This window comes from Novimethylophilus kurashikiensis (assembly GCF_003112435.1).
In the GTDB taxonomy this organism is placed as follows: domain Bacteria; phylum Pseudomonadota; class Gammaproteobacteria; order Burkholderiales; family Methylophilaceae; genus Novimethylophilus; species Novimethylophilus kurashikiensis.
Map to the genome: position 1 here is coordinate 57,672 of NZ_BDOQ01000001.1, position 207,799 is coordinate 265,470.

Annotated in this window: 207 protein-coding genes, 1 tRNA gene, 1 pseudogene and 1 riboswitch (1 of these 210 running past the window's edge); of the genes and pseudogenes, 114 read left to right on the forward strand and 95 right to left on the reverse strand. The window is 57.1% G+C overall.

What is annotated here, in order from left to right:
* The 8 genes from NMK_RS00260 to NMK_RS00295 form a co-directional block, all read left to right on the forward strand.
* Positions 1 to 999, forward strand: partial view of an ATP-binding protein gene (locus tag NMK_RS00260; protein ID WP_227871280.1) — the 3' portion only. It extends 357 nt beyond the left edge of the window; the window shows 999 of its 1,356 coding nt (coding positions 358-1,356); its start codon lies beyond the left edge, outside the window; its stop codon occupies positions 997 to 999.
* Positions 1,000 to 1,127: 128 nt separating this feature from the next.
* Entirely contained in the window at positions 1,128 to 2,348 is a 1,221-nt protein-coding gene (locus NMK_RS00265) for an efflux RND transporter periplasmic adaptor subunit (RefSeq protein ID WP_109013756.1), read from the forward strand.
* Positions 2,345 to 3,571: an ABC transporter permease gene (locus NMK_RS00270; RefSeq protein ID WP_109013757.1), complete on the forward strand. Its 1,227-nt coding sequence runs from the start codon at positions 2,345 to 2,347 to the stop codon at positions 3,569 to 3,571. Before NMK_RS00265 ends, NMK_RS00270 begins: the two co-directional genes overlap by 4 nt.
* Entirely contained in the window at positions 3,564 to 4,262 is a 699-nt protein-coding gene (locus NMK_RS00275) for an ABC transporter ATP-binding protein (protein ID WP_109013758.1), read from the forward strand. Before NMK_RS00270 ends, NMK_RS00275 begins: the two co-directional genes overlap by 8 nt.
* Positions 4,263 to 4,360: 98 nt before the next feature.
* Entirely contained in the window at positions 4,361 to 4,789 is a 429-nt protein-coding gene (locus tag NMK_RS00280) for a hypothetical protein (RefSeq protein ID WP_109013759.1), read from the forward strand.
* A 103-nt stretch (positions 4,790 to 4,892) separates the two neighbouring features.
* Positions 4,893 to 7,154 carry a putative bifunctional diguanylate cyclase/phosphodiesterase gene (locus tag NMK_RS00285; RefSeq protein WP_227871282.1) on the forward strand — a complete coding sequence of 754 codons (2,262 nt, stop codon included), beginning with the start codon at positions 4,893 to 4,895 and terminating at the stop codon, positions 7,152 to 7,154.
* A gap of 155 nt (positions 7,155 to 7,309) precedes the next feature.
* Positions 7,310 to 8,473, forward strand: a complete 1,164-nt coding sequence (locus NMK_RS00290) for an FIST N-terminal domain-containing protein (RefSeq protein ID WP_109013760.1) — start codon at positions 7,310 to 7,312, stop codon at positions 8,471 to 8,473.
* On the forward strand, positions 8,463 to 9,974 hold the full coding sequence (locus NMK_RS00295; RefSeq protein WP_109013761.1) for a diguanylate cyclase domain-containing protein: 1,512 nt from the start codon (positions 8,463 to 8,465) through the stop codon (positions 9,972 to 9,974). Before NMK_RS00290 ends, NMK_RS00295 begins: the two co-directional genes overlap by 11 nt.
* Positions 9,975 to 10,096: 122 nt before the next feature.
* Here NMK_RS00295 and NMK_RS00300 read toward each other — a convergent pair whose 3' ends face one another.
* Positions 10,097 to 11,164, reverse strand: a complete 1,068-nt coding sequence (locus tag NMK_RS00300) for a YVTN family beta-propeller repeat protein (protein WP_109013762.1) — start codon at positions 11,162 to 11,164, stop codon at positions 10,097 to 10,099.
* 234 nt (positions 11,165 to 11,398) lie between these two features.
* On the opposite strand from NMK_RS00300, the gene NMK_RS00305 reads away from it, so the two are divergent.
* Positions 11,399 to 11,728: a hypothetical protein gene (locus tag NMK_RS00305; protein ID WP_109013763.1), complete on the forward strand. Its 330-nt coding sequence runs from the start codon at positions 11,399 to 11,401 to the stop codon at positions 11,726 to 11,728.
* A gap of 18 nt (positions 11,729 to 11,746) precedes the next feature.
* Here NMK_RS00305 and NMK_RS00310 read toward each other — a convergent pair whose 3' ends face one another.
* Together NMK_RS00310 and greB are read right to left on the reverse strand one after the other, a co-directional pair.
* Positions 11,747 to 13,021: a diguanylate cyclase domain-containing protein gene (locus tag NMK_RS00310; RefSeq protein WP_109013764.1), complete on the reverse strand. Its 1,275-nt coding sequence runs from the start codon at positions 13,019 to 13,021 to the stop codon at positions 11,747 to 11,749.
* A 167-nt stretch (positions 13,022 to 13,188) separates the two neighbouring features.
* Positions 13,189 to 13,683: a transcription elongation factor GreB gene (gene greB, locus NMK_RS00315; RefSeq protein ID WP_109013765.1), complete on the reverse strand. Its 495-nt coding sequence runs from the start codon at positions 13,681 to 13,683 to the stop codon at positions 13,189 to 13,191.
* Between the two features lie 33 nt (positions 13,684 to 13,716).
* Here greB and NMK_RS00320 point away from each other — a divergent pair, with 33 nt between their 5' ends.
* Genes NMK_RS00320 through NMK_RS00330 form a run of 3 tightly spaced genes read left to right on the forward strand, consistent with a single transcriptional unit; the run spans position 13,717 to position 20,676 of the window.
* Positions 13,717 to 14,643, forward strand: a complete 927-nt coding sequence (locus NMK_RS00320) for a 5'-nucleotidase (protein ID WP_109013766.1) — start codon at positions 13,717 to 13,719, stop codon at positions 14,641 to 14,643.
* Positions 14,640 to 17,342: a PD-(D/E)XK nuclease family protein gene (locus NMK_RS00325; protein ID WP_109013767.1), complete on the forward strand. Its 2,703-nt coding sequence runs from the start codon at positions 14,640 to 14,642 to the stop codon at positions 17,340 to 17,342. Before NMK_RS00320 ends, NMK_RS00325 begins: the two co-directional genes overlap by 4 nt.
* A complete protein-coding gene (locus NMK_RS00330; RefSeq protein WP_109013768.1) occupies positions 17,335 to 20,676 on the forward strand; it encodes a UvrD-helicase domain-containing protein in 3,342 nt (1,113 codons plus the stop codon). The genes NMK_RS00325 and NMK_RS00330 overlap by 8 nt, the downstream gene beginning before the upstream one ends.
* A gap of 92 nt (positions 20,677 to 20,768) precedes the next feature.
* Here the strand turns inward: NMK_RS00330 and NMK_RS00335 are convergent, their stop codons facing one another.
* Positions 20,769 to 21,713 carry an integron integrase gene (locus NMK_RS00335; RefSeq protein ID WP_227871284.1) on the reverse strand — a complete coding sequence of 315 codons (945 nt, stop codon included), beginning with the start codon at positions 21,711 to 21,713 and terminating at the stop codon, positions 20,769 to 20,771.
* A gap of 238 nt (positions 21,714 to 21,951) precedes the next feature.
* Between NMK_RS00335 and NMK_RS00340 the strand changes: the two genes are divergently transcribed.
* The 3 genes from NMK_RS00340 (at position 21,952) to NMK_RS00350 (ending at position 23,370) form a co-directional block, all read left to right on the forward strand.
* On the forward strand, positions 21,952 to 22,314 hold the full coding sequence (locus NMK_RS00340) for a hypothetical protein (RefSeq protein WP_109013770.1): 363 nt from the start codon (positions 21,952 to 21,954) through the stop codon (positions 22,312 to 22,314).
* A 115-nt stretch (positions 22,315 to 22,429) separates the two neighbouring features.
* Positions 22,430 to 22,798, forward strand: a complete 369-nt coding sequence (locus tag NMK_RS00345) for a hypothetical protein (RefSeq protein ID WP_146187107.1) — start codon at positions 22,430 to 22,432, stop codon at positions 22,796 to 22,798.
* A gap of 137 nt (positions 22,799 to 22,935) precedes the next feature.
* A complete protein-coding gene (locus NMK_RS00350) occupies positions 22,936 to 23,370 on the forward strand; it encodes a lysozyme inhibitor LprI family protein (protein ID WP_109013772.1) in 435 nt (144 codons plus the stop codon).
* 274 nt (positions 23,371 to 23,644) lie between these two features.
* Here the strand turns inward: NMK_RS00350 and NMK_RS00355 are convergent, their stop codons facing one another.
* Both NMK_RS00355 and NMK_RS00360 read right to left on the reverse strand, forming a co-directional pair.
* The gene (locus NMK_RS00355; RefSeq protein ID WP_109013773.1) at positions 23,645 to 24,877 is read right to left on the reverse strand and encodes a methyl-accepting chemotaxis protein; all 1,233 of its coding nucleotides are present in this window, start codon (positions 24,875 to 24,877) and stop codon (positions 23,645 to 23,647) included.
* 33 nt (positions 24,878 to 24,910) lie between these two features.
* Positions 24,911 to 25,534 (reverse strand): DedA family protein, encoded by a 624-nt coding sequence (locus tag NMK_RS00360; protein WP_109013774.1) that lies wholly within the window; start codon positions 25,532 to 25,534, stop codon positions 24,911 to 24,913.
* A 68-nt stretch (positions 25,535 to 25,602) separates the two neighbouring features.
* Here NMK_RS00360 and NMK_RS00365 point away from each other — a divergent pair, with 68 nt between their 5' ends.
* The 10 genes from NMK_RS00365 to eutC all read left to right on the forward strand — a co-directional run bounded on the left by NMK_RS00365 (position 25,603) and on the right by eutC (position 34,674).
* Positions 25,603 to 26,106, forward strand: a complete 504-nt coding sequence (locus tag NMK_RS00365; protein WP_109013775.1) for a disulfide bond formation protein B — start codon at positions 25,603 to 25,605, stop codon at positions 26,104 to 26,106.
* Between the two features lies 1 nt (position 26,107).
* Positions 26,108 to 27,001 (forward strand): cysteine synthase CysM, encoded by an 894-nt coding sequence (gene cysM, locus NMK_RS00370; protein WP_109013776.1) that lies wholly within the window; start codon positions 26,108 to 26,110, stop codon positions 26,999 to 27,001.
* A 172-nt stretch (positions 27,002 to 27,173) separates the two neighbouring features.
* Positions 27,174 to 27,518, forward strand: coding sequence for an endonuclease domain-containing protein (locus tag NMK_RS00375; RefSeq protein WP_109013777.1), 345 nt, complete (start codon positions 27,174 to 27,176; stop codon positions 27,516 to 27,518).
* Positions 27,515 to 29,245 (forward strand): AsmA family protein, encoded by a 1,731-nt coding sequence (locus tag NMK_RS00380; RefSeq protein ID WP_109013778.1) that lies wholly within the window; start codon positions 27,515 to 27,517, stop codon positions 29,243 to 29,245. The genes NMK_RS00375 and NMK_RS00380 overlap by 4 nt, the downstream gene beginning before the upstream one ends.
* Positions 29,246 to 29,255: 10 nt before the next feature.
* A complete protein-coding gene (locus NMK_RS00385) occupies positions 29,256 to 29,453 on the forward strand; it encodes a hypothetical protein (RefSeq protein WP_109013779.1) in 198 nt (65 codons plus the stop codon).
* Positions 29,454 to 29,463: 10 nt separating this feature from the next.
* The gene (locus NMK_RS00390; protein WP_109013780.1) at positions 29,464 to 29,880 is read left to right on the forward strand and encodes a YdbL family probable chaperone protein; all 417 of its coding nucleotides are present in this window, start codon (positions 29,464 to 29,466) and stop codon (positions 29,878 to 29,880) included.
* Positions 29,881 to 29,967: 87 nt separating this feature from the next.
* Entirely contained in the window at positions 29,968 to 30,744 is a 777-nt protein-coding gene (locus NMK_RS00395; RefSeq protein ID WP_109013781.1) for a 3'-5' exonuclease, read from the forward strand.
* A gap of 151 nt (positions 30,745 to 30,895) precedes the next feature.
* Positions 30,896 to 32,275, forward strand: a complete 1,380-nt coding sequence (eat, locus tag NMK_RS00400) for an ethanolamine permease (RefSeq protein ID WP_109013782.1) — start codon at positions 30,896 to 30,898, stop codon at positions 32,273 to 32,275.
* Positions 32,276 to 32,409: 134 nt separating this feature from the next.
* Entirely contained in the window at positions 32,410 to 33,804 is a 1,395-nt protein-coding gene (locus tag NMK_RS00405; RefSeq protein ID WP_109013783.1) for an ethanolamine ammonia-lyase subunit EutB, read from the forward strand.
* Between the two features lie 60 nt (positions 33,805 to 33,864).
* On the forward strand, positions 33,865 to 34,674 hold the full coding sequence (eutC, locus tag NMK_RS00410; protein ID WP_109013784.1) for an ethanolamine ammonia-lyase subunit EutC: 810 nt from the start codon (positions 33,865 to 33,867) through the stop codon (positions 34,672 to 34,674).
* Positions 34,675 to 34,725: 51 nt separating this feature from the next.
* Here the strand turns inward: eutC and NMK_RS00415 are convergent, their stop codons facing one another.
* Positions 34,726 to 35,718, reverse strand: coding sequence for a helix-turn-helix domain-containing protein (locus NMK_RS00415; protein ID WP_109013785.1), 993 nt, complete (start codon positions 35,716 to 35,718; stop codon positions 34,726 to 34,728).
* Between the two features lie 214 nt (positions 35,719 to 35,932).
* On the opposite strand from NMK_RS00415, the gene rlmD reads away from it, so the two are divergent.
* The 23 genes from rlmD (at position 35,933) to NMK_RS00535 (ending at position 56,480) form a co-directional block, all read left to right on the forward strand.
* A complete protein-coding gene (rlmD, locus tag NMK_RS00420) occupies positions 35,933 to 37,240 on the forward strand; it encodes a 23S rRNA (uracil(1939)-C(5))-methyltransferase RlmD (RefSeq protein ID WP_109013786.1) in 1,308 nt (435 codons plus the stop codon).
* Between the two features lie 75 nt (positions 37,241 to 37,315).
* Positions 37,316 to 38,785 (forward strand): ABC transporter substrate-binding protein, encoded by a 1,470-nt coding sequence (locus NMK_RS00425; protein ID WP_370848360.1) that lies wholly within the window; start codon positions 37,316 to 37,318, stop codon positions 38,783 to 38,785.
* Between the two features lie 45 nt (positions 38,786 to 38,830).
* Positions 38,831 to 39,694 (forward strand): hypothetical protein, encoded by an 864-nt coding sequence (locus NMK_RS00430; protein ID WP_109013787.1) that lies wholly within the window; start codon positions 38,831 to 38,833, stop codon positions 39,692 to 39,694.
* 23 nt (positions 39,695 to 39,717) lie between these two features.
* Complete coding sequence (locus NMK_RS00435) at positions 39,718 to 40,197, forward strand: L,D-transpeptidase (RefSeq protein WP_109013788.1); 480 nt, start codon at positions 39,718 to 39,720, stop codon at positions 40,195 to 40,197.
* Entirely contained in the window at positions 40,194 to 41,114 is a 921-nt protein-coding gene (gene nikB, locus NMK_RS00440) for a nickel ABC transporter permease (protein ID WP_227871286.1), read from the forward strand. Before NMK_RS00435 ends, nikB begins: the two co-directional genes overlap by 4 nt.
* Positions 41,111 to 41,902, forward strand: a complete 792-nt coding sequence (locus NMK_RS00445) for an ABC transporter permease (RefSeq protein WP_109013789.1) — start codon at positions 41,111 to 41,113, stop codon at positions 41,900 to 41,902. The genes nikB and NMK_RS00445 overlap by 4 nt, the downstream gene beginning before the upstream one ends.
* Positions 41,902 to 42,957, forward strand: a complete 1,056-nt coding sequence (nagZ, locus tag NMK_RS00450) for a beta-N-acetylhexosaminidase (protein ID WP_109013790.1) — start codon at positions 41,902 to 41,904, stop codon at positions 42,955 to 42,957. Before NMK_RS00445 ends, nagZ begins: the two co-directional genes overlap by 1 nt.
* 82 nt (positions 42,958 to 43,039) lie before the next feature.
* On the forward strand, positions 43,040 to 43,762 hold the full coding sequence (locus tag NMK_RS00455; RefSeq protein ID WP_109013791.1) for a hypothetical protein: 723 nt from the start codon (positions 43,040 to 43,042) through the stop codon (positions 43,760 to 43,762).
* 125 nt (positions 43,763 to 43,887) lie between these two features.
* Positions 43,888 to 44,574, forward strand: coding sequence for a Bax inhibitor-1/YccA family protein (locus NMK_RS00460; protein WP_109013792.1), 687 nt, complete (start codon positions 43,888 to 43,890; stop codon positions 44,572 to 44,574).
* Between the two features lie 286 nt (positions 44,575 to 44,860).
* Positions 44,861 to 46,555: a flagellar basal-body MS-ring/collar protein FliF gene (gene fliF, locus NMK_RS00465; protein ID WP_109013793.1), complete on the forward strand. Its 1,695-nt coding sequence runs from the start codon at positions 44,861 to 44,863 to the stop codon at positions 46,553 to 46,555.
* Positions 46,556 to 46,557: 2 nt separating this feature from the next.
* On the forward strand, positions 46,558 to 47,553 hold the full coding sequence (fliG, locus tag NMK_RS00470) for a flagellar motor switch protein FliG (RefSeq protein WP_109013952.1): 996 nt from the start codon (positions 46,558 to 46,560) through the stop codon (positions 47,551 to 47,553).
* Positions 47,554 to 47,578: 25 nt separating this feature from the next.
* Positions 47,579 to 48,265: a flagellar assembly protein FliH gene (locus tag NMK_RS00475; RefSeq protein WP_109013794.1), complete on the forward strand. Its 687-nt coding sequence runs from the start codon at positions 47,579 to 47,581 to the stop codon at positions 48,263 to 48,265.
* A 23-nt stretch (positions 48,266 to 48,288) separates the two neighbouring features.
* A complete protein-coding gene (gene fliI / locus NMK_RS00480) occupies positions 48,289 to 49,695 on the forward strand; it encodes a flagellar protein export ATPase FliI (RefSeq protein WP_109013795.1) in 1,407 nt (468 codons plus the stop codon).
* Positions 49,696 to 49,705: 10 nt separating this feature from the next.
* Complete coding sequence (gene fliJ, locus NMK_RS00485; RefSeq protein ID WP_109013796.1) at positions 49,706 to 50,164, forward strand: flagellar export protein FliJ; 459 nt, start codon at positions 49,706 to 49,708, stop codon at positions 50,162 to 50,164.
* A 55-nt stretch (positions 50,165 to 50,219) separates the two neighbouring features.
* Positions 50,220 to 51,323 carry a flagellar hook-length control protein FliK gene (locus tag NMK_RS00490; RefSeq protein ID WP_109013797.1) on the forward strand — a complete coding sequence of 368 codons (1,104 nt, stop codon included), beginning with the start codon at positions 50,220 to 50,222 and terminating at the stop codon, positions 51,321 to 51,323.
* A gap of 251 nt (positions 51,324 to 51,574) precedes the next feature.
* Positions 51,575 to 52,102, forward strand: coding sequence for a flagellar basal body-associated FliL family protein (locus NMK_RS00500; protein WP_109013799.1), 528 nt, complete (start codon positions 51,575 to 51,577; stop codon positions 52,100 to 52,102).
* A gap of 15 nt (positions 52,103 to 52,117) precedes the next feature.
* Positions 52,118 to 53,104 (forward strand): flagellar motor switch protein FliM, encoded by a 987-nt coding sequence (gene fliM / locus NMK_RS00505; protein WP_109013800.1) that lies wholly within the window; start codon positions 52,118 to 52,120, stop codon positions 53,102 to 53,104.
* Positions 53,105 to 53,107: 3 nt separating this feature from the next.
* A complete protein-coding gene (gene fliN / locus NMK_RS00510; RefSeq protein WP_109013801.1) occupies positions 53,108 to 53,569 on the forward strand; it encodes a flagellar motor switch protein FliN in 462 nt (153 codons plus the stop codon).
* The gene (gene fliO / locus NMK_RS00515) at positions 53,566 to 54,009 is read left to right on the forward strand and encodes a flagellar biosynthetic protein FliO (RefSeq protein ID WP_109013802.1); all 444 of its coding nucleotides are present in this window, start codon (positions 53,566 to 53,568) and stop codon (positions 54,007 to 54,009) included. The genes fliN and fliO overlap by 4 nt, the downstream gene beginning before the upstream one ends.
* The gene (gene fliP / locus NMK_RS00520) at positions 54,006 to 54,749 is read left to right on the forward strand and encodes a flagellar type III secretion system pore protein FliP (protein ID WP_109013803.1); all 744 of its coding nucleotides are present in this window, start codon (positions 54,006 to 54,008) and stop codon (positions 54,747 to 54,749) included. Before fliO ends, fliP begins: the two co-directional genes overlap by 4 nt.
* Complete coding sequence (gene fliQ, locus NMK_RS00525; protein WP_109013953.1) at positions 54,749 to 55,018, forward strand: flagellar biosynthesis protein FliQ; 270 nt, start codon at positions 54,749 to 54,751, stop codon at positions 55,016 to 55,018. The genes fliP and fliQ overlap by 1 nt, the downstream gene beginning before the upstream one ends.
* Before the next feature lie 9 nt (positions 55,019 to 55,027).
* Entirely contained in the window at positions 55,028 to 55,810 is a 783-nt protein-coding gene (fliR, locus tag NMK_RS00530; RefSeq protein ID WP_109013804.1) for a flagellar biosynthetic protein FliR, read from the forward strand.
* 4 nt (positions 55,811 to 55,814) lie between these two features.
* Positions 55,815 to 56,480: a hypothetical protein gene (locus NMK_RS00535; RefSeq protein ID WP_109013805.1), complete on the forward strand. Its 666-nt coding sequence runs from the start codon at positions 55,815 to 55,817 to the stop codon at positions 56,478 to 56,480.
* Between the two features lie 12 nt (positions 56,481 to 56,492).
* Here NMK_RS00535 and pap read toward each other — a convergent pair whose 3' ends face one another.
* From pap to NMK_RS00560, 5 genes are all read right to left on the reverse strand, one after another.
* Entirely contained in the window at positions 56,493 to 57,992 is a 1,500-nt protein-coding gene (pap, locus tag NMK_RS00540) for a polyphosphate:AMP phosphotransferase (RefSeq protein ID WP_109013806.1), read from the reverse strand.
* An 82-nt stretch (positions 57,993 to 58,074) separates the two neighbouring features.
* Positions 58,075 to 58,551, reverse strand: coding sequence for a DUF2721 domain-containing protein (locus tag NMK_RS00545; RefSeq protein WP_109013807.1), 477 nt, complete (start codon positions 58,549 to 58,551; stop codon positions 58,075 to 58,077).
* A gap of 11 nt (positions 58,552 to 58,562) precedes the next feature.
* Complete coding sequence (locus NMK_RS00550) at positions 58,563 to 60,785, reverse strand: xanthine dehydrogenase family protein molybdopterin-binding subunit (protein ID WP_109013808.1); 2,223 nt, start codon at positions 60,783 to 60,785, stop codon at positions 58,563 to 58,565.
* Positions 60,782 to 61,243, reverse strand: a complete 462-nt coding sequence (locus NMK_RS00555) for a (2Fe-2S)-binding protein (protein ID WP_109013809.1) — start codon at positions 61,241 to 61,243, stop codon at positions 60,782 to 60,784. Before NMK_RS00555 ends, NMK_RS00550 begins: the two co-directional genes overlap by 4 nt.
* Positions 61,244 to 61,324: 81 nt before the next feature.
* Positions 61,325 to 62,029: a hypothetical protein gene (locus NMK_RS00560; RefSeq protein ID WP_109013810.1), complete on the reverse strand. Its 705-nt coding sequence runs from the start codon at positions 62,027 to 62,029 to the stop codon at positions 61,325 to 61,327.
* 169 nt (positions 62,030 to 62,198) lie between these two features.
* Here NMK_RS00560 and NMK_RS00565 point away from each other — a divergent pair, with 169 nt between their 5' ends.
* Positions 62,199 to 63,584 carry a TAXI family TRAP transporter solute-binding subunit gene (locus tag NMK_RS00565; protein ID WP_227871287.1) on the forward strand — a complete coding sequence of 462 codons (1,386 nt, stop codon included), beginning with the start codon at positions 62,199 to 62,201 and terminating at the stop codon, positions 63,582 to 63,584.
* Positions 63,585 to 63,646: 62 nt separating this feature from the next.
* Here NMK_RS00565 and NMK_RS00570 read toward each other — a convergent pair whose 3' ends face one another.
* From NMK_RS00570 to NMK_RS00590, 5 genes are all read right to left on the reverse strand, one after another.
* Entirely contained in the window at positions 63,647 to 64,345 is a 699-nt protein-coding gene (locus NMK_RS00570; protein WP_109013811.1) for a hypothetical protein, read from the reverse strand.
* A 284-nt stretch (positions 64,346 to 64,629) separates the two neighbouring features.
* The gene (locus NMK_RS00575; RefSeq protein ID WP_109013812.1) at positions 64,630 to 65,163 is read right to left on the reverse strand and encodes a hypothetical protein; all 534 of its coding nucleotides are present in this window, start codon (positions 65,161 to 65,163) and stop codon (positions 64,630 to 64,632) included.
* 13 nt (positions 65,164 to 65,176) lie between these two features.
* Positions 65,177 to 65,551 (reverse strand): hypothetical protein, encoded by a 375-nt coding sequence (locus NMK_RS00580; RefSeq protein ID WP_109013813.1) that lies wholly within the window; start codon positions 65,549 to 65,551, stop codon positions 65,177 to 65,179.
* 114 nt (positions 65,552 to 65,665) lie between these two features.
* Positions 65,666 to 67,018 (reverse strand): ATP-binding protein, encoded by a 1,353-nt coding sequence (locus NMK_RS00585; protein WP_109013814.1) that lies wholly within the window; start codon positions 67,016 to 67,018, stop codon positions 65,666 to 65,668.
* A complete protein-coding gene (locus NMK_RS00590) occupies positions 67,018 to 67,770 on the reverse strand; it encodes a response regulator (protein WP_109013815.1) in 753 nt (250 codons plus the stop codon). Before NMK_RS00590 ends, NMK_RS00585 begins: the two co-directional genes overlap by 1 nt.
* Before the next feature lie 338 nt (positions 67,771 to 68,108).
* Between NMK_RS00590 and NMK_RS00595 the strand changes: the two genes are divergently transcribed.
* The 5 genes from NMK_RS00595 (at position 68,109) to NMK_RS00615 (ending at position 74,979) form a co-directional block, all read left to right on the forward strand.
* The gene (locus NMK_RS00595) at positions 68,109 to 69,305 is read left to right on the forward strand and encodes an ammonium transporter (RefSeq protein WP_109013816.1); all 1,197 of its coding nucleotides are present in this window, start codon (positions 68,109 to 68,111) and stop codon (positions 69,303 to 69,305) included.
* A gap of 270 nt (positions 69,306 to 69,575) precedes the next feature.
* Entirely contained in the window at positions 69,576 to 70,949 is a 1,374-nt protein-coding gene (locus NMK_RS00600; protein ID WP_109013817.1) for a CHASE3 domain-containing protein, read from the forward strand.
* Positions 70,950 to 70,952: 3 nt separating this feature from the next.
* Complete coding sequence (locus NMK_RS00605; protein ID WP_109013818.1) at positions 70,953 to 71,591, forward strand: response regulator; 639 nt, start codon at positions 70,953 to 70,955, stop codon at positions 71,589 to 71,591.
* Between the two features lie 127 nt (positions 71,592 to 71,718).
* A complete protein-coding gene (locus NMK_RS00610; RefSeq protein ID WP_109013819.1) occupies positions 71,719 to 73,896 on the forward strand; it encodes an EAL domain-containing protein in 2,178 nt (725 codons plus the stop codon).
* Between the two features lie 57 nt (positions 73,897 to 73,953).
* Entirely contained in the window at positions 73,954 to 74,979 is a 1,026-nt protein-coding gene (locus NMK_RS00615; protein ID WP_109013820.1) for a sensor domain-containing diguanylate cyclase, read from the forward strand.
* Between the two features lie 391 nt (positions 74,980 to 75,370).
* Here NMK_RS00615 and NMK_RS00620 read toward each other — a convergent pair whose 3' ends face one another.
* From NMK_RS00620 to NMK_RS00630, 3 genes are all read right to left on the reverse strand, one after another.
* Positions 75,371 to 76,474 carry an OmpA family protein gene (locus tag NMK_RS00620; protein ID WP_109013821.1) on the reverse strand — a complete coding sequence of 368 codons (1,104 nt, stop codon included), beginning with the start codon at positions 76,472 to 76,474 and terminating at the stop codon, positions 75,371 to 75,373.
* Positions 76,475 to 76,623: 149 nt separating this feature from the next.
* Complete coding sequence (locus NMK_RS00625; RefSeq protein WP_109013822.1) at positions 76,624 to 78,363, reverse strand: cation:proton antiporter domain-containing protein; 1,740 nt, start codon at positions 78,361 to 78,363, stop codon at positions 76,624 to 76,626.
* Positions 78,364 to 78,402: 39 nt separating this feature from the next.
* Complete coding sequence (locus tag NMK_RS00630; protein WP_109013823.1) at positions 78,403 to 78,663, reverse strand: hypothetical protein; 261 nt, start codon at positions 78,661 to 78,663, stop codon at positions 78,403 to 78,405.
* Between the two features lie 506 nt (positions 78,664 to 79,169).
* On the opposite strand from NMK_RS00630, the gene NMK_RS00635 reads away from it, so the two are divergent.
* Positions 79,170 to 79,409 (forward strand): HP1242/YdcH family protein, encoded by a 240-nt coding sequence (locus NMK_RS00635; protein WP_109013824.1) that lies wholly within the window; start codon positions 79,170 to 79,172, stop codon positions 79,407 to 79,409.
* A 28-nt stretch (positions 79,410 to 79,437) separates the two neighbouring features.
* Here NMK_RS00635 and NMK_RS00640 read toward each other — a convergent pair whose 3' ends face one another.
* Positions 79,438 to 82,593: an EAL domain-containing protein gene (locus NMK_RS00640; RefSeq protein WP_109013825.1), complete on the reverse strand. Its 3,156-nt coding sequence runs from the start codon at positions 82,591 to 82,593 to the stop codon at positions 79,438 to 79,440.
* Positions 82,594 to 82,926: 333 nt separating this feature from the next.
* Here NMK_RS00640 and NMK_RS00645 point away from each other — a divergent pair, with 333 nt between their 5' ends.
* Both NMK_RS00645 and NMK_RS00650 read left to right on the forward strand, forming a co-directional pair.
* Positions 82,927 to 84,081, forward strand: coding sequence for a zinc-dependent alcohol dehydrogenase (locus NMK_RS00645; RefSeq protein ID WP_109013826.1), 1,155 nt, complete (start codon positions 82,927 to 82,929; stop codon positions 84,079 to 84,081).
* Positions 84,082 to 84,095: 14 nt separating this feature from the next.
* Entirely contained in the window at positions 84,096 to 84,578 is a 483-nt protein-coding gene (locus tag NMK_RS00650) for a hypothetical protein (protein ID WP_109013827.1), read from the forward strand.
* An 18-nt stretch (positions 84,579 to 84,596) separates the two neighbouring features.
* Here NMK_RS00650 and NMK_RS00655 read toward each other — a convergent pair whose 3' ends face one another.
* Together NMK_RS00655 and NMK_RS00660 are read right to left on the reverse strand one after the other, a co-directional pair.
* A complete protein-coding gene (locus NMK_RS00655) occupies positions 84,597 to 85,586 on the reverse strand; it encodes a glycosyltransferase family 4 protein (protein WP_109013828.1) in 990 nt (329 codons plus the stop codon).
* A gap of 24 nt (positions 85,587 to 85,610) precedes the next feature.
* Entirely contained in the window at positions 85,611 to 87,431 is a 1,821-nt protein-coding gene (locus tag NMK_RS00660; protein WP_109013829.1) for an ABCB family ABC transporter ATP-binding protein/permease, read from the reverse strand.
* A gap of 115 nt (positions 87,432 to 87,546) precedes the next feature.
* Here NMK_RS00660 and NMK_RS18975 point away from each other — a divergent pair, with 115 nt between their 5' ends.
* Positions 87,547 to 88,602: a glycosyltransferase family 9 protein gene (locus tag NMK_RS18975; RefSeq protein ID WP_227871288.1), complete on the forward strand. Its 1,056-nt coding sequence runs from the start codon at positions 87,547 to 87,549 to the stop codon at positions 88,600 to 88,602.
* 133 nt (positions 88,603 to 88,735) lie between these two features.
* Here the strand turns inward: NMK_RS18975 and NMK_RS18875 are convergent.
* The 12 genes and pseudogenes from NMK_RS18875 to NMK_RS00725 all read right to left on the reverse strand — a co-directional run.
* Positions 88,736 to 89,692, reverse strand: a pseudogene (locus tag NMK_RS18875) (glycosyltransferase family 9 protein); the annotation flags it as partial.
* The gene (locus tag NMK_RS18655) at positions 89,646 to 90,482 is read right to left on the reverse strand and encodes a glycosyltransferase family 2 protein (RefSeq protein ID WP_109013832.1); all 837 of its coding nucleotides are present in this window, start codon (positions 90,480 to 90,482) and stop codon (positions 89,646 to 89,648) included. The pseudogene NMK_RS18875 and the gene NMK_RS18655, both read right to left, overlap by 47 nt.
* On the reverse strand, positions 90,479 to 91,102 hold the full coding sequence (locus NMK_RS18660) for a DUF4254 domain-containing protein (protein ID WP_109013833.1): 624 nt from the start codon (positions 91,100 to 91,102) through the stop codon (positions 90,479 to 90,481). The genes NMK_RS18655 and NMK_RS18660 overlap by 4 nt, the downstream gene beginning before the upstream one ends.
* A 125-nt stretch (positions 91,103 to 91,227) precedes the next feature.
* A complete protein-coding gene (locus NMK_RS00685) occupies positions 91,228 to 91,440 on the reverse strand; it encodes a DUF2795 domain-containing protein (protein WP_109013834.1) in 213 nt (70 codons plus the stop codon).
* A gap of 59 nt (positions 91,441 to 91,499) precedes the next feature.
* Positions 91,500 to 92,648, reverse strand: a complete 1,149-nt coding sequence (locus tag NMK_RS00690; RefSeq protein WP_109013835.1) for a glycosyltransferase family 9 protein — start codon at positions 92,646 to 92,648, stop codon at positions 91,500 to 91,502.
* On the reverse strand, positions 92,645 to 93,256 hold the full coding sequence (locus NMK_RS00695; RefSeq protein WP_109013955.1) for a D-glycero-alpha-D-manno-heptose-1,7-bisphosphate 7-phosphatase: 612 nt from the start codon (positions 93,254 to 93,256) through the stop codon (positions 92,645 to 92,647). The genes NMK_RS00690 and NMK_RS00695 overlap by 4 nt, the downstream gene beginning before the upstream one ends.
* A 20-nt stretch (positions 93,257 to 93,276) precedes the next feature.
* On the reverse strand, positions 93,277 to 94,029 hold the full coding sequence (locus NMK_RS00700) for an SDR family oxidoreductase (RefSeq protein WP_109013836.1): 753 nt from the start codon (positions 94,027 to 94,029) through the stop codon (positions 93,277 to 93,279).
* A 9-nt stretch (positions 94,030 to 94,038) separates the two neighbouring features.
* Positions 94,039 to 95,331 carry a glycosyltransferase family 4 protein gene (locus NMK_RS00705; RefSeq protein ID WP_109013837.1) on the reverse strand — a complete coding sequence of 431 codons (1,293 nt, stop codon included), beginning with the start codon at positions 95,329 to 95,331 and terminating at the stop codon, positions 94,039 to 94,041.
* 2 nt (positions 95,332 to 95,333) lie between these two features.
* The gene (locus NMK_RS00710; RefSeq protein ID WP_181376124.1) at positions 95,334 to 95,834 is read right to left on the reverse strand and encodes a hypothetical protein; all 501 of its coding nucleotides are present in this window, start codon (positions 95,832 to 95,834) and stop codon (positions 95,334 to 95,336) included.
* Between the two features lie 400 nt (positions 95,835 to 96,234).
* The gene (locus tag NMK_RS00715; RefSeq protein WP_109013838.1) at positions 96,235 to 96,576 is read right to left on the reverse strand and encodes a hypothetical protein; all 342 of its coding nucleotides are present in this window, start codon (positions 96,574 to 96,576) and stop codon (positions 96,235 to 96,237) included.
* A gap of 56 nt (positions 96,577 to 96,632) precedes the next feature.
* Positions 96,633 to 97,202 (reverse strand): YqiA/YcfP family alpha/beta fold hydrolase, encoded by a 570-nt coding sequence (locus NMK_RS00720; protein WP_109013839.1) that lies wholly within the window; start codon positions 97,200 to 97,202, stop codon positions 96,633 to 96,635.
* 68 nt (positions 97,203 to 97,270) lie between these two features.
* Positions 97,271 to 97,423 (reverse strand): entericidin A/B family lipoprotein, encoded by a 153-nt coding sequence (locus NMK_RS00725; RefSeq protein ID WP_109013840.1) that lies wholly within the window; start codon positions 97,421 to 97,423, stop codon positions 97,271 to 97,273.
* A gap of 286 nt (positions 97,424 to 97,709) precedes the next feature.
* Here NMK_RS00725 and NMK_RS00730 point away from each other — a divergent pair, with 286 nt between their 5' ends.
* The gene (locus NMK_RS00730) at positions 97,710 to 97,955 is read left to right on the forward strand and encodes a DUF2789 domain-containing protein (protein WP_109013841.1); all 246 of its coding nucleotides are present in this window, start codon (positions 97,710 to 97,712) and stop codon (positions 97,953 to 97,955) included.
* A 418-nt stretch (positions 97,956 to 98,373) separates the two neighbouring features.
* Positions 98,374 to 98,835, forward strand: a complete 462-nt coding sequence (locus NMK_RS00735; protein ID WP_109013842.1) for an RrF2 family transcriptional regulator — start codon at positions 98,374 to 98,376, stop codon at positions 98,833 to 98,835.
* Here NMK_RS00735 and NMK_RS00740 read toward each other — a convergent pair.
* Genes NMK_RS00740 through amrB form a run of 4 tightly spaced genes read right to left on the reverse strand, consistent with a single transcriptional unit; the run spans position 98,822 to position 104,498 of the window.
* The gene (locus NMK_RS00740) at positions 98,822 to 99,877 is read right to left on the reverse strand and encodes a sensor domain-containing diguanylate cyclase (RefSeq protein ID WP_227871289.1); all 1,056 of its coding nucleotides are present in this window, start codon (positions 99,875 to 99,877) and stop codon (positions 98,822 to 98,824) included. The genes NMK_RS00735 and NMK_RS00740 overlap by 14 nt on opposite strands.
* A gap of 24 nt (positions 99,878 to 99,901) precedes the next feature.
* On the reverse strand, positions 99,902 to 102,013 hold the full coding sequence (locus NMK_RS00745; protein WP_227871290.1) for a putative bifunctional diguanylate cyclase/phosphodiesterase: 2,112 nt from the start codon (positions 102,011 to 102,013) through the stop codon (positions 99,902 to 99,904).
* A gap of 22 nt (positions 102,014 to 102,035) precedes the next feature.
* Positions 102,036 to 103,139: an AmmeMemoRadiSam system radical SAM enzyme gene (gene amrS, locus NMK_RS00750; RefSeq protein ID WP_109013843.1), complete on the reverse strand. Its 1,104-nt coding sequence runs from the start codon at positions 103,137 to 103,139 to the stop codon at positions 102,036 to 102,038.
* 3 nt (positions 103,140 to 103,142) lie between these two features.
* Entirely contained in the window at positions 103,143 to 104,498 is a 1,356-nt protein-coding gene (gene amrB / locus NMK_RS00755) for an AmmeMemoRadiSam system protein B (protein WP_109013844.1), read from the reverse strand.
* An 82-nt stretch (positions 104,499 to 104,580) separates the two neighbouring features.
* On the opposite strand from amrB, the gene ispD reads away from it, so the two are divergent.
* The 5 genes from ispD to NMK_RS00780 all read left to right on the forward strand — a co-directional run bounded on the left by ispD (position 104,581) and on the right by NMK_RS00780 (position 108,248).
* Positions 104,581 to 105,270, forward strand: a complete 690-nt coding sequence (gene ispD, locus NMK_RS00760) for a 2-C-methyl-D-erythritol 4-phosphate cytidylyltransferase (RefSeq protein ID WP_109013845.1) — start codon at positions 104,581 to 104,583, stop codon at positions 105,268 to 105,270.
* On the forward strand, positions 105,267 to 105,746 hold the full coding sequence (ispF, locus tag NMK_RS00765; protein WP_109013846.1) for a 2-C-methyl-D-erythritol 2,4-cyclodiphosphate synthase: 480 nt from the start codon (positions 105,267 to 105,269) through the stop codon (positions 105,744 to 105,746). The genes ispD and ispF overlap by 4 nt, the downstream gene beginning before the upstream one ends.
* Positions 105,747 to 105,950: 204 nt before the next feature.
* The gene (locus NMK_RS00770) at positions 105,951 to 106,988 is read left to right on the forward strand and encodes a GGDEF domain-containing protein (RefSeq protein WP_109013847.1); all 1,038 of its coding nucleotides are present in this window, start codon (positions 105,951 to 105,953) and stop codon (positions 106,986 to 106,988) included.
* An 18-nt stretch (positions 106,989 to 107,006) separates the two neighbouring features.
* Positions 107,007 to 107,423 (forward strand): BLUF domain-containing protein, encoded by a 417-nt coding sequence (locus NMK_RS00775; RefSeq protein ID WP_109013848.1) that lies wholly within the window; start codon positions 107,007 to 107,009, stop codon positions 107,421 to 107,423.
* Positions 107,424 to 107,453: 30 nt separating this feature from the next.
* On the forward strand, positions 107,454 to 108,248 hold the full coding sequence (locus tag NMK_RS00780; protein ID WP_181376125.1) for an EAL domain-containing protein: 795 nt from the start codon (positions 107,454 to 107,456) through the stop codon (positions 108,246 to 108,248).
* Here NMK_RS00780 and NMK_RS00785 read toward each other — a convergent pair.
* The 3 genes from NMK_RS00785 to NMK_RS00795 form a co-directional block, all read right to left on the reverse strand.
* Positions 108,245 to 108,778, reverse strand: coding sequence for a Smr/MutS family protein (locus NMK_RS00785; RefSeq protein ID WP_109013849.1), 534 nt, complete (start codon positions 108,776 to 108,778; stop codon positions 108,245 to 108,247). The genes NMK_RS00780 and NMK_RS00785 overlap by 4 nt on opposite strands.
* Before the next feature lie 86 nt (positions 108,779 to 108,864).
* On the reverse strand, positions 108,865 to 109,815 hold the full coding sequence (gene trxB / locus NMK_RS00790; RefSeq protein WP_109013850.1) for a thioredoxin-disulfide reductase: 951 nt from the start codon (positions 109,813 to 109,815) through the stop codon (positions 108,865 to 108,867).
* Between the two features lie 149 nt (positions 109,816 to 109,964).
* A complete protein-coding gene (locus tag NMK_RS00795; protein ID WP_109013851.1) occupies positions 109,965 to 110,567 on the reverse strand; it encodes a peroxiredoxin in 603 nt (200 codons plus the stop codon).
* Between the two features lie 283 nt (positions 110,568 to 110,850).
* Here NMK_RS00795 and kdoO point away from each other — a divergent pair, with 283 nt between their 5' ends.
* From kdoO to tal, 5 genes are all read left to right on the forward strand, one after another.
* Positions 110,851 to 111,726 carry a Kdo hydroxylase KdoO gene (kdoO, locus tag NMK_RS00800; RefSeq protein ID WP_109013852.1) on the forward strand — a complete coding sequence of 292 codons (876 nt, stop codon included), beginning with the start codon at positions 110,851 to 110,853 and terminating at the stop codon, positions 111,724 to 111,726.
* Positions 111,727 to 111,774: 48 nt separating this feature from the next.
* Positions 111,775 to 114,072, forward strand: a complete 2,298-nt coding sequence (locus NMK_RS00805) for a DNA translocase FtsK (protein ID WP_109013853.1) — start codon at positions 111,775 to 111,777, stop codon at positions 114,070 to 114,072.
* Positions 114,073 to 114,160: 88 nt separating this feature from the next.
* Positions 114,161 to 114,742 (forward strand): outer membrane lipoprotein periplasmic chaperone LolA, encoded by a 582-nt coding sequence (gene lolA / locus NMK_RS00810; RefSeq protein WP_109013960.1) that lies wholly within the window; start codon positions 114,161 to 114,163, stop codon positions 114,740 to 114,742.
* A 299-nt stretch (positions 114,743 to 115,041) separates the two neighbouring features.
* A complete protein-coding gene (locus NMK_RS00815; protein ID WP_109013854.1) occupies positions 115,042 to 116,673 on the forward strand; it encodes an alpha-D-glucose phosphate-specific phosphoglucomutase in 1,632 nt (543 codons plus the stop codon).
* A 93-nt stretch (positions 116,674 to 116,766) separates the two neighbouring features.
* Positions 116,767 to 117,720, forward strand: a complete 954-nt coding sequence (gene tal / locus NMK_RS00820; protein ID WP_109013855.1) for a transaldolase — start codon at positions 116,767 to 116,769, stop codon at positions 117,718 to 117,720.
* A 105-nt stretch (positions 117,721 to 117,825) separates the two neighbouring features.
* Here tal and NMK_RS00825 read toward each other — a convergent pair whose 3' ends face one another.
* Positions 117,826 to 119,232 carry a phosphomannomutase/phosphoglucomutase gene (locus NMK_RS00825; RefSeq protein ID WP_305778751.1) on the reverse strand — a complete coding sequence of 469 codons (1,407 nt, stop codon included), beginning with the start codon at positions 119,230 to 119,232 and terminating at the stop codon, positions 117,826 to 117,828.
* Positions 119,233 to 119,421: 189 nt separating this feature from the next.
* On the opposite strand from NMK_RS00825, the gene hemN reads away from it, so the two are divergent.
* On the forward strand, positions 119,422 to 120,792 hold the full coding sequence (hemN, locus tag NMK_RS00830; protein ID WP_109013856.1) for an oxygen-independent coproporphyrinogen III oxidase: 1,371 nt from the start codon (positions 119,422 to 119,424) through the stop codon (positions 120,790 to 120,792).
* 16 nt (positions 120,793 to 120,808) lie between these two features.
* On the opposite strand, the gene NMK_RS00835 is transcribed toward hemN, so the two are convergent.
* The 7 genes from NMK_RS00835 to NMK_RS00860 all read right to left on the reverse strand — a co-directional run bounded on the left by NMK_RS00835 (position 120,809) and on the right by NMK_RS00860 (position 124,889).
* The gene (locus NMK_RS00835; RefSeq protein ID WP_109013857.1) at positions 120,809 to 121,444 is read right to left on the reverse strand and encodes a hypothetical protein; all 636 of its coding nucleotides are present in this window, start codon (positions 121,442 to 121,444) and stop codon (positions 120,809 to 120,811) included.
* Entirely contained in the window at positions 121,434 to 121,826 is a 393-nt protein-coding gene (locus NMK_RS18210) for a hypothetical protein (protein WP_146187109.1), read from the reverse strand. The genes NMK_RS00835 and NMK_RS18210 overlap by 11 nt, the downstream gene beginning before the upstream one ends.
* Positions 121,827 to 122,229: 403 nt before the next feature.
* Entirely contained in the window at positions 122,230 to 123,024 is a 795-nt protein-coding gene (locus NMK_RS00840) for a peptidylprolyl isomerase (protein ID WP_109013858.1), read from the reverse strand.
* A 35-nt stretch (positions 123,025 to 123,059) separates the two neighbouring features.
* Positions 123,060 to 123,320, reverse strand: coding sequence for a BolA family protein (locus tag NMK_RS00845; RefSeq protein WP_109013859.1), 261 nt, complete (start codon positions 123,318 to 123,320; stop codon positions 123,060 to 123,062).
* Complete coding sequence (locus NMK_RS00850) at positions 123,317 to 123,616, reverse strand: YciI family protein (RefSeq protein ID WP_109013860.1); 300 nt, start codon at positions 123,614 to 123,616, stop codon at positions 123,317 to 123,319. The genes NMK_RS00845 and NMK_RS00850 overlap by 4 nt, the downstream gene beginning before the upstream one ends.
* On the reverse strand, positions 123,616 to 124,155 hold the full coding sequence (locus NMK_RS00855; RefSeq protein WP_109013861.1) for a septation protein A: 540 nt from the start codon (positions 124,153 to 124,155) through the stop codon (positions 123,616 to 123,618). Before NMK_RS00855 ends, NMK_RS00850 begins: the two co-directional genes overlap by 1 nt.
* Positions 124,156 to 124,289: 134 nt before the next feature.
* A complete protein-coding gene (locus tag NMK_RS00860; protein ID WP_109013862.1) occupies positions 124,290 to 124,889 on the reverse strand; it encodes a hypothetical protein in 600 nt (199 codons plus the stop codon).
* Between the two features lie 367 nt (positions 124,890 to 125,256).
* On the opposite strand from NMK_RS00860, the gene ompR reads away from it, so the two are divergent.
* Complete coding sequence (gene ompR / locus NMK_RS00865) at positions 125,257 to 125,958, forward strand: osmolarity response regulator transcription factor OmpR (protein WP_109013863.1); 702 nt, start codon at positions 125,257 to 125,259, stop codon at positions 125,956 to 125,958.
* Positions 125,955 to 127,271, forward strand: coding sequence for an ATP-binding protein (locus NMK_RS00870; RefSeq protein ID WP_109013864.1), 1,317 nt, complete (start codon positions 125,955 to 125,957; stop codon positions 127,269 to 127,271). The genes ompR and NMK_RS00870 overlap by 4 nt, the downstream gene beginning before the upstream one ends.
* Positions 127,272 to 127,334: 63 nt before the next feature.
* On the opposite strand, the gene NMK_RS00875 is transcribed toward NMK_RS00870, so the two are convergent.
* From NMK_RS00875 to NMK_RS00920, 10 genes are all read right to left on the reverse strand, one after another.
* Positions 127,335 to 128,306, reverse strand: coding sequence for a vWA domain-containing protein (locus tag NMK_RS00875; protein WP_109013865.1), 972 nt, complete (start codon positions 128,304 to 128,306; stop codon positions 127,335 to 127,337).
* Between the two features lie 15 nt (positions 128,307 to 128,321).
* Positions 128,322 to 128,858, reverse strand: coding sequence for a hypothetical protein (locus tag NMK_RS00880; protein WP_109013866.1), 537 nt, complete (start codon positions 128,856 to 128,858; stop codon positions 128,322 to 128,324).
* On the reverse strand, positions 128,849 to 129,826 hold the full coding sequence (locus tag NMK_RS00885) for a vWA domain-containing protein (RefSeq protein WP_109013867.1): 978 nt from the start codon (positions 129,824 to 129,826) through the stop codon (positions 128,849 to 128,851). The genes NMK_RS00880 and NMK_RS00885 overlap by 10 nt, the downstream gene beginning before the upstream one ends.
* Positions 129,823 to 130,758, reverse strand: a complete 936-nt coding sequence (locus NMK_RS00890; RefSeq protein WP_109013868.1) for a hypothetical protein — start codon at positions 130,756 to 130,758, stop codon at positions 129,823 to 129,825. Before NMK_RS00890 ends, NMK_RS00885 begins: the two co-directional genes overlap by 4 nt.
* A gap of 3 nt (positions 130,759 to 130,761) precedes the next feature.
* Positions 130,762 to 131,625, reverse strand: coding sequence for a DUF58 domain-containing protein (locus tag NMK_RS00895; RefSeq protein ID WP_109013869.1), 864 nt, complete (start codon positions 131,623 to 131,625; stop codon positions 130,762 to 130,764).
* 2 nt (positions 131,626 to 131,627) lie between these two features.
* Positions 131,628 to 132,644 (reverse strand): AAA family ATPase, encoded by a 1,017-nt coding sequence (locus NMK_RS00900; RefSeq protein WP_109013870.1) that lies wholly within the window; start codon positions 132,642 to 132,644, stop codon positions 131,628 to 131,630.
* Between the two features lie 99 nt (positions 132,645 to 132,743).
* A complete protein-coding gene (gene alkB, locus NMK_RS00905) occupies positions 132,744 to 133,394 on the reverse strand; it encodes a DNA oxidative demethylase AlkB (RefSeq protein WP_109013871.1) in 651 nt (216 codons plus the stop codon).
* Positions 133,395 to 133,410: 16 nt separating this feature from the next.
* Positions 133,411 to 134,280, reverse strand: a complete 870-nt coding sequence (locus tag NMK_RS00910) for a DMT family transporter (protein ID WP_265415750.1) — start codon at positions 134,278 to 134,280, stop codon at positions 133,411 to 133,413.
* Between the two features lie 88 nt (positions 134,281 to 134,368).
* Positions 134,369 to 134,734, reverse strand: a complete 366-nt coding sequence (locus tag NMK_RS00915; protein ID WP_109013873.1) for a tautomerase family protein — start codon at positions 134,732 to 134,734, stop codon at positions 134,369 to 134,371.
* A 19-nt stretch (positions 134,735 to 134,753) separates the two neighbouring features.
* On the reverse strand, positions 134,754 to 135,131 hold the full coding sequence (locus tag NMK_RS00920) for a YybH family protein (protein WP_109013874.1): 378 nt from the start codon (positions 135,129 to 135,131) through the stop codon (positions 134,754 to 134,756).
* 253 nt (positions 135,132 to 135,384) lie between these two features.
* Positions 135,385 to 135,471: riboswitch (cyclic di-GMP riboswitch) on the forward strand.
* A gap of 37 nt (positions 135,472 to 135,508) precedes the next feature.
* Here NMK_RS00920 and NMK_RS00925 point away from each other — a divergent pair.
* Positions 135,509 to 136,750 (forward strand): EAL and HDOD domain-containing protein, encoded by a 1,242-nt coding sequence (locus NMK_RS00925; protein WP_146187110.1) that lies wholly within the window; start codon positions 135,509 to 135,511, stop codon positions 136,748 to 136,750.
* A 55-nt stretch (positions 136,751 to 136,805) separates the two neighbouring features.
* Here the strand turns inward: NMK_RS00925 and NMK_RS00930 are convergent, their stop codons facing one another.
* Complete coding sequence (locus NMK_RS00930; RefSeq protein WP_109013876.1) at positions 136,806 to 137,912, reverse strand: aromatic ring-hydroxylating oxygenase subunit alpha; 1,107 nt, start codon at positions 137,910 to 137,912, stop codon at positions 136,806 to 136,808.
* 194 nt (positions 137,913 to 138,106) lie between these two features.
* On the opposite strand from NMK_RS00930, the gene NMK_RS00935 reads away from it, so the two are divergent.
* The 5 genes from NMK_RS00935 (at position 138,107) to NMK_RS00955 (ending at position 142,212) form a co-directional block, all read left to right on the forward strand.
* Positions 138,107 to 138,499: an MAPEG family protein gene (locus NMK_RS00935; RefSeq protein WP_109013877.1), complete on the forward strand. Its 393-nt coding sequence runs from the start codon at positions 138,107 to 138,109 to the stop codon at positions 138,497 to 138,499.
* A 34-nt stretch (positions 138,500 to 138,533) separates the two neighbouring features.
* Positions 138,534 to 139,943, forward strand: a complete 1,410-nt coding sequence (locus NMK_RS00940; protein ID WP_109013878.1) for a PAS domain-containing sensor histidine kinase — start codon at positions 138,534 to 138,536, stop codon at positions 139,941 to 139,943.
* Positions 139,944 to 139,945: 2 nt separating this feature from the next.
* Entirely contained in the window at positions 139,946 to 140,620 is a 675-nt protein-coding gene (locus NMK_RS00945; protein WP_109013879.1) for a response regulator, read from the forward strand.
* Positions 140,621 to 140,824: 204 nt separating this feature from the next.
* Positions 140,825 to 141,463, forward strand: coding sequence for a methyl-accepting chemotaxis protein (locus tag NMK_RS00950; protein WP_109013880.1), 639 nt, complete (start codon positions 140,825 to 140,827; stop codon positions 141,461 to 141,463).
* Positions 141,463 to 142,212, forward strand: coding sequence for an oxygen-binding di-iron domain-containing protein (locus tag NMK_RS00955; RefSeq protein WP_109013881.1), 750 nt, complete (start codon positions 141,463 to 141,465; stop codon positions 142,210 to 142,212). Before NMK_RS00950 ends, NMK_RS00955 begins: the two co-directional genes overlap by 1 nt.
* Here the strand turns inward: NMK_RS00955 and NMK_RS00960 are convergent, their stop codons facing one another.
* The gene (locus NMK_RS00960) at positions 142,213 to 143,994 is read right to left on the reverse strand and encodes an ABC transporter transmembrane domain-containing protein (RefSeq protein ID WP_109013882.1); all 1,782 of its coding nucleotides are present in this window, start codon (positions 143,992 to 143,994) and stop codon (positions 142,213 to 142,215) included.
* Positions 143,995 to 144,024: 30 nt separating this feature from the next.
* On the opposite strand from NMK_RS00960, the gene NMK_RS00965 reads away from it, so the two are divergent.
* The 6 genes from NMK_RS00965 (at position 144,025) to NMK_RS00990 (ending at position 148,791) form a co-directional block, all read left to right on the forward strand.
* The gene (locus NMK_RS00965; protein ID WP_109013883.1) at positions 144,025 to 144,411 is read left to right on the forward strand and encodes a YchJ family protein; all 387 of its coding nucleotides are present in this window, start codon (positions 144,025 to 144,027) and stop codon (positions 144,409 to 144,411) included.
* Positions 144,411 to 145,127: a pseudouridine synthase gene (locus NMK_RS00970; protein ID WP_109013884.1), complete on the forward strand. Its 717-nt coding sequence runs from the start codon at positions 144,411 to 144,413 to the stop codon at positions 145,125 to 145,127. The genes NMK_RS00965 and NMK_RS00970 overlap by 1 nt, the downstream gene beginning before the upstream one ends.
* Before the next feature lie 85 nt (positions 145,128 to 145,212).
* Positions 145,213 to 145,899: a response regulator transcription factor gene (locus NMK_RS00975; protein WP_109013885.1), complete on the forward strand. Its 687-nt coding sequence runs from the start codon at positions 145,213 to 145,215 to the stop codon at positions 145,897 to 145,899.
* Positions 145,900 to 145,912: 13 nt separating this feature from the next.
* Positions 145,913 to 147,058, forward strand: a complete 1,146-nt coding sequence (locus NMK_RS00980) for an ATP-binding protein (protein WP_109013886.1) — start codon at positions 145,913 to 145,915, stop codon at positions 147,056 to 147,058.
* 85 nt (positions 147,059 to 147,143) lie between these two features.
* A complete protein-coding gene (locus NMK_RS00985; protein WP_181376127.1) occupies positions 147,144 to 147,674 on the forward strand; it encodes a Spy/CpxP family protein refolding chaperone in 531 nt (176 codons plus the stop codon).
* 391 nt (positions 147,675 to 148,065) lie between these two features.
* A complete protein-coding gene (locus NMK_RS00990) occupies positions 148,066 to 148,791 on the forward strand; it encodes an EF-hand domain-containing protein (RefSeq protein WP_109013888.1) in 726 nt (241 codons plus the stop codon).
* A 112-nt stretch (positions 148,792 to 148,903) separates the two neighbouring features.
* Here NMK_RS00990 and NMK_RS00995 read toward each other — a convergent pair whose 3' ends face one another.
* The 4 genes from NMK_RS00995 to NMK_RS01010 all read right to left on the reverse strand — a co-directional run bounded on the left by NMK_RS00995 (position 148,904) and on the right by NMK_RS01010 (position 153,566).
* Entirely contained in the window at positions 148,904 to 149,473 is a 570-nt protein-coding gene (locus NMK_RS00995) for a hypothetical protein (RefSeq protein ID WP_109013889.1), read from the reverse strand.
* A 70-nt stretch (positions 149,474 to 149,543) separates the two neighbouring features.
* Positions 149,544 to 150,653: an EAL and HDOD domain-containing protein gene (locus NMK_RS01000; RefSeq protein ID WP_109013890.1), complete on the reverse strand. Its 1,110-nt coding sequence runs from the start codon at positions 150,651 to 150,653 to the stop codon at positions 149,544 to 149,546.
* 9 nt (positions 150,654 to 150,662) lie between these two features.
* Positions 150,663 to 153,026 (reverse strand): serine/threonine protein kinase, encoded by a 2,364-nt coding sequence (locus NMK_RS01005; protein ID WP_109013891.1) that lies wholly within the window; start codon positions 153,024 to 153,026, stop codon positions 150,663 to 150,665.
* Between the two features lie 3 nt (positions 153,027 to 153,029).
* Entirely contained in the window at positions 153,030 to 153,566 is a 537-nt protein-coding gene (locus NMK_RS01010; protein WP_109013962.1) for a peroxiredoxin, read from the reverse strand.
* A gap of 576 nt (positions 153,567 to 154,142) precedes the next feature.
* Here NMK_RS01010 and NMK_RS01015 point away from each other — a divergent pair.
* From NMK_RS01015 to NMK_RS01025, 3 genes are all read left to right on the forward strand, one after another.
* Entirely contained in the window at positions 154,143 to 154,769 is a 627-nt protein-coding gene (locus tag NMK_RS01015) for a response regulator (RefSeq protein ID WP_109013892.1), read from the forward strand.
* An 87-nt stretch (positions 154,770 to 154,856) separates the two neighbouring features.
* Positions 154,857 to 155,267 carry a DUF2147 domain-containing protein gene (locus tag NMK_RS01020; protein WP_181376128.1) on the forward strand — a complete coding sequence of 137 codons (411 nt, stop codon included), beginning with the start codon at positions 154,857 to 154,859 and terminating at the stop codon, positions 155,265 to 155,267.
* Between the two features lie 114 nt (positions 155,268 to 155,381).
* A tRNA-Arg gene (locus tag NMK_RS01025) sits at positions 155,382 to 155,457 on the forward strand.
* Positions 155,458 to 155,513: 56 nt separating this feature from the next.
* Here NMK_RS01025 and NMK_RS01030 read toward each other — a convergent pair.
* On the reverse strand, positions 155,514 to 156,122 hold the full coding sequence (locus tag NMK_RS01030) for a TetR/AcrR family transcriptional regulator (protein WP_109013894.1): 609 nt from the start codon (positions 156,120 to 156,122) through the stop codon (positions 155,514 to 155,516).
* 282 nt (positions 156,123 to 156,404) lie between these two features.
* Between NMK_RS01030 and NMK_RS01035 the strand changes: the two genes are divergently transcribed.
* The gene (locus NMK_RS01035; protein WP_227871291.1) at positions 156,405 to 157,115 is read left to right on the forward strand and encodes an alpha/beta fold hydrolase; all 711 of its coding nucleotides are present in this window, start codon (positions 156,405 to 156,407) and stop codon (positions 157,113 to 157,115) included.
* Positions 157,116 to 157,182: 67 nt separating this feature from the next.
* Positions 157,183 to 157,368: a DUF2798 domain-containing protein gene (locus tag NMK_RS01040; RefSeq protein ID WP_227871301.1), complete on the forward strand. Its 186-nt coding sequence runs from the start codon at positions 157,183 to 157,185 to the stop codon at positions 157,366 to 157,368.
* Positions 157,369 to 157,463: 95 nt separating this feature from the next.
* Here NMK_RS01040 and NMK_RS01045 read toward each other — a convergent pair whose 3' ends face one another.
* The 3 genes from NMK_RS01045 to NMK_RS01055 all read right to left on the reverse strand — a co-directional run bounded on the left by NMK_RS01045 (position 157,464) and on the right by NMK_RS01055 (position 160,979).
* Entirely contained in the window at positions 157,464 to 158,627 is a 1,164-nt protein-coding gene (locus tag NMK_RS01045; protein ID WP_109013896.1) for a hypothetical protein, read from the reverse strand.
* Between the two features lie 183 nt (positions 158,628 to 158,810).
* Positions 158,811 to 159,572 carry a COG4705 family protein gene (locus NMK_RS01050; RefSeq protein ID WP_109013897.1) on the reverse strand — a complete coding sequence of 254 codons (762 nt, stop codon included), beginning with the start codon at positions 159,570 to 159,572 and terminating at the stop codon, positions 158,811 to 158,813.
* A gap of 69 nt (positions 159,573 to 159,641) precedes the next feature.
* Complete coding sequence (locus NMK_RS01055; RefSeq protein WP_109013898.1) at positions 159,642 to 160,979, reverse strand: CorA family divalent cation transporter; 1,338 nt, start codon at positions 160,977 to 160,979, stop codon at positions 159,642 to 159,644.
* Between the two features lie 167 nt (positions 160,980 to 161,146).
* On the opposite strand from NMK_RS01055, the gene NMK_RS01060 reads away from it, so the two are divergent.
* Together NMK_RS01060 and NMK_RS01065 are read left to right on the forward strand one after the other, a co-directional pair.
* The gene (locus NMK_RS01060; protein ID WP_146187111.1) at positions 161,147 to 161,362 is read left to right on the forward strand and encodes a hypothetical protein; all 216 of its coding nucleotides are present in this window, start codon (positions 161,147 to 161,149) and stop codon (positions 161,360 to 161,362) included.
* A 113-nt stretch (positions 161,363 to 161,475) separates the two neighbouring features.
* Positions 161,476 to 161,703 (forward strand): hypothetical protein, encoded by a 228-nt coding sequence (locus tag NMK_RS01065; RefSeq protein ID WP_109013900.1) that lies wholly within the window; start codon positions 161,476 to 161,478, stop codon positions 161,701 to 161,703.
* A gap of 18 nt (positions 161,704 to 161,721) precedes the next feature.
* Here NMK_RS01065 and NMK_RS18665 read toward each other — a convergent pair whose 3' ends face one another.
* The 3 genes from NMK_RS18665 to NMK_RS01080 all read right to left on the reverse strand — a co-directional run bounded on the left by NMK_RS18665 (position 161,722) and on the right by NMK_RS01080 (position 164,251).
* Entirely contained in the window at positions 161,722 to 162,057 is a 336-nt protein-coding gene (locus tag NMK_RS18665) for a hypothetical protein (RefSeq protein ID WP_227871292.1), read from the reverse strand.
* A 164-nt stretch (positions 162,058 to 162,221) separates the two neighbouring features.
* Positions 162,222 to 162,605, reverse strand: coding sequence for a 4a-hydroxytetrahydrobiopterin dehydratase (locus NMK_RS01075; protein WP_109013901.1), 384 nt, complete (start codon positions 162,603 to 162,605; stop codon positions 162,222 to 162,224).
* 62 nt (positions 162,606 to 162,667) lie between these two features.
* Positions 162,668 to 164,251, reverse strand: coding sequence for a hypothetical protein (locus tag NMK_RS01080; protein ID WP_109013902.1), 1,584 nt, complete (start codon positions 164,249 to 164,251; stop codon positions 162,668 to 162,670).
* 212 nt (positions 164,252 to 164,463) lie between these two features.
* Here NMK_RS01080 and NMK_RS01085 point away from each other — a divergent pair, with 212 nt between their 5' ends.
* The 10 genes from NMK_RS01085 to NMK_RS01130 all read left to right on the forward strand — a co-directional run bounded on the left by NMK_RS01085 (position 164,464) and on the right by NMK_RS01130 (position 172,352).
* Positions 164,464 to 164,652: a hypothetical protein gene (locus NMK_RS01085; RefSeq protein WP_109013903.1), complete on the forward strand. Its 189-nt coding sequence runs from the start codon at positions 164,464 to 164,466 to the stop codon at positions 164,650 to 164,652.
* A gap of 158 nt (positions 164,653 to 164,810) precedes the next feature.
* The gene (locus NMK_RS01090; protein ID WP_109013904.1) at positions 164,811 to 165,293 is read left to right on the forward strand and encodes an SUF system Fe-S cluster assembly regulator; all 483 of its coding nucleotides are present in this window, start codon (positions 164,811 to 164,813) and stop codon (positions 165,291 to 165,293) included.
* A 6-nt stretch (positions 165,294 to 165,299) separates the two neighbouring features.
* Positions 165,300 to 166,748: a Fe-S cluster assembly protein SufB gene (gene sufB / locus NMK_RS01095; protein WP_109013905.1), complete on the forward strand. Its 1,449-nt coding sequence runs from the start codon at positions 165,300 to 165,302 to the stop codon at positions 166,746 to 166,748.
* A gap of 22 nt (positions 166,749 to 166,770) precedes the next feature.
* Positions 166,771 to 167,532 (forward strand): Fe-S cluster assembly ATPase SufC, encoded by a 762-nt coding sequence (gene sufC, locus NMK_RS01100; protein ID WP_109013906.1) that lies wholly within the window; start codon positions 166,771 to 166,773, stop codon positions 167,530 to 167,532.
* A 54-nt stretch (positions 167,533 to 167,586) separates the two neighbouring features.
* Positions 167,587 to 168,921 carry a Fe-S cluster assembly protein SufD gene (gene sufD, locus NMK_RS01105; RefSeq protein WP_227871294.1) on the forward strand — a complete coding sequence of 445 codons (1,335 nt, stop codon included), beginning with the start codon at positions 167,587 to 167,589 and terminating at the stop codon, positions 168,919 to 168,921.
* Positions 168,918 to 170,153, forward strand: coding sequence for a cysteine desulfurase (locus NMK_RS01110; RefSeq protein ID WP_109013907.1), 1,236 nt, complete (start codon positions 168,918 to 168,920; stop codon positions 170,151 to 170,153). Before sufD ends, NMK_RS01110 begins: the two co-directional genes overlap by 4 nt.
* A gap of 3 nt (positions 170,154 to 170,156) precedes the next feature.
* Positions 170,157 to 170,597 carry a Fe-S cluster assembly sulfur transfer protein SufU gene (gene sufU / locus NMK_RS01115; RefSeq protein WP_109013908.1) on the forward strand — a complete coding sequence of 147 codons (441 nt, stop codon included), beginning with the start codon at positions 170,157 to 170,159 and terminating at the stop codon, positions 170,595 to 170,597.
* Positions 170,598 to 170,600: 3 nt separating this feature from the next.
* On the forward strand, positions 170,601 to 171,002 hold the full coding sequence (locus NMK_RS01120) for a DUF59 domain-containing protein (protein WP_109013909.1): 402 nt from the start codon (positions 170,601 to 170,603) through the stop codon (positions 171,000 to 171,002).
* A 66-nt stretch (positions 171,003 to 171,068) separates the two neighbouring features.
* A complete protein-coding gene (locus NMK_RS01125) occupies positions 171,069 to 171,383 on the forward strand; it encodes a non-heme iron oxygenase ferredoxin subunit (protein ID WP_109013910.1) in 315 nt (104 codons plus the stop codon).
* Positions 171,384 to 171,389: 6 nt separating this feature from the next.
* Entirely contained in the window at positions 171,390 to 172,352 is a 963-nt protein-coding gene (locus NMK_RS01130) for a PLP-dependent cysteine synthase family protein (protein ID WP_109013911.1), read from the forward strand.
* A gap of 13 nt (positions 172,353 to 172,365) precedes the next feature.
* Here the strand turns inward: NMK_RS01130 and NMK_RS01135 are convergent, their stop codons facing one another.
* On the reverse strand, positions 172,366 to 172,722 hold the full coding sequence (locus NMK_RS01135) for a nuclear transport factor 2 family protein (protein WP_109013912.1): 357 nt from the start codon (positions 172,720 to 172,722) through the stop codon (positions 172,366 to 172,368).
* Between the two features lie 84 nt (positions 172,723 to 172,806).
* Here NMK_RS01135 and recQ point away from each other — a divergent pair, with 84 nt between their 5' ends.
* The gene (gene recQ / locus NMK_RS01140; protein WP_109013913.1) at positions 172,807 to 174,639 is read left to right on the forward strand and encodes a DNA helicase RecQ; all 1,833 of its coding nucleotides are present in this window, start codon (positions 172,807 to 172,809) and stop codon (positions 174,637 to 174,639) included.
* Between the two features lie 111 nt (positions 174,640 to 174,750).
* On the forward strand, positions 174,751 to 175,542 hold the full coding sequence (locus NMK_RS01145; protein WP_146187112.1) for a hypothetical protein: 792 nt from the start codon (positions 174,751 to 174,753) through the stop codon (positions 175,540 to 175,542).
* A 102-nt stretch (positions 175,543 to 175,644) separates the two neighbouring features.
* Here the strand turns inward: NMK_RS01145 and NMK_RS01150 are convergent, their stop codons facing one another.
* Together NMK_RS01150 and NMK_RS01155 are read right to left on the reverse strand one after the other, a co-directional pair.
* Positions 175,645 to 176,982, reverse strand: a complete 1,338-nt coding sequence (locus NMK_RS01150; protein WP_109013915.1) for a DEAD/DEAH box helicase — start codon at positions 176,980 to 176,982, stop codon at positions 175,645 to 175,647.
* An 87-nt stretch (positions 176,983 to 177,069) separates the two neighbouring features.
* Entirely contained in the window at positions 177,070 to 178,407 is a 1,338-nt protein-coding gene (locus NMK_RS01155; RefSeq protein ID WP_109013916.1) for a DEAD/DEAH box helicase, read from the reverse strand.
* Positions 178,408 to 178,774: 367 nt separating this feature from the next.
* Here NMK_RS01155 and typA point away from each other — a divergent pair, with 367 nt between their 5' ends.
* Positions 178,775 to 180,589: a translational GTPase TypA gene (gene typA / locus NMK_RS01160; RefSeq protein ID WP_109013917.1), complete on the forward strand. Its 1,815-nt coding sequence runs from the start codon at positions 178,775 to 178,777 to the stop codon at positions 180,587 to 180,589.
* A 42-nt stretch (positions 180,590 to 180,631) separates the two neighbouring features.
* Here the strand turns inward: typA and NMK_RS01165 are convergent, their stop codons facing one another.
* The 6 genes from NMK_RS01165 to NMK_RS01190 all read right to left on the reverse strand — a co-directional run bounded on the left by NMK_RS01165 (position 180,632) and on the right by NMK_RS01190 (position 187,515).
* Positions 180,632 to 182,026, reverse strand: coding sequence for an ATP-binding response regulator (locus NMK_RS01165; protein WP_109013918.1), 1,395 nt, complete (start codon positions 182,024 to 182,026; stop codon positions 180,632 to 180,634).
* Positions 182,027 to 182,044: 18 nt separating this feature from the next.
* Positions 182,045 to 182,830: a response regulator transcription factor gene (locus NMK_RS01170; protein ID WP_109013919.1), complete on the reverse strand. Its 786-nt coding sequence runs from the start codon at positions 182,828 to 182,830 to the stop codon at positions 182,045 to 182,047.
* A gap of 322 nt (positions 182,831 to 183,152) precedes the next feature.
* Complete coding sequence (locus NMK_RS01175) at positions 183,153 to 183,968, reverse strand: M48 family metallopeptidase (protein ID WP_109013920.1); 816 nt, start codon at positions 183,966 to 183,968, stop codon at positions 183,153 to 183,155.
* Positions 183,965 to 184,459, reverse strand: coding sequence for an SH3 domain-containing protein (locus NMK_RS01180; RefSeq protein ID WP_109013921.1), 495 nt, complete (start codon positions 184,457 to 184,459; stop codon positions 183,965 to 183,967). Before NMK_RS01180 ends, NMK_RS01175 begins: the two co-directional genes overlap by 4 nt.
* A gap of 14 nt (positions 184,460 to 184,473) precedes the next feature.
* A complete protein-coding gene (locus NMK_RS01185) occupies positions 184,474 to 186,147 on the reverse strand; it encodes a CHASE2 domain-containing protein (protein WP_109013922.1) in 1,674 nt (557 codons plus the stop codon).
* A gap of 12 nt (positions 186,148 to 186,159) precedes the next feature.
* On the reverse strand, positions 186,160 to 187,515 hold the full coding sequence (locus tag NMK_RS01190; protein ID WP_109013923.1) for an HDOD domain-containing protein: 1,356 nt from the start codon (positions 187,513 to 187,515) through the stop codon (positions 186,160 to 186,162).
* A gap of 157 nt (positions 187,516 to 187,672) precedes the next feature.
* Here NMK_RS01190 and NMK_RS01195 point away from each other — a divergent pair, with 157 nt between their 5' ends.
* The 5 genes from NMK_RS01195 to NMK_RS01210 are packed head-to-tail and all read left to right on the forward strand — an operon-like array spanning position 187,673 to position 192,337.
* Positions 187,673 to 188,995 (forward strand): DNA recombination protein RmuC, encoded by a 1,323-nt coding sequence (locus tag NMK_RS01195; protein ID WP_109013924.1) that lies wholly within the window; start codon positions 187,673 to 187,675, stop codon positions 188,993 to 188,995.
* Between the two features lie 31 nt (positions 188,996 to 189,026).
* Entirely contained in the window at positions 189,027 to 189,203 is a 177-nt protein-coding gene (locus NMK_RS18395; protein ID WP_181376129.1) for a hypothetical protein, read from the forward strand.
* A complete protein-coding gene (gene moaD / locus NMK_RS01200; RefSeq protein WP_109013925.1) occupies positions 189,200 to 189,463 on the forward strand; it encodes a molybdopterin converting factor subunit 1 in 264 nt (87 codons plus the stop codon). The genes NMK_RS18395 and moaD overlap by 4 nt, the downstream gene beginning before the upstream one ends.
* Positions 189,460 to 189,912: a molybdopterin synthase catalytic subunit MoaE gene (gene moaE, locus NMK_RS01205; RefSeq protein WP_109013926.1), complete on the forward strand. Its 453-nt coding sequence runs from the start codon at positions 189,460 to 189,462 to the stop codon at positions 189,910 to 189,912. The genes moaD and moaE overlap by 4 nt, the downstream gene beginning before the upstream one ends.
* Positions 189,913 to 189,916: 4 nt before the next feature.
* Positions 189,917 to 192,337, forward strand: a complete 2,421-nt coding sequence (locus NMK_RS01210; RefSeq protein ID WP_109013927.1) for a Lon protease family protein — start codon at positions 189,917 to 189,919, stop codon at positions 192,335 to 192,337.
* A gap of 79 nt (positions 192,338 to 192,416) precedes the next feature.
* Here NMK_RS01210 and NMK_RS01215 read toward each other — a convergent pair whose 3' ends face one another.
* From NMK_RS01215 to NMK_RS01255, 9 genes are all read right to left on the reverse strand, one after another.
* Positions 192,417 to 192,713 carry a ComEA family DNA-binding protein gene (locus NMK_RS01215; RefSeq protein WP_109013928.1) on the reverse strand — a complete coding sequence of 99 codons (297 nt, stop codon included), beginning with the start codon at positions 192,711 to 192,713 and terminating at the stop codon, positions 192,417 to 192,419.
* 189 nt (positions 192,714 to 192,902) lie between these two features.
* On the reverse strand, positions 192,903 to 193,601 hold the full coding sequence (pyrF, locus tag NMK_RS01220) for an orotidine-5'-phosphate decarboxylase (protein WP_109013929.1): 699 nt from the start codon (positions 193,599 to 193,601) through the stop codon (positions 192,903 to 192,905).
* The gene (gene lapB, locus NMK_RS01225; protein ID WP_109013930.1) at positions 193,598 to 194,770 is read right to left on the reverse strand and encodes a lipopolysaccharide assembly protein LapB; all 1,173 of its coding nucleotides are present in this window, start codon (positions 194,768 to 194,770) and stop codon (positions 193,598 to 193,600) included. Before lapB ends, pyrF begins: the two co-directional genes overlap by 4 nt.
* Before the next feature lie 3 nt (positions 194,771 to 194,773).
* Positions 194,774 to 195,082 carry a LapA family protein gene (locus NMK_RS01230; protein ID WP_227871296.1) on the reverse strand — a complete coding sequence of 103 codons (309 nt, stop codon included), beginning with the start codon at positions 195,080 to 195,082 and terminating at the stop codon, positions 194,774 to 194,776.
* A gap of 79 nt (positions 195,083 to 195,161) precedes the next feature.
* Positions 195,162 to 195,446, reverse strand: a complete 285-nt coding sequence (locus tag NMK_RS01235) for an integration host factor subunit beta (RefSeq protein WP_109013932.1) — start codon at positions 195,444 to 195,446, stop codon at positions 195,162 to 195,164.
* A 14-nt stretch (positions 195,447 to 195,460) separates the two neighbouring features.
* Positions 195,461 to 197,149 (reverse strand): 30S ribosomal protein S1, encoded by a 1,689-nt coding sequence (rpsA, locus tag NMK_RS01240; protein WP_109013933.1) that lies wholly within the window; start codon positions 197,147 to 197,149, stop codon positions 195,461 to 195,463.
* A gap of 86 nt (positions 197,150 to 197,235) precedes the next feature.
* Positions 197,236 to 197,901 carry a (d)CMP kinase gene (cmk, locus tag NMK_RS01245; protein ID WP_109013934.1) on the reverse strand — a complete coding sequence of 222 codons (666 nt, stop codon included), beginning with the start codon at positions 197,899 to 197,901 and terminating at the stop codon, positions 197,236 to 197,238.
* A complete protein-coding gene (gene aroA / locus NMK_RS01250; RefSeq protein WP_109013935.1) occupies positions 197,898 to 199,178 on the reverse strand; it encodes a 3-phosphoshikimate 1-carboxyvinyltransferase in 1,281 nt (426 codons plus the stop codon). Before aroA ends, cmk begins: the two co-directional genes overlap by 4 nt.
* A gap of 3 nt (positions 199,179 to 199,181) precedes the next feature.
* Complete coding sequence (locus tag NMK_RS01255) at positions 199,182 to 200,063, reverse strand: prephenate dehydrogenase (protein ID WP_109013936.1); 882 nt, start codon at positions 200,061 to 200,063, stop codon at positions 199,182 to 199,184.
* A 127-nt stretch (positions 200,064 to 200,190) separates the two neighbouring features.
* Here NMK_RS01255 and NMK_RS01260 point away from each other — a divergent pair, with 127 nt between their 5' ends.
* Both NMK_RS01260 and NMK_RS01265 read left to right on the forward strand, forming a co-directional pair.
* Positions 200,191 to 201,561: a diguanylate cyclase domain-containing protein gene (locus tag NMK_RS01260; protein ID WP_109013937.1), complete on the forward strand. Its 1,371-nt coding sequence runs from the start codon at positions 200,191 to 200,193 to the stop codon at positions 201,559 to 201,561.
* Between the two features lie 142 nt (positions 201,562 to 201,703).
* Positions 201,704 to 202,456, forward strand: coding sequence for a tetratricopeptide repeat protein (locus NMK_RS01265; RefSeq protein WP_109013938.1), 753 nt, complete (start codon positions 201,704 to 201,706; stop codon positions 202,454 to 202,456).
* A 3-nt stretch (positions 202,457 to 202,459) separates the two neighbouring features.
* Here NMK_RS01265 and NMK_RS01270 read toward each other — a convergent pair whose 3' ends face one another.
* On the reverse strand, positions 202,460 to 203,002 hold the full coding sequence (locus NMK_RS01270; protein ID WP_109013939.1) for a DUF3617 domain-containing protein: 543 nt from the start codon (positions 203,000 to 203,002) through the stop codon (positions 202,460 to 202,462).
* Positions 203,003 to 203,172: 170 nt separating this feature from the next.
* Here NMK_RS01270 and NMK_RS01275 point away from each other — a divergent pair, with 170 nt between their 5' ends.
* Entirely contained in the window at positions 203,173 to 205,851 is a 2,679-nt protein-coding gene (locus tag NMK_RS01275; RefSeq protein WP_109013940.1) for a bifunctional acetate--CoA ligase family protein/GNAT family N-acetyltransferase, read from the forward strand.
* Between the two features lie 41 nt (positions 205,852 to 205,892).
* Here NMK_RS01275 and nuoI read toward each other — a convergent pair whose 3' ends face one another.
* Positions 205,893 to 206,375 carry an NADH-quinone oxidoreductase subunit NuoI gene (gene nuoI, locus NMK_RS01280; protein ID WP_109013941.1) on the reverse strand — a complete coding sequence of 161 codons (483 nt, stop codon included), beginning with the start codon at positions 206,373 to 206,375 and terminating at the stop codon, positions 205,893 to 205,895.
* A gap of 68 nt (positions 206,376 to 206,443) precedes the next feature.
* Here nuoI and NMK_RS01285 point away from each other — a divergent pair, with 68 nt between their 5' ends.
* Positions 206,444 to 207,112 carry a UdgX family uracil-DNA binding protein gene (locus tag NMK_RS01285; protein WP_265415753.1) on the forward strand — a complete coding sequence of 223 codons (669 nt, stop codon included), beginning with the start codon at positions 206,444 to 206,446 and terminating at the stop codon, positions 207,110 to 207,112.
* A gap of 17 nt (positions 207,113 to 207,129) precedes the next feature.
* Here the strand turns inward: NMK_RS01285 and NMK_RS01290 are convergent, their stop codons facing one another.
* Positions 207,130 to 207,651 (reverse strand): hypothetical protein, encoded by a 522-nt coding sequence (locus NMK_RS01290; RefSeq protein WP_109013942.1) that lies wholly within the window; start codon positions 207,649 to 207,651, stop codon positions 207,130 to 207,132.
* Between the two features lie 40 nt (positions 207,652 to 207,691).
* Positions 207,692 to 207,799 (reverse strand): cytochrome c oxidase subunit 3 (locus NMK_RS01295; RefSeq protein WP_181376130.1); only part of this gene is annotated, 108 nt, incomplete at its 5' end.

Genomic DNA, 207,799 nt, shown 5'->3' on the forward strand with positions numbered 1-207,799 from the left:
CTGGATTGCCCCGTACGGCCCGGGCCGACGCTGTCGGACAGCAAGCGTACCCGGTGCCGTACGGTTTTCCTCACCCTTAATGACGGGGCTGAAGTGCGCATGGATGTCGCCATGCCTGCCGACAGCACCTTGCCCCCGTTCCGCAAGGATTTTCTGCCTTATCTGCTGGTGTTCGTACTCTGTGTGGGTGTGTTGGCGGTGCTGGTAGCGCTGATGTCGACCCGGCCGTTGCGCAAGATGGCCCAGGCGGCGCATGCGTTGGGACTCGATATCGAGCGCGATCCCTTGCCGGAAAATCGCGGTCCGACGGAGGTGCGCGACGCTGCCTCCGCCTTCAACAGCATGCAGTTACGTATTCGTAACTACATCCAGGAACGCACCCACATGCTGGCCGCCATCGCCCACGATTTGCAGACGCCGCTGACGCGGTTGCGCCTGAGGTTGGAAAAGGTGGCAGACGAGGAACTGCGTGACAAGCTCATTGCCGATTTGTCGACCACCCAGGGCATGGTGAAGGAAGGCCTGGAACTGGCGCGCAGCCAGGATGCACAAGAGGCTTTCGAGTTGCTGGACGTGGATTCGCTAATTGCGAGTCTCTGTTGCGATGCGGAAGAGGCCGGCATGGAAGTGACGCACAGCAGTCATGTCGGTGTTTCTATCATGGCGCGGCCGACGGCGCTCCGGCGCTGCCTGCTCAACTTGATCGACAACGCGGTCAAGTACGGGCAGTTCGCCCATGTCGCAGCCAAGCGCGAAGGAGACAAGGTGGTTGTCTCTGTCGTGGATGGCGGGCCGGGTATTCCGGACGAGCAAATGGAAGCTGTGTTCCAGCCGTTCTACCGGCTGGAGACCTCGCGTTCTCGCGAGTTCGGAGGTACCGGCCTGGGGCTGACCATCGCCCGCAACATTGCCGAAAAACATCGCGGCACGCTGAAGCTGCGCAACGTTCGTGCGGGCGGCTTGGGTTTGGAAGTTTCGCTAACGCTGAGCGTGGTTTGAATCAGCGTAGGCGATTTCGTCTGCAATTGTAAAAAGCAGGCGAGGCTGCCTGCGCTACATTGCTGGGTCTACTTCTCTACGGGGTTTTACGCATTACTAGCGATAAGGAGTTATGCCAGAATGCGCTTATGCCCTCGCGCCTGATCTCCTTCAAGACGTTTTTCCTATTGGCCTTGGCTGTCGCGGCAGCCTGGCTCATTCTCAACTGGTGGCGTGGCCCTAAGGTCGACACTTTTACCGTCGAGCGCACTCCGCTCATTCAAACCGTAGTTGCTTCGGGCAAGGTCATGACGCCAAAGCGTGTCGAAATCGGTACCCAAATCACCGGCCGCGTAGCCAGCATCCCCGTGGAAGAAGGCCAGTCGGTCAAGGCCGGGCAAGTGCTGATCGAGTTGGAAACGGCGGAAACCGGTGCGGCGCTGAATCAGGCTGCGGGTGCCGTGCGTCAGGCCGAAGCGCGGTTGAAGCAGCTGCAAAGCCTGGGGCTGCCCACCGCAGAGCAATCCGTGGTTCAGGCCCAGGCCAACCTGGACCACGCTCGCCGCAACTACAATCGCACTAAGCAGCTGCGCGAAAAGGGATTCCTCGGCGAGTCGCAATTAGACGATGCGAGGAAAAACCTCGATGTGGCCGAGAGCCAGCTGCATACCGCCCAATTGCAGGTCGACACCAATCTGCCGCGCGGCAGCGATGTGCAACTGGCCAAGGCGGCTTTGACCCAGGCGCGCGCCAATCTCGCAGCCGCCCAGGCCAAGGAAGGCTACACCACGGTACGAGCGCCTGTGGACGGCGTGCTGATTTCGCGCGATGTGGAGCGCGGCAACGTGGTGCAACCGGGCAAAGCGCTGATGCAGCTGGCGCCTTCAGGGCAGACGCAACTGGTGGTACAGATCGACGAGAAGAATCTTTCCCTGCTCGCGCTCGGACAAAAAGCGTTGGGCTCGGCGGACGCCTATCCCGATCGCAATTTCAATGCCGTGCTGTCCTATATCAACCCTGGCGTCGATGCGCAGCGCGGTTCAGTGGAGGTCAAGCTCGACGTGGAGAACCCGCCGGATTATCTGCGGCAGGACATGACCATCTCGGCCGATATCGAAGTGGCGCGGCGTCCCTCGACACTGGTGCTGCCGCCAGAGACTGTCCACGACATCGGCAAGCCGCAACCCTGGGTGTTCAAGGTGGAGAACGACCGGCTGAAGCGTGTGCCGGTCAAGCTGGGCATCCGCGGCGAAGGCAAGGTCGAGATTCTGCAAGGCTTGCAGGCGGGCGACCGGGTGATTTCCGCCGCGCTGGCGATCTACAAGGACGGACAGCGTATCCGGCCCCTGGTTACAGACCAGCGGCCATGAACCCGCTGTTTCCTTTCGAATTTATCGCCGCCGTACGCTTCCTGCGCGAGGGCCGCATGCAGAGCATCCTCATCGTCGCAGGCGTCGCCATCGGCGTGGCGGTGATCGTCTTCATGTCGGCCTTGCTGACCGGGCTGCAAGGCAACATCATCCGCCGCACCTTAAGCGCCCAGGCCCATATCGTCATTTTGCCGCCGGAAGAAATCGCACGGCCGTTACGTAGCGTGCCGGACGCCCAAGTCGCTGCCATCGTGCAGAAAAAAGCCCAGCGACTGCGCTCCATCGATCAATGGCAAAAGCTGCGCGATTCCCTGCAAACCATGCCCGGAATTTTGGCCGTGTCACCTGAGGCTTCCGGCCCCGCGTTTGCCGTGCGGGGCGATGCCAGCCGATCTATCTCGGTCATCGGTATCGAGCCGGAGCAGTATGTGAAAGTCGTCGCGCTCAACGACAAGATCGTGGATGGCGCCTTGCGCGTTTCGCCCTCTGAAGCGGTGATCGGGACCGACCTTGCGAAAGACTTGGGCGTGGGCGTCGGCGATAAATTCCGCGTGACCACCTCCATCGGCCGCAGCGAAACCTTTATCGTCGGCGGGATCTTCGACCTGGGTAACAAGGGAGTGAACCAGCGCAACGTCTATATTCCACTGCATTCGGCGCAGTCGCTGCTGGACTTGGTCGGCGGCGTATCCAGCCTCGACCTTACAGTGAAGGAAATCTTCAAGGCCGAGGTCCTTGCCCAGCGTATCAACGCCGAAACGGGGCTGGAGGCCGATAGCTGGATCAAGACGAACGCCCAGTTTTTCACCGCGCTTTCGGCGCAAACCTTTACCAATACCATTATCCGCGTGTTTGTCGCACTCTCGGTCGCCTTCGGTATCGCCAGCGTACTGGTGGTATCGGTGGTGCAGAAATCCAAGGAAATCGGCATCTTGCGAGCCATGGGCACCTCGCGCGGGCAGGTCATGCGGCTGTTCCTCATCCAGGGCGGGCTGGTCGGGTTGGCAGGCTCGTGCATCGGCTCCGGTATGGCGAGCCTGTTTCTCATGGGGTGGCGGCAGATCGCCAAGAATCCGGACGGTACGCCCTTGTTCAACATCGAAGTGGATTTGAAATTGCTGATCGGCGCGATGGTGTTGGCGACGCTGACAGGCATTATTTCCGCCGTATTCCCTGCAAGACGAGCATCTAAGTTGGACCCAGTGGTGGCGATTCGTGGCTGAAGTCCTTCGCCTCGACGGCGTTACCAAGTCCTACGGCAGCGGCGAGGTAGAGACCGAAGTGCTGCACGGCATCGATCTGGTGCTGGAACAGGGCGAGTTCGCAGCCCTCATCGGGCCTTCGGGCTCAGGAAAAAGCACGTTGCTCAACCTTATCGGTCTCTTGGATCGGCCCAAGTACGGACGCTTGTCCATCCAGGGCGAGGAGGCCAGCCAACTGGAAGAAGCGGAGCTGACTCGTTTGCGCGGCCGTGCTATCGGCTTCGTGTTCCAGTATCACTACCTTATCGCCGAATTCACCGCGCTCGAAAATGTCATGATGCCCATGCTGGTGGAGCGCGGGCGGCCCGACGCCGAGATGCAAAAGCGTGCGGAATCCTTGCTGGAAAAAGTCGGCTTGTTGCAATGGAAAGATAGCCGGGCGACCAACATTTCCGGCGGGCAGCAGCAGCGTGTCGCCATTGCGCGGGCCTTGGCGATGAACCCGGCGCTGGTGTTGGCTGACGAGCCCACCGGCAACCTCGACACGCATACTGCCGATGGCGTGTTCGAGCTGATGCGTGAAGTCAACCTGAGCAACCGGACGACATTTCTCATCGTGACCCACGATCCGCGGCTTGCCGCCCGGTGCGACCGCATCATCGAGTTGGTGGACGGCCGTATCGTCTCGGATCGCCCAAACACGCGCACATGATTTTGTCGGACAAGGACTACAGTCGACCCAAGTTCTGCCGTTAATGGCTTATGGAAGGCCGCGAAATGGGCATTCCACCGTTAACGTTAGGAACCACCATGCCCCTGAATCTTGCCATCGATAAAGCCAGCACCAAGGATTGCGCCACCGGCACGCTCAAATTGCCTGAGATTCCTGATTTTCCGCTGGTCATCAACCTGGTCAACCTGACCTTGGGCGGCAAGACTTCCAGCCACTGCCTGGTGAGCGTCGAGATCAACGGCGAAACCATCGAGCATACCGTTCATCAGCGACGACACGTCGAGGACTGCCGGCATGTCTTGTCGCGCTTGCCCTTTGCGCCCAGCAGCTTGTTCCTGGAGCGAGTGCTGAGCCCGGTCGTCGAAGAACTGCAGGCACAGCTGGGGATTCCCATTGCCTTGCCGATCGCGGTACGCGATCCGCTGACGCATCTCAAGGCCCTGGCGAATGCAGCATCAGCCGGATTGATTAGCCTCAAGCAACTGGAAAATAACCTGGGGCTCTAGAACCACCAAGCCCTTGATTCAGTTACGGTAAATATGAAAAAAGTATAACTATCTTCGCCCGGATGGTTAAAATGCAATAATCAATCTGCTTGCAGGGGGCTGCATGTTGACTGGGCTGTGGGATTTTCTCGGCGGCGAAGGCTTTATGCCGCATGGGCATTGCTATTTGTGGAAACCGGGGCTGCTTTGGACGTATGTGGTCTCGGACGGGCTGATCGGCCTCGCTTACTTTTCCATCCCTTTGTCGCTGGTGTACTTCGTCCGACACCGACGCGATCTTCAGTTCAACTGGGTCTTCATTATGTTCTCGGCGTTTATCTTCGCCTGCGGAACGACCCATTTCATTTCCCTGTGGACGATCTGGAATCCGGTGTATTGGCTGGATGCCTCCATGAAAGCCGTCACGGCGGCCGCATCGGTTGTGACGAGCATCATGCTGTGGCGGTTGATGCCTGTCGCGTTGAAGATTCCCAGTAACCGGCAATTGCAGGCTACCGTGGCGCAGCTGAGGCACGAGGTGGCCGAGCGCATGCAGGCACAAAGCGAGTTGGCCCATGTCAACGAGACGCTGGAACAACGGGTGCAGCAGCGGACTGCCGAGCTGACGGCAATCAACCAGCAACTTCAGAAGGAAATCAACGCACGCAGAAAGACCGAGTCGGAGCTGTTTTCGGAAAAACAGCGGGCGGTCGTTACCTTGGAATCCATCGGCGATGGTGTCATTACCACCGACACCCGCTCGCATATTACCTACCTCAATCCAATCGCGGAAAAACTGACCGGCTGGTATAACGAGCAGGCCATCGACAAGCCCTTGCTAGAGGTCTTCCGCATCGTCAACGAAACCACGCGCAAGCTGATTCCGAACCCGGTCGATGTGGTGCTGGAGCACGGCGAAGTCTATGGGGTGGGCAACCATACCTTACTGTTAAGCCGCGGCGGGAAAGAGTACGCCATCGAGGATTCTGCCGCGCCTATTCGCGACCATGACGGCAACGTGCTGGGCGTCGTCCTGGTGTTCCACGACGTGAGCGAAAAACGCAAGATGACCCAGCGTATGACGTATCTTGCCGAGCACGATTTCCTGACCGACCTGCCCAACCGTCTACTGCTCAACGACCGCCTTTCGCAATCGCTCACCTTGGCGCGACGCGATGGATACTTCGTGGCCTTGATGTTCATCGACCTCGATCACTTCAAGAACATCAACGATAGCCTGGGTCACGAGGTGGGCGATCAGTTGCTCAAGATGATGTCCAAGCGCTTTCTCGCTTGCCTTCGCGACAGCGATACCTTGAGCCGCCAGGGCGGGGATGAATTCATCGTGTTGCTGCCCGAAATTGCCGACCACTTTGCGCCGGCCGAAGTGGCGGAAAAGCTTTTGAACGCTGCGGCGACGCCTTTCAACATCTCCGGTACCGAACTCCGCGTCTCGGCCAGTATCGGCATTGCGGTGTTCCCGGACGATGGGGATACCGTCGAAGCCTTGACCAAGAGTGCCGATGCCGCCATGTATCATGCCAAATCGTTGGGCCGCAATAACTACCAGTTCTTCACCCAGGCCATGAACGAGCGGGTGAGCGAGTTGGCGTTGCTCGAGCACAATTTGCGCCGTGCGGTGGAGCACAACGAATTCGAGTTGGCTTTCCAGCCCAAGATCGAGATTGCCACGGGACGCATCATGGGGGCGGAAGTCCTGCTACGCTGGCGCCATCCCGAATGGGGGCTGGTGATGCCGGAGCGGTTCATCCCCATCGCCGAAAGCACGGGGCTGATTCGCAGCATAGGCGGGTGGGTCATCCGCGAGACATGCCGACAGAGCCGGGCTTGGCAAGACCAGGGCTTAGCCGCTGTCCCATTGGCAATCAATCTATCTGCCGTGCAGCTACGCCAGAAGAATTTCCTGCAAGAGATTACGCAAATCCTGTTGCTGAGCGGAGTGGATCTACATCAGCTCGAGTTCGAAGTGACGGAAAGCGTGGCGATCGAGAGCGAGGCCGAAGTGATTGAGTGGTTGGGCAACCTCAAGGACATGGGCGTCGGACTATCCATCGACGATTTCGGTACGGGCTATTCCAGCTTGTCCTACCTCAAGCGCCTGCCGGTGGATACCTTGAAGATCGACAAGAGTTTCATCCGGGATATCTATACCGATCCGGACGATGCCACCATCATCACCGCGATCATTCGCATGGCGCATGGCTTGCGCTTGAAAGTGATCGCCGAGGGGGTGGAAACGTCCGAACAACTGGCGTTCTTGCGAGCGGAGGATTGCGATCAATTCCAGGGATACCTGATCAGCCTGCCGTTGCCAGCTTCGGAGTTCGCTCAATTCATTCGGGAGTGGAAGGCGGAGTTGCTTTGAAGCTATACGCATTTTGAGTAAGAATAGACCTGCAATAAATTCATGGTATTTTCAAAATTCCCTTAATAACCAGGTTGTTGCCTAGGATTATATTTCTAATTTGTTGCTACAATGATGTTGTGGAAGTAGACGACAATCAATGCAATTAGAAATAAATGAACGGCTCCTTCACTTCAGGCCGAATTCGCAAGGCCCAATCACAGGATTTAGATCCCAGGCAGGCGGTAAGAGCGTTTCATGCCGCAGTCTCGTCGCCCAAGATGGCGCTCGTGGTGTTTTTCTGTTCCAGCCATTACGACCTCGACGTGATCGCTGCGGAGATCAACGCTTGTTTTCACGGAGTCCCGGTCATCGGCTGTACCACGGCCGGAGAAATCGGACCGTCAGGTTATCGCCAGCACAGTATTTCCGGCTTTAGCCTGCCTGCTGACGATTTCAGCGTGGCCCTCGGCCATGTAGAAAGCCTGGACTCCTTCAATCCTGCTGCTGCAAATGCCATAGTGAGCCGCTTGCTAGGGCGGCTCGGTAAGCCCGGCACTTTTCATGGCAGCCACTATTTCGCGCTTCAGTTGATAGACGGGCTTAGCAACCAGGAAGAGATCGTGACGCAGGCTTTTCAACAGGCCCTAGGCGGTATCGCCTTGTTTGGCGGTTCTGCAGGCGACGATCTGAGAATAGAAAGCACGTGTGTGTTCAGCGATCACGCATTCCGCCGCAATTCCACGGTCTTGGCCATCATAGAAACTGTGGCTCCGTTCACGATTTTCAAAACACAGAATTTCATCGGCGGACACGATCGCTTTGTCGTGACCCAGGCCGATGCCGAAAGCCGCACGATTTACGAGTTGAATGGCGAGCCGGCGGTCCAGGTTTATGCGCGGGCCACCGGGGTGACGGTGGACGCACTGGACGACAATCATTTTTCCGATTTTCCCGTCGTGGTACGTCTCCACGGCATGGATTATGTGCGCTCCATTCAAAAAGCCAACCGCGACGGCAGCCTGACTTTTTATTGTGCTATCGAACGGGGATTGATCCTGAGAATCGGCCAGAGCTTGGATTTCACCGGGAATCTAGCCTCCGTGCTGGACAATGTCCGTAGCAAGGTAGGCGAGCCGGAATTACTGATTGCCTGCGATTGCGTGCTGCGTCAGATCGAAATGAAGGAAAAAGGCTGGCAATCCGAGGTCGAACAATTATTCGAACAAAACAATACCGTGGGATTCAGCACCTACGGCGAGCAATTCATGGGGATACATATGAACCAGACCTTGTCAGGGCTCGCCATCGGCTACGGCAGGGGCGAGCATGATGTATAGCAAGAAAGTCGCGCCCGATTCGATGACATTCGAAGCGCTGGCCGAGGAGAACCGACGGCTGCGCAAGATCATCGATGCATTGATGGATCGCGTCGAATACGGCGAGGCAGGTGAGTCGTCTGCTTACGGTGTTTTTCAATCCACGGTGATGCTGGAGAATCTGGTCCGGCTGCGTACGCATGAATTGGAAGCCGCGCTTGAGCGCAATGAGAAGATAGGCCGTGATTTGCAGCATGCCAACGAGAAGCTGGCTCAGAGTGAGGATGGCTTCCGTAACATTGTCGATAATGCCCCCATCGGTATGTCCGTCATGGATACGAGTTATCACTTTGCCTTGGTCAACCGGGCGTTCTGCAACATCGTGGGCTATACCAGCGATGAGTTGAAAAATCTGACGCCACTCACCTTGACACACCCAGACGACCTAGCATTAAGCCTCGATAACTTTGAGCGGCTAATTACCGAGGATATTAGTTCGTACCAAATCGAGAAACGCTATATCCGCAAGGATGGGGAGGTCGTATGGGTGCAGCTGACTACCTCGCTGTTACGCGACACCCAGGGGCAGCCAATCCATTTCGTCGCCCAAATGCAAGACATTACTGAGCGCCGTCGATCGGAAGAGCAGCTGAGACTGGCTGCGACGATTTACAACAGCAGCAACGAAGCGATGATGATTACCGATGCGCAAAATACCATCGTCGCCACCAATCCGGCGTTTACCGCATTGACGGGCTATGCGGCCGATGACGTGCTAGGCAAGAATCCCAGCGTGCTGAGTTCCGGCAAGCAGGACAAGCAGTTTTACCAGGCGATGTGGGAAACGCTTGCCCAGCACCATTACTGGGAAGGCGACGTCTGGAACCGGAAGAAGAGCGGGGAAGTGTACGCTGAGTGGCTCTCTATCAGCGCCGTGCAGGATGATGACGGCCAGGTGCAGAACTACGTCGCGCTATTCACCGATATCACTGAGCAGAAGCAGGCTGCCGATCTGATTTGGAAGCATGCCAATTACGATGCACTGACCCAGTTACCCAATCGCCGGTTGTTCCGCGATCGGCTTGAGCAGGGAGTGAAGAAGGCGGAACGTAACGGCGACGTGCTTGCCTTGCTGTTTATCGACCTCGATCATTTCAAGGAAGTGAACGATACGCTCGGGCACCAGGCTGGAGACGATTTGCTGGTGCAAGTGGCGAACCGCATCACCAGCGAGGTGCGAGCCTCGGATACGGTGGCCCGCCTCGGCGGCGACGAATTCACCGTCATCCTGACCGACCTGGCCGATGCCAGCCGTATCGACCGTGTCGCCCAGGCTTTGGTCGATAGCCTGGCAAAGCCTTTCCAGCTCGGCAATCAGGAGGTCCACGTTTCAGCCAGCATCGGCATCATCGTTTATCCGGATGATGCGAGGGACGTGCACAGCTTGCTCAAGGGGGCGGACAAGGCCATGTATCGATCCAAGAGCGAAGGCCGTAATCGCTTCACTTATTTCGGCCGATAGTCCTGGCGTGTAGCGCAGGCGGCCCCGCCTGATCGAATACCGCAGGCAAGATTTCTTGCGTCACGATAAAACTAAAACGGCACCTCAGGTGCCGTTTTAGTTACAACCTCAGATACCTGAAACTACGGGCGATCCAAGCTACCCATAGACTTCGGATAAGTCACGATGCCCCAGGGCATGTCCTTGTCTGCGATGCGCTTGGTGACTTCGAGTTTTTGCGTGTCGATCACAACCACTTCATTCGATTTGCCGCAGGCGAGCAGGATGTTCTGATCGTCCGGGGTGAAACTGAAATGCCAGCAGCGGTCGCCCGTGGGAATGTCTTTGACCTTGTCCAGCGTCTTGGCGTCGAACACCTGCAAGGCCTTTTCCTTGGAGGTGGCGACGAAGAGATATTTACCCTCGCGGTCGAAGGAGACGCCGTAGGGCGATTTTCCGGTGGCGATGGACTTGACCGGGTTGAGCTTGCTGTCGAGCACGACCAGCTTGTCGGAAAACTCCAGCGTGGTCACGTAGGACTTGCCGTCCGGCGCCACCTTGATGCCGCGCGGACGTTCGCCGTAGGAAGCGACGGAGACGCTCTTCACCAGCTTGCCGGTCTTCATGTCGTGCACGGTGATGGAGTTATCGGACTCGTTGGTCACGATCATTTGCTTGCCGTCCTTGGAAAACTCGACGCCCTCGGTTTCCGGCTTGCCGACGATATCCTTCACGACCTTGCCCTGCTTGAGATCGACAATGGCGATATGGCCGGGCAGCTTGTCGTCGTCATCGTCTTCCTTGGCGGCGGGAGTGCCGGGCTTGGGCGGAGGACCGGACTTGGAACTGGGTTCGTAGGTTACGAATACCTTGTCGCCGTAGACGCGCACGAATTCCGGGTTCTTGCCAATGGGAATCTGCTTGGCGACCTTGCCGGTAGCGGTATCAATGACGGAGATGTTGCTGTCGTCCTTGTTGGCGGTGACTAGCAGCTTGCCGTCGGCGGTGATACCGATGCCACGCGGGCCCTTGGCCTGGATGTCGAGGCTGGACTTGGTTTCCATGGTGCCTAGGTCGATGACGCTGACGCCGCCTTCCTGGTTGGAAACATAGGCGACACCTTTGTCTTCGGCGATTGCAGAAGTAGCTGCGACGCCGAGCGCGAGCAGGAGCGCGGCGTTGAGGCCACGCTTGTGATACGGCTGGTTCATGCGGTTTTTCTCCTTGATTGGCAGTTGCCGTGGGTCGAACAATTCTTACAGCGGCGGGGAGCCGGCTTCCCGGTTGCTGATGCTGTGAGTGCGACAGCTCGAAAAAATTCCGTAACGGCCGCTTGCGGCTTTGAGGACGAAGGATTCTAAAGCACGTCCAGCCTCAAGGCGAGCGCGATATAGCCGTTAATCGACGCATTGCTCAAGCAATTTCATTTGGATTAGACTGGAGCCATGCAGATTCAAGTCGGAGAAACCTGGGGTAAGCGCCAATCGACGGGGAGTGTGACCGTTTATCTGGTGTTGAAATCGGACCGCCGGGGCAAAGTGACGCTGCAGAACCTCAAGATGCCGACCAGCATCATCGAAACCAAGGGCGACAAGCTTGAAAGCGACGGTTATTTTCGCGTGAGCGATACGCCTTACGTCAATCTCTCTTCCAAACGCAGCGTTCGTACACCTATCGACAAAATCGCACGCTGCCCGCGAACCATTGATATCTTCGAAGGCCGCGCGGATAGCGAGTTTCCCAGTATTCCCCAAATCCAGCCCGAGCTGTTCTAGCAGCCTAGGCCTTCTCGGCTAATGCTCGTTGGTAAAGCCTTCGTTGGCGATGCGGAAGGTGTTCTTGCCGTTCTGCTTGGCCCAGTACATGGCCTCATCGGCTTGTTTTAGCAAGGTCTCGAAATCGCTCGAACTATCGGGGTAGATGGCAATACCGATACTTCCGCCGATATGGCATGGCTGGTCCTTAAGGTCGATAGGCAGGGCCAGCACGTCGATGACTTTTTGGGCCACCCAGGCCGCGTTGGCGTCCTCGCCGACGTTATTGAGGATGAAAGTGAATTCGTCGCCGCCAATACGGGCAACAATGTCAGATTCGCGAATCACGCTCTTGAGGCGCTTGCCGACTTCCTGCAACAGCACGTCGCCCGCATCATGACCCAGCGTATCGTTGACCTGCTTGAAGCCGTCCAGGTCCAGGAACAGCACAGCGACCTTGTAGCGGTTGCGTCGCGCCATGGTGATGGAATGTTCCAACTGCTCTAAAAAAAGCGCTCGATTGGGCAAGCCCGTGAGGTAGTCGTGATGGGCGAGATGGGTGATTTTTTGCTCGACCAGCTTGCGTTCGGTGACATCGCGCACGATGCCGACGAAATAGCGCTGCCCCTTGATCTCCATTTCCGAAGCCGAGACTTCCATCGGGAATTGTTCACCGTTCTTCTTGATGGCGACGACTTCCTGCCCGCGGATGCCGATAGATCCGCGTTGGCCGGATTGAAGGTAGCGGGCGATATCGGCGGCATAGGCCTGCTGGGTCTCATCCGACAACAGCATCTTGACGTGCTGACCAAGCACGTCGTTTTGCGAGTAACCGAAAATTTCTTCCGCGGCCGGGTTGAATGCCTGGATTTCGCCGGTATCTGACACGGTGATGATGCCGTCCATGGCGTGGTGAATGATGGCGTTGAGCTGGTTCTGGCTGGTTTCCAGCTCGCCCTTGATGCGTTTCAGGTTGGTAACGATCTGCCAGAAGAGCTTGGCTTCCGGCCCGCTGGTGACCTGTTTGTTGTTCAGGACGGCCTTGACCTCGGCAATGACGCTATCGTCGTGCGTGAGGTTGTAGATGATGCAATCGGGGTAGGAGGTGCAGGCTTGCAGGGCTTGATGAATATCAGTATAGATCGGAATACTGAATTTCTGTGCGAGGATCATACCCGGTGCATCTGCACTCGAGTCGACGATCCCGACAACCTCTACCAGATCGTCTTCAAGAAACATTTCCAACAAGGCATAACCACCGCGCCCAGCTCCCAGAATCAGGACGGGGTAGCCATGAATCTTCCGTTTCACCATAGAAATCCCAGCGGGTTATTGTGACCAACGCCTGAGGCTCGGCCGGATTTGTTTTTACCCGATTGTACCTACTTTTTTGTTTGACTAGGAATAATTACGGGCGACGTAGGACATGCTTTCGTGGAGTGTAGTCAAAGTCCTACTTTTGCAGGGAAAGGCCTGTTGGGTCAGGCTGTTGGCGCGGTATACCGGATTTCGATCACTTCGTATTCTTCCTCGCCGCCTGGCGTATGGAGCCTCACTGTGTCGCCCTCGGCCTTGCCCAGCATAGCCTTGGCCAGCGGCGAGATCCAGCTGATCCAGCCGCGTGACGGATCGAGCTCGTCCTGGCCCACAATGCGGTAGATGTGCTCGGTGTCTTGGTTGATGGAGTACAGCGTCACCCAGGCCCCGAAGTAGACCTTCTCCAACCCCTGCTGCTTGGCTGAGTCGACCACCTCTGCGAGGTCCATGCGCTTCATCAAAAAACGCAAGCGCGAGTCGATCTGGCGCAGTCGCCGCTTGCCGTAGATGTAGTCCGCGTTTTCGCTGCGGTCGCCGTTGGACGCCGCCCAGGATACGTCCGCGACCACCTTGGGCCGCTCGACCTTGTAGAGCTGGTCGAATTCTTCCTTGAGCCGGGCGTAGCCTTCCGGCGTGATGTAATTTTTTTGGTCTGCCATGAGACAGGATTTTACCTACAATAGCGCCATATCATGCCCACCCCAGATCAAAAACTACCAGATCAAAAACTCGTCGTCGGCATCGCTTCGCGTGCGCTGTTCGACCTGAGCGAAAGCCATGCCGTATTCGAGCAGCAAGGCGAAGAGGCTTACTGCCGCTACCAGATCGAGCACGAGGACGACCCGCTGCAGCCCGGCGTTGCCTTTCATCTCGTGCGCAAGCTGCTGAAGCTGAACACCGATCCGGATGCCCCGCGCGTCGAAGTCATTCTGCTGTCGCGCAATAGCTCCGATACCGGCTTGCGGATTTTCAATTCCATCCGCCATTACCAACTCGACATCACCCGGGCCGTGTTCACGCGCGGCCAGAGCCCGTTCCGTTACGTGGCGGCGTTCGGCATCCACCTGTTTCTTTCGGCCGATCCCGAGGACGTGCGTCAGGCACTGGAGGCGGGTTTTGCCGCCGCGACTATCCTGCCTTCCAACGTTGGTCAGCCAACGAATGCCGGCGACCAGTTGCGAATCGCCTTCGACGGCGACGCGGTGCTGTTTTCCGACGAAGCCGAACGCGTCTACAAGGAAGGCGGCTTGCAGGCGTTTACCGACAACGAAACCCAGTCCGCGCATGAGCCCTTGTCTGGCGGCCCGTTCAAGAATTTCCTTGCCATGCTGCACCACATTCAGTCCGAATACCCGGCGGATACCTCGCCGATCCGCACTGCCTTGGTCACGGCACGCGGCGCACCGGCGCATGAACGCGTGATCCGCACCTTGCGGCATTGGGGCATTCGCATCGACGAATCGCTGTTCCTCGCAGGCATGCCCAAAGGGCCTTTCCTGCAAGCCTTCGGCGCGGATATTTTCTTCGATGACCAGCGCAAGCACTGCGATTCGGCGCGCCTCCACGTGCCCACCGGTCATGTGCCGCACGGCGTGGCGAACGAGGCGGCAGCCAAATGAACGGAGAAACGCTCGTTCTCTGTTCCACGCCGCGTCTTGCGCGTAATCTTCGCCTCGCGCATAGCCGCGACCAAGCGGCACAAGGGTTCAAGCAATGGCGACCGTTGCAGGCGCTCACCCTGAACCAATGGCTGGACGCGCTCTACACTCAGGCTCAACTGATGGGACTGATCCCGGCCGAGCACGCGCCGCGCCTGGTGCTTGGGCCCACGCAGGAACGCATCCTGTGGGAACGCACCATCGAATCGGAATTGGCGGAAAACCCGGCGGAAGCGCTGTTTGACCGCGCCGGGCTGGCCGCTGCCGCAATGGAAGCGCATCGCCTGATGCAGGAATGGAGCGTGGATGCCGGGACAGATCACACGCACGAGCAAACGCAGGAAACCCGGCAGTTTTTGCGTTGGCGCAACGCCTTCCGCGCCGCCTGCCGCAAGCTGGAAGTGCAGGATGTGGCCAGCCAGTTCGATGCCCAGATCGAATGCGTGCGGCATTTTTCCGTACCGCTGCCCGCGTGCATTCATCTCGCCGGTTTCGACCGAAACACCCCGCAGGAAAAACGCCTGTTTGCCGCCTTGCAACAGCGCGGTGTCGAAGTACTCACTTGGCCTTTGGGCCTGCCGCAAGCGGCCGATGCGGTACAAATCGCCTACGACGATGCCGAAGCCGAATGCCGCGCCGCAGTCGCCTGGGCGCATACCCAATTCGCAAACAATCCGGAGGCAAGGCTGGCGATCGTGGTGCCGGAACTGGGTGCGTTGCGCGCCGGGCTCTCCGCTATCCTGGACGACGTGCTGCACCCCGAATCCTTGCAGCCCGCGCATGCCGAAATGCCGCGCCGCTACGACTTTTCGCTCGGTACGCCGCTCGCCACGCATCCCATGATCGCGATTGCGCTGTCTTTGCTGCGCCTCGTCACGCAGCGCTACCGTATCGCCCAGCCCGAGTTTTGCACCTTGCTCGCCAGTGTCTATTGGTCGGCCAGCGAGAGCGAAGCCGATACCCGTGCGCGGCTGGATGCCGAAATGCGTCGCAAGCTCGGTGCTACGCTGCATATCGAGCAATTGCTGCGCCTTGCCCGCCAGGTGCAGGGCGAGGGGACTTCGCTCTCGCGGCTGGTGTTGCATCTCGAGAACGTCGCTGCCGCCGATTGGCGCGGACGCAACGCGCCTTCGGCCTGGAGCGCTCAATTCTCGGCCTTGCTGAAAGCCTCAGGATGGCCCGGCGAACGCAGTATTTCCAGCCACGAATATCAGGCGCGTCAATCCTGGAGCGAAGCGCTCGCGGATTTCGCCAGGCTGGATCTGCTCCTGGGTACCATCCCCGCCACCGAAGCCGTCAGCCGCCTCGCACGACTGTGCCAGGAACGCATCTTCCAGCCCGAAGCCGTGGGCGAACCGCAGTTGCAGGTGATGGGCATGCTGGAAGCGCAAAGCGCCCCGCTCGACGCCGTATGGGTGATGGGCATGAACGATCATGCCTGGCCGCCGCCGGCACGCCCCAATCCCTTGCTGCCTGCCGAGGCTCAGAGAAGGGTGGGGGCGCCCAATTCCTGCAGTCGAGTGCAGGCCGAATTCGCACAAGCGATCCATGCCCGCCTGCTGCACAGTGCCCCGGAAATCGTATTCTCCTGGTCGCACAAGGACGGCGAGCGCGAACTGCGCCCCAGCCCCTTGCTGGCGGGGATGCCTGAATGGAAAGCGCCTGTCGAACCGGCGCACACCATGGCCGAACGACTGGCCCAGCCCGCCTCCATGCAGCACATCGACGACCACATCGCGCCGCCCGTGGCCGAGGGGGAAAAAGTGCGGGGCGGGGCGGGGCTGCTCAAAGCCCAGGCCATTTGCCCCGCATGGGCCTATTACCGTTACCGCCTCGGTGCACGGGCGCTGGAAGAGCCGGTGGATGGCCTCGACAGCATGGACCGCGGCACGCTGCTCCACGCCGTGCTGCAATGTTTCTGGCAGGGTCGCGGATCGGCGGCCTTGCAAGCCATGGACGAAGCGACGTTGCAGGCAGCCTTGCTGGATGCCGTGGAGCGCGGCGTCGCACAATTCTGTCAAAACCAGGACAAAGCCCTGCCCGAGCATTTCCTCGCGCTGGAAAAACAGCGCCTGCAATTCCTGCTTGCGGCCTGGCTCGAATTCGAACGCGGCCGCAGCTCGTTCACCGTGGAAGAATGCGAGCGCAAGGTTGCGCTCAACATCGAAGGCATCGCCGTCGATCTCACCCTGGATCGCGTGGATGCGCTGGACGACGGACGCCTCGTCGTCATCGACTACAAAACCGGCGGCACCGTCAGCCACAAAAGCTGGGCCGAAACCAGGATCAGCGAGCCCCAGCTCCCCATCTACGCCGCGCTTGCCCTGGCGGACGGCGAGATTGCCGCCGTCTGCTTCGCCAAGGTGCGTGCCGACGAACAACGCTTCATCGGCATCGCCCACCTTCCCGAAACCCTGCCCGGCGTCGATTGCCTGGAAGAGGCCCGCAAATTATTCCTTGAGGAAACCTTCCCCGACTGGCCCAGCGTGCTCAACCACTGGAAAACCTGCCTCGCCGCCATTGCCAACGAGATCAAGGCGGGAGAAGCCGCGGTGAAATTCGCGAGCGAAGACGATTTGGCCTATTGCGAGGTCAAGCCCTTGCTCAGATTGCCCGAGCGCAAATTGCAATTCGAACGGGAGGCCGGCAGCCATGGATGATCAACGCCTGCTGCTGGAAGACACCCTCAACCGCCAACGCGCCCTCGACCTGGAATCCTTCATCGTCGAGGCTCCAGCTGGGGCGGGCAAGACCGAGTTGCTGACGCAGCGTTACCTCAAATTGCTCGCGGTGGTGGACGAGCCGGAGGAAATCGTCGCCATTACCTTCACCAACAAGGCGGCCGCTGAGATGCGGAGCCGGGTGTTGCAGAGCTTGCAGGATGCGGCGGACGAGGTGCCGATCGACAAGCCGCACAAGCAGACGACGCGCGAACTAGCGTTGAAAGCGCTGGCGCGGTCGGCGGAATTGGGATGGGAATTGCTGGCGCAGCCGGGGCGTTTGCGCATCAACACCATCGATTCGCTGTCCAGCAATCTGGCTCGCCAGATGCCGTTGATGAGCCGGTTTGGCGCACAGCCCGCGGTGAGTGACGATGCGACCGTACACTATCTCGAAGCGGCGCGGCGCACGCTGGCGATGTTGGAGGACGAGGGCGGCAACGGCGCGGTGACCGAGGCTTTGCGCTACCTTGATAACGACACGGTTCGACTTTCCAATCTGCTGGCCGAGATGCTGGCGCGGCGCGACCAGTGGCTGGAGCATGCCGGGCGGCAATCGGTACTGGCCGAGGTCGAGGCGGCGCTGCGGCATTTGATCCAGCAGGATATCGCTGCGGCCGCCGCTGTATTGCCGCCGCGCCTGCAAAACCATTTGATGCCGGCGGCGCGTTACGCCGCATCCAACCTGGCTTGCGATTGCGAAATCGCCTTGCTGCTGGATTGGGACACCGCGATTCCTGCGACGCCCGAGGCGCTGACGATGTGGCGCAGCGTGTGCGAACTGCTGCTCACGCAAAAGGGCGATTTGCGCAAGAGCGTGACGGTGAAGCAGGGTTTCCCGCCGGGCGAGGAGAGCAAGCCGTACAAGGACATACTGGCCGAGGTGATCGCCTCCATTCCCGATGCGGCGCCCTTGGCCCGGCTGCGTGACCTGCCAGACCCCCGCGGGGATGAGGACGAGCATCGCATCGTCACAGCGCTGGCGCAGCTTTTGCAGCTGGCGGCGACGCATTTGTGGATGGTTTTTCAGGAAGCAGGCGAGGTCGATTTCGTCGAGATTTCGCGCCGGGCGCTGCTGGCGCTGGAGGACGACACCGGCCCGACCGATCTGGCGCTCAAGCTCGATTACAGCATCCGCCATTTGCTGGTGGACGAATTCCAGGATACCAGCCCTGCGCAAGTCGAATTGCTGCGGCGTCTGACCCAAGGCTGGGAGGCGGGCGACGGACGGACTGTTTTCTGCGTAGGCGACCCCATGCAGTCGATTTATCGTTTCAGGAAGGCCGACGTAGGCCTGTTCCTGCAAGTGGCGGAGGCGGGCATCGGGCATCTGCATTTGCAGCCGCTGCATCTCACGCGCAACAACCGCTCTTGCCCGGCGGTGGTGGAGTGGGTCAATACCGCCTTCGAGCGCGTGTTTCCCACGGAAGACAGCGTGGCGCGCGGCGCCATCAGCTACCGCCGTTTCGCCGCGACGAAAGCGCCGGTGCAAGGCGAGGGCGTGGTGGTGCATCCGCTGGTGCTGGACAACGGCAGCCTCAATGGGGAAGCGAGCGCGCTCGAAGCCTGCTATATCGCCGACCTCATTGAAAAAGAGCGGGCGCAATATCCAGGTCGCAGCATCGCCGTGTTGGTGAGGGCGCGTGCACACCTTGATGCGCTGGTTGCCGAGATTCGTCGTAACCGCCCGCACTTGCGTTTTCAGGCGGTGGAAATCGAACAGCTATCCGGCAGGCAAACGGTGCAAGACGTACTGGCTTTGACCCACGCCTTGTTCCATCGCGCCGACCGCGTGAATTGGCTGGCGATTTTGCGCGCGCCGTGGTGCGGCTTACAGCTTGCCGATATGCATGCCTTGGCGGCCGATGACCATTATTCGACCCTCTGGCAGCTGATGCAGGACGAAAATCGACTTGGCCGGATGTCCGACGACGGCCGGCAGCGCTTGCTGCATGTACGGAATGTAATTGCCGAAGCCTTCGCCCATCGCGGCAGGCAATCCGTCAGGCGCTGGATCGAATCGGTGTGGCTGCGGCTGGCCGGGCCATATTGCCTATGGGATGCAGGCGACGTGCGCGACGTGCAAGCGTTTTTCGACCTCATCGACCAGTTGGACAGCGCGGGTCGTTTTGACCTGCCGCGTCTGGAAGCCGCGATGGAAAAGCTCTACGCAGCCCCGGACGTGCAAGCCGACGAATCGCTGCAATTCATGACTATCCACAAATCCAAGGGCCTGGAGTTCGACACCGTCATCCTGCCCGGTCTGCATCGCGTGCCGAAGAAGACCGATGCGCCGCTGGTGCTGTGGGAGAGCGTCCCCATGCCGGACGGCGAATTGCAACTCGTGGCGGCGCCCTGGGTGCCCAAGCATAAACGCGAGGATATCCCCAGCGCCTACGATTACCTACAAGGGCTGGAAAACGAACGCGCCGCCAACGAATCGGCGCGGGTGCTGTATGTCGCCGCCACCCGCACCGAGCGCCGTCTGCATCTGGTCGGCGCCGTCAAGACCGACGCCAAGGGCGAGCGCAAGGCGCCGTCCAATACTTTCCTGCAACTGCTGTGGAGCACCGTGGGCGGCGAGTTTCTCAACGCCTCTCAGCAGGCGACGACTGAGGTCGAAGCAGCCGACGAAGCCGAATTCATCCCCAAACTCATCCGCCTGCCGCAACCGTCTACGCCCGAGCCGCTGGCGGTAGAACATGCCGCTATGCCGAGTAAGGCCTATGCGGCCGACGAAGAAACTGCCGACACATCGGGCAATCTCGACACCCATTGCGGCACATTGGCCCACCTCTACATGGAACTGATCGTGGCAGAAGGCTTGGAAGCCTGGACTGTCCAGCGCGTCCAGGCGTTACAGCCCGCGATGACCCGCTGGCTGGCGCAACAAGGCCACGGAGAAGAAGATTGCCAGCGCGGCGCCAAACGCGTCATGGATGCCATACTCACTACGCTCTCCAGCGAATCCGGACGTTGGGTACTGCAAGCCCGCGAAAACGCCACCTCCGAACTCGCCCTCGCAACCGCCGACCAAGCCAACGTCGCCCTGCACGTCATCGACCGCACCTTCATCGATAACGGCGCACGCTGGATCGTGGATTACAAATCCGCCCGGCTAGGCGACGATGCCGCGCAGGAAAACCTCACGCAGCAGGCGGAGAAATACCGGACACAGCTGGAACGCTACGCCGCATTGTTCGCCAACGAAGGACTCCCCGTGTGCAAGGCGGTATTTTTCATGGCGCATGGGGTCCTCGTTGAATTGAGGTAGAGATCAATTAATTGATGGCGCAACTGAGGGGCGCAATTTAACAGCAGCTTTCGGCCAAAAGCGGACATCGTAATATCCGCTTTTCCGGTCATTCATAGTCGATCAAATGGGCTTGTAACCGACTTAGTCACTTCAATCACATGGGTATAAATCATCGTGGTCTGTAGGTTGCGATGCCCCAACAACAATTGAATGGTTCTAATGTCCGTCCCGGAACTCAGCAAATGCGTTGCAAACGAATGCCGCAAGGTATGAATGGACGCATGCTTATGAATCCCAGCCTGAATTAAAGCTTGTTTGAATGCTCTCTGAATCGTGGTGTCCGCCATGTGCCAGCGCACTAATTGCTGGCCCTGACCCCATCGTCGCAACAACGTGGATGGAAACAAGAATTGCCAGCCAAGCGAGCGTGATGCACTAGGATATTTTCGGAACAATCCCCCAGGCATTTCTGCATAACCTCCGCCTCGGGCAAGATCGGTAGCATGCAACTGGGCAACCTTTAGCAAATGTTGCTGCAAGGGCTCAAGCAATTGAGCAGGCAAAAGAGTAGTTCGGTCCTTGCCACCCTTACCATCACGAACATTCAATGTCTTAGCATTGAAATCAACATCCTTTACCCGCATGCTCAGGCACTCGTTAACCCGTAACCCGGCTCCATAAATCAATTGCGCCATGAGAAGGCACGTACCATTCATCGAATTGAATGTCGCCTTTACCTCATCCACGCTCAATACCACAGGCAAGCGCTGGCGACGTTGTACTCGCTTTAGCCCTTGCATATGACCGAGTGGCTTTTCAAGCACCGCATCATACAAAAACACAATTGCATTCAAGGCAATCGTTTGAGTTGAGGCGGATACCTGGCGTTCGATTGCCAAATGATTTAGGAATGCCTGCACCTCGGGCTCTGCCATGGTGTCAGGATGCCGTTTGTTATGGAAGAAGATGAAACGGCGTATCCAGTGAATGTAAGACTCTTCAGTCCGCATGCTGAAGTGACGTCGGCGACAAACAGCATGAACTCGATCAAGCAAACGAGGCGGATTAGGGGCGGAATGCTGACCCCATGAATGTAGCTCCTTATTGAGGTTGAAAAATGAAGGAGTGTACTAGCAGAATGGATAGGTTGCGTCCGGATTTGCTAATTATTATTATTATACGGACGGAGCTTCACCTAACTACAAGAAGTAAAAAGAAAAGTCACATGCCAATCCTCAATTCTTCAATATTATTATACGGACGCACCGGTCCGTATAATAACTGTTAGCCATCATGAACTTTGCTGCTCTCGGAATTTCCGTCACCTCAAAGCGAGACCTTGGTTCGCTTGTCGAGTATTCGTTTGGGCTGCCCCAAGGGACCGAAGACCGAGTCATCTCAGAGCTACTCACCAACATGTCGGATGCTTCGGAACTGTCCGTCCTAGACCCAACAAGCGGCGACTGTGCCCTGGAGGCAAAGCGCAAGGGTGTTGGCTACGAAATTAAGCGTGGTTGTCATGGTGCCTACGGTGTCTGGCGTGCTGCCACGCTGGCAGAGGCACACGCTTGGTTGCTTCCCGGTGCCCTCGCTTCGGTAAGGCTAGCGCGTCCTGGGTTTGGTGCAACGCTCGTCGTTCCAAAGGTGGGCAACTGATGGCTAACCCTGCGGTCAAGGCGCGGCCTTTGGCCGCTGGGACGCTCCGCCTGCCGGCGGCGCGCCCCTTACCTCCACGTTAGGCCACACTACGATGCTCTATCTCTGTTTACGCATGAGCGTGCTGACACTTTCGGCATTTATCGCTTCGCCTGCGTTCTCAGCACCCCTCTCAGGTGAATACGAAGGCGCGGTGCATGGATATTTGATCGTGAATCAAGTCCAACCCAATCACTACAAGGTATGGCTGGGGGTTAGTGGCGGCAGCTGTGGCGGGCTTGTGCTTATTAACAATCTTGTTGCTGAGGTAAAGCAGCAAACCTTATCCTTCAAAAGGCGCGAGAAGGAACGCTCATGCACAACGACGATAGAGTTCGAAGATACTACTGCAAGCATTTCGGATAGTTGCATAGATCAGGAGTGGGAAGAGAAGACTTCCACGACCTGTGCAATGATGGGTGACTATACAAAAATCAAAAGGTAAAAATCTGAATGATCATGCAAATCCTGCAACTTCAGCGATGCTTAAGTGGAGAAATGCAGCCTAACCTCTCATTCAACCGGGACCGGCTAAAGCCGGCCCGTTAATTCAAACGTTATGTTTTTACATAAGGACAAAAAGTGAAAGTTTTTGCCACGTTGTTTTTCTTGATTTTCACCTTACCTGTGTTTGCCGCAGAAAATTTCTGTGATTCTGGAAAACCTCACCCCATAGACCTATGGGCAGAAAAAGCAAATGAAAAAACGGGTGGTATTTCAGTCAATGTTCGCAAAGTTCAAAGTGAGGAGTATTCACGTTGGGATAAAGAACTAAATCAAACTTACAGTTCATTATTCGCAAAACTTAATGATGCAGATAAAAATCGTCTGAAAGAAGCACAAAGGGCTTGGTTAAAATACAGAGACGCCGAGATTGAATGGTATTGGTCAAAGGCGATGTTTGGCGATGAGGGCACTTCAGCACCTATCATAGTGGCTGGCATCGGCATCGATATGCTCAGAAAAAGGGTGTGCGATTTGATGCAATATAAAAAGAGAGCTGACGATGCTTATTAACAACCTAACTTATCATTCCAGCGGACCGTCAAAAGCTACGCTTTTGCCGTCCGCTGAATTCAAACGTTGATCGTCCGCTTTGGGTCGAAAGCAGAAGGTCAATCTAGACAATTCACCTCAGCCATTATCTAGCCAATGAATTTTAAATAAACCTTTGGTTGAGTTTTCGGGCGTAATTCAAAAGCCAGAATTTCCGGCCTTGGCCAGAGTGGCATAGATAATTCAATTCCTCATCGAGCTAGAAATTCCAGATCGCGCTGTCAGTTGCAGTTGCTCAAACCTTGAACCCGCTCACCGACCGTTCCAACTCATCCGAAAGCGTTTCCAGGTTTTGCGCCGCCTGCGCGGTTTGTTGCACCACCAAAGTATTCTCTTCAGCCATATTGGCGATCAGCGAAATATGCCCGGCGATGTCGGTATTAGCAGCGGTTTGTTCACGAACAGATTGCGCGATGGCATCGACGCCCGTGTTGGAGCGCTCGACGGCTTCGTGGATGGATTCCATGGCCTGCATGGCGGTTTGCGAATTGCCCTGGCTGGCCAGCAACAATTGACGGCCGCGCTCAATGGTTTCGTTGACTTGGACCGACTGGTCGCCCAGGGAACGGGTCACGGCGTCGATCTCGTTGGCTGACTGGGCTGATTTTTCTGCAAGCTTGCGTACTTCGTCGGCGACCACTGCAAACCCACGGCCTTGCTCGCCGGCACGCGCGGCTTCGATGGCGGCGTTCAGCGCGAGCAGGTTGGTCTGGTCGGCGATGTCCTTGACCTGTTGGGTCATGGCGGTGATCACCGTAGTGTTGTCCACGAACTGATTCACTGAGTTGCGGATGGCCTCGATGGACGCCACGGCTGCATCCATCTGAGTCGCCAGTTCCGACAGTCGCTGGTTGCCGTTCTCGGTGTGGTTCAGGCTGTCTTGCGAAAGCGTGCGGACTTCTTCGGCATTTTTGGAGACGTTGCCGATGCTGACAGTAACCTGCTCGAAGGTAGATGCCGTTGCGGCGGCAGATTCGCTCTGGCGTTTGGAGCCTTCGACGATCCTGCTGGAAGCGGTCACCAAGGCGCTGGAGGCATCTGCAACCTTGCCTGCCGAATTTTTCACGTGGTTGATGATGCCGCCCAAATCCTTGCGGATTTTTTCAGCGCTGACCGCAACTTCGCCGAATTCGTCATGGGTGGTAATCGCGACGGGCTGAGTGAAGTCGCCGCGTGCGAGGCGGTCGAGATCGCGGGAGAGTTGCAGGGCTGGGTTGGTAATGTTGCGACGGACCAGCCAGAGAAAAGAGCCGAAGGCCAGCAGGATGGCAGCAGCCATGAGACCGATCGTGAAGTAGATGTGCTGCTGGAACTGTGCCGCCTGTGCAGGCGGCAACAGCAGGCTTTCCTGCCAGGCATCGTTAAGGCCGAGCAGCGAAGCGCCGAGTAACAAGGTCGTGCCGGTACCGGTGATCATCAGCATCTTGTTGCGGATGCTGCCGGTGAGCGAGTGGATAAGTACGTTCATGGCACAACCTCTACGTTACGCGGTGACGCCATTCTAATGATGGTGCTTCATCAGCCGCAAGTGACGACGCACATACCACACCACGAATACGACTGCGGCGACGGTAAGCACGATGTGGAATTCGTGGAAATATACCTTCAAGCTAGTCCAGTTTTCGCCGAATTTCATGCCAACGTAGGCCAGTACCCAGCACCAGATCAGCGAACCGACGAAGGTGTATGCGATGAATCGCAGCATGTTCATGCGGGCAATGCCGGCGGGGAAGGCGATGAAGGTGCGAACGGCCGGCAACAGGCGACCGATGAAGATGATGATTTCGCCGTATTTTTCGAACGCGCGATCGGCCAGTTTCAAGTCGTGATGCGAGATCAGCACCCACTTGCCGTATTTTTCAACCAGCGGGCGGCCGCCGTACATGCCCAGGTAATACGCGGGAATGGAGCCGACGACGCAACCGATAGCGCCAGCAAGGGCCACGCCCCATAAGGTCAACTCACCCTTGAACACGAGGTAGCCGGAGAACGGCATGATGATCTCGGAGGGCAGGGGAATGCAGGCCGATTCGATGGCCATAAGCAGAACGACGCCACCGTAGCCCAGTGTGGAAATGACAGCGATGATCCAACCGGCGAGGGCGGCGATAATTTTTTCGATCATAGTGAGTCAAACGCAGAAATAGACGGCTCCATTATACTGACGGCTTTTTATTCCCGTGTTCGGTACCCATGAATAAATTGGATCGATTGTTTTCTTCCGGCCGCTTGGGCTATCTCCTCGGTTTTGTCGTTTCTTTCGGCCTGGTCGGGCTGGCGCTGTTCATCCAGGTGCGTAACAACCTTGAGCCCTGCCCGTTGTGCATTTCCCAGCGCATCGCTTTCATGGCGCTGGGTCTGACCTTCTTGATTGCCGCAGTGCATAAGCCCACGGGTTTGTGGCGCAAAGGTTACGGCGTGCTGCATTTCGTCGCGGCTGCGGCAGGTGCGGGCATTGCAGGACGCCATATCTGGATACAAACGCATGCCGACGAAGTGATGGCGGAGTGCGGCGCCGGTTTCGATTACATTTTCCAGAGCTTTCCGTTCCGCAAGGCGGTAGAGCTTGTATTCAAGGGTACGGGCGAGTGCACGGCTATCGATTGGACGCTGTTCGGCCTCACGATCCCGGAACTCTCACTGATTGCGTTTGTCTTGCTCGGCATCTATGCCATCTTGCTGGCGCGCGCCAAATAACATGTCCCAATACAAAACCCTGCAGGATTTCGTCGGCAACACACCGCTGGTCAAGCTCCAGCGCCTCCCGGGCGAGACCACCAATACCATCCTGGTCAAGCTCGAAGGCAACAACCCTGCCGGCTCGGTGAAGGACCGGCCCGCCTTGTCCATGATCCAACACGCCGAAGCGCGGGGCGACATTAAGCCGGGGGATACGCTGATCGAGGCCACGAGTGGCAACACCGGCATCGCGCTGGCTATGGCTGCCGCTATCATGGGTTACAAGATGGTGCTGATCATGCCGGATAACCAAAGCCTGGAACGACGACAGACCATGAAGGCATACGGTGCTGAACTTGTGCTCACGCCTAAGGCCGGCAGCATGGAATTGGCTCGCGATACTGCGGAGCAAATGCAGCGCGAAGGCCGCGGCATCATCCTCAACCAGTTCGCCAACCCCGATAATCCGCTCGCGCATTATGAAAGCACCGGGCCCGAAATCTGGCGCGATACCGAAGGGAAGATCACCCATTTCGTCTCCAGCATGGGGACGACGGGGACCATCATGGGTAACTCACGCTACCTCAAGGAAAAGAATCCGGCCATCCAGATTGTCGGTGTGCAGCCCAAGGACGGCGCGCAGATTCCTGGAATCCGCAAGTGGCCGATGGAATACCTGCCGGAGATTTGCGATTTCAACCGCATCGACCGCATGATCGATGTAGGGCAGCAGGACGCCGAGGAAACCACGCGCAGGCTGGCGCGGGAAGAGGGGATTTTTGCCGGGATTTCGTCTGGTGGAGCGCTGTTCGCGGCGTTGCAGCTTTCCAAGGAAGTGGAAAATGCAGTGATTGTGTCGATCGTCTGCGACAGGGGAGATCGGTATTTGTCTACGGGAGTGTTTCCTGAGTGAAATATTGGGGGATTGAGGTTGCCACCCCTCACCCCAACCCTCTCCCGCAAGGGGCGAGGGAGGTTTTTGCGGCTTTTACGACTATGGTCGCTAAATGTGTAATCAATGACTGTGCCGATGCTTTAATCCCCTCTCCCCTCGCGGGAGAGGGCTAGGGTGAGGGGGCTCCAAAATGTCCAACACCTTCCCCCGTCACCTTCGCACTAACTCCACCGAAGCCGAACAGCGTCTCTGGCGCGCTTTAAGAAACCGTCAACTCGCCGGCCAAAAATTCCGCCGCCAACATCCCATTCCACCCTATATCGTAGATTTCGTATGCCTAGAGTGCCGCCTCATTATCGAACTCGACGGCGGCCAACATGCCGAAGCAGTTGTACGTGACGAAGCAAGAGCAGCCTATCTAGAAAGCCTCGGCTACAAAATCCTCCGTGTCTGGAACCACGAAGCATTAAGCAACACTGACGGCATGCTCGCCGTCATCCTCGAATCAATGAATACACAAGAGGCCCAAGCATGAAAGCCGTCATCGCTTTCCTGCTGATAGCCTTTACCACTTCTGCCTCTGCCGTCAGCCGCATCGACATCCAAATCGGCCAACTTACCCAGTCCGGCATCCAGGCTGAAAACATCAATGCCAGCCTCGATATGGAAGGTCGATGGCAAGGCAAGGCCATGCTTAAGCGTGCAGAGCTGAGCGAGGTCGCCAAGAATTACAAACAACTCCCCGTCACTGTTACCCAAGGTACAGCCTCGGGCCAAGCTCACTTTTCAGGCTCGAACACGCAACTCGAACGGTTGAGCGCCGACATACGACTGCAAGACGTTGCCTTCAATGACACGGAAGGCTCACACGCCGGAGAGAAAATAAGCGCCACGGTCAAGGCCGATATCGCCAGGGTCAAGGATCACTGGCAGTGGCAGGACGATATCCGCTGGCTGGGCGGGGAGGTGTTCTGGCAGCCGTTGTATTTTCCATCTGGGGGGCACGTCCTGGCGGCTCGCGGCTGGTGGCAGAACGATGTGCTCGCGGTGGAAGAGGGCAGGGTCGTATTCAATGGTGTGGGCAGCTTGGCTTTCCAAGGGCGCATCGATACCGCAGCGAAATCGCTCACCAAGCTCGATCTCTCCGGCAAGGCACTACAAGCCGCGCAGGGCTACGAACTGCTCGCCAAGCCTTTCCTGGATAAAACCATGCTCGGCAATCTTGAAATGGCCGGCACGCTGGATGTGCAGGCGAGTTATGCCGGTGGACGTGTTCAAGCATTCAATCTTGGCCTGCACGATGCCGACGTTGAGGATAAAAACGGCCGCTTTGCGATTTACAAGGTCAACGCTGCGATTCCCTGGTCGTTAAATGCGGTAACCGATGCCAATGTGGGATTCGATGGCGGGCGTATTCTTCAGTTGACGTTAGGAAAAACGACGTTGCCGGCGCGATTGGAAGGCTGGTCGTTGACTGCGCCAGAGTGGAAAATTCCCGTACTGGACGGTGTGCTCAGCCTGCAGGATATATCGCTCGCGCTGATCGACGGTAAATGGCACGGGCATTTGGCGACCAGCATCGCCCCGATCTCCATGAGCGAGTTTTCCCACGCCATGGGGTGGCCGCACATGGAGGGCAAGCTTGCGGCGAGTATTCCGCTGGTCACTTATAGCGATGGCTTGCTGACTACAGACGGTGCGATGGGATTCGATATTTTCGATGGACATATTACGGTGGATAAACTCGTCATGCGAGAACCGTTGGGGCGAGCACCCAGGCTCAACACCGACATCAGCATGCGGGGGCTGGACATGGACTTGCTAACGCGAACCTTCGCTTTTGGCGCGATGGAAGGCCGGCTTGACGGCGACGTAGCCGGGCTGGAACTATCGTCGTGGAAACCCGTGAAGTTCGATGCCAGTTTCCGCAGCAGTCCCGGTAAGTACCCCAAGAAGATTTCGCAGCGCGCAGTGGAGAATATTTCTGCCTTGGGCGGCGCTGGCGCCGCCGCGGCGATTCAGCGCAGCTTCCTGCGGTTTTTCAAGGAATTCAATTACGACCGTATCGGCCTTTCATGTCGGCTGCGCAACGGCATTTGTGCGATGGATGGCGTGGAGCCGGCCAAGGACGGCTACATCATCGTCAAAGGCAGCGGAATCCCGGCTATAACGGTGATGGGGTACAATCACAGCGTGAGCTGGGAAGAGTTATTGGGGCGCTTACAGCGGGTCACGCAGGGGAACAGGCCTGTCATCAAGTAAGGAAAAATCTATGCGAAATACCGGAATCATTCTTGCGTTGCTGGCTGCCTTGGCGTTATCGGCATGCGTGACGATCAATATTTATTTCCCCGCCGCCGCCGCTGAGAAAGCCGCGGACAAGATCATCGATGAAGTCTGGCAGATCAAGAAGGGCGAACAGAAACCTGCCGATCAAGCCCCTGCCGCACAGCCGTCCGAGAGCAAATAAGGAGACCATGATGAAAAAACTTTTGCTCGTGTTTTTCATGCTGGTTGCGATGTCGATGCAAGTCTTCGCCGCCGGTGCCGATCTTGAAATCAATACGCCTGCGATTGCTTCGCTCAAGGGCAGCATGCAGGCGCGTCATGGACAACTGGCAGGGTTTTATGCCAGCGGGGCGATTGGTTTGACTCGAGACGGCTTGATCGCTGTGCGCGACGCCAATGCAGTGCCATTGTCGCAGCGCCAAAACGTGAACAGCCTGGTGAGCGCCGAGAACGGCGATCGCAATTCGCTCTATAAGGAAATCGCCGCGGCCAACGGCCATCCCGAATGGGAATCCGAAGTACGCAATACCTTTGCGCAGCGCTGGGTGCAGAAAGCACAAGGCGGCTGGTGGTACCAGGACCAAAGCGGCAGCTGGGCAAAAAAATAATGTAGCGCGGGCGGCCTCGCCTGCATTCTTGGCTTAATCTAGTTTCTTCAAAGCAGGCGAGGCCGCCTGCGCTACGGATCGTGCCGCATGACTCCCACCTTAGTTTTCGACATCGAAACCATTCCCGATACCGCCGGCATTGCCAGGCTTAACGACCTGCCGCCCGATACACCTGCGGCGGACATCGCGTCCCTGGCTTTCCACCAACGTCGGCAGCAGAACGGCACCGATTTCCTGCAATTGCATTTGCAGCGTGTCGTATCAATTTCCTGCGCTTTGCGCGAGGGCGAAAACTTCAAAGTGTGGACGCTGGGTTCGCCCGAGGACGGGGAAGCGCAGATCATCAAGCGCTTCTTCGATGGCATTGAAAAATACACCCCGCAAATTGTCTCCTGGAACGGCGGCGGTTTCGATCTGCCGGTGCTGCATTACCGCGCCATGCTTCATGGAATCCAGGCGCCGCGCTATTGGGATCTCGGCGATGACGATCGCGAATTCAAGTGGAACAACTACATCAGCCGCTACCACATGCGGCATCTGGATTTGATGGATGTCATTTCCATGTATCAGCCGCGTGCTTGTGCTCCGCTGGATGAAGTGGCGCAGCTGTGCGGCTTCCCCGGCAAGCTGGGGATGGACGGCTCCAAGGTGTGGGACGCTTTCCAGCGCGGCGAGATCGAAGGCATACGCAACTATTGCGAAACCGATGTGGCGAACACGCACCTCGTCTTCCTGCGTTTCCAACTCATGCGCGGCGTTTTGACCCAGGATGCCTACCAGCGGGAAATCAACCTGGTTCGCGAAACCCTAGCGAGCTACAACGGTTCGCATTGGGCTGAATTCCTGGAAGCCTGGAAGGCTTAACTTTTATCATCTTCTTCCCATTGCCAAAATGGGATAGCACCTGACTTCTTACGGTTTTACATTGCTTGTGAGGTGAGCCGGTTTAGGGCTCGAATCGAACAATTATTAACCGATGCCTCGCCGACAAGCGGGGCTAACAAGGAGCAAGGCGATGAGTAACGAAGCGCATTCCCTCAAGCCCGCCCTCAACGCTTGGCATATGTGGGGCCTGGCAGTGGGGCTGGTGATTTCGGGCGAGTATTTCGGCTGGAGCTACGGCTGGGATAAGGCCGGCACGCTGGGTTTCATGGTGACGTCCATCCTGATCGCAGTGATGTACACCACCTTCATTTTCAGCTTTACCGAGCTGACCACTTCCATTCCCCATGCCGGTGGTCCCTTCGCCTATGCGCGCCGCGCCTTCGGGTCCAAAGCGGCGTTTATCGCGGGCTTCGCCACCCTGGTGGAATTCGTATTCGCGCCACCTGCTATCGCGATGGCCATCGGTGCTTATCTCAACGTGCAGTTTCCGGGTGTTGATCCCAAGATGATGGCGGCGGGCGCTTATGTGGTGTTCATCGCACTCAACATCATTGGCGTGCATATCGCGGCTACGTTCGAGCTTTTCGTCACCCTGCTGGCGATCATCGAATTGCTGGTGTTCATGGGTGTCGTCTCGCCTGGCTTCTCGGTGAGCAACTTCGTCGCACACGGCTGGGCCGGACAAGAGAGCTTTAGCTGGGCGGTGATTCCCGGCATCGTGGCGGCCATTCCATTCGCCATCTGGTTCTTCCTGGCAATCGAGGGCGTGGCGATGGCAGCGGAAGAAGCCGAGAATCCCAAGCGCACCGTGCCGATTGCCTACATTGCAGGCATCCTCACTCTGGTGGCGCTCGCCCTCGGCGTGATGGTATTCGCCGGCGGCGCAGGCGACTGGAAGGCGCTGTCCAACATCAACGACCCGTTGCCGCAAGCCATGAAGATGATCGTCGGCGCCAACAGCGGCTGGCTGCACATGCTGGTGTGGATCGGCCTGTTCGGCCTGGTGGCATCGTTCCACGGCATTATCCTGGGTTACTCGCGCCAGATCTTCGCGCTGGCCCGTGCCGGCTACATGCCCAAGTATTTCGCCGCCGTGCATCCTAAATTCAAGACGCCGCATCGCGCCATCATCGCAGGCGGCGTGGTGGGTGTGGCCGCTATCTTCAGCGACGACCTGATCCAGTTCGGCGGCCAGACGCTGACGGCCAACCTCATCACCATGTCCGTGTTCGGCGCCATCGTGATGTACATGATTTCGATGCTGAGTCTGTTCGCCCTGCGCAAGAACGAACCCAACCTGGCCCGTCCATTCCCGGCGATGTTCTATCCGGCGTTCCCGCTGATCGCTCTGGTGCTGGCCGGCGTGAGCCTGGTCACCATGATCTACTACAACCAGTTGCTGGCAGGCATCTTCACCGGTTTGATGGCGCTGGCCTTCGGTTACTTCCTAATGACCAAGCACCACCGCGATGCTGCCATCGACAAGCATCACGCGGTTGCAACGGCCTAATGGAGTAGTAGATTGTCATAAGCAATGCAGCCCCTCCTCATGGGAGGGGCCTGTAGCGCAGGCGACTTTAAGGAATCGATCAAGGCGAGGCCGCCTGCGCTACAGACTCAACCGCAAGAGAGATAGACATTCTCATGGAATATCGTCATACCGTAGGGGCGCAAACCTACAAGTTTGCCGATTTGAAAGATGTGCTGGCCAAGGCCACACCGGCGCGGTCAGGCGATTATCTGGCAGGCGTGGCGGCGGAAACCTATGCCGAACGCATGGCTGCAAGGATGTGCCTGGCCGATGTGCCGTTGCCGCAATTCCTCATTGAAGCCGTGATTCCCTACGAGCAGGACGAAATCACGCGCCTGATCCTCGACAGCCATGATGTCACGGCCTTCAAGGAAATCGGCCACCTGACCGTCGGCGGTTTTCGCGATTGGCTGCTTTCAGACCAAGCCGATACGGCGACGCTGCGACGCGTTGCGTCCGGTATCACGCCCGAAATGGCGGCAGCGGTGAGCAAGCTCATGCGCAACCAGGATTTGATTCTGGTTGCACGCAAATGCCAGGTAACGACTGCTTTCCGCAATACCATCGGTCTGTCGGGCAGGCTTTCCGTTCGGTTGCAACCCAACCATCCCACCGACGACGCCCGCGGCATTGCGGCTTCCATGCTGGACGGGCTGTTGTACGGCTCGGGCGATGCGGTGATCGGCATCAACCCGGCCACCGACAGCATCCCGGCGCTGATGGATTTGTATGACCTGGTGGACGAGGTCATTACCCAATACGGCATCCCCACCCAATCCTGCGTGCTGACGCACGTCACCAACCAGATTCAGGTGATGGAAAAGGGCGCGCCGGTGGACCTTGTGTTCCAGTCCATCGCCGGAACCGAAAAAGCCAATCAGGGCTTCGGTATCAATCTTGGCATTCTGCAAGAAGCGCAAGAGGCCGCCCTTAGCTTGAAACGCGGGACGGTGGGCAACAACGTGATGTATTTCGAAACCGGGCAGGGTTCGGCGCTTTCGGCCAATGCCAATTTCGGCGTAGATCAGCAAACTATCGAGGCGCGTGCCTATGCCATTGCCCGACGTTTCTCGCCGCTGTTGAGCAACACCGTGGTCGGCTTCATCGGGCCGGAGTATCTCTATGACGGTAAGCAGATCATCCGCGCCGGTCTGGAAGACCATTTCTGCGGCAAGCTGCTGGGCGTGCCGCTGGGCTGCGACGTGTGCTACACCAACCACGCCGAGGCCGATCAGGACGACATGGATACGTTGATGACCCTGCTGGGTGCCGCCGGAATTACCTTCATCATGGGCATCCCCGGCGCCGACGACATCATGCTCAACTACCAGACCACCTCGTTCCACGATGCGCTGTACCTGCGCAAGGTCCTCGGCTTGAGGCCCGCGCCCGAGTTCGAGCAGTGGCTGAAAAAAATGAACATCATGGACGAGAATGGCTTGGTGCAACCGGTGACCAACGCGCACAGCATGTTGCAGAACATGCCGCGAAATTTGCTGGCGGCCTAAAGCGCAGTCGCGCAGACGGATTGCGCGACAACAAGACCGGATTGGATATTGGATTTTTGAATGAGTACCCCTGAGAAACCCACTTTGCTTTCCGATGACCCGCTGTCGGTCGACCCCTGGCAGCAGCTGCGTAATTTCACGCGCGCTCGTATTGCCTTGGGCCGCGTGGGAACCAGCTTGCCCACCAGGGAGGTGCTGGATTTCGGTATGTCGCATGCGATGGCGCGCGATGCGGTACACACGCCGCTGGATGCGCAAGCCTTATGCGACGCCTTGGTGCAGCACGGCTTCGAGACCTTGCTGGTACAAAGCGCCGCGCCTGATCGTTCCACCTACCTGCTGCGGCCCGATCTGGGACGCAAGCTGTCGAACCTCTGTGTTGACCTGCTGGCAAGCCTCCAGTCGGAGGAGTGCGAGATTGCCTTCGTCATCGGTGACGGCTTGTCCTCGATGGCGGTCAGCAACCATGCGTTGGCGGTCATGGAGCAGATGCGGACACTGGTGCCGTCGCAATGGCGAGTCGGGCCAGTGGTGGTCGCGACCCAGGCACGTGTGGCTCTGAGCGATGAAATCGGTGCCTTGCTGAAAGCTCGTGTGGTCGTGATGCTCATCGGCGAGCGCCCAGGGCTCTCATCGCCCGACAGCTTGGGTATCTACATCACTTACGGCCCAGAAGTGGGACGTCAGGATTCTGAACGAAACTGTATTTCCAACGTCCGGCCGGAAGGTCTCGGATACGAAGCCGCAGCGCGAAAGACGCTGTGGCTGGTCAAGGAGGCCATGCGCTTGAAGCTCTCAGGGGTTGGCCTGAAGGATGAAAGCGATGTGGCCGAGATTGCACTTAGCGATTTGCCAAAACTCAGCGATTAATCGGTGATGCTATCTTGATTCAAAGCTGAGCCCAAGGTTCTTGACGCCTGATTAGTGTTTTTTTGCCGCGATCTCTCCCTGACGACGCAGTGTATCTGACGGCAATTCTCCGAAAAGCTTCTTGTATTCCTGCGAGAAATGACCGAAATGCCAAAACCCCCAAGCCGTGGCGGCATCGGTGACCGAAACTCCTTGTTTGAGCATGCGGCGCGTGCCGTTGAGGCGTTGAGATCGCAGGTAGGCGACGGGACTGGTATTGAGGAGATTCTGGAAGCTGTATTGCAAGGTGCGGCGGCTAACGCCGAGGTGCTGGCATAGTTCTGCGACGCTGACGGGGTTTTCGGAACGGCTATGAACCAGTGCCCGCGATTCTGAAACGATGTGCCAGCATTTGCTTGGGGAGAGATGTTCCGATTGCAACTGCTGACTGTCGATCAGGCAGTCGGCCAGCAGTCCTAGTACAGTGCTGCGCATGGAGGCCGTTATCTGGCGGTTTTCCAGTATCTCCGGCGTTTGTCCCACTAAGTGAAACACGCCCGACATGAACTCGCGCACGGCCTGTACTTTGGCCGGGTCCAGGCTCTGCACATGGGCTTGGCCGTCGTGCTGCATGAGCCATTGCTGCTCTTGTGGCGCAAGGCTGTTAAGCAGCGCCGAGCGGCTAACGGAAATGCCGCCCATCACCAGTTCGCCAGGTGAAAAAAATTCGAAGCCGTCGTCCCCAGAAAATACATGCATGGATTCTGCCGTGCTGACGCTACCGCAGAACATGCCTTGATGCTGCGCGGTGAGGGGGATGCCAATAGCGACCGTGTCGTCGTCCAGACGGCCGCTCTGATAAAGCGATTGGCTGGTGTATTCCAGAAAAAGGTGCACGTCCTCGAAGCGCATATCCGAGACATAGCCGCTGAAGGCGCCCGAGGAAATCTGCGCGTAGTCCTGGTTCCATCCGCGCAGAAGCGCGGCTTGCTCCTCAAAATCGTGCGTTTCCTGGCAGAGTGTTCCCATGTTCTTCAGTGCTTGAACGCCGACCGGGCCTAGCATGGCTCGTCCTTCTCTACTTTTTTATGACCCCATTCTAAATGCAAAAAATATGCCTTACGCAACTCAAGGATTGATGCGGTTTTCAAGGCATACGGGGTAGTGTAAACGCATGACGAAGGTGCGTAGGCCTGTTGACGTGCACCAAACGAGTGAACGGAAGGGGTGGGTATTGGGGTAAACACTGGACATGGCAGCTCAGGTAAAATAAGCGGTTATGCAAAATTCATCTATCGCAATCGTCGAGTCGCTCGACCAGGAAGGGCGCGGCGTCGCCCATGTAGAAGGCAAGGTCATTTTCATCGAGGGCGCGCTCATCGGCGAAAAGGTCGTCTATTCCAGCTACCGCAAGAAACCGACCTACGAATTCGCCCGTGTCGAACGGGTATTGAAAGAATCGCCCAATCGGGTTAAGCCGAAATGTCAGCATTTCGGCGTCTGCGGCGGTTGCGCGATGCAGCATCTGGAATTCTCGGCGCAGGTCGCGGCCAAGCAGCGCATCCTGGAAGGCGATCTCTGGCATCTCGCCAAGGTCAAGCCGGAGAGTATGCTGCCGCCCATCTACGGTCCGGCCTGGGGCTATCGCCACAAGGCGCGTTTGCGTGCACGCTACGTGCCGGCCAAGAACAAGGTGCTGGTGGGCTTCAACGAAAAAAGCTCGAGCTATGTCGCGCTGATGCAAACTTGCGAGATTTTGCCGCCGCATATTTCCGCGCTCATCGTGCCGCTGCAAGAACTGCTGATGCAGACCTCGATCCGCGATCGTATTCCGCAGATCGAAGTGGCCGTGGGCGAATTCACCTCCGTCCTCGTGTTCCGTATTCTCGAGGCTTTGGCGCCCGAGGATGAGCTGTTGTTCCGCGCGTTTGCCGACCAGCACAATGTCCAAGTCTGGATGCAGACCAAGGGGCCGGAAACCGCGGTGCCGTTCCATCCGCTAGATGCGCAGGAACTGACCTACGCCTTGCCGGAATTCGATTTGCGCTACCCCTTTACGCCGACTGAGTTCACCCAGGTCAATCCGCATATCAACCAAGTGCTGGTGCGGCGCGCCATTGGCTTGCTCGACCCGCAGCCTGGGGAGCGTATCGCCGACTTTTTCTGCGGGCTGGGCAATTTCACGTTGCCGATCGCGCGCAAGGGCGCCAAGGTGGTGGGGTACGAGGGTTCCAACGCTTTGGTGCGCCGTGCCAAGGCCAACGCCGAACGTAATGGACTGGTATCGCAGACCGAGTTCCACGAGGCCGATTTGTTCAAGGTCGAGCCGGACAACCTGCAAGCGCTGGGGCATTTCGACAAGTGGCTGATCGACCCGCCGCGAGACGGTGCCATGGAACTCATCAAGGCCTTGCCGGAAGAGGGCGGTCCCAAGCGTATCGTCTATGTGTCCTGCAATCCTTCTACATTGGCTCGGGATGCCGGGGTGCTAGTGCAGGTGAAGGGGTATCGCATGCTGGCGGCGGGCGTGGTGAATATGTTCCCGCACACGGCCCACGTGGAGTCGATGGCCGTATTCGAACGTTAGAAAAGCTGCATGGCCTTCCTGATCGTTCCGATCCCCTTGGGTATCCAGTAGACTCGCAGCATGGAAATTCGCTCCATGCCTGAACACCGTTCAACCGCGAGCATCGTTACTTGCGTCAAGGCGTTTTTGCTTCTAGCTATGGTTGGGCTTGCTGCTTGCGGCAAGCCCGCTACCCACGACGAAATCCGCTTCGCCATCGCCCAAGCACCTCTGACGCTTGATCCGCGCTATGCCACCGACGCCGCATCGGAACGGGTTAATCGGCTGATCTATCATCAGTTGGTAGATTTCGATGTCCATTACCGCCCCGTGCCGTCGCTCGCGACTTGGATTTGCAGCGATGCCAGGCATTGCCGATTTTCCCTGAAGACAGATGGCCGCACTTTCCACGACGGCAGCCGTTTGACGGCTGAGGATGTGGTTGCGACCTACCGCTCCTTGCTTGAACTTAAGGATTCACCTCATACCGCAGAATTCGCAAACATTTCCGATGTTTTAGCTGTTGATGCCGACACCGTCGATTTCACGCTCAAACACGCGGACGACCAATTTCCTGCCCGACTTATCATCGGCATCTTGCCTGCTCGGCTGTTGGCGCAAGCGCATGATTTCTCGCATCACCCCATCGGCAGCGGGCCGCTAAAATTTGTCGCATGGAACCGGGCGTTGCAATTGCAGCGCGTAAGCGACGGCCAAAGGTTCGTACTGCAAGAAGTACGCGACCCGACGGTGCGCGTGCTTAAGTTGCTGCGCGGAGAGGCGGACATGCTTCAAGGCGATTTGCCGCCGGAACTGGTCGTCTATCTCAAACGTCAGCCGAGTATTGTTGTGAAAGAAGTCCCGGGCACCAATGACTCCTACCTCGGCTTCAATATGCAAGACCTGGTCTTGCGCGATGTGCGCGTACGGCGGGCCATTACTTTGTCGATTGACCGTGATGCGATTATTCACCAGGCCATGATTGGCGGCACTCGACCCGCTACTGCGATTTTGCCGCCCGAGCACTGGGCGGGAAATCCTAACCTTAAGCCTTATCCGCACGATCCAAAGGAGGCGCGGCGGTTGTTGACCGAGGCCGGCATACGTTTGCCGCTGAAACTGGTCTATAAAACGTCTACGGATGCTCAGCGAGTGCGGCTCGCTACCATCATGCAAGCGCAAATGCAGCAGGCCGGCATCGATCTCGAGATTCGCAGCCTCGATTGGGGTACGTTCTTCGACGACGTCAAGCATGGTAAATTTCAGCTCTACGGCTTGACTTGGGTGGGTATCAAGACGCCGGAGATTTATCGGCTTGCGTTTCATAGTGCGTCGGTGCCGCCCGCAGGTGCTAATCGTGGCCGTGTGGCCGATGAGATTCTAGATCGCGAGATTGAACGAGGCGATTGGAGTGCCGCAACAGCTCGTATTCATGAACTGTTGCCGTATGTGCCGTTATGGTACGAGGGGCAGTTTCTTGCCATGCAGGCAGGTTTTGCCGGCGATCATCTCAGTCCGGACGGCAATTGGGATTGGATGCAAACGTTCCGCCGTAAGTTGAAATAGCATCTGAATATTAATATTAATAACAACAATAGGAAGTTAATAACAATGAAAAAAAGTTCTGCATTGCTTGTGTTGCTATGCGCAACTCATCCCGCGCTAGTGTTGGCTGATAATTATCTTTTTCCGACCGATATTCTCGAAGAGGGAAAAATCGACTTGCAAGCTAGTATTTCCAAATCGACCTACTCGCACTCCTATGGGCTCGAATACAAGGGATTTTCAGGTCGAGGCGAGGAGAAATTCAAAACAGTGGGCGAGGAAGTTTTGTTGCGCTATGGCTTGGGCTATGAGAGCCAAATTGGCGTGGCCTTGCCGTATGAGTCCTTTCTCCGACGAGACCGCAATGCGTCAGCAGGGAGCACGATCCGCTTTACCGAAGCGCACACCGATCTGAATGGCAATGAGAACCTCCAGGTATGGGTGAAACATCGGTTTATCGATGGCGCCAGCTCGCCGCTGAGTTTGTCCGCGGTATTAGGCATCAAGGCGAATACCGCTAACAAGCATCGCACAGGGGCTTGGGCCGATGTCGTAATGGGCTGGAAATGGTCCGATCAATTGCAAGGATATGCGGGATATGAAGCTTCAGTATCTGACCAGGATGAGCTTCCCGATCGCCATACAGTGAGTGCGGGTCTTTATCAGCAGGTGAGCGAACGCTTAACGCTGGTGCCGAAAATTCATTTCACCCACTTCGAGTCGGCATCGAGGTATTCAGAGACTACCCTTCATCCGACGGATGGCTACGGGGTAGGTTTATTTGCGCATTGGCAGGCATTACCCAATACCTACGTGATGCCAGGGGTTGGATATTCGCATCTGGATGGCTATCGTGATGGCCCATATTTGGCATATGGCGATAGCAATAACGGCAAAACTATTTCACTGTCTTTATATCACTTGTTTTAACTTTTGCATGCATACTCGGTCGCATGAAAATTGAAATATTCATTCCAGGCCAACGCCTCAAGGTGTTGGACGAAAACGCTAAGCTTGCGGCCGAGTATCCTGTCTCTACAGCATTGAAGGGCGTTGGGGAGCAGAAGGGGAGCTATCGTACACCGACTGGAATGCATGTGGTCCGCGCCAAGATCGGGGCTGGGCAGCCATTAGGATCGGTGTTTATCGGCCGTCGTCCCACTGGCGAAATCTGGTCGCCGGAATTGGCTGCGCAATATCCCGAACGGGATTGGATCCTGACACGGATTCTCTGGCTGTCCGGGTGCGAACCCGGAAAAAATCGCCTAGGGGATTGCGACACTATGCAGCGGTACATCTACATTCACGGTACGCCTGATAGCGAGCCAATGGGTGTAGCGCGATCTCATGGCTGTATTCGCATGCGTAATGCCGATGTGACGGCCTTGTTCGACTTGGTACCGGTGGGGACGCCGGTGCTCATCCGCGCTTGAATTCCTTCCTGAAACGCTTGCTCGGGGTGATCCCCGTTGTATTCGGCGTGTTGCTGCTCACGTTCTTACTGGTGCATTTGGTACCGGGCGACCCGGTCGAGGTGATGCTGGGCGAGTCTGCTACTACAGCCGACCGTACCCAATTGCGTGCCGAACTGGGGCTGGATCAGCCTTTGCCCATCCAATTCGTTACTTACCTGGGCAAGCTGGCACAAGGCAATTTCGGTTATTCCATCCACACCCATACCCCGATTTCTCGATTGTTGGCGGAACGTCTGCCGGCCACGGTGGAATTGGCGTTGCTGGCCTTGAGTATTGCCCTGTTTATCGGACTGCCGTTGGGTATTGTGGCAGCCATTCGCTACCGACAATGGCCGGACAAGATGGCGACGGTATCGGCCTTGACGCTTTCGGCGATGCCGCACTTCTGGCTGGGGCCGCTGTTGATGCTGGTGTTTGCGCTGTGGCTAGGCTGGCTGCCGGTGAACGGCATGGAGAGTCGTGCTTCTATCGTGTTACCGGCGCTGACGTTGGCCTGCGGGTTGACGGCGATTTTGACGCGCATGACGCGCGCTAGTTTGCTGGAAGTGCTGAGTGAGGACTTTGTGCGCACGGCGCGCGCCAAAGGACTGTCTCAGCGGGTGGTCGTGCTACGCCATGCGCTTAAAGCCGCGCTGTTGCCGGTGGTGACTATCGTTGGGTTGCAATTGGGCTCCCTGCTGGCAGGGGCAGTGATTACCGAAACGGTATTCGGTTGGGACGGCGTGGGACGGCTCTTGGTAGAGTCCATCGAAAAGCGCGATTACCCGGTGACGCAAGCCTGCGTGCTGGTGATTGCATTGATCTATGTACTGGTCAACCTGCTGACTGATCTTACCTATGCACGACTCGATCCGCGGGTCCGATTTACTCGATGAGCCGATCTGCTGCGGTTTTGTCGTTCTGGATTCTTCTCGCCCTGGTTGCTCCTTGGTTAGGGTTATCGGCGGACGCGATTCACCTCGACAAAATCCTCGCCGGTCCCGGTATGGACGCCTGGCTGGGATACGACGATCTAGGTCGCGATTTGCTGGCACGACTGCTGGCTGGGGCCGGCGTATCATTGACTGTGGCGGGCTGTGTGACGGTGGTGACGTTCATCCTTGGCACCTTGGTCGGATTGATCGCCGGCTATCACGGCGGTTGGCTGGATCGCTTGCTCATGCAAATCACGGAAGTGTTCTTGGCGTTTCCCGGCATTTTGTTGGCGATTGCTTTCGCTGCCGTGTTGGGGCCGGGCGTAGGCAATCTTATCCTCGCCCTGTGCCTGACTTCGTGGGTGGGCTATGCCCGACTGGCTCGGGGGCAGGCGCTGGCCCTTGCAAATCGGCAGCACGTGTTGGCAGCCCAGGTCCTGGGAGCTTCGACAATGCGTATTTTGATCAAGCACGTCTTGCCGCTGTTGGCGGCGCCATTGCTGGTGGAGGCTACCTTCAGCATCGCCAGTCTGATCATTGCCGAGGCAAGCCTGTCGTTCCTCGGTTTGGGCATCCAACCGCCCCATGCTTCCTGGGGGGCCATGCTGCGAGACGGCGTGCGCTACTTGCTTGTCGCCTCGCATTACGTGCTCGTGGTCGGCGGCAGCCTGATGTCATTGGTGTTGGCGGTAAACCTGTTGGGCGATAAACTGCGCGACACTCTAGATGTGAAAGATAGGAATTTCTAATGTCGCTCGGCCCCATCATGCTCGATATCGAGGGCACCGAACTCAACGCGGACGACATCCGTCGCCTGCAACACCCCTTGGTCGGCGGCGTCATTCTGTTCAAGCGCAATTACCAGTCTCCCGCGCAACTCAAGGCTTTGACGGCTTCCATTCATGCCGTGCGTCAGCCGCCGCTGCTGATTTCCGTCGACCACGAAGGTGGCCGTGTACAACGGTTTCGTGAAGGCTTTACGCGGATTCCGGCGATGCGCGAACTTGGCAAAATCTGGGATCGCAGCCCCAAGCAAGCCCGCCATCTGGCGACTCAAGCTGGCTGGGTGCTCGCCGCCGAGTTGCGTGCCTACGGCATCGATTTTAGCTACACACCGGTGCTGGATATCGATTACGGCAATAGCGGCGTCATCGGCGACCGCGCATTTCATCGGCGGACAGAAGCTATTGCCGATCTCTCATATGCGGTGATGCTGGGACTGAAGAAAGGCGGTATGGCCGCGGTGGGCAAGCACTTTCCCGGTCATGGCTTTGTTGCAGCGGATTCGCATACCGAAATTCCCGTTGACGAGCGCTTGTTCAGCAAGATCGAAGAGGAAGATCTCGAGCCTTTCCGCCGTATGATCGACCAGGGATTGGTCGCCATCATGCCGGCGCACGTGATTTATCCCAAGGTAGATGCGAAGCCGGCCGGTTTTTCCAAAATTTGGCTACAACAGGTGTTGCGCAAGCACCTGGGTTTCCACGGCATGATTTTTAGCGACGACCTGTCGATGGAAGGCGCCAGTGTGGCGGGAAGCGTTACAGAGCGGGCATTGGCCGCACTTACGGCGGGATGCGACATGGTGCTGGTATGCAATCGGCCGGACCTGGCCGACGAGTTGTTGGCCAATATGCAGTGGAAAATGACTGCGCTGAGCATGGCTCGTGTGGCGCGCATGCACGGCAAGCCGCATCCGCCCAGCCTGGATCAGCTGCACGAGGATGCGGACTTCGTGAAAGCGCTTCACGAGGTGGCTACCATTGGTATCGCTGAAGGTGATTTGCAACTTGCTGAGAGATAAGGAGAATTCGTCCTTTAATGCTTGAGTTTCAGCTCAGTCGGTTTTATACTGGAATTCAAGCTGTGAGGAAGGACGAACTCCAATGGCTGTCTCGGGTGTCACGTTATCTGCCGGTGCAATTGGTGCTTACGCTGCACAAGCGCAAGGTGGAACGGTGCGCCAAAACGGCGGCGATTCGTCTACGCAGACTGGTAGTAGTACAAGCTTTATCGTCCGATTAAGTCCCCAAGCCCAGATCAAGTCTTCGCTGGAAGATTTGCAAGCCAAAGCCCAGGCGCTGCAAAACTTCAGTAAATCCCCCAATTTGCAGGACTTTAAAATTGCTGTGCAAGGTGTGGTAAGTGCCATTAACGCCGTTCGACAATCCGCCGATATCAAGCAAAGCGACTTCGTTGCCCAGCAGAAGGCGCAGAGCGTGACTCAATCGGTGTTCGGCGATAACGGCGAAAATAAGAGCACGCTGCAAAAAGCGGGTCTGCAAGTGCAGGAGAACGGGCAGTTCTCCATCAATCAGAATACATTGGACAGCGCGCTGGCAAATAATCGCGAGGGCACCGTATCCGCCTTTACGCAGCTTGCTTCTCGCGCCGAATCTGCTGCAGGCAAACAACCTGGGATTATCGGCAATAACGACCGCAAAACTGAGAACTTGAGCGCGAGCAACGCGAACAACAGTAGCAATTCGGATGAAGCTCGCTTGGCTGCGCAAAAACGGGCGCAGGCACTTGCCGATCAACTGGCACTAGCCAGCGGATATGCTGCCCGGAATGCAGTCGCGAGTTATTCCAGCATCAATTCTCTCTGAGGACATCGCATCCTCAACCGCTCCAGCACTACTTCAAAGCAAGGGTAGAAGCGACTTCGCTTGAAACTTTCGAGGGCTTTCGCTAGTCTTATCAGCAGTTTTTAACCATGAGGAAACCTCGTCTTATGTCTGAATATCAACTTTCCCAATCTTCAACCACGGTCGCATCGAGCACTCACAAGGTGCTGCGCAACACTTACATGCTGCTGGGCTTGTCGATGTTGCCGACCGTGGCGGGCGCCTTGGTTGGCATGAGCATGAACTTTTCGTTCATGGCTCAGCATCCCATTATGGTGACGTTGGGTATGCTGGCTGTCATGTTCGGGCTGTTCATGGGGATTTCAGCCAACCGCGATTCAGGCGTCGGCGTCGTGTTGCTGCTGGTCCTGACCGGTTTCCTGGGCCTGATGCTCGGCCCCATCCTGCAAGTCGCATTGCACCTGCGTAATGGCGGTCAAATTGTCGGTTTGGCTGCGGGCGGCACCGGTGTCATCTTCATGACTTTGGCCAGCATTGCGACGGTGAGCAAGAAGGATTTCAGCTTCCTCGGCAATTTCCTGATGATTGGCCTGATCCTCTTGCTGGTGGCCTCTCTCGCCAACATGTTCTTCCACGTGCCGGCGTTGGCCTTGACGATCTCTGCCGTGGCCGTGCTGATTTTCTCCGGCTTCATCCTGTTCGACGTGAATCAGGTCGTACAAGGTGGCGAGACCAATTACATCATGGCGACGCTGAATATTTATCTGGATATCTACAACCTGTTCGTCAACCTGTTGCAATTGCTCATGGCTTTGATGGGCGAACGCGATTAACTAACGCGAATGGCTGAAACAAGCGGGCCTCACGAAAGTGGGCCCGCTTTTTCTTTGCCCTTTGATGCAGACCGTTTTGTAGTCTTTTCCTTTACAATATGCCAGCCGTGCGACAGCCGTTGCCAAGAACTATTTCAGCAGGAATCGGGAGATGTTTTTAAATACAAGGGGGGGTGAATGCAAGCGTCCTGCTCGCCACTTGTCGGTAACGGGCCGACACGGTGTGGTTGCGTCTTCTCGCCGTGCCGGGGCGTCTCTTCATAACATGGGTCGCGAGGTCTAAACGATGGCCGAAGCTCCCGAGCAACAAGCTGCGACCGGTTCGACTTCCGCGCTCATCCGCGGTTTCAACGAACTGCCGCCTGCCCGCAAGATCGGGTTGATGGTCGCCGTGGCGCTGGTGATTGCCATCGTCATCGGCTCCTGGATATGGCTGCAAGCGCCCGATTACCGCACGCTGTACAGCAATCTCTCCGAGCGTGACGGCGGCGCCGTGATCGATTCTCTGCAAAAGCTCAACGTCCCCTACAAGATGTCGGATAATGGGACGATTACCGTTCCCTCCAATATGGTGTACGAGACGCGCCTCAAGTTGGCGTCGCAAGGCTTGCCCAAGGGGGGCGCTGCTGGTTTCGACCTGATGGACAACATGAAGCTGGGCGCGACCCAGTTTCAGGAAAACGTCACCTACCAGCGCGCTCTGGAAGGTGAAATTACACGCACTATCGAGGCCATTTCTTCTGTTCAAGGTGCGCGCGTGCATCTCGCAATCCCCAAGGAAACCGTCTTCGTCCGCGAGCAGCAAAAACCTTCTGCATCAATCCTGGTGAATCTTTATCCCGGTCGCTCCCTTGATAAGGCCCAGGTTGAGGGCATCGTCTACCTGGTGGCGAGCAGCGTGCCTGACATGCCGCCAGCTAATGTCACGATCGTTGATCAGAACAGCAACTTGCTGACCGCTAACAAGAAGGAAAACACGCTGGGCCTCGATTCGAGCCAACTCGAATACCTGCATGCCGTGGAGCAAACCTATATCCGCCGCATCACGGATATTCTTGAACCCATTACCGGGCCGAACAACCTTAGGGCACAGGTCACAGCCGATCTGGATTTCGCGCAGACGGAACAGACGGCGGAAACCTATAAGCCTAATCCCACGCCTGAGCAAAGCTCCGTCCGCAGCCGTCAAACTTCGGAAACGCAATCCGACACCGGTGCCAACGCGTCCGGCGTCCCTGGCGCCATGTCCAATCAACCCCCCGGTGCCGCTTCTGCGCCGATCAACGCGCCCAACCGTCCTGCCGGCAGTGCTGCAGGTGCTAACGGCGCGAATGCAGCACCACAGACCACTGGCGGATCAACCCATAAGGAATCCACGACTAATTACGAACTGGACAAGACGATCAGCCACGTGCGTAACCCGGTCGGCAGCATCAAGCGGCTTTCTGTGGCTGTGGTGGTGAACAATCGGTCCGAGAAGGACAAGAAAGGCAAATCGGTTACGCGTCCGCTCACCAAGGATGAAATGACGCAGATTTACAACCTTGCTCGCGAAGCCATGGGGTTCAACCAAACACGCGGCGATACGCTCAACGTCGTCAATGCCTCCTTCAACATCAGCGAAGAAGAGGTGGCATCGCCTCCCTTGTGGAAAGATCCCTCCATGGTTTCCCTGGCTAAGGACCTGGTGAAATACCTGATAGTGGCGGGTCTGTTGATGTACTTGTTGATGGGTATTATTCGTCCCACCTTGCGCGATCTCCAGCAAGCCGGCGAGGCCGAAGAACGGGCTGAGCGCGAAGCCGAATTCGGCGAGAGGGGCGGACTCGAAGATGCTGCTGAAGGTGTTGGTGATGTGGTAAACATCGGCGGCAAGCGTGCTCATACGTACGAAGACGATTTGCATATGGTCAAGGAGTTGTCCAAGGATGATCCGAAGTTGGTGGCGAACGTCTTGAAGGATTGGGTGACTAAAGTATGAGCATGGACGATAACGGCATCCGCAAGAGCGCCATCCTGCTCATGAGCATCGGCGAGGAAGAAGCCGCGAATGTGCTCAAGTTTCTCGGACCCAAGGAGGTGCAGAAAATCGGTACCGCCATGGCCGCCTTGGCTAATGTCACACACGAAGAAATCCGCGATACCTTGCGCGAATTCCGTTCAGAAACCGAGGAACGGACGACCCTGGGGATGGCGTCGGACGAATATATTCGCTCCGTGCTCACCAAGGCGCTAGGCGACGACAAGGCCGCCAACCTGATCGAGCGCATCCTGCAGGGTGGCGATACCAGCGGGATCGAAAGCCTCAAGTGGATGGACTCGGCTTCTGTGGCTGAGCTAATCAAGAATGAGCATCCGCAGATCATCGCGACCATCCTCGTGCATCTCGATTTCGACCAGTCCAGCGAAATTCTCGGTCATTTCGTCGAGCGCCTGCGCAATGATGTGATGGTGCGTATCGCCACGCTGGACGGCATTCAGCCACATGCCTTGCGCGAACTCAACGACGTGCTGACCAAGCTGCTGGCTGGTGGCGATCACATCAAGAAAACTGCCATGGGCGGAGTCAAGACGGCTGCCGAAATCCTCAATTACATGGGGACGCAAGCGGAGAGCAGCATTATCGGCAACATCAAGGAATTCGATGCGGAGCTCGCGCAGAAGATCCAGGACGAGATGTTCGTGTTCGAGGATGTTGGCAAGGTCGACGACCGCGGTATTCAGTTGTTGCTGCGCGAGATTCAGTCCGAATCCCTCATCATTGCGCTCAAGGGAGCTACGCCTGAGCTTCGCGAGAAGATTTTCAAAAATATGTCCCAACGTGCCGCAGAAATGCTGCGCGACGACCTCGAGGCCAAGGGGCCTGTCCGGCTTTCCGAAGTCGAGGCGGAGCAAAAAGAGATTCTCAAGATTGTGCGCCGCTTGGCCGACGAAGGTCAGATCGTGCTTGGCGGCAAGGGCGAAGATGCATTTGTCTAACTTCCGGCAAACGCAGGGAGGGTGAATGGCTGGAAAATTTACCCAAAGCGAGCATTTGACGGATTTTATGCGCTGGAGCCTGGAAAACCTGGAGAAGCAACCTCAAGCAGAAGCTCATCTAGGAAACGCTTCCGAGGGCGGAGAACCCGTTCATCTCCCGACGGCGGAGGAAATCGAGCGCATTCACCAGGAGGCGCACAAGGAAGGCTTTGAAGCCGGCCAGCGTGAAGGCTATGAGGCCGGCATGCAAAGCGGGCAAGTCGAAGTTGCGTTTCAGGCCGAGCGGCTGAAGACGCTGGCCGATAGTTTCGATAACGCGCTCAAGCATTTTGAGGAAGAGCTGGCAAACAGTGTCGGCCATGAAATCCTTGCGCTATCACTGGATGTGGCCAAGCAAATGCTTCGCCACGCGTTGCACGTTAAGCCCGAATTGCTGGTTCCGGTCGTGCGCAGTGCGATGGAAAGCCTGCCGCAAAATGTCCAACATCCCCACGTGCACTTGCATCCCGACGATGCCGTGCTGATCCGGGATGTCATGCAGGCCGAAATGGCCCATGCTGGCTGGCGTATCGTCGAGGATGCCCGCATCATGCGCGGCGGGTGTATGATCGAAACCGCTTCAGCCGAAATCGATGCCACGCTCCCAAGTCGTTGGAAGCGCATTGCCAAGGCGCTCGGCCAAGACAGCGATTGGCTCGATCAAGACGATTGACCTGCTTGGGGTAGGTTAGCTCCATGATTCCCTCCATTCTTCAAAAATGCCACCACCTGCTGGGCGAATGCCGCGAGGTGTTGCCGCGGGTATCGCCGTGGGTCATCACCGGGCGCCTCTCTCGCGTTTCCGGCCTGGTCATGGAGGCTGTGGGTATCAAGGCGCCGGTAGGCAGCGTGTGCTCGGTTTCGCTGCCTGATGGGCAATTGGTGGATGCGGAAGTCGTCGGCTTTGCCGGCGAACGCTTGCTGTTGATGCCGTCTACCGATGTCTATGGCGTTCATCCAGGGGCGCGGGTTTCCTTGCTGGAGCCGCCACCGCCGACGCCTCAGCCTGGGCAGAGCGTGCAGCTTCTTCGCAGGCGCTCGGAGGATCGAGTCAAGCAATTACCCGTGGGGCCCGAGTTGTTAGGGCGTGTCATCGACGGTAGCGGACGTCCCCTTGACCTATTGGGGCCGCTTACCTTGTCTGAGCGCATCCCCCTGCAAAGCCGTCCGATCAATCCCTTGATGCGCACTCCAATCCATCACACGCTGGATGTCGGTGTGCGTGCCATCAACGCCTTGCTTCCCGTCGGACGTGGGCAGCGGATGGGCTTGTTTGCCGGGGCAGGCGTCGGCAAGAGCATGTTGTTGGGCATGATGGCCCGGTACACCACGGCGGATATCAACGTGGTGGGGCTGATCGGTGAGCGCGGCCGCGAAGTGAAGGAATTCATTGAACAAATCCTGGGCGAGGAGGGCATGGCGCGCTCTGTCGTCGTGGCGGCACCGGCCGATACCTCGCCTCTCTCTCGCCTTCATGGTGCGGCTTACGCGACAGCGATTGCCGAATATTTTCGGGATCAAGGCAAGAATGTCTTGCTCATCATGGATTCCCTCACGCGCTATGCCCAGGCCCAGCGTGAGATTTCGCTCGCCGTAGGCGAGCCTCCCGCGACCCGTGGTTATCCGCCGTCGGTATTCGCCAAGTTGCCGCAACTGGTTGAGCGCGCCGGTAACGGTAGCGAGGGTGGCGGTTCCATCACGGCTTTCTATACCGTGCTGGCCGAGGGGGACGATCAGATGGACCCAATTGCCGATTCTGCGCGTGCCATCCTTGATGGCCACATCGTGCTTTCCCGGCAATTAGCCGATTCCGGACATTATCCCGCCATCGACATCGAAGCATCCATCAGCCGTGTCATGCCGGCCTTGCTCTCGCCTGAAGAGCTCAACAACGTGCGGCGGTTCAAGCAGGTGTATTCGCGCTTTCAGCGTAGCCGTGACCTCATCAGTGTTGGAGCCTATGTGCGCGGTAGCGACCCTGAGATCGACGAGGCCATTGCCTTGTATCCGCAGTTGGAAGCATTTCTGCGCCAATCGATCGGGGAGCGCGTGAGTGTGGAAGACAGTCGCGGCCAATTGGCAGGATTGTTCGGTCACGCGTAGCGCTTGAACCATGGCTACCTTCCGGCTCGCACCCTTGGTTAAATTCGCTGAAGAACGCAGCGAGGCAGCCGCGCAGGAACTACAGAGGCATCGCATACAACTGAATCAAGCCGAGGAAAAACTGAAACAGTTGCAAGGCTTTCTCGCCGACTATCAGGCCAGACTCGGTCACACGGCCGGACAAGGGGTAACGGTACAAACCTTAATCGACTTCCAGCAGTTCATCGGCAAGCTGGAAATTGCAATACGTTCGCAATCCGAAGAAGTCGTGCGATGTCGTCAACGCTGGGAAAACGCCCAGGAAATCTGGATGGAGCGCGAGCGCGAACTCAAGGCTTATCTGGCGTTGCGCGATCGTCACGACCGCGAGGAAATACGCAAGGACAATCGCCGCGATCAACGATTGCAGGATGAATTCGCACAGAATGCGTTGCGTCGACGAGCGGCCGAAGAAAACTCCCAGGATTAGCTCTGGCATATACTTTGCTCTAACTCGATCAGATCGTTTTGAAATCGAGTAAGACATGCAAAATGTAAACGTTTCATCCCAGTTGATTGCACCCCAGAAATCGGCCAAGGCAGCTAGTGCTTCTGCGGCGTCGGATGCTGCGGCGGCTGCAGGAACGACCGATCAAAACACACCTGAATCCCCCGCCGATACTTTCGGGAGAATCCTGGCTCAGCAGATGACGGCAACCAAGCCGGGCAAGGCTGAGGAGGTGATTGCGGCACTGAAGGATCAGAGCAAGAAAGGCGATGCTGTCGGTGAGGAAGACCCGACAGCCGCTGCGCTCGCGCAAGTGTTGTATATCGATCCCAATGCGCTCCCCGTACAGAAATTCCAGGCGTCCAATGCCAGCGATAATGCCCAGGAGAACTCTGCTTTAACGCGTGGCGTGCCAAGCGCCATGTCGGCGATTTCCGGCAAGGAATTGCCGGTGCAAGACGGCAAGCCTGCCGATATTGCCGCCTTGCCGCAAACCTCAGACAAGCCTGATATCGGCGAACAAAGCGCTACCGATACCCTCGCCAAATCATTCGATTCCGTCCTCGCAAGCAAGCAGATTGACGTCAAGACTGACGCACCTTCAGCATCCCCTAGCACGGCCGTGCCTACACTCCAGGCTCCCGCGGTGACGCAGCAAGTCAATCAGGCTAGCAATGACCAGAAGCCGCTGACGGTGCCTCAGCAAGTGGGCTCATCAGAATGGGGAACTGGTCTGGGCGACAAGGTGGTATGGATGGTCGGCAATCAAACTCGCGGTGCGGAAATTCACCTGAATCCACCTGCATTAGGTCCGCTCGAGGTGCGGGTGAGCATCAGCGATGGTCAGGCGAATCTATCCTTCATGACGCAACATGCCGCGGTACGCGAAGCTATCGAGGCGGCAACGCCACGCTTGCGTGAAATGCTGGGTGATAACGGTATTGGCATGGGGAGCGTATCCGTTGATGTCGGTTCGTTCGCCCAGCAGCAGTCGCAACAGCAGCAGGCGGAAAACAACAATCGGCCTGCTGATCCTAATGCCTGGTTCTCCTTGTCGGGCGAGGACGGTGCATCAATCCAGACATTCACCAGTTTTGTTCAGCCCTCCAGAGGGCGTGGGGCAGTGGATTACTTTGCCTAGACGAACTGGGCTTGAATAAAAAAGGCGCCCTTTGGGGCGCCTTTTGTTTTTATTCAATGGGTTATGAGGTTGTGGGGTGTTCTGTCTGTATGCTAGCGAACACAGCGGCAAGGGTGACCTGACAAAGTGCATAAAATAAATTAGCAAAATACTTGTTTTTTATATGAATTTATTTATAAAATGTCTCCGAAGTTTCTGACTAAATTATAGTCCCGTCCGTGTGTTTTAAATTTTTCACTTTGGAGTCTTGAATGGCAAAAGACCCCGCTGCCGCACCAGAAGCGCCAGCAAGCAAGAAAAAACTGATCATAATCATCGCTGCAGTGCTCATTTTGGCCATTGTCGGCGGTGGCGCTGCATTCATGCTGATGGGCGGCAAGAAAAAACACGGGAAGAATCAGGAAGAGGTCGTGCAGGAAGAGGGCGCTAGCGAGGAAGAAGCACCCGCAGCCAAGCTTTCCACGGTAGCCTTCGAAGAAAAATTCACAGTGAATCTACGCACTGAAGACGGAAGCAACCATTTTATTCAGGTTCCTAAGGTTGAACTTGAGGTGGCTAACGAAAAAATAGTTAAGAAGGTAGAGGAAACCAAGTCCAAGATTTCCGATCGCATCAGCAGCACCTTGCGCAGTAAGACTATGCAAGAAATGATGGAGCCTGGCAGTGACCTCAAGTTGAAGGAGGAATTGCGGAAAGTGATCAATGAAACGATTGGCATCAAAGATCCATCCAAAGGGGTGAAGGAAGTCATTCTTCCTTCGTCTTTTATCGTTCAGTAAGGTATTAAGGCGGGTATGGCCGACGATATCCTTTCACAGGAAGAGGTAGACGCCCTACTCAAGGGGGTTACCGGCGAAGCCGATGTCGAAGATGCATCGGTCGAGGAGTCTGGCGGCCCGCGCAACTACAACCTGGCTAGCCAGGACAAGATCGTCCGTGGGCGCATGCCCACGATGGAAGTCATCAATGAGCGCTTCGCTCGCAACTTCCGCATCGGGCTTTTCAATTTCACACGTCGTACAGCTGAAATCTCCATCGGCCCGGTCAAGCTGATGAAATACGCGGAATTTGTCCGCAACCTGGTCGTTCCGACCAACCTCAACATGGTGCATGTGCATCCTCTGCGCGGTACGGCGTTGCTGATTTTCGATCCCAACCTGGTGTTTCTCGTGGTCGACAACCTCTTCGGCGGTGATGGTCGCTTCCACATGCGCGTCGAAGGCCGCGACTTTACGCCGACCGAGCAGCGCATTATCCAGAACCTGTTGAGCGTTGCCATGGAAGAGCTGCAAAAGGCCTGGGAGCCTGTGCATCCCATCAATTTCGAGTACATCCGCTCGGAAATGAACACACAATTCGCCAACATTGCGACGCCTAGCGAAGTCGTTGTAACCACGACGTTCAACATCGAGTTGGGCTCGGTCAGCGGCGATTTTCACGTGTGTCTGCCCTATGCTATGATTGAGCCGATTCGCGATCTGCTCTACGAAGGCATGCAGGGTGATCGCATGGAAGTCGACGAACGCTGGGTTCACTTTCTTTCCAACCAGGTGCAAGCCACGGAGGTCAAGCTGGTGGCTCAACTGACGCAGGCAGAAGTCACGGTAAGAGAGCTTCTGTCGATGAAGGTTGGCGACGTTATTTCGCTCGATATTCCAGAATCAATTACTGCCAGCGTGGAGGGGGTTCCAGTGCTGGAGTGCGGTTACGGAGTCCACAAGGGCCAGTACGCACTTAAGGTAAAGCGTTTTCTCACAGTTGAAGATACGGTAACAGGGTAGCCAATGGCTGAAGAAGAGCTAAACGCGGCAGCAGATTCGGGGGGGGACGAACAGTTCACCGCCGATGATTGGGCTGCGGCGATGGCTGAACAAGCCGCTGCCGACTCGACGGAAAGCGAGCCGGTAGAAGAACCGCAAGCATCTGCTGCGCGGGCCGCTATTTTCAATAATCTCAGCGCCGATCCCGGCCTCACGCCTGAAGCTGCAAAAAATCTAGAGCTGGTCATGGACATTCCAGTCCAAATGACCGTCGAACTCGGCCGCACGCGTATGCCCATTCGTAGCCTGCTGCAACTTGCTCAAGGCTCTGTGGTAGAGCTCAACGAACTCGCCGGCGAACCCTTGGATGTGTTCGTCAACGGCTGCCTGGTAGCGCAGGGCGAAGTCGTGGTGGTGAACGAAAAATTCGGCATTCGCCTGACTGATATCATCACGCCATCCGAGCGACTGAAAAAGCTCAAATGATCCCGATGCTGGCCTGCACTCGCCGCGCAGCGGGCATCTCAATGCTGTTGTTTCCAATTCTGTCTTTCGCTGCCGAAACGCCGGCGCATGCCGCTGCATCTCCTGTTGCCGGGACATTGCAAATGTTGTTGGGCCTGGGGATCGTTCTTGCGGCTATCGCTGGCACTGCCTGGCTATTGCGGCGGATGGCGCCGGGGCAAGTGGGCGGTGCGGGCAATCTTCGTGTGGTAGCGGGCGTTGCCGTCGGTCCTAAGGAGCGCGTGGTGCTGGTCGATGTCGGCGAAACGCGCCTGGTACTCGGTGTTGCCACCGGCCAAGTCAATCTGCTCCACCAAATGCCGCGTCCCGATGACGCCGATCAAGCATCTGCATATCCAGCCATGCCGCCTTTTGTTGAAAAGCTGAAGGAGTACATGGCGGCCCGACAGGAGCGCAAGTGAGGGGCTGGCGGTGGCTTGCGATATTGGTTGGTGTGGCCCTCCCGACGCTGGCGCTGGCTGAGCAAGGCATTCCTGCCTTTACCAGCGCACCAGGTGCTGGCGGTGCGACCAATTATTCGGTCTCGCTGCAAACCCTCATCCTGCTCACGGCGCTGACTTTCCTGCCGGCTGCCTTGCTCATGATGACGGCGTTCACCCGCATCGTGATTGTGCTTTCTTTGTTGCGCCAGGCATTAGGCACGATGCAATCGCCACCCAACCAGGTGCTGATAGGGTTATCGCTGTTTCTTACGTTTTTTGTCATGTCGCCGGTGTTCGACAAGATCTACACCGACGCCTATCAGCCTTATGTCGCTGACAAGCTCAATGTCATGCAGGCTTTGGAAAAAGGTTCTGAGCCGCTCAAGGCTTTCATGCTGCGTCAAACCCGCAAGGACGACCTCGCGCTGTTTGTCAAAATCTCGAAATCGCCGCCGCTGGACGGGCCTGAGGCCGTACCGCTCAAGATTCTGGTGCCGGCCTACGTCATCTCTGAACTCAAGACCGCATTCCAGATCGGCTTCATCATCTTCATTCCGTTTCTCATCATCGATTTGGTCGTCGCCAGTGTGTTGATGTCCATGGGGATGATGATGCTGTCGCCCGTGACCATTTCCTTCCCCTTCAAGCTTATGCTGTTCGTGCTGGTCGATGGCTGGGGTCTTATCATCGGTTCGTTGATACAGAGTTTCTACGTATGATGACGCCCGAGACCGTATTGACCATCGTCGAGCAGGCGCTTGAAATCGGCGTGATGGTATCTGCCCCTTTGCTTGGAGCGGCATTGGTGACGGGTTTGCTGGTGAGCTTGTTTCAGGCAGCTACCCAGATCAACGAAATGACCCTGTCCTTCATTCCCAAGCTATTGGTACTCGTCGTGGTGCTCATGGTGGCGGGGCCGTGGATGATCAACCTCATGGTGGATTACATGCATCGCCTGTTTTCCGGTATCCCTGGCGCGATCGGATAGTTGCAGCACATGCTGACGGTTTCGTCCATTCAGCTCAACGCCTGGCTTGCCGCATTTTTCTGGCCTTTTTTCCGCATTCTGGCTCTCATCGCATCTTCGCCATTTTTCGGCGCACGAGGCATTCCTGCCCACGCTAAAATCGGCACGGCCATCGTGCTTACCCTTGTGATAGCCCCGCTGTTGCCACCGATGCCTACATCGATACAGCCCGCCTCGGCTCAGGGGCTGCTAATCCTCGTTCAGCAACTCATGATCGGTTACGCGATGGGCTTGGTCATGCGCCTGGCGTTTACCGCGATGGAAATGGCCGGCCATATCGCCGGCTTGCAAATGGGCTTGGGCTTCGCCACTTTTTTCGATCCCCAAAACTCAACCCAGGTGCCCATTCTCGGCCAGTTTCTCGGCGTGATGGCCATGTTGCTGTTTCTCGCTTTCAACGGCCATCTGCTGGTCATCAGTACCTTGGTCGAGAGCTTCAATACCTTGCCCATTGGCACGCCGATGGCGCTCACCAGTTGGAAGGCTCTTGTGCTCGCAGGCAGCAATATTTTTACTTGGGGCGTGATCATGTCGATGCCGGTGGTGGCAGCGCTGATGCTGGCCAACGTGGCGCTTGCCGTGCTCACGCGGGCCGCACCGCAACTCAATATTTTTGCGGTGGGGTTTCCCATCACCCTCGCGCTCGGGTTGATCGTACTGTCGCTTTCACTGCCTTACTTCTTGCCCATCTTCAACGGAATGGTGGAATATTCCGTCCAGGTCATGTTGAAACTTGCAAAACCCGGAACTTGATCCCATGACGGAACCAAAACGCGAATTGTCCGCCCTGGAGGCTTATCTCAAACTGATGCGCAGCAAGGGTGCAACCGAGGAGAACTTGGCGAAGCGCGCCTCGTTCATCCGGTTAATGTTCCCCTTGCTGGACGGCCAGCCGCTAGACGGTTCCATCTACCGTGATGCCATCGACGACGCCATGATGCAGCGTCCGCGGGACGAGTGGCCGGTCTGCCTGGCCTTTGCCCGGGAGTATTTCTATTTCTGGATCAACGATCTCAAATCCATCGCAGCGCTGCACTCCAGCGGCGAGTATGAGATCGAGCCTCCCAGCGGTGCGGCCCATACCGACGAAACGCTTAAGGAGGCGTGGAAGCGGCTCGATACCGAACGCTTCGAGGTACACGAAACCTGGCCCCTGCAAGCCTACAAGGCCGCGCTGCGGGAAGAGGGGGCTGAAAAGTCTGTGGTGGAAACCCGCGAAAAACTGGTCAAGCTACTGCTGCTGGACTTGCGCGGGGTCAGCGAGAAGAACGGCAAAACCTATCGCGTCGCCGTCGATTCCCTGTTGGTGATCTTCAAGCTGCCGGAAACCCGGCGCCTGTTTCTTAATGTGGTGCGTGAATTTTATTATTTCTGGATCGGCGATCCAGAGGCGGCCAGCCGGATTGTGCTGGACCGCCAATAGCCGGACGCGCGCCTATTTCTCCGGTTTTATCTGTTCCAAGCCTTTTTCGATACGCTCGCACAGTGTTTTCAGGATTTTGATGCGGGCGTAATTCTTGTCGTTGGCTTCCACAATGGTCCAAGGCGCGTAATCGGTGCTGGTACGGTCGATCATGTCGCATACGGCGGCCTGGTACTGGTCCCATTTCTCGCGATTACGCCAGTCCTCCTCGGTGATCTTGAAGCGCTTGAAGGCCACTTCCTTGCGCTCCTCGAACCGCTTCAGTTGTTCGTCCTTGCTGATTTGCAGCCAGAACTTGATTACCAGGAAATGCTTGCGCGATAACTGCTCCTCGAAATCGTTGATCTCGCTGTAGGCCCGCATCCAGTCGTATTCCGAGCAAAAGCCCTCCACGCGTTCCACTAGTACTCGTCCGTACCAGGAGCGGTCGAATACTGCCAAGCGCCCATGTCTCGGTACATGCCTCCAGAAGCGCCATAAATAAGGCTGGGCGCGCTCTTCCTCGGTCGGCGCTGCAATCGGAGTAATCCTGTAAATGCGAGCATCGATGGCCTGCGTAATACGCCGGATGCTACCGCCTTTTCCCGCTGCATCGGCGCCTTCGAACACGCAAATAGCCGAAAGCTTTTTAAAACGCGGATCGCGCGTCAGCAAACTGAGCTTGCCCTGGTATTCCTCCAGTTTTTCTTCATAGTCTTTCTTATCCAGCTTCTTGGAAAGGTCCAGTTTGCTCAATAGATGCACCTTGTCCACCGGTTGGATCAACGGCGGTGCGGTCACGGCTTGGGGCTTGGCTTCGGGATGGTCGAGCCGATTGCGGATGGCTTCCAGGATCTGCTTGGCGACGGTGAGGTTGCGGTAATTGGCATCCGTGCCTTCCACGATGATCCAGGGCGCTGCGGCAGTACTGGTTTCGCGCAAGGTATGTTCCGAAATTTCGCGGAATTCGTCGTACATCTTGAGGTGCTTTTTATCGATGTCGGAGACGCGCCAGCGCGTCTTGGAGTCGGCCTCAAGTTTCTTGAAGCGCTCCTTTTGTTTTTCCTTGGAGAGATGGAACCAGAACTTGAGGACCAACGCACCTTCGTCCGTGAGCATTTTCTCGAAGCGCACGATTTCATCGAGTGCCTTGGTCAGCCCCTCGTTCTTGATCTCGCCATAGGCGCGCTTGATGATGGGGTCGGTGTACCACGAGCCAAAGTGAATCCCGATGCGGCCTTTGGGCGGCAAGGCTTGCCAGTAGCGCCACATGTGGGGGCGCTCGGCTTCCTCTTCCGAAGGGGCGCCGAAAGCCGAGGTGCGAATGGTGCGCGGGTCCATCCAGGCATTGAGCAGGTTGGCGGTTTCGCCCTTGCCGGAGCCATCTACACCGCTGATGAGGATAATGACTGGAAATTTCTTGGACTCGGCCAAGTCGTACTGCGCTTCCAGCAAGGCCTCGCGCAGTGTTGGGATTTCCTTCTGGTATGTCTCCTTATCGATTTTGTGACCCAGTTCCGCCGATTCGAACATATGCATGCCTCCCGCTTAATTTCCCTGATGCGATACACGCATATTAACGCTGGAGATCGCGCTCTGCATGGGAATGCACGGCCTACGGCCTATGTTTGTTGGCGTCCTCCAAATCGGGGATATCGGAAATCTCGCTATTGAGCGCACCCTGGAGCAGATTGTTTTCACGCACCACATAGCCGGCCGCTACCATGACGAGCCCCAAACCGATCAAGGCGCTAAAGCTTAGGATGTGCTTGAAGATCGGCATGCCTGGGAACATGGTATCCAGCGCCGCGCAAATCAGCGCGAGCAGCAGGAACATGGCAGCAAACAAGCCGATATTGGTGGCCGTTTTCATCAGGTTGCAGCGTTCCTTGTACATGAAAATCTGCTGCTTCAGGTTCTTGCGGCGGTCGTCGCTGAGTTTCTGGTCGCGATAACTCGCGATCAAGGACCGGAAGCGATCGAATGCCGCAATGTAACGCTGCTGCAAGAACGTCATGAAAATCCAGGAAGCAAACACGATCGCTGCCGGCGGCCCGATCGCGTTCATGAAATCCTTGGTGGCGAATTCCAAGATGTCTTCCTTCAGGTCTGCATGAGCGACGGCACCAAAGGCAGGGTGCGAATGCGCTTGCCGGTAGCAGCGAACACGGCATTGGCAATTGCTGGCGCAACCGCTGCCGTTCCCGGCTCGCCGACCCCGCCTGGCGCTTCATTGTTCCGGATCAAGTGCACCTCGATCACCGGCGCCTCGTTCATGCGCAATACTCGGTAATTATCAAAATTGCTTTGTTCCACGCGCCCTTGCTTCACGGTGATCTGATCGTAAAGCGCGCCGGAAATGCCGAAAATAATGCCGCCTTCCATCTGCGCAACGACGGTGTCCGGGTTAACCACGGTGCCGCAATCGACGGCGCATACCACGCGTTTAACGCGGATGTCGTCCTTGCCGACTTCCACTTCAGCCACCTGCGCCACATAGCTGCCGAACGCGAATTGCACAGATAAGCCGCGTCCCTGGTTCTGCGGCAAGGCGCCCCCCCAACCTGCCTTGTCGGCGGCGAGTTGTAGTACAGCCTTAGCACGAGGGACATGGTCGATCTGGCTTAATCGGTAGGCCAGCGGGTCTTGTTTGGCCAAGTGCGCCAGTTCGTCGATAAAGCTCTCGATCATGAACATGTTGTGCGTCACGCCCACGCCGCGCCACCAGCCGGTCACGATGCCCGGCGGCTCTTGGCGTATGTACTCCACCAGTAGGTTGTCGCGCGCGTAAAGCGGGTCGCGGGCGCCTTCCACGGCATCGGGGTCGAGGCCATTTTCCACCATTTGCGGTACCCAGCGCGACATGACGGATGAGCCCGTCACGCGGTGGCTCCAGGCAATGGGCTTTCCCTGATCGTCGAGTGCAGCCGATAGCTTATCGTAGTAATAAGGCCGGTAGATGCCATGCTGCATATCCTCCTCGCGCGTCCACACGACCTTGACCGGGTAGGGGAGTTGCTTGGCGATGGCGACTGCCTGGTTGATGAAATCTACGTCCAGCCGTCGCCCGAAGCCGCCGCCGATGTAGTGGTTGTGAATGAAAATTTTTTCCGCAGGCAGCTTGGTCAGCGTCATCGCCCCGGCTTGCGCCAGAGTCGGCACTTGCGTACCCACCCAAATATCGCAGCGGTCCGGTTGGACGTGCACCGTGCAATTCATCGGTTCCAGCCCGGCCTGCGACAAAAACGGCACCTGGTACGTGGCCTCGAAGCGATGCTTGGACTGCTCGAATGTCTTGCGGAAATCCCCCACCGAGCGCGCCACCACGCCGGGTGCAGCGCGGCCCTGGTTGTTCGAAGCCTCCTGCAACTGGCCGACGATATCCTTGATGTCCAGGCTGGCATTGCGCCCGCCGTCCCACTTGATGTCTAGCGCTGCCAGCCCCTGTTTGGCCGCCCACATATGGTCCGCGACCACGGCGACGGCGTCTTCCAGTTTGACCACCTGCACGACACCCTTGATGCTCCGCGCCTTGCTGTCGTCCACGCTGGTGAGTTTGCCGCCAAGTATCGGAGATGCCGCCACCGTCGCGATCTTCATGTTGGGCACTTGGGCGTCGATACCGAATTTGGCCTGTCCGTTCACCTTGGAAGGTGTATCCAGCCGTTTCGCCGGAGTGCCGATCAGGCGGTAATGCTGCGGGTCTTTTAGCTGAACCTTCTGCGGAATAGGCAGCAAGGCCGCGGCACCGGCCACTTCGCCATAGGAAACCGTCTTGCCGGACTTTCCGTGCGAGATCATGCCGCCGCTTGTAGTGCATTCTTCCAGCGGTACATTCCACTGCTTGCTAGCCGCCGTCAGTAACAGGATGCGGGCCATGGCGCCGGCTTCGCGCAATGGCTTCCAGGCTCCGCGGATGGACGTCGAGCCGCCGGTAACTTGCGAGCCCAGGATCGGGTCCGCATATTTCTTGTCGTCGGCGGGGGCTTGTTCCAGCTTGACCTTGGCGAGATCGATGTCCATTTCTTCCGCGACCAGCATGGGGATGGAGGTAAATGTGCCTTGTCCCATCTCGACCTTGTGTACGGTTAATGTGACCAGCCCATCGGGATCGACACGAATGAAGGCATTGGGTACGAATGGACGCGATTCGGTCCTAAACGTCGACGTCTCCGCACCGTGCTTGGCCTGAGGCCCCATCACTCTAGGCAGCAAAAACCCGAGCACCAGGCCCCCGCCAACGCCGGCTGTGGCAATAAGAAATTCGCGGCGAGCGAGGCCGGTTTCCGGCAGCGCGGGAAGTTCGGTTTCCAGGCGAGTCATCATGCGGCTTTCACGTTGGCGGCCTGCTTGATGGCGGCGCGAATGCGGGGGTAGGTGCCGCAGCGGCAGATGTTGCCCGCCATGGCCTGGTCGATATCCTGGTCGGTCGGGTTCGGCGTGGATTTGAGCAGCGCCGAAGCGGCCATCACCTGGCCTGATTGGCAGTAGCCGCACTGCACCACTTCCAGCGCGAGCCAGGCTTGTTGCACCTTGCGGCCCTCCGGCGTGTCGCCGATGGCTTCGATAGTCGTGATCTTCTTACCGGCCGCTGCCGAGACCGGCGTCACGCAGCTGCGAATAGGATTCCCGTCCAGATGCACGGTGCAGGCGCCGCATAGCGCCTTGCCGCAGCCGAACTTGGTGCCGGTGAGCCCGATGACATCGCGCACCGCCCACAGGATAGGCATGTCGTCGGGGATGTCGAGGGCGTGATCCTTGCCGTTGACGTTGAGGGTGACCATGGGCATCTCTCAAGGGAGGGGAGTCGCTACCTTAACGCGGTTCGGCCAGGTTGCATGGTGCGCCAAGCCGCACTGGCTGCGTTATTGTTCGTCGTCTTCCTCGTCGTTGTAGCCGTAGGGCAATTCGTCGTCGTTCTCGAGCATGACTTCCTCGATCTCCGCATCGCGGTCGTTCATGATGTTTTCGCGAATACGATAAACGCGGGCGTGACGCCGTTGGTCCGGAGTCAGGTCGCCGAACAGGGATTCGATCTCGGTTTCGTCCAGGTGCGGCGCCTCCTCGGCATTGTCCAGCAGATGCGAGGCTGCGTCCGAGTCGAGGTCTATCTCGGAAATGAACTGCAAGGATTCGTCGTACAACTCGGCTTGCATGGCGCTGCCTTCGGTCAGCACGATCAAGTATCCGCCCCCCGGCTGCTCGAAATGATGCGCCACGGCGTGGCTATCCTGCTCTGACGGCGCTTGCATGCTTTGGTCGAACAGCGGCGTATCCTGGCTGTGCAGTTGCTGCATGGCAGAAAGATTTTCCTGAAGCTTGGCTTCGTCGGGGCCGCGGTCCTGCAAATCGGCATATCCCAGGTCGTCCACGCGGGGACCGTCGCCGCCGAATTGGGCGGCGTTTTCTTCATTGAGTCCCGCGGCGTCCGAAAGCTCGGTGGAAAACGGATAATGCTCGCTCGATACCTGACCGACGTCGTTGGCCGCCTCTGCGGGAAAATCGGCGACGGCGTCCTCGGCCATCGGCTCGGGTCTGGAACTGGCTTTTTGTTGGGCTGGCGTACTCATGGCAATAAGGTCTCCTTGCAATGTTGCAATGCCACCCATGGTCAGGAGATTAATCTTCCCTGTCGGTGCGCTACCCTGTGTTTGCGTTACATCTGATCAAATGTCAGTCGTATGAAAGGCGGCTCCATTAAAATTACTTCTTTAACCTTAATCGATCCCGGAGCAAATCTTGGCTGAGGCGAACCAAAGAAAAATTTCACTCAAGTTTCTTCCCATCCCAAAAATCGTCCGAATATCCTGGCAAGACTTGTTCGCCTCGCTGGCGCCCGTCGTTGTGGTCAGCGTCGTGGTCATCGCCATCGCGATTCATTTCGTGCAACCGGCACCGCCCAGCACCATTACCATGACCGCCGGGCCCAAGGGCAGCGTCTTGTATTCGGTGGCCGAGCGCTATCAGAAAAGCCTGGCCAAAAAAGGCATCAAGCTCGTCATCATGGAATCCGCGGGTTCGCTGGATAACCTCAAGCGGCTGATCGATCCCAATGTGACGGTGGACGTAGGCTTTGTGCAGGGTGGGGTGGCGGACGACCTGGATATCGGCGAATTGACCTCGCTGGGCAGCGTGTCTTACGAGCCGTTGACTATTGTTTATCGGCATCCCCATGCCATCCATCGCCTGTCTGAGCTTAAGGGAAAACCGATTGCCGTCGGACCGGAGGGCAGCGGCACGCGTGTCTTGGCCCTGGCCATCCTCAAGGCCAACGGCATCGATCCTGCCAACGCCAATCTGGTCAGCCTGAGCGGCGACAAGGCGGTGGATGCATTGATCGACAAGCAGGTGGACGCGGCCTTCTTGATGGGAGATTCCGCGGCGCGGGGCTTGATCCGCAAGGTGCTACATACCAAGGACTTGCGCATGTTCGATTTTCCTCAGGCGGATGCCTACCTGCGGCGCTTCCGCTATCTGAACAAGCTGGATATCCCGGCCGGTACGTTCGACCTGGGCGCTAATCTGCCCGCCAAGCCGACAGTCATGATGGCACCTACCATGGAACTGATCGCCCGTCCCGACCTGCATCCCGCGCTATCCGACATCCTTATCGAAACCGCGCAGGAAGTGCACGGCAAGGCCACGCTGCTGCAAAAACACGGCGAATTCCCCGCGCCGCTGGAGCACGAATATCCCATCAGCGAGGAAGCCAACCGCTATTACAAATCCGGCAAGGGCTTCGCTTACCGCTACATGCCGTTCTGGCTGGCGAGCCTGACGGATCGCATCCTGGTCATGATCGTCCCGGTGCTCGTGGTGCTGATCCCCGGCCTGCGCTTTGTACCCACGCTATACGGCTGGCGCATCAGGCGTCGCATTTATCGTCATTACGGTGAGTTGATGGCGCTGGAGCGTGCCGCGCTGGGGGAACTGTCCGACGAGGAGAAATCCGAATTGAGCCGTCGTTTAGACGGTATCGAGCGCGCCATCATCAGCGGCAAGATACCCGGTGCCTTTGCCGACGAAACCTATGTGCTGCGGCAGCATATCAAGTTTGTGAGGGAGCGACTGGCGCTGGCAACGTCAGCCAAAGCAACGAATCACAAACAGGAGACGTCGCAATAGCGATATTAGAAAACAAAAGGGGCCGAACGGCCCCTTTTTTATTGGCGATGTATTTCCGTCGATCAGGCAGATGCGCTGATGTTGAGTCCGGGATTGCGGCCATTCTGTAGATTAGTGGCAATCGATTTCAGGAAGTCCGAAAGCGAAGCTTGGTTGCTCGTGCTGCCGCCCATCGCCGTCATCAAATTCTGGAAATCCTGTTGCAATGCGGAAACGGAAGAATTGGAAGTGCCGGTGGCCGACGACGAATCGCCGGTGGATAGCTGCTGGATGATGTTTTGCAAACCGTTTTCCATCTTGCTCAGGCCGCCGTGGTAATGCCGCCCACCGCCCACACCCTGGGCTGCGGATGCGCTGCTGCCATCGTTGTCGCCGTCGCTATCCGTACCGGCGCTGGCGGTAGTGTTTTGTGCGCCTTGGGCATGCATGGCGGCAAACAGGTCGTGCATGAATGTTTGCAAGGCTTGCTGCGGATCGGTGGTGGAGGACGTTGTCGTGCTGTCTGATGTGGTTCCATCGGTCGAGGCGGTGGTCGAGGTGCCGGAACCGGAGGTGCTCGAAGCCGAGGATGCCCCGGTCACGCCCATCTGGGACAGTGCCTGCATGATGGCAGAGGCGAAGGCCCCGCCCTTGCCGATGCCGCGTGCACCGCGGTTTCCGTCATTGTCGCCGTCACCGTCCCGCCCGCGATTGACCTGGGAGTTGGATGCATAGGGATTCAGCGAACCGACGCCGCCGAACAGGCTGTTGATGGATGACATGTTGTTCCTCCTTGTTAAAAGATTGTTCGAGCGAAGGCTCGATACGAAAAAGTTAGCGGTATTACCAGAGCGAAAATTGAGCCAGTTTTTGTAACAAATGGTAACGAAGTGTATATGCCTGCAACCGCTCCGAAAGCCGCGTCATTGCTTGATCCTGAGTCAGATGCCTGCATTACGGCTGACAATGCAATGGAGCGAGCGACACCGTAAAAAGATCAAGCGGCAAAGCACTGCCAGCAAAATGGCAATGTTTGCCGCTTGATGAGTGGGGAATGCAATACCAATTAAGGCGGCGGCAAATACCCAGGTGGTGGGGGCGGCGGTGGATAATAGGATGGCGTACTTTCCCTGACAGATGGGGTTGCTCTATCGTATGGTGCAGTCATGAGCCTGCCCGAAACCGGTACGCGATGACCGTACCCGTACATGCACTGGACGTAGGCATTGTCGTATCGACTTTGCGATCCGTAGGCTGAGGAATCTGCTTCGCCAAGCCCCACCGCACTGCCCACGATCAATCCCGTTGCCGCTCCAACGCCGCCACCGCGTCCTCCGCCTGCTACAGCACCGGCTACGGCCCCGATGGCCGTGCCGGCAGCTGCACTGCGAGCCAGGCTGCTATCGGCATTTCGCGCCGCTGAACTGCCGCCGATCCGATCACTTGCAAATGCGCGGCACAACCCGTCATCGTTGCGGAATTGATCGAAACTTTTTCCCGTGCCCGGCAATGCCATGACGCTCGGCCCGTTGGGCATTGTCGAGCACGCACTCAATAACAGCACCGCGAGCACAAGTGGTTTTCTGCGATGGTCGGACATGACGTTCTCCCTGTTATTGCTGCGGCGCGGGTGGGGTCGGAACGACTTGCTTCCAGCCGCCTGGGCAATCCTTGATGTAGGGGTAGTAGCCGTCCGGATTGTCGCAGTGATACCAATATCCCGTATTCGCCGGCGATGTCGCCCCCGAGGGGGCCGGAGCTTGGGGCGCCTGTTCGATATAGACCGGCGGCTGGGCCGGCGCAACAACCACAGGCGGATAGTAGGGGTAGGGATAGTAATAAGGCGGCGGGTAATAGGGATGCGGGTAAGGCATTCCGAAGTAGAACCCCAGCCCGATATGGCCGTGGCCGTGGTCGGCCAATGCGGCTGGGCTCAGGCTGGCACCGGCCAGGGCAAGCGCGCCGAGAAGGATTTTCGGGATGTTCATGCTGAATCTCCTTGCAGTCGTTGAAACACAACGCTATTCAACGCCCGCAAGGTATCTCGAATAATTCAGCTAGCCGTTTTTTTGTAACGTATCGTAAACGGACTGACGACCTTCTTAGTTTGAAGGTGCCAGCGGCAGCTCCAGCACGGCCACGAGACCGAGTTCTGCTACCCCCATGTTTTTCAAGATAATTCGGCCTTGGTGACGCTCGGCGATGATGCGGGCGATGGTCAGCCCTAAGCCCGTGCCTCCGGACTCTCGCGACCTGGAATCTTCAAGTCGATGAAACGGTTGAAAGACTTTTTCCAAATCGTGGGCAGGAATCCCTTCGCCGCCGTCGATAACCGAAATCAACGCTTTACCTGCCGATTTTTGTACCGATACATGGGCGAACTGTCCATATTTGACGGCGTTGTCCATGAGGTTGGAAATACAGCGACGCAGGGCGAGCGGCGATCCCCAGATCGTCGTGTTGGACGTCCCGTCGAAGGTGATTTCGCTGCCGGCGTCGATCGCGTCGTTGCACAAGGCTTCGGTGAGCGAATCGATATCCACCAGTTCGAAAGGTTCGTCCGTGGTGATGGTGTGCGCATAGTCGAGCCCTTCCCGAACCAGTGATTGCGTCACTGTGAGGTCGGCTACCAGTGCGGTGCGTAGTGCAGGATCGCTTACTTTTTCCAGACGCAGCCTGAGGCGCGTCAGCGGCGTTTGTAAATCGTGCGCGATGGCGGACAGCATGAAGGTGCGTTCCTGGATATAGCTTTGAATGCTGGCTTGCATGCGGTTGAATGCGATAGAGGCTTCCCTGACTTCGCGCGGCCCAGGAGTTTCGGCCAGGGGTGGGTGCTTGAGATTGCTGCCGAGCGCATTGGCAGCCCGGGCCAATTGGCGCAATGGCCTGGTCGTCATGAGCGCCACGATCCATGCAAAGACGGCCAAACCCGCCATGAAAGTAATCAGGTCGCGCATGAAGTTTCCGCGGAAGGGCGGCGGCGGATGGTCGTGACGGGCGACATCGAGCTTGATGCGCGTGCCATCCTTTAATGCGGTGAACACGCTGATGCAATGCGGTTTATCCTCAGGATGGGGGCCGGTGAAGGCGGGACAGTCCTTGTTTTCCTGGTCGACAATTTCAATAGGCCGATCGCTGCCGAGCTGCTGGCGCAGTTCCTGGGTGATTTCAGAATCCGGCGCCTGACCGACGACGCCGACGGTGGGCGCTAGATCGACGCGCAGGCCGTAGTTGGCATAGACCTGGGCAATGGCTTGGCGGGAAGCTTGCGGTGCAGAGTCCAGCAATTGAATGGCTTGTTCGATGCGCTCTGCTGCGTGGTGGGTACGCAGGTGGGATTCCAGGTTCTTGCGTTCGGTGCCCGCCAGGGTAAACACCAATGCGCCAGAAAGCATCGTTCCGCCGATGAGGATCAAAAAAGTTCGAACGGTAATCGAGTCGAGCGGATTCCACATTATCGATACTCCACCTCAACCGGTACCGTCAGCACATAGCCCTCGCTGCGAACGGTCTTGATGATGGCGGGCGATTTGGCGTCGTCCTGCACTTTAAGCCGGATGCGGCTGACTTGCAGATCTATGGAACGATCGTAAGGGCCTGCTTCGCGCCCGTGCATCCAATCCATCAGTTGATCTCGGCTCAGCACCCGATTCGGATGGTCGAGAAATAGCTTGAGCAAGCGGAATTCGGCACCCGAGAGGGATACGACCACGTCGGTCGGACTGATTAAATGGCGGGCCATCAGGTCCAGTGCCCAACCTTGAAAACGCAATCTTAAAGCTTCGCGTGATACCGGCTCCTGCACGGCGGCAGCGGCTGTCCGCCGCAATACGCTGCGAATGCGCGACAGCAGTTCCAGCGGTTCGAAAGGCTTACAGACGTAATCGTCCGCGCCGCTCTCTAGCCCGACGATGCGGTCGATGTGATGCGTCTTTGCTGTCAGCATGATGACGGGGATATTCGAATCTTGGCGCAACTCTCGACAAAGCTCGATGCCGTTCCGGCCCGGCAAGTTGAGGTCGAGCACGATGAGGTCGTATGCGGACTGTTCTAGCCGATGAAACATTTCCTCCCCGTCGCCGGCTTGCTGAGGATTCAACCCGTTTTGGCTGAGGAAGTCGGAAAGCAGCGCGCGAATATCCCGGTCGTCGTCCACGATCAGGATACGCGGGCAATGCGACGGTTGTGGCGGTGTATTGAGGCTCATGGCAGTTGGATCCGTGGGCAGTCTTGTTGCTGCGCATCGACGAGTTCATTGAAGAGTTGCTGTCCCGCATACCGAGCACCAGCATAGGCGAACTATTTGAACAAGCACTTGTATCCGCGGTTTTTCCACAACGAGCATTTTTGTAATGTTTTGTATCAGTTGCTTGGTTGGGATGCACTACAAATGCCCAACAACGGGGCACCGAAATTGTGCAGTGATTCATAATGGTGCAAAAATAATGTTTGGTGAGGTTTTGTGTCTATTTAAAACAATGACTTATGTATTGGCTTGATTATTGCTAAATTGCACCGAAAAATTTTTTCGGAGGAGGCAGTCAATTGGATCATCCTAATAACGCAAACGACGTTCTATTTATTCTGCTGGGCGCCATCATGGTGCTCGCCATGCATGCCGGGTTTGCTTTTCTTGAGGTAGGCACGGTACGCAAGAAGAACCAGGTCAATGCCCTGGTCAAGATCATGGTGGACTTCTCGATTTCCGCCATCGCCTATTTCTTTATCGGTTATGGCGTCGCCTACGGCATCAGCTTCCTGCATGGAGCGGATGCGTTGGCGGCGAAAAACGGCTATGAACTGGTCAAGTTCTTCTTCCTGCTGACCTTTGCCGCGGCAATTCCAGCGATCATTTCCGGCGGTATCGCAGAGCGCATGAAGTTCAACCCGCAAATCGCAGCGACCTTCCTGTTGGTCGGCCTGGTATACCCATTCTTCGAGGGTATTGCCTGGAACAACCACTACGGCTTGCAGGATTGGCTCAAGGCCAGCTTCGGCGCTAACTTCCACGACTTTGCCGGCTCTGTCGTCGTGCATGCCATGGGCGGCTGGATCGCCATCGGCGCCGTGGTGATGCTGGGCGCCCGTCGCGGTCGATACAGCAAAGATGGCCGTTTGCATGCCTTCCCACCGTCCAACATTCCATTCCTTGCCCTGGGTTCGTGGATTCTCACCGTGGGTTGGTTCGGCTTTAACGTGATGTCCGCGCAGACCCACGACGCCATCAACGGCCTAGTTGCGCTGAACTCGCTCATGGCACTGGTGGGCGGCACCCTCGCGGCGCTGGTATTCGGACGCAACGATCCTGGCTTTGTGCATAACGGCCCGTTGGCAGGCCTGGTGGCAGTGTGTGCTGGTTCCGACATCATGCATCCGCTAGGCGCATTGGCGACCGGCCTGATTGCCGGCGGCCTCTTCGTCTGGGCATTTACCATGACGCAAAACCGCTGGAAGATCGACGACGTCTTAGGCGTATGGCCGCTGCATGGCCTTTGTGGTGCCTGGGGCGGCATTGCTGCCGGTATCTTCGGCGCCAAGGCGTTAGGCGGTATCGGCGGTGTAAGTCTGGGTGCCCAAATTGTCGGCACCTTGCTTGGCATCGCCATTGCGCTTGCGGCTGGATTTGCTGTCTACGGCGGCCTGAAGAAGCTGATCGGCATCCGGTTGGATGCCGAAGAAGAATTCGACGGGGCGGATTTGTCGATTCACAAGATTACGGCTACGCCTGAATCGGATGAGTGATTGACGATAATTCCAAGAGCAAACACTATAGTGTCGGAATAAATAAAATCCATCAGGCGGCAATTGAAGGTCTGAAGGTGCGATGTAAAAATGGCTCGGGTACCCGGGCCATTTTTTATGGCTGAGCTGCACAGTACTAGCTGTCACATGTTTCACCTCAGTAGATCATTAAATGACTGATGTAATTCAACAATGGATGTTACATAAGCAAAAATCTAAAACTCTGGTTAAGATTCTTGCATGTAATTTCATGACACAGGCTGACCTAGCATGTCTGACAGAACTCATGTTCCGTTTGAAGTGAAACCCTCTTTTCTCCTCCTTTTTTTCGCGATCTTAATCGTCATCATCTCAGCGACCGATGCTCAAATAAGCTTTAACAGAATGATTGCGATGACTGACGCTCGCGCAAAGGCGAGATCATCAAGACTCGATCTGGAACACGTACTCTCGCTCTTCAAGGATCTAGAAACAGGCAGTCGAGGCTTTGTCATGACGGGGCTGGAAGAGTATCTAGAGCCTTATGCCATGGCAAAGGAACAACTGCCTAGTGCGTATAGTCACCTGAAGAACCAATTTAAAAGCGATCAATTGCCGGCTGGGTTTACCTGGAATGAACTGGATGGATTGGTAGAGCATCGATTTGAAATCTCGCAAAGGATGGTCGAGAAACGACTGGAACTTGGTGCGGGAGTATTTCAAGAAGTTGCTCTGTTTAATGAAGGCAGAAAAACAATGGATAAGATTAGAGGGAAGTTTTCCCAACTAGACTTATTCCAAGATTCACGAATCAATAATCTGAATGATTCAGTCCATAAATTAAGGACGCAGGCAGAAACATTTTCCTGGATTGCTGCTGGCATTACTGCATTGATGGTCGGGCTCGCCCTTTTTTTGCTTGTCCATGAAAGGAAGGCCCGTACAAAGCTGGAATGGGAACTACTGGAATCCAACCAACGGCTGGAGGTTAAGGTCTCCGAGAGAACAAAAGATTTATCCGAGGCTAAAGCGAGAATTTCAGAGTTTGCCTTGGTTCAGGAGAATGCAATTGAAGAGGAACGGCGACGGTTGGCGAGGGAAGTGCATGACCAAATCGGACAAATATTCACGGCTATTAAATTAATTATCGGCTCAGTACAAGAAAATGCCCTTCCAGAAGGGCAATACAAAGTCCTTCAGAGTGCTTTGGAAAGCGGGATAAGCAGCACAAGAAAAATCACGGCTGAATTGAGGCCTCCATTATTGGATGATCTGGGGTTAGAGGCGGCACTAGATTCCTACATTGGGCAATTTGCATCCAGCGCAGGTTATCAATATGAGGTCGAAATAAAAGATGTTGATAAACTGACTGAAACCCAAGCGTTGACCATATTCAGAATTACCCAAGAGGCTATCTCCAATATCATCAAATATGCCCGTGCAGCCAATGTCGTGATCAACGGTTTGGCGGTTGATGGCTTTTACGAATTCAAAATAAGTGATGATGGAGACGGTTTTGAATTCGACTCGCGTCGACCAGGTGCCTTAGGGCTGATTGCGATGCAAGAGCGGGCCAACTTATTGAATGGGGATTGCAAGATTGAATCAAGGTTGACTCAAGGTACAACAGTAACTATTCACCTGCCCCTAGCTACGGACGTGTAAATTATGAATGTGCTGATTGTCGAGGATCATCCCATTTTTAGGATCGGTGTGCGGCAATTACTTGTACAGCGATGGCCGAATGCTCAGATTGAAGAGGCTGCAAATCTCAATGATGCAATAACCGATCTTAAAACCCATGAATGGCACATCGGCTTGGTTGACCTCAACCTTCCGGATGCCAATGGGGTAGAGATCATTACCAAGTTATTGAAATCCCAACCTCAATTAAAAATTCTAGTACTTAGTATGAACAGCGATGTTTTTTACGCACAACGCGTTCTACAGTTTGGCGCCATGGGGTACTTGGATAAGAGCCAAGCAACTACAGATCTTATTACGGCGATAGAGAGAATCATGAATGGAGGACGTTACGTATCGCCGTCATTGGCTGAGCACTTGGTGAAAAACGTGACAGGTATGCACCACCCACAACTACATGAATCGTTATCTGATCAGGAATATCGAGTCATGATGCAATTGGCAATGGGCAAAAGAATCAACGAAATTGCAGAAGGAATGAATTTATCCTCAAAAACGATCAGTACTTATCGGTCCAGAGTGCTGGAAAAACTAGACATTGCAAGCAATGCTGAGCTAGCCGCGTATTGCATTTATCATGGGCTATTGACCGAGCAGTATTGAAATATTGTAGGTAAAACCCTACATAAAAATCATCTACCACTTACATCCATATCAGGGCTATCTGCTAACAGCTGAACAATAAAACTTCAACAATTCGAGGTATATAAACGGGCCTTAGGGGCGCACCATGAATCTCGTTATTGTTGAAGACTCCGAACTCATTCTTTCGCAACTACTCAGAATCATCCATGAGCAGCCAAGAATTAAAATCACTGGTCTTGCCAAGACAGAAGATGAGGCTATTTCCCTCATCAAGGCAACCAGTCCAGATGCAATCCTGCTCGATTTAGGGCTGGCTCCCGGTAGCGGGCTACGCGTCCTTGAGGCCATAAGAGGCTTTGGAAGTGGTGCTCGAGTCCTCGTTCTCACCAATAATTCAAACGAACATATAAGGCGAGTGTGCACCCAATACGGCATCAGTGGTTTCTATGACAAAAGCCAGGAAGCTTATGCGTGTCTGGACAAATTATTCTCTTTTCTCCCCCAGTTGCCTGACAATGAGGTAGAACGTTTATTAAGGCTACAATCGACCCAGTTACTCGATACTCCAGAGCAAGAGGTCTACGACAATATTACTAAGCTGGCATGCCGTGTAACAGGTATGTCGGCATCCATGATCACGCTCGTGGATAAGGATCGGCAGTGGTTTTTGTCGCGGGTGGGAGTCGATACCAAAGAGACTTCCCGCACAGTCGCATTTTGTGCTCATGCCATTCTGCAGCAAGAAATCCTGGAAGTTAAAAATGCAAAGGATGATGTGAGGTTCAATGATAATCCACTGGTCATTGGCGCTCCTTACATCCGATTTTACGCAGGTGTCCCGCTTATTTTGTCTTCAGGAGAGGCGTTGGGAACACTTTGTGTCCTTGATACTAAACCGAATGAATTAAATACACATCAGAGGGAAGCTCTCAAAACGCTTGCAAGAAGTGCCCTAAGCGAAATTGAACTTCATATGCAACTCGTTGAGTTGGAAAAGGAAGTAACCCGCAGGAAATTAGCGGAAGAACACATCAAGCACCTTTCAACGCGCGATCCCCTCACAGCGCTTCCTAATCGATCAGCCTTCCGTGAAAGTTTGTCCCAGCAACTAAAAGTAGATAAGGCAAGGTGTGCTGTTATCTATATCAATCCAGATCGATTCAAGCTCATCAACGATACCCTCGGCCATGATGCTGGAGATGATCTATTGTCTGGCATTGCACACAGACTTACGCAACTGTTATCCGACACCAATCTTATTGCCAGGATCGGAAGTGACGAATTTGCCGTTATTGCTACCGATGTATCTGGAGCACATGAGGCTTCACTCATTGCCGAAAATATCGTTGCCTCGTTGGCGGTGCCTTTTGAACTAAAGGGCAGGCAAGTTTTTCTGGAAGTCAGCATAGGCATCTCCTTATCCCCGGATGATGGAGAATCCCCCGAATCTCTGGCTCGTCGTGCGGATCTCGCGCTTTATCATGCTAAACATCTGGGCGGAAACAGAATCTGCATCTATTCCAGCGATCTCAATGACTATGCACAAGATACGATTGCTTTAGAAACCAATCTTCGCTTGGCCATAGATCGGAATGAGTTGGAAGTTTATTACCAGCCTCAAGTATCACTTATATCTTCAAAGGTATCGGGTGTGGAGGCACTTGTACGGTGGAACCATCCACACTTTGGCCTGACTTCCCCGCAAGTTTTCATTCCTTTGGCAGAAGAGCGCGGTCTTATCCAGGCGATTGGTCATTTTGTTCTTGATAGTGCACTACAACAACTGACGCTTTGGGATAAAGACGGTATGGTCATCCCCAAGGTTGCGATCAATGTTTCCGCCTTGGAGTTGAAGCCAGGCTATGTAGATGCGATTCAAGCTGCGCTTACAAAATATCAAATCAGACCTTCCCGCCTAGAGCTAGAAATCACGGAGTCTGTACTGGTCTCTGATGGGGTCGAAACCATGCAGATACTGGAGCATCTTCGAGGGTTAGGTATTACAATCGCGGTCGATGATTTTGGGGTTGGATATTCATCGTTAGGGCAACTAAGAAGACTTCCAATTGATGCACTCAAAGTCGATAAAAGTTTTATCGACAACATCCACAACGATGCCGAAGATGAAGCAATTGTGAATGCCATTGTGACCATGGCACGAGCTTTGGGCCTGAGAACCATCGCTGAAGGCGCGGAAACAGATCAACAGTTATCCAGTATTGAAAAGTTGGAGTGCGATTGCGTCCAAGGCTATGTGTTAGGAAAGCCCATGTCATCAACTGAGCTTTCTAAATGGATGAATTTCAATCCGGTCGTGAACTAAACCTGCAAAGAATGAAAGAAATACCTTCTTTTCCTTCATGATGCGCAAGGAGATGAGATGCAGCACGAGCAGTTATTAGATGTCATAAAGATTCAATCCGAAATAGCTCAGTCAGGTCTTGATTTGGGTAGTGTGATGTCCATTGTTGTGAATCGTACTTCTTCACTGATAGGTGCAGACGGCGCAGCTATTGAGCTAGCCGAAGGCAATGAAATGGTTTACCGGGCGACTTCCGGACTTGCTAATCAATATTTAGGCTTGCGTCTTAAACGTGAGGAAAGCTTGTCTGGAATGTGCGTTCGTCAAAACACAACGTTACTCTGTGAGGATGCAAACAACGATTGGCGCGTGAATAGGCAAGCTTGTGAAAAAATAGGGCTCAGATCGATGATTGTGATGCCTCTTTCCCATAAAGGAGAGGCGGTGGGCGTACTTAAAGCGATGTCTACTCAGGTCAGTAGATTTTCTGGCGAGGATATAAAGCTGCTTGAGTTGCTATCTGAACTCGTCGCTGCTGCTATGTTTTATTCAGCAAAGTACGACACGAACGAACTCTTCTACCAAGCAACGCATGATGGACTGACTGGATTAGCCAATAGATCTTTGTTCATGGATCGATTGAGAAATGAAATCTCGCAAGCATCAAGAAGTGAAAAAAGCGTTGGCGTACTTATCATGGACATGAATGGCCTCAAAGAAGTGAATGACACCTATGGCCATAGTGTTGGCGATGCCATCATCAAGGAGTTCTCCTCAAGAATCAAAGCCTGTGCTCGAGAAAATGATACTGTGGCAAGGTTGGGCGGCGATGAATTCGGGTCTATTCTTTCGCCAGTATCTTGTACTCAAGGTATTGAGAAGACGATAGCTCGAATGCATGAAGAAATTTCCAGGCCTTTCACTTACGAAGACCGTACCTATGAATTAAGCGCTTGCATAGGAGCCACCCATTGCCCAACGGATGGTTGTGATATTTCAACTTTGTTGGAGTTGGCAGATCAACGCATGTACGACCAGAAGCGCAATCATTACCAACTCAAGCGATCTTATCGTAATCAATCGAATTACTCATTTGAGGCGTAAAGCGGACATTCAATTGGCTGCATACGCAACCATTGAATGGGCGGATGTCCTCTACTCATAGCTTGTCAGTTCAGTCCATGTTCGACTGATCGTCAGCACCTCCTCCGTCTTCTGCATGCATGATGAGGGGGCCGGAATATCCTCAATCGCTCTCCGGAACTGTTCCTCACTGTTACGGGGCGCCTTCTCTGTAAAGGGATGAAGGATGTTGGAAGGTGAACTGGCGCGAAGCGGTTACTCTATGAAGTAAGCACCGCACTCATACCGTTAGTTTATAAAGACGCGTTCCACCGATTAAAGACAATAAAAAACCGTGATCGGCTTTCCCTATAGGGGCCAATCACGGTTTCAGGCATTGCAAGAAACAAATCCTGCAATGTTCAAGCTTGAATTACTGCTGGGTGCAGCCGGATTCCTGCTTGTAGGTGGCTTCCACCACGACGCGGCGGTTCGGTGCCAGGCATTCGATCAGCTTTTTCTTGCCGCGCACGCCTTCGCATGCCACGACCGGATCGGCCTTGCCCTTGCCCACGGCTTGCACTCGGTTGGCATCGACGCCTTGCTCGACCAGGTACTTCTTGACCGCATTGGCGCGGCGCTCGGAGAGTTTCTGGTTGTAGGCGGCGCTGCCCAGGCGGTCGGTGTAACCGTCGACCATCACCAGCTCGATGTCGCTGTGCTGCTTGATCTTCTGAGCCGTCTCATCCAGCTTGCTCTTGCCTTCAGCACTCAGGCGGTCGCCGTTGAATGCGAACAGTTCGGCAGCCGACAAGGTCATTTTCTCGACAGTGGGCTTGCACGGTTCTGCTGCGGGTTTTTCTGGAGCCGGGGCAGGTGCTGGAGCGGCGACTGGTGCGGGTGCCGGCTCTGGCGCTGGCATTTGTTCTGTTACGGCTAACAGCTTGGACACAGGTTCGCCGAAACGGTAGATCACGCCCAGGTTGAGCTGGGTGTTGCCAACAGTTTTGGTGTCGCGGTTGCCCACCAGGCCGGTTTCGGCTTCGCTCCAGATGTGGCGGAGGTCAGCCTGGAAACCCAGCTTGTCGCTCACGAGGTACTGAAAACCGGCACCAACGTTGCCCATCCAGGAATCCTTGTTACCGCCCCAGGTCGCGTCGCGATAGCGGGTCTTGTTGTCGGCGTAGCCCAAGCCTGCCAGCAGGAAGGGGCGGAACTTGTCGCGGCTGAACATGTAGAGCGCGTCGACGCCGAACAGCGCCTGCTTGTACTTGCCACGGGTGCTGAGGTTGGTGTCTTCGTCGGTGCGTGCGTAGGATGCGCCGGCCTGGATATCCCAGTTAGGGGTCAATTCCTTACCGAAGCGGATGAATCCGCCCATGCCGTCATCGGCCTTGAGGTCGCTGTCGGTCCAGTTGTAGTTGATGCCGGGAACGGCGTACCAGGCTTCGCGGTAGAGATCTTCGTCCGCAAACGCAGAAACGCTTGCGAGACCCAGGGCGGTAGCTACCGCCGCCAGAATTGCTTTGGCTTTCATTATTGTCCTTGATAGGGTTCTTGATTGAGCTGCCTCGGATTAGAGGCGGGCGCGGATTCTACCACGAACCCATGTGCCAAGAGGCCATGGTGGCCGATTTAGGATGATTTAGGGGACGCTGATTTGGTGCGATGAAGTCACTTGGGCAATCAACTTGCCGGGGTGCCGGTATCGGCTTCCGGCCCGTTTCTCACCAGCGAATAATCCGTGCCGCGCACCCCCTGCAACATGGAGCCGGTTTCCTCGCTCGAAATCCCCAGCAATTGCAGGCTTTCCGCGGCGATGCGCAGGCTGGCTTCCAAAGTTTCAGGCACCGCCTCGCGAACGCCGATGTTGTAGAACTCGTCGCATACGCGGAGGTCGCGTGCGCGTGCGACGATCTGGATGTGCGGGGCATGGGCACGGATGAGCTTGGCAGCGCGTAGCGCCTCAGGGCCGTTGTCGATCGTTAGCACCACCAGTTCGACGCTTTTCAGCGCCTGGTTGCCGAGCAGGGCAGGGTTGCCGATATCGCCATAGAACACCGGATGATCCTGGTCCCGCCAATGATCGATGAGCTCGGCATCGGTATCGAAGGCAATATAGGGGATTCCGCTGTGAGCCAGGATCGTACCCACCGTGTGCCCGACGCGGCCGTAGCCTGCAATTACTACCCTGGGTTCGGCTTCATGCTTGTGCAGGCGGAAGGGGAGCGGTGCTCCCGCTTTTGCCGCCTTGTCGGGCAACCTTGCCGCAAGCGTGCTGCCCAGCCTGGTCAGCAATGGCGTGAGCAGCATGGTGACGGAAATGACGGCAACGCCCATGGCGAACAACTCGTCGTCGATAATGCCGATGGCCTTGGCCGCGCCGAACACCACGAATCCGAATTCGCCGCCCTGCGGCAGCAGGAAAGCGACGCGTAGCGCGGTCCCCGAGCGGATGCCGAACATCCGGCACATACCAAAAATCACGACGCCCTTGATCAAAATGACGGCCAGCACCTGCAAGCCGAATTGCAACGGCTGCTGCGCCAGTGCGCCGACATCCACCGACATGCCCACCGCTACGAAGAACAGGCTCATCAGCAAGCCTTTGTGCGGCTCAATGGAGGCTTCGACCTGATGGCTGTAGCGCGAGGTCGACAGCATCATGCCCATGATGAAGGCCCCCAATCCCATGGACATGCCCGAATGCTCCATCGCCAGCGCCGCCATGAACATCGCGGCCATGGCGACCAGGAAAAACCCTTCCCGATTGTTACGGCGCGCAAGAAAATCCAGGATTCTGGGAACGACGTAGCGCCCTCCCAGTACTACCATTGCAACCAGTGTCACCGGCTCTAGAAATCGCTCCCAAAACGAGGGTGGCATCGCTGTGGAAGCCGCTGTATTAGCCAGCATGGGCACGACGGCTTGCAGCGGAACGACTGCGAGGTCTTGCATGAGCAGGATGGCAAAGGCGATGCCGCCGTATTTGCTGGCCATCTCGCCTTGGTCGCGCAGCATTTGAACGACAAACGCAGTGGACGACAGTGCGAGGCTGGCGCCAAACACGAAGGCCACGCTCCAGTTGGAATCCAATGCCCGGTAGAAGGCGGCGATTGCAAGCGTACTCAGGATCACTTGCAAAGAGCCCAGGCCGAACAGCATGCGTCGCATCTCCCACAGTCGGCGCGGCTTCATTTCCAGCCCGATCAGGAACAGCAGCAGTACCACGCCCAATTCGGTGAACTGGCGTATGCCGTCTACCTCCAGGGTGAGGAAAGGCCCAGGCGTGTGCGGACCGACAATGACGCCCGTGACCAGCAGGCCGAGGATGGAACCCAGGCCGAAATGGCGGAAGATGGTCACTGCGATCGATGCGACGACCAGCAGCAGGACTGCGGAATAGACGAAAGATTTTGGATCCATGATGCCGGTAATGATACAGATGCTGCGGGAGCTGCGGGTTCAGCCCGCCGTATTGTTCTCGCGCAAATAGGCCGCAATGGCCGTTAGTTCTTGCTGCGGGTCGGCATAGTCTTCATAGCGCCGCTCGGTTTTGTCGTACCAGTAACGGCTGTTCCACGCATCGCCCTCGATTTTGTGCAGCACGGCGTGTATCCATCGGGCAACGGGATGCCCCGAGTTTTGCACGATTTCGTGGGCTTCGTCCCAGCGTCCGACCTGTGCGGCCTCGACGGCCTTCATGAATGCGGTGTTTTGTGTCATTTCGATACTCGCAAACAGGGGAGATTTCGCTAGCTTAGCGCAATCGCATGCGGCGTACTGTTGCATCGATTTGTGAGCAGCATGGTTTGGGATGAGGTTTCAGTGGCTTAGGCAAGTTATCCACAGAGTCATCCATAGCTTTTGTGGATGAATCGATGCCGTACACACTCCTGCAAAGCCGGCCCCAAGTAGGGAATGCGCAATGGCTGAGTTTGAGCAACTATCAGATCGAATAGCTCACAAAGGACAGCGTTGTATTTAGGATGCGCTTCGTCGATGCATCCACGTGCGTCGGCACGTAGTGCCTGTGATCTATCGCCAGCCCCGGCTGGCATCTCCAGGGGGACCCTCCCCCGATCTAGTTCCCCCCGCGGCTAACGCGGGGGTTTTTTCTTTGATTCCTCGCATCTGACGCAGTCTCTTAGTTCATGTGCTGCATTGCAGTCATTGAAGAATGTGCTAATATTTTAAATGAAAAAAATGAAACTTTCTTTAAAGGGGCACCTATGAATATCGAGCATCACGATTTGATTCACGAATTGCCGGAACACCGCGAGCGCATTCACCAGCTGCTGACCAGCAATACTCATTTCTCGCGCCTGTTCGACGAGTACCATCAGGTGACCAAGGAGGTGGAACGTTTGGAGGGTTTGGGCATGCCGGTGACGGATGAATCCATCTCGACCATGAAAGGCACGCGACTCAAGCTCAAGGACGAGCTATACGCGATGATCCAGCATTCCTGAGCTAGAAGGCGGCAAAAGCCGCCTGTGTTCAAAGGGCCGGCTCGGTGACAGGGCCGGCTTGCAGGAATTTTTCCAGTTCTTCCTTGCGCAAGGGCATTGCGTAGAGGAAGCCCTGGCCGTAATCGCAGCCTGCCGCCTTGAGTAGTGCCGCCTGTTCGGGCGTTTCGATGCCTTCCGCGACCACTTTCAACCCCAGCTTGTGTGCCATGCCTATCATGGCTTCGCATAGCACCATGTCGCTGGAATGGGGGCTCAGGTTGTTCACGAACGAGCGGTCGATTTTGATGTAGTTGATATAAAACTTTTTAAGATAAGCCAGTGAAGAATAACCGGTGCCGAAATCGTCCAGCGCCACTTCCATGCCGTAATCCTTGAACAGTAGCAGCTTGCGGCGCGTGCTTTCCTTGGTGTCGACCAGCAGGTTCTCGGTGATTTCGATCACGATGCTGTTCGGTTGCAACCCATAGACTTTCAACGATTCCAGCCAGCTTGAATACTCGACGTTGTCGGCTTCGAGCTGCACGGGCGATTTGTTTACGCTGATCTGGAACTCAGGATCGTACGTCTCGCGCAAACGCGCAGCTTCGATGACGGCCTGCTGCAATACCCAATCGCCGATTCGGCTGATGAGCCTGGTCTCTTCGGCCACGGGAATAAATCCAACAGGGCCGATCACACCCAGCTTTGGATGATTCCAGCGAATCAACGCCTCGGCTTTTTTCACCTTGCCGGTGGAAAATTCGATGATGGGCTGGTAGTAGACCTCAAACTGATCCTCCATCACGGCGCCGTGCAATTCGTTGACCAGCAGCATGTGCGATCGCGTCGCCTCATGCATGGAGGGGGTAAAGAAGTGATAGCGGTTGCGACCTTCCTGCTTGGCCACCACCATGGCCTGGCCGGCATTGCGCAGTAATGCCTCCGGGTCTTCGGCGTCGTCCGGGCAAACGGTGATACCGATACTGGCGGAGATATAGGTTTTTTCCTCGCCGAGTTCGAAGGGTTTGGCGAGCGCATCGAGCAGCATTTGAGCGACGTAGCTGGCGTCGCCGATCTCATCCACGCCGTTGAGAATCAGGATGAATTCGTCCCCCCCCAGTCGGCCCAGCATGTCAGAACTACGCAGGCAGCCCTGCATGCGTTTGGCCGCTTCCTTGAGCAGGGTGTCGCCGACGCCGTGGCCGAGCGTATCGTTGACTTCCTTGAAACGGTCGAGATCGATGAGCAGCACGGCGATTTGGAGCTGTTCGCGCAGCGCCTTGCGGATGCTGAGATCCAGGCGGTCCTGGATCATCTTGCGGTTGGGTAGGTTGGTCAGCGTGTCGAAATTAGCCTGTTTCCAGATCAGCTCTTCCTTCTTCTTTTTTTCGGAAATATCTGAAAACAGGGCCACATGGCGCAGCACGCTGCCGTCGCTATCGAAAATGGTATTGATGGAAATCAACTTGGCGAAGATTTCGCCGTTTTTGCGACGCGTCCAGATTTCGCCCTGCCAATGTCCTTCGGTTTCCAGGTGGTTCCACATCTGTTCGTGGTTTTGCTGGTCCTGGCGTTCGAAGGTAAGAGCGCGGTAGCTCTTGCCGACGACTTCTTCGACCGAATAGCCGGTGATATCGGTAAACGCCCGGTTAACCGCGAGGATCGAATTATCGGCATCGGTCACGACCATGGCCTCGCTGGTAGACGCATAGATCAGCGAGGCTACTTTCATTTCATCGTCTGAATGCTTGCGCTCCGAGACATCGCTCACCACGCCGTGCCAGAGCACCGAGCCATCTTCATCGCGCTCAGGGATGGCGTTGCAGAACAGCCAGCGCACGTTTCCGTCACCCAGCAGCAGGCGAAACTCCTGCTGCCATGCCGATAGATCGTGAGCGGATATGTTCAACTCGCGCTTGATGTTCGCCAGGTCGTTGGGGTGGATCATTTGCAATACCGGGCTGGCATCCCGCGCTGCCATGACCGGATCGACCTGGAACGTCTTCTGGAAAGCCTCGCTGGTATAGGGAAAGGTGAAGGTGCCGTCCTTCATCATGCGCAGCTGGAACACCACGCCGGGCACGCTGCGTACGATTTTTTCCAGGCGGCTGCTGAACTGGAAGAGCCGTCCGAACAATTGGCGGTTGAGGCGATAGATATAGGCGGCAAAACCGCTGACGATGGCCAGCGCCAGCACAAACGCCCCGATGGCCCAGCGTTCCCATCCCGGCAGTGCCGTCGCTTTTTTCTCGTACATGAAACCATCGAGCGAGAAATTACTGGGCAGCATGCCGACATCGGCATACGTATCGGCAATGTGGCGCCAGCGCGCTTCATTCATGTAGCCGATCTCGACCAGGTCGGGATGCATGAGCTGGACGATCTTCTTGGCTTCGAACAAGAGCTTTTCGCGCTGGTCAGCGGGGAAATAGCCCTTGGCGATCATGAGGTCGGCCATTTCCTCGGGGTGGTTGACGGCGTAATGCCATCCTTTGAGGCTGGCGGCCAGGATTTTACGGACGCGCTCGGGATGGTGGTCGATCTCGTCCTGGGTGGTAAAAAGATTATCCCCGTAAAAATCGATTCCCTCCGAGCGCGGGCTGAAGGTCAGGTAATCGGCGTCGGCCTGGTTAAGGTAGTACGGGTCATTGGTGATATAGCCGGCATAAGCATCCGTGCGGTTTTCGAGCAGGTCTGAGGCCGAATAGTCGTAGGCCTGTGTCGTGTCCATATGCTCGAGCTTGACGTTCATGTGCTTCAAATAAGCAATGACCTCTGTCGCGTAGGGGTCGAGCCACACGCGTTTGCCGACCAGGTCGTGCACGTTTTCGATTCCCCTGTCATGCATGGCAAGCAGCACGTAGGGCGAATGCTGGAAGATGACGCCGAGGACGACTACCGGCTTGCCCGCGTTTCTCAGCAACAGCAAATCGTTGGTGCCGACCCCGTACTGGGCATTGCCTGTCAGTACATTCTTAATTGGATCCTGATTGGATTTGACGGGGAGTAGATCGACGTCGAGACCGGCTTCGCGGTAATAGCCCAGCTCCTTGGCAGCGTAATACCCGGCGAATTGAAACTGATGGTGCCACTTGAGCTGAAGGGCGACATGTTCAAGCGCGAGGGCCTGCTCCCCCCATAGGCAGAATAAGCCGCAAAGTAGGCTGAACAAGCGCTTCATGAAGAAAGTGAGTTCTGGGCGCATTCGTGTTTTTCTTGTTATTGGACTGAGCGCGACGCTCAACAGCGATCCTTACTCTAGGTGAGGTTTTATGCCCGTTTTCCTGAGGAAATTCCTAGGTGAATGTTAGCATACAAGAAGTCTGTCGCGATGCAAATACCGATCAGATTGAGTTGAGTTCCTAGTGTTTTGTTTGATAGCCCTGCATTTCAGACTTTTCGGAAAACTCCGATTAACAGCGGCGCCGGCCTACCTGCGGGTTGCCTTAAGCGGTTTAACCAACTTTTTATTCGCGCCCCAGCGCCTATCGTTGCACCCTTCAGTTCATCTCGGCTTGCCCGAGCGAAAGGAGGCAACATGTTGGCCATGGACTACCGAGGCCCTTATCGGGTAAGGCCCGAGCAAAAGCCCGAGCCGGTCATCGAGCATCCTAACGATGCCATCGTCCGCGTCACGCGGTCCTGCATTTGCGGTTCCGATCTTCACCTTTACCACGGCATGGTGCCGGATACCCGCATCGGCTCGACCTTTGGGCACGAGTTCACCGGGGTGGTGGAACAAGTCGGCCCGTCGGTGGAGCGTCTCAAGGTAGGCGACCGCGTGCTGGTGCCGTTCAACATCTTTTGCGGCAGCTGCTTTTTCTGCCAGCGCGAACTGTACGGCAACTGCCATAACACCAACCCTGAAGCCACCGCGGTAGGCGGCATCTACGGCTATTCGCATACGGCCGGCGGCTACGACGGCGGGCAGGCCGAATACGTGCGCGTGCCGCTGGCCGATGTCGGGCCGACCATCATTCCCGACGATATCGAGATCGACGACGCGGTGCTGCTCACCGATGCTTTTCCCACAGGCTACCAGGCGGCGGAAATGGCGGAAATCGACGAAGGCGATACGGTCGTGATCTTCGGCGCAGGCCCCATCGGCATCTTCGCCGCCAAATCGGCCTGGCTCATGGGAGCGGGGCGCGTCATCGTGGTGGAGCACATTGAATACCGGCTGGATTTCGTGCGGCGTTTTGCCCAGTGCGAGACGATCAATTTCCGCGAGGTTGGAGATATGGCGATCCACATCAAGAAAATGACCGACGGCCTGGGCGCCGATGCCTGCATCGACGCCGTGGGTTGCGAAGCCGCAGGCAATGCCCTTCAGAGCCTGACCGGCATCAAGCTCAAGTGGCAGGCAGGCTCCGCCACCGCGCTGCATTGGGCGATCAATTCGGTGCGCAAGGGCGGGGTGGTCTCCATCGTCGGCGTCTACGGGCCGACTTTCAACGCCGTACCCATCGGCAACGCCATCAACAAGGGACTGACGCTCCGCATGAACCAGGCCAGCGTCAAACGCCACTTGCCGCGGCTCATGGAGCATATCCGTGCCGGACGCATCAAGCCGAGCGAAGTCATCACCCATCGCTTGCCGCTGGAAGAAGTCTCGGATGCGTACCACATCTTTTCCGGCAAGCTCGACAACTGCATCAAGACCGTGCTGGTGCCGCCCAGCGCCATGCATTGAACAGGAGGCCCGCCATGCAACCACAGAAGGATTACTCTCACATCCAGGGCTGGGGCGCCGACCTCGACCACGCCAACCGCCCTGCCTATCCCAAGGAGCGCACGCCGCCCCGGCTGGAAGGCGTGCATTGGGATCAGCCCGTACCGCAGCATTCCTCGGTGGAAGTGTTTCATTCGACCGAACGTGCCGACATGACGCCGGTGTACGGCACCACCGTTCCGCCGTCGGGCTTGAGCGGCCGCTTGCGTCGTTATGCCTTCCGCTACAGCGAGAACGACATTCGCCACTGGCTGCTGCTGTTATTCGCCGACCGCATCAACATGTTCGAAGGCGTGGGTGCCGACTTGCGCCACGGCAAGGTGCCGAACGTGTTCGCCGAGATGGGCGGTCGCGCGGCGTTCAAGTACAACCGCAAGGCGACGGTACGCAAGATGGTCGTGTTGTCGGCCGTGGCCGGCCTGGGCGTGTATTGGCTGATGCGTCGTCGGCGCCGTTGACCGGCGGTTCGCGTATCGTTAACGAACCAGGCGCAGCATCGGGGTGACGTTGGCATGTTGTGCAATGCCCGTCACTTCCGATAGCGCTGCGTTCCAGTCCGCCACGAAGCGCCGGATGTTGAAGCGCGCCAGCGCGGCGCGGCGGCCTTGCTCGCCGATATCCATGGCGGCATCGGCATCGTCCAGCAGCAGTTGCATGGCTTCCACCAGACGATCCACATTGGTATCGACAAAACCCGAGCGGCCGTTGTCGATCACCGTCGTCATTTCCGTGGTGGCGAGCGCCACGACCGGCACGCCGATCATCATGGCCTCGATCACCGCCAGGCCCAGGCTGGTATAGCGAATCGGGTTGAAGAAAAAACGATAGTCGGCGATGAACTCCGGCAATTCTGCATGCTGTACTTCGCCCAGCCCACCCGATTCCTCCGCGCCCATGCCGACCAAGTCGAGCGGGATCTGGGCGCGTGCTACGGCAAAAATATCCCCGCCCAGTCGTCTTCCCCGTCGCGCCAAATGGTTGACCACCACGATGCCGCGCTCCAGCTCACCCCGATACTGCACGCCCTCCGGGGCGATCACGCCGTGCTCGATCACCTTGACCGGTGTGCGGCCGCTGTCCCACATCAGGGCGTTGAAATGGGTAACGTGGACCAGGAGCACGTTGGGGTCGTCCACGGGGTGCGGCATGTCGGTGGGGTGTTCGCGCGGCGTGTCGTGCTCGAGGTAGATGCGCGGCAGGTTGCGCTGGGCTGGGGTCATGTAGTCGAACTGGTCGACAAGGTATTGGTGATCGTCCTGGAAGATGATGCAATCGAAGCGATGATGCCGAATCTGGTCCGCCGGCATGTCGATCACATTGTCGCCCCAGGGCATGTGCCCGCAACGGCCGCCGTACCCAGCCGGACGGCCGGGCTTGGACACCACGTACAGGCGGTGCGGGATCTGGCTCAGGTAGTAGAGATAACTACCGTGCGTGTGCCAGGTCAGGATATCTAAGGGACGCATGGACTTTCCTTGGGAATACTCGATTTAAAGGTTCTGGGCTTCGGCGGCGACCTTTTCTTTTTCCTGCCGCTGTTGCAGTAGCCAGAGCTGGGCATACATGCCGCGCAGGCTCAACAGTTCGGCATGGGTGCCGCGTTCCACGATGCGGCCGCGTTCCAGCACCATGATCTCGTCCGCACCGACCACGGTGGAAAGCCGGTGCGCGATGATGAGCGTGGTGCGGTTAGTGGAGAGGCGGTTAAGCTCGCGCTGAATGGCGTTTTCGGAGCTGGAATCCAGCGCCGATGTGGCTTCGTCGAAGATCAGGATAGGCGGGTTCTTGAGCATGGCGCGGGCCACCGCGATGCGCTGGCGTTCGCCGCCTGAAAGCTTGACGCCGCGCTCGCCCACCAGGGTGTCGTATTTTTCCGGCAGCGATTCGATGAATTCGTGGATATGCGCCGCCCTGGCGACGTTGTGGATGTCTTCCAGCGTCGCGCCGTTGCGGCCGTAACCAATGTTGTAGGCGATGCTCTCATTGAACAAGATGGTGTCCTGCGGAACCACGCCGATGACCTGGCGCACGCTGTCTACGCGCACGCTGGCAATGTCCTGCCCATCTACCAGGATGCGACCCTGGATCGGGTCGTAGAAGCGCAGCAGCAATCGCGCCAGTGTGGATTTGCCCGAGCCGCTGCCGCCCACCACGGCCAAGGTTTTGCCTGCCGGGATTCGAAAGCTGATATCAAACAGGATCGGCCGTTCCGGCACGTAATGGAAATAGACGTGATCGAACACGACTTCGCCCGCTTGAATCTTCAGCGCCGGTTGATCCGGCTTTTGAGCGATCTCCGGTTTCTCTCGCAGCAGCACGAACAGCCGCTCCACGTTTACCCAGGCGTCTTTCACCTCGCGGTAGGCGAAGCCCAGCGCATTGAGCGGCAGGCATACCTGCAGCACATAGGCGTTGATGAGCACGAGGTCGCCCACCGTCATGCGGTGCTGCCAGACCTCATGCCCCGCCAGCAGCATGATGGCGCCCAGCCCCACCGCGATGATCGCGCTCTGGCCCACGTGCAGCACGAACAAGGCCTGCTGGTTGCTTATTGCCGCATCGGTCCAGTGCGCCATGATGCCGGTGAAGCGATCCGCTTCGAGCGATTCGTTGGTGAAATACTTGATGTTGTCGGCGTTGATGAGGCTGTCGGCCATCTTGCCCTTGGCTTCCGAATCCAGCCTGTTGACCCGCCGCTGATGAATGGTGCGGCGTGCGGTGAAATAAAGCGTGAAACCGGAATACGCGAAGAACAGAAAAGCGATGATTCCCGCGAACCAGCCGCTGTACTTCGCCAGCATGATGGCCAGCACCATGCCGATCTCGACCAATATTGGCACCAGGGTGAACAGCCCCGCGCCCAGCAGGAAAGCGATGCCCGCCGTGCCGCGGTCGATGTCGGGCAAGAGTCCGCCGATGCGCCGCTGCGAGTGAAAGCGCGGCCCCAGGCTGTGTAGGTGGGCGAAGGTCTTGCGGGCATAGATCGCCACCGTACTTTGCGACACGCGCGAAAACAGTAAGTCGCGCAATTCGTTGAACAAGGTGCTGGAGAAGCGCACCAATGCGTAGCCGATGAGCAAATAGGCGGGCAGGACGGGCAACTGCTCGGGTCTTGAGAATTCGTCGATGATGCGTTTCAAGATCAGCGGCACCACCACAGTCGCCACCTTGGCGAGCAGCAAGAACCCCGTAGCAAGGCCGATGCGCCAGCGGTAACGGTACAGCAATTGCCATAAGTCCCGTGCGATCTCGTCGTTGCGCAGGCGGGTACGCCAATCTCCCTCTGTTGGTGTCGGCCCCCTAGCGTTCATGCGCGCTCCCATACGCTCCGTAAGTTCTGTTGCCCCACAAAGTGGCCCAGCGCTCAGTCATCGGTTTTTCACTTGGATAGCATGGCTCAACCATATTCCAGGGAGGAATCCATCCATGAACGAGCCGCTGTTGTTGCAACAGGAAGGGCTGGAATCGGTCGTTGTGTTCCGCGCCTTGCAGCTGGGAGACATGCTGTGTGCCGTGCCGGCGTTGCGGGCCTTGCGCGGTGCCTTGCCTCATGCCCGCATCACCTTGGTCGGCCTGCCGTGGGCGGTGCAGTTTGCCGACCGCTTCAGCCGCTACATTGACGACTTCGTTGCGTTTCCCGGCCATCCGGCATTCGGGGAACAGCCGGCGGAGGCAAACGTCTTGCCCGCGTTTTACCGGCAAATGCGCGAACGTCGCTTTGATCTCGCCTTGCAGCTGCACGGCAATGGCAAGATCAGCAACGGCATCGTGTCCCAATTCGGGGCGCGCCAGGCAGCGGGTTATGCGCTGCTGGATGCCAGCGCAGCAAACGACGAATTCGACCCCGATTTTCATTTGCTGCCGTACCCCCACATTGGCGCGGAGCCGTTGCGCCTGCTCGAATTCATGACGCTGCTGGGCGCCGATCCACTGGGCGACCAGCTGGAGTTTCCCCTGTACGTCGAGGATTGGCGCGAGTTGCAAGCCGCGGGGTTGATGAAAGGGTTGCGGCCCGGCGAGTACATTTGCGTCCATCCGGGCGCACGCTTTCGCGATAAATGCTGGCCGCCGCAGCAATTCGCCGCGGTGGCCGACCAGCTGGCGCGGGAGTATGGGTTGACAGTCGTGCTCACGGGTTCAGACAAGGAACGCGACCTTACTGCCGCTGTGATGCACCACATGCAAATGCCGGCCGTCGATGCCGCGCGGCCCATTTCCATCGGTGCCATGGCGGCGCTGATGAGCCGGGCGCGACTCCTGGTTTGCAACGACACGGGTGTATCGCACATTGCGGCAGGGTTGGGGTTGGCGAGTGTGGTCATTTTCAGCAAAGCGGAACTCTCGCGTTGGGCGCCGCTCGATCGCCAGCGCCACCGTTGTATCTGGGATCCGACCGGAATTCAGCCGGGTGAAGTGCTGGCGGCGGCGCGGCTGCTTCTGAAACCGTCTTTTCGGCAAAGAGCTGCATCGTCAATGCGCTGACTTGGTCTTCGCTCACGTCGTCCACAAACGAGACGTCGTGAGCGCAACGCAGGTGCTTGCCGTTGGCTGTGCCGCACACCGGGCAGGTGGTTCTGACCGAGAGCGCAGGCCGCAGCAGATGTTGTTTCAACGGCCCGGATTCCAGCAGGTTGGTGAGCCAGAAAACCCCGACGGCAGGCGTGCCGACGGCCAACGCCAGATGCAGCGGCCCGGTATCGTTGGCGAGCATCATCTCGCTGCGTTCCAACAGGCCGCACAAGGCGGTGAGCGACAATTTTCCAGTAAGATCGAGTGCGGGGTGGTGCATGTGGGAGACCAGTTTTTCTGAGATTTCCCGTTCGGCATCGGTGGCGCTGATGACGATGCGGGCTCCCTGGCCAATGAGGCGGTCGGCCACCGCGGCAAAGCGCTCCGGCGGCCACTGGCGCCGGACGTCGCTCGCCCCTGGATGCACCACCACCAGGCGACTTAACCCCAGCGGCACGCACTCGGCCGCTTCGCTCCGGTCGTATTCGGTCACCGCCAATTCGGTTCCTGCTAGCCGAGGCTCGGCTCCGGCCAGCGCGGCGACCTGCAACAACTCCAGCCGCCGGTTGGCGAGTTCGCCGTAGGGCAGCCAGCGGTCGAGCGGCTCCGCATCCGGTGTTTTGAGGCCTACCGTCGTCCGGGCGCCCAGTGAGCGGATGAACGGGTTGGAATAACGGCCACCGCCGTACATCTGCAAGGCGAGGTCGAAATGAGCCTCGCGGATGTCGTCGATGAAACCTTCCGCCGCTGCCATGTCGACCTCTGCATCGGCTGGCGCACCTACGCCGGGCACTGGCGGCATGACGAGGACTTCATCGATCGGTCCCCGACGATGACGCAGGAAATCGGCATGCCAGGCCTTGCCCAGCAGCACGATTCGGGCTTGCGGATAGGTATGGCGCAGGGCGTGCAGCGCCGGCAGGGCGAACATGAAATCGCCCACTGCGTTGGGCCGCAGGACTAGGATACTGCGTATGCCTGGGAGCCGCGGGTAGAGGTCGATCATGCGGTTATCCTCACCACGCCGCGTACCCGGCTTCGACCGCCGAATGCCACAACACATGCGGGGCGTCGACCGTGCGCTCCGTTACCGTGGTCGGCAGTTCCATGTGGTAGGCCCCCGAAGGAATGATGCCGCATCCCCCGTAGCGCGCCATGACGCGAAGCTGCGCCAGCACGTCTTCACCGCTGTGCTGCGGGGGCAGTTGCTCCCAGAAATCGAAGCCGCCCACGCTGCGCAGTTTTTCTGTATCGAACAGCACGCAGCCGCCGATCCACGCCACGCGGTAGTAGCGCGATTCTCCGTCGTTCAGCCCGAGCTTTTGCTGCACGTGGTAGAGATTGGCGGCGCTGTGCAGGTGATGGCGCGACCAGGCGGGGCTGCCGGGCGCGACTTGTTCCGGCGTCACTTCGCTTTCCCAGAACTCGATGCCTTCCTGATGCGGCCGTACGTCGTCTACATGGCTAAGCCCGTGCAATGCGCTGCCGATGAAACCGCACTGCTGCGACCGGATGCCCTCCATCAGACGCTCAACCAAATCCGGTTCCAGCAGCACGTCGTCGTCGAGGAACAGGCAGTAGGGCGCTTCTGCGTTCGACAGTAAGAACGCGCGCTGCTCCGCCATGCCGCGACGGGGTTGGTGGCGATGGCTTTCCACGCGATGTCCCGAGGCTTCCATCAAACGCACGACGGCCCGCAGTTCCGGCAGTTGCAACACGTCGTCGCGTTCCGATTGGTCGGAAATGTACACGCGCATCGGCCGTTCCGTCTGGGCGGCGAGTGAAGTCAGGGTGATCGCAAGCGCATAGGGCCGGTTACAGGTGGGGATGAGGATATCGACGCGAGGTGTCATGATGATGCCCTTTCCGTATGCCGGGGCTGGTTCTGCCGATACAGATAGGGGTTGAGCGTGGGGTCGTTGTACATCTTGAACTGGCGGTACACCTTGAAATAAGCGCGCCCTTGCTCGGCATCTGCGAGCAACTGGTCCAGGCAGCCGATCAAGTCCTGGCGCTGCTCGGCGAGGCGTGTCAGTTTGGCGCGACAGCTGCCGATATGCGCAGCATCGGCGTCGCTCCGTTCGGTCTGGGCACGCATGTGATAGACCTTGAGGGCGAGGATGGACAAGCGGTCGATCATGGCGCCAGCCGTTTCGCTGTTGAGCCGGGCGTTGTCGAAGCGCGGGACGTTGCCTAGTATCGACAGGATGATCTCGTCCAGGGCTTCGACGGCATCGTTGCGGCGCTGGTTGTACTGGTCGATGAGACGCTTGCTGGTGGCGATGGCTTCGGGCCCGACATCGATCCGGCGTGCCTTGTCTTCCTCCTGCCACAGCAGAGTGTTGTAACGGTGGTTAGCCTCGATCCAATGCCATGGAGACGAGGGGGATTGGGCGCTCTCTTGCGGTTTTCCGCACGCGAGGGCCAGGTCGTGGTAACGCGCGATGGCGTTGCCTTCCAATCCTTTTAACATGCAAATCTCCCAACATGAGGCTTAGGCCCGTGTTGTGATTGTCGTGGCCGGGCCCGATACCTGGTTTGCGGTGACGGCAGCCGGTCAGGCTGTCGCGGATTCAGCGGCGTGCTGGGGTGGACGGTTCAGTGGCGCACCTGATCGTCCGAGTTGCCCTTGAATTCTTCGCTAACGTCGGCCGGTGTTTGGAATTCCTTGTCTGGTAATTGTTCGAGCGAGGCGCAGACGTTGTCGTCCGCGCCCATTTTTTTGGCGTTCTTGATGAGGTCGGCTTTGTGGGCGGGGTAATCCACGCCCTTGAGGTATTTCTGGATTTGAATGGGGTTTGCATGTGCCATCGTGTTCTCCTTACATGGTTGAGAGAAAAGGCATGGTTGCGGGAAAAGCGTCGCGTCGGCTATCGGCCGGCAATCGGCGCCGTGATGAGCCGCTCGTGCGGCGGGGGATTCAATGGAGGCATCCGCCACGTAGCTGGTTGTCTCGCCAGCAAGCGCTGCACGGCTGCCACAACTTGACCGGGTGCGACTTTGGCGAGGCAATCGCCGTGGCCTTGCGGGCAGATGCTCTTGTAGCAAAAGCGGCAGGGCACGTCGTGGAACAGCACTTCGCTGGCGACTTGCCAGGGCGTGTGCTGCGGGTTGGTCAGCGCATAAAGGTCGACCACCGGCGTGCCGACGGCAGCGGCCAGATGCGCGGGACCGGTATTGTTGCTCACCACCACGTCGGCCAATTCCACCGCAGCGCCCAATTGGCCGAGGTCGAGCGCCCCGGCCAGCAAACGGACAGACGTTGAAGGAACGCCTGAGGCTGCGATGATGGCTTCCGCCAGTTCGATTTCGTTGGCGTCGCCGGTGACCATCAGGTTGGCTTCAAGGGTCTCGTGCAGTTGCGCCAACACTTCCGCCCACAAGGCGGCCGGATAACGCCGGGAAGCGGCCGTGGCGCCCGGGTGGAGCATGATCCAGGGGCGGCTCGATGCACGGCTTTCGAGCTGGCGTCGCAACCAGCGGCGATCCTCGTCGCGCACGGCGAACGACAGATGTTGGTCGTGCGTTGTGGCCCCAATGGTGCGCACCAGGTCGAGCTGGCGCTGCACTTCGTGCCGTACGCCTTGCGTCGGCTCCGGATCGAGCACCCAGTCGGTCAACAGCTGGTAGGGGTTTTCATGGCAATGCGCGAGCCGCAGCGGAATATGCGCCAGATGGCAGATCATCGCCGTGGGCAGCGGATTCTGGCTGTAGGCGGTAAAGAGTACGGCCGCGTCAAAATCGAGCGCCTTGAGTGTTTCGACCGTTTGCAGCTGGTATTCCGGAGCGAGCACCGGGCTGCTCTTGAGCCAGGGCGGCGTGTAGACCAGGACGTCGTCGATTTCCGGGATGAACCGCGCCACTGCTGCGCCGCTGGGCGAGGTGAGCAGGGTGATGCGACGACCGGGGACGGATTGGCGCAAGGCGCGGATGGCCGGCGTGGTCATGAGCACGTCGCCGAGGTAATCGAGGCGTATGCACAGGATGTTCTTGGCGCTATCCCAGGCATGCTGCGTCATCGCATGGCTCCTATCATCACGTCTGCGCGCTCGCTGCGGGCCGGTGGTAGCGCAGCGAGCGCCTGGGCCGCTTCCAGCAGATTGGCGGCGGTGAAGTGCGGCATGCGTAGCGGCGAGACTTCCCACTCGGTTTCGTGGCCGTTGTCGATGAGCACGGTCTTGCACCCCGCGCGCTGGCCGGCTTCGATGTCGTTGAGGATGTCGCCGATCATCCACGAATGTACGAGGTCGAGGTGATGCTCTTCAGCCGCGCGCAACAGCAGCCCCGGTTCCGGCTTGCGGCAATCGCAGGTCCGGCTGTATGCAGCCACACTGCCCGCCCGATGGTGCGGGCAGTAGTAATAGCCGTTGATGCGTACGCCTTCGCCATGCAGCAGTGCTGAGATGCAGTGGGATACCGCGTCGAGATCGCTCGGTTCGAAATACCCGAACGCTACGCCCGGCTGGTTGCTTACCACGTATAGCTGATAGCCCATTTTCCGGAACAGTCGCAGTCCCTGTCCCGCGCCGGGCATGAGGGTGATACGCCTGGGGTCGACGTTGAAGGGCACGTCGTCGATCAGCGTGCCGTCCTTGTCGATGAATATCGCTTTCGATGGTTTTCTCATCGCAGCAGAGGTCGTCTTCATCAGGGCCAGGAAGTCTCTTGCATGGGCAGGATGGTGATCTCGGCGATCACCGATGCCTGGGTGAGCACCGACAACACGGCCCGCGCCGCGTCCATTGGGTCCTGGAGTGTCGATACGTCGATATCCGGGAAGCGGTCGAGCAGGAAAGGCGTGCGCATGCCGCCCACCACCACTCCCGTGACCTTGATGTTGTGCTGGCGCAGCTCGGCATGCATGGCATGCGACAACCCCAGCAGCCCCCATTTGCTGGCGTGGTAGGCCGAGGCATTGGGCCAGCAGCGTTTGGCTGCGGTCGAAGAAATGTTGATGATATGCCCGCTGCCCGCAGTTTTCATGTGCTCCGACGCGTACTTGGCAAGGAAGAACGGCCCGTTGAGATTGGTGTTGATGACGCGCAGCCAATCTTCGGTGGTCAGTTCCGACATCGATAAGGTCTTGTCGGTCCCGGCGTTGTTGATGAGCACGTCCAGCCGGCCGAAGCGGGTCATCGTTTCTTCCACCGCCTGCTCGGCGGCCGAGGGAATGCTGATGTCGAAGCTCATGGGCAAGGTGTCGCCGCCGTTGCCGTGCAGCGATTGCGCCAGCGATCGGGCTTTTTCGGCCTGGATGTCGGCGATGGCGACATGGACGCCGGCTTCGTTGAGCTGACGGCAAAGCGCCTCCCCCAAGCCGCTGGCGCCGCCGGTGACGAGTGCGACCTTGCCGGCCAGGGATTGCGATGGGAGCGATGCGATGCTGGGCGATGCTTGCATGTTGGGTCCTTATCTTGGATGTGAAGGTTGTAGGGCTAGATTGGATCGAGTGCTTTGGGCATGCACGGCCGGGGCTGCGTCGGCTACCTGTTCGTAGATGCCCGCCATGGTTTCGGCCACGCTGCGCCAGGTATAAAAACGATGCACGCGCTGCTGACCTGCTTCGCCGAGGGCGCGGGCGTGATCCGGCTGGGTATGCAGCAGGGCGAGCCGGTCTGCCAACGCTTCCGGGTTTTTAGGCGGTACCAGATAGCCGGTAACGCCTTCCTGCACGGTCGATTTGATGCCGCCGACGGCAGCACCCACGACTGGCGTGGCGCAGGCCATGGCTTCGAGCGGCGTGATGCCGAAGGGCTCGTACCACGGCGTGGTGACGAAAACGTCGGCCGCGCTGTAGTAATCGGCCAGTTCGTGGCGGGCTTTTTGCCCGGTGAAGCGGATTCGGTCGGTGAGGCCGAGCGCGGTACTCAACGCCATGAGCCGCGCCATCTCGGCAGAATCCGGTGCGTTGTCCTCGGGCATGTGGCCGCCGACGACCAACAACCTGGCATCGATACCGTGTCGCTCGCGCAGGATCGCTAGGCTTTCGATCACATTGTCGATGCCCTTGCGCGGCACGATGCGGCCCAGTTGCAGGATGACGAATTCCTGACTACCCAGGCCCAGCCGTTGGCGGGCCTGTTCGCGGTCGGGGCGTAGTTCGTCAGGATCGAAACCGCACGGCACGATGTCGATGTGGCGACGGTCGGCCTGGTAGTGCCGCTCCATGTCGAGCCGATCCTGCATGCACTCGGCGATGATGCGGTCGGCGTGATGCATCAGGTGCTGCTCGATGACGATGCGCTCGGGCGGAAAGCCGTCCGCCGGGCCTTGCAGCAGGCGGCGGATGAGGCCCAGCGCGTGGAAGGTGATGACGAAGGGCAGTCCCAGCGTACGCTTCACCTGTTGTGCCACCCAGCCCGACATGAAGAAATTAGCATGCAACAGGTCGTAGCCGGTTTTATCCCGGCGCAGGAACCCGATCATGAACTCGGCGAATTCCTTCATGTAGGGCAGGATGTTTTCCTTGGGGATGTAGCGTGCCGGACCGGCCGGCACATGGATGACGCGGACGTTGGGTTTCCAGCGCACGATCTGCTTCTGCCACAGGTTTTCGCGGCGAGTGAAGATGTCGACCGCAAACCCCAGTTGCGCAAGCTGCTGGGCAAGGTGGGCGACATAGACGTTCTGCCCGCCGCAATCGATGCTGCCCGGCTGTGCAAGAGGAGAGGCGTGCTCGCTGATGAAGGCGATTTTCATCATGATCAAACGCTTTCCGCCACCAGCCACGGCTGGTCGGCGACTCTGGCGAGTTTTTTCTGGGCCAGCGCGCGAATGGTCATGGCGACGGCGCCTGCGAAGACCTCATCGAACCATGGATCTGCACCGCTGACGGCGACGACCAGTCCGTCCCGTACCAGTCCGCCCCACAATAGCGAATCGCCTTCGGCCAGGAGATGCGGATGGGTTTCGCGCACCAAATGACTATCCATGCCGGTGCGCCAGCTCAACTCGGCCTTGGCGCGGGCGAATTGGCCGTAGTCAGCGTCCCACTGCGAGGTATCGCCTACGGCGTGTTCGTAAAGGATGGCTTCCTGGAACGTGGCATCGTGCGGCGTGATGCCCGGTTTCATGACAACGATGTAGAGAAATCCGCTCGCCCCGACTTCCTGGCTTTCCAATCCGGCAGCGATCATCGGCAGGCACAAAGCCACCGCTTGCTGAGCGAGGGTTTTATCGACGAGAAGGCTCTTGAATTTTTGCACGGTCTCTCCCGATGATGCGTCGCCTCGGCAGCCGGAGATGCCGTGATGTCTGGTTCAACAAGTTGGCCAATACATGGGCGACTGAAGTTTTCTGGGGGCGCTTGGCACAATGAACCCGCTGACGAAACAAATCCGCCACCTGCCGGCATTGCACGCTGTCTTCATTGAGCCGATCGCTCCCGACGTGTAGGTGAACCGACTATAGGGGCTAAGGGACCGAGATGTATGTGCGCTAAGCGACGATCAGCCAGGGCTGGAGGGCTGCGATAGGCAACGGATTGACTGATATTCAGCGAAAGTAGTGAGGCTTGAACGAGTAGCGCAAACGGCCTCGTCTCAATGTTTAGACGAGGCCGTTTGCGCCAAGCGGGGGACAACTCTTGCCCTTGAGCGAGCTGGCTTAATAACCGCCGTTTGAATTGCCGCTGGGTTTGCTGCTGCCGGAGTTGCTGTTGTTGGTGATGTCGGAACTGCCGTCATTGCCGGTGTTGCGATCGCCACCCGTAGTGCGCGAAGTGCGGTTGCGGTCCCGGCTGTGTTTGGTTTTGTTGGTGGAGCTATCGGTGCCGGTACTGTCGCGTTGCTGGTTGGGAGTGTCCGGATTGACCGTGGTAGTGCTGTTGTCGCCTGGCTGTGCTGCTGTGTTGTCGCCGCGGTTGGTGGCGCCGGCCATGGCGCAAGGGATGCTGAGGGTGATGGCGGCTGCTGCGATCAGTGCTTTCCATAAGGTCGAGTTGTTCATTATGGTCTCCTGGTCTGGGTTAGACGAGGGGCCAATGTAGTCAATCGATTCGGCTATTACGGTGCATTAAGGCACATATCCAACATTTTTTGGATTTCCTCGATGGCTCGCGGTACGGATTCGAATCGGTGGCTGCCGCCTTCGAGCAGGATCAGTTCAGCCTTGTGCTCGAAATTGGTAATGCTTTCCTGGTAGGGAATGAGTTCGTCGCCTTTTTCGTGCAGCACGGTACAAGGCGGCCGGCCGGGGAAGCGGTAGCGGGCGTATTTCTGTAAATCTTCCTCGTGCAGCCAGCCGGTGGCACCGCTGTAGCGGTTCTGCACCGCCCCGATATAAGGCCTGAGTGTGTTCTCCGGGGCCATGCAGGGGTTGAGCAGCACGCAACTAAGGCTGTGCCGACAGGCCAGGTAATAAGACCAGAAGCCGCCCAGCGACGAACCGATGAGGACGGGTTTTCGGTCGAGATGCGGTGTGACGAGTGCTTCCAGCGTTTGGAAGCCCTGGTCCGGATCCCAGGTGTTGTAGTCGGCGACGATGAGCTGAGGAAAGGCATGCTTGAGCTGAGCGGATTTCTCGCTCTGCGGTCCGGAGTTGAAGCCGGGGAGATAGAAAAGTGTATTGTTCATTGTTCATTCCTACCCGGTGGAAGCGCTGCCCCTGCGGAACGGAGCCTGTCCGATCCGCAGGATAGGGACTACTTGTGTTCGTCTGCTTTTTCCTTGATTTTCTCGCCGCCTTCCTTGATATCCTGACCGGCACCGCTCATGGTGTTGCAGCCGGTTAGGGTGCCCATCAGGCCTGCGAGAAAACAAGTCATTAATAAAGTTGAAGTTACTTTTTTAAACATGGTCATTCTCCGGTGATTGAGGGAATTGGTCAACCGCTTGTTTAATAACAGTAAAAGGCGGTTCACCCTGAGCTTGCTTACGGATATTACGTAGAGGAGCGCCGAGGCATCTGTGCGCTACGGAACAATGAGATGAGTCGAACGCTGATGTGAACCTGGGCGTTTAAGAGCGGTCGTAGTCAGGTAAGTTCTAGTGAATTACGGACAGTGCGCACGGGTGAAACGTTGCGTAGAAGCTGTTCGAAGCATTTCTCTAGCCCGATAACCTGTTTGAAGGAGACTAGGCATGGAAGCCCCAATGCACAGCATGAACAGTTTATTCGACCAACTCGGCCTGCCCTCCGAGGCCCTCGCCATCGAGGAGTTCATCGAAGAGCACGCGCCGCTCGATTCCGGGACTGCGCTTCCTGAAGCGGGATTCTGGACGGCCTCGCAATCCGCATTTCTGCGGGAGAAACTGATGGAGGACGCCGATTGGGCGGAAGTCATCGACGAACTCAATGCCGAGCTGCATTTTCGCCTGGAGGATTAGGCGTAGCGTTTACCCTTCGCGTGAATCCACTAAAACCGGCTGCCCGGTTCGTTTCTTGACCATCGAGCTCGGTCCCTTTCAGCTTGGCGGACGCTTGAGTGTCTCAGCATCTTTACTGCTTTTAATTAGCAAAATCCTGTTTTTCGCTGGCAAGAAACGGGCATAGTGAAGTACATTAGCAGTTGCTTTGATACTTGGCGTGACTAAAGCAGCCAAGGAAATGCAGCGGTTATAGTAAGCATCAAGGCATTAATTTTATTATGGTATATATCGCCGCCGGCAAAGCGGCGCTCGGATCCATCCGGATGGATGAATGGGGCTTGCCTGACAAGGCGCGTCCGAATGCTGTTCACAAGATTACGTCCAGCTACAAAGCAAAAAAAACATTTAACAGTTGGACCTTATTTCAAGGCTAGTTATGCAACTCTCTACGTTTTCCGATTATTCGATGCGCGTGATGATCTACCTGGGGCTCAAGCACGGCGAATTGGCGACGATTTCCGAAATCGCGCGAGCCTACAAGATATCGGAGAACCATCTGATGAAGGTGGTGCACCACCTGGCCCTGCGCGGCTATGTTGGAACACAGCGTGGAAAGGGCGGCGGCTTGCGTTTGGCGGGAGAACCCAACACGGTCAACCTGGGAGAATTGCTGCGTGCAACCGAAGGTGACGCCGGATTGTTGCGTTGTATGGATGCGCCGGAACATTGCTGCATCCAATCGGACTGCCGGTTGATGGGGATTCTGGAAGAAGCCCAGGAGGCGCTGTTCAGCGTTTTGGGCAAATACACCTTGGCAGATTTGTTGCGTCGCGAAGAACCGCTCGCCCGGATATTGATGCCGCAAGTCGTTGCGGCGCAGGCGGCTAGGGCAGGGTAGGTTCCAGTTTTTCCTGAAACTCGCCGGAGTAGAACTGATAGTTGTTCTTTCCGGCTTTCTTGGCGCGGTACATGGCGATGTCTGCGTTGATCAGCAGCAGTTTTTCATCCAACCCGTGATCGGGATAGACCGCGATACCGGTACTGCACGAAATGGAAAGGTAGTGGCCGGCCGCTTCGAAGGGTAGTTGCAATGCGTTGCGGATTTTTGCCGCCACCACTTCGGCATCTGCCTCACGGTCGATCTCCGGCAGCAGCACTACGAATTCATCTCCGCCGATACGCGCCACGGTGTCCGATTCGCGCATGCAGCTTTGCAACCGGCGCGCCACTTGTTTCAGCAATAAATCACCGATGTCGTGTCCCAGGTTATCGTTGACCGGCTTGAACTGGTCGAGGTCGACGAACATGACGGCCATGCGATTCTTGTCGCGCTTGGCCTTGACGATGGCCTGCTGCAGACGGTCATTGATGAGCGTGCGGTTGGGGAGTTCGGTTAGTGCGTCGTAATGGGCGAGGTGCCGGGTCTGGTCTTCGGCGCTCTTGCGTAGCGTGATGTCGGTGTGGGTGCCGATCATGCGTAGCGGTGTGCCGTTGGCATCCCGGCTCACGATCATGCCGCGTGCCAGTACCCACTTGATGCTGCCGTCCTTGCAGCATACCCGGTGCTCGTTGACGTAGCTGACCGTCTTGCCGGCGAGGCAGTCGCGCACGTCTTCGGCGACCCGTTCGCGGTCGTCGGGATGAATGCGCTGTTTCCAGGCTTCATCCCCGGCTTCGATATCGTTGTCGGTAAAGCCATACATGTCTTTGTAGCGGCGTGAGAACACTACTTCGTCGGTCTGCACGTTCCAATCCCAGACGCCATCGCCTGCACCTTCCAGGGCGAATTTCCAGCGTTCCTCGCTTTCGCGCAACGCCCTGGAGAGCCGCAAGAAGCGCATCGCCGCGATGCTTGCAATGAACGCCAGCACCGTGGAAGCAATCAACAGTGCATACAGCCAGTTTGTATTTATTGTGGTGACGGATGGCATGAACGCCATATTACCATCATGTGTAGCAAGTGCTTATGGGCTGATTTGCTCCAGCCATTGTTCCACCGGTTGGGGCCTGCCGTAGAGATATCCCTGGTGGATGATGGTACCAAGCCGGTTGAGGAAAGCCGCTTGTTCCGGCGTTTCCACGCCTTCGGCAACCACTTGTAGATGCAGGTGCTGAGCCACTGCGACGATGGATTCGACCAGCGCCGCGTCGTTGGGATTGGTGGTAATGTCCTGGATAAAGCTTTTATCGATCTTGATCTCGTGGATGGGCAGGCGTTTCAGGTAGGCCAGGCTGGAGTAGCCTGTGCCGAAATCGTCCATCGAGAAATGTACGCCCATTGCCCGCAGTTCTGTCATCTTGGCGATGACATCGGCAAAGTCGCCGATGACGAGCCCTTCCGTTACTTCCAGCACCAATTGGGCAGGATCGGCGCCGCTCAAGGACAACTTGCGTTTCACTTCCTCGACGAAATCCGGTTGCTGGAAATGCCGCGGACTGATGTTGACCGAAACGCGCGTCAGTTGCTGGTCGCGTTCCAGTCGCCCCAACAACCGGCATACGGCGTCCAGCATCCAGCGGTCCACGGCGACGATGAGGTCAGAGGTCTCGGCGAGCGGTATGAACATGCCGGGCAGGATGAGCCCGCGCTGCGGATGCTCCCAGCGGATCAGCGCCTCTACGCCGACAGGCTTGCAGCCGCCTTCCCACTGCGGCTGCACGTACATCCTTAGCTGATTGCGAGTAATGGCGTGCCGTAGTTCACGTTCGATGCGGTAGCGTTCCTTGATGGTTTCGCCCATCACCGCCTTGAAAAAGATGATACGGCTGCCGCCTTCGAGCTTGGCCCGGTGCATGGCCATATCGGCCTGACGCAGGATGTCGGAGGCGGTTTCCCCGGCTATTTCAGGAAATACGGCAATGCCGATGCTGGTATCGATATGAAAGGCCTCGCCGTTCAGCGTGAGCCGTTTTTGCAGCGCGATACGAATTTTTTCCGCGACTACCAGCGCATCCTTCGCGGCTTCTTCACGGGTGGATGACAACCTCGGCAGCAGGATGGCAAATTCGTCGGAATCGAGCCGTGCCAGCAAGTCTTCGGAATGCAGGGTGCGTGTCATGGCGCGTGCCACGCGTTTGAGCAGGGCATTGCCGACAGGCAGTCCCCGTGCCTCATTGATAGCCTTGAACCGATCGAGATCCAGCAATATGGCGACGCCGAAGCAGCCTTCGCGTTCGGCATGCTCGGCCGTTTGTCCGAGCCGCTTGAGAAACTGTGCACGATTGGCTAAGCCGGTGAGAGAGTCGTACCACGACAATTTGTCCTCAGCCGGCCGCGAGCGATGGATGCCGCTCAAGTCGGCGAACACTGCGACGTAATGGTCGACCTTTCCGGAAGCATCCTTGATGCTGCTGATGGTCTGCCACTCCGGGTATTCCTCGCCGTCTTTGCGTCGGTTCCAGATTTCGCCCGCCCATTCGCCTCGGCTTTGCAGCGTATCCCAGAGTTCGGTATAGAAAGCCTGTTCGTGACGGTCGGACTTGAGCAGTCGTGAGTTCTTGCCCAATACCTCATCCTCGGTGTAGCCGGTGATATGGCAGAACGCCGGGTTCACTGCTTGGATGTTGGCGGCCTCGTCCGTCACCATGATGCCGTCCGCCATGGTTTCGAATACCTGCGCCGTGAGCTTGCGGTAGGCCTCGGTATCGGCCTCTTCGCGGGCTAATGACTGACGATGCTGGCGGCTGATGGCGTAACGGATGGCACGCACCAGAATCTCGCGATCGAATTTGCCCTTGGCGAGATAGTCCTGGGCGCCGGCATTGATAGCTTGCAGCGCCGCGTCCATGTCGTCGTGCTCGGTCAGTACGATGAGCGGCAGATTATCTGTGATGCGGCGAATGGCATGGATGGTATCCACCCCGCTGGAATCCGGTAGTGCCAAGTCCAGCAACAGCACGTCATACGGGTTGAGCGGGAGTTGCTGCAGGGCCGCAGCTAGCGTAGACACCTGATGGATTTCGAAACGCAACTGCGCGGCATCGCCCAGCAGGGCACGCACGAAATCGGCTGCGCCGACATCGTTTTCGACCAGCATGACGCGATATAGCGCTTGGACCGGCGGTTCGGGCGGCATGGCTCATCCACCCATTAGAAAATCAAGTGACGGCGGACGCATGAATGGCGACGGGAATGCGATGACTCCCGAACGGTTTTTCGAATTCGCCAAACCGCCCGGCGATGCGGTGGCCGCAGTTGGGGCATTGGCCGTGCAGCGATAGGTCGTAATGACCGATGTTGTACCAATCGCGCACGATTACGGCGTGATGGCACGTTGGACAATACGTGGTGCCGCCTTCGGCGTCGTGTACGTTGCCGGTATAGACGTAATGCAGCCCGGCATCGAGAGCAATGCGTCGTGCACGGGTGAGCGTGGCGGAAGGCGTGGCCGGAACGTCGGGCATTTTCCAATCGGGATGGAAGGCGGAGAAATGCAGCGGCACATCGGGGCCGAGTTCCTTGAACACCCATGCGCTGAGTTCACGGATTTCCTTGTCCGAGTCGTTATGGCCGGGAATCAGCAGCGTCGTGATTTCGAGCCAGCAATCGGTCTCGTGATGGACGTAGGACAGCGTATCCAGGATGTGCTTGAGATGCGAGCCGGTGAGCCTATAGTAAAAGTCCTCGGTGAATGCCTTGAGATCGATGTTGGCCGCGTCCATCTTAGCGAAGAACTCTCGGCGCGGTTCGGCGTGGATATAACCAGCCGTGACTGCGACGGTTTGGATGCCGAGCGCGTGGCAAGCATCGGCGGTATCGAGTGCGTATTCGAGAAATATCACCGGATCGTTATAGGTGAAGGCGACGCTCTTGCTGCCGTAGGCGCGGGCTGATGCGGCGATGGCTTGCGGCGTGGCCTGGTCCATCAGCCGATCCATTTCGCGGGATTTGGAAATATCCCAGTTCTGGCAGAATTTGCAGGCCAGATTGCAGCCGGCTGTCCCGAAGGAAAGAATGCTGGAGCCGGGATAGAAATGATTGAGCGGTTTTTTCTCGACCGGATCGATGCAAAAGCCTGAAGAGCGGCCGTAGGTCGTGAGTACCATCTGGTCGCCTACTCGACCGCGGACAAAACAGGCGCCGCGCTGGCCTTCGTGCAGCTTGCAGTCGCGCGGACAGAGGTCACACTGGATGCGGCCGTCGTCCAGCGCGTGCCAATAGCGTGCCGGGTGGCGCTCGTCCTGGGTGATGGCTTGGTCCATGATCTACTCCGTTTCCTTCCATTTCTCTACCGTGTAGCGGTAAAGCTTGACCTCCGGCGACCAGAAATCCTGCGGCAATCCGGCCTTGCGCTTGAGATGCGCCATGAACTGCCAGGGTTGCGGCAGCTGTTCCCACACCTGCGGCAAAAAGGTGCTGCGATACGGGCCGTATTCGAACACCACGCCGTCGATATGCGGCCGCAGCTGCGATAAGGCATCGGCCTCGTCGCTGAACTGCATGGGCTGCTGCGGCGACAGCAGCGAGACCTCCACGCGCACCTGATCGAACTCCTCGGCAGTTACCGGCGGAAAACGCGGATCGCGGAATGCGGCTGCCAGGGCGTTCTGTCGCACGTCTTCCAACAGCGGGCGCCGCGCTTCCAGCGAACCGATGCAGCCGCGCAACTGACCGCGTCGCGTCAGTGTGACAAACGTGGCGCCCGGTTCGTTCAACCCATCGCCGGCTTCTGGCTGGATTGCAAGCCCGAGGCTTTGCGCGATGGCGTTGCGGGCGAGCTTGAGCAGAGTGCGCCCTTTATCGGTAGACGCGTGCGGCTGCTGTGTTTTCTCTTCGGTTAACGCAAACGCCGCATATCCGACGACACGGTTCTTGTCGCCTGCGGTATCGCCCGAACTGCGCAGGTCCAGCAAGTGCGGCACCAGGCCGTGATGCTTGGCAGCCAGCATCAGTCCGTTGATAGGCGTACCCCCGCAGGCGCACTCGTGGCTGATGGATTCCTTGAGATGAAGGATGTCGGTGGCGGTGCGCTCGTCCACCTTGCGGGCCTGCTCATAAGGCAGGTAATGGGATAGATCGGAACTGATGACGATCAAGGTTTCGTCGCCGCCCCATAGCTTTTCCAATACCTCGGCGACCTCGCCTGGCGCCGCCATGCCGACCGCCAGTGGCAGCAGCTTGAAATCCGGCAGCAGCGATTGCAAGAAGGGCAGGTGCACTTCCAGCGAGTGCTCCAAGGCATGGGCCTGCGGGCTGACTGTCACTTGCGGCAATTCGGCGATGGTGCGAGCGGCATCGAGATCTATTTCGACGCGGCCGAGCGGTGTTTCGAAGGCGTCGGACCCCGGCAAGGCGAGTCCGCGCACGGCGACTCGATGCGTCGGCCCTAGCAGGATGACGCGCTTGATCTCCCTGGCTCGGGAAGCCAGCAAGGCGTAGCCGCTGGCAGCCACGGGCCCGGAGTAGATATAGCCGGCGTGCGGCACGATGAGCGCCTTCGGCTTGAGCGGCGGTGCTTCGGGCTGGGCATGCATGAGCATGGCCTGGATGTCGTGGCTCAACTCGGCTGGGTCACTGGGGTAGAACATGCCGGCGACGGCGGCGGGACGGGTGGTGGGCATGGCGCTTTCCTCCTGCGTTTCGCGTGTATCTGCGAGCGTGGGGGCCAAACGGCGGGAATCAAGGGCGTGTTATGATTTTACGATGTCAAATCACGTACTCATCCCCGCTGCCGGCGCGGGAAGCCGCATGGGCGGAACCGTGCCCAAGCAGTATTTGCCCTTGCTCGACAAACCTTTGATCCATCATACGCTGTCGGTGTTCAATGAACATCCGTGCGTGCACGGATTAGCCGTCGTCATCAGCCCCGAAGATGGCTGGTGGGATACCTACGATTGGTCGGCATTCGGCGACCGCCTGACGGTGTTGCGCTGCGGCGGGGAAACCCGTGCGGCCTCTGTGCTGAACGGCTTGAAAGCCATGGAATGGGACGACGAGGATTGGGTGTTGGTGCACGATGCTGCGCGTCCCTGTATTACTGCAACCTTGCTAGACCGCTTGTTCGACGAATTGCGCGAGGATGAAGTCGGCGGCCTGCTCGCGGTGCCCGTGGCCGATACGCTGAAACGCGCCGGGGTTGGGCAACGCGTGGCTTCTACCGAGCCGCGCGAAAGCTTGTGGCAGGCGCAAACGCCCCAAATGTTTCACTACGGATTGCTGAAGCGTGCGCTGGAATCCTTCGGCAGCAACATGCCGACCGACGAAGCCCAGGCCGTGGAGCGGCTCGGCTTTGCGCCTAAGCTGATATTGGGCGAGCGCAACAATCTCAAAGTCACTTTTCCCGAGGATCTGGATATGGCCGGCATGCTGTTGCAGGCACGGAGGCAGCTATGAAATTTCGCATCGGGCACGGTTTCGACGTGCATCAGCTGGTCGAAGGCCGCAAGTGCATCATCGGCGGGGTGGATATCCCGCATGAAAAAGGCTTGAAAGGCCACTCCGACGCTGACGTTCTGCTGCATGCCATTTGCGACGCCTTGCTGGGTGCCGCAGCGTTGGGCGACATCGGCAAGCATTTCCCCGATACCGACCCGCGCTTCAAGGGCATCGACAGCCGCGAGCTGCTGCGGCACGTCGTCGCATTGCTTGCAGAGAAAGGCTATCGCGTGGGCAATGTGGACGGGACGATTATCGCTGAAGCGCCCAAAATGGCGCCGCATATCCTCAAAATGCGTGAACACATCGCCGCCGACATGAAAGTCGATCTCGATCAGGTCAACGTCAAGGCCACGACCACCGAAAAACTGGGCTTCACCGGGCGCGGTGAAGGCATTGCGGCGGAGGCAGTGTGTTTGATTTCATCGATTTAGGAACGCTTACCCAATAGTGAAATGATGGGCTTGTGCTAGTGCTAAAACCGCGTTTAAGCACCTGTTTTTAAGGGAATATTTTTCGTGTAACCTGAACTAAATCCGGCTTGAGGCTGTCTGCGGAATGAAATGCCCCGGCGAGGGCGTATTGAACGGCGAAAAAGCTCGCCGCCATGTACTGAATTCTAGATTGTGAGACTCAACATGCTGGAAGCGCCTATCCCGGAAAACGAAAAGGAACGTATCGCCTCGCTGCGCCGGATGCTGTTGCTGGCAACGCCGGATGAAGCGATTTTCAACCGTATCACGCGCATCGCACAGCAGTTCTTCAATACCCAGATCGTCCTCATTTCCCTGCTCGACGAGAACCGCCAGTGGTTTAAATCCTGCGTCGGCCTGCCTGTTCGCGAAACCCCGCGCAATATCTCGTTCTGTGGTCATGCCATTATGCAGGACGATATCTTGGTCGTTGAAGATGCGCTCGACGATGAGCGTTTTCGCGACAACCCTTTAGTCACCGGCGACCCCATGATCCGCTTCTATGCAGGGCGACCCCTGCGGAATTTCGAGGGGCACAAGGTCGGTACGCTGTGCCTCATCGACCCTGCGCCGCGGACACTCAACTTCAGCGAACGCCTGCTGCTCGACGACTTGGGGCATTTGGTCGAAGACGCTTTCGTAGTGCGCGAACTCAAGCGACGGCATCAGGAGGTACTGGATTTTGCCGACGAATCGATCCGCGACAGCTATCTCGACCCGATGCTGAATATCTGGAACCGGCGTGCCATCACCAGCATCCTGGAGCAGGAAAAAGCGCGTTCCGAGCGCGACGGCAATCCGTTTTCGATTCTTTTACTCGACCTCGACCGTTTTAAGCAGATCAACGACACGCATGGGCATTTGATCGGCGACAAGGTGCTTGCCAGCGTGACTTCGCTCATCGTCAACACCCTTCGGCCATACGACCATCTGGGAAGGTTCGGCGGCGAGGAATTTCTCGTCGTACTGCCCAATACTTCCCAGCAAGAGGCCATTTCTGTGGCGGAACGCATCCGCGCCCATGTGGCCGAGCAGGGGGCGTGGGTAGCGGGTAGCCAATTTGGGGTGACGGTGAGCATCGGCGTCATGGGATGGAGTCCGGCCGTGCATGCCCTGGAGCTTGAAAAGTTGCTGCAAGGCGCGGACGATTTGTTGTACGCCTCAAAGCGTGGCGGACGCAACCGGGTTAGCGCGGTGGCTTGACGCTAGTACAGAGGAATCATGCAAAACTTATCGCGCCTGTTATACGTCAGTACCGCAGCCAACCTCGTTACTGAGGCCGATTTGTTTCAGATCCTCGAAACGTCGCGGACGAATAATCATGAAGTCGGTATCACTGGTGTATTGTGCGGGAGCGGTCGGCACTTTATTCAGGTACTCGAAGGCCATGAGCACGATTTGATGCGGATGTATGTAAAAATTATCGACGATCCGCGGCACCGGGATTGTTTCTTAATCGGGCTAGTGCCTATTGCACAGCGGATGTTCGAGCAATGGTCCATGGGCTATATTCAACAAAGCCATGAGGATATTCTGCTGGAACAGCAGGAGTTGATGAGCTGCCGTCCTTATAAGGATGAAGACGGCGAGCTCATCCGTATCATGAAACGCATCCTCAACAGGCTCAAACCGGCCTGATGCGTGGGAATCAGCAAGGGAAGCTAGACAATGTCAAGAATCGCAGATATCAAATCCGTCGATGATTTTGTACCTGTAGGGTGCAAGGAATGCCGCAACAAGGAAGCGCTTGGGCTCGATTTTTCCATGGCGTTTCAGCCCATCGTCGATATCGAGACCCACGGGGTGTTCGGTTATGAAGCCCTCGTGCGAGGGCTTAACAACGAGGCAGCCTACACGGTTCTGGAGCAGCTCAACGACAACAATCGCTATCGCTTCGACCAAACCATACGCGTCAAGGCCATCGATCTTGCGAGCAGCCTGGGCTTGCAAGGCATGTTGAGTATCAACTTCCTGCCTAATGCGGTTTACAAGCCGGAAACCTGTATCCGCGCCACGCTCGAGGCCGCGTCCGAGATGGGGTTCCCTACCGAACGCATCATGTTCGAAGTGACCGAGGGCGAAAAAGTCACCGACCACGCCCATCTGCACGGTATTTTCGCCGAGTACAAGAAGCACAACTTTACGACTGCCATCGATGACTTCGGCGCAGGCTACGCCGGTCTCAACCTTCTGGCCGACTGGCAGCCAGACGTCATCAAGCTCGACATGGCGCTGACTCGCAATATCGACAAGGACCGTGTGCGACGCTCGCTGGTGTTCGCCATTTTGACCGCTTGTCGGGAGTTGGAGATCAAGGTGATCGCGGAAGGCATCGAAAGCCGGGAGGAATGTTTGATCCTGGCCGAGCAGGGCGTTCGATTGTTCCAGGGATATTACTTTGCGAAGCCGGGATTCGAGACGTTGCCGGAAATCCCCGAAGAAATCTGGTCGACGCTGGTTTAACTCGACTTGAGCAGCACGACCACAGCCCCGGCGCCGCCATCCACCTGCCGCGCCTGGCAATAGGCAATCACTTCATCCCGCTGCATTAGCCAGCTTCTGAGTTTGTTCTTGAGTACCGGCTCGCGGTTGCGCGAGCCGAGTCCCTTGCCGTGAATAATGCGCACGCAACGGATGCCCCGTTTCTTGCACTGGTTGAGAAAGTCGGCAGTGTAGGCGCGAGCTTCGTCGACCAGCATGCCGTGCAGGTCCAGCTGCTGCTGGATGACCCAATGGCCGCGGCGTAGCTTGCGCAGAATATCCGGAGAGTGGCCGTCGCGTAGGTACAGCAGTTCCTCGCCCGTTTCCAGTTCGTGGGCCGGCATGTAGTCGTCCGAAAGCGAATCCTTGAGTGCCTGCTGTTCATCGCGGATCAGCTGCATGGGGATGGGCTTGGGCGGAGACGGGCGGTGCAGGATACGGTCGTGCTTGAGCGGCTTGGCATCCTTGACTGCCTCGCGGAACAGATGGAGGTCATCGGTATCGTCGCTCATGGTGCAACTTTATCATGCAGAAGACGTGTAAATGAAACGGGCCGGCGCTGTCGCCAGCCCGGCCCGTGGGTATTACGACCGGTAAATTACTTCAGTTGGTCGAGGTAACGCTCGGCGTCCAGCGCGGCCATACAACCGGTGCCGGCACTGGTGACGGCTTGGCGGTAGATGTGGTCCTGCACGTCGCCGGCGGCAAACACGCCGGGGATGCTGGTGGCCGTTGCGTTACCGGTGCGGCCCATCTGGGTGACGATGTAGCCGCCTTCCATTTCCAGTTGCCCGGCGAAGATATCGGTGTTCGGCTTGTGGCCGATGGCGATGAACACGCCTTGCAGCGCGATATCCTTGGTTTCGCCGGTCTGGGTGTTCTTGATGCGCATACCGGTCACGCCGCTGTCGTCGCCCAGCACTTCATCCAGTACCGAGAACAGTTGCAGTTCGATCTTGCCTTCCTTGACGCGCTCCATGAGCTTGTCCACCAGGATGGCCTCAGCCTTGAACTTGTCGCGGCGGTGAACCAGCGTCACCTTGCTGGCGATGTTGGCGAGGTAGAGCGCTTCTTCCACGGCCGTATTGCCGCCGCCGATCACGGCGACTTCCTGGTTGCGATAGAAGAATCCGTCGCAGGTCGCGCAAGCCGAGACGCCCTTGCCGGAAAACTTTTCTTCCGACGGCAGGCCGAGGTATTGAGCCGAGGCACCGGTCGCAATGATGAGCGCATCGCAAGTGTATTCGCCACTATCGCCGACGAGGCGGATGGGCTTCTCGCTGAGATGAGTGGTATGGATATGGTCGAAAATCATCTCGGTGTTGAAGCGCTCAGCATGCGCCTGAAAACGCGCCATCAGTTCCGGGCCTTGCACGCCGTTGGCATCTGCCGGCCAGTTGTCCACTTCGGTCGTGGTCATCAATTGACCGCCTTGGGCGATACCGGTGATGAGCACCGGCTTGAGGTTGGCGCGTGCGGCATACACTGCGGCCGAATAGCCGGCCGGGCCGGAGCCGAGGATGAGCAGGCGGGCGTGCTTGGTGGACATGAAGTTTGCTCCTGAATCCGAATTGAAATGAATAGCGAAATTCTAGCGTAATTAAGGTGGGGCGCGGTTGCCGCGCTAACCCCAGAAACGCAGGAAGGCGCTGCTGCGCCTTCCTTGGTTACAGCCTATTGTGCTGAAAAATAAGCCGATTACAGGCTTTCAGCGTTGGAAGCCAGGTACTTGGCCACGCCTTCCGGAGAAGCGTTCATGCCGGGCTTGCCCTTGTTCCAGCCAGCCGGGCAGACTTCACCGTGCTGTTCGAAGAATTGCAGCGCGTCGACCATGCGCAGCATTTCGTCGATGTTGCGGCCCAGCGGCAGGTCGTTCACCACTTGGTGACGCACGATGCCGGTGGCATCGATCAGGAAGGAACCGCGGTAAGCCACGCCTGCATCGGCTTCAACGTCGTAAGCCTTGGCGATTTCGTGCTTGATGTCGGCAACCAGCGGATAGCCGACTTGGCCGATACCGCCGTTGTTGACTGCGGTGTTCTTCCAAGCCAGGTGGGTGAACTGGGAGTCGATGGACACGCCAATGACTTCAACGCCGCGGGACTTGAATTCGTTCAGGCGGTGGTCGAATGCGATCAACTCGGACGGGCACACGAAGGTGAAGTCCAGCGGATAGAAGAAGATCACAGCAGGCTTGCCCTTGATGTGGGCAGCCAGATTGAAGTTTTCGTTGATGGTGTTGTCGCCCATGACGGCAACAGCGGTGAAATTGGGAGCGGCTTTGCCTACGAGAACGGCCATGGTAAATCCTCCAGTGTTGTTGTTGAACGAAAGTTGGACAATATTCTATATATATTGTCCTGCCATTAATAATTAATAATCTCAATTACACTGATAAGTTTTTTAAAATCATACGTTGATGTCGTGAATTCATCGGCCTCATCGGGTATGATTTACGCAGCTTGCAAATGACGTCTGCCATGCCTTGTGTGCAGGCATTGAACGAGTCATTATTTTATTGAATTTTTTGGATAAGTTCCGGCGTTTTCGCACTTCGCGCTTCGCCGGCCAGAGGAGTGACGCCATGCCACCGATACTCGATTTTCCCGTTTCCGACTGGAACGCGACGTTTTCCGCCGAAACCCAGCAGGAAGCCATGAACGGGATTGAAACGGGAAACGTGCTGCTGTTTCCCCAACTTCCGTTCGTGCTGGAAGGTAACGAAAAACGCTTCCTCACGCCGGATACCGTCGGCAAGAGCAAGAACGTCAGCTACGACCTCAACACCGGCGTTTTACGCGGGACCAGTCTCGAAGGGCAGGACGCCGAGCAACTCAAGGGCATGATACACCGCTTTGCGAGCGCGAGCCGCGACCTGGTCTTCCGTCTGCTGCCGCATTACCAGCAAGACATTGTGTGCGGCCGTACCAGCTACCGTCCGGTCGAAATCAAGGGCCGCGCTTCATCCTGGCGCAAGGATGATACCCGTCTCCATGTCGATGCTTTTCCCTCCGCACCGGTTCAGGATAAAAGGTTGCTGCGCGTGTTCAGCAACGTCAATCCCAACGGCGATGCTCGGGTCTGGCGCGTGGGCGGGGCGTTCGAGGATATCGCCAAGCGCTTCATGCCGAACATTCCGGGCCCGATGTTCGGCAGCAGCCAGCTGCTGCAATGGCTGCACATCACCAAGAGCCGCCGCAGCGCCTACGACCATTTCATGCTGCAACTCCACGACAGCATGAAAGCCGACCCGGATTACCAGGCCAAGGGCGAACAGATCACCTTTAATTTCCAACCGGGGACGACCTGGATGGTCTTCACCGACCAGGTGCCGCATGCGGTGATGTCCGGTCAGTATCTGCTGGAGCAGACCTTCTACCTGCCGGTGTCGGCTATGGCCGATCCGACGCGCTCGCCGCTGCAAGTGCTGGAGCGAATGACTGAGCGCTCGCTGACCTGATTCAAACCGCACTGTAGGGATTCGCGAGAATGGCTTAAAATCTTGAATATGCTATTCAAGAAAACGCCTTCCGCGATTCCCAACGCCCGTTCCAAAGTCCCGGCCAAGACCGCCGGTCTTCTGCGCGAGGCCTCCTGGCTTGCGTTGGTATCGGCCGGACTCTTCGTGGCCGCCACGCTCGCGAGCTACCATCGCGACGACCCCAGCTGGTCGCACAGCACCAGCGATACCGTCACCATCCATAACCTGGGCGGCGTCACCGGCGCATGGATTTCCGACATGCTGCTCTACCTGTTCGGCGTCTCTGCCTGGTGGTGGGTGGCGCTGGCTTTCATGGGCATCTGGTGGAGCTATCACCGCCTGGAGAGCGAAGAGGCGGCGAGCCGTCCCATCCTGTTTTTCCATCTGCTGGGCTTCATGCTGATGCTGCTGGCTTCCAGTGCGTTAGAAGCCGGCCATATTCGTTCTTTCCATGCCTTGCTGCCATTGGCGCCTGGCGGCATGCTAGGTGCCGTGATCGACGGTGGGTTGTTCAAGGCCATGGGTTTTGCCGGGAGTACCTTGGCTCTGTTGCTGGCGTTTGCCGTGGGCTTCAGCCTGTTTACAGGTGTGTCCTGGCTCACCATCACCGAAAAATTGGGCGGATGGCTGGAAAACACCTACGAGAGAATCCGCCAGGCCCGCGAAGACCGCGAGGACCGGCGCGCGGGCCAGATGGCCGAACAGCTGCGCGAGGAATTCGTCGAGACCGAACGCAAGCGTGTCGAAGATCATCCTCCGGTGCATATTGAAGCCCCGGTGCTGGAAATCCCCAAGAGCGACCGGGTAGAAAAAGAGCGGCAGACGCCGTTGTTCGAAACCATGCCGGATTCTCCCCTGCCGCCGCTGCATCTGCTGGACGAGCCGCAGGGTGAAGTCGAGGTGCAGAGCGCCGAAACGCTGGAATTCACCTCGCGTCTCATCGAGCGCAAGCTCATGGACTTCAATATCGAGGTCAAGGTGACGGCTGCCATGCCGGGTCCAGTGATTACGCGCTATGAATTCGAGCCGGCTGCCGGCGTGAAGGGTTCGCAGATCACCAATCTCGCCAAGGACTTGGCCCGCGCCTTGTCCGTCATCAGCGTGCGCGTGGTGGAAACTATTCCCGGCAAAAGCTGCATGGCGATCGAGATTCCCAACCCCAAGCGCCAGATGGTAGGGCTTTCCGAAATCCTGGGTTCTCAGGCCTATGCCGATATGAGTTCTTCGCTGACCATGGCGCTGGGCAAGGATATTTCCGGCAAGCCGTCGGTGGCCGATTTGGCCAAGATGCCGCACGTGCTGGTCGCGGGTACGACAGGTTCGGGCAAATCGGTGGCGATCAACGCCATGATCTTGAGCCTGCTGTACAAGGCCGACGCCTCGCAAGTGCGCTTGATCCTGGTCGACCCGAAGATGCTGGAATTGTCTGTTTATGAAGGGATCCCGCATCTATTGGCGCCGGTAGTGACCGACATGCGGCAGGCTTCCAATGCGCTCAACTGGTGCGTGGCCGAAATGGAAAAACGCTACCGCCTGATGTCGGCGCTAGGCGTGCGCAACCTCGCCGGTTTCAACCAGAAGATTCGCGATGCGCAGAAGGAAGGCAATGCGATCACCAATCCGTTCTCGTTGACGCCGGACGAACCGGAACCCTTGGGTGAGCTGCCTTTGATCGTGGTCGTCATCGACGAGCTGGCCGACATGATGATGGTGGTGGGCAAGAAGGTGGAAGAACTGATTGCTCGCCTGGCGCAGAAAGCGCGGGCTTCCGGCATTCACCTTATTCTCGCCACGCAGCGGCCGTCGGTGGACGTCATTACCGGTCTGATCAAGGCCAACATCCCGACGCGGATAGCGTTCCAGGTGTCGAGTAAGATCGACTCGCGGACGATTCTCGATCAAATGGGCGCCGAGGCCTTGCTGGGTCAGGGTGACATGCTCTACCAGCCGCCGGGCACCGGCTATCCGCAGCGCGTTCACGGCGCGTTCGTGTCCGACAGCGAAGTGCACCGCGTGGTGGAATACCTCAAGTCCATCGGGCAGCCGAATTACATCGAGGGCATCCTCAGCGGCGGCGAAGAGGGTGGTGAGGGGGAGCTGTCGGGTGAAGGCGGAGCCGGTGGCGGCGAGGTCGATCCCTTGTACGACGAGGCGGTAGCCATCGTGCTGAAGTCGCGACGGGCTTCGATTTCTTCCGTTCAACGCCAATTGCGTATCGGTTACAACCGCGCGGCGCGGTTGATCGAGGACATGGAACGCGCCGGTCTGGTCTCGGCCATGCAATCTAACGGTAACCGCGAAGTGCTGGCGCCGTCCGGGGAATAATTTCCAGTCTGTCTAATCAAACGGTCTGTTCAATTAAAAAGGATTCAAGTTGGTATCGCAATTCGTCAAAAAAATTCTGCCGTTGCTGATGCTGGTGCCGCTAGTGGCCCAAGCCGACCCTGTGGAGCGCCTCAAAGCGTTCTACCAGAGTACGCCGGCCATGAAGGCCGTGTTCAAGCAAACCGTGCTGGATCGCAAGGGCCAGACAGTGCAGGAAGTCATGGGCACCATGCAGCTGTTGCGTCCGGGCAAGTTCCGCTGGGATTACCAGAAGCCCTACGTACAGATCATCGTTGGCGACGGCAAGAAAATCTGGCTGTTCGATCCCGAGTTGAGCCAGGTGACGGTGCGCAGCCTGGAAAAAATGCTGGGCTCCAGCCCCGCCGCTTTGCTGGCGGGCAGCAAGGAAGTGGAAAAGGCGTTCGATTTGAAAGATGCCGGCCGCCAGGACGAACTGGAGTGGGTAGAAGCCACGCCAAAGCAGAAGGACGGCAGTTTCGAGAGCGTGCTGCTGGGTTTCAAGGGCGATCAATTGGCCGAGATGGAGCTTCACGACAGCTTTGGCCAAACCACGATCATCGAATTTGCCAAGATCGAGCGCAATCCCAAGCTTAATCCCAATACCTTCGTCTTCGTGCCGCCTCGCGGCGTGGATGTGGTGGGGGAATAGTTTTAATCGCTGAACAATCATCTCTCTACGCTAGGTGACATACCGCAATTTCCCTGTGCGCCGCCGAGCAGCATAGGCGAGCCGGGGAATTCGGTGGGCGGTGTCTGAGCGTAGCGAGTTTAGCCCGCCGCCCGGTTTGGCGAGCAGCGGAGGGGACCCTCGCAGAGGGCGGGAAGCGGGGTGTCTTTTTCTTTGGTTACTTTCGTTAGGACAAGCAAACGAAAGTAACTCGCCTGTCGGGCGAGACCGACGGTTTGGAATTTTAAGAGCAGCGCTATATCTGTGATAAGGATTGAAAAATGACCGTCCGTACCATTGCAACAACCCCTTTCTCCGACCAAAAGCCAGGCACATCGGGCCTCCGCAAGAAAGTCCCGGTATTCCAGCAGCCGCATTATCTCGAGAATTTCGTCCAGTCCATTTTCAACAGCATCGGCGCGCCAACCGGCAGTACCTTGGTGCTGGGCGGCGATGGGCGCTATTACAACCGTGAAGCAATCCAGATCATCCTGAAAATGGCTGCGTCCAACGGTTTTGGCCGGGTGCTGGTGGGGAAGGGCGGTATCTTGTCTACGCCGGCAGCATCGTGCGTGATTCGCAAGTACAAGACCTTCGGGGGCATTATCCTGTCTGCCAGTCATAATCCAGGCGGCCCGGAAGGCGATTTCGGCATTAAGTACAACGTGACCAACGGCGGGCCGGCGCCAGAGAAGGTGACCGAAGAAATCTTCGCTCGCAGTAAAACCATCGACGAATACCGCATCCTGGAAGCTGCCGATGTGGCGCTCGATCAGTTGGGCGAAAGTCGGTTGGGCGACATGATCGTGCAGGTGATCGATCCCGTTGCTGATTATGCTGAGCTGATGGAATCGCTGTTCGACTTTGGCGCTATTCGGTCCTTGCTAGCAGGCGGATTTCGCCTTCGCTTCGATGCCATGCATGCGGTGACCGGTCCTTATGCGCGTGAAATCATCGAGAAGCGCTTGGGCGCTGCGACCGGTAGCGTGATGAATGCCGAGCCGCTGCCCGATTTCGGCAACGGTCACCCCGATCCCAATCTCACTTATGCGCATGAGTTGGTCGAGATCGTATACGGCGACAACGCGCCTGATTTCGGCGCCGCCTCGGACGGCGATGGCGACCGCAACATGATCCTCGGCAAGCGCTTCTTTGTGACGCCCTCAGACAGCCTGGCCTTGCTGGCTGCAAACGCCACTCTGGTGCCGGGCTACAAGAATGGGTTGGCCGGGATCGCGCGCTCCATGCCGACCAGTGCGGCCGCCGACCGGGTGGCGCAAGCGCTGGGTATTCCCTGTTTCGAAACGCCCACCGGCTGGAAGTTTTTTGGCAACCTGATGGATGCCGGCAAGGTGACCTTGTGCGGTGAGGAAAGCTTCGGCACCGGTTCCGACCACGTGCGCGAAAAGGACGGCCTGTGGGCTGTGCTGTTCTGGCTCAATATCCTCGCGGTGCGCAAGCAACCGGTGGAAGCCATCATGCATGAGCATTGGGCCAAGTTCGGCCGCAACGTGTATTCTCGCCACGATTACGAAGGACTTCCGACCGATGCGGCGAATGGACTGATGCAGCATTTGCACGAGAGTTTCGCCGAACTGGTTGGCAAGCAGTTCGGCGACTACAAGGTGCTGTTCTGCGATGACTTCAGCTATACCGACCCGGTGGACGGCAGCGTGAGCACGGGGCAGGGCGTGCGTATCGGCTTTGTCGACGGTTCTCGTATCGTGTTCCGGCTCTCGGGAACGGGCACCGAGGGTGCGACCTTGCGTATCTACCTGGAGGCCTTCGAACCGGATATTTCGCGGCATCATCTGGATGCACAGCAAGCGCTGGCATCGCTGATCGCGATCGCATCGGAAGTCTCGCAGCTCAAGGCACGAACTGGACGCGACCACCCCACGGTGATAACATAATGCGGCTTAAGACGGCATACATTGCCGCGTTATAACCCGCCTCGTTTCAAACCCACTAAAGTTATACATCTCGTCAAGAGGGAAGGAAAAACTATGAGCACTTTGCTTGAGCAATTGAAGACCATGACGAACATCGTCGCCGATACCGGTGACGTTGACGCCATCCGCCGCGTACAGCCGGAAGAGGCTACCACCAACCCTTCCCTGCTGCTCAAGGCTTCCACCCTGCCTGAGTACAAGTCCCTGATCGACAGCTCCATCGCCTGGGCGAAGAGCCGCAGCAACGACAAGGCTCAGCAAATCGAAGACGCTGCCGACAAGATCGCCGTCGGCATCGGCATGGAAATCCTGAAGGTCATCCCGGGCCGTATCTCCACCGAAGTGGACGCACGCCTGTCCTTCGACGTCGAGGCTTCCCTGAAGAAGGCTCGCAAGCTGATGGCACTGTACAACGAAGCAGGCATCGGCAACGACCGCGTGCTGATCAAGCTGGCTTCCACCTGGGAAGGCATCCAGACCGGTTCCATCCTGGAGCGCGAAGGCATCCACTGCAACCTGACGCTGCTGTTCAGCTTCGCCCAAGCCCGTGCCTGCGCCGAAGCCGGCGTGACCCTGATCTCCCCGTTCGTCGGCCGTATCCTCGACTGGTACAAGGCCAAGAACCCGGGTACCGAGTACACCTCCGAAACCGATCCTGGCGTGATCTCCGTACGCAAGATTTACCAGTACTACAAGGAACACGGCTACAAGACCACCGTGATGGGTGCTTCCTTCCGTAACATCGGTGAAATCACTGCCCTGGCTGGCGTCGACCGTCTGACCATCAGCCCGAACCTGCTGGAAGAACTGGCAGCAACCCAAGGCAACTTGCCGCGCGTGCTAAGCGACAACGGCGCAACCAAGAAGCGTGCAGCTTCGTTGACCGAAGCGCAATTCCGCTTCGATCACAACGAAGACCAAATGGCTACCGAGAAGCTGTCCGAAGGTATCCGCGGCTTCGTGGTCGACCAAATCAAGCTGGAAAAAGCCTTGGCAGAAATGCTGTAAGCTTTTACCGAGCGAGCAATACCGAAACGCCCTTCCGGTGCAAGCCGGAAGGGCGTTTTTATTGGCGGGGTGGGATGCGGGCAACGTCTGTGGTTGCCCGGAAAATCAGAAGGGGAGTACTGCCTCCGGCGCGGCCGCCAGGATGATGCGGCGGAACTGTTCCTGGATGCGCTTTAAAGCAGCCTCTGAATCCGCCTCGAAGCGTAGGACCACTACCGGCGTTGTATTGGAAGGCCGCATGAGTCCGAAGCCGTCGTCGTACTCCACGCGCAGGCCGTCAATGCTGATGACCTTCTGCGCGCCTTCGAACTGAGCTTCCTGTTGCAGCCTTGCAATGAGCACGTGCGGCTCGCCTTCTTTCATCTGGATATGCTGTTCCGGCGTGCTAACGCTATCGGGCAGGGCGTTGAGGATGGCGGAAGGGTCGTCGTGGCGGCTGAGGATTTCCAACAGCCGGCAGCCAGCATACAAGCCGTCGTCAAAGCCGTACCAGCGTTCCTTGAAAAACACGTGCCCGCTCATTTCGCCGGCCAAGGCTGCGCCGGTTTCTTTCATCTTGGCTTTAACGAGCGAGTGACCTGTTTTCCACAACAGCGGCTGGCCGCCCTTGGCAGTGATCCAGGCGTCGAGATTGCGAGTGGATTTGACATCGTAAATGATGGTGGCATCGGCTTCGCGGCTCAGCACATCAGCCGCGAACAGCATGAGCTGGCGGTCGGGATAGATAATCTTGCCGTCCTTGGTGACGACGCCCAGTCGGTCGCCGTCGCCGTCAAAGGCCAGGCCGATTTCTGCGTCACCCGCTTTCAATGCGGTAATCAGATCGGTTAAGTTTTCCGGGACAGAGGGATCGGGATGATGGTTGGGGAAATGTCCGTCCACTTCGCAGAACAGTTCCTCGACTTCGCATCCCAGGGCCGTGAATAACGGTTTGGCAATGGCGCCAGCCACGCCGTTACCGCAATCCACTGCAATTCTCATCGGGCGGGCGAGTTTAATGTCGCCGGCAATGCGGGCGATGTAGTCCGCTGCGATGTCGTATCGGCGAAATCCGCCTTCCCCTTCAGTCAAATCGCCTGTCTCGATGCGCCGACGCAAGCCCTGAATTGTTTCGCCGGATAAGGTTTCGCCGCCCAGCACCATTTTGAGGCCGTTGTATTCCGGCGGATTGTGACTGCCCGTGACCATGACGCCGCACTGGGTGCCGAGATGGTGGGCCGCAAAATACACCATGGGTGTCGCCACCATGCCGAGGTCGACCACGGCAATGCCGCTCGCTTGAATGCCTTTGGCCAAGGCTGCGGCGAGGGAAGGGCCTGATAGCCGACCGTCATAACCGATGCAGATCTCCCGCTGGTTTCGTGCAACAGCTTCAGACCCGATCGCGCGACCGATGGCTTCAACGATTTCCGGTGTCAGGGTTTTGCCCACGATGCCGCGAATATCGTAGGCTTTAAAAATCTGCGGGGGGACAGACGAGTCTGTCGGCTGTGGTTGTGCTGCGATATTCACTGAACTTGTCCTGCCAAATGAAATGAGTAAGAGATTTTAACTCAACCGTTTCTATCTTAACGGTTCATGGGTGAGCTTTACCTGTTCGCTAACCCACATTGCATCGAGACGCAAAAGATGAATTAAATTTGTAGCTTAATGCTGACGTTTTAGATATAACGGACATCATTGTCGGAGTATAATTCCTGCATGAATTTCTCGACTGAATTGCTGCATAAATACTGCAAGGCCGGCCCGCGCTACACTTCTTATCCGACCGCGCCTTATTTCCACGAAAGTTTCGGCCCTGCGCAATGGGAAGAAGAGTTGCGTGCGAGCCAGGATAAGGGCCGCGATATCTCGCTCTACGCCCACATCCCGTTCTGCGACACTCTGTGTTACTACTGCGGCTGCAACATGATCGCCACCAAGGATTACAGCAAGGCCGAAGCCTATCTCGACGTGCTGTTCCGCGAAATCGACCATGTGGCAGGCATGACGTCCAAGACCCGCACGGTACGCCAATTGCATTGGGGCGGCGGTACGCCGACTTACCTCAAGCCGGACGATCTGCGTCGGCTTTATCGCTACATTGCGGATCGCTTCAATATCGCGCCTGATGCCGAAGTCGGTTGCGAAATGGATCCGCGCGAGTTGACCCTCGAGCACGTCAAGGCGTTGCGCGAATCCGGATTCAACCGTGTCAGCTTGGGTGTGCAAGATCTGGACGACAAGGTGCAGCATGCGGTCAATCGTGTGCAACCGGAAGCAATGATCCGCGAAGTCTATGGCTGGATTCGCGAAAAAGGCTTCTACAGTGTCAATTTCGACCTCATGATCGGCCTACCGCATCAAACTCCGGAGACATTCGAGCGCACGTTGGACAAGGTTATCGCCATGGCACCGGATCGTTTTGCGGTGTTCAATTATGCCCACGTGCCGTGGATGAAGAAGCATCAAAAGCTGATCGTCGAGGAAACCTTGCCGCAGCTAGAACAGCGCCTTGCGCTGCAAAAGCTCACGCTGGAAAAACTGACGGCTGCAGGCTACGTCTACATCGGCATGGACCACTTCGCCAAGCCCGACGACGAGCTGGTCAAGGCGCAGCGCGAGAAGACGCTATACCGCAACTTCCAGGGCTATACGACGCATAAGAACTGCGACATCCTGGCGTTCGGTGCGTCGGCCATCTCGCAGACTGACGACGTCTACGCGCAAAACGTCAAGGTGTTGTCCGAATATCGTGAACTGATCGAGCAGGGCAAGCTGCCCGTTGAGCGCGGCCTGCGTATTGCGCCGGAAGACAAACTGCGGCGCGATGTCATCACCCGCATCATGTGCGACTTGGAACTCGATAAGGCCAGTTTTGGTCATGCCTGGAACATCGACTTCGATACCTATTTCGCTGCTGCACTGAATGAGTTGGAAGACATGCAAAGCGATGGACTGGTGGTGCTGGCACCTGAGAAAATCAGCGTGACCGAAGCCGGCCGCGTGTTCCTGCGCAATATCGCTATGGCGTTCGACAACTACCTGCATCAGCAGGCAACCAATATTCCGCGTTATTCCAAGACCGTTTAAGTCTTAATGAAGAAAATTATTTGCTGGCTAGCTGAGGTGGTTCTTGAGGATGAACCATTGAATTGGCGGCAATACTGAGCGGGCGAGTTGCCATAGGTATTGATGCTTCGCCAAACTCGATATCTTGATACGCAGCCACAACTACCCCTTGTAGCTTCCCTGGAATAAAAGAGGTGTTTGAAAACACCTCTTTTATTTGGTCTATTGCCAATTGGTCTTCCTCATGGGCTTGGAGTGTTTCGATTCTAACTACTAAGCCATTTCTATCAATAAACAATCGAAGTCGAATGGGCGATCCCGAGAGTTGAAGACCATCCAGACTTTCCAGATCAGGCGCGGACTTAGGTAGCAGAGGAAAGTCCAGCATTGAGGCGGGGATGTAATGATCACTAGACTCGTGCTTGCTTACTGCAGATAACGATGCGGGTTGATTGTTACTGAGTACCGTGTCCTTTCCCTGATCCGTGCTTTTTGTATCAATGATAGTCTCTGAAGTAGGGGGCGTCGTTAGCAAGGTAATTATCATTGGTTTTGTAGTGTGGCCTGGCAATGCTGTAGCTGTGTTATTTATCAACCCAGCTACAATCGTATGCCCCAGTATCGATGTAACCAATGCGAGACAAAGTATCTTATGTTGAGCCTTATTCCACATTGGGTACTTCACGCCAATTCAGGCGTTTTAAATTGATCGATTTTGGGGGAATTGTTTCGTCCGTATTCACGGTCCCAGCACTGTTCCCGCTTTGCACATCCAGCGCCCCGGCGCCGATATTGATAAGTGAGAGATCGGTAATAACGCCACTCCCATCAATGCGAGAGGCGGTTGCATCGTTGGTGGTTCTACTTTTAAGGACCGTTTTCCCTGTAGCGAAATCAAATGCCAGAATTGCGCCTGTTCCTGATGGCGTGCATGGCTGGCCATTAGGTAAATTAACGGCAAATGCGGCTATACCGGATACAACATCGGGATTGATGTAAACGCGCGAGGCGATGCTTGTTATTGAGTCTGCCCACAAATCGAAATACCACCCCACGGAAGAACTTGGGGTACTGCCTATCCCTGTTAAAAGATTTGTATTGGCTGATAATTGATCGCGAGTAATGGGAAATTGATTGCCTGAGGGTACCTACAACTTGTTTTAACTTATGTCACGGCTATCTCGATGGGAAAATAGCCAATTTGGAACTCTATAACCCAGCGAGAGCAACCCAAGCTCGCGTGATTGAATGCACTAAGATTACTTAATCCATGACACTTTTTCATGCATTAATATGATGCTTATTTATCCATAAAATAGCCGGCATGACTAGTGGGTGTTTCCCTAAAGTAATGTAAGGAATTGCTTATCATTTTTATGATGTAAGTTCTGTAGGACATAAAAAAAGACACGGGGCTGTTTAAGCCCCGTGTCTTATGATTCAGTAAGAGTTATATTTTTATTTTTTGCTGGTGTTGTCCACGATCTTGGCCTTGGCGCGCAGGTCGTTGACTAGTTTCTCGAGCTGTTGCTTTTGCAGGTTGTTACGCAGCTCGTCCTTAACCTTATCGAATGCTGGCGGTTGGGCATCGCGGGTATCTTCCAGCTTGATCACATGCCAGCCGAACTGGGTTTGCACTGGAGCGGCGGTGTACTTGCCCTTTTGCAGTGAGGAAACCGCATCGCTAAACGGCTTCACCATGGCTGCAGGCGGGAACCAGCCTAAATCGCCGCCCTTGTCCTTGGAGCCCGGATCCAGCGATTTCTCGCGAGCGATCTTAGCGAAATCGCCGCCCTTGCCGAGTTGGGCGATGATGTCCTTGGCTTCCTGCTCGGTCTTCACCAGGATGTGGCTGGCTTTGAATTCCTTGTCGCCCATTTGTGCCTTGAACTTGTCGTATTCGGACTTCAGCGTAGCGTCGCTAATGGGGTTCTTCTTGACGTAGTCCTGCAGGTAGCTGTTGACCAGCAGCTCGCGACGCATCAGTTCTTCCTTGGCCTGATAATCCGGCTGCTTATCGAAACCCGATTTTTGGGCTTCCTGGGCAATTAATTCGCTGCTGATGAGCTTGTTGATGATGACGGCACGGATGTTGTCATCGACCTTCTGGCCGCGTGCCGTCGCATCCTTGACGATGTAATCGACTAGCGATTGCTTGATGGGCTTGCCGTTGACGGTCGCCGGATCTGCAGCTTGCGCGGATACAGCCGCGGCCAGGAGCAGGACGCCGAGGAGCTTGGAAATAACACGCATTTTATTTTCCTTGGGGATTGAAATCAGGGAGTGGATCAGGGTTGTTCGCCAGGAGCGTAGGCGCGGATGCTCAAGGCATGGATTTGTGTGGGAATCAGGTCGCCTACGGCTTCGTAAACTAAACGATGGCGCATTATGGTGGATTTTCCTGCGAATTGCGAGCTTTCGACCAGTATCGTGTAATGACCGCCACCACGATTTCCGGCATGGCCAGCATGCTGGGCGCTATCGTCCTGGATTTCCAGTTTTGTCGGGGCCAGCGCGGCGAGACGCTGCTTAAGTAGATCGAGGCTCAAGGCAGGGTTTTTCTAAATGGCTTGACCGTCACGCGGCAGAATACGCCTTCCGTGGCGAAGGGGTCGGCGGCTGCCCAGGTTTCCGCTTCTTGTTGGGAGGTAAATTCAGCGACGATCAAACTGCCGCTAAACCCCGCGGGTCCCGGATCGACGCTGTCGATGGCGGGGAAAGGCCCAGCCAGGACTAGTCTGCCTTCATCCTTGAGCTTGTTCAGTCGCTCGAGATGCGGCGGGCGAACTGCCATTCGTTTTTCCAGGCTATTGGGCGCATCTTCGCCGATGATGGCATACAGCATTATTTAACCTCTTCATCTTCAACGTATTTGGAAAGCAGCACGCTTTGGAGCAGGACGAAGATGATCATCAATCCTGTCGCCCCGAACAGCTTGAAATTGACCCAGATGTTGGTCGGATAGTGAAAGGCCACATAGAGGTTGGCAATTCCCAACAGGGCGAAGAAAACTGCCCAGGCACGGTTGAGGTTACGCCACACCGGAGGTGGCAATTGCACTTGTTGCTGCAGCATGTCGCGCAACAGATTTTTGTGCCAGATCAGTTCGGTCACGATCAGGATGGCGGCGAACATCCAATACAGTACGGTGGGCTTCCACTTGATGAAGGTTTCGTCGTGCAACAGCAACGTGGCGCCGCCGAAGACTACGACAATGATGCCACTTGCCATCAGCATGCCGTCCACCTTGCCATGGCGCCATTTGACCCAGGCGATCTGGCATAAGGTCGCGATAATTGCGGCTGCCGTGGCGGCGAAGATGCCGCCTAGCTTGAAAATGGCAAAAAACAGGATGACGGGAAACAGGTCGAAGAGAAATTTCATGCGACGTAACGGCGGCCCATTCAAGATGGGATTAAGACCGTAAGAGTTTACAAAAGCTCAATAATGAAATGCCGCAGGGAAGATTGCAAATGTTTTAGCAGAACTACCGAGCGGGGGAATCGGATTATTGGCGATCAGGAAAGCGAGGATGCTGAATCGGACGGGGCAGAATCATTCTGGCTTGGCTGTTTCTTCCCGCGTTTAGGTTTGTCGGTCGCGCTGTCGGAGTCTTTCTTGCCGCGCTTCTTTTCGATGGGTAGCAAAGACTCTTTTTCCTTGTCCTTTGCCAGCTTCGGGTCGAGCACTTCCCGTTTTTTGTCGTAGACGGCCTTCATTTCGTCGATGGTGATGATGCCGTCGTGATTGGCGTCGATTTCATCGAAATGACGTGCCAGGCCCGGCATGTTTTCTTCGGCCTCGCTGCGTGAAATGCTGTTGTCGTGATCGGTATCTGCGCGTTGCAGGCGTTCCTGAATCTTGAGGCGCATCAATTGGCGCCGCGATTCGATTTGGTCGTGATCGGGATAAACAGTGCCTGAATGATTTTGCAGGTCGTAATTGAAGCGCTGCCGTTCTTCCGGGCTCATGCGCTGTTCGAGGCTGGGGGGGGAAGGTTTGAGTTCTGAAGATTCTGGTGCGGAGGGCTGTTTGGAGACGTCCTGTTCGCTCGCATTGAGCGGAACATAAAGCGCCATCAGAAAAGCGGCGCCGGCAGTCAGAATCAAATTGTTCATATAGTCGTCACGTCTCAGAAGCTGTTAAAACAAGGAGTTGTGTTTGGTTGCCCCTGATTTTTCAGCATTACATTTGCCCATGCTTATACTACTTTGTGATTCCGTATTCAATGTCCTGACCGACATTGTCGACCAAGTCTAACCCTAGAATTTTCCACGACTTTAAGTGCTTATTCAACCAATCCATCAACCCTGCCCCAACCATGGGCGTTTTTGAAAGGGAATGTACAGCGAAGGTGCAAGTTAACAATTGATTGTTAACCAGTTATTTCTATTCGTCGGCTGAATGTAAGTGATTTGTAACAATTGCGATGCAATTGATTTAAACTTGTTGAATGCCGTTGTAACCTCGGTAAAATCGCCAATTATGAGTAAACGGATATTAGTCGTCGACGACGATGTGCGCTTGCGCGAGTTGCTGGTTCGCTATTTGAGCGAGCAAGGCTATGCTGTGGAAGCGGCCAGCGATGGGGCGGCCATGGACAAGCTTCTTGCGCAGCAAGAATACGACCTGCTCGTGCTCGATCTCATGATGCCGGGAGAAGACGGCCTCACCATTTGCCGTCGCTTGCGCGGCACCGGCAAGGATATCCCGATCGTCATGTTGACGGCCAAGGGGGATGAGGTCGATCGTATCGTGGGCCTGGAAATGGGCGCAGACGATTACTTGCCCAAACCTTTCAACCCTCGTGAACTCCTGGCCCGCATCAATGCCGTATTGCGTCGCCGCGCGCCTGCTGAACCCGAAGTTGCCGATACTGCGCTCAATTTCGGCCCGTTCCGTCTCGAAATCATCACGCGCCGCCTGATTCGCGGCGACGAAGTCATTTCTCTGACCAGCGGGGAATTTAACCTGCTGCATGTGCTGGTTACGCATCCCCGCCAGCCGCTTTCTCGCGACCGCTTGATGGAATTGGCGCGAGGACGAGAAATGGACGCCTTCGACCGCAGCATCGACGTGCAAATCTCGCGTTTGCGCAAACTTATTGAACCTGAACCTTCCTCTCCCCGTTACATCCAGACGGTCTGGGGCTACGGCTACGTCTTCGTTCCCGACGAGCAGTCATGAGCCTGGTGCCGCGTACGCTCCAGGCACGCATTGTCGTGCTTATTTTGCTGTTGCTGGCTGTCGGCCAGTACCTCGCCCTGCGGCTGTTCGACGAATTCGAGCTGGAACCCCGTGCCGCCGCCGGCGCCTTGCAAATTGTCAGTACTGTCAAGCTCACACGTCTTGCCGTCCTGGCCGCGCAGGACGACCGTCGACTCGATTTGCTCCAGGAACTCAACCAGAGCGAAGGCATCCGCATTTATTCCTTCGATCCCCTCGAAGAAATCGACCCGCTGCCTAACGATCCGCTAATCCAGCGCATCGCTAAAAAAGTGCGCGAGCAGTTGGGCGATAAGACCATCATCGCGGTGAACCATCTCGATCTTCCCGGATTGTGGGTGAGCTTCGATATCGGCATCGACGACTACTGGTTGGTCATTCCCAGTATCAAGACTTCGCATCCCATTCCATGGCAGTGGATGGGTTGGGGGGCTGTGGTGCTGGTGTTGTCGCTGTTCGGTGCATGGCTCATCATGGGGCGCATCAATCGGCCGTTGCGCCAATTAGCCCAGGCTGCAGATGCTATCGGCCGGGGAGAGCGCGTCAACAAGCTGCCCGAGGCCGGAGCAGTGGAATTTGCCCGCGTGACCCATGCCTTCAACGAAATGAGCGAAGCTTTGGCGCGTACCGAGGCCGATCGAAATCTGCTGCTGGGGGGGGTGTCCCACGACCTGCGTACACCGTTGGCGCGACTGCGTTTGTCGGTGGAAATGCTGGACCAAGAGACTGACCTCAAGTCGGGCATGGTGCAGGACATCGACGACATGGATGCCATCATTCGCCAGTTCCTGGCCTACGTGCGGGGTGCTGAAGGCGAGGTTGAGGTGACGGGCGACGTCAATCAGTTGATTCGTGATATCTCCGAACGGTATGAGCGTCAGGGGCGTCGGCCAACACTTGAGCTAGGTCGCGTTCCCCAGTTTGCTTTCCGCCCACTCGCCATGCAGCGCTTGATTACCAACTTGGTGGACAACGCTTATCACTACGGCGGAAGCTCGGTGACAGTTCAAACCCGCGTCAAGGACAGCCGCTTGATGCTAAGCGTGCTGGATCGCGGTCCCGGTTTGCCGGAAGGCGAAACCGAACGTCTCTTGCGTCCGTTCGAGCGACTGGACACGTCGCGGGGCCGAGAAGGCGGCTCCGGATTGGGGCTTGCCATCGCCACTCGCATCGCGCGCCTACACGATGGGGAAATCAAGCTCAAGAACCGCAAGGATGGCGGCTTGGAGGCGATGGTGATCATCCCCTTGAAGCCGGAAATCCGGCTGTTCTAGGGCTGATTATTCTTTAAGTTGCTCCGGGAGAGCTTCCGCCAGGAGGCTCTGTCGGTTCTGAGATCAGCTCCGGCGCAACAGGCGCAGGTGCTTCAGCACGGCGAGCGGATGCTTGGGGAAATGAGCCGCCAGCAATAGTAGCGCTGCCAGCGCGGCGAGGATGTCCTGAATCTCGAACGGTGCAATATCGCGGCGTGCCGGTTTCTGTTCTTTCATCGCCGACAGTATCGAATGCAGGCTATCGCCTCGCACATAAACGCCGCTCACTTCCTTCGCCAGCGACTTCATGTAGTCCTCATCCAGCTTGGATAGATAACGGTCGCCTTCGCCGGCCGCCACGTTGTTGTCGCGCACCCCCAGGTTCTGCTCCGAGATTTGGGCGATGCCTGGCTGCATGGCAAAACTGTCACCCGCCCAATAGCCGATCAACTGGTTTTTTTCGTCCAGCTTGGGGATCGCTGTTCCTTTCCCGCTGCCGACACCAACCAGTAGCCAACCGTTGCCGCCCTGGAAATTGGTCAGGTCGCGGGTATTGAAAGCATGCAGGCGAGGGGCTTCTTCACCGTCGGTGAAAAAAACGACTTGCGCAGGCTCAGGCAGGGATCGCAGGGTGCGGGCAACAGACAGCATGCTTTCGCGGATGCGGCTATTGCCCGACCACGCCATGCGCCAGTCCAAATGATCGATCGTATCCTGGATCGCGGCATAGTTGGCGCAGACCTCGATGGGCGCGTAAATGTCGGCCACGCTCACCCCGGCAAATAGCGCCAGGCTCATACGCGTGCCGCACGGCATTTGTGAAACGATATCGTGCAGCGTCTGGCGGGTATAGGCGATACGACTCACAGCTTTGCCGTTGAGTGTGGCATCTTCCACGTTCATGCTCTGGGAGATATCCACCACGAACATGTAGCTGTAGATGTTGCGCTGTACCGGAACTGTGGGTTTGAAGAGCGCGACAATGAGCAGCACCAGGGCCGCTGACAGCAGGGCTGCATCGCGGTGATGGCGTAAGTAATCGAACAGTTTTCTCATTACCCTATCCCCGGCTTAAGGCAGGCCGACCGGAATGTTGCCCATGATCAACCCTGGTGTATCCGATTCGCCCACACCAGGTGTCGGCGTTGCCGGCAGCATGGTGAGCAGGCGGTCCAGGTTATGGCGGGTATCCCAATGGCTGTTGTCGAGCTTGAGCGACTGCACGTAGGCTGACTTGGCCTGACGCATCAGGTATTCGGCCTCGGCGCGAACGGTGATATTGGTGCCGTTGATGGCGAGCCCGCGCAGGAAGAAGATATTGCCGATGTTGTGCTGCACTGCCGAACGATGGTTCGCGTCCCCCACTTCAGCCAATTGCAGGAACTGCAAGGTCGCGTCCTTGTAGCGGCCGCTGTTGGCGAGCCAGTAAGCGGTCGAGAACTTGGCCTCGTAGGATTGGGTATCGGTCGTTGGTGTCTTGCCGTGCGATACCGCCTGATTGAAGGCATCAATCTGGTGTATACGATACACCTGCGAAGCCGCGCCCGCAGCGCTAGCCACGGCGACTGCCGCGAGTACCCAGGTCAATGTCTTTGCGCTCAGTGCCACGATCTTACCTCCAGATATTTCACGCCCAGCAGCAGCGCGATCATGAATGCCGCCAGGAAAAAGCAATGCTGCGAGAAGTCGCGCCCCGGAATTTGCTCCACGTAGCGGATGGGTTTCTTCTCCTTGCTGTTGATGTCCTCGATGGCCATCGCCAGCGATTTCGGATCTTCCGCCTCGTAGGCGTGGAAGGGAGACTTCAGCGTTTTAAAGTACTCGTACAATTCGATTTCTGGCGGCAGCGCTGCGTTCTCAGGCGGCTTGTAGTTGGTATCAAAAATACTCAGGCCACCCGGCTGGCGCAGCACGATCCAGTACAGCGTGATGTGCATGTGGTCCAGCCAATCGCGTACCTTTTGCTGCACGTCGTCGCTCACGCGGCCGGCGCCGTCGGACAGTAGGATGATGGCGCGCGAACCGGAGTCCGGTACCTTGTCGAACAGCGCGATGCCCGATGTCAAGCCGCTGCCGATGTTGGTCTGGAACAGCGCCGTGCCTGCGGCTGCCTGAACGGCGGCGAGAATGGCTTCGCGGTTTTGCGTCAGCGGCATCACGTACATGGCCGAGTTACTGAACGTCACCATGCCGAACATGTCGTTCTTGCGTTGGTTGATGAACTGTGTGATCAAGCGGCTGGCGGCTGCCGATTTGGTTTCGCCCACGCGGCCGTTGGTAGTGCCGGAGAAGGGATCGTCCATACTGGCGCTGCGGTCGATGACGAGGGCGATTTGTGCGCCTTCGCCGATTTTTTCCACTTGCTGCTGAGCGCTATGCGGCCCGGCCATTCCCAACAGAATAAACAATAGGGCGAGCGCCGCAAGAATTTTCAGCAGTAGTCCGACGAGGTCGGACAGCGGATCGCTGGGTAACAGTTGTAGCCACGAGTAAGCACGGCTGTGATGGCGTTCCAGCAGCAGCGGTAATGCCGCCAGCGGCAGCAAAAAGAGTATCCAAGGGGTGTCAAAACTCACTTCATACCCCGTTCACAATTGCGGCAAGCCAGGCAGAACTGGCGCAGCCAAGCCATAGGCGCTTGATCGAGGCCATGCGGTGCCGTGGGTTCGAAGAACACGTGGCGCGACAGCTTGAAGAATTGATCCAGCCCTGCCGTGACGGGCAAGAAGCCCGGCTTGCTTTCAAGCAATCCCGTCGCGTTGAACACCGTGCTGCCCGCGGTTTTGTTGAGTGCTTCATGTACCCGGACGACAGCCTTTTTCAGACCCTCGTCGTCCGCCGGCAGTTTGCGTAACTCGCGATAGGCCTTGGCGAACGGACCGCCCATGCGGGGCAGCCAGGTGTTGACGCCCAGCACATAGAGCAAGCCCACCAGGGAGAGTGCGAACACGGCCAAACATGCTTTAAGCGCTAGTTGATGACGGCTATCGTCCATCAAGAAAGGTCCGCGGAACGGGCTCATGTCCTTTTCCACGATCACTTGGCCGTAGGTGGCAATAGGCGAGATACGGAAATTCCAGGAAGGCACGCGATAGTCGAACTGCTTGCCTTCGGCGCTGAACTTGATGACCTCGCCGGGCAGCGTCGCAGGTTTGGCGACGACGTTATTGGTGAATATCTGGTAAGCCAGCGTGATGACATAGCGGTTGGTGTCCCCGCCGCTTGTTTCATCCACCCCGATGCGGCTTAACACGATGCCGGTGGGCTGGTTTTTCCAGCGCCGTTCGTAACCGACGATGGGCAGCGAGGTTTTCACCAACTGATAAGGCTTTTTCACTTCCAACGTAACCGTACGCTCGAGAATGTCGCCGACAGTGAAACCGACGTTGCGGTCGGGGTTGGCCACGGAAATCTTGACGCGGGAATCTTGCGGCAGGTCTTCGGCGGGCGTCATGTCGGCCAATGCCGGGGTTACCGCGAGAAGCAGGAGCAGGAGTAGTTTTTTCATAAGTTACGCAGCAACGAACTGGTAGAAATATTCGGTCATGTCGTCCGCCTTGAAGCGTTCTTCAACGAAAAATGGCGGCATGTCGTAGCGCATGAACAGGTTGCGCAGCTGAGTACGGCGAGCCTCGAAGGCTTCAGCGATGCGTTCGCGGTAGCCGCGTCGCAGGAACAGCGTTCGCCGTGCCCCGGTTTCGGCATCCGTCACGCTGGTGATGCCGAATTCCGGTAGCTTCTTGTATTCCGCACCGTCCCACAGCACCACCGGCACCACATGGTGGCGCATGAGGCTGCTCAAGGCTTTTTCCAGCGCCTCGGCTGGCATATGGAAGTCCGAGATCAAGAACACCAAAGCGCGTTCGCGCGACAGGAATTGATCTGCGTCCAGCAAGCCCCTGGCACCTCGGCTTGCCGGGCGGTAACCACGTAGCCGTTCGGCAAGTTCGAACGCGCCGTGCACCTTGGTGGTGGAGGTAAACAGCCAGTCCTCGCGGATATCGTCGTCGAAGCCGATAAAGCCGAAGGGATCGTTCACGCGATAGGCGGAATAAGCGGCAGAAGCGCAGATGTCAGCCGCCAGTTCCAGCTTGCTGCGCTCGCCCACGAACCCCATGGAACCAGAGAGATCGCACACCACGTACACCGGAATCGAGCTTTTCTGGTTGAACATCCGTACGTGGATTTGCTCCGTCGGGTCGCGCAGAGTCTGGCGCAAGTCGATGCGGCGCGGATCGGGATAGGCGATCAGCGGCGCATGGCCGCGGAACTCCATGCCGAGCCCGGTCTGGATGCTCGAATGCCGTCCCGGATGACGCCCCTTGGAGCGCCAGCCGATGTGATAGCTGAATTCTTGAGCCGGGTTTTGCTGCATGGTCAGGGCGCAGCGACGGCGGCGATGGTGTTGGTCAGCAGTTCGCGGGCGATTTCCGTGCGGCGCATTTCGTAGACCGGGCTGAATACCAGGCGGTGCGCAATGGTTTCGTGGAACACGGCGTGAATGTCTTCCGGCAATATCGCTTCGCGACCGTTGAGCCAGGCGTTCACACGGGCAGCCCGCAGCATCATGCTCATGCCGCGCGGGCTGGCGCCGGCCAATACCAAGCGGGAAGTATCGATGCCTTCGACCTTGATGCCGAACTGATGCGGTGCCTTGATGGCGAGCCACAGGTCGAGCGCGTAGCGGCGTAGCGTCGGGCTTGCCTGGATGTGGTCTTGCAGCACCACCGCCATGTGGTTGAGCTGGTCGAAGTGCAGCACGTCCGGCTTGACGCCTTCCACCAGTTTGTCGGCGTTGTGGAAGCGCGTGTTGAACATCAGCGATTCCATGATCTCGGCATCCTGCGGCACGGCGATGGGGATTTCCATCATGAAACGGTCGCGCGCAGCGGAGGGGATTTCGAAAGTTTCTTCCTTTTCCACCTGGTTGCGGTCGGCGAACACCAGCATGTGCGGGAAGTGATGTTCCTTGTTGAATGCCGACAAGGTGCGCTCTGCCATGACGCGCAGCAGCAGGGAGTGCACTTGCGGACGGGCGCGGTTGATTTCGTTGAAGAAGAACACCGCCAGGTTTTCGCCGCAACGCAGGAGCGGGCCGGCATCTACGTGGGGGCGGCCGTCTTCGCCGAGGTAGGTGTGGTAAACGAGGTCGTTCGGCATCAAGTCGATGGTGCCTTCGATCCGCTCGTAGCCGCCACCGATGCCGCGCGTAAAGGCACGCAGCAGCGTGGTCTTGCCCACGCCGACATCGCCCTCCAGCAGCACGTGGCCGCGGGCGAAAATTGCAGTGGTTATCAGGCGCACTGGGCGCTGCTGGCCCACGACCACCTTGTTGATCTCGGTTTCCAGTTCCAGCGCGTGTTCGCGCCAGTCGGCTAGTTGATTGTCGGCCATGAGTATCCTCGGGAAAGTAACGTAGCGTTAATTTTTATACAGATCAGTATAACCAATTTTTCATTTAGCAACCATGACCACAAAATTATTTTGCGAAGTTCAGCCGGCCTTGCGGAAAGTGAGGTTGATGCGAGCCGTATCCAGTAGCGGATGCCGCCCTGATTTGAGGGGAAGGATGCCGTGGTAGCGCAATCGATCCGCGCCACCCCAAACTACGACATCGCCATGCGTGAGCGGAATGCGCTCTGTCTTGTCGTTGCGACGTAGTCCGCCGAATAAAAATACTGCCGGGAGGCCGAGCGACACCGAGACGATAGGCTGGGTGAAGTCGAGTTCGTCCTTGTCCTGGTGCAGCCCCATTTTGCTGCCGGGTTCATAGCGATTGATGAGGCAGGCGTCCGGCATAAAATCGGCATATCCGGCTTCTGCCGCAGCAGAAGTTGCCAATTGGAAAAAGACTTCTGGCATGGCTGGCCAAGGGTGTTCGCTTGCCGGATTCACAGGGGAATAGCGATAGCCTCGCAGATCGGTGACCCAGCCCAGTTCCCCGCAATTGCTCATGGCGACCGACATGCCATAGCCGCCAGGCGTGACCATATGGCGGAATGGGGCTGCGTCAATAACTGCATTTAGCGCAGCCAATAGCCGAGTTTGATAGGGAAGCGCAAAACCGCGTAGGAGCAGGGAGCCTGGTCCCAGTCGCTGGCGGGGTGGCAATGGATCGTTGTCGAACAAATCCTGGGTGGTCATGACTGGGAGCCCTATCTTAAGTAGGGTGCGTCTTGCCGCGTTTGGTCGCCCATACGCTCAACACGCCGCTGCTAGTGATTAGCGCGATTGCGACCCATTGATCGAAAGATAAAACTTCACCCCACAGTACGATGCCGAACAAACTCGCAAAGACCACAGTGCTATAAGCCAAACTGCCCGCCACCAGCGGTTGCCCTTTGCGATAGGCGCGAGTCATGGCGAGTTGGGCGAGAGTGGCTGATGTGCCCATGCTGACCAGTAAGATCAGATCGGCGGCATGTAACGGGTGAAATGTTTCGAGCGACATCCATGCGCCACTGCCCAAGGTGCTGACCAATGTGAAGTAGAACACGGTACGCCACTCCGGTTCGCCGATACGTCCCAGTTGGGTGACTTGATAGTAGGCCCAGCCTGCCATCGCGCCGGAAAGTAAACCAATAAGGCTGGCCCGCCATTGATCTTCCTGCATGGTTGGATTAAGCAGCGTGATTACACCGATAAAGCCAAGGATCATGGCAGCGATCAAGATACGATTAATAGCAACGCGCATCAGCATCGCCGTGATCATGGCAAGAAACAACGGTGAGGTGTAGTTGAGGGTGATGGCCGTGGCCAGCGGCAGTTTGGTGATGGCATAGAAGAACATCATCATCGAGATAAAGCCCACGATGCTACGGGAGAAATGCATTTGCCAACGTGGCGTAGCAAGCGGCAGGTTTTGTGCCCGGGTAATGACGAGAATGGTGAGAAAACCGAACAGCGAGCGGTAGAACACCAGTTGTGCTGTGGAATAGCGTGCTGCACCCAGCTTGACGCACACGCCCATGACTGCGAAAAAAATACCTGCGACCAGCATCCACAAGCTGCCGCGTACCGTGGTTCTCAAAGCAATATCCGGAGTGGCGTCCCGAGCGGGACAATGCTGCGGATTATGCCAGAGCAGGCTGACGGCAGTTGTGGCTCACAGCCCTGCATCACACCACGAATTGCGCGACGCCGTCCTTGAATGACCAGTCGATGTCGTGGTTTTCAGTGATTGTGATCAATACGTTAGCGGGCTTGATGCCCGGATTTTGCGCCAGGTTCTCTACCACCTTGTTGTAGAACGCCTGCTTGGCCTTGTTGGAGCGGCCGGCGCGCATGACGAGGTGCATCATCACGCGATCCTCGGTGCGGTCCTGGTACTCCATGCAAGCTTGGTCGAGTTCATGGATGACCTGGTAGCGGTCGTCCTCCGGGAAGCCCATGGTCTCGATGACGGCGCTATTGATGCCGTCCGCGACGGCTTTGACGTATTCCGGGCTTTTGCCCTTGAGAATGGAAATGGTCACGAACGGCATATCAGGTCTCCAGATAGAGTTAAGCAGCAGCGTTCCATGTATGAAGGCGGATCAGCCACTGCCCGCCGGCGTTCTTTTCCAGCACACTGGTCAGGATGCCGCCGAAATGCGGCTTGCTACCGTTGCTTTCCGCGCCGAACGCACCCCACTTGGCTACCTGGTAGCGGACCTGGTCGTTGCCGCCGGATTCCACCACTTCAATGGTGTGGCCGTTGACTCCATTGTCAAAAAAGCCCTGAAACAATTGCCGTATGGCATCACGGCCATGAATGGTGGCACCGTTGCCGGGGGAGAGCAGGGCAGTTTCGGCATACAGCGCGGCCAGAGCTGCGCTGTCGCCACTGTTAAAAGCATCGTTCCACGCTTGGTTAGCTGCGGTAAAGAAATCTTGGGTCATAAAAGCATCCTTCAGGTTAGTTAATGTTGAATAAGGTTTGTGCTCCATTAATCATCTGCAAGATTGGAGCGATGCAAAGCAAATGTTGTTTCGTGAATTTATTGTATAAGTTAACATATAGTAAGCCAGCTAACAAATAATCAGTGATCTTCTTTCGTCCATATCTTGGCAACAAGGCATGCTCGTCATCATGGATTTATAGAAGTCCGTATGTTAACGTTGGTTAATGGCCTCATTCGTGAGGTTTTCTTGTTTCAGACAAAGGCAAACTCGGCCGAAAGGCGAGGACGCAAAACCACCGGTCTAAGTGGCATCGCCATACGACAGCGGGGTTGCCGTATCCCGTTTCCTTTGTCTTTTCGTTCGGTAAAGGCAGCATGGAAACGCAATCCGATTATTGGTTCACCTATCAACCCATTCTCAACCGTGAGCAGCAAACCCTGGGCCTGGCTTTGGAACATCGCCTGCTTGCCGAAGGCGAGACCGGGCCGGAAGGCATGGCGCGCGTCGTGGTGGATGCCTATCTCAATTCCGAGCTGGTGGAACTGCTGGGGGAGCGCAAGGTGTTCATTAACGTCGATGCGGTTTTTGTCGAAAGCGGCATGGTCTCCATCCTCCCTGCATCCAAGGTGGTGCTGGTGCTGTCGCCCAGTGCCGCGCTTGTTGATGGAATCGAACGTCATTGCCTGGAATTCCGGGCAATGGGGTACGAGGTGGCATTGGGGAGTTATGTCCCTACGTCACGCATGCAGGCACTGCTCGACTTTGTGGGTACCGTCAAAGTAGACGTGCAATCGACACCAGCGGATACATTAGTGACATGGGTCGAGACGCTGAAGGAAAAACCGCTGACCTTGCTGGCCGAGAAAATCGAAACCCAGGAGGCGTATGAGCGATGCATGGCCTTGGGGTTCGATGCCTTCCAGGGGCATTTTTTCGCACATCCTAAACTGCTGGTTGGACGCAGGCCGGACCCTAGGCGCGCCAATATCCTCAATCTGCTCACGTTGATCGACCAGGATGCCGCCGACCGCGACATCGAAGACGCGTTCAAGCAGAGCCCGGACCTGACCTTGCATCTGCTGCGGTTGGTGAACTCTGCCGCCTTCGGATTGCATACCCGCATCGGATCAATCCGTGAAGCTTTGGGCTTGTTTGGCCGCAGCCGTATCGCCAAATGGCTGCAAATTCTTTTGTTTCTGGATGGAGATGCGACAGGAGCCAGTTTGGCCTTGTTCGGCATGGCGGCGAAACGCGGACGCATGCTGGAAATGCTGGTGCAGGACGTCAATCACCGGGCCAGTTCTTCTCAGCAGGATCGCGGCTTCATGGTGGGGATGCTGTCGCTGGTCGATGCCTTATTGGGGGCACCCTTGGAAACCATCTTGCCGCAAATCGGCGTAGTAGAAGACATCCAGCAGGCGATTTTGGGAAAAACCGGCGTGCTTGGTACCTTGCTGGCGCTGTGCGAGGCTTTGGAGCTTGGCGATTTCGACGCCATGGTGGTCGCGGCGGACAAGTGCAACATCCCGCTCTCACGTGTCATGGCAGCCCAGCGCGAGGCGATCGTCTGGGCTCAGGCAGTGGAGCTGGAATCGAGTCGAGAATATGAGTCTTAGCGCGTCATCCCCGGCGGCCATGCTTGCACTTTCCGGGGATGTTTCTTACAGAGTTCTAGAGATGCGGTTCGATCTGCTCTCGTACCCAGTGGTGGAAGTGTTCCATGCCGTCTTCCATCGGGCTCTGGTAGGGACCGAACTCGTCCAGGCCTTGCTCGTATAACGCCTGGCGGCCGTCCTGCATGCGTTGGCAGATATCGTCGTCCTCGATGGCGGTTTCCTTGTAGGCCGCCTGCTCGGCTTCGACGAATTCGCGTTCGAACAACGCGATATCTTCGGGGTAGTAGAACTCCACCACGTTAGTGCAACGGTTGGGGCCGCGCGGGATGAGGTTGGATACGACCAGCACGTGCGGATACCACTCCAGCATGAGGAATGGGTAGTACACCAGCCATATCGCCCCGTATTTCGGGGTCTTGCCGTTGGTATATTGCAGCACCTGCTTCTGCCAGCGGTCGTAGATCGGCGAACCGGATTTTTGCAGGTTGTTGTTCACGCCTACCGACTGCACGCTGTACCACTCGCCGAATTCCCACTTCAACTCGTCGCAATTGACGAAGTTGCCGAGGCCGGGGTGGAAGGGCACGACATGATAATCCTCCAGATAGACCTCGATGAAGGTCTTCCAGTTGAAGTTGTATTCGTCGATCATCACACGGTCGAGCACGTGGCCGCTGAAGTCGAAATCTTTTAGGAAACCCAGCTTCGTGAGGTCGGCTCCGACGTTGCGCTTGCCATCGAACAACAGGCCGTTCCAGTTCTGCAGGGGCGTTTTTGCGAGATTGAGGCAAGGGTTCTGCTCGAAATGCGGTGCGCCGATGAGCTGACCTTCGAGGTCGTAAGTCCAGCGGTGTAGCGGGCAAACGATATTCTGGGCGTGACCGTGGCCCTTGAGCATGAGTGCCTGGCGATGGCGGCAGATATTGCTGATCAATTCCACGCCCTGTGGGCTGTGTACCAGTGCCTTGGCGTGGTTCATCCATTCCAGCGAGCGATAGTCGCCGGGATTGGGCACCATGAGTTCATGGCCGACGTACCAGGGCGCATTCGGGAACAGGAATTTTTTTTCCAGCTCGTAAATTGCCGGATCGACATACCAGGAAACCGGCAGTTGCGGGCGTGACTGGCGCTTGATGGGTGTAACGGGTGCGAGGTTTTGCATGTTCTAAGTGTCCTCCGAACGCCGGTTGCGAAGAACATTGCCGAGCTTGAGCCCGGCCCCAATGGTTAAAAAGACCTCGTATTTTGCCCTAGCCCGGTTTTTTTTTCAAAAAAAATCGCACGTCGATGTCTTAAAATAATGACTGCAAGCAGGCGGTAGAATGCGGTTTGAAATCAAAAATCTTGGGGGAGTGCATGGGATTCGAATGGCCGGCGCTGGTGAGCGTCTTGACCTTGTTTCTATTGTTCGGCGTCGCCGCGAACGTAGGGCGGGCGCGCCACCGCTACAAGATCAGTCCGCCTGCCATGGTCGGTCATCCACGATTCGAGTTGGCCTATCGTGTGCAAATGAATACGGTCGAAAGCACGGTTGGGTTTCTGCCCGCGCTGTGGTTGTTTGCTTATTACGTCGATGCCGCTTGGGCCGGTATCTTAGGATTCATATGGCTGGTAGCGCGTGTGTGGTACGCCGTGGCTTATAGCCAGGATGCCGCCAAACGCGGTCCGGGGTTTGCCTTATCCAAGCTGGTGTTCGTGACAATGACCGTTGGCGCCTTGGTTGGGATTCTGGGCCGGGTACTGCATTAAATATCGATGCCCTTGTTTTTTCAGGCCACTTGTAATGCATAACGTTTCTCATCGACCAGAGCCGCCTGGTCAGCTCGGATGGATGTTGGGCGTGCTCGCGCTTGTCGGTACGTTGTTCTATCTGGACTATTGCGCCGGCCCCAACGTTCCCTTTCACCTGTTCTATTTGCTCGCGGTGTTCTTCGCGCTCAAGTACGTCAACGAATCGTTCGGTTATGCCGTCGCCTCGATTTCCGCGTTCGGGGCCGTGGTTGTCAGTGCTTGGGATGCCGGACAGCACGCTCCTGCGCTGTCCAACCTGTGGCAATTCGCTACCAGCTTTTTCATGTATTCCATGTTTTGCTATCTGCTAGGCCGACAGATGGCCGGTTTGAAGCATGCCCGACAAGCGTTGGAAAAAATTACTAATCTTCATCAGACCGTCATTTCCCGTACCCGCTCTGGTATTACGGCATACCGGCAAGATGGCACTTGCGTGCTCGCCAACGAAGCTGCGGCAGCCATCGTGGGTGCGACGAAAGAGCTGCTGTTGCAGCAAAACTTTCGTCATCTGGAATCCTGGCGTAATTCGGGCATGCTGGAAGCGGCTGAGCGTGCCTTGTTAACCGACACCATCCAGCAGTTTGAAGCGCATCTCACCACTTCCTACGGCAACACCATCTGGTGCGGGGCGAATTTTTCGACCTTCATCATGAACGGCGAAAAATATCTGTTGATGATGTTTCTCGACGTCACCGAAAAAGTGGCGGCACAGCAAGCACTGCTGGATGCGAAGGAATCAGCGGAAGCTGCGTTGGCTCGAGCTGCCCTGGCCGAACGGCGGATTACCGATATCAGCGAGGAAACGCAGCGCCGTATCGGGCAGGAACTGCACGACAATCTTGGGCAGCTTCTTACCGGTGTTGCGTGCCTCTCTCAATCGCTTTACCAGCAGCTCAAAAAACGCGACTTGCCCGAGCAGGAAGTCGCCGCCTTGATCACTCGCCATATCAACCAGGGTGTGGCTGATACACGCCTCCTGGCTCAGGGTCTTTACCCGGTAGAGCTTCAAACTGCCGGATTGGCGGCCATGCTGGAACGTCTCGCCGACTCCGTGCGTAACGTCCATCAGCTGGACTGCGAATTCGAGCAGGTGGGGGAATGTGCCATCGACGACGATCACATGGCCATCAACCTGTTTCGTATCGTGCAAGAGGCCATTAGTAATGTGACCAAGCACAGCGGGGCCACGCAGGTGCAGATTCGGCTGGAATGGTCGGAAACATTAAGCCGACTGGAAATCGTCGATAACGGCCGGGGATTGGTTAATTCGGAAGAGGCGACGAAAAAAGGCGGGCTGGGGATGCACACTATGAAATATCGGGCTGATATCATAGGCGCCACGCTAGCGTTTGCATCGCCTCCCGGCGGTGGAACGCGTGTCGTGATCAGCCTGGTCTTATAAACATGCTCAGCTACAACGCCGAAAACCCCGCTCGCATCCTCATCGTCGACGATCATCCTATCGTGCGGCAGGGCGTTGCCATGCTCATCAACCAGGAGCCTGATTTGCGTGTTTGCTGCGAAGCCAGCAACGCCGAGGAGGGGCGGGCGATGAGCCTGGAGTGCAAGCCGCATCTTGCCATTGTCGATTTATCACTGGCAGGGTTGTCCGGGCTGGAGCTGATCAAGCAATTGCGCGCTGATGCGCCTGATCTGTTGATCCTGATGATGTCCATGCACGACGAGAACGTCTATGCCGAGCGCGTGTTGCAGGCCGGAGCCCAGGGTTACCTGATGAAGCAGGAAACACCGAGCACCATGTTGCAAGCCATCAGGCAGGTGCTGAACGGCGAAATTTATCTTAGCCCGAGCATGCATCACACCATCCTGCATCGCCTCGCGCATCATCAAGGCGATAATTCCCCCATCCGCAGCCTGAGCAGTGCCGAATTCGAGGTTCTGCACCTGATCGGCCTGGGGCACGGCACTTCGGAAATCGCGCGTTTGCTCGACCGCAGTCCGAAAACCATCGAAGCCCACCGTGCCAACATCAAAAACAAGCTCAATCTTTCTAGCGGAGCGGATCTCAACCGCTTCGCCATCAATTGGTCCAACGGCCTCATTCCGCTCCAAAACTGACGCATTTTTCCATCAGTAAGTCCTTATTCAGTGTCAAGGAAATATAGGGGTTTTCCTGGGTTTATCCGGGGAACTCCCTGATTTTTTATTACCTGTTGCCACGCTATATTGCGCATTATCGAGTATTAGAAATATTTGATATTCGTATCTGATTGATACCAAGAAGACTCAGGTGTTTTTGGTGAAAAATTAAAAAAACAGGCCATCAAGCCTGCTTCCAAGAAGAAAAACGCACGAAAGAAAACAATAATGAAGCCCACTCAAAGACTCCCGAGTGTCGCGGATGTGGCCCAAATCAACGAAAGCATCAAATACGCCGTTTCGCTTTCCAGTCAGATCAACCTTAATGCGCTGAACTCCACGCTCGTTGCCAACAAGGCCGGTGCAGCGGGGATCGGCTTTGCCGTTGTGGCCCGAGAACTACGCGGATTCAGTCAGCGATTCGCTGTTGAAATGGGGGCGATGACACAGGAGGTCTTCCAACTGGTCAACGGTATTTCCCGGCTAAGCAACACCCAGCGGTTGTTTCGTTTGTTGCAAAAGGCTCAGCAGCAGTGCCGCGAGAATCAGGATCGACTTGAGAATCCGGTGATGCGTCGCGGTGAATATCTTGAGCGGGAAAGGCTGCGCATGGAACGTGGGGCGCGCAAAATCTTTTCCGCCCTGGAAATTGCGAGCAAGCGTTGCGATATGGGATTGATGATTGCGCGTTCGGCACGTGTCGAAGCGGCCCATGGCGGTAGTTATCAATCCGCCTTGACTCAGGTTGCCGGGGATATGGAATACACGATCGGCGAGATATCGACCACGGTTCGCGCCATTGCTAAAAGGCTCTCAAAATAATGAAAAAAGCCAACATCATTTTCGAACAGGGCTCACACCAGTGGATCGCCATTGCGCGTGATCCTGAGAAGCCCAACTATCTAATCGATACCAACGAATATCTGATCGTCGATGACGAGTCTGCACTCTTGACCGATCCGGGCGGCTCCGAGATTTTTCCAGTCGTGTTCTCGGCCATTTGCGAGGTATTTGATCCTGCCAATATCAAACATCTGTTCGCCTCGCACCAGGACCCTGACATTATCTCGTCGCTCAGTCTATGGCTGGACTTCAATCCTGCGCTCAAGTGTCACTTAAGCTGGCTCTGGAGTTCTTTCGTCCCGCATTTCGGTGGTACCGATCAAACCTTCATCAGTATTCCAGACGAAGGTATGCCGATACGTGTGGGCGGATTGACCTTGCAATCTGTCCCGGCGCATTACCTGCACTCGTCCGGCAATTTCCATCTTTACGACCCCACCGCCAAGCTGCTGTTTACCGGCGATATCGGGGCAGCCATGCTGCCGCCAGGCGAGGACGATCTATTTGTCAGGAATTTCGATAAGCACATCGCGCATGCGGCCGGATTCCATCGGCGGTGGCTGGGCTCAAACGAGGCCAAACTGGATTGGTGCGAGCGGGCGAGCAAGCTGGAGATCGATATGTTGTGCCCGCAACACGGTGCGATCTATCAGGGGCAGGACGTCGAGCGCTTCATCAATTGGCTGGCAGAACTGCCGGTTGGGCTTGGGGTCATGCGCCGCGCTTGATCAAGTGGCGACAGGCTTGAACTGCAGGTTTGCAAGGTGGGCGTAAAGGGCATTGTCGCGCATCAGCGCTTCATGGGTGCCGAGGCCAACGATGCGTCCCTGGTCCATGACTGCAATGCGGTCCACCCCCTGCACAGTGGCGAAACGATGGGCAATGATCAACGTGGTTCGGCTTTCCATCAGTCGTTCAAGCGCAATCTGCACCAGGCGCTCGCTCGCCGCATCCAAAGCGCTGGTGGCTTCGTCCAGCAGCAGGATCGGCCTGTCGGCCAGAATGGCGCGGGCAATGGCGATGCGCTGACGCTGGCCGCCTGAAAGCCGCACGCCGCGTTCGCCCAAGTAAGCGTTGAGTCCTTCAGGCAAACGGTCGATGAATTCCGTCGCGCAGGCAGCTTCGCAAGCCGCTCGCACCTCAGCCTCCGTCGCATCGGGCCGTCCGTAACGCACGTTGTCGGCCACGCTCGCAGCAAAAATCACCGGGTCTTGCGGGACAAGGGCTATGTGCGAGCGAACGATTCTTGGGTCGGCCGCTTTGATATCTACGCCGTCGATTCTGATGCTGCCCGCTTGCGGGTCGTAATAACGCAGCAGCAACTGGAACACAGTGCTTTTGCCTGCGCCCGACGGGCCGACCAGCGCCAGTTTCTCGCCGGCCGAAACGGTCAGCGATAGACGTTCCAGCGCCGGTGCATCGGGCCGGGACGGATAGTGGAATAACACCTCGTCGAAGGCGATGACGCCTTGGACTGGATAGGGCAACGCCTGAGGATGTTGCGGCGCGGCGATTTCCGGCTCCGTCGAAAGCAATTCCATCAGTCGTTCCGTGGCGCCGGCAGCGCGTTGCAAATCGCCGATCACCTCGGATACCGTGCCTACGCCCACTGCCAAAATCACGGCATAAAAGATGAAGGCCGAAAGCTGGCCGCCTGTGAGATTGCCCTCGACAACGTCATGTCCGCCCACCCATAAAATGAAACCAATGGCGCCGAACACCAGCAGAATGACGACTGCCATGAGTGAGGCCCGCTGTCGGATACGCCGTACGCTGGTAGCGAAGACCTGCTCCACGCGTTCGCCGAACAGTGTTTTATCCTGCGCCTCATGGCCGTAAGCTTGGACGGTACGAATCTCGTGCAAGGCTTCGTCGATATAAGCGCCAACGTCAGCGACCCTATCCTGGCTGGCGCGTGCCAGTTTTCGTACCCTGCGGCCGAAAAACACGATGGGCGCGATGACGAGCGGCACGACGACCAGCACTAGGCCCGTCAACTTGGGACTCGTTACCACCAGCATGATGAGTGCGCCCAGCATATTGAGAAAGTTGCGCAACGCCATCGAGATCGACGAGCCGATGGCATCTTCCAGCACCGTGGTATCGCTGGTTAGGCGCGAGATGACTTCACCTGTACGCGTCGTTTCGAAAAAGCCGGGCGAAAGCTCCAGCAAATGCCCGAACACCGCGCGGCGGATATCGGCTGTCACGCGTTCGCCGATCCAAGAAACATAATAAAAACGCACGAAGGTCGCTGCCGCCATCACCACCACAATCGCCAGCATGCCACCCAGCGCCTGGTTGAGAAATCCGGTATTACCGCCTGCCAACCCGCGGTCGATCACGAATTTCAAGCCCTGACCAAGCGCCAGGACACAACCGGAGGCAATCACCAGTGCGATGGAGGCGGTTACAATCTGTCTGCGATACGGTTTGAGAAAACCCAGGATACGCGCCAGTTGGCGGATATCCTTGCTTTTTGGACGGTCGATTAAATTAGCTCTAGCCATCGCGCCATCATACGAGGAAACCGCGCAAGCATGAAACCAACGCCTTCCGACTGCCCCTGCGGTAGCGGTCAACCCTATGCCGCCTGCTGCGGCCAATATCATCGAGGGAATGTAGCCCCCGATGCCCAAGCGCTCATGCGCTCTCGATATAGTGCCTATGTGCTAGGACTGGAGTTGTATTTGCTCGCCACTTGGCATCCGGATACGCGTCCTGCAGCGTTGGATTTGGAACAGGATATGCCCACCAAATGGCTAGGGCTGGAGGTGAAGCGGCATGAAACCAGCGACGCGGAGCACGCCAGCGTCGAATTCGTGGCCCGATACAAGGTGAACGGCAAGGCATACCGGCTGCATGAAACGAGTCGGTTTGTCAGGAACCAAGAGCAGTGGGTTTACGTGGACGGGAAAATCCACTGATGCTCGACATTCTCTACCGCGACGACCACCTCATCGCCATCCATAAACCCTCCGGCCTGCTGGTGCACCGCACCAACCTCGATCGTCATGAAACCCGTTTTGCCGTCCAGCTATTGCGAGACCAGATCGGGCAACGCGTTTACCCTGTCCATCGGCTGGATAAAGGGACTTCGGGCGTGTTGCTGTTCGCGCTTGATCCGGACATTGGCCGTGCAGTGAGCGGGCAGTTCGAGCGGCAGGAGGTGGCGAAGAAATATCTGGCTGTGGTGCGCGGGCATCCGCCGGAAACGGGGGAGATCGATTATCCGCTGGTGAAGCGGCCGGACGATTACGAATGGACGCCTGATGCCGAAGGTGCGCCGCCGCAGGAGGCTGTTACCCGCTACCGCCGGTTGGCGGTATGCGAGTTACCCTATGAGGTCGACCGCTATCCAACCAGCCGCTATGCACTGGTAGAACTGGAGCCTCTTACTGGACGTCGGCATCAGCTCAGGCGGCACCTCAAGCATATCTCTCATCCCATCATCGGCGACGCAACCTACGGCAAGGGCAAGCACAACCGGCTGTTCCAAACCTTGTTCGGATGTTATCGCATGCTGCTCGCCAACCTGGAATTGCAGGTGCGACATCCGGTGTCGGATAAGGTATTAACGATTACTGCGCCGCTTGCCGAGGATTTTGCGGTCGTCCTCGCACAGCTCGGCTGGAAATGTTAAGAATGGTAAAAGTCTGGTTGGATTGCTAGGACTAGCGGTCCGGCTTGTTTAACATCCTCGTATTTAACCTGCTTTTGAACGCGTGATGACCAAAATCCTGCTCGTCGACGACGATGTCGAACTCTTACATCTGCTCATGGAATATCTGATAGAGGATGGCTTCGAGGTGTCTATTGCCAATGACGGCGAGCGCGGTGCGGCCGAGGCATTGACCGGGCAATATGCACTGGTGGTGCTGGACGTGATGATGCCTTTCGTCAACGGCATTGAGGCCTTGAAGCGGATTCGGGCACATAGCCGTGTTCCGGTGCTGATGCTCACCGCCAAGGGTGATGACATGGACCGAATCATCGGCCTGGAACTAGGTGCCGATGATTACGTCCCCAAGCCTTGCACGCCTCGCGAGCTCTCGGCCCGCATCCGGGCTATCTTGCGGCGGACGGAAGTTGTGGCCGGTGCCGATGTCCCCTCGGCCTTGTCGGTGGGCGCATTGACGCTATGGCCCGGACAGCGTCGCGTAGCATGGGATGGCAAGCCGGTGGAGCTAACCAGCAGCGAGTTCAACCTGCTGGAAGTGCTGGCTCGCAACGCCGGTCGGCCGGTGGACAAGAACGATCTTTCCGAGCAAGCGCTGGGCCGACCATTGGCCCGCTTCGATCGCAGTATCGATGTGCATATGAGCAGCATCCGGCACAAATTGGGCACCTTGGCCGACGGTCGCTCCTGTATCCAGACCGTGCATCGGCTGGGTTACCAATACATAAGGGAATAAGGGCGCGACCCGCATGGGACGGCTGTTCTGGAAATTCTTCTTGTTCATCTGGCTGGCGCAAGCGGCGGGCATGATGGGCGTTGGCACCATTTTCTGGTGGAAGCATCATCATCAGCCTGTGCTTGCCTCGCAAGAAATGCCGCCGAACGGAGTGCGCCCGCCGCCACCTGGAATGCCTGGGCGGGATTTTGATCGTCCCCCGCCAAGACCGCATGAAAACCATCCCCCCGGTTTCATTCCTATCGAGCCCCTCATTGCTAACATTCTGGTCACCCTCATTTGCGCGTTCGGCCTGGCTTGGTATTTCTCCAAGCCTATTCGCATCCTGCGCTCTGCTTTTGATGCGGCTGCCGATGGTGATCTGTACGTTCGCGTAACGCCGGTCATGGGGCAACGCCGAGACGAGCTGTCCGATCTCGGGCGCGATTTCGACCGCATGGCGCAGCAGCTGCAGGCCTTGATGAACGGCCAGCGGCACTTGCTGCACGATGTTTCGCACGAGCTGCGTTCGCCCCTTGCCCGGTTGCAAGCCGCGGTGGGTGTTGCGCGGCAGAGCCCGGAAAAGATGGCGTTGCTGATGGATCGCATAGAGCTGGAAAGCACGCGTATCAACGAATTAGTAGGCGAATTGCTTACGCTGTCACGGCTCGAAAACGGTATGCAGGGGGCCATGGACGAGGACATCGCCGTGGACGAATTGCTCGACACGCTGGTGGAAAACGCACGGTTTGAGGCGGGTATCCGAGGGATCGAGGTCGATCTAAACGGCGATAGTCATGTGGTGGTACAAGGTAAGCCGGAGCTGCTTTATAGCGCCATTGAGAACATCGTGCGGAACGCCATCAAGTATTCGCCCGATTATGGTGTGGTGAGCCTACGAACCGTTTTCGACGAGCCGCGGCAATGCTTGCAACTCACGATCGAAGACAATGGGCCGGGGGTGCCGGAAAGTGAACTGCAACGCATCGTCGAGCCTTTTTTCCGAAGTAGTAACGTCGGCAAGACCGATGGGCATGGTTTGGGACTCGCTATTGCGCAACGGGTCGTTACAGCGCATGGAGGTCAGTTGCGCGCCTACAATCGTATTCACGGCGGATTCGGTATCAATATCGAACTCCCGGCAAAAACCGCCTCTTTACCCGGTTTTACAAGGGTTTAACGGCACCTTACGGGGGCATTTCCTAGAATTGTTTCATCCATTGAATCCGTCGGTTTCAATGCTGGAAAACTTCTTGGAGACGCTCATGTACTCGACTCAAAATTATCTAAAATCACTCGCCGCACTTTTCTGCGCTTCATTGCTCCTGCCTGCCGCCGCTGTGGCGCAACCGGGGCGTCCCATCGCCCCTGAACATTGCGGTGTGTTGCCGCCGTCGCCACCGTTTGCGGACGACAAATTTCTGGAGGGGCCTTTGCCGCCGTTTCTACACGGTCTGGATCTCACCGAGTCGCAACGCGACGCGGTATTTGACATCCTGCATGCTCAGGCGCCTATGCTGCGGGACCGAATGAAAGCCTTACGCAAAGGCGAAGAGGCTTTGCGTGGACTGACGCTTTCCATGTCATACGACGAAGACAAGGTGCGCGAGCTCCTTGAAGAAAATAGCGAAAACCTGGCCGAATTAACCAAGCTGAGGATACAGGGCGAGCATCGAATCTACACCTTGTTGACGGCTGAGCAGCGCAAGCTGGTAGCTGAGCGTAAATCCAAGGGGGAATTCAAGCCCATGAATCATTGCGAGAATAAGCCGCAGGTTGGATTTAAAGTGCTTTAGTGCAATTCCGATTGTTTTGATGCTTTTTGACGGCGTTAATTTTTTTGGATAAGCGGCAAGAGTTGCCGCTTATTTATTTTAAGATTAATTTGAATCGATATTTAGTCAATAAAAACAATAAAATATATGATTGTTTTTAACTGTCGTTCATTGCCGTTTTTCAATCTGACTTCCATTTTTTTAGCCATGAAAGATGCCCAATAAAGGGCATCTTCTATTTATGTTTTTTAAAAATGGTTAAAGTTAATAACTGTTAACCATAATTAACATTAATTTACAACTATAGCCGTCAAATTCAGCTGCCAGTGGCCGATAATTTGCTATGACTTCTTTACGAAGTCGCGATGTATATCAACGTGCTTCGTATTTTTAAAACACCAAGGAGCTAATTATGACGAGCATCAGTAGTTTGGCCTCATCCTGGGCCAGTAGTCTGTTCTCGAAGCTGGATACCAGTAACCACGGGTATTTGACGAAAAGCGATATGGAAAGCGCTTTCAGCAATATCTCGGGTTCTTCCGGCACTTCGAGCACTTCCAGTACCACTAATGCCGATAACCTATTTTCTGCTTTGGATAGCAACGGCGACAGCCAGGTATCCAAGGATGAGCTGACAACCGCGCTGGAAAGCCTGGCAAGCCAGTTGGACAATCAGTTCAACAGCATGCGCATGGGGCAGGGCGGTGACCATATGCCCCCTCCGCCACCTGGTGGGGGTAATGGCAATATGAGCGGCATACCTCCAGCATCGCCGGCCAACGACAGCGGTTTCACCAAGGATCAATTGACAAGCCAGTTGAGTGAAATCGGCTCCTCTGACAGCCAACGCTCGAGCTTCATCTCCAATGTGGTGAACAACTTCGATCAGGCGGATACGGACGGTGACGGCAAGGTGACTTTCCAGGAAGCGCAGGCGCTCAATCAGTCGTTGAATGCTTCTGCCAGCACTAGCAGCGCGAGTTCATCCAGCAGCGATTCCAGCTCGAACTCCAGCAACACATCGCAGGATCAAGTGCTGTCGCAAATCATGCAGCTGCTGCAAGCCTATGGTGTGGGTGGATCGGACCATTCTAACCAGCAGAACGGTTTCTCCAGCTTGCTTTCGCAAATGGCTTGATCGACATTCGCGGTGCATCCCGCTACCCATGGCCTGGCATTCAGGTTTGTGGCGCTCACAGCCCTGCCGATTCGGCAGGGTTTTTTTGTTTCTGGATGTTAGGCGGGACGGTTCAGTCGTCGCGAGAGAAGGTCTCGCAGAGGATATTGAGCAAGGCGCCGAACACGGGAATGAGATCGGCAGTTGTGAACGGTGCGTTTTCGTCGGTGCCGGCAATCACGAAGGCGATGACGGCCTTGTCCATGTCTTCGCGGAACTGCACTAGGTAATCCTGCTCCGCCTTGCCTAGGAGTTGGACTTTACGCAGGCCGGATTCGATGCACTCGACACAGGCTTCGTCGGAGAGTTCGTCGAACAAGGCCCTGCCTATGACGGCAGCGGCCTGGACTACGTCGGGCTCGATATCCTCGCTCTTGAGCGGCAGGGTGAGGATGACGAAAACAAGCGTGGCGAATGCCTGGTAAACGCTCAACATGTCGAAATTGTCGATGCGTTCGTCGCTGGGCGAACGGCCCAAATGCTGCACGGCCTTGAGCGTGAGGTACGAGGCGATGAAGGTGGCGGCGACAAAGGTATCTTGCTCCACATCGCCGATGAATTCGGTCGTCTGCGCCTCTGGCATCTCGGCGTGGCAGACGTCGTAAAGTTCGAGCAGGCGCTCGGAATAGAATTTTTCTTGCATGGCTTTCAATGCTCGGCCGAAAAAGATGCGGGATTGTAATGCTTTTGGCTGCAACCCGGCAGCGGCGGCACTAGTCTCCCGTATGCCGCGCGATTTGTAGCGCCCATTCGATGGCATCGATTTGGGCAAGGTTGATTGACTTGGGATCTAGCTCGAACAGCGTGGCACCATCGGGGGCGATTTCGCCTTCGCACACTTTGGCCAGCGACAGCAACTGGGCGTAGCGACCTTCGTTGGTGAGCAGCGCATGCGTGACACTTTCGGGAAGGTTGGCGCGGGTGAGCAGTTGCTCCAGCGGCATCTGCATGATGCGGTCCAGCAGGGAGAACATGCCGGTGATGAAGAGATTGTCCTGTTCGCGTTTTTCGAAGCGGGCACCCATCAGTTCCATCATTCTGGCGCGCATCATGGCGTTCTGAGTCAAAGCTGGCGAAGTACCTTCACCTGCGGTCGCTGCCAATAGCGTCAGCCACTTGGCGAGTTGCTGGCCGCCGAGGATTGCAAGGGCGTGACGAATCGATTCCACGCGGTTGCTCAAGCCGAAGAAGGGCGAGTTGATGTAGCGCAACAGTTTGAAGGTCAGCGTCACATCTCGCTTGAATATGGCTTCCAATTGCCTGGGCTCGGCATCCTGCCGTACAGCGCCGATCAATTCCAGTACCGCCGCGTGCGATGGGTTGATGGCTGGCGCTACGGTTGCCAGCGGCCCCAGGTAACTGCGGCCTTCAAAGTAACTGTGACCTTTCGCCAGGGCCTGCTCCAGGCCTGTCGCATGATTAACGCCACTCACGATCAGATTGGGCGCGGGCGGTATTGCTACGTTATTCGCCACGATGTGGAAGTCGGCAGCGACATCGACTGCATAAGTGCTTCCCGTATGCTCCACGGCGATACGAAAGCCCTTGCTGCGGGCCTCGGTGCATAGCGGCAACTCAAGCCCGGACGGCAGGGTCAGCAGAACCGTATTTTGCGGTAGCTTATCGAGCAGCGCTGTATCGTCCAGCCAGACCAGCGGAATCAGGTAAGTCGCTTGCGGCGACTGCAAGTTGCCCAGCTTGAGCATGACCGGCATGAGCGCCTCTGGCGCTGCTTCTGCCATGGTCAGGCGAACGAAAGCGATGTCTTGCTTGCGGTCGAGGACGAGCGACCGCCTGAGCAAATGATTGGGATTGAAGGCCATCTTGTTGGGTTAGCCCATTTTCTGCTTTAACGCCAGCACGGCCTGGTTGCGCAGGGTGCGGAGCAGCGAAAGCTGGCGCGGCGTGATGTTCATGGCGTTGGCTTCTTCCATGTCCGCATAAAACAGGGCGATAGCCTTGTTGTTGATCATCACAGGCAGCAACAGAAAACTATGCGAAGCCACGGCGTCGCGATACCACTGCGGAATCTTGGAGACGATGGTGGGTGAGCTCACATCCTCGATCACGATATCTGCGCCTTTTTCCATGGCCAAGTGGAACACGTCTGGTGCAAAAGCCAGCGGGAACCGGAACAACGGCATGACCTCGTCGATACGCGAGCCGAAGCCGAAACGAGCAGCCATGACGCCAGCCTTGGGGTCGCGGACGAAAATCAGGGTGCGATGGAAGCTCATGCCGCGGTGCATGGTTTCGAGCACCATCTGCAGGATATCGTTGAGCTTGTGTTCCTCCACCAGGGTATTGGTGACATCCTGGATGCCAGCCGAAAGCACGGCCTCAGGATCGGGTTTAGCCTCGCCTTCGTTGGGAATAGCGAGGTCGATCTCGGTACCCAACTGAGTAATGCCGGACATGCTGTTGGTTTCATCAGGCTTTTTATCTTCCAGCTTGACGCCGCTCCACACGTTGATCCGCTTCATGAACGGACTCTTGCTGGAGTCGATGCTGAGAATGCCGGAGCGTACGGCGAGCTCGCCGATACTGGTATCCAGCGCCTTGCTGAGCTGGTCTTCGGTAATGGTGATCGCGTTGGCGTAACGGTCGCGAAGTTGCTTCAACGCAGAGGTTTTTTCCTTGGTGTCGGTGGTGCCGGCGATTTCGCACAATTCGTTGGCGAGGTTGACGGTGATGGTCAGCGATTCCAGTTCGCCGCGCGATTTCTTGATGCGATCGCCGGAGAGCTTCTGCATGCCAGTCACGAGGCGATCGGGGAAATTCCAGTTACGGGCCACGCCGATGCCGAGATCGTTATAGGTGACGCCCAATACCTTGAGCGCAGCCTTGTCCTCACTGTCGCCTTGCTCTTGCAGACGCTGGATTTCCTGGCTTTCCTCGAAGAAATAAAAGGTGGACAGCAGCTTACCCAGGTTGCGGAACATGGAGCAGATCATGGCTTCTTCTGCGTCCTTGATGTTACGGCCTGTGGAAAGCTGGGCAGCAACGATACCGGCGAAGAAAGACGAAATGACTTCGTCCTTGAGCTGCGATGCCTGCGCCTTGTTTTGCAGGAATTCCAGCAATATCAAGGTCATGGCGACGGTGCGTACTGTCTCGAACCCGAGGATCACCACGGCCTTGGATATGGTATTGATCTTGCCGCCAAACTGCCCGTAGCTCACCGTATTGACCAGCTTAAGCAGCTTGTTGGTGAGCGCAAAGTCTTGCAGGATGCTCTTGGTCAGCTTGCTGGCGCTTTCCGATTCGTTGTCGACGACTTTATTGATCTCACTGATCGTGGACGACAATGCCGGAAAATCGCTCTTGCTGCGCATGCGCCGGAGCAAGAATTCCAGCGTACTGTGCGAATCGTGCGTATTGGACAGCTCTTCGCGTACCGGATCGAGGTAATCGAGCAGTGCCTTGCGCATGGCACCGGCATTGGCATAGCGATCTTCCGGCTTCTTGGCGATGGATTTCAGGATGATGCCTTCCAGTCGCTCGTCCACCTGGAAATTGCGGGCAGAAGGAGATTCCGCGGCTTCGTTTGCGTTGCGATGCAGGATTTCGTAGACGTTGTTGCTGTCTACGGCCGGTTTTCCCGTGACCAATTCATACAGCATCATGCCGAGTGAAAAAAGGTCGCTGCTAGGGCGGGGGCCTTGTCCCGCAATGATTTCCGGCGCGATGTACTGCGGCGTGCCGTCGATCTTGTTTTCCGTGACGGATTGCTGGGTAACCGTCCGCGCAATGCCGAAATCCATGACCAAAGGCTGGCCACCGCTGGAAAGCATGATGTTGGCGGGCTTGAGGTCGAGGTGCATGATGCCCTGCTGGTGCGCATACTCGATGGCTTCCAAAACACCGCAAACGATTTGCACTGCGCGGGCAATGGGAAGCGTGCCTTGTGCGATGAGGTGATGTGCCAGCGTTTGTCCCTGGACGAAGGCGTAAACAAGGTAGGGTGCGCCTTCATGTTCACCTGCATCGAACAGCGTGACGATGTGGGGATTTTGCAGCTTGGCGACGATGCGGGCCTCTTTCAGCAGGGCTTCCATGTCGCCCGCCCCCGACTTGAGCGTCTTGATAGCGACCTGACGGTCGAGACGGCTATCTTTTGCGAGGTAGACCGCGCCTTGTGCGCCGCGGCCAAGCTCGCGCAGGACCTCGAAACGGCCGCCGATTAATTCTGCCATGCGTTATTTGCCTGCTTTTAAAGTTTTCAGATCGTCGATGATCTGCTGGGAATGACGCGAAGTATCCACGCTCTGGTACACCTTGGCGATCTTGCTGTCTGGCGCGATGAGGAAGGTGTAGCGCTTGGCAATTTTAATCAGGCCGAGATTGGTGAGCGCCCCATAGCTATCGGCGACCTTGCCATCCTTGTCGGCAAGCAATGGGAAGGGCAGATGATATTTCTCTGCAAATTTGGCATGAGAGCTGGTGTCGTCCACGCTCACGCCGACGACTTTTGCGCCCAGTGCTTCCAACTGGCGCAGGTCGTCGCGGAAGCTACAGGCCTCCTTGGTACAGCCGGGAGTGTCGTCTTTGGGATAGAAGTAAAGAACAGTCCAGGTGCCCTGGTAGTCCTTGAGTGCATGCACCTTGCCGTTCTGATCGGGGAGAGAAAAGCCCGGCGCGGCCTGACCTTGAGCCGGTGCTTCGGCCGCAGATAAATGAAACCAGAAGAGCAAGCCGAGCGTGGCGGAAATAAGTGCTATAACCTTCTTTTTCATCGAAAAATTCGCCTGAATTAAAAAATCCAGCTGATTGGTGCGGTTATGCAGAAGCAGACCTTGCTGCTGCTTTTCCTGGACTAGGTCAAAAATCAAATAATGCGTTTATCGTAACTGGAGTTACACAGGTGAGTGCCGGACTGCGGCCCCGGACCAGGCTGAGTAAGCCAGCTCACGTGCTTATTTTCCTTTGATCCGAGGTTTTCGGAAAGGGTCCTGAGGGTAAGTGTAACATTTTAGTAATTAAGTATATCCCTACACCTAATGGCGTATAAAATATTGAAACTCATGGAGCCTGAATGCGTTGATTGAGGCCTTAACTAGCTATAGCGCTGGGTCTATAGGAAAAGTCTATGCTGGGATAAGCTATAGCCGATTGTTCCTCATGCAATATGTTGTCAAAATGACAAACGTCTTGATCCTGAAGCAGGGGAAAGAATACATGGATAAAAACCTGTGAGGATGCTTCAATAATTCACTGGCAGCCAGTTCGCCAATACATAACAACAAGACTTTGGAATCCAGATTCTCTTGGATTTGTAGGCCGCCTAATTTGGAATATGACGAGAGAATTGAATGACACGTTTATTAATGGCTGACGACCATCATCTTGTCAGGGACGGTCTTAAACGTATTTTCGACTGCTTTGACGATGTGGAAATCGTGGCGGAGGCAACGAGCGGCGAGGAAGTCCTGGCTGCGGTAAAACAGCAAAAATTCGATCTCGTCTTGCTGGACGTGAACCTGCCGGGACTCCACGGCGCCGACCTGGTCACCCAGGTTTCAGAGCAATCGCAGCTTCCTATCCTGATGTTGAGCATGTTCAACGATTTGCAGGTGGTTAAGCGCATGCTGCGGGCAGGCGCCAGCGGCTATATCACCAAGGATTCCTCGCCCGATGAACTCATCGATGCGGTCAGGAAAGTCGCCGCCGGCGGCAAATATCTGGCGCGCGATCTTGCCGAGAAAATTGCCTTCGAGGCCAGTACTCCCGCAAACTCCGACCCTCACGAAGCCCTGACTGAGCGAGAAATGACCATCCTGAGCATGCTGGCAAAGGGTGTGAAAATGAAGGAAATCGCTGCCGACCTCGGCATCAGCAACAAAACCGTGAGCGCCCACAAAGCTCGTATCATGCAGAAAATGCAGATCGGCAACGATGCCAAGCTCATGCAATATGCGGTGACGCACGGTCTGGTCTAACCTGTTTCGATATTAATGTGGGCGGTGAATTTCTCGATATCATCTAGCTTGGCCGCGTCAACCTTAAAGCCTTGTGCGACGGCTCTCTTGCTTTTGGCATCCATGGGCGCCCAGGCCGATATCACCGGCCTCTGGCAAGAATATGACGATGATACGGGCAAGGTCGATGCACTCATCCGCATCAGCAGGAAAGCAGACAATACCTATGAGGGTGCGATCGAAAAGGTGGTCGAACAACCAGGTATCCCAAGCGAAACCGAATGTTCCCACTGTACCGGTGAACTCCATAATCACCCGATGCTCGGCCTGCGCATTCTCTGGGGCATGAAACGCCACGACAAGCTGCATTACGAAGACGGGGAGATTCTCGACCCGGACGACGGCAAAATTTATCATTGCAGCATCCGACTCTCTGAAGACGGAAAAACACTGCAGGTGACGGGCTTCATCAACTTCAGTTGGATCGGCCAATCCGAAATCTGGCGTCGCAGCGAATAAGGCTCGCCTTAAATACTGATGCAGCAAACCCCGCCCTCAGGTAAAATCACGCCCCGCAACGATGCTAAGCAATTGATTCAAGTCGATTGATCTTATGTCATCGATCTTTGCAATGCCCCGGTAGCTCAGTGGATAGAGCAACCCCCTCCTAAGGGGTAGGTCGGACGTTCGATTCGTCTTCGGGGCGCCACATGCACGGTTAGCTAGCGACCTTAGGCTCTGGTAGTGACTGGCTATAGCGGACGTTCAAGTAGGCCAATTCTTAAGCGCTTGGTGAACAACTGCCAATAACTCTTCTTTAGTTGCGTCACCCGTTGCTTGCACGGACATTCCCTGATGAACCGTAGCGACATACTTGGCTAAATCAGCAGTGTTAACGCTTTTATGCAAGTCATTTTGTGACTTTGCTAAGTCGAAACGTTCTTTGAGTGCTGTTTCATATCCTCGCCTATAGGCAATCAATGCCTGCTTTACCTGATCCGCATCTGCGCCGGAAAACAGAGAACCGATCGCAATCATGCATCCTCTGGGAGTGTTTTCGTCGGCTAGGAACTCAGCTGATTTGGTTAAGAATGCCTCCACTACTTGCCTTGCTGTTGGCTCACGCATTGCTGCTGCGACATAAGCCGTAGGCCCAACCATATATTTTTCCAGAGCCTTGCAAAACAGCTCCTCCTTGTTCCCATACGCTGCGTAAATGCTTGGGCGGTTGATACCCATGGCCTCTGTAAGTTCAGCCATGGATGCGCCTTCATATCCTCTCGACCAGAACACCATCAGCGCCTTTTGAAGGGCTTCATCATAGTTAAAGGCGCTTGGTCGTCCGCGTGGTTTTTTCGGTTCTGAAATATTCATGAGCTTATTGCTTGAGATAATAAATATTATTTTACCATACGGTAAATAAATGTTGACTTCGCTTTTTCCTGAACATATTATTTACCGTACGGTACATAATTAATTTCACCACATTGTGGAATCCACTTAATCATCAGGAGAACAGCCATGGAATCACAATCGAGTAAGGTTTTAGAGATTCAAATCGATGCAAGCAGGAATATTCGTTACCTGAAAGCCGGGAGCGGGGTTCCGCTTGTTCTGATTCACACGATTCGAACGCAACTTGAATAATTCGAAGAGGTGATTCCACAATTGGCGAAACACTTCACGGTATACGCGATAGATTTGCCCGGGCATGGGCATTCATCTATCGATATCACAGCAAACTACGATGAGCCTTATTTCCGCAGTGCCGTAGTGTCGTTTATTGAAAAGCTTGATCTAAAGAACATCACCCTTGTGGGCGAATCAATCGGTGCAGTACTGGCGTTGACGGTTGCCAGTCAACTGCCCGAACGGATCAAGAAGGTCATTTCATCCAATACTTATGACTACGATCAGCGCTATGGTGATGGCGTGCGGCGCGGTAATTTTCTTGCGAACTTTGTGATTGGACAATTTGCGATTCCTTACATCGGGGCGGTGGTTGCGGGCCTGGAAAACAAACTATTCCTGGGCATCATCATGAAGGGGGGATTGAAAAATAAACACTGGATGCCCGGAAAATTGTTGTCAGAGTTTGACCGTGTTGGACGACGTAAAGGTTATCGTCATGTGGAGCGTAGTACTTTTGCTGGTTGGGAATCGTGGAGCAAGGCAAGGACGCTTTATTCAAAAGTGAAAGCGCCTGTCACATTGATCTATGGCCAAAATGACTGGTCAACAGTCGCTGAAAGGGAGCGCACGGCAAGAGCACTGGGTGGCGTAGAAATCACAACGCTAGAAAACACGGGGCACTTTTCGTTTGTGGACAATGCGCGAAAATTGACTGAAATTGTATTGACGAACTAATGGCTAGGCTAAATCCATGGTTATGAAGTTTCCGAAACGGTATCGAGGGATTCTGTTTGCATTGGTGATGTCCTGTTGCACGGCGCTGCTAGTGTCCGGCGTCATCATCTACCTTCATGCAGAATCCATCACGATTTTCCTGCATGCTTGGGTTAAGGGCTTCATCACTGCGTGGCCGATTGTCTTTATTGCAATACTGACGATTGCGCCCCTTGTGAACAGGTTCCTTGACAGGTTTTTTGATGATGCGTGACTGAAAAAACTGTCGGCATTCCGCTTCGGGTTTACCAACTGACGGATAGCTAAGCACGCTTTCGGCCATGATACAGATGAGAATGATCGATATCGTTATGATTGAAGCGGCCCTATGCGGATAGCGCTCGTTCCTCCGTAAAGCTGTTGGAGGTGTTGGGAAATGGTGATGCATAACATGACGGCGAGTGTCACGAACACCATGCTGAGGTTGCGCAGCTCGCCTTGATAGCAGAACGCAATGAATAGCGGGATATTGATGCCAACCGCTATCAGGCCATGCCTTTTGAATGGATTAGGCAAATGTTCCCAGGCATTGCTTACTACAAAACCAAGAATAATCAGGTAAATAAGATTGAGCCCCTGTGGGGTGATTGCGCCGTAATTCACTTCGAAATGTAGATAGGAGGTTGGGTTGAGGAGCCACTTCAGATGCGTGGGAAGTTGCTCCACGGCCATACTTCCCGGATTTTCCGCGTAATAAAACTTGACCAGCAGATTGACCACCCCTCCCACGGTAAGCAAGCCGGTTTCGATGGCCAGCGTTTTACGAGTGGAAAACTTTTCCCTAAGAAAAGGGTAAAGCGTAAGGACGAAGAAAAAGAACGATTCCTTGTTGAATGTCGCAAGGGCGGTAATCCCTGCGAGCAAGAGAATACGACCGCGAACCGCGGCCAAGACCGCCAAAGCCATGAAGAGCAGCTCTACCATGTCGTACATGTAGCCGCTTTGCGTGGTGAGCAGTGGGAAGATGATTGCCATGAGGAATGCTGCCAGCGTTGCGGCGGTTGTATCGGGATATATCTCCTGGCATACGGCCTCAAGCGTCAGTATCCCGAAAAAATAAGACGCAAAGCACAGCACGAAAAGCACGTAATACCTGAAAGCGTAAGTTGGGTTTACGCTATCCTTGGCGTTGGAAAAATAGCGATGGATGAAATTGTGTTTTCCGGGGTCGGCGGATAGCCAACCGGAAAAGCGACGATTAATGCGGTTGGGTACAACCTTGTTGATCAAGTTGGCAGTCGTCGGCAGCAACCGGCGATAGACATAAGGCCGCTTGGCTGTCCCGTCCAGCATTTCAGTTACCGAGCAGCCTGATTTTCCATCCCGAAATGCCCATTTCTCGAAGAATCCCCCAAAAGAAATCGCGGCAATCAGGTAACAGATGAAATACAAGGTTATTTTCGGCCCGAGCACATGCAGTAGTTTCTGCAACGGGATGAACACCTTGCTGCGGAAAGGCAAGCGGTATTTCATTTGTGCTCCCAATGGCCATGAGCCTAAGCCTGAATTGTTTCAGGGCCAGAACAGGGTTAGCCCGAGGGAGCCGAGGATCGTGGAGACGATGAAGGTCAGCGCGCTGCGCATGCCTGTATGTCGCTAATGGAACATTAAATTACAAGCGATGTATGTTTAGTAGCGAACAAATCTACAGCTGAATCAATGGGACTGATTCGTAGCCGGACGTTGGGGAAAGACCAGGATGCAGGCAATGATGAAGGCGAGTAGTGCAGCCGTTGCAGAATAGCGGCTTAGTTCCAGTCCACCGGAAGCTACCGGCTTATCCAAGAAATCGCCGACGACAGCACCCAACGGCCGGGTAAGAATGAACGCTCCCCAGAACAGCAGGGTGCGTGAGAGCCTGGTCCAGAAATAAGCGGCAGCAAGAATGCCGAGTAATCCACCGAAAAGTAATGCTGCGCCATCGTAGCCGAATCCGGCCGAGTCGGCAGTCCAGTCCCCCAATGCCGTTCCCAACGTTTGGGAGAACATGATTGTGAGCCAGTAGAAGGCTTCAGCCTTGGGCGTCGTGATACTTTCGACCGCGATCGAACCCATTGATCGATACCAGACAAATAGCGATGCAAGCAGCAGCGCCAATAATAGCGTCGACCCGCCGGCATAGCCGATGCCCAGTGACCGATCTGCGAAATCCGCCAGCGTGGTGCCTACCGTTGTCGTGGCAATGATGGTGGTCCAGTAAACGTAGGGGTGGAATTGCCGTGACTTGATTTGCACGAATACTGCGATGAGGAATAACCCGAAGAAAATTGCAGTGCTGAGCAGATACCCCAGGTTCATCGACATGGAAACCGCGTCGCCTCCGGTTTCGCCCAGCGTCGTGGCCGCAATCTTGATAAGCCAGAACACTAGGTTGACTGCCGGAACCTTGCTCAAGCTGGACTTGATTGGATCGTTCAACTTTTACTCCTTCGAACATAGGGCACGGCTGTCCAGCCCGAGGCGGATAATCGATACCGCCTCCAACCCTCAACCGTTTTTGCCGATGCGCTGCCCTTTGATGGAACGGTCTTCGAACGCCTTGAGCCACATGTACGTCATGTAGCCAATGATGATCATGGCGATAATGAAGCTGCCATAGGCGAGAGGCCAGGGAATGGCGTGCGTCATCATCGAGAATTCAGACATGCCGCCGATGCCGGCGAGCACGTTAACCGGCATAAACACCACGCTGATGATGGTCAACCGTTTCAAGTCGATGTTCTGGTTAACGTTCAGGAAGCCGACCGTCGCATCCATCTGGAAGTTGATCTTGTTGAACAGGAAGTTGGTGTGGCCGTCCAGCGATTCGATGTCGCGCAGAATCTCGCGTGTCTCGTTGTGCTGGTCGTTCGATAGCAACTTGCTGCGCATGAGAAAGGAGAGAGCATTGCGGGTATCCAGCACGTTGCGGCGGATGCGGCCGTTGACGTCTTCTTCTTCCGAAATCGTGGTCAGGATCTTGGCGGCCTGCGCGTTGGTCATATGCGAGCGGAATACCTGGCGGCCGACTTCTTCCAGTCGGGCGTACACGTCTTCCAGCGCATTGGCAGAATATTCCACGTCGGCAGCATACAGGTCGAGCAGCACGTCCTTGGCTTCCGTCACATAGCCGGCTTGAGCGCGGGCGCGCAGGCGCTGCAAGCGGAACACCGGGAGTTCTTCCGAGCGTACCGAGAACAGCGTGTTGCCCTTGAGAATGAAAGCCACTGCGACGTTGCGCGATTCGTCCTCGCGGTCCAGCAGGAAGTCCGAATGCAGGTGGACTTCCTCGTTGTCTTCCACGTAAAAACGCGCGCTGGTTTCGAGGTCGGTTAAATCCTTGGGGTTGGGCAGCTTGACGCCGAACATCTCCTCCGCCCAGGCGAGTTCCTCTTCTTCCGGCGTCACCAGGTCGACCCAGATGGGCTTGACGCTGCTCATGTCCTGGTGATGGTAGATGGGAATCTGACGCAAGCGGCCTTCGTGCAGGTCGAACACGCGCACCATCATGCTTTGCTCCTGCGGCTTGGGTTCGGAAACTAACTCGACGCGTACGTCGTCAGACACTTCGAGCAGGATTTCGTCTTTTCTGACATCGTGCACCAGGGCCCAGACCGTCTTACGGTCTTCTTCCGATAGGTCTTCCAGGATGCGAGCGATGACACTGGTCGGCAGGCGACCGATCAAGCGTTGCAGTTCGGCCAGGTTTTGCTTGTGGACCAAGGACTCCACCAGATCGTGGCGCGGCATGTCCTGCCGATGCACAAGTTCCTCCACCAACTTCTGCTTGGACAACAGATTTTGGACGGCAATAAAATGTTCCTGGAGGTTTTCCTGCTCTGCCATTGGATGTCCTTGAATTGCGTCTGGCCGAAATAGGGGCTAATGATACTATGGAGCACATACTTCAAGGCTTGTCCTGGTGTATTTTTCCTTTAAAGATGCGGTTCAATGTGGTTGTCACAATTGGCGCCTAGACTCGGGAGGTACCGAGCGGCAGACAAGGAGTGAAAATGGCGAATCGATATTGCTACTACTGCGGGATGATGCATGCGGAAGAAATGATGCGGGTCATCACTGTGCGCAACGGACGTCGCTGGCGCTGCATACGCAGCATCGAGGCGGCGAAGAAGTCGGTGAAAGAGCGAGACGCGTTCGGCCGCGAGGTCAGTGCCTTCAATGAGGAAATGTCGGCCACCGTCAAGAATCGGCGTGCCTGCTTCGACTAACCTATGGCTGGACCAGCGAAATTAAAAATTTTTGCTGTTTAAAATTGCCGTAACAATCGTTGCCTATCATTCCTGTCACATACAGAAAAGATAAACGACAGAGGATGACAATCATGGCAATCGAGACTTGTGAAATCAAGCAACTGCAACCCGGCGCAACCTATATGTTCGCCGTCAAGAAAGAGCAGGCGGACCGTGCGGCCGTGCGGCTGGATGCAAAGCTGCGGAAGTATCTGGGTTCTTATACCGTCGGCGGCGTGTCTTTCCTGGACGTCAAGAGCACCGACGGCTGGCGGCATCTAATTGCCGCTGAAACCGTCGCCCATGTGCTTCCGCATTAAACGGGCGAAAGGTTTAGCTTAAACCGCCTTTTTGGCGCGTGGCTTCTTCGCAGGCTTGGCCGCTTCAGGAGTTTTTCCGGCAGATTGTTCTTCCGGCTTTCTGTCTTCGCTCTTGGCGATGTCTTCTTTCTTGTCGTGCTTTTGCTTGATCTCGGCAAAACGTTCGCGCCACTCTCGCAGCATTTCGTCTTCCAGTTCAAGCTGAATGGCGAGCGCTTCTACGACATTGACCTTTTCCTTCTCCTGCTTCTTGCGCAGCTTGCTGCCCATGCGCGAAAACAGGCGCTCGGTTTCCTCTTCTGAGAGTTGACGAGCTTTCTCCAGGTAAACCTCGCTTGGAGACTTGATTTTCATTGCGTTCCCCCTGCAGTAAGTATCGAATGAGCCCGGACTATACCTCAGGGTTCAACACACGTGTGTTGCACTATTATGACAACGGCATGACGCGATAAAACGACTTGCAACCGGGGCTGTGCAAGCTCCTTGTTATTCATGCCAAACTCAAATAATGCGCTTTGTTACTCGACTTCTTCCTTGATTTTCTGCATGGTCCCCGCCGCGCCTTGCGACGCAAGCTGATCCACCTTGGCAGCCATGATGAAGTCGTTTTCGTGCAGGCCGTTGATCTTATGCGTCTGGAACACCACCTTACAGTAACCCCAGCCGAAGGTGATATCGGCGTGGTGGCCTTCGGCTTCGCATAGCTCGCCGACCTGGCGCGCCAGCCCCATTGCATCCATGAAATTGCGGGTGCGGAAGGTACGTTTGACCTTGGTGGTGTTGTCGAGGAGTTCCCAATCGGGAACATTGCTGCGGAAATGTTCCGCTTCCTGCGGCGTCAGTGGCGGAATGCCGCCCTGGCAGGGTGTGCATGTTTTGGAGGTAAGGCCTAGATCGTCCATGTCGTTCTCCCGTGATCGTTTCGTGTCCAACTCCCGTTGGACAGGATGAATCTTAACGCGTTCTATACGGAGGGCGTGCGGGATTTCCGGCGGTCCGGCACGTTTTGCGCGCGCTGGGAAAAACTGCGGCGATCCGACGGAGCGAAGCGCATCATCATGCTGCCTTCGTTCCCGACGAGTGTGGCGCGCAAGTCCCGTCGCACCTGGGTTTCTTCTTCCACGCTGCCCAGCAGTTCGAGGCATGTGATGCGGTAGACACCCATGGGAAGTGGGGTGTTGCACAGCTCGGCGCAGCGCTTGAGCGCACTTTCGGCTTGGCCGAGGTCGCCTTCGGCATAGTGGCATTGCCCCTGGGCGAACTGGTGGAAGGGCGAGGGATACAGCAGCGGCGACCGTGCTTTTTCGAGAAAATGCCGCGCCTCCTCGGGCATCTGGGCCGAGGATAGGTTAAGCGAAAGCAGCAGGGCGGCGCTTGAATTACCCGGATCATAAGTCAGCGCTTCATGGGCTTCGCGTACCGCGTCCAGCATATGGCGATGCCCGAGGCGGATCATCTCGGGCACCCCGCGGGAAAAGGCGTGATGCCGGTTCAGTGCGATGGCGGTACGCTTGTGCTGCAAGGCGCGTTCGAGCAGGCTGCGTGCCTCGCCCCAGGCTAGGCACCATTGGAACAGCAGCGTTCTCGACAGCAGGGCGTGCGCGGCGGCATAGCTGGGATCGCACTCCACCGCTTGCTGAAACTGGCCGCGTGCATCGTCCAGGGCAACCAGGGCTCGGCGCCAGCCGGAAATGTCGGCCGTACGCCTATGCTCGACTTCAGTCCCAGGATGGGAGCCGCTCTGTATCAGGCCTGACGGCGCAAGCTTCTGCCGGATAGATGCGATGACGCATTCAACGATCTCGCTTTGCAGCTTCAATACATCACCGAGATCGCGCTCGAAGCGCTCTCCGCACAAGGTACGGCCGGATTCGGTTTCCACCAATTGCACGATGATGGCGACTCGTCGCCCTACGGCCTGGATACTGCCTTCAATCAAGTAACGCACCCCCAGACGTTCGCCGAGTTCTGTTGCGCCGGCTTCAGTTGCTGCCGCAGCAGCCGAGCTTTTGCGTGAAAGCACGTGCAACCCGGGCAAACGCGATAATTCGGCAATGAGATTCTCGGCTAGGCCGTAAGTCAGCGCATCCAGCCCCGGTGTATTGCCGTGGCAGGCGAACGGCAGCACGGCGAACGAGAGCGGCGGCTTGGGTTTAGGCTGTGCTTGAAGCGGCGAGGCGGGAGTGGATGGGGTCTCTGGATGGGGACGTAGTCCGATTTGGAGATGATAGCCGCCCTTAGGCAACTCGATCACGACGGGGTCGCTCCAGCCTTCGCCGACGTAGTATTCACGCAATTTGTTGCGCAGTCGGGCGGCCTCTACGCGTACGATGGGTTCCATGTTCGGGTCGAACCCCGCCCCACGGTCGAAAACCTCGACGCCGATGGTATAGCCTTTGAGTGGCTGCGCCTCGGGCGCGAGCGCATGGTTCACGAGGTAGCTCAGCAAACGCTGCTGACGCGGCGAGTGTTCGAACACTGCGCTCGACAATATTTTCTTGAGACAACCTTCCACGATCTCGCGATCGGATGGTTTCCATTCAGGCATGGCAGTCTCCTGGGGAAGTCGGAGGCTTCATAAGACATTCATCACAACTGCCTTACCCCCTTGCTCCGGGCGTTCCCATTGGTTTCTTGGTTTTAGATAACGTTGTTAGATACCGTAAGAAACTACTTTTCCGGCTCACTATAGAACAAAAATACCCTCCGTAAATACCGCTTATGCGTTTTGCATGGATTTTTTTAAAATCAGGGGGTTATATGCACAAAGCTGTTGCTGAATCGATTGCCGGCCTGCTTGATGCCATTCCTTACCAAGTCGAATTGTGGGACGCGCCTGTGATCGATCATCTGATCCAGAATCCGATACTCCGCAGTCAGTTCGACGAGGCGGGCCAAGACCTCAAGTGGAACATCTACCGCACCATCAAGTATTCCTGTTTCTCCTGACGTCCCCGGATACGGACAACCTGTTTCCCGACCATACGCAGGCTGTCCGCTTTTTCGTGCCGCTTCCCGAAATTCCTCTCGGAACCATACAGGACCGTTTCAGTCCAAAAAGACGTAAGCAACGATTTTGAAAGCATTGAATCGTTGAGGAGGGTTCCATGCTACGTGTGAGCAGACTTGCGGATTATGCGACGGTGGTGATGGCGTTTTTGGCGCAATCGCCCGGCGGGAGCCGCACAGCCCCCGATATCGCCGCAGCCACCGGTCTGGAAATTCCCACCGTCAGCAAGATCCTCAAACGTTTGGTGCGGACAGGTTTGCTGCAATCCCAGCGCGGCCCCAAAGGAGGTTATCAGCTGGCTCAGCAGCCTGAGGCGATCTCTCTCGCTGTCATCATCGAAGCGATGGACGACCAGCCCATGGGATTGACCCGTTGCAGCCAGTTTCTCGGCCTCTGCGCAAACGAGTCGTCTTGTTCTGTCCGCACCAACTGGCAACGGATCAGTCGCGAGATTTACCGACAACTTTCGGCCGTCACCCTGGCCGACCTCGTCGAGGATATGTCGGCATCGCGCCAGAATCCGGTCGTGACCTTTGTATCCGGTCAAAGTAGCAGAGAGGGTGAGCGCTTAGGGAGGTAAAAGTCCATGGACGCAGCCAACCGGCAACTCGATGAATTGATCAGCCGCGATTACCAGCACGGTTTTTATACCGAGTTGGAGAGCGATACTGTGCCGCTCGGGCTCAACGAGGACATCATCAGGCTGATCTCGGCCAAGAAGCACGAGCCGGAATTCATGCTCGAATGGCGCTTGCAAGCCTACCGCCATTGGCTCACCCTGAGCGAGCCGCATTGGGCTCATATCCACTACCAGCCCATCGACTACCAGGACATTGCCTACTATTCCGCGCCTAAGTCCGGCAAGGACGGTCCGCAGAGCCTGGCCGAAGTCGACCCCGAGTTACTGCGCACCTACGAAAAACTGGGCATTCCGCTCAAGGAGCAGGAAATGCTCGCCGGGGTGGCGGTAGATGCCGTATTCGACAGCGTCTCCGTTGCGACCACGTTCAAAGACAAACTGGCCGACTTGGGCATCATCTTCTGCCCGTTTTCGGAGGCGGTGCAGAAATATCCGGATTTGGTCCGTACCTACCTCGGCACCGTGGTCCCTTTCACCGACAACTTCTACGCCTGCCTGAATTCGGCCGTCTTCAGCGACGGTTCGTTCTGCTACATCCCGCCCGGCGTACGCTGCCCGATGGAGCTCTCGACCTATTTCCGCATCAACGCCAAGAACACCGGACAGTTCGAGCGCACGCTGATCATCGCCGACAAGGATGCGTACGTCAGCTACCTGGAAGGCTGCACCGCACCCATGCGCGACGAACACCAACTGCACGCCGCGGTGGTGGAGTTGATCGCTCTGGAAGACGCGCAGATCAAGTATTCCACGGTGCAAAACTGGTATCCCGGCGACAAGGAAGGACGCGGCGGTATCTACAACTTCGTCACCAAGCGCGGAGATTGCCGGGGTGCACGGTCGCATATTTCGTGGACGCAGGTAGAAACCGGCTCGGCCATCACCTGGAAATACCCCAGCGTGATCCTGCGCGGCGACGAGTCGTTCGGCGAGTTCTATTCGGTGGCGCTGACCAACCATCACCAGCAGGCGGATACCGGGACCAAGATGATCCACGTCGGCCGCAATACGCGCAGTACGGTGATTTCCAAGGGCATCTCGGCGGGGTTGGGGCAGAACGCCTACCGTGGTCTGATCAAGGTCCTGGCCTCGGCCGACGGGGCGCGCAACTATACCCAGTGCGACTCGCTGCTGCTGGGCCATCGCTGCGGCGCGCACACCTTCCCCTACATCGAAGTGAAGAACCCTGACGCGCAGGTGGAGCACGAGGCTTCGACCTCGCGTATCGGCGAGGATCAATTGTTCTACTGCACCCAGCGCGGCATCTCGCCGGAAGACGCGGTGTCGATGATCGTGAGTGGTTTCTGCAAGGCCGTGTTCAAGGAACTGCCGATGGAATTCGCCGTGGAAGCGCAAAAGCTCCTGGGCGTGAGCCTGGAGGGTGGCACCGGGTAAGGTCAATCGAAGGAGAACATTCATGCTGAGCATCCGCAACCTGCACGCCAGCCGCGACGGCAAGGAAATCCTGCGTGGCATCGATCTCGACATCCAGGCCGGCGAAGTCCACGCCATCATGGGTCCCAACGGCTCGGGCAAGAGCACGCTGGCCCAAGTCATCGCCGGACAGCCCGGCTACCAGATCACCGAAGGCGAAGTCGCCTACCTGGGACAAGACCTGATGGAACTGTCGCCTGAAGAACGAGCGCGCGAAGGTATTTTCCTGGGATTCCAATATCCAGTGGAAATCCCGGGCGTCAGCATCGCCATGTTCCTCAAGACCAGCCTCAACGCCATCCGCCGCCAGCAGGGCTTGCCCGAGGTGGACGCGATGGAGTTCCTGAGCCTGGTGCGCGAGAAGATGAAGTTGATGCAGATGAACGAGGCTTTTTTGACGCGGGCAGTGAACGAGGGTTTTTCCGGCGGCGAGAAAAAGCGCAACGAAGTGCTGCAACTCGCCATGTTGGAGCCCAGGCTCGCCATCCTCGACGAGACTGATTCAGGGCTCGATATCGACGCGCTTGAGGTGGTCGCCAATGGTATCAATGGCTTGCGTAGTGCGGGCCGCGCTATTGTCCTGGTGACGCACTACCAGCGCTTGCTCAACTACATCAAGCCCGATGTGGTGCATGTCCTGGCGCAAGGCCGCATCCTCAAGTCCGGCGGGCCAGAGCTGGCCTTGGAACTGGAGCAGCGCGGGTATGGCTGGGTAGAACAGGAATCCAAGGCCGTTGCTGCGTGATGCAGCACTGAAGCGCATGCGAATTCGCCGGAAGATGGTAGCGAGGAGGCAACAATGGAAACCATGAACGTCCAGGAGCATTGGCAGAACATGGCGCTGGACCAAGTGCCGCTGGCGCTGGCCGGGCATGAGGTGCCGTGGGTGCGCGAGGCCAGGCTAGCCGCCTTCGAGCGCTTTGCAGCGCGCGGTTTTCCCACACGTCGGGATGAAGCCTGGAAATATACCGACCTTTCCATCCTTGCCAAGCGCGCTTCGTTTGCTCCCGACAATATCCCGCCGGACGCACCGTCTGAGGCCGCCCTAAACGCCTGGATGCTGTCGCGGCAAAACGTTCACCTCATGGTGTTCGTCAACGGGCACTACTCGCCCGAGTTGTCCTATCCGCGCAACCTCGGGCCGGGCGTTCAACTTGAAAGCCTGGCGGGGATGCTGGACGAGAACGCTCAACTGCCGCCGGAGTTGTTCGACGCCGTGCACGAGCACACCGTGCTGGATGCGCTTAACACGGCTTTCACAACCGACGGTGCCGTCCTGCGGCTGGCACCCGGCACGCGGCTCAAGACGCCGGTATATTTGCTCTATATCGCCAGCGGCTACGGCGTATCGATTTATCCCCGCAACATCATTCTGGCGGGAGAAGGCGCAGAAGCTACCGTCATCGAGCACTACATGGGCACGCTGGACGCCCACAATTTCACCGACGCCGTAACGCAGCTGGAGCTTGCGTCGGGCGTCACCATCGACCATTGCAAGCTGGTGCAGGAAGGCAGCGCTGCGTTTCATATCGCCGGCGTACATGCCCGGCAAAAAGCCGGTAGCCGCTTCGTTTCACATTCTTTCGCGCTGGGCGGCAAGCTGGTGCGCAACGACATTACTTCGAGCCTAGACGGGCCGGATTGCGATTGCCGCATGAACGGCTTGTACCTGCTCAACGGCCGCCAGCAAGCCGATCATCACACCTGCATCGATCACCAGGCGCCTCGCGGCACTAGTCGGGAATGCTACCGAGGCGTGCTGGACGGTGCTTCGCGCGGTGTGTTCGACGGCAAGGTCATCGTACGTCCGGGCGCCGAGAAAACCGACGCCCATCAATCCAACCGTAATCTGCTGCTGTCGCGCCAGGCCGAAGTGGACACCAAACCCCAGCTCGAAATCTACGCCGACGAAGTCAAATGTACCCATGGCGCAACGGTGGGACAGCTGGACGAGGACAGCCTGTTCTACATGCAATCGCGCGGCATCGACGCCGAAACTGCTCGGTCATTGCTGGTGTACGGTTTCCTCAACGATGTGATCGAGCGCGTGCCGGTGTCGGAGCTGCGTTCGCGCATCGTCGACATGGTTCTGGACCGCTTGCCGCAGGGAGAAAGCATCAAGGAGTTGTTATGAATATGCGAGATACGCAAGATGTCGTGCGCTGGCGGACCGATTTTCCCATTCTGGAAAGTCACGTGCACGAGCGCCCGCTGGTCTACCTCGACAATGCCGCGACCACGCAAAAGCCCTACGACGTGATCGAGGCCGAGGCGCGCTACTACCGCCACGACAACGCCAACGTGCACCGCGGGGTGCACACCCTGAGCCAGCGTGCCACCGAGGACTATGAAGCGGCGCGGGGCAAGGTGCAGCGCTTCATCAATGCGGCGAGCCCCAGCGAGATTATTTTCCTGCGCGGCACCACCGAGGCCATCAACCTGGTGGCGCAAAGCTACGGCCGGAGCCGATTGCGCGAGGGCGACGAGATCGTCATCAGCGCCATGGAGCACCACTCCAACATCGTGCCCTGGCAGATGCTGTGCCAGCAGACTGGCGTACGGCTCAAGGTGATTCCCATCAACGATGCGGGCGAGATCCAGCTGGATGCCTACCAACGATTATTAGGCCCGCGCACCAGGCTGGTGGCCGTGAGCCATGTCTCCAACGCCTTGGGCACGGTCAATCCGGTGCAGACGATGATTGAGCTCGCGCACGAGATAGATGTCCCCGTGCTGCTCGACGGCGCCCAGGCCATTGCCCACGTGCCGGTCGACGTGCAGGCGCTGGACTGCGATTTTTATGCGTTCTCGGGCCACAAGATATACGGCCCCATGGGCATCGGCGTGCTGTATGGCAAAACCGAATTGCTCAACACCATGCCGCCGTACCAAGGCGGGGGGGACATGATTCGCTCCGTGACTTTCGAACATACCGAGTACAACGTGCTGCCGTTCAAGTTCGAGGCCGGCACCCCCAATGTGGCGGGTGCGGTAGGCTTGGGTGCAGCGTTGGATTACGTGGGCAATATCGGCATGGAAACCATTATGGCGCACGAGCAGAATGTGCTGGAACATGCTACCTCACTTGTCTCCTCGATTCCCGGCATCCGCCTCATCGGCACGGCGCGGGAGAAAACCGGCATTTTGTCGTTCGTGATGCACGAAGCCCACGCCCACGACGTTGGCACGATCCTGGACCGCCAGGGCATCGCCATCCGCAGCGGCCACCACTGCGCCATGCCCATCATGGACCGCTACGGCGTTCCCGCCACGGCGCGCGCTTCATTCGCGCTCTACAACACGCGGTTCGAGGCGGAGCTTTTGGCGGCGGGGCTGGAAAAAGTCATCGAACTCTTTAACGGGTGAAGCATGGACGATCTCAGGGACCTCTACCAGCAAGTCATCTTCGACCATTACCGCAAGCCGCGTAACTATGGACCGCTGCCGCATGCCAACCGCCAGGCCCAGGGGTTCAACCCGCTGTGCGGCGACAAGGTGACGGTGTACCTCGACGTGGAAAGCGGGGCTATCCGCGACGTCCATTTCGAAGGCTCCGGCTGCGCTATTTGTACCGCTTCCGCCTCGCTCATGACCGAGACCCTCAAGGGCCGCACGCCTGACGAGGCCGAGCAGCTGATGGAGCATTTTCACGCCATGGTGACGGGGCAGGGCACGAACGAGGGCTTGGGCAAGCTGGAAGTATTGGCCGGCGTGCGCGAGTTTCCGCAGCGGATCAAATGTGCAACGCTGGCCTGGCATACCATGAAGGCCGCGCTAGAGAACGCCGCACAGCCTGTCACTACGGAGTAGGGCATGTTCGATCTGCGCAAGTTGTTGGGAGACAAACCTTCTGAAACAAATACCAACTCCGACACGGAGGTGGCGCCTCTGGATAACGATGCACTCAAGGCCCGTGTCGTCGAAGTGCTGCGCAGCATTTACGACCCCGAAATCCCCGTCAACATCTACGACCTCGGATTGATCTACAGCATCGAGATATCTCCTAGTGCCGAGCCCCCCCAGTCCCGTGTCGATATCCGCATGACTCTCACCGCGCCCAATTGCCCCGTGGCGCAGACATTTCCTCAAACGGTGGAAGACGCCGTGCTGACCATTCCCGAGATACGCGAAGCCCACGTCGAGCTGGTGTGGGAACCGCCGTGGTCGCGCGAACAGATGTCGGACGCCGCCAAGCTTGAGCTCGGGCTGCTGTGAGCGTTGTCGCGCAGAGCGTTGCCGTTTGGCGTCCTAAGATCGAATCAACATTCCTGAGAGGCCATCATGAACGCCTGGATCGACGTGGCCGCGGCCGACGATTGGCCGAGCGGCACCTGCAAGGTAGCAGACCATCACGGCTTGCCGATTGCCGTGTTCAACCTGCAAGGCCGATTTTATGCCACCGACAACATCTGCACCCACGAGTATGCCGAATTGTGCGGTGGCGCCATCGAGGGCGAGGAAATCGTGTGTCCCTGGCATGGGGCCCGCTTTTCCATTCCTACCGGCAAGGTCAACTCGGCGCCCGCCTACGAAGACCTCAAGACTTATCCCGTGCGCGTCGAGGGCGGCATGGTACAAGTGGATGCGGAGGGCTGAACGCCTGTGGATACCGCCGTCGTCTTGCAGCCCGCCGAAAGCCCGCTCCTGCAGGCAGTCGGGCATACGCCGCTGATCGATTTGCGGCTGGGACGCGAACTCAATCCTTTCGTGCGGTTATTCGCCAAGCTCGAGAGCGCCAATCCTGGCGGCTCCTACAAGGACCGACCCGCGGCGCGCATGTTGCTGCAAGCTTATGTGGACGGGCGATTCGAAGACGGGCGACGGCTGCTGGAATGCGTGTCGGGCAATGCCGGTATTTCGTTCGCCATGCTGGGCGCAGCGCTGGGCATCAACGTCACGCTGGTCGTTTCCGGCCACGCCAGCCAGGAGCAGATCGACCGCATGGCAGCGCACGGCGCCGAACTGATTTTGATGGACCCATTGATTGAGGAAAAGGACGCGCAAGCCGAAGTAACGCGGTTGATGGAGGTTTTTCCTACCCGCTATTGGCGTTGCGATCAGCTCCACAACCCCGCCAACTGGCAATCGCACTACTACGGCACTGCGGCTGAAGCCTTGGCGCAACTCGATGAGGCCGGCATGCCACCGCCCGATGCGGTGGTCGTCGGCGTGGATACCGGCGGCACTTTGACCGGCATGGGCCGGCGCCTGCGCGAAGCCAATTCCAATATCCACATCGCGTTGGTCGTGCCTTGGGGGTTTGCCGGGTTTGAAGGCTGGCGACCTTTGAGCCGCTTAAGCGATGCCAACCCTGCTTTGTTGAATCAGTCCCTGGTGCACGAACGTATCCCCGTGACCCAGGAAGAAGCCCGCGTCGTTTGCCGTTGGCTGGCCCATGAGGGCCTATTCGTCGGCCCGACCTCAGGCGCTTATGTTCGCGGGGCACTCAAGCTGGCTTCCACCGGTAAATACGGCAGCGTCCTCACGCTGTTGCCTGATACCGGGGAACGCTATACCTCTACGGGTATGTGGCACCGCAATATGGTGCGCGGGGAGTTTGCCTGAATTACATCTGAAATCACGCCGCATAATGCGCAACGGCGCGGTTCACTTTTCCATCTGGTCCAAAGTAAAACACCTCAGCGGCCATGCCTCGTGTACCTTTGTAATACAACGTGATGCTGTTGATCCCCACCAGAACGGTACTCAACTCGAAGCGGAGCTGAGGCATCAGCGTCAACGCCTGGGCCCAATAGTCGCCCACGGCTTTTTTCCCCTTGAGCGTACCGCTGGATTCCCCCGCGATCTGGGCGATGTAGGGAGAAGACATTTCAAAATCATCCGCATAATGGGCAAGGATGCGCTCGAGGTCGTGGCTATTCCAGGCTGCTATCCAGTCATGTGCAAAGTGCGTGGCGAAATCCTTGTCTATCATGCCGAAGTCTCCTTGTTGCCTTTGTTGAATATACAGTAGCCAACATCTGCTATCCTCCCCACACCCGTTTTTCGTTCCCCTCGCATGGCCTCCGCACAGCAAATTCTTCACGACGTTTTCGGCTATACCCAGTTTCGCGGCGCTCAGCAGGCCATCGTCGAGCATGTGGCGGCGGGGGGCGATGCGTTGGTACTCATGCCCACGGGCGGCGGAAAGTCCTTGTGTTATCAGATTCCGGCCTTGCTGCGCGAGGGCGTGGGCATCGTGGTGTCGCCGTTGATCGCGTTAATGCAGGATCAGGTGGATGCCTTGATCCAGGTTGGCGTCAAAGCGGCTTTTCTTAATTCGAGCCTGGATGCGGATAGCGCCCGCGAAGTGTCGGCACGCTTGCAGCGGGGCGATCTCGATTTGCTCTACGTGGCGCCGGAACGGTTGTTGATGCCGGGTTTCCTGGCGATGCTGGAGCAGGTGGAGGCGCACGTCGGCATCGCCTTGTTCGCGATCGACGAAGCGCATTGCGTCTCGCAATGGGGGCACGACTTCCGGCCGGAGTATCGCCAGTTGACGGTGCTGCACGAGCGTTTTCCTGCGGTTCCGCGCATTGCGCTGACGGCCACCGCCGACGCACCGACGCGCAGCGAAATCGTCGAACGGCTGGGGTTACAAGAAGCCAGTCAATTCGTCTCCAGCTTCGACCGGCCTAATATCAAATACCGCGTCACCCAGAAAAACAACGCACGCAAGCAGCTGGAAACATTCCTTGAAAACGAACATCCTAACGACGCCGGCATCGTCTACTGCCTGTCGCGCCGCAAGGTGGAAGAAACTGCCGACTGGCTGCGCGAGCGGGGCTGGGATGCCTTGCCGTATCACGCCGGATTGGATGCTTCAACGCGCAACGCCAACCAGCAGCGCTTTTTGCGCGAGGAGGGCGTCATCATGGTGGCGACGGTGGCCTTCGGCATGGGGATCGACAAGCCCAACGTGCGCTTCGTCGCGCACCTCGACCTGCCCAAGAGCATGGAAGGCTATTACCAGGAGACCGGCCGGGCAGGACGCGACGGCTTGCCTGCCGATGCCTGGATGGCCTACGGCTTGGGCGACGTGGTGAGCATGCGACAGATGCTGGACGGCAGCGACGCACCGGAAGAGCGCAAGCGCGTGGAGCGCCGTAAACTCGATGCCTTGCTCGGCTTTTGCGAATCCACCGCTTGCCGCCACCAGACCATCTTGCGCTATTTCGGCGAGGAACATCCGGGCGATTGCGGGCAGTGCGATAACTGCCTGGAACCGGTAGAAACCTGGGATGGCACGCAAGCCGCGCAAATGGCGCTTTCCTGCGTGTATCGCACCGGCCAGCGCTTCGGTGTCGTGCATCTCGTCGATGTGCTACTGGGTAAGGAAACCGACAAGATCCGCCAGTTCAATCACCATGTTTTGTCTACCTACGGGATCGGCAAGGAGCTGACGCAAGCCCAATGGGGGAGCGTGTTCCGGCAATTGGTCGCCGCTGGCTACCTGGAAACCGATATGGAAGCCTACGGCGGCCTGAAGTTGCTGGATGCCGCGCGGCCTGTGCTCAAGGGCGAGCAAGCCGTCTGGCTGCGTCACGACCCGGAACCGGAGCGGCGCAAGGCCACCAAGGCGGAACGTGCCTCACGAGCCAGGGAGGCCTTTGCCGGTGCCAACGACGATCCGCTCTGGCTGGCGCTCAAGGGCAAACGGCTGGAACTGGCGCGGGAGCAGGGCGTGCCGCCTTATGTGATTTTCCACGACAGCACGCTGCTGGAAATCCTCAACAACAAGCCCCAGACGCTGGCCGAACTCGGTCGCATCAGCGGTATCGGCCAAGCGAAGCTGTCGCGTTATGGCGATGCGTTTTTGCAGGTGCTGGAGGAATCGCAGGGCGGCGGATAGCCACATGTTGAAGGTTTAGGTTTTCCCGCACTTGGAGGTCTTGGATATTGATGCTTGCCCTTGCGCAAGTTTATGAAATAATGAATGTATCTATTGGCGGGGATGGCTGCGATGCAAGCTCAAGATCATCAGTGGTTTTTTCGTCTGGTTGAACGCTGCGGCACGACCCCGGCAGAGCGTTTGGTAGGAGTGTTCGGCGTTGTCGAGCATTTGATCCAGGCACCGGAATTTCGCAGTCGAATCGTCAGCGAGTTTCCGGCGGGACTGAATTGCCTGTATTCCTCCGAGGATCTGAACGGATTCCTGGCCGAGGCGGCTGAGGCTGCCGGGATGGTGGAGCCCACCGCCCTGGCCCGTCAACTCAATATTCTCTTGCACGGTGCCATTGCCGAAGAGTTGCGCAATCCGCGTAGCGGCGCATTGCGTCAGGCTGCAGCGGTTGCGCAAGTAGTGGTCGCGAATTCCGGTCCGCAAAAGACGAAGCATAGTCTGGCCCGTAATGTGGGCTGGGCGGCAGTGGGTGGTGCAGCGGCCATGTTGCTGGCTGTGGTGATCGGATTGCCGGCATTGCATACGGCTACTGTTTCCGCCAATGTGGTTGCGCAAGCGGGGAGGCCGCAGGCTTTAGTGCCGGTTGGGGTGAGCCCTGATGAAATCGATGCGGCGTTGGCGCTGCATGAAAAAATCGAACGCGGAATCTGCCGTGCTCCGCATCTGCTGGTGCTGCCGCCGGGGCAAGTGACGGCCTACATGAATGCCATCGAGGCGAGGACGCCGGACGATCCAGTGGCTGATGGGCGTAACTTGCGAGCTTTCCTTGCCTGGTTCGATACCATCAAATCCACCGAATGCTACGACCCGCCGCTCAACGGCCATACGGCAGTGAAGTGGTCCAAGAGCTAAAACCGCTTACTCGCCAGGAATAATCCGCCCTGAATAAAACAATGGCCGGGTGCACTTTGTTTAGTGCACCCGGCCATTTTCATTGAGGCGAAAAGCGATCTGTCAGTGCTTGACTGAAAGCCCGCCGAGCAATGCTGCGATCTGCTTCTTGGCTTTGCCTTGGCGAAGTGCAGGACGCTCAGCCGGCATGCCTGCATTGGGCGAGGGTTCGTAAGGCTTGTAGAACCATTCCTCTTCTGCCGAGCGCGGCTTACGTTCCGACGAGCGGGGACGGCTGTAGGAATTGATCTGGGCGCGTTCGCGGGGGAACTGGCGCTTCAGCAGCTTTTCCACGTCCTGCAACAGCTTTTCTTCTTCACCATCCACCAGCGAAATGGCTTCGCCGGAGGCACCGGCGCGACCGGTGCGGCCAATACGGTGCACGTAGTCTTCAGCGTTGGGCGGGAGTTCGTAGTTGACCACGAGCGGCAGTTGGTCGATGTCGATGCCGCGGGCGGCAACGTCTGTGGCGACCAATGCCGTGATCTTGCCTTCCTTGAACGCGTCCAGCGCCTTGATGCGCTCCTGCTGGCTCTTGTCGCCGTGAATGGCGTCGGCGGGAATGCCTTCGCGGTCTAGCAGACGGGTGAGGCGAGAGGCGCTGATCTTGGTACGGGTAAAGACCAATACTTGCTTGACGCCGCGGTTGCGGATGAGCTCGGCCAGTACGTGGAATTTCTTGTCCTGGTCGACCAGCAGCACCGATTGCTTGACAGTCTCGGCCGCTGTATTGCGACGCGCCGCTTCAACCGTTATTGGATTAACGAGAAAATCCTGCGCGAGTTTCTTGATCTCGTCCGAGAATGTGGCGGAAAACAGCAAGGTCTGGCGCTGTTTGGGCAGTAGCGTGAGGATGCGCTTCAGGTCGGGCATGAAGCCCATGTCCAGCATGCGATCGGCTTCGTCGAGGATCAGCGTCTGCACCTGGTTGAGCTGCAGGTTCTTGCTTTCCACGTGATCAAGCAGACGCCCCGGCGTCGCCACCAGGATTTCCACACCTTGCATCAGCGCGGGCTTTTGCGTCTTGATGTCCACGCCGCCGTAGACGACCGTGGAGCGCAGCGGCACGTGCTTTCTATAGGTCACCACGTTTTCTTCGACCTGGATTGCCAGTTCTCGGGTCGGCGCCAGAATCAGGGCGCGGATCGGATGGCGGGCAGGAGAGACGCTGGTGCTGGCATGCGGCAGCAGGCGTTGCAGCAGCGGCAACGTAAACGCCGCGGTCTTGCCCGTGCCGGTCTGGGCCATCGCCATGAGGTCGCGTCCTGCGAGCACATGGGGAATGGCCTGGGCCTGGATGGGGGTCGGGGTGGTGTAACCGGCTTCTTCGATGGCGCGCAGAATTTTTGCGTCCAGGTCGAGCGAAGCGAAAGTAATGGGGTCTTTAACGGAATCTTCCATTGATGGTTCTGTTGTCGCTAAATGGTTTGACACGGAGGCAGAGCAATCCTGACTGTTGGAGTGCTCCGCCCGGCCGTGGTTCTACGATCAGGCGAAATTGCCGCGGCGCTTGGCACCGGACGGCTTCGCGTCATACCAGTGGCGATTGCCGTTGTTGCCGGTGCTGTTGCTATTGCCATTCCTTGTGCTGTTGCCGTTGGCGGAACGGTTGCCTGAACGGTGGCTTTCGCCGTTGCCGGTGCGCGGCTTGCCGCTGAAAGGCTTCTTGTGCGCGGGCTTGGCCGGACGCTGCTTGGGCTCCAGGCCGGGGATAACCTCGGCTTGCAGGCGCTGGCCGGTCAGGCGTTCGATGCTGAACAGGTGACGGCGATCGGCGTGGGATGCGAACGAGATTGCCACGCCGGTGTTGCCGGCGCGACCGGTACGGCCGATGCGGTGAACGTAGTCTTCGGCAACCTTGGGCAGGTCGAAGTTGATGACGTGCGTGATGCCGTTGACGTCGATCCCGCGGGCGGCCACGTCGGTGGCGACCAGCACGCGAATATCGCCGTGGCGCAGCTTGGTCAGCGTGCGGTTACGGGCGCCCTGGTTCATGTCGCCGTGCAGCGCGGCAGCCTTGTGGCCTTCGGCATACAGGTCTTCGGCCAATGCGTCGGCGTCGCGCTTGGTAGCGGTGAAAACGATGGCTTGGCGCAATTCGATATCGGCCAGGATGTGGTGCAGCAGCTTGTGCTTGTGCTCGAGGTTGTCGGCAAAGTGCAGCTTCTGCTCGATTTGTGCATGGCGGGTTTGCGCCGTGGCCACTTCGATGCGTTGCGGGTTGTTGAGCAGACGCTCAGCCAGGGTACCGATCACGCCGTCCAGCGTGGCGGAGAACAGCAGGGTCTGGCGAGTGGAAGGCGTGGCGGCGGCAATGCGCTCCACGTCGTCGATGAAGCCCATGTCCAGCATGCGGTCGGCTTCGTCCAGCACTAATACTTCCAGGCGGGAGAAATCGATGCGGCCGCGTTCCATGTGATCGATCAAACGACCGGGGGTGGCGACCAGGATGTCCACGGGCTGCGACAGCAGCTTGTTCTGAACCGGGTAGGGCATGCCGCCGACGATGCTGACGGTGCGGGCACGCATGAACTTTCCGTACTTGCGGGCAGCGTCGTTAACCTGGGTGGCGAGTTCGCGGGTCGGGGTCAGCACCAGGACGCGCGGGCCGCGGCTGCGGCTTTCAGAAGGCGTGGCGATGCGATGCAGCGAGGGCAACATGAACGCTGCGGTCTTGCCGGTGCCGGTTTGTGCGGAGGCCAAGAGGTCGCGGCCTTCGATGGCAGCAGGAATAGCCTGCGCCTGAATGGGGGTCGGTTGGGTATAGCCAGCCTCGGTCAGCGCCTTGAGGATGGACGGGTTCAAATTCAGTGATTCAAAAGACACGAAGTTCCCTTCGAGCCAGTCCCGGACGAGCGCAAGCCGACAGCGCGACCATGTATAAAAAGGTCGAGCGACAACGGCCCTTGCAACAGCGATGGGCGACCAGCTCTAAAAATATGCAAAACAATTAAAAAGTCGCGCTAGCAACAAAAATCCGAAACGGATCGGAAAAGGCAAAATCGCCGGCGCACGGGCATCGTCGCTAACCGGGAGATCGATAAACCAGGAAGATACTGGTGAGGAAGGTCAGGGATCGATGAATCGACAGCCATGGGGCTGAATCGAAGGGCGCATTGTACGTTGATTCGCAATGATGTCAATTCTTTTGTGCTAGAATGCGCGCCTTTTTTCCAATACTGTTCAATAAATTATGTCACGCGCTCTCAGAAACATCGCCATCATCGCTCACGTCGACCACGGCAAGACCACCATGGTGGACAAGCTGCTTCAGCAGGCCGGTACTTTCGCCGCCCACCAGCAAGTCGCCGAACGCGTCATGGACAGCAACGACCTGGAAAAAGAGCGCGGCATTACCATTCTGGCCAAGAACACAGCCGTTAATTACGAAGGCACGCACATCAACATCGTCGATACTCCGGGGCACGCCGACTTTGGCGGCGAAGTGGAGCGCGTGCTGGGCATGGTGGACGGTGTGGTGCTGCTGGTCGACGCGGTCGAAGGCCCGATGCCTCAGACTCGCTTCGTCACTAAGAAGGCGCTGGCGCTGGGCTTAAGGCCTATCGTCGTGATCAACAAGGTGGACCGTCCCGGTGCACGTACCGACTGGGTAATCAACCAGACATTCGATTTGTTTGCCAACCTAGGTGCGACCGACGAACAGCTCGATTTCCCCGTGGTCTACGCCTCCGCGCTGAACGGTTTCGCCAAGCTGGACATGAACGCGGAATCCGACAACATGCGTCCGCTGTTCGAAACCGTTCTGAAGCACGTCGAGCCGCCCAAGGGTGACTCCAATGCGCCATTGCAACTCCAGATTTCCGCACTGGACTACTCCAGCTACACCGGCCGTCTCGGCGTCGGCCGCGTTCAAAATGGCCGCATCAAGCCGGGCCAAGTGGTCGCCGTGATGAAGGGCGACGAGCAACTGGGCCAGGGTCGCATCAATCAGGTACTGGGTTTCCGCGGCCTGGAGCGCATTGAAGTGCAAGAGGCTGAAGCAGGCGACATCGTGATCGTCTCCGGCCTGGAAGAGATCGGCATCGGCGTGACCATCGCCGATAAGGATACTCCTGTCGGCCTGCCCATCATGGCAGTCGACGAGCCGACGTTGACCATGGACTTCATGGTCAACTCCAGCCCGCTGGCCGGAACCGAAGGCAAGTTCGTCACCAGTCGCCAGATTCGCGACCGTCTGACGCGCGAACTGCTGGTCAACGTCGCATTGCGCGTTGAAGAAACTGCCGACTCCGACGTGTTCCGTGTCTCCGGTCGCGGTGAATTGCATTTGACGATTCTTCTGGAAAACATGCGTCGCGAAGGTTATGAGCTGGCCGTCGGCAAGCCGCGCGTGGTGTTCAAGGACATCGACGGCGAGAAATGCGAACCGTATGAGAACCTGACCGTGGACGTGGAAGACGCCAACCAGGGCGCTGTCATGGAAGAGCTGGGGCGTCGTCGCGGTGAACTGACCAACATGGCATCCGACGGTAACGGGCGTACCCGGCTTGAATACCGCATTCCGGCACGCGGCCTGATTGGTTTCCAGAGCGAATTCCTGACCTTGACGCGCGGTACCGGTTTGATGGCGCACATATTCGACGACTACGCTCCGCTCAAGGCCGATATTCCAGGACGTCGCAATGGCGTGCTGATTTCGCAGGAGCAGGGCGAGGCTGTGGCCTACGCACTGTGGAAGCTGGAAGAGCGCGGCAAGATGTTTGTAAGCCCCGGCGACAAGCTGTACGAAGGCATGATCATCGGCATACACAGCCGTGACAACGATCTGATCGTCAACCCGATCAAGGGCAAGCAGCTGACCAACGTGCGTGCATCCGGTACAGATGAAGCGGTGCGCTTGACGACACCGATGAAGCTGACGCTGGAATCCGCCGTTGAGTTCATCGACGATGACGAATTGGTGGAAATCACGCCGCAGTCTCTGCGTTTGCGCAAGCGCCACTTGAGCGAGCACGAGCGCAAGAAGGCTGCACGCGGCGAAGTTTGATCGATCGCGATGCAATAAAAAACCCGGCTTAGGCCGGGTTTTTTATTGGGTTAATTGGGGACAGTCGCCATGAAAAATTCGGCGAAGCTGCTCCAGCAGTTCGTCTGGCAGCACAGGTTTAAATAAGGTAGCGCGGAAGCGAATTTCTCGTGGGAATTCAAGCGGCGGTTCCGGCGGCATTCCTGAGTAAAGCAAGACGGGTAGATCGCGAAGTTTTTCGTTTGCATGGATATGCCGCAATAATTCCCATCCGTTCATGCCAGGCATGATTTGGTCTGTCAGGATGATATCGACGGGATGCTGACGCAACATCTGCAAGGCTTCTTCACCGCTCTCCGCGAGGAGAATATCGAAATCCGCGATGGCCAGGATTTCATAAAGATAGTCCCGGTTCATGAGGTCGTCGTCGACGACCAGAATGCATTTTCCGGCACCTATCGCCTCCGGCAGGGCAAAAGCGGTGGCGGGTTGAAGTACCTCGGATTCCAATGCCGCCACGGTCTCGATATCGAAGAAAAATTTACTCCCCGCGCCAGGCTGGCTCTCGAGCCGTAAGGCCCCTCCCATCTTGCGCACCACTTTATGTGCGATGGTCAGTCCGAGCCCAACCCCGGGACGATCGGTAGCGCAGCGTTCGAACGGCAGGAATATGCGCTCGGCATCTTCTTGCGAAATGCCTGGGCCGGTATCACTAATTGCAAAATACAGGCTGAGTCCATTCGTGTTGCCGTTGACCCCGGCATGGATCAGCATTTTGATCTGCCCGTCCTGGGTATATTTCGCTGCATTGGTCAGCAGATTGAGCAACACCTGTCGCAGTCGTTTGGGATCGATGACCGCAATGGGGGGAATATTCCCGTCTAGCTCCAGCGCGAAGCTGTTGCCTTGCTGACTTGCCAATAGTTCTCCCTGGCTCGCGATTTCTTGCAGGTACGAATGAAGGTAGGTGGGGATCGGAACCAGCTCGAAATGATCCAGCTCACCTCGCGCATGTTCGACTAAATCCTCGATGATCTCGAGTTGATGGATCGCGCTGCGTTCAATGGCGTTTTGATAGCGCTGGGTCGTTTCGTCGGCATAGGGTGCCAGTAGATGGGTGTAGTGGATGATGGTCGCCAACGGCGTGCGTAAATCATGGCTGATATAAGCCAACAAGCGTGCGCGGGCTTGCTGTGCAGCCTGGGCTTCGGCAATCGCACGTTCCAGCTGTTCCTGATCCTGTTTGGCAACTTGTTGGAGATGTCGCTTGATGCGGAGCACTCCCAAGTTTACGACGAGGAGTATCAGGCTGGTAACCACGAGACTTAGTGTCAAGTTGACCGCAATTTTGTGATGAAGGCTTGCCTCGGATATGTAAAAACTGGCCAAACTGTTGGCGGCAAACCCGATGGTGAGCAGTATTGATAACCCCAGCATCAATTTATTTTTATCGTTCATCGGTATTTCGGCTGACGGTCACGGGGTAGACAGATTTTGCCGATATGCGCTGGGAGTGATCCCTAATCGTTGACGAAAGGCTGTGGCGAAATTAGCGGCGTTCTGGAATCCGACTTGATCTGCAATATCCTGAATTTCCAGGTCGGTTGCTTGTAGCAGCTCACGTGCACGACGTATCCGCTCCTCGCGAATAAACGCGAATACGGTCAAGCCGGTTTGCTCACGGAATACCTGCGAGAGCTTTTTTTCATAAGTCCCGACCTTGGCCGCTATTTCGGCGAGCGAGGGCGAAATAGCCAGATTCTCTGAAATGAACTGCCTGACCGCATTGACTAAAACAACGTTAGCGTTATGCCTGGGAGGTGCCGACTCGGAAGACGTTCCCGGCGTGCGGGCACGGGATGCCAGATCGAGATGAATGTTGATGCGGGCCAGTACCTCTTCAGGTACAAAAGGTTTTGAAATATAGTCGACGCCGCCCAGTTTCAGGCCAGCGATGCGCTCGTCTGGAGTATCGGCAGCGGATATGAAAATCACGGGAATATCCTGCGTCGCTGCATCGGCCTTCAATAAGCGGCACGTAGCAAAGCCGTCCACTTTCACCATGCGTACATCGAGCAAGATCAGGTCTGGTTTGGTGGATAGGGCGCGTTGATACCCTTGATGGCCGTCGAAGGCAAAGCTGATAGCGAATCCGCTGCTACGCAATAACTCAAGCAACAAGCGCTGCTGCTCGGGATTGTCGTCGATGATCAGGATGCGATAGGCGTGACCTGTTTGGAGATTGAAAAAGTCTTCCGACATCTTGTTTTTATTATTGATTGGTTATCGTTAATGAAGAACGCATTTTGGGCGACAAATGCTGCCGACAATTGCGTTGTACCTTGAATCAAAGAGTAGGTTTGAAAAATTTCACATAAATTCGCTTGAGCAAAGTTTTTGTCAGGTCTTGCAAAAGCATGCGCTCAACATCGGCGCAAAATGTATTCACACAGACGCACTTTCGGGGTCGTCAGCTTCACCAGAAGCGATAAGTGCTTAATAACACGTCTACCCCATGCGCTGTTCTTAAGGCTGCCGTTTGGCAGCCTTAATTTTTTGCGCTATCGCCAACAGTGATAGACGTTCAGTTTTTAAGTTTATAGAAGCGATTTTCCAAGGTTTTACCATCTGTCACCTTGTCCAGACGGGTACCCACAGCATCGCTCAGCTTTACCAGACGATCGTCCGGTGCCGGATGGGTCTTGAACAGCAAGGCGACACTGCTGTCGTTCTTGCTGACATGGCCGATCTCCTGCAACACCTCCGGTAGCCCATAGGGGTCGTAGCCGGCACGGGCGCTGAGTACGACGCCGATGCGATCGGCTTCGAACTCGGCGTTCTTGTCGAGGCTGCGCGCGCAGATCTCGGCACCGTTGCCGATCAGTTTCTTGATGGCATCGTTATCCTTGCCTGCTTTCTCGCCCAGCAGGCTGGAACCTACATCCAGCAGTTGTTGCTTCTGGATTAGCTTGAGTTGATGCTTCTTGATCACGTGGCCGATTTCATGGCCGAGCACACCGGCGAGGTCGGCCTCGTTGTTGAGCTTGCGATACAAGCCCTTGGTCACTAGTACGTTGCCGCCTGGCGTGGCGAAGGCATTGATGTCGTTGCTTTCGATCACGCCGAAATGCCAGGGCAGATCGGGACGCTCGCTTTGCAGCGCGACCCAGCGGCCGACGCGGTTGACGTACTGCTGCAAGGCTTCGTCCTTGACCAGCGGCGAAGCACCCAGCAGGTTGCCGGCAATCTCGCGGCCGATCTTGATTTCGTCGTCCTTGGAAGTCTTGCCGACGTTGAGACTTTTGCCGCCCAGCGCCTTGCCCAGGTCAAAGGCCTCTACAGGCAGCGCGGCGAGCGAACACATCGCGGCAATCGCGAAAAGTACATGATGCTTGTTCATTCGGCTTCTCCTTGAGGGGCGGGCAGGTAATCGAGCTTGCGCGCATCGAGGTGGCCTGACGCTGCAAACTTGCGTGCTTCATCCGCCGACACCCCATTGGCTTCCAGCTTCTTCATCTCGTCCTCATTGAATTTCGCCGCCTTGAGGTCTTCTTCGCTCAATCCTCGTACGCCGGTGGTGGAAACCACTTGTCCAGTGCCGGAGCGGCCGCTGGCGAGATCCAGCACGCCAGCGGCATTGTCCGATTTGCCGAGTGCGCCGCGCTTGACCGAGAGAAGCCTAACCCAGCCGCTCGTCTTGGTGCCCTTGACCTTGAGCCAGGCACCTTTTTTCTCGACGATATCCAATTTGTCGCCGCGCGCGATGCTGCCTACGGCCTTAGCGTCGCCAAAGGGTTCGGCACGCAGGCTGTCTGACTTGAGCGCAGTGCCTGATTCTGCAGCTGCTGACGTCGACACAGCCAGCAGCGCAAGCAATATCCAATGTTTCATCGGTTTCTCCTGATCTAAGCGGGCAATACGCCCGTTTTTTCCATGTTGGTGACGGCCTGGGCAAAGAGAATGCGCCATTCCCCCGCGGCTTCAACCCCAATGCGTATCGCGCCGTGCTGGATGATATGCCGGATGCGAACGTCTTCCGCAACGCCTTGCCGCGCCAGGATGGCTGGCAGTAGGGCCAGCAAACGCTCCGCCTCCTTTTCTATATCAGGGCCGGCTTGCGTCCAGGATACGGCCAGCATGTCGGCAAACAAGCCCCACACGCCCGATTGCGTGCCTTTCAACTCGTCGATACGGCATGGCTGGAGAGCTTCATCCCGCAGCGTCCGGCGGATTTTCTTGAGCGCGGCGTCGCCCAGCGGCAGGGGGGCGTCGAACAGGACCAGCATGAGCGAGACCTTGACCACCTCTTCGCCTGTGGGTAGTTCGGAAGCCAGCACGCGCTGCATGGCGCGGTCGGTGGCAAGCGCGTAGATCTTGGCGATACTGAAGTAAGCGACGGCCCAGGTCACGGGCCCTGTGAGGTCGAGATAGATATTCGCCAAATTGACGCCGATGTAGGAAATCGCCAGCAACAGCAATTGCGATGCCCCGAAGATGCGGTCGAAGCGATCGCGTTCGATATTCTGGAAGAATGCAAAGGCGGTAAGCCACACGACCAGCAAGCTCAACAGCACGTAGGAAACGTTGCCGCGCCAGAACTTGAGCGGGTCGTTATGCTTGATGTTGTCGATGGCAGTGGCGAGGATTTCCACGCCGGGATGCGCCTTGGCCATGGTCGTGGCCTTGAGGTCGAACAGGCTGGGCGCGGTGGAACCGATGATGACGATTTTTCCGGCGAATTCGTTGGCGGGGCGCTTGGGTGTTTTCGCCGTCATGTCGCGATACACATCGCTGAAGCTGACATAGCGATAGGTGAATGGCCCGCCCCGCCAGTTCAATAACAGGCTGTCCTGGGGCGGCGCCTTGCCGCCTATGGCCAAACCGACGTCCAACGGCAGCGAGGGCAAACGCCAGCCTTGCTTGTCCTGCCATATCTTGTATTCGCGTACGATACCGTCCGGGTCTGGAAAGATGTTGTGCGTGCCCAACCTTCCGGCTTGCAGCGCGGCCGGGAAATGTGGCAGGACGACTGCTATCGTGGCGGCTGGATCCGCTTTGACGCCGGGTATCTTTTTGGCACCGGGGATCATGCCGGGCTTCACCTGGCTCAAGCCATCCTGGCTCTCCGGCAAGCGCAGGAAAGGGAAGAAGGTATTGTCGGTGGACGCAATAGCGTCGTTGAAATAGGCATCGCTGTCCGGGTTGTAGATGTCCGCATCGGAAAACAGGATGTCGAATACCACGGCCTTGGGTTGCTGTTCCTCCAGATGCTCCAGGAATTCGCCGAATACCTGGCGCGGCCACGGCCATCGGCCGTAATCCGGAGCAAGGGCTGCCAGGCTGGCTTCGTTGACGTCCACGATGACGATCTCGGGATCGGGCTTGGGCACGAAGATGCGGTTCTTGATGACGACGTCGAACGCTTTTTGCTTCATGTTGGCGCCGACATGGAAAACCGCCGCATCGAGCAAGATCGCCAGCGTCAGCAGCGCGGCGAGATACAGGTAGAAGTTATTGCGCAGCCTTTCCGCCAGCAGCGTCGAGAGTCGGATAAATTCGAAGCGTAGGCGGCTCAGCATGGGGTGTCCTTTTTAGCCTTGACGATCGAAGCGGCGCTGGGCTGCGAGCAGCTTGGCGTTGAGCAAGCGGGCGTTGAACGGTTTTTTCACGAAGGCATCCACCCCGGCCTCGAAGGCTTCGATCTGGAGCTGCTCATCTTCAAGCGCGGTGAGGATCATGAAGTAGATGTCCCGCCCCCAATCCTGCTTGCGGATGGACTGGCACAGCATCAAGCCGTCGGCTTCCGGCATCACCCAATCGGCGATGATGACATGCACTTTCTCGCGCTGGGCAAGCTCGTAGGCTAAGCGCCCGTTCTTGGCCGTGAACACGGTATGGCCTGCGGAGGCTAACAGCCTCGACATCAACAAGGTCAGTGTTTGGTCGTCATCGGCAAACACGATGCGTAGCGGAAAATTCGAAGGTTGCAACCCGGCCATTTGCTCCGTTTCGGCCATGGCAGCCTCGGCAATGTCAGAAGGCTCTGGCAGCGTAAAACGGGCAGTTGATCCTTCCGCACGGATGTTAAGCAATGGCGCCCATTCCCGCCATTCGGCGCAAGCCAAATTGGTCAGGTCCATGATTTGTTCGCGACTGAGGCTCAAGGTTGCACCTACCTCGAACATATGCGGCAAATAGGCTTCGCGCTCGGCCTCGCGCGCCAGGCAAATGTTGGCCATCAGGTCGGCCAGTTGCAGTGTTGCGGCGAGCTTGTACTGGCGGGTACCTTCAACAAATCCGGAGGTTTCAGGGTTTTCGTGAAAAACAATCGCGTCGATGAACAGTTTGGGAAAGCCCCAATCCGCCATCATCTGGGCACCCAATTCGCAATGGCTCAGGCCGAAACGTTCGTGTTCCTCCGCCTGCTGATGGTTGATGTCGCTACCTGCGGTTTCGCTCAGTAGTGCCGAATACGCTTGCGGTCGAACGGCTGCCAGCCCGAGTCGACCAACGCCCGCGAGCAGGCCACAAGTGAACATTTCAGCTGAAGGAGCAATACGTAACAGGCTGCCGATGGCATGCGCTGCACAGCCCATGGCGACCGAGCGAGCCCAGAATTTCTGGTAATCGAAATTCTTGCAAGCGCCTTCCTGGTAAGTGTTGATGAGCGAAAAGCTCAGCACTACCTGGCGTACGGCATGAATACCGATGAGGATCAGTGAATCCGTGGTCACGGACGCGATGGGACGAGATTTATTGGGATTGGCGAGATTGGCGATCTTGATGACGCGTCCCGCGAGGACGGGGTCGCCCTGGATGGTGTGTGCCAGTTCCTGCAAGGAGAAATTCTCTTGCTGGCAAATCTGCATGATGGCCAGCGCGACGCCGCGCGGGGAGGGCAGCAAGCCGGAAGCCTTGAGTTCGGCATAGTCCAATTTGTCGCTCATGAAGAGCTCCTTTGTTATTCAGGTGGCTTCCAAGTATTTCTACAGAAATACAGACCTGTATAAAGCGTAATTACAACGTTAGATGACCCTAAGTTTTGCATAAACGGCAGGGCGAGGCAACGCGAGGAGTGTCGAGCGGTTGCGCTATAATTCGCGGATGTTAGAAATCATTGCATTGATCCTGATTCTGGTCACCTTGCTGGCCATCGGCTGGCTGGCCTTACGCCTGGGGCGTATGGATACGACTCAATCCCAGCTTGCTCAATTGTTTGAGGATAAGCACCGTGCCATGCTGCGTGATGTTTACGATGCCCTCAACAAGCTGGGTGATCGCCTGGGCAGCAGTTCTAGTGAAGCAACAGAGCGCCTGCGCACTTCCGTTGCACAGGAGTTGCAGACGACGCGCGACGCCATGCAGTCCTTGCAGCTTGCCCAAACGGAAAGCCTGGCTGCTACGCGAGAGCAGGTGCTGGAAAAGCTGCACCTCACCCTGGCTGAACAAGGCAAGGCTGAGCAAGAGCTGATCCAGACCACCATGCGCAATGCGACGTTGCAGCTGACGGCGAGCATCGAGGCGCTGGCCAAGACTGTGGACGGCCGTCTGGAGCAGATCGGCGGCAAGGTCAGCGAGCGCCTGGACGAAGGCTTCAAGAAGACCAATGAGACGTTTGTGAGCGTGATGGCGCGGCTTGCAACCATCGACGAAGCACAAAAGAAGATCGACGGCCTGACCACCAATATGGTCAGTTTGCAAGAGCTGCTGGGCGACAAGCGTTCGCGCGGGGCGTTCGGCGAAGTCCAGCTCGAGGCCTTGGTGCGCAATATCCTGCCGCCCACGGCTTATGCCATGCAACACAGTTTTCCCAACGGTTCGCGCGTGGACTGCGCCTTGTTCCTGCCTGAGCCTACTGGCACCGTGGGCGTGGATTCAAAATTCCCGCTCGAAAACTACCACCGCATGTATGAAACCGGCATCGCCGAGGCCGACCGCCTGCAGGCGCAGCGGCAGTTCAAGGCCGACGTCAAGAAACATGTGGACGACATCGCTGCCAAATACATTATCAACGGCCATACTTCGGATGGTGCCGTGATGTTTGTGCCGGCAGAGGCGGTGTTCGCCGAGATTCACGCCTACCACCCCGATGTGGTGGATTACGCGCAGAAGCAGCGCGTGTGGATCGTGTCGCCGACTACGTTGATGGCAGTGTTGAACACCGCCCGTGCAGTGCTGAAGGACGTGGAAACGCGCAAGCAGGTGCACATCATCAAGGATGAATTGGGCAAGCTGGGCAAGGAGTTCGAGCGTTTCGACAAGCGCATGCAGAATCTCGCCACGCATATTCGCCAGGCCCACGACGACGTGCAGGAAGTGCACACCACCAGCCAGAAGATTTCACGTCGTTTCGCCCAGATCGAAAAGGTGGAACTGGAAGGCGACCCCACACAGATGGCGTTGCTGGACGACTCAGAAGATAAATAAATAGTTCGAAGCTAAATAGTTCGGAGAATTCATGGAAGACGAAAGCACCCTCATCATGCTGATCCAGCAATACGCTGCGCGATTCGGTATGACCTTCAGCTCGAAGGCAATGGAAGATGAAGCAATCAAGCAGAAGGCCATGCTGCTGATGATGCAGGCCATCAACGGCACACGTGGTCCGGTGACCGACGAGGACCTCGGGCTTTGAGCCGAAACGTGCGCATTCTCTACTTTGCCCGTTTGCGCGAAGCGCTTGGGCAAAATATGGAGGACGTTGTATTGCCGGATGACGTCGCGCAAGTGGCCGATATCATGCGTTGGCTTGCCGCACGGGGCAGTGTCTGGGCCGAGCAGTTCGACGGCTGCCGCCAGATTCGCGCCGCAGTGAACCAAGAACTGGTGCCTGATAACACACCTGTGGCTGCTGGCGATGAAATCGCCTTTTTCCCTCCGGTGACCGGCGGATGATGGTTCGCGTCCAATATGAGGACTTCGACGCCGGTGCCGAAATCTCGCGATTGCGATTGGCCGATCCCGGCATCGGCGCAGTCGCAACTTTCATCGGCCAGGTACGTGATGTCAACGACGGCGATACTGTCGGCACACTGACGCTGGAACACTATCCGGGCATGACCGAAAAATCGCTCGCTGCGATTGTCGAGAAGGCCCGTACACGCTGGAATTTTCACGACGCGCTGGTGATCCACCGCATCGGCACCTTGAATCCGCTGGACCAGATCGTGCTGGTGGCCGTGGCCGGCCGCCATCGCGGTGAATGCTTCGCCGCCTGCGAATTCATTATGGATTACCTCAAGACCGAGGCGCCGTTCTGGAAAAAGGAACACACGCCGCAGGGCGAGCGCTGGGTAGACGCCCGCAGCAGCGACGATACTGCCCGACAACGCTGGGAACAATAAACCGATGCACCGTACCCTCAAACCTTCCGATATCACGCTTGCGATCGATCCGGCCAGCCTGGGCTTTGCCGATACTTCCGAACTGACGGGCGACGAGCCCATCTGGATCGGCCAGGAACGTGCCGAAACCGCAGCTCGCTTCGGGTTGAGCATCACCCAGCCCGATTACAACCTGTTCGTGCTGGGCGAGACCGGCAGCGGACGATCGTCACTGCTGTTCCGCGCCATGCAGCAGATGGCCGCGCAGCGCACAACACCGCCCGATTTCGTCTACGTCCATCACTTCGACCTGCCTGAGAAACCGATCTCCTTGCGGCTCCAGCCGGGGAAGGGGGCAGTACTGCGGCAACGCATGGAAACCTTTGTGCGCGAGATCGTGGCCGAAATTCCGCGCAAACTGGACGAGGAAGGTTACCGCCTGGATTGCAGTCGGGCGCGCAAGAATTACCAAGCGAATATCGATGCGGCGTATGCCGAACTCTCGGCCATGGCGGCAACCCGCAATTACGCCTTGCGTCGTGAAGGCGGACGGCTGATCTTCAATCTGCTGGACGACAAGGGGCAGGCTATCCACGAGGAAGACCTGCTGGCGATGTCGGCCGAACAACGCGTCGCCATCGAGCACGCCGAGGATGAGTTGCGTGCTTCCATCAGCGATTACCTCGAGAAAATCCGCCCGCAGGAACGCGCCATGGACGAGGCGCTGAACGAACTGCGCCGTACCACGATCCAACCTTTGCTGGACAAGCTTTCCGAAGGCATGTCCGCCAACCTTGCCTGGAGCGAGGCCGACGCACACAAGCTGGAAAGCTGGATGGCCCAGTTGCTGACGGACGTACTCAACAACCTGGATGTGCTGGCAACGTCCAACCAACCGGCCGCAGGCCAGGAAGAAACGACCGATCACCTGATCGACGTATTGGCCAATTACCGCGTCAATGTGGTGGTGGACAACGGTGAGCTGACCGGTGCTCCGGTAGTGCGCGACGACGACCCGGTGTTCCGCTCGCTGTTCGGCGGCATCGAATACCAGGCCGAGAGCGGTGTATTGCTGACTGATTTCACCCGGATTCGGGCCGGCAACCTGCTGCGTGCGCATGGCGGTTTCCTCATGCTGCATCTGGACGACCTCATCCGCGATCCGCAGGTGTGGGAGAAATTCCGCCGCTTTTTGCGCAACGGCCGCTTGCAGATCGAGGAACCGGCGGCGGCATTAGGCCAATTGGCCGCGTCTACGCTGGAGCCTGAATCTGTCGAAATCCGTGTCAAGATCGTGTTGATCGGCTCGCGCGAAGAGTATTACGAATTGCAGGAACTCGACCCCGAGTTTTCGCGGCATTTTCGCGCCAAGGTGGATTTTGCCGAGAGCTTCGTCGCCAACGATTTGTCGCGTCGGGCTACTGCTGCTTTTGTTGCCCAGGCTTGCCGTCGCTTTGGTCTGGCGCATTTCGATGCGCCGGCCGTAGCAAGATTGTTGGCCGATATGCAGCGCGAGATGGACGACCAGCATCGCCAGAGTTCGGCATTCGGCAAGTTGGAGGCCTGGCTGGTGGAAAGCGCAGCCGTATGTGCAGCGCGAGGCGGGATGACGGTGACGGCGGCTGACGTCGAATTAGCAGCAGCGGCGCGGCGGTTACGTCACGATTATCCCGAGCAGGAATTGCATCAGGCGATTGTTGATGGAGAAATCCTCATCGACGTGGACGGCGATCGTGTGGGGCAGATCAACGGACTTACCCAGATCGACCTTGGCGATTACCAGTTCGGCTCGCCGGTGCGCATCTCGGCGCGTGCTTATGCCGGCGATGAAGGTATCGTCAACATCAGCCGCGAAGTCGAAATGAGCGGTCCAAACCACGACAAGGGCGTGTTGATCCTCCAGCACTGGCTGGCCGCGACCTTCATCAACATCGCGCCCTTGAGTCTTTCGGCTTCGCTGGTGTTCGAGCAGGAATACCATGGTGTCGAGGGCGATTCGGCTTCTTGCGCCGAGCTGTTTGCGCTGATTTCCGCGCTTGGCGATATCGCGGTGCCGCAAGGCTTGGCCGTGACCGGTGCGCTTAATCAGCATGGCGAGGTGCTGCCTATTGGCGGCCTCAACGAGAAGATCGAAGGTTATTTCCGCGTTTGCCAACGATTGGGATTGAACGGCAAGCAGGGCGTCATCGTGCCGGCACGTAACCGCAATCACATCATTCTTGACCGCGAAGTGGTCGAAGCCGTGTCGCGCGGCGAATTCCACATCCATGTGATCGACAATGTTTTCGACGGCCTCGCAATCTTGAGCGGCTTGCCGGTCGGTGAGGCCGACGATATGGGATATTTCCCTGCTGAAACAGTGCTGGGACGCGTCCAGCGCACGCTCGAGAACTTCCGCAAGGCATGCGACTTTGCCGGACATCCGCGCGACAAGGAATTTCTGTAGAGTATGGATATGTAAGGAATGGATCGATCTCAGCAAAAAAGGCCCGTCAAGGGCCTTTTTTGTTGAATTGAAAATCCGGTTACTTCTTGGCTTTTTCCTGCTTGCCCGCAGCGGCGGCTGCCGTTGCGTTACCTACGCTGACCTCTTTTTTCACCTTGTCGACGGTTTTCTTGCCGAAACCGGAAACATTGTCGAGGTCGTCGACGCTTTTGAAGTTACCGTTTTTCTTGCGGTATTCGATAATAGCCTGGGCTTTTTTAGGGCCGATGCCATTGACGGATTCCAGCTCGGCTTGCGTTGCAGTATTCAAATCCACCGCCGCCCAAGCAGAAATCGATAAAGCCAACATGCTCAAAAACATCATTATTTTCTTCATTTTCTTCTTTTCCTTATTTGTTATTTGAGATGCGAACCCATCACCGGGTTCGTGCAGTTGTGCTGCGTCGAATAGATTACTCCCAGTGAGGGAAATCGCAAAGAGAAGTTGCTAGGATGTGCTCGGGGGCAATATCCGTATTGCGTTGCCAGGAAGATTGAAAAGTCGCTGCAGACAAGCGGCTTTTCGTTATAGGCCTTTGATTTCTTCGGTGATGCTGCGCAAGGCGGCCAGAGGGTCGGCTGCCTTGGTGATTGGGCGTCCGATGACGAGATAGCTGGAGCCTTGCAGCAAGGCTGCCGCCGGAGTAAGGACGCGGTTCTGGTCGTCGAGGCTGGCGTCGGCGGGACGAATGCCGGGCGTGACGAGGCAGAAGTCCTGCCCCAGCTTGGTACGCAGCAGCGGTGCTTCCTGGGCCGAACAGACCACACCATCTAGGCCACAGGCCTGGGTCAGCGAGGCAAGCCGCAGGACATGTTCCTGCAACGGGCTGGAAACGCCGAGTTCGTGCAGCGTTGCTTCGTTCATGCTGGTCAGCACTGTCACAGCGATGAGCATGGGCGGTTTGGCGGCTTGTTCGACGGCTTCGCGCGCGGCGTTCATCATGGCGCGGCCGCCAGAGGCGTGTACGTTGAGCATCCAGACACCGAGACGGCTGGCAGCGGCGCATGCCTTGGCCACGGTATTGGGAATGTCATGGAATTTCAGGTCAAGAAATACGCCGTAGCCCTGGTCTACCAGTGAAGAGACGAACCCTGGGCCTTCGGCGGTGAATAGCTCCTTGCCAACTTTCAGGCGGCACAGGGCCGGGTCGAGTCGGGCGACGAGTTGCTGGGCAGCGGCAGCGTCGGGGTAATCCAACGCAACGATGATTTTTGGGTCGGTCATATCAGGCTGGTCTTGGAAATGGCCCGTTCGAAACGCGGCGGGAAGGTTTCCCACTCGCTGCAACTGGGGCAGTGCCAATGGAATTGTCGGGCGGTATAGCCGCAGGTGCGGCAACGGTGATAGGCGGTTTTTTCAAGGTGTTCACGGATGGCGCTCATCACGAGACGTAAATCGCCGTCCGGCATGCCGCTGACCTTGGCTTGCAGCAAACGATCGAGCGCAGTCAATGACGGTGATTGTTCTGCCTCTTCATGCGCCATGCGATAGGCGGCTTCCGGTCCCTTGAGGTCCAGCGTGGCTTCGAACAACACGTGTGCGGTTTCCTCGAGCCGATATTTGCGCACGGCTTCGTGCAGCCATTGCAGGCCTTCTTCCGTATTACCCAAGATACGCCAGCTCGCCATCATGCGCTCAGCCACCAGTTCCAAGTAGTCTGGCACTTGCAGTTCCACGGCGCGCCAGGCATTGAGTGCGTTGCTTTGCGCGCCGGCAGCGGCTTCGATATCGCCCAGCATGATGTTGGCGCGTACGCAGTTGCGGTTGGCTTCCAGCGCTTCGTTCAGGTTGCCCCGGGCTTGGGAGAGCTGTCCCAGCAGCATGTTCTGCTGAGCGAGTTCGCAGTAGAACTCCGCAACTTCGATACGCAAGGGCCTGCCGGTAAGCGTTTCCAGGCGCTGGGCGACAGAGATGGCTTGCAGCCATTCCTTTTCCCGCACGTAGATTTCCAGCAGGGCACGCAACGCAGAGTTGGCGTAGCGGGTCTCAGTGAGCTTGAGGAAGATTTCCTCGGCGCGGTCGAACAGACCGGCCTTGAGGTAATCCTGGGCAAGTTCGGCCAACGCCATCAATTGCTGCGGCTCGGCGAGGTCTTCGCGTTCCAGGAGTCCCTGGTGCAAGCGAATGGCACGGTCCATTTCTCCGGTTCGACGGAACAGGCTGCCCAGAGCGAAATGAAGCTCGAGCGTGTTGGAGTCGGCTCTCAGGGCTTCGGTAAAAGCCTCAATAGCCTTGTCCGGTTGTTCGCTGATGAGGAAATTCAGGCCGCGAAAATAAGACGCGGGCAGGGTGCTGGTTTCGGTGAGCAGCTGGCTGATGTCGATACGTGCAGCGACCCATCCCAGGCCGAAAAAGAGCGGCAGCAACAAGAGCCACCAGTATTCGAAATCCATGGCTTAGCTGATCCCGGAGATTTTGCTGAGATCGGCGATGGGAGGGTTGTCCTGAGGGTTCAGGCGGGAGAGCTCGTGCTTCAATGCCGTCAATTCCCGGCGGTACTTCACGTACATGCTGAGTCCGGCAACGACGGTGCAGGCTATCCCAGCCAGGAAACTGACGAATAGCATGAGCGCGAGCGGAGCACTCCAGGCCAAGCCAAGATAGTAGTGCAGGGTGACCGGCTCGAGGTTTCTCGCGGTCAAGCCTAGGGCCGCAAAAAACAGGAGGATGGATAGCAGTGTGTAGAAATAGCGCATGTAGCTCATGACGGGATTTTACCAGTAAAAAAGCGGCGCAATCTTGCGATTGCGCCGCTTTGGTAACACCTTTTACAACGAATTGTCGTCAGTCCCGGACATCCACGCGTTCGCGCAATTCCTTACCTGCCTTGAAGTGCGGAACGTACTTCTCGGGAACCTGCACCTTGGTGCCGGTCTTGGGATTGCGACCGAGACGCGGAGGACGGTAGTTCAAACTGAAACTACCGAATCCGCGGATTTCAATGCGTTCACCGGCGGCGAGCTTGTCAGACATGGCATCCAGAACTGTTTTTACAGACAGTTCTGCATCCTTGACGACAAGCTGGGGAAAACGCGCCGCCAGCTTGGCGATGAGTTCCGATTTGGTCATGTCGGCCTCGTGGATTATTCGTTGTTCTTGCCATCCATCTTGGCCTTCAGGAGCGCGCCAAGGTTGGTGGTGCCGGCATTGCCGCTGTCGTTGCTGTACTTTTGAACGGCATCGGCTTCGTCGTCCAGGTCCTTCGCACGGATGGACAGGTTGACGGTGCGGGTCTTGCGGTCGGTGCTGATCACCTTGGCTTCGATTTCGTCGCCTTCCTTGAGCACGCTGCGGATATCTTCCACGCGGTCACGGGAGGCTTCGGAAGCGCGCAGGTAGCCTTCCAGTTCGCCACCCAGGTCGATCACGGCGCCCTTGGCATCCAGGCTCTTCACGGTGCCCTTGACCACTGCACCCTTGTCGACGTTGGAGCTCGCAACAGGGTCGTTGGTGAGTTGCTTGACGCCCAGGGAGATACGTTCCTTCTCGACGTCGATGCTGAGGATGACGGCTTCGACTTCGTCGCCCTTCTTGAAGTTGCGGATCGCTTCTTCGCCAGTTTGCGTCCAGGACAGGTCGGACAAGTGAACCAGACCGTCGATACCGCCTTGCAATCCGATGAAGATGCCGAAGTCGGTGATGGACTTGATCTGGCCGCGAACCTTGTCGCCCTTCTTCATGGAAGCTGCGAAGTCGTCCCACGGATTGGCCTTGCACTGCTTCATGCCCAGGGACAGGCGGCGGCGGTCTTCGTCCACTTCGAGGATCATGACTTCGACTTCGTCGCCCAATTGGACGATCTTGGCCGGATGTACGTTCTTGTTGGTCCAGTCCATTTCGGACACGTGGACCAGGCCTTCGATACCCGGTTCGATTTCAACGAACGCACCGTAGTCGGTCAGGTTGGTTACCTTGCCGAACAGGCGGGTGCTTACCGGATAACGGCGGCTCAATGCAACCCACGGATCGTCGCCCAGTTGTTTCATGCCCAGGGAGACGCGGTTCTTCTCTGCGTCGAACTTGAGGATCTTGGCTTCGACTTCGTCGCCGACAGCCAGGACTTCGGACGGGTGCTTGACGCGGCGCCATGCCAGGTCGGTGATGTGCAGCAGGCCGTCGATACCGCCCAGGTCCACGAATGCGCCGTAGTCGGTGATGTTCTTGACGATACCCTTGACCACGGTGCCTTCGGTCAGGGAAGCCATCAGGGCTTCACGGTCTGCGCCCATGGTTTCTTCCAGTACGGCACGGCGGGACATCACGACGTTGTTACGCTTGCGGTCGAGCTTGATAACCTTGAATTCCCATTCCTTACCTTCGTAAGGCGTGGTGTCCTTGACAGGACGCATGTCCACCAGGGAGCCCGGCAGGAACGCGCGGATGCCGTTGATCATGACGGTCAGGCCACCCTTGACGCGGCCGTTGATCACGCCCTTGACGATACGGCTTTCGGTCATTGCTTCTTCCAGGTCCAGCCATGCTGCGAGGCGCTTGGCCTTTTCGCGGGAGAGCTTGGTGGAACCGTAGCCGTCTTCGAGGGATTCGATGGCGACCTTGACGAAATCGCCAGCCTTGACTTCGAGCTCACCGCGATCGTTGCGGAATTCGTCGGTCGGGATGACGCTTTCGGACTTCAGACCTGCGTTCACCACGACGAAATCGTCGTCGACGGACACGACTTCAGCAGTGATCACCTCACCGGAGCGCATCTCCTGGTGTTCGAGGCTTTCTTCAAAAAGGGCGGCAAAACTTTCTGCGGGGTTAGTGGACATTAAAATAACCTAGTTAAATAACCCGTCAGGCGACGGGGAAAATTAAAAAAACCGTAAGTTTTTGGGCTTACGGACTTTACCGCTGATTATGCGGGGATGGTCTTGCTGGCATGTTGCAGAACCGTTTCGACCGCCTGGTCGATCGTCAGTTCGCTGGTATCCAGCAGGATGGCATCTTCACATTGCCGCAGCGGTGCGGCACTTCGCTGCATGTCGCGCGCATCGCGCGATTCGATGTCAGCTAAAATCTGCGCTAGATTAGCATGGTTTCCTTTGCCGATCAACTGCTTATACCGTCGTTCGGCTCGCACGGCAGCGCTTGCGGTAAGGAAAACCTTGGCCTGGGCGTCCGGAAACACCACAGAACCCATGTCGCGGCCGTCGGCCACGAGGCCCGGCGCCTGGCGGAAATCGTGCTGGAGATCGAGCAGGGCGCGGCGCACGCCAGGATGCACAGCGACTTCCGAAGCGCCTCGGCTCATATCTTCCGAGCGTACCGCCTCGCTGACGATCTGACCGTCGAGCAGGATTTCGCCGTTCTCGAAACGGATTTTCAACCCTGCTGCCATCGCCGCCAAAGCAGCTTCGTCATTCCAGGCAATGCTCGCCTGCTTGCCGGCCAAGGCTACGATGCGATACAGGGCCCCCGAATCAAGGTAGTGATAGCCCAGGCGCTGGGCGACGAGTTGGGCAACGGTGCCCTTGCCTGACGCCGATGGGCCATCGATGGCGATGACGGGAATGCTGCTCATTTGACGATGGTTCCGAAACGTTCGAAATAATCCGGGAAAGTCTTCGCCACGCACTTGGGGTCATTGATGGTGATCGGCACGCTACCTAGAGCTACTAACGAGAAGCACATCGCCATGCGGTGGTCGTCATAGGTGTCGATGGCGGCGTTGGGCGTCAACGCTGTCGGTGGCGTAACGCGGATGTAGTCCTGGCCTTCTTCGACTGTGGCGCCAATTTTGCGCAATTCGGTTGCCATTGCGGCGATACGGTCGGTTTCCTTGACGCGCCAACTGGCAATGTTACGCAGGGTGGTGGTGCCGTGGGCGAACAAGGCTGCGACGGCTAGCGTCATCGCGGCATCGGGAATATGGTTGCAGTCGAGATCGATGGCCTTGAGCTTGCCGCTGCCGCTGGCTTCGATCCAGTTCTCGCCAAATCTGATATCAGCGCCCATGGCTTGCAATGCTTCGGCAAAGCGGACGTCGCCCTGGATACTTTTCTGGCCTACGCCCTCTACTCGTACCGGACCGCGGCCGATAGCACCGGCGGCCAGGAAATACGAGGCCGATGAGGCGTCTCCCTCGACATAAATTTCGCCGGGGCTGGTGTAGCGGCTTGCCGCGGGAATGGTGAAGGCCTCCCAGCCGTGCCGTTCGACCACAACGCCAAAGCGCGCCATGAGATTAAGTGTGATTTCGATGTAGGGTTTGGAGATCAGCTCGCCGACGACTTCGATGGTCGTTTTGCGTCCGGTCAGCGGCAGCGCCATCAGGAGAGCGGTCAAGAATTGGCTGGAGACGTTGCCCTTGACGCTCACACGATCGGCGCCCGGTTTGCCCGGAGTGATTTGCAGCGGAGGAAAGCCTGCATTGCCCAGATATTCGATTTCAGCACCGGCTTGTCGCAGGGCATCGACCAGATCGCCGATGGGACGCTCATGCATGCGCTGAATGCCGGAGAGTTTGTAACGGCCGCGGGACAGAGCGAGCGCGGCGGTTAGCGGGCGAAATGCCGTGCCGGCGTTACCCAGGAAAAGGTCGGCTTCTTTCACTGGAAACTCGCCGCCTGTGCCTTCCACACGCCAATCGTCGGCGCCAGTTTGCGTGAGTTTTACACCCAGGGTTTGCAAGGCTTCCAGCATGCGGGCGGTATCGTCGGAGGCCAGCAGGTCGCGAATCTCCGTCGTGCCGCTGGACAGTGCCGCCAATAACAAGGTGCGGTTGGAAATGCTCTTAGAGCCCGGCAGCTTGATCGTGCCTTGTGCTGCATGGGCCGGAGAAAGGTTCAGCGTTTCCATCAATTATTTCTCGAGATTCTTGATCCAGGCGTTACGAGCATGGCTGGCCTGCTTGAAGACGGCTTCCAGCGCTGCGCCATCGTTGCGTTCTATCATGTCGCGCATCTGGGTGAGTTGAGCCTGGTAGGCGTCGATTTCGTGTAGCAGCGCGTCGCGATTGGCTAGGCTGATATCGCGCCACATTTCGGGTGAACTGCCGGCGATGCGGCTGAAATCGCGGAATCCGCCTGCGGCAAAGCCCAGGATTTGTGCGGCGTTCTGGCGCTGGGCAATGTCGGCGACCAGAGCGAATGCCAGCAAGTGCGGCAAATGGCTGATGGCGGCGAAAATCTCGTCGTGCAGTTCCTGCGTCATGTGACACACATTGGCCCCGCAGGCTTGCCAGAAGGCGTCGGTTTTGGCGATGGCGTCCTGGTCGTTTTCTTCCAGCGGCGTCAATACGACGTTCTTGGCCGTAAACAGTCCGGGGCGTGCGGCAGAGACGCCGCTCTTTTCTGCGCCGGCGATCGGGTGACCGGGGACGAAGCGGTGCAGATGCCCGCTCAAATGTGTCCGTGCTGCGGCAATGACGTCGCCCTTGGTACTACCGGCATCGGTGATGACGACATTGGGTGCCAAATGCGGCGCCATGGCTTCGAACAGGGCGGGAAATTGCCCGACGGGCGTGGCGACCAGAATGAAGTCGGCGTCCTTGACGGCTTCGGTGAGCGGGGCTGCAGCATCGATCACGCCTAGGTCGATGGCTTCTTGCAATCCGTCACCGTTGCGGCCGACGCCAACGATGGTGCCGGTTTGACCCGCTTGGCGCAGCGCGAGCGCTGCCGAGCCGCCGATGAGGCCGACGCCCAGGATGACGAGTTTTTCGAAAATGCGTTTGGAGGTCATAAGAGGCGCGGATTATAGCACGCGGCATCATGGACTTAGCGCATGACCAAAGTAACGTATCCACTGGGTTTTGCCGCCTCGATAGGCCTATAATGGCTAAAAATCACACCACAGCAGCGAGGGGGAAATGTTCGGCGAGCGACTACGCCATTTTCAGGCGATACTGATCCCGCTCATCGTTCTGGCGGGCGCTGCGATTCTGGCCGAGTATGTGGTGCGCCTGGACATCGAGCGTCAAGCCGAAATCCAGCGTAATCAGGTGCTGGCGGAAGCCTCTACCTTGCGTGCGCAGTTGGAAGGCGAAATCAACTCCACCCTCTATCTCGCCAACGGATTGGGCGGGTATGTCTCAGCCTACGGTATTCAGGATGAGGCAAGTGTCAACGTCGTCCTGGCTACGGTATTCCAGTACGACCATCATCTACGGAATATCGCCCTCGCTCCCGACAACGTCATTCGCTACGTGTACCCCATCAAAGGGAATGAAAAGGCCATCGGGCTCGTCTATGAACAAGTGCCTCAGCAATGGGCCGCGGTCAAACGTGCGATCGAAACACATTCCACCGTAGTCGCCGGTCCTGTCGAACTCGTGCAAGGCGGGCACGGGTTGATCAGTCGGACGCCGGTGTACCGGCCTGATGGCCAATACTGGGGCATCATCAGCCTGATCATGAAAACCGACAGCTTGTTCTCGACGCTTGACCAGGATGCCCGTCAAAAAGGCCTTGCCATGGCATTGCGAGGCAAGGACGGTGAGGGCGCCCACGGCGACCTGATTCACGGCGACATGGGTTTATTTCGCCTCGATAGCGTACAGCAGGTGATTCGCGTACCTGGCGGCACCTGGGTGCTGGCAGTCAGGCCGCAGCAAGGATGGGCTGCTGGTAGCGGTCGAACCTTGATGTTGCGTTTGAGCGGATGGGGCCTGGCGCTTCTGATCGCCTCGCTGACTTATTTCATCATTCGCGAGCGCGACCATATTCGCCATCTCGCTACGCACGATCCGCTGACGAACCTGCCTAACCGCCGACTGCTGAGCGACCGGCTGGACCAGGCCATCGCCAAGGCCCAGCGCGACGGGCAAGGTTTCTCCATCCTCTGCCTTGACCTCAACCAGTTCAAGCCCATCAACGATACGCACGGCCACCATGTCGGCGACCAGGTACTCTGTACGGTGGCGACGCGATTGCAAAAGTGCCTGCGCAGTATTGACACGGTTGCTCGCATCGGTGGCGACGAGTTTCTTCTGGTGCTTCCCGAGGTAGAAAGTAATGCGGATGTGCTGGACGTGGCAAATCGCGTTTCCGAAGCGATCAAGGAACCGATTCGCATCGGCGAGCTTCTATTGCATACGAGTGCGTCCATTGGGATATGCCATTACCCAGTGGACGGGCAGACGCAGGACGATTTGATGCGCATCACTGATGAGGCGATGTACAGTGCCAAGCGCGAATCGCGCGGCGCAGTGTATCGTGTTGGTGAGCAGGTCAGCGCCTAAAGATTGTAAGCAAATAACTGGTTTGAGATGGGCTCGCCATACTATTTCTACTACTACGGCTTAGGGCTACCAAGACACTCGCTTCATCCTGCTTGCTCACGTGTTTAATCGATTCTAACAACATCAAATTCTAGGAGTTGATATGCCTTTTGTAGGCTTGGGATTGCATGTGCTCGTGGCGTTGTTTTTCGCCGTGCATGCCATACGCAACCGGCGTGAGATGTATTGGCTGATCATTCTGTTTTCGTTCCCTTTGCTGGGCAGCATTGTCTATTTCCTGATGGTTTACCTGCCAAGCAGCCGGCTTGAGCATGGTGTGCGCAAAACCGCCTCGGCGGTCGCGACCGTGCTCGATCCGGGCCGCGAACTTCGCGAAGCACAGCGTGCTTACGACCTTACACCCACGGCGCAAAACCAGATGCGGCTCGCGGCGGCATTATTGGAGGCTGGACAAACTGACCGCGCTGTCGAAGCTTATGAATCCTGCTTGAAGGGGCCGTTTGCTAACGATCCCGAAATTCGTTTCGGTGCAGCACGGGCACGACTGGCGCATGCCGAACCAGAAGCTGCCGTACATTTGCTGGAAGCGATTCAAAGCAGTCATCCGGACCATCGCGCCGAACAAGTGGCCTTGCTATTGGGGCAGGCCTACGCGGCAGCAGGGCGCCAGGCCGAAGCCGGGCAGCAATTGGCGAATACAGTAGCGCGGTTCGGCAGCATGGAGGCACGCGTGGAGTACGCGATTTGGGCGGCAAAGCATGGAGACCGAGCGCTGGCGAGCCAGCTCAAACAAGAGATCGACCGCCACACCGCGCATTGGAACAAGCAAACCTGGGCTTTCAATCGCGACTTGATGCGTCGGCTGGATCAAGCCTTCGCCCAAGCCGGTCTTTAGAATCTATTGATTCTGTAATCCCCGTTTCATCATATCCTGCATCCGCGGATCATTCATCATGTCCTGCATGTTGAAGCTGCCGTGATGCATGACCACATCGCCGGGTTTTTGCCCGGCTTTGCACGCTCCCAGCCACTTCGCCTCCTGCACCATATGGGTGTCGCTCATGCCGTGCTGAGGCGGGGCATAGTGCATTTTCATATCGCCCTTGTAGCTTGAGTCGAAGCTGCCGGTATAAACGGCGTCTAGCGTCATCACCGAGCCTTCGGTGCGACAGGTGGTGTGGACGGTCGTGCTTGCCGGTGTCTTGCGGATGTCAGGTGTATCGCAATCGGCCTTTTCACGTGATTGCTGCTGCATCAGGTTGTCCGTATTTTGATCGATACACATTTGTACCGGCGGCATGCCTGGCATGTTGTCCATCTGGGTGCGGATTTCCCACAACCCGGCCTTGCGCTTGGGCATATCGGCAGCCATGGCGGCAGAGGTTGCAAAAGTACCGCAGCAAAGCACCGCGACTATGGAATTGAGTGTGTGTAACCGCATGGCAACCCCCTTTTGATATTCATCAAAATTAAGTTCTGAACCCTTATCTTACGCCGGTTTTGGCACGGAGGCTTCATTCCGTTTTCACCAGAATTAAGCGAGCGATTTTCATATTTTCATCACTGATTCGGTGCTATATTAACTGGACCTAATTATCCTTGTTTATGGCAATGACCCAGCACTATCTCAAGGTTCTATTTGCTCCCAAATCCGTAGCTGTTTTCGGTGCCAGCGACCGGCTCGATTCGGTGGGCGGCGTGGTTTACGAAAATTTGCGTACCGGCGGCTTTGCCGGGCCGGTGTTCGCGATCAATCCCAAGCGTGAAACGGTGCAAGGGCAGAAGGCTTACGCCTCGCTCGAAGATGTGGGTCAATCGGTAGATCTCGCCGTCATTTGCACCCCGGCAGCGACCGTACCCGACATTATTGAAACCTGCGGCAAGATGGGCGTTCGCGGCGCTGTGATCCTTACTGCCGGTTTTAGCGAGGCCGGTGCCGAAGGTTTGGCGCTGGAAAAGCGGTTGCTGGATATCGCCGCGCATTACGGCTTGCGCTTTATCGGCCCTAATTGCCTGGGCACCATGCGGCCGTCCATCGGGTTCAACGCCACCTTTAATCGCGGCATCGCCAAACCCGGTAACTTGGCGCTGGTGTCGCAGTCAGGCGCCTTGTGCACGGCCATTCTGGACTGGGCGCAAGGTAACAGCATCGGCTTTTCCAGCGTTATTTCTCTCGGGGCCTCGGCCGATGTGGATTTCGGCGAGATTCTCGATTTCCTGGTGCATGATCCCCAGACTGAAAGCATCCTGCTCTACATCGAAGGCATCCGCCAATCGCGCAGCTTCATGAGCGCCTTGCGTGCTGCGGCCCGCGTTAAACCGGTGATCGCGGTCAAGGTGGGGCGCCACGCCAGCGGCATGAAGGCCGCACAATCGCATACCGGTGCCTTGGTGGGCGGGGACGACGCGTTCGATGCTGCGTTGAAACGTGCCGGGGTGGTGCGGGTGCAAAGTGTAACGCAGTTGTTCGCGGTGGCGCTGGCCTTGACCTCGCGCTATCGCCGTTGCGGCAACCGGCTTGCCATCGTGACTAATGCCGGCGGACCGGGTGTCATCGCCACCGATCGTGCCGCCGACCTTGGCCTAGCGCTGGCTGAGCTCTCGACCGAAACCATCGCCAATCTCAACAAGGTGCTGCCGCCCACCTGGTCGCACCACAATCCCGTGGATATCATCGGCGATGCCAATGCCGAGCGCTACGAAATGGCCATCGATGCCTGCCTCAAGGATGACGGCGTGGACGGCATCCTGGTGATATTGACGCCGCAAGCCATGACCAACCCCACCGCGGTCGCAGAAAAAGTCATTGCCCTTGCCAACAGTTCGCCCAAGCCCGTCCTGGCTTGCTGGATGGGCGAAATGCAGGTGCGCGAGGCGCGGCAGCTGTTTACCGGAGCGCGCATCCCCAATTACCGTACGCCCGAATTGGCGGTGGAAACGTTCTCCTTCATCGCGGCCTTCTACCATAACCAGCAATTGCTGATGCAATCGCCCGGCCCGCTGTCGCATCACGAAGAGCCCGATGTCGAAGGGGCGCGCATGCTGATCGAAAGCGTGTTGGCTGAGCGACGTACTGTGTTGTCGGAAATGGAATCCAAGGCGCTCCTGTCGGCGTTCCGCATTCCCGTGGCGCAAACCATGGTGGCGCATTCGCCCAACGAGGCCTTGCTGATTGCTCAGCAACTGGGTTTCCCCGTTGCAATGAAAATCAACTCGCCGGACATTACTCACAAGACCGATGCAGGCGGTGTGCGGCTTAACGTGGCGACGGCTGGGCAATTGCGTGCGGCCTATCACGACATCATCGAGCAGGTGCAGAAAAAGGCACCCAATGCCCGCATCGACGGTATTTCCATCGAGTCCATGGTGGTAAAGCCCAACGGCCGTGAACTCATGGTCGGTATTGTGTCCGACCCGGTATTCGGCCCCGTGATCACCTTCGGCGCGGGCGGTACCGCGGTCGAAGTGCTGGCCGATCGTGCGGTCGCGCTGCCGCCGCTCAACCAGCATCTGGTCGGCAACCTTATCAACGGCACGCGGGTTTCGCGTTTGCTCAAGGCGTTCCGCAACATGCCGCCTGCCGATATCGGCGCGCTGGAAAGCCTGCTGCTGCGGGTGTCGGAAATGGTGTGCGAGCTACCGTGGATTCGGGAGATGGATATCAATCCGCTCATCGTGGACGAACGCGGTGCACTGGCTGCCGATGCCCGCGTCATCGTGGGCTTTTGCCCAGCCACGGCAGACCGCTATTCGCACATGGCGATCTACCCCTATCCCACGCATCTCGTCTCGCTATGGCAACTGGCGGATGGCACCGATATCATCATTCGCCCAGTGCGTTCGGAGGATGCAGAAGTGATGCAAGCCTTCGTACGGGCCATGTCCGACGAAAGCCGCTATTTTCGCTTCATGGACACCATGCGCGAACTCAACCAGAGCATGCTGTCACGTTTCACTCAAATCGACTACGACCGCGAGATGGCACTCATTGCCACCACAGAAGAGGGCGGGCAAGAACTCATGCTGGGCGTAGCCCGCTACATCATTAATCCCGACGGCGAAAGCTGCGAATTCGCCACTGCTGTTGCAGACGCCTGGCAAGGTCGCGGCATCGGCCAAAAGCTCATGCGCATGCTGATGGAGGTCGCTCGCGACAAGGGCTTGCGAGTGATGGAAAGCGAAGTGTTGGCTCGCAACGCGGGAATGCTGGAACTGGCGGAGGCATTGGGGTTCGAGATCCTGCCGCTGGAGGGGGATGAAGGGGTCAGGGGCGTAAGGAAGAAGCTTTAAGTTTTTGCCGATTCCAATGACTCCAAATCATTAGTATTTTCTTAACGATAGGGCGCATCCTGTGCCCTGTCATCGGCGATTTGTAGTTCCAGCCGATCCCCATTCATCAGTAGCCGCTGTTTGCCGATGACGGCTTGCGAGCGCTCTTCCATATGGAACTCGAAATGGCGCGTCATGACGATAGCATCTACGGGGCAAGATTCTTCGCAGAATCCGCAGTAGATGCATTTGAACAGGTCGATGTCGTAGCGGGTGGTGCGACGGGTGCCGTCGGGGCGTTCGTCGGAATCGATGGTGATGCACATGGCGGGGCAGACGGCTTCGCAGAGTTTGCAGGCGATGCAGCGTTCCTCGCCGCTGGGGTAGCGGCGCAGGGCGTGAAGCCCGCGAAAGCGAGGGGAGAGCGGCGTTTTTTCCTCGGGATATTGCACGGTGACCTTGCGCTTGAACAAGGCCTTGCCGGTGAGCCTGAGCCCGGCGAACAGTTCCCACAGCAGCCAGGTTTTGAGGTGGTCTTTCAGCATCGGGTATGGCGGCATTGCCGCTGATCAATGACAAATGTCCGAGTTTTACCCGCTTCCGTCCGGCTTGTATGCGGGGAGGCCAACGGAGCGCAAGCGAACAGTTGGCCGATACTGCGCGCATGAGCGCTCACGATAATGAAACACCTGCCGAGGCCTTGTTCCGTCTCAACGCCACCATGATGGCTTCCGACGAATTCCAATCCATGACGGGCGCACCGACGGTCCTCGGCACCGGCAGCGTGCCTTCGCCGCTGATGTTGTTGGGCGAGCAGCCGGGCGAACAGGAAGACGCCATGGGCCAGCCTTTCGTCGGCCCGGCGGGCCAGGTGCTGGATGAAGCCTTGATGCTGGCCGGGATCGAGCGCGATCAACTTTATGTCACCAATACCCTCAAGCATTACAAGTTTCGCCGCCAGGGCAGTGCGCGGCTGCATCTGGTGCCGACGTTGGTGGACATCACGCGCTACCTGCCATGGCTGGAGCAGGAGATCGCCATCGTCTCGCCCGTGCTCATCGTGGCGCTGGGCAAGGTGGCAGCCAGGGCGCTTCTCAGCAAGGAAATCGCCGTGGAGCAGATGCGCGGCCAGATGCTTGAACGACGCGACGGACGGCTCGTGGTGCCGGCCTATCATCCGTCCTACATCTTGCGCACCCCAGACGCCGCCATGAAGAAAACGCGTTTCCAGCGGCTGGTAAAAGACCTCGCCATGGCGGCGCGCATCGCCAATCTTGAATAGGCGTACTGCACCCGTAACTACGGAAATACGGCGTGGTCCGTCGGCCAGGTGCCGCTGTAATGCGCCTCGGGATGACGTCGTGTCACCAGATCGCGAATTTGCTGCGCGCTGTGGAACGGCACGAGCACCATCATGAGAATGCTCCCGCGTTCGATCTCGGGTAAAAACCGTTGCAGCCTCACGTTGGGAATGGCGCTGGCCACGATGGCCGTCCATAGACCGCCAGCAGCCAGGCCGATGAGTGCGCAGATGAGAATGCCCACGCGGGGAAAAGCGTCATGGAACGGCCACGGCGGAATCCAGGTGGCGAGCAGGCCTATCACAAATCCCAGCAACGCACCCAGGCCCATGCCGATTTCCCAGCCGTCGATCATGTCGGTGCGTTCGCTGACGGTGGCCTCAGGGAGGTCGCCGAGGTCGGTGCCTTCCTTGGCCATGAAATGAACGCGGTCGGCATTGACGCGGGCGAGCAGCATCTCGTCCATCATGGCATGCGCGCTTTCCACGTCGGGAAGCATGAAATAAAGTCTTCTGTTCATTACAGCCCCTCCTATCAAAGGCAGAGAGGCCAGCTCTCTGCTACATCCAATAGACGAAAACAAACAGCATCAGCCACACCACGTCCACAAAGTGCCAGTACCAGGAAACGGCTTCGAACGCGAAGTGGCGGTCGGCGGTAAAGTGGCC

Coding starts and splice junctions, on each gene's coding strand:
- NMK_RS01145 (WP_146187112.1), top strand. CDS start 174,751: ATGCAAGCTCAAGATCATCAGTGGTTTTTTCGTCTGGTTGAACGCTGC.
- sufU (WP_109013908.1), top strand. CDS start 170,157: ATGGACGATCTCAGGGACCTCTACCAGCAAGTCATCTTCGACCATTAC.
- NMK_RS01195 (WP_109013924.1), top strand. CDS start 187,673: ATGTTAGAAATCATTGCATTGATCCTGATTCTGGTCACCTTGCTGGCC.
- NMK_RS00740 (WP_227871289.1), bottom strand. CDS start 99,877: ATGGCGTTCATGCCATCCGTCACCACAATAAATACAAACTGGCTGTAT.
- NMK_RS01045 (WP_109013896.1), bottom strand. CDS start 158,627: ATGAAATACCGCTTGCCTTTCCGCAGCAAGGTGTTCATCCCGTTGCAG.
- NMK_RS00705 (WP_109013837.1), bottom strand. CDS start 95,331: ATGATGAAAATCGCCTTCATCAGCGAGCACGCCTCTCCTCTTGCACAG.
- NMK_RS00280 (WP_109013759.1), top strand. CDS start 4,361: ATGCCCCTGAATCTTGCCATCGATAAAGCCAGCACCAAGGATTGCGCC.
- NMK_RS01165 (WP_109013918.1), bottom strand. CDS start 182,026: ATGAACGATAAAAATAAATTGATGCTGGGGTTATCAATACTGCTCACC.
- amrS (WP_109013843.1), bottom strand. CDS start 103,139: ATGGACCAAGCCATCACCCAGGACGAGCGCCACCCGGCACGCTATTGG.
- NMK_RS00425 (WP_370848360.1), top strand. CDS start 37,316: ATGCCTGAACACCGTTCAACCGCGAGCATCGTTACTTGCGTCAAGGCG.
- NMK_RS18655 (WP_109013832.1), bottom strand. CDS start 90,482: ATGACACCTCGCGTCGATATCCTCATCCCCACCTGTAACCGGCCCTAT.
- NMK_RS01065 (WP_109013900.1), top strand. CDS start 161,476: ATGGCAATCGAGACTTGTGAAATCAAGCAACTGCAACCCGGCGCAACC.
- NMK_RS00310 (WP_109013764.1), bottom strand. CDS start 13,021: ATGGTGAAACGGAAGATTCATGGCTACCCCGTCCTGATTCTGGGAGCT.
- NMK_RS00270 (WP_109013757.1), top strand. CDS start 2,345: ATGAACCCGCTGTTTCCTTTCGAATTTATCGCCGCCGTACGCTTCCTG.
- NMK_RS01110 (WP_109013907.1), top strand. CDS start 168,918: ATGAATATGCGAGATACGCAAGATGTCGTGCGCTGGCGGACCGATTTT.
- NMK_RS01185 (WP_109013922.1), bottom strand. CDS start 186,147: ATGCTGAGCCGCCTACGCTTCGAATTTATCCGACTCTCGACGCTGCTG.
- NMK_RS00945 (WP_109013879.1), top strand. CDS start 139,946: ATGCTCAGCTACAACGCCGAAAACCCCGCTCGCATCCTCATCGTCGAC.
- NMK_RS00535 (WP_109013805.1), top strand. CDS start 55,815: ATGACGGAACCAAAACGCGAATTGTCCGCCCTGGAGGCTTATCTCAAA.
- NMK_RS00730 (WP_109013841.1), top strand. CDS start 97,710: ATGGAAGCCCCAATGCACAGCATGAACAGTTTATTCGACCAACTCGGC.
- NMK_RS00995 (WP_109013889.1), bottom strand. CDS start 149,473: ATGCAAGAAAAATTCTATTCCGAGCGCCTGCTCGAACTTTACGACGTC.
- NMK_RS00290 (WP_109013760.1), top strand. CDS start 7,310: ATGAACGGCTCCTTCACTTCAGGCCGAATTCGCAAGGCCCAATCACAG.
- NMK_RS01210 (WP_109013927.1), top strand. CDS start 189,917: ATGCACCGTACCCTCAAACCTTCCGATATCACGCTTGCGATCGATCCG.
- cysM (WP_109013776.1), top strand. CDS start 26,108: ATGTCCCAATACAAAACCCTGCAGGATTTCGTCGGCAACACACCGCTG.
- NMK_RS01090 (WP_109013904.1), top strand. CDS start 164,811: ATGCTACGTGTGAGCAGACTTGCGGATTATGCGACGGTGGTGATGGCG.
- NMK_RS00305 (WP_109013763.1), top strand. CDS start 11,399: ATGCAGATTCAAGTCGGAGAAACCTGGGGTAAGCGCCAATCGACGGGG.
- NMK_RS01275 (WP_109013940.1), top strand. CDS start 203,173: ATGACCCAGCACTATCTCAAGGTTCTATTTGCTCCCAAATCCGTAGCT.
- NMK_RS00610 (WP_109013819.1), top strand. CDS start 71,719: ATGAATCTCGTTATTGTTGAAGACTCCGAACTCATTCTTTCGCAACTA.
- ispF (WP_109013846.1), top strand. CDS start 105,267: ATGAAATTTCGCATCGGGCACGGTTTCGACGTGCATCAGCTGGTCGAA.
- NMK_RS00625 (WP_109013822.1), bottom strand. CDS start 78,363: ATGGATCCAAAATCTTTCGTCTATTCCGCAGTCCTGCTGCTGGTCGTC.
- alkB (WP_109013871.1), bottom strand. CDS start 133,394: ATGACCACCCAGGATTTGTTCGACAACGATCCATTGCCACCCCGCCAG.
- NMK_RS00490 (WP_109013797.1), top strand. CDS start 50,220: ATGCAAAATGTAAACGTTTCATCCCAGTTGATTGCACCCCAGAAATCG.
- NMK_RS00435 (WP_109013788.1), top strand. CDS start 39,718: ATGAAAATTGAAATATTCATTCCAGGCCAACGCCTCAAGGTGTTGGAC.
- NMK_RS00980 (WP_109013886.1), top strand. CDS start 145,913: ATGGGACGGCTGTTCTGGAAATTCTTCTTGTTCATCTGGCTGGCGCAA.
- NMK_RS00640 (WP_109013825.1), bottom strand. CDS start 82,593: ATGCGCCCAGAACTCACTTTCTTCATGAAGCGCTTGTTCAGCCTACTT.
- NMK_RS01190 (WP_109013923.1), bottom strand. CDS start 187,515: ATGAGCGACAAATTGGACTATGCCGAACTCAAGGCTTCCGGCTTGCTG.
- ompR (WP_109013863.1), top strand. CDS start 125,257: ATGAGTAAACGGATATTAGTCGTCGACGACGATGTGCGCTTGCGCGAG.
- sufC (WP_109013906.1), top strand. CDS start 166,771: ATGCTGAGCATCCGCAACCTGCACGCCAGCCGCGACGGCAAGGAAATC.
- NMK_RS01085 (WP_109013903.1), top strand. CDS start 164,464: ATGCACAAAGCTGTTGCTGAATCGATTGCCGGCCTGCTTGATGCCATT.
- rpsA (WP_109013933.1), bottom strand. CDS start 197,149: ATGTCCACTAACCCCGCAGAAAGTTTTGCCGCCCTTTTTGAAGAAAGC.
- NMK_RS00380 (WP_109013778.1), top strand. CDS start 27,515: ATGAAAGCCGTCATCGCTTTCCTGCTGATAGCCTTTACCACTTCTGCC.
- NMK_RS00805 (WP_109013853.1), top strand. CDS start 111,775: ATGCTATTCAAGAAAACGCCTTCCGCGATTCCCAACGCCCGTTCCAAA.
- NMK_RS01000 (WP_109013890.1), bottom strand. CDS start 150,653: ATGGCCTTCAATCCCAATCATTTGCTCAGGCGGTCGCTCGTCCTCGAC.
- NMK_RS00325 (WP_109013767.1), top strand. CDS start 14,640: ATGAACGGAGAAACGCTCGTTCTCTGTTCCACGCCGCGTCTTGCGCGT.
- NMK_RS00835 (WP_109013857.1), bottom strand. CDS start 121,444: ATGTGGAATAAGGCTCAACATAAGATACTTTGTCTCGCATTGGTTACA.
- NMK_RS00560 (WP_109013810.1), bottom strand. CDS start 62,029: ATGAGTACGCCAGCCCAACAAAAAGCCAGTTCCAGACCCGAGCCGATG.
- NMK_RS01080 (WP_109013902.1), bottom strand. CDS start 164,251: ATGCCTGAATGGAAACCATCCGATCGCGAGATCGTGGAAGGTTGTCTC.
- NMK_RS00860 (WP_109013862.1), bottom strand. CDS start 124,889: ATGAACAATTTGATTCTGACTGCCGGCGCCGCTTTTCTGATGGCGCTT.
- NMK_RS00870 (WP_109013864.1), top strand. CDS start 125,955: ATGAGCCTGGTGCCGCGTACGCTCCAGGCACGCATTGTCGTGCTTATT.
- NMK_RS01270 (WP_109013939.1), bottom strand. CDS start 203,002: ATGCGGTTACACACACTCAATTCCATAGTCGCGGTGCTTTGCTGCGGT.
- NMK_RS00855 (WP_109013861.1), bottom strand. CDS start 124,155: ATGAAATTTCTCTTCGACCTGTTTCCCGTCATCCTGTTTTTTGCCATT.
- NMK_RS01180 (WP_109013921.1), bottom strand. CDS start 184,459: ATGAAACATTGGATATTGCTTGCGCTGCTGGCTGTGTCGACGTCAGCA.
- NMK_RS01120 (WP_109013909.1), top strand. CDS start 170,601: ATGTTCGATCTGCGCAAGTTGTTGGGAGACAAACCTTCTGAAACAAAT.
- NMK_RS00985 (WP_181376127.1), top strand. CDS start 147,144: ATGTACTCGACTCAAAATTATCTAAAATCACTCGCCGCACTTTTCTGC.
- NMK_RS00975 (WP_109013885.1), top strand. CDS start 145,213: ATGACCAAAATCCTGCTCGTCGACGACGATGTCGAACTCTTACATCTG.
- ispD (WP_109013845.1), top strand. CDS start 104,581: ATGTCAAATCACGTACTCATCCCCGCTGCCGGCGCGGGAAGCCGCATG.
- kdoO (WP_109013852.1), top strand. CDS start 110,851: ATGCCACCGATACTCGATTTTCCCGTTTCCGACTGGAACGCGACGTTT.
- NMK_RS00925 (WP_146187110.1), top strand. CDS start 135,509: ATGGAAACGCAATCCGATTATTGGTTCACCTATCAACCCATTCTCAAC.
- NMK_RS00590 (WP_109013815.1), bottom strand. CDS start 67,770: ATGAGCCTCAATACACCGCCACAACCGTCGCATTGCCCGCGTATCCTG.
- NMK_RS01260 (WP_109013937.1), top strand. CDS start 200,191: ATGTTCGGCGAGCGACTACGCCATTTTCAGGCGATACTGATCCCGCTC.
- fliO (WP_109013802.1), top strand. CDS start 53,566: ATGATCCCGATGCTGGCCTGCACTCGCCGCGCAGCGGGCATCTCAATG.
- aroA (WP_109013935.1), bottom strand. CDS start 199,178: ATGGAAACGCTGAACCTTTCTCCGGCCCATGCAGCACAAGGCACGATC.
- NMK_RS00500 (WP_109013799.1), top strand. CDS start 51,575: ATGGCAAAAGACCCCGCTGCCGCACCAGAAGCGCCAGCAAGCAAGAAA.
- NMK_RS00285 (WP_227871282.1), top strand. CDS start 4,893: ATGTTGACTGGGCTGTGGGATTTTCTCGGCGGCGAAGGCTTTATGCCG.
- NMK_RS00385 (WP_109013779.1), top strand. CDS start 29,256: ATGCGAAATACCGGAATCATTCTTGCGTTGCTGGCTGCCTTGGCGTTA.
- NMK_RS18660 (WP_109013833.1), bottom strand. CDS start 91,102: ATGTTAAAAGGATTGGAAGGCAACGCCATCGCGCGTTACCACGACCTG.
- NMK_RS00990 (WP_109013888.1), top strand. CDS start 148,066: ATGACGAGCATCAGTAGTTTGGCCTCATCCTGGGCCAGTAGTCTGTTC.
- NMK_RS01235 (WP_109013932.1), bottom strand. CDS start 195,446: ATGACCAAATCGGAACTCATCGCCAAGCTGGCGGCGCGTTTTCCCCAG.
- NMK_RS00850 (WP_109013860.1), bottom strand. CDS start 123,616: ATGCTGTATGCCATCATCGGCGAAGATGCGCCCAATAGCCTGGAAAAA.
- NMK_RS00430 (WP_109013787.1), top strand. CDS start 38,831: ATGAAAAAAAGTTCTGCATTGCTTGTGTTGCTATGCGCAACTCATCCC.
- NMK_RS00605 (WP_109013818.1), top strand. CDS start 70,953: ATGAATGTGCTGATTGTCGAGGATCATCCCATTTTTAGGATCGGTGTG.
- rlmD (WP_109013786.1), top strand. CDS start 35,933: ATGCAAAATTCATCTATCGCAATCGTCGAGTCGCTCGACCAGGAAGGG.
- NMK_RS00970 (WP_109013884.1), top strand. CDS start 144,411: ATGCTCGACATTCTCTACCGCGACGACCACCTCATCGCCATCCATAAA.
- NMK_RS01175 (WP_109013920.1), bottom strand. CDS start 183,968: ATGAACAAGCATCATGTACTTTTCGCGATTGCCGCGATGTGTTCGCTC.
- sufB (WP_109013905.1), top strand. CDS start 165,300: ATGGACGCAGCCAACCGGCAACTCGATGAATTGATCAGCCGCGATTAC.
- fliG (WP_109013952.1), top strand. CDS start 46,558: ATGGACGATAACGGCATCCGCAAGAGCGCCATCCTGCTCATGAGCATC.
- trxB (WP_109013850.1), bottom strand. CDS start 109,815: ATGTCCACCAAGCACGCCCGCCTGCTCATCCTCGGCTCCGGCCCGGCC.
- NMK_RS00650 (WP_109013827.1), top strand. CDS start 84,096: ATGCAACCACAGAAGGATTACTCTCACATCCAGGGCTGGGGCGCCGAC.
- fliJ (WP_109013796.1), top strand. CDS start 49,706: ATGGCTACCTTCCGGCTCGCACCCTTGGTTAAATTCGCTGAAGAACGC.
- NMK_RS00725 (WP_109013840.1), bottom strand. CDS start 97,423: ATGTTTAAAAAAGTAACTTCAACTTTATTAATGACTTGTTTTCTCGCA.
- NMK_RS00780 (WP_181376125.1), top strand. CDS start 107,454: ATGTCAAGAATCGCAGATATCAAATCCGTCGATGATTTTGTACCTGTA.
- NMK_RS18665 (WP_227871292.1), bottom strand. CDS start 162,057: ATGAAAATCAAGTCTCCAAGCGAGGTTTACCTGGAGAAAGCTCGTCAA.
- NMK_RS00575 (WP_109013812.1), bottom strand. CDS start 65,163: ATGTCCGACCATCGCAGAAAACCACTTGTGCTCGCGGTGCTGTTATTG.
- NMK_RS00630 (WP_109013823.1), bottom strand. CDS start 78,663: ATGACACAAAACACCGCATTCATGAAGGCCGTCGAGGCCGCACAGGTC.
- NMK_RS01125 (WP_109013910.1), top strand. CDS start 171,069: ATGAACGCCTGGATCGACGTGGCCGCGGCCGACGATTGGCCGAGCGGC.
- NMK_RS00265 (WP_109013756.1), top strand. CDS start 1,128: ATGCCCTCGCGCCTGATCTCCTTCAAGACGTTTTTCCTATTGGCCTTG.
- NMK_RS00655 (WP_109013828.1), bottom strand. CDS start 85,586: ATGCGTCCCTTAGATATCCTGACCTGGCACACGCACGGTAGTTATCTC.
- NMK_RS00690 (WP_109013835.1), bottom strand. CDS start 92,648: ATGACGCAGCATGCCTGGGATAGCGCCAAGAACATCCTGTGCATACGC.
- NMK_RS00775 (WP_109013848.1), top strand. CDS start 107,007: ATGCAAAACTTATCGCGCCTGTTATACGTCAGTACCGCAGCCAACCTC.
- NMK_RS00330 (WP_109013768.1), top strand. CDS start 17,335: ATGGATGATCAACGCCTGCTGCTGGAAGACACCCTCAACCGCCAACGC.
- NMK_RS00895 (WP_109013869.1), bottom strand. CDS start 131,625: ATGCAGCAAAACCCGGCTCAAGAATTCAGCTATCACATCGGCTGGCGC.
- sufD (WP_227871294.1), top strand. CDS start 167,587: ATGGAAACCATGAACGTCCAGGAGCATTGGCAGAACATGGCGCTGGAC.
- NMK_RS00695 (WP_109013955.1), bottom strand. CDS start 93,256: ATGAGAAAACCATCGAAAGCGATATTCATCGACAAGGACGGCACGCTG.
- NMK_RS01255 (WP_109013936.1), bottom strand. CDS start 200,063: ATGACCTCCAAACGCATTTTCGAAAAACTCGTCATCCTGGGCGTCGGC.
- NMK_RS00960 (WP_109013882.1), bottom strand. CDS start 143,994: ATGGCTAGAGCTAATTTAATCGACCGTCCAAAAAGCAAGGATATCCGC.
- NMK_RS01015 (WP_109013892.1), top strand. CDS start 154,143: ATGACACGTTTATTAATGGCTGACGACCATCATCTTGTCAGGGACGGT.
- NMK_RS00555 (WP_109013809.1), bottom strand. CDS start 61,243: ATGGTCACCCTCAACGTCAACGGCAAGGATCACGCCCTCGACATCCCC.
- NMK_RS00585 (WP_109013814.1), bottom strand. CDS start 67,018: ATGTGGAATCCGCTCGACTCGATTACCGTTCGAACTTTTTTGATCCTC.
- NMK_RS00460 (WP_109013792.1), top strand. CDS start 43,888: ATGTCTGAATATCAACTTTCCCAATCTTCAACCACGGTCGCATCGAGC.
- lapB (WP_109013930.1), bottom strand. CDS start 194,770: ATGGATTTCGAATACTGGTGGCTCTTGTTGCTGCCGCTCTTTTTCGGC.
- NMK_RS00360 (WP_109013774.1), bottom strand. CDS start 25,534: ATGATCGAAAAAATTATCGCCGCCCTCGCCGGTTGGATCATCGCTGTC.
- NMK_RS00320 (WP_109013766.1), top strand. CDS start 13,717: ATGCCCACCCCAGATCAAAAACTACCAGATCAAAAACTCGTCGTCGGC.
- pap (WP_109013806.1), bottom strand. CDS start 57,992: ATGTTCGAATCGGCGGAACTGGGTCACAAAATCGATAAGGAGACATAC.
- NMK_RS01230 (WP_227871296.1), bottom strand. CDS start 195,082: ATGAGCTACATGCGCTATTTCTACACACTGCTATCCATCCTCCTGTTT.
- NMK_RS00365 (WP_109013775.1), top strand. CDS start 25,603: ATGAATAAATTGGATCGATTGTTTTCTTCCGGCCGCTTGGGCTATCTC.
- NMK_RS01030 (WP_109013894.1), bottom strand. CDS start 156,122: ATGAATATTTCAGAACCGAAAAAACCACGCGGACGACCAAGCGCCTTT.
- NMK_RS01040 (WP_227871301.1), top strand. CDS start 157,183: ATGTCCTGTTGCACGGCGCTGCTAGTGTCCGGCGTCATCATCTACCTT.
- NMK_RS00300 (WP_109013762.1), bottom strand. CDS start 11,164: ATGAACCAGCCGTATCACAAGCGTGGCCTCAACGCCGCGCTCCTGCTC.
- NMK_RS00890 (WP_109013868.1), bottom strand. CDS start 130,758: ATGAAAAAACTACTCCTGCTCCTGCTTCTCGCGGTAACCCCGGCATTG.
- NMK_RS01010 (WP_109013962.1), bottom strand. CDS start 153,566: ATGAAAAAGAAGGTTATAGCACTTATTTCCGCCACGCTCGGCTTGCTC.
- NMK_RS00920 (WP_109013874.1), bottom strand. CDS start 135,131: ATGACCCAAGATTTCTTTACCGCAGCTAACCAAGCGTGGAACGATGCT.
- NMK_RS00935 (WP_109013877.1), top strand. CDS start 138,107: ATGGGATTCGAATGGCCGGCGCTGGTGAGCGTCTTGACCTTGTTTCTA.
- NMK_RS00700 (WP_109013836.1), bottom strand. CDS start 94,029: ATGCAAGCATCGCCCAGCATCGCATCGCTCCCATCGCAATCCCTGGCC.
- NMK_RS00615 (WP_109013820.1), top strand. CDS start 73,954: ATGCAGCACGAGCAGTTATTAGATGTCATAAAGATTCAATCCGAAATA.
- NMK_RS00660 (WP_109013829.1), bottom strand. CDS start 87,431: ATGAACGCTAGGGGGCCGACACCAACAGAGGGAGATTGGCGTACCCGC.
- NMK_RS00715 (WP_109013838.1), bottom strand. CDS start 96,576: ATGAACAACTCGACCTTATGGAAAGCACTGATCGCAGCAGCCGCCATC.
- NMK_RS00295 (WP_109013761.1), top strand. CDS start 8,463: ATGATGTATAGCAAGAAAGTCGCGCCCGATTCGATGACATTCGAAGCG.
- eat (WP_109013782.1), top strand. CDS start 30,896: ATGAGTAACGAAGCGCATTCCCTCAAGCCCGCCCTCAACGCTTGGCAT.
- NMK_RS18395 (WP_181376129.1), top strand. CDS start 189,027: ATGGAAGACGAAAGCACCCTCATCATGCTGATCCAGCAATACGCTGCG.
- NMK_RS00840 (WP_109013858.1), bottom strand. CDS start 123,024: ATGCGTGTTATTTCCAAGCTCCTCGGCGTCCTGCTCCTGGCCGCGGCT.
- NMK_RS01215 (WP_109013928.1), bottom strand. CDS start 192,713: ATGAAGAAAATAATGATGTTTTTGAGCATGTTGGCTTTATCGATTTCT.
- NMK_RS00915 (WP_109013873.1), bottom strand. CDS start 134,734: ATGCCGTTCGTGACCATTTCCATTCTCAAGGGCAAAAGCCCGGAATAC.
- NMK_RS00395 (WP_109013781.1), top strand. CDS start 29,968: ATGACTCCCACCTTAGTTTTCGACATCGAAACCATTCCCGATACCGCC.
- NMK_RS00815 (WP_109013854.1), top strand. CDS start 115,042: ATGACCGTCCGTACCATTGCAACAACCCCTTTCTCCGACCAAAAGCCA.
- NMK_RS00635 (WP_109013824.1), top strand. CDS start 79,170: ATGAATATCGAGCATCACGATTTGATTCACGAATTGCCGGAACACCGC.
- NMK_RS01285 (WP_265415753.1), top strand. CDS start 206,444: ATGCGGGGAGGCCAACGGAGCGCAAGCGAACAGTTGGCCGATACTGCG.
- NMK_RS00930 (WP_109013876.1), bottom strand. CDS start 137,912: ATGCAAAACCTCGCACCCGTTACACCCATCAAGCGCCAGTCACGCCCG.
- nagZ (WP_109013790.1), top strand. CDS start 41,902: ATGTCGCTCGGCCCCATCATGCTCGATATCGAGGGCACCGAACTCAAC.
- NMK_RS00955 (WP_109013881.1), top strand. CDS start 141,463: ATGAAAAAAGCCAACATCATTTTCGAACAGGGCTCACACCAGTGGATC.
- NMK_RS00735 (WP_109013842.1), top strand. CDS start 98,374: ATGCAACTCTCTACGTTTTCCGATTATTCGATGCGCGTGATGATCTAC.
- NMK_RS00745 (WP_227871290.1), bottom strand. CDS start 102,013: ATGCCGCCCGAACCGCCGGTCCAAGCGCTATATCGCGTCATGCTGGTC.
- NMK_RS00580 (WP_109013813.1), bottom strand. CDS start 65,551: ATGAACATCCCGAAAATCCTTCTCGGCGCGCTTGCCCTGGCCGGTGCC.
- NMK_RS00620 (WP_109013821.1), bottom strand. CDS start 76,474: ATGAAAGCCAAAGCAATTCTGGCGGCGGTAGCTACCGCCCTGGGTCTC.
- NMK_RS00645 (WP_109013826.1), top strand. CDS start 82,927: ATGTTGGCCATGGACTACCGAGGCCCTTATCGGGTAAGGCCCGAGCAA.
- fliM (WP_109013800.1), top strand. CDS start 52,118: ATGGCCGACGATATCCTTTCACAGGAAGAGGTAGACGCCCTACTCAAG.
- NMK_RS00405 (WP_109013783.1), top strand. CDS start 32,410: ATGGAATATCGTCATACCGTAGGGGCGCAAACCTACAAGTTTGCCGAT.
- NMK_RS00965 (WP_109013883.1), top strand. CDS start 144,025: ATGAAACCAACGCCTTCCGACTGCCCCTGCGGTAGCGGTCAACCCTAT.
- NMK_RS00785 (WP_109013849.1), bottom strand. CDS start 108,778: ATGAGCGACGATACCGATGACCTCCATCTGTTCCGCGAGGCAGTCAAG.
- moaE (WP_109013926.1), top strand. CDS start 189,460: ATGATGGTTCGCGTCCAATATGAGGACTTCGACGCCGGTGCCGAAATC.
- NMK_RS00345 (WP_146187107.1), top strand. CDS start 22,430: ATGAGCGTGCTGACACTTTCGGCATTTATCGCTTCGCCTGCGTTCTCA.
- greB (WP_109013765.1), bottom strand. CDS start 13,683: ATGGCAGACCAAAAAAATTACATCACGCCGGAAGGCTACGCCCGGCTC.
- pyrF (WP_109013929.1), bottom strand. CDS start 193,601: ATGACCGACCCAAAAATCATCGTTGCGTTGGATTACCCCGACGCTGCC.
- NMK_RS00390 (WP_109013780.1), top strand. CDS start 29,464: ATGAAAAAACTTTTGCTCGTGTTTTTCATGCTGGTTGCGATGTCGATG.
- NMK_RS01135 (WP_109013912.1), bottom strand. CDS start 172,722: ATGATAGACAAGGATTTCGCCACGCACTTTGCACATGACTGGATAGCA.
- fliR (WP_109013804.1), top strand. CDS start 55,028: ATGCTGACGGTTTCGTCCATTCAGCTCAACGCCTGGCTTGCCGCATTT.
- NMK_RS01265 (WP_109013938.1), top strand. CDS start 201,704: ATGCCTTTTGTAGGCTTGGGATTGCATGTGCTCGTGGCGTTGTTTTTC.
- NMK_RS00355 (WP_109013773.1), bottom strand. CDS start 24,877: ATGAACGTACTTATCCACTCGCTCACCGGCAGCATCCGCAACAAGATG.
- NMK_RS00600 (WP_109013817.1), top strand. CDS start 69,576: ATGTCTGACAGAACTCATGTTCCGTTTGAAGTGAAACCCTCTTTTCTC.
- fliN (WP_109013801.1), top strand. CDS start 53,108: ATGGCTGAAGAAGAGCTAAACGCGGCAGCAGATTCGGGGGGGGACGAA.
- NMK_RS01060 (WP_146187111.1), top strand. CDS start 161,147: ATGGCGAATCGATATTGCTACTACTGCGGGATGATGCATGCGGAAGAA.
- NMK_RS00375 (WP_109013777.1), top strand. CDS start 27,174: ATGTCCAACACCTTCCCCCGTCACCTTCGCACTAACTCCACCGAAGCC.
- NMK_RS00795 (WP_109013851.1), bottom strand. CDS start 110,567: ATGGCCGTTCTCGTAGGCAAAGCCGCTCCCAATTTCACCGCTGTTGCC.
- NMK_RS00455 (WP_109013791.1), top strand. CDS start 43,040: ATGGCTGTCTCGGGTGTCACGTTATCTGCCGGTGCAATTGGTGCTTAC.
- NMK_RS00900 (WP_109013870.1), bottom strand. CDS start 132,644: ATGGCCGACAATCAACTAGCCGACTGGCGCGAACACGCGCTGGAACTG.
- NMK_RS00940 (WP_109013878.1), top strand. CDS start 138,534: ATGCATAACGTTTCTCATCGACCAGAGCCGCCTGGTCAGCTCGGATGG.
- amrB (WP_109013844.1), bottom strand. CDS start 104,498: ATGCCCACCACCCGTCCCGCCGCCGTCGCCGGCATGTTCTACCCCAGT.
- NMK_RS01075 (WP_109013901.1), bottom strand. CDS start 162,605: ATGGACGATCTAGGCCTTACCTCCAAAACATGCACACCCTGCCAGGGC.
- NMK_RS01005 (WP_109013891.1), bottom strand. CDS start 153,026: ATGGCAGAATTAATCGGCGGCCGTTTCGAGGTCCTGCGCGAGCTTGGC.
- eutC (WP_109013784.1), top strand. CDS start 33,865: ATGAGTACCCCTGAGAAACCCACTTTGCTTTCCGATGACCCGCTGTCG.
- NMK_RS18975 (WP_227871288.1), top strand. CDS start 87,547: ATGAACGAGCCGCTGTTGTTGCAACAGGAAGGGCTGGAATCGGTCGTT.
- nuoI (WP_109013941.1), bottom strand. CDS start 206,375: ATGCTGAAAGACCACCTCAAAACCTGGCTGCTGTGGGAACTGTTCGCC.
- NMK_RS00550 (WP_109013808.1), bottom strand. CDS start 60,785: ATGATGACTCGCCTGGAAACCGAACTTCCCGCGCTGCCGGAAACCGGC.
- NMK_RS00770 (WP_109013847.1), top strand. CDS start 105,951: ATGCTGGAAGCGCCTATCCCGGAAAACGAAAAGGAACGTATCGCCTCG.
- NMK_RS00875 (WP_109013865.1), bottom strand. CDS start 128,306: ATGAGAAAACTGTTCGATTACTTACGCCATCACCGCGATGCAGCCCTG.
- tal (WP_109013855.1), top strand. CDS start 116,767: ATGAGCACTTTGCTTGAGCAATTGAAGACCATGACGAACATCGTCGCC.
- typA (WP_109013917.1), top strand. CDS start 178,775: ATGTCACGCGCTCTCAGAAACATCGCCATCATCGCTCACGTCGACCAC.
- NMK_RS00445 (WP_109013789.1), top strand. CDS start 41,111: ATGAGCCGATCTGCTGCGGTTTTGTCGTTCTGGATTCTTCTCGCCCTG.
- fliI (WP_109013795.1), top strand. CDS start 48,289: ATGATTCCCTCCATTCTTCAAAAATGCCACCACCTGCTGGGCGAATGC.
- NMK_RS00570 (WP_109013811.1), bottom strand. CDS start 64,345: ATGTCATCCATCAACAGCCTGTTCGGCGGCGTCGGTTCGCTGAATCCC.
- NMK_RS00415 (WP_109013785.1), bottom strand. CDS start 35,718: ATGCTAGGCCCGGTCGGCGTTCAAGCACTGAAGAACATGGGAACACTC.
- fliF (WP_109013793.1), top strand. CDS start 44,861: ATGGCCGAAGCTCCCGAGCAACAAGCTGCGACCGGTTCGACTTCCGCG.
- lolA (WP_109013960.1), top strand. CDS start 114,161: ATGCTGGTGCCGCTAGTGGCCCAAGCCGACCCTGTGGAGCGCCTCAAA.
- NMK_RS00340 (WP_109013770.1), top strand. CDS start 21,952: ATGAACTTTGCTGCTCTCGGAATTTCCGTCACCTCAAAGCGAGACCTT.
- NMK_RS01170 (WP_109013919.1), bottom strand. CDS start 182,830: ATGTCGGAAGACTTTTTCAATCTCCAAACAGGTCACGCCTATCGCATC.
- NMK_RS00720 (WP_109013839.1), bottom strand. CDS start 97,202: ATGAACAATACACTTTTCTATCTCCCCGGCTTCAACTCCGGACCGCAG.
- NMK_RS00685 (WP_109013834.1), bottom strand. CDS start 91,440: ATGGCACATGCAAACCCCATTCAAATCCAGAAATACCTCAAGGGCGTG.
- cmk (WP_109013934.1), bottom strand. CDS start 197,901: ATGAGCAGCATTCCCGTCATCGCCATCGATGGCCCATCGGCGTCAGGC.
- recQ (WP_109013913.1), top strand. CDS start 172,807: ATGGCCTCCGCACAGCAAATTCTTCACGACGTTTTCGGCTATACCCAG.
- NMK_RS00475 (WP_109013794.1), top strand. CDS start 47,579: ATGGCTGGAAAATTTACCCAAAGCGAGCATTTGACGGATTTTATGCGC.
- NMK_RS01055 (WP_109013898.1), bottom strand. CDS start 160,979: ATGGCAGAGCAGGAAAACCTCCAGGAACATTTTATTGCCGTCCAAAAT.
- NMK_RS01290 (WP_109013942.1), bottom strand. CDS start 207,651: ATGAACAGAAGACTTTATTTCATGCTTCCCGACGTGGAAAGCGCGCAT.
- NMK_RS01150 (WP_109013915.1), bottom strand. CDS start 176,982: ATGGAAGATTCCGTTAAAGACCCCATTACTTTCGCTTCGCTCGACCTG.
- hemN (WP_109013856.1), top strand. CDS start 119,422: ATGAATTTCTCGACTGAATTGCTGCATAAATACTGCAAGGCCGGCCCG.
- fliQ (WP_109013953.1), top strand. CDS start 54,749: ATGACGCCCGAGACCGTATTGACCATCGTCGAGCAGGCGCTTGAAATC.